The sequence below is a fragment of the Tolypothrix sp. PCC 7601 genome (assembly GCF_025677855.1).
GTDB lineage: Bacteria > Cyanobacteriota > Cyanobacteriia > Cyanobacteriales > Nostocaceae > Aulosira > Aulosira diplosiphon.
In genome coordinates this window covers 2,883,575-3,114,260 of record NZ_CP064879.1, presented here as the reverse complement: position 1 = coordinate 3,114,260, position 230,686 = coordinate 2,883,575, and the positions used below count along the sequence as shown (strand labels likewise).

The 230,686-nt window shown below is 40.2% G+C and carries 202 protein-coding genes, 2 tRNA genes and 4 pseudogenes (1 of these 208 only partly in view); 108 read left to right on the top strand and 100 right to left on the bottom strand.

From position 1 onward, the window contains the following. Positions 1 to 228: 228 nt before the first annotated feature. The gene (locus tag HG267_RS13060) at positions 229 to 1,083 is read left to right on the top strand and encodes a hypothetical protein (RefSeq protein WP_228045749.1); all 855 of its coding nucleotides are present in this window, start codon (positions 229 to 231) and stop codon (positions 1,081 to 1,083) included. A 91-nt stretch (positions 1,084 to 1,174) separates the two neighbouring features. On the opposite strand, the gene HG267_RS13055 is transcribed toward HG267_RS13060, so the two are convergent. Beyond that, positions 1,175 to 1,387 carry a hypothetical protein gene (locus HG267_RS13055; protein ID WP_228045748.1) on the bottom strand — a complete coding sequence of 71 codons (213 nt, stop codon included), beginning with the start codon at positions 1,385 to 1,387 and terminating at the stop codon, positions 1,175 to 1,177. A 445-nt stretch (positions 1,388 to 1,832) separates the two neighbouring features. On the opposite strand from HG267_RS13055, the gene HG267_RS13050 reads away from it, so the two are divergent. The 22 genes and pseudogenes from HG267_RS13050 to HG267_RS12945 all read left to right on the top strand — a co-directional run bounded on the left by HG267_RS13050 (position 1,833) and on the right by HG267_RS12945 (position 17,515). Further along, positions 1,833 to 2,063 (top strand): hypothetical protein, encoded by a 231-nt coding sequence (locus HG267_RS13050; protein ID WP_045869356.1) that lies wholly within the window; start codon positions 1,833 to 1,835, stop codon positions 2,061 to 2,063. 37 nt (positions 2,064 to 2,100) lie between these two features. Next, complete coding sequence (locus tag HG267_RS13045) at positions 2,101 to 2,466, top strand: four helix bundle protein (protein WP_045869355.1); 366 nt, start codon at positions 2,101 to 2,103, stop codon at positions 2,464 to 2,466. Between the two features lie 41 nt (positions 2,467 to 2,507). Further along, positions 2,508 to 3,362 (top strand): hypothetical protein, encoded by an 855-nt coding sequence (locus tag HG267_RS13040; RefSeq protein ID WP_045869354.1) that lies wholly within the window; start codon positions 2,508 to 2,510, stop codon positions 3,360 to 3,362. 30 nt (positions 3,363 to 3,392) lie between these two features. Continuing rightward, on the top strand, positions 3,393 to 3,611 hold the full coding sequence (locus HG267_RS13035; RefSeq protein ID WP_045869353.1) for a hypothetical protein: 219 nt from the start codon (positions 3,393 to 3,395) through the stop codon (positions 3,609 to 3,611). Between the two features lie 39 nt (positions 3,612 to 3,650). Beyond that, the gene (locus HG267_RS13030) at positions 3,651 to 3,797 is read left to right on the top strand and encodes a hypothetical protein (protein WP_155539110.1); all 147 of its coding nucleotides are present in this window, start codon (positions 3,651 to 3,653) and stop codon (positions 3,795 to 3,797) included. A 398-nt stretch (positions 3,798 to 4,195) separates the two neighbouring features. Beyond that, positions 4,196 to 5,266, top strand: a complete 1,071-nt coding sequence (locus HG267_RS13025) for a hypothetical protein (RefSeq protein ID WP_045869352.1) — start codon at positions 4,196 to 4,198, stop codon at positions 5,264 to 5,266. A 36-nt stretch (positions 5,267 to 5,302) separates the two neighbouring features. Then, the gene (locus HG267_RS13020) at positions 5,303 to 5,752 is read left to right on the top strand and encodes a DUF1257 domain-containing protein (protein ID WP_045869351.1); all 450 of its coding nucleotides are present in this window, start codon (positions 5,303 to 5,305) and stop codon (positions 5,750 to 5,752) included. 3 nt (positions 5,753 to 5,755) lie between these two features. After that, positions 5,756 to 5,977, top strand: a complete 222-nt coding sequence (locus HG267_RS13015; protein ID WP_045869350.1) for a DUF2997 domain-containing protein — start codon at positions 5,756 to 5,758, stop codon at positions 5,975 to 5,977. A gap of 72 nt (positions 5,978 to 6,049) precedes the next feature. After that, positions 6,050 to 6,379, top strand: a pseudogene (locus HG267_RS13010) (hypothetical protein); the annotation flags it as partial. Between the two features lie 588 nt (positions 6,380 to 6,967). Further along, positions 6,968 to 8,554, top strand: coding sequence for a group II intron reverse transcriptase/maturase (gene ltrA, locus HG267_RS13005; protein WP_263420049.1), 1,587 nt, complete (start codon positions 6,968 to 6,970; stop codon positions 8,552 to 8,554). Next, positions 8,544 to 8,723, top strand: coding sequence for an HNH endonuclease (locus tag HG267_RS13000; RefSeq protein WP_263419969.1), 180 nt, complete (start codon positions 8,544 to 8,546; stop codon positions 8,721 to 8,723). Before ltrA ends, HG267_RS13000 begins: the two co-directional genes overlap by 11 nt. Next, positions 8,717 to 10,123: an AAA family ATPase gene (locus HG267_RS12995; protein ID WP_263420048.1), complete on the top strand. Its 1,407-nt coding sequence runs from the start codon at positions 8,717 to 8,719 to the stop codon at positions 10,121 to 10,123. Before HG267_RS13000 ends, HG267_RS12995 begins: the two co-directional genes overlap by 7 nt. Positions 10,124 to 10,291: 168 nt before the next feature. After that, positions 10,292 to 10,675, top strand: a complete 384-nt coding sequence (locus HG267_RS12990; RefSeq protein ID WP_155539108.1) for a hypothetical protein — start codon at positions 10,292 to 10,294, stop codon at positions 10,673 to 10,675. A 133-nt stretch (positions 10,676 to 10,808) separates the two neighbouring features. After that, entirely contained in the window at positions 10,809 to 11,078 is a 270-nt protein-coding gene (locus HG267_RS12985; RefSeq protein ID WP_045869348.1) for a hypothetical protein, read from the top strand. A 1,067-nt stretch (positions 11,079 to 12,145) separates the two neighbouring features. Continuing rightward, on the top strand, positions 12,146 to 12,964 hold the full coding sequence (locus HG267_RS12980; RefSeq protein WP_155539106.1) for a hypothetical protein: 819 nt from the start codon (positions 12,146 to 12,148) through the stop codon (positions 12,962 to 12,964). 95 nt (positions 12,965 to 13,059) lie between these two features. Further along, positions 13,060 to 13,584: a hypothetical protein gene (locus HG267_RS12975; protein WP_045869344.1), complete on the top strand. Its 525-nt coding sequence runs from the start codon at positions 13,060 to 13,062 to the stop codon at positions 13,582 to 13,584. Then, a complete protein-coding gene (locus HG267_RS12970; RefSeq protein WP_045869343.1) occupies positions 13,550 to 14,062 on the top strand; it encodes a hypothetical protein in 513 nt (170 codons plus the stop codon). The genes HG267_RS12975 and HG267_RS12970 overlap by 35 nt, the downstream gene beginning before the upstream one ends. Further along, entirely contained in the window at positions 14,011 to 14,412 is a 402-nt protein-coding gene (locus HG267_RS12965) for a hypothetical protein (RefSeq protein WP_155539104.1), read from the top strand. The genes HG267_RS12970 and HG267_RS12965 overlap by 52 nt, the downstream gene beginning before the upstream one ends. Before the next feature lie 2 nt (positions 14,413 to 14,414). Next, on the top strand, positions 14,415 to 15,086 hold the full coding sequence (locus HG267_RS12960) for a hypothetical protein (protein ID WP_045869341.1): 672 nt from the start codon (positions 14,415 to 14,417) through the stop codon (positions 15,084 to 15,086). Continuing rightward, entirely contained in the window at positions 15,086 to 15,301 is a 216-nt protein-coding gene (locus tag HG267_RS12955; protein WP_045869340.1) for a hypothetical protein, read from the top strand. The genes HG267_RS12960 and HG267_RS12955 overlap by 1 nt, the downstream gene beginning before the upstream one ends. Further along, positions 15,283 to 16,854, top strand: a complete 1,572-nt coding sequence (locus HG267_RS12950) for a hypothetical protein (RefSeq protein ID WP_045869339.1) — start codon at positions 15,283 to 15,285, stop codon at positions 16,852 to 16,854. The genes HG267_RS12955 and HG267_RS12950 overlap by 19 nt, the downstream gene beginning before the upstream one ends. A gap of 25 nt (positions 16,855 to 16,879) precedes the next feature. Next, entirely contained in the window at positions 16,880 to 17,515 is a 636-nt protein-coding gene (locus tag HG267_RS12945) for a hypothetical protein (protein ID WP_045869338.1), read from the top strand. A 235-nt stretch (positions 17,516 to 17,750) separates the two neighbouring features. Here the strand turns inward: HG267_RS12945 and HG267_RS12940 are convergent, their stop codons facing one another. The 5 genes from HG267_RS12940 to HG267_RS12920 all read right to left on the bottom strand — a co-directional run bounded on the left by HG267_RS12940 (position 17,751) and on the right by HG267_RS12920 (position 23,021). Then, positions 17,751 to 19,289, bottom strand: a complete 1,539-nt coding sequence (locus HG267_RS12940) for an Eco57I restriction-modification methylase domain-containing protein (RefSeq protein WP_045869337.1) — start codon at positions 19,287 to 19,289, stop codon at positions 17,751 to 17,753. Next, entirely contained in the window at positions 19,286 to 20,248 is a 963-nt protein-coding gene (locus HG267_RS12935) for a XamI family restriction endonuclease (RefSeq protein ID WP_045869336.1), read from the bottom strand. The genes HG267_RS12940 and HG267_RS12935 overlap by 4 nt, the downstream gene beginning before the upstream one ends. 421 nt (positions 20,249 to 20,669) lie before the next feature. After that, positions 20,670 to 21,086, bottom strand: a complete 417-nt coding sequence (locus tag HG267_RS12930) for a DUF6527 family protein (protein ID WP_263420047.1) — start codon at positions 21,084 to 21,086, stop codon at positions 20,670 to 20,672. 62 nt (positions 21,087 to 21,148) lie between these two features. Then, positions 21,149 to 22,357, bottom strand: coding sequence for a ThiF family adenylyltransferase (locus HG267_RS12925; RefSeq protein WP_228045307.1), 1,209 nt, complete (start codon positions 22,355 to 22,357; stop codon positions 21,149 to 21,151). Continuing rightward, entirely contained in the window at positions 22,299 to 23,021 is a 723-nt protein-coding gene (locus HG267_RS12920; RefSeq protein WP_045869333.1) for a multiubiquitin domain-containing protein, read from the bottom strand. Before HG267_RS12920 ends, HG267_RS12925 begins: the two co-directional genes overlap by 59 nt. 163 nt (positions 23,022 to 23,184) lie before the next feature. On the opposite strand from HG267_RS12920, the gene HG267_RS12915 reads away from it, so the two are divergent. The 3 genes and pseudogenes from HG267_RS12915 to HG267_RS12905 form a co-directional block, all read left to right on the top strand. Further along, the gene (locus tag HG267_RS12915) at positions 23,185 to 23,517 is read left to right on the top strand and encodes a helix-turn-helix transcriptional regulator (RefSeq protein ID WP_052335125.1); all 333 of its coding nucleotides are present in this window, start codon (positions 23,185 to 23,187) and stop codon (positions 23,515 to 23,517) included. Positions 23,518 to 23,525: 8 nt separating this feature from the next. Further along, positions 23,526 to 24,047 carry an ImmA/IrrE family metallo-endopeptidase gene (locus HG267_RS12910; RefSeq protein ID WP_045869332.1) on the top strand — a complete coding sequence of 174 codons (522 nt, stop codon included), beginning with the start codon at positions 23,526 to 23,528 and terminating at the stop codon, positions 24,045 to 24,047. A gap of 52 nt (positions 24,048 to 24,099) precedes the next feature. Next, positions 24,100 to 24,525, top strand: a pseudogene (locus HG267_RS12905) (CHAT domain-containing protein); the annotation flags it as partial. Between the two features lie 9 nt (positions 24,526 to 24,534). Here HG267_RS12905 and HG267_RS12900 read toward each other — a convergent pair. From HG267_RS12900 to HG267_RS12860, 9 genes are all read right to left on the bottom strand, one after another. Next, positions 24,535 to 24,669 (bottom strand): hypothetical protein, encoded by a 135-nt coding sequence (locus tag HG267_RS12900; RefSeq protein ID WP_255325174.1) that lies wholly within the window; start codon positions 24,667 to 24,669, stop codon positions 24,535 to 24,537. A gap of 771 nt (positions 24,670 to 25,440) precedes the next feature. Continuing rightward, entirely contained in the window at positions 25,441 to 26,241 is an 801-nt protein-coding gene (ssuC, locus tag HG267_RS12895; RefSeq protein ID WP_045869657.1) for an aliphatic sulfonate ABC transporter permease SsuC, read from the bottom strand. Positions 26,242 to 26,369: 128 nt separating this feature from the next. After that, the gene (locus HG267_RS12890; RefSeq protein ID WP_045869330.1) at positions 26,370 to 27,188 is read right to left on the bottom strand and encodes a class I SAM-dependent methyltransferase; all 819 of its coding nucleotides are present in this window, start codon (positions 27,186 to 27,188) and stop codon (positions 26,370 to 26,372) included. Between the two features lie 124 nt (positions 27,189 to 27,312). Continuing rightward, the gene (locus HG267_RS12885; protein ID WP_045869329.1) at positions 27,313 to 28,176 is read right to left on the bottom strand and encodes a TauD/TfdA dioxygenase family protein; all 864 of its coding nucleotides are present in this window, start codon (positions 28,174 to 28,176) and stop codon (positions 27,313 to 27,315) included. A gap of 248 nt (positions 28,177 to 28,424) precedes the next feature. Next, complete coding sequence (locus tag HG267_RS12880; protein WP_045869328.1) at positions 28,425 to 29,549, bottom strand: aliphatic sulfonate ABC transporter substrate-binding protein; 1,125 nt, start codon at positions 29,547 to 29,549, stop codon at positions 28,425 to 28,427. Between the two features lie 778 nt (positions 29,550 to 30,327). Further along, on the bottom strand, positions 30,328 to 31,131 hold the full coding sequence (locus tag HG267_RS12875) for an ATP-binding cassette domain-containing protein (protein WP_045869327.1): 804 nt from the start codon (positions 31,129 to 31,131) through the stop codon (positions 30,328 to 30,330). 748 nt (positions 31,132 to 31,879) lie between these two features. Further along, entirely contained in the window at positions 31,880 to 32,701 is an 822-nt protein-coding gene (locus HG267_RS12870; protein ID WP_045869326.1) for an NADPH-dependent oxidoreductase, read from the bottom strand. A gap of 461 nt (positions 32,702 to 33,162) precedes the next feature. Continuing rightward, positions 33,163 to 34,260: a sulfonate ABC transporter substrate-binding protein gene (locus HG267_RS12865; RefSeq protein WP_045869325.1), complete on the bottom strand. Its 1,098-nt coding sequence runs from the start codon at positions 34,258 to 34,260 to the stop codon at positions 33,163 to 33,165. A 154-nt stretch (positions 34,261 to 34,414) separates the two neighbouring features. Further along, on the bottom strand, positions 34,415 to 36,235 hold the full coding sequence (locus tag HG267_RS12860; protein ID WP_045869324.1) for an iron uptake porin: 1,821 nt from the start codon (positions 36,233 to 36,235) through the stop codon (positions 34,415 to 34,417). 778 nt (positions 36,236 to 37,013) lie between these two features. Between HG267_RS12860 and HG267_RS12855 the strand changes: the two genes are divergently transcribed. The 5 genes from HG267_RS12855 (at position 37,014) to HG267_RS12835 (ending at position 42,302) form a co-directional block, all read left to right on the top strand. Further along, a complete protein-coding gene (locus HG267_RS12855) occupies positions 37,014 to 38,054 on the top strand; it encodes an NADP(H)-dependent aldo-keto reductase (protein ID WP_045869323.1) in 1,041 nt (346 codons plus the stop codon). 508 nt (positions 38,055 to 38,562) lie between these two features. Then, the gene (locus tag HG267_RS12850) at positions 38,563 to 40,197 is read left to right on the top strand and encodes an FAD-dependent oxidoreductase (protein ID WP_045869322.1); all 1,635 of its coding nucleotides are present in this window, start codon (positions 38,563 to 38,565) and stop codon (positions 40,195 to 40,197) included. A gap of 268 nt (positions 40,198 to 40,465) precedes the next feature. Then, complete coding sequence (locus HG267_RS12845) at positions 40,466 to 40,816, top strand: ferredoxin family protein (protein WP_045869321.1); 351 nt, start codon at positions 40,466 to 40,468, stop codon at positions 40,814 to 40,816. 144 nt (positions 40,817 to 40,960) lie between these two features. Continuing rightward, on the top strand, positions 40,961 to 41,962 hold the full coding sequence (locus tag HG267_RS12840; protein ID WP_045869320.1) for an ABC transporter substrate-binding protein: 1,002 nt from the start codon (positions 40,961 to 40,963) through the stop codon (positions 41,960 to 41,962). 55 nt (positions 41,963 to 42,017) lie between these two features. Next, positions 42,018 to 42,302 (top strand): hypothetical protein, encoded by a 285-nt coding sequence (locus HG267_RS12835; protein ID WP_155539102.1) that lies wholly within the window; start codon positions 42,018 to 42,020, stop codon positions 42,300 to 42,302. Between the two features lie 95 nt (positions 42,303 to 42,397). Here HG267_RS12835 and HG267_RS12830 read toward each other — a convergent pair whose 3' ends face one another. Beyond that, entirely contained in the window at positions 42,398 to 42,796 is a 399-nt protein-coding gene (locus tag HG267_RS12830; protein WP_052335124.1) for a hypothetical protein, read from the bottom strand. 89 nt (positions 42,797 to 42,885) lie between these two features. On the opposite strand from HG267_RS12830, the gene HG267_RS12825 reads away from it, so the two are divergent. Beyond that, positions 42,886 to 43,836, top strand: coding sequence for a D-2-hydroxyacid dehydrogenase (locus HG267_RS12825; protein ID WP_045869318.1), 951 nt, complete (start codon positions 42,886 to 42,888; stop codon positions 43,834 to 43,836). 170 nt (positions 43,837 to 44,006) lie between these two features. Here the strand turns inward: HG267_RS12825 and HG267_RS12820 are convergent, their stop codons facing one another. The 5 genes from HG267_RS12820 to HG267_RS12800 form a co-directional block, all read right to left on the bottom strand. Next, complete coding sequence (locus HG267_RS12820; protein ID WP_045869317.1) at positions 44,007 to 44,219, bottom strand: phycobilisome linker polypeptide; 213 nt, start codon at positions 44,217 to 44,219, stop codon at positions 44,007 to 44,009. Between the two features lie 123 nt (positions 44,220 to 44,342). After that, positions 44,343 to 45,209, bottom strand: a complete 867-nt coding sequence (locus HG267_RS12815) for a phycobilisome linker polypeptide (RefSeq protein ID WP_045869316.1) — start codon at positions 45,207 to 45,209, stop codon at positions 44,343 to 44,345. A gap of 466 nt (positions 45,210 to 45,675) precedes the next feature. Continuing rightward, positions 45,676 to 46,491, bottom strand: a complete 816-nt coding sequence (locus HG267_RS12810) for a phycobilisome linker polypeptide (protein WP_045869315.1) — start codon at positions 46,489 to 46,491, stop codon at positions 45,676 to 45,678. Between the two features lie 530 nt (positions 46,492 to 47,021). Further along, a complete protein-coding gene (gene cpcA, locus HG267_RS12805) occupies positions 47,022 to 47,513 on the bottom strand; it encodes a phycocyanin subunit alpha (protein WP_045869314.1) in 492 nt (163 codons plus the stop codon). 116 nt (positions 47,514 to 47,629) lie between these two features. Continuing rightward, positions 47,630 to 48,151 carry a phycocyanin subunit beta gene (locus tag HG267_RS12800; RefSeq protein ID WP_228045309.1) on the bottom strand — a complete coding sequence of 174 codons (522 nt, stop codon included), beginning with the start codon at positions 48,149 to 48,151 and terminating at the stop codon, positions 47,630 to 47,632. A 790-nt stretch (positions 48,152 to 48,941) separates the two neighbouring features. Between HG267_RS12800 and HG267_RS12795 the strand changes: the two genes are divergently transcribed. Further along, positions 48,942 to 49,076, top strand: a complete 135-nt coding sequence (locus HG267_RS12795) for a hypothetical protein (RefSeq protein ID WP_255525094.1) — start codon at positions 48,942 to 48,944, stop codon at positions 49,074 to 49,076. Positions 49,077 to 49,096: 20 nt separating this feature from the next. Here HG267_RS12795 and HG267_RS12790 read toward each other — a convergent pair whose 3' ends face one another. The 5 genes from HG267_RS12790 to HG267_RS12770 all read right to left on the bottom strand — a co-directional run bounded on the left by HG267_RS12790 (position 49,097) and on the right by HG267_RS12770 (position 54,344). Continuing rightward, on the bottom strand, positions 49,097 to 50,821 hold the full coding sequence (locus HG267_RS12790; protein ID WP_045869313.1) for a ShlB/FhaC/HecB family hemolysin secretion/activation protein: 1,725 nt from the start codon (positions 50,819 to 50,821) through the stop codon (positions 49,097 to 49,099). 635 nt (positions 50,822 to 51,456) lie between these two features. Further along, positions 51,457 to 51,918: a hypothetical protein gene (locus HG267_RS12785; RefSeq protein ID WP_045869312.1), complete on the bottom strand. Its 462-nt coding sequence runs from the start codon at positions 51,916 to 51,918 to the stop codon at positions 51,457 to 51,459. A 118-nt stretch (positions 51,919 to 52,036) separates the two neighbouring features. Continuing rightward, entirely contained in the window at positions 52,037 to 52,840 is an 804-nt protein-coding gene (locus HG267_RS12780) for a CAP domain-containing protein (RefSeq protein WP_081583948.1), read from the bottom strand. A 221-nt stretch (positions 52,841 to 53,061) separates the two neighbouring features. Next, positions 53,062 to 53,352: a hypothetical protein gene (locus HG267_RS12775; protein WP_155539100.1), complete on the bottom strand. Its 291-nt coding sequence runs from the start codon at positions 53,350 to 53,352 to the stop codon at positions 53,062 to 53,064. Between the two features lie 482 nt (positions 53,353 to 53,834). Beyond that, positions 53,835 to 54,344, bottom strand: a complete 510-nt coding sequence (locus tag HG267_RS12770) for an S-layer family protein (RefSeq protein ID WP_045869310.1) — start codon at positions 54,342 to 54,344, stop codon at positions 53,835 to 53,837. On the opposite strand from HG267_RS12770, the gene HG267_RS12765 reads away from it, so the two are divergent. Next, on the top strand, positions 54,325 to 55,326 hold the full coding sequence (locus tag HG267_RS12765) for a CHAT domain-containing protein (RefSeq protein ID WP_228045311.1): 1,002 nt from the start codon (positions 54,325 to 54,327) through the stop codon (positions 55,324 to 55,326). The genes HG267_RS12770 and HG267_RS12765 overlap by 20 nt on opposite strands. Here HG267_RS12765 and HG267_RS12760 read toward each other — a convergent pair. From HG267_RS12760 to HG267_RS12730, 7 genes are all read right to left on the bottom strand, one after another. Then, positions 55,317 to 55,619 carry a DUF928 domain-containing protein gene (locus HG267_RS12760; RefSeq protein ID WP_235623034.1) on the bottom strand — a complete coding sequence of 101 codons (303 nt, stop codon included), beginning with the start codon at positions 55,617 to 55,619 and terminating at the stop codon, positions 55,317 to 55,319. The genes HG267_RS12765 and HG267_RS12760 overlap by 10 nt on opposite strands. Before the next feature lie 50 nt (positions 55,620 to 55,669). Then, the gene (locus HG267_RS12755; RefSeq protein ID WP_228045313.1) at positions 55,670 to 55,843 is read right to left on the bottom strand and encodes a hypothetical protein; all 174 of its coding nucleotides are present in this window, start codon (positions 55,841 to 55,843) and stop codon (positions 55,670 to 55,672) included. A 419-nt stretch (positions 55,844 to 56,262) separates the two neighbouring features. Continuing rightward, positions 56,263 to 58,149: a CHASE2 domain-containing protein gene (locus HG267_RS12750; protein WP_045869309.1), complete on the bottom strand. Its 1,887-nt coding sequence runs from the start codon at positions 58,147 to 58,149 to the stop codon at positions 56,263 to 56,265. Positions 58,150 to 58,178: 29 nt separating this feature from the next. Further along, positions 58,179 to 58,889, bottom strand: coding sequence for a response regulator (locus tag HG267_RS12745; RefSeq protein WP_045869308.1), 711 nt, complete (start codon positions 58,887 to 58,889; stop codon positions 58,179 to 58,181). A 696-nt stretch (positions 58,890 to 59,585) separates the two neighbouring features. After that, positions 59,586 to 60,140: a protoglobin domain-containing protein gene (locus HG267_RS12740; RefSeq protein ID WP_045869307.1), complete on the bottom strand. Its 555-nt coding sequence runs from the start codon at positions 60,138 to 60,140 to the stop codon at positions 59,586 to 59,588. A gap of 299 nt (positions 60,141 to 60,439) precedes the next feature. Continuing rightward, positions 60,440 to 60,913: a roadblock/LC7 domain-containing protein gene (locus HG267_RS12735; protein WP_369792171.1), complete on the bottom strand. Its 474-nt coding sequence runs from the start codon at positions 60,911 to 60,913 to the stop codon at positions 60,440 to 60,442. Between the two features lie 80 nt (positions 60,914 to 60,993). Next, positions 60,994 to 61,518 (bottom strand): GTP-binding protein, encoded by a 525-nt coding sequence (locus HG267_RS12730; RefSeq protein WP_045869306.1) that lies wholly within the window; start codon positions 61,516 to 61,518, stop codon positions 60,994 to 60,996. Positions 61,519 to 62,194: 676 nt separating this feature from the next. Here HG267_RS12730 and HG267_RS12725 point away from each other — a divergent pair. The 4 genes from HG267_RS12725 to HG267_RS12710 all read left to right on the top strand — a co-directional run bounded on the left by HG267_RS12725 (position 62,195) and on the right by HG267_RS12710 (position 65,479). Beyond that, positions 62,195 to 62,968, top strand: coding sequence for a DUF6816 family protein (locus HG267_RS12725; protein WP_045869305.1), 774 nt, complete (start codon positions 62,195 to 62,197; stop codon positions 62,966 to 62,968). A gap of 112 nt (positions 62,969 to 63,080) precedes the next feature. Further along, positions 63,081 to 64,901, top strand: coding sequence for an ABC transporter ATP-binding protein (locus HG267_RS12720; protein WP_045869304.1), 1,821 nt, complete (start codon positions 63,081 to 63,083; stop codon positions 64,899 to 64,901). A gap of 336 nt (positions 64,902 to 65,237) precedes the next feature. Then, a tRNA-Tyr gene (locus HG267_RS12715) sits at positions 65,238 to 65,323 on the top strand. A gap of 84 nt (positions 65,324 to 65,407) precedes the next feature. Then, positions 65,408 to 65,479 (top strand) — tRNA-Thr (locus HG267_RS12710). Between the two features lie 754 nt (positions 65,480 to 66,233). Here the strand turns inward: HG267_RS12710 and HG267_RS12705 are convergent. The 3 genes from HG267_RS12705 to HG267_RS12695 form a co-directional block, all read right to left on the bottom strand. Further along, entirely contained in the window at positions 66,234 to 66,506 is a 273-nt protein-coding gene (locus HG267_RS12705) for a hypothetical protein (RefSeq protein ID WP_045869303.1), read from the bottom strand. Positions 66,507 to 66,788: 282 nt separating this feature from the next. After that, on the bottom strand, positions 66,789 to 67,832 hold the full coding sequence (locus HG267_RS12700; RefSeq protein ID WP_045869302.1) for a WD40 repeat domain-containing protein: 1,044 nt from the start codon (positions 67,830 to 67,832) through the stop codon (positions 66,789 to 66,791). Positions 67,833 to 67,990: 158 nt separating this feature from the next. Further along, entirely contained in the window at positions 67,991 to 68,962 is a 972-nt protein-coding gene (locus tag HG267_RS12695) for a CobW family GTP-binding protein (RefSeq protein WP_045869301.1), read from the bottom strand. Between the two features lie 675 nt (positions 68,963 to 69,637). On the opposite strand from HG267_RS12695, the gene HG267_RS12690 reads away from it, so the two are divergent. After that, positions 69,638 to 69,853, top strand: a complete 216-nt coding sequence (locus HG267_RS12690; RefSeq protein ID WP_045869300.1) for a hypothetical protein — start codon at positions 69,638 to 69,640, stop codon at positions 69,851 to 69,853. Between the two features lie 244 nt (positions 69,854 to 70,097). On the opposite strand, the gene HG267_RS12685 is transcribed toward HG267_RS12690, so the two are convergent. The 6 genes from HG267_RS12685 to HG267_RS12660 all read right to left on the bottom strand — a co-directional run bounded on the left by HG267_RS12685 (position 70,098) and on the right by HG267_RS12660 (position 78,809). Then, a complete protein-coding gene (locus HG267_RS12685) occupies positions 70,098 to 70,883 on the bottom strand; it encodes a peptidylprolyl isomerase (protein ID WP_045869299.1) in 786 nt (261 codons plus the stop codon). 44 nt (positions 70,884 to 70,927) lie between these two features. Then, a complete protein-coding gene (locus HG267_RS12680) occupies positions 70,928 to 72,454 on the bottom strand; it encodes an HlyD family efflux transporter periplasmic adaptor subunit (RefSeq protein ID WP_096622042.1) in 1,527 nt (508 codons plus the stop codon). Positions 72,455 to 72,540: 86 nt separating this feature from the next. After that, positions 72,541 to 75,255 carry a peptidase domain-containing ABC transporter gene (locus HG267_RS12675; protein WP_045869297.1) on the bottom strand — a complete coding sequence of 905 codons (2,715 nt, stop codon included), beginning with the start codon at positions 75,253 to 75,255 and terminating at the stop codon, positions 72,541 to 72,543. Positions 75,256 to 75,276: 21 nt separating this feature from the next. Next, positions 75,277 to 75,855 (bottom strand): helix-turn-helix domain-containing protein, encoded by a 579-nt coding sequence (locus HG267_RS12670; RefSeq protein WP_096622044.1) that lies wholly within the window; start codon positions 75,853 to 75,855, stop codon positions 75,277 to 75,279. Positions 75,856 to 77,444: 1,589 nt separating this feature from the next. Beyond that, entirely contained in the window at positions 77,445 to 78,350 is a 906-nt protein-coding gene (locus tag HG267_RS12665) for an alpha/beta fold hydrolase (RefSeq protein ID WP_045869295.1), read from the bottom strand. A 24-nt stretch (positions 78,351 to 78,374) separates the two neighbouring features. Further along, on the bottom strand, positions 78,375 to 78,809 hold the full coding sequence (locus HG267_RS12660; RefSeq protein WP_045869294.1) for a SufE family protein: 435 nt from the start codon (positions 78,807 to 78,809) through the stop codon (positions 78,375 to 78,377). A gap of 151 nt (positions 78,810 to 78,960) precedes the next feature. Between HG267_RS12660 and HG267_RS12655 the strand changes: the two genes are divergently transcribed. From HG267_RS12655 to gatB, 4 genes are all read left to right on the top strand, one after another. Then, a complete protein-coding gene (locus HG267_RS12655) occupies positions 78,961 to 79,254 on the top strand; it encodes a BrnT family toxin (RefSeq protein ID WP_045869293.1) in 294 nt (97 codons plus the stop codon). After that, positions 79,251 to 79,469, top strand: coding sequence for a DUF6364 family protein (locus HG267_RS12650; protein WP_045869292.1), 219 nt, complete (start codon positions 79,251 to 79,253; stop codon positions 79,467 to 79,469). Before HG267_RS12655 ends, HG267_RS12650 begins: the two co-directional genes overlap by 4 nt. A gap of 264 nt (positions 79,470 to 79,733) precedes the next feature. Beyond that, the gene (locus HG267_RS12645; RefSeq protein ID WP_045869291.1) at positions 79,734 to 80,321 is read left to right on the top strand and encodes a TMEM175 family protein; all 588 of its coding nucleotides are present in this window, start codon (positions 79,734 to 79,736) and stop codon (positions 80,319 to 80,321) included. 206 nt (positions 80,322 to 80,527) lie between these two features. After that, complete coding sequence (gene gatB / locus HG267_RS12640; RefSeq protein WP_045869290.1) at positions 80,528 to 82,003, top strand: Asp-tRNA(Asn)/Glu-tRNA(Gln) amidotransferase subunit GatB; 1,476 nt, start codon at positions 80,528 to 80,530, stop codon at positions 82,001 to 82,003. Positions 82,004 to 82,249: 246 nt separating this feature from the next. Here gatB and HG267_RS12635 read toward each other — a convergent pair whose 3' ends face one another. Then, positions 82,250 to 83,938, bottom strand: a complete 1,689-nt coding sequence (locus HG267_RS12635; RefSeq protein ID WP_045869289.1) for an NAD(P)H-quinone oxidoreductase subunit 4 — start codon at positions 83,936 to 83,938, stop codon at positions 82,250 to 82,252. A 206-nt stretch (positions 83,939 to 84,144) separates the two neighbouring features. Here HG267_RS12635 and HG267_RS12630 point away from each other — a divergent pair, with 206 nt between their 5' ends. Continuing rightward, positions 84,145 to 84,618, top strand: a complete 474-nt coding sequence (locus HG267_RS12630) for a thiol-disulfide oxidoreductase DCC family protein (protein WP_045869288.1) — start codon at positions 84,145 to 84,147, stop codon at positions 84,616 to 84,618. A 163-nt stretch (positions 84,619 to 84,781) separates the two neighbouring features. Here the strand turns inward: HG267_RS12630 and HG267_RS12625 are convergent, their stop codons facing one another. After that, positions 84,782 to 86,257, bottom strand: a complete 1,476-nt coding sequence (locus HG267_RS12625; RefSeq protein WP_045869287.1) for a serine/threonine protein kinase — start codon at positions 86,255 to 86,257, stop codon at positions 84,782 to 84,784. 264 nt (positions 86,258 to 86,521) lie between these two features. Between HG267_RS12625 and HG267_RS12620 the strand changes: the two genes are divergently transcribed. Next, complete coding sequence (locus HG267_RS12620; RefSeq protein WP_045869286.1) at positions 86,522 to 88,150, top strand: adenylate/guanylate cyclase domain-containing protein; 1,629 nt, start codon at positions 86,522 to 86,524, stop codon at positions 88,148 to 88,150. A gap of 567 nt (positions 88,151 to 88,717) precedes the next feature. Here the strand turns inward: HG267_RS12620 and HG267_RS12615 are convergent. Further along, positions 88,718 to 88,858, bottom strand: a complete 141-nt coding sequence (locus tag HG267_RS12615) for a hypothetical protein (protein ID WP_155539098.1) — start codon at positions 88,856 to 88,858, stop codon at positions 88,718 to 88,720. Positions 88,859 to 89,056: 198 nt separating this feature from the next. Here HG267_RS12615 and glgA point away from each other — a divergent pair, with 198 nt between their 5' ends. Beyond that, entirely contained in the window at positions 89,057 to 90,535 is a 1,479-nt protein-coding gene (gene glgA, locus HG267_RS12610) for a glycogen synthase GlgA (RefSeq protein ID WP_045869285.1), read from the top strand. Positions 90,536 to 90,986: 451 nt separating this feature from the next. After that, positions 90,987 to 91,526, top strand: a complete 540-nt coding sequence (locus tag HG267_RS12605) for a hypothetical protein (RefSeq protein ID WP_045869284.1) — start codon at positions 90,987 to 90,989, stop codon at positions 91,524 to 91,526. Positions 91,527 to 91,773: 247 nt separating this feature from the next. Here HG267_RS12605 and HG267_RS12600 read toward each other — a convergent pair whose 3' ends face one another. The 8 genes from HG267_RS12600 to HG267_RS12565 form a co-directional block, all read right to left on the bottom strand. Continuing rightward, the gene (locus HG267_RS12600) at positions 91,774 to 92,766 is read right to left on the bottom strand and encodes a threo-3-hydroxy-L-aspartate ammonia-lyase (protein WP_045869283.1); all 993 of its coding nucleotides are present in this window, start codon (positions 92,764 to 92,766) and stop codon (positions 91,774 to 91,776) included. 131 nt (positions 92,767 to 92,897) lie between these two features. Continuing rightward, entirely contained in the window at positions 92,898 to 93,665 is a 768-nt protein-coding gene (locus tag HG267_RS12595) for a hypothetical protein (protein ID WP_045869282.1), read from the bottom strand. A gap of 8 nt (positions 93,666 to 93,673) precedes the next feature. Beyond that, positions 93,674 to 94,990, bottom strand: a complete 1,317-nt coding sequence (locus tag HG267_RS12590) for a cytochrome P450 (RefSeq protein ID WP_045869281.1) — start codon at positions 94,988 to 94,990, stop codon at positions 93,674 to 93,676. 99 nt (positions 94,991 to 95,089) lie between these two features. Then, on the bottom strand, positions 95,090 to 100,363 hold the full coding sequence (locus tag HG267_RS12585; protein ID WP_155539096.1) for a choice-of-anchor I family protein: 5,274 nt from the start codon (positions 100,361 to 100,363) through the stop codon (positions 95,090 to 95,092). Positions 100,364 to 100,942: 579 nt separating this feature from the next. Beyond that, the gene (locus HG267_RS12580) at positions 100,943 to 101,230 is read right to left on the bottom strand and encodes a hypothetical protein (RefSeq protein WP_045869280.1); all 288 of its coding nucleotides are present in this window, start codon (positions 101,228 to 101,230) and stop codon (positions 100,943 to 100,945) included. Positions 101,231 to 101,321: 91 nt separating this feature from the next. Next, positions 101,322 to 102,362 carry a chlorophyll synthase ChlG gene (chlG, locus tag HG267_RS12575; protein ID WP_045869649.1) on the bottom strand — a complete coding sequence of 347 codons (1,041 nt, stop codon included), beginning with the start codon at positions 102,360 to 102,362 and terminating at the stop codon, positions 101,322 to 101,324. A 161-nt stretch (positions 102,363 to 102,523) separates the two neighbouring features. Next, positions 102,524 to 103,624, bottom strand: a complete 1,101-nt coding sequence (locus tag HG267_RS12570) for an ArsA family ATPase (protein WP_045869279.1) — start codon at positions 103,622 to 103,624, stop codon at positions 102,524 to 102,526. Positions 103,625 to 103,696: 72 nt separating this feature from the next. Beyond that, positions 103,697 to 103,891, bottom strand: coding sequence for a DUF2862 domain-containing protein (locus tag HG267_RS12565; RefSeq protein ID WP_045869278.1), 195 nt, complete (start codon positions 103,889 to 103,891; stop codon positions 103,697 to 103,699). A gap of 208 nt (positions 103,892 to 104,099) precedes the next feature. Between HG267_RS12565 and HG267_RS12560 the strand changes: the two genes are divergently transcribed. The 13 genes from HG267_RS12560 to HG267_RS12500 all read left to right on the top strand — a co-directional run bounded on the left by HG267_RS12560 (position 104,100) and on the right by HG267_RS12500 (position 118,648). Beyond that, the gene (locus tag HG267_RS12560; RefSeq protein ID WP_045869277.1) at positions 104,100 to 104,855 is read left to right on the top strand and encodes a Uma2 family endonuclease; all 756 of its coding nucleotides are present in this window, start codon (positions 104,100 to 104,102) and stop codon (positions 104,853 to 104,855) included. A 525-nt stretch (positions 104,856 to 105,380) separates the two neighbouring features. Continuing rightward, positions 105,381 to 106,226 carry an ABC transporter permease gene (locus HG267_RS12555; RefSeq protein WP_045869276.1) on the top strand — a complete coding sequence of 282 codons (846 nt, stop codon included), beginning with the start codon at positions 105,381 to 105,383 and terminating at the stop codon, positions 106,224 to 106,226. Positions 106,227 to 106,330: 104 nt separating this feature from the next. Beyond that, positions 106,331 to 107,632, top strand: a complete 1,302-nt coding sequence (locus tag HG267_RS12550; protein ID WP_045869275.1) for an ABC transporter ATP-binding protein — start codon at positions 106,331 to 106,333, stop codon at positions 107,630 to 107,632. Then, a complete protein-coding gene (locus HG267_RS12545; protein ID WP_045869274.1) occupies positions 107,625 to 109,439 on the top strand; it encodes a class I SAM-dependent methyltransferase in 1,815 nt (604 codons plus the stop codon). Before HG267_RS12550 ends, HG267_RS12545 begins: the two co-directional genes overlap by 8 nt. A gap of 98 nt (positions 109,440 to 109,537) precedes the next feature. Continuing rightward, entirely contained in the window at positions 109,538 to 110,692 is a 1,155-nt protein-coding gene (locus HG267_RS12540) for a class I SAM-dependent methyltransferase (protein WP_052335122.1), read from the top strand. 25 nt (positions 110,693 to 110,717) lie between these two features. Then, entirely contained in the window at positions 110,718 to 112,331 is a 1,614-nt protein-coding gene (locus HG267_RS12535) for a glycosyltransferase family 4 protein (RefSeq protein ID WP_045869273.1), read from the top strand. Further along, positions 112,328 to 113,251 carry a glycosyltransferase family 2 protein gene (locus tag HG267_RS12530; protein ID WP_045869272.1) on the top strand — a complete coding sequence of 308 codons (924 nt, stop codon included), beginning with the start codon at positions 112,328 to 112,330 and terminating at the stop codon, positions 113,249 to 113,251. The genes HG267_RS12535 and HG267_RS12530 overlap by 4 nt, the downstream gene beginning before the upstream one ends. Continuing rightward, positions 113,248 to 114,393: a glycosyltransferase family 4 protein gene (locus HG267_RS12525; RefSeq protein WP_045869271.1), complete on the top strand. Its 1,146-nt coding sequence runs from the start codon at positions 113,248 to 113,250 to the stop codon at positions 114,391 to 114,393. Before HG267_RS12530 ends, HG267_RS12525 begins: the two co-directional genes overlap by 4 nt. Positions 114,394 to 114,493: 100 nt before the next feature. Further along, the gene (locus HG267_RS12520; RefSeq protein ID WP_045869270.1) at positions 114,494 to 115,465 is read left to right on the top strand and encodes a GDP-mannose 4,6-dehydratase; all 972 of its coding nucleotides are present in this window, start codon (positions 114,494 to 114,496) and stop codon (positions 115,463 to 115,465) included. 8 nt (positions 115,466 to 115,473) lie between these two features. Beyond that, positions 115,474 to 116,637: a glycosyltransferase family 4 protein gene (locus tag HG267_RS12515; RefSeq protein WP_045869269.1), complete on the top strand. Its 1,164-nt coding sequence runs from the start codon at positions 115,474 to 115,476 to the stop codon at positions 116,635 to 116,637. Next, the gene (locus HG267_RS12510) at positions 116,634 to 117,728 is read left to right on the top strand and encodes a glycosyltransferase family 4 protein (protein ID WP_045869268.1); all 1,095 of its coding nucleotides are present in this window, start codon (positions 116,634 to 116,636) and stop codon (positions 117,726 to 117,728) included. The genes HG267_RS12515 and HG267_RS12510 overlap by 4 nt, the downstream gene beginning before the upstream one ends. 60 nt (positions 117,729 to 117,788) lie before the next feature. Beyond that, positions 117,789 to 118,184, top strand: coding sequence for a hypothetical protein (locus HG267_RS12505; protein ID WP_052335121.1), 396 nt, complete (start codon positions 117,789 to 117,791; stop codon positions 118,182 to 118,184). Next, the gene (locus tag HG267_RS12500; RefSeq protein WP_045869267.1) at positions 118,181 to 118,648 is read left to right on the top strand and encodes a type II toxin-antitoxin system VapC family toxin; all 468 of its coding nucleotides are present in this window, start codon (positions 118,181 to 118,183) and stop codon (positions 118,646 to 118,648) included. The genes HG267_RS12505 and HG267_RS12500 overlap by 4 nt, the downstream gene beginning before the upstream one ends. 84 nt (positions 118,649 to 118,732) lie before the next feature. On the opposite strand, the gene pyk is transcribed toward HG267_RS12500, so the two are convergent. Continuing rightward, positions 118,733 to 120,499: a pyruvate kinase gene (gene pyk / locus HG267_RS12495; RefSeq protein WP_045869266.1), complete on the bottom strand. Its 1,767-nt coding sequence runs from the start codon at positions 120,497 to 120,499 to the stop codon at positions 118,733 to 118,735. Positions 120,500 to 121,037: 538 nt separating this feature from the next. On the opposite strand from pyk, the gene crtR reads away from it, so the two are divergent. Then, complete coding sequence (gene crtR, locus HG267_RS12490; RefSeq protein ID WP_045869265.1) at positions 121,038 to 121,937, top strand: beta-carotene hydroxylase; 900 nt, start codon at positions 121,038 to 121,040, stop codon at positions 121,935 to 121,937. A gap of 129 nt (positions 121,938 to 122,066) precedes the next feature. On the opposite strand, the pseudogene HG267_RS12485 reads toward crtR, so the two are convergent. The 3 genes and pseudogenes from HG267_RS12485 to recN all read right to left on the bottom strand — a co-directional run. After that, a pseudogene (locus HG267_RS12485) lies at positions 122,067 to 122,165 on the bottom strand (type II toxin-antitoxin system HicB family antitoxin); the annotation flags it as partial. 1 nt (position 122,166) lies between these two features. Further along, complete coding sequence (locus tag HG267_RS12480; RefSeq protein WP_045869646.1) at positions 122,167 to 125,235, bottom strand: NACHT domain-containing protein; 3,069 nt, start codon at positions 125,233 to 125,235, stop codon at positions 122,167 to 122,169. A 162-nt stretch (positions 125,236 to 125,397) separates the two neighbouring features. Then, the gene (gene recN, locus HG267_RS12475; RefSeq protein WP_045869264.1) at positions 125,398 to 127,143 is read right to left on the bottom strand and encodes a DNA repair protein RecN; all 1,746 of its coding nucleotides are present in this window, start codon (positions 127,141 to 127,143) and stop codon (positions 125,398 to 125,400) included. 549 nt (positions 127,144 to 127,692) lie between these two features. Here recN and HG267_RS12470 point away from each other — a divergent pair. After that, complete coding sequence (locus HG267_RS12470) at positions 127,693 to 129,762, top strand: ABC1 kinase family protein (protein WP_081583947.1); 2,070 nt, start codon at positions 127,693 to 127,695, stop codon at positions 129,760 to 129,762. A 69-nt stretch (positions 129,763 to 129,831) separates the two neighbouring features. On the opposite strand, the gene HG267_RS12465 is transcribed toward HG267_RS12470, so the two are convergent. Together HG267_RS12465 and HG267_RS12460 are read right to left on the bottom strand one after the other, a co-directional pair. Next, on the bottom strand, positions 129,832 to 130,167 hold the full coding sequence (locus tag HG267_RS12465) for a type II toxin-antitoxin system HicB family antitoxin (RefSeq protein WP_210403080.1): 336 nt from the start codon (positions 130,165 to 130,167) through the stop codon (positions 129,832 to 129,834). Beyond that, positions 130,167 to 130,426, bottom strand: a pseudogene (locus tag HG267_RS12460) (type II toxin-antitoxin system HicA family toxin). Before HG267_RS12460 ends, HG267_RS12465 begins: the two are co-directional and overlap by 1 nt. A 167-nt stretch (positions 130,427 to 130,593) precedes the next feature. On the opposite strand from HG267_RS12460, the gene HG267_RS12455 reads away from it, so the two are divergent. Continuing rightward, entirely contained in the window at positions 130,594 to 130,818 is a 225-nt protein-coding gene (locus tag HG267_RS12455; protein WP_045869262.1) for a hypothetical protein, read from the top strand. On the opposite strand, the gene HG267_RS12450 is transcribed toward HG267_RS12455, so the two are convergent. Both HG267_RS12450 and HG267_RS12445 read right to left on the bottom strand, forming a co-directional pair. Then, positions 130,801 to 131,154, bottom strand: coding sequence for a hypothetical protein (locus HG267_RS12450; protein WP_263420046.1), 354 nt, complete (start codon positions 131,152 to 131,154; stop codon positions 130,801 to 130,803). The two genes, HG267_RS12455 and HG267_RS12450, sit on opposite strands and share 18 nt — an antisense overlap. A 66-nt stretch (positions 131,155 to 131,220) precedes the next feature. Beyond that, on the bottom strand, positions 131,221 to 131,922 hold the full coding sequence (locus tag HG267_RS12445; RefSeq protein ID WP_228045336.1) for a papain fold toxin domain-containing protein: 702 nt from the start codon (positions 131,920 to 131,922) through the stop codon (positions 131,221 to 131,223). A gap of 11 nt (positions 131,923 to 131,933) precedes the next feature. Between HG267_RS12445 and HG267_RS12440 the strand changes: the two genes are divergently transcribed. Further along, positions 131,934 to 132,071 carry a hypothetical protein gene (locus tag HG267_RS12440; protein WP_155539094.1) on the top strand — a complete coding sequence of 46 codons (138 nt, stop codon included), beginning with the start codon at positions 131,934 to 131,936 and terminating at the stop codon, positions 132,069 to 132,071. A 111-nt stretch (positions 132,072 to 132,182) separates the two neighbouring features. Here HG267_RS12440 and HG267_RS12435 read toward each other — a convergent pair whose 3' ends face one another. From HG267_RS12435 to HG267_RS12405, 7 genes are all read right to left on the bottom strand, one after another. Further along, positions 132,183 to 132,473, bottom strand: a complete 291-nt coding sequence (locus HG267_RS12435; protein ID WP_045869260.1) for a hypothetical protein — start codon at positions 132,471 to 132,473, stop codon at positions 132,183 to 132,185. Between the two features lie 14 nt (positions 132,474 to 132,487). Beyond that, positions 132,488 to 133,429 carry a hypothetical protein gene (locus HG267_RS12430; protein WP_045869259.1) on the bottom strand — a complete coding sequence of 314 codons (942 nt, stop codon included), beginning with the start codon at positions 133,427 to 133,429 and terminating at the stop codon, positions 132,488 to 132,490. A gap of 220 nt (positions 133,430 to 133,649) precedes the next feature. Continuing rightward, the gene (locus HG267_RS12425) at positions 133,650 to 133,985 is read right to left on the bottom strand and encodes a XisI protein (protein ID WP_045869258.1); all 336 of its coding nucleotides are present in this window, start codon (positions 133,983 to 133,985) and stop codon (positions 133,650 to 133,652) included. Beyond that, positions 133,973 to 134,392, bottom strand: coding sequence for a XisH family protein (locus tag HG267_RS12420; protein ID WP_045869257.1), 420 nt, complete (start codon positions 134,390 to 134,392; stop codon positions 133,973 to 133,975). Before HG267_RS12420 ends, HG267_RS12425 begins: the two co-directional genes overlap by 13 nt. A gap of 107 nt (positions 134,393 to 134,499) precedes the next feature. Further along, positions 134,500 to 138,486: a magnesium chelatase subunit H gene (locus HG267_RS12415; RefSeq protein WP_045869256.1), complete on the bottom strand. Its 3,987-nt coding sequence runs from the start codon at positions 138,484 to 138,486 to the stop codon at positions 134,500 to 134,502. 531 nt (positions 138,487 to 139,017) lie between these two features. Further along, complete coding sequence (locus HG267_RS12410; RefSeq protein ID WP_045869255.1) at positions 139,018 to 139,620, bottom strand: hypothetical protein; 603 nt, start codon at positions 139,618 to 139,620, stop codon at positions 139,018 to 139,020. Positions 139,621 to 140,315: 695 nt separating this feature from the next. Beyond that, a complete protein-coding gene (locus tag HG267_RS12405) occupies positions 140,316 to 140,816 on the bottom strand; it encodes a sterol desaturase family protein (RefSeq protein ID WP_045869254.1) in 501 nt (166 codons plus the stop codon). Between the two features lie 561 nt (positions 140,817 to 141,377). Here HG267_RS12405 and HG267_RS12400 point away from each other — a divergent pair. Continuing rightward, positions 141,378 to 142,076, top strand: coding sequence for a haloacid dehalogenase type II (locus tag HG267_RS12400; RefSeq protein ID WP_045869253.1), 699 nt, complete (start codon positions 141,378 to 141,380; stop codon positions 142,074 to 142,076). A 77-nt stretch (positions 142,077 to 142,153) separates the two neighbouring features. Here the strand turns inward: HG267_RS12400 and HG267_RS12395 are convergent. The 5 genes from HG267_RS12395 to HG267_RS12375 form a co-directional block, all read right to left on the bottom strand. Further along, positions 142,154 to 143,657, bottom strand: a protein-coding gene (locus HG267_RS12395) for an IS5 family transposase (RefSeq protein ID WP_411863270.1) whose coding sequence is annotated in 2 segments (ribosomal slippage) — positions 142,154 to 143,047 and positions 143,049 to 143,657 — 1,503 coding nt in all. Because the reading frame shifts where the segments join, the coding sequence is not laid out codon by codon here. Between the two features lie 292 nt (positions 143,658 to 143,949). Next, a complete protein-coding gene (locus HG267_RS12390) occupies positions 143,950 to 144,579 on the bottom strand; it encodes a GDSL-type esterase/lipase family protein (protein WP_045869252.1) in 630 nt (209 codons plus the stop codon). A gap of 132 nt (positions 144,580 to 144,711) precedes the next feature. Next, entirely contained in the window at positions 144,712 to 145,041 is a 330-nt protein-coding gene (locus HG267_RS12385; protein ID WP_045869251.1) for a ribulose bisphosphate carboxylase small subunit, read from the bottom strand. Positions 145,042 to 145,082: 41 nt separating this feature from the next. Beyond that, on the bottom strand, positions 145,083 to 145,490 hold the full coding sequence (rcbX, locus tag HG267_RS12380) for a RuBisCO chaperone RbcX (protein ID WP_045869250.1): 408 nt from the start codon (positions 145,488 to 145,490) through the stop codon (positions 145,083 to 145,085). A 102-nt stretch (positions 145,491 to 145,592) separates the two neighbouring features. After that, positions 145,593 to 147,023 carry a form I ribulose bisphosphate carboxylase large subunit gene (locus HG267_RS12375; protein ID WP_045869249.1) on the bottom strand — a complete coding sequence of 477 codons (1,431 nt, stop codon included), beginning with the start codon at positions 147,021 to 147,023 and terminating at the stop codon, positions 145,593 to 145,595. A gap of 1,021 nt (positions 147,024 to 148,044) precedes the next feature. On the opposite strand from HG267_RS12375, the gene HG267_RS12370 reads away from it, so the two are divergent. Beyond that, on the top strand, positions 148,045 to 149,199 hold the full coding sequence (locus tag HG267_RS12370; RefSeq protein ID WP_045869248.1) for a two-component regulator propeller domain-containing protein: 1,155 nt from the start codon (positions 148,045 to 148,047) through the stop codon (positions 149,197 to 149,199). A 180-nt stretch (positions 149,200 to 149,379) separates the two neighbouring features. After that, positions 149,380 to 150,153 (top strand): 3-methyl-2-oxobutanoate hydroxymethyltransferase, encoded by a 774-nt coding sequence (panB, locus tag HG267_RS12365; RefSeq protein ID WP_045869247.1) that lies wholly within the window; start codon positions 149,380 to 149,382, stop codon positions 150,151 to 150,153. A 1,034-nt stretch (positions 150,154 to 151,187) separates the two neighbouring features. Here the strand turns inward: panB and HG267_RS12360 are convergent. Together HG267_RS12360 and HG267_RS12355 are read right to left on the bottom strand one after the other, a co-directional pair. Continuing rightward, a complete protein-coding gene (locus HG267_RS12360; protein WP_045869246.1) occupies positions 151,188 to 151,487 on the bottom strand; it encodes a hypothetical protein in 300 nt (99 codons plus the stop codon). Next, a complete protein-coding gene (locus HG267_RS12355) occupies positions 151,468 to 151,713 on the bottom strand; it encodes a hypothetical protein (RefSeq protein ID WP_045869245.1) in 246 nt (81 codons plus the stop codon). The genes HG267_RS12360 and HG267_RS12355 overlap by 20 nt, the downstream gene beginning before the upstream one ends. Before the next feature lie 1,005 nt (positions 151,714 to 152,718). Between HG267_RS12355 and clpB the strand changes: the two genes are divergently transcribed. Together clpB and HG267_RS12345 are read left to right on the top strand one after the other, a co-directional pair. Continuing rightward, entirely contained in the window at positions 152,719 to 155,361 is a 2,643-nt protein-coding gene (clpB, locus tag HG267_RS12350) for an ATP-dependent chaperone ClpB (protein ID WP_045869243.1), read from the top strand. A gap of 900 nt (positions 155,362 to 156,261) precedes the next feature. Beyond that, complete coding sequence (locus HG267_RS12345) at positions 156,262 to 156,498, top strand: Nif11-like leader peptide family natural product precursor (protein WP_045869242.1); 237 nt, start codon at positions 156,262 to 156,264, stop codon at positions 156,496 to 156,498. A gap of 153 nt (positions 156,499 to 156,651) precedes the next feature. Here HG267_RS12345 and HG267_RS12340 read toward each other — a convergent pair whose 3' ends face one another. Together HG267_RS12340 and HG267_RS12335 are read right to left on the bottom strand one after the other, a co-directional pair. Continuing rightward, the gene (locus HG267_RS12340; protein ID WP_045869241.1) at positions 156,652 to 157,227 is read right to left on the bottom strand and encodes a DUF924 family protein; all 576 of its coding nucleotides are present in this window, start codon (positions 157,225 to 157,227) and stop codon (positions 156,652 to 156,654) included. Between the two features lie 5 nt (positions 157,228 to 157,232). After that, a complete protein-coding gene (locus tag HG267_RS12335) occupies positions 157,233 to 157,790 on the bottom strand; it encodes an SRPBCC family protein (RefSeq protein WP_045869240.1) in 558 nt (185 codons plus the stop codon). A gap of 319 nt (positions 157,791 to 158,109) precedes the next feature. Here HG267_RS12335 and HG267_RS12330 point away from each other — a divergent pair, with 319 nt between their 5' ends. From HG267_RS12330 to HG267_RS12265, 14 genes are all read left to right on the top strand, one after another. Then, positions 158,110 to 158,304: a hypothetical protein gene (locus HG267_RS12330; RefSeq protein ID WP_045869239.1), complete on the top strand. Its 195-nt coding sequence runs from the start codon at positions 158,110 to 158,112 to the stop codon at positions 158,302 to 158,304. Between the two features lie 171 nt (positions 158,305 to 158,475). Next, positions 158,476 to 158,637, top strand: a complete 162-nt coding sequence (gene rd, locus HG267_RS12325; RefSeq protein WP_045869643.1) for a rubredoxin — start codon at positions 158,476 to 158,478, stop codon at positions 158,635 to 158,637. 212 nt (positions 158,638 to 158,849) lie between these two features. Beyond that, on the top strand, positions 158,850 to 160,088 hold the full coding sequence (locus HG267_RS12320; protein ID WP_045869238.1) for an NAD(P)/FAD-dependent oxidoreductase: 1,239 nt from the start codon (positions 158,850 to 158,852) through the stop codon (positions 160,086 to 160,088). Positions 160,089 to 160,908: 820 nt separating this feature from the next. After that, complete coding sequence (locus tag HG267_RS12315; RefSeq protein WP_045869236.1) at positions 160,909 to 162,348, top strand: sugar transferase; 1,440 nt, start codon at positions 160,909 to 160,911, stop codon at positions 162,346 to 162,348. Positions 162,349 to 162,523: 175 nt separating this feature from the next. Next, positions 162,524 to 163,957: an oligosaccharide flippase family protein gene (locus HG267_RS12310; protein ID WP_045869235.1), complete on the top strand. Its 1,434-nt coding sequence runs from the start codon at positions 162,524 to 162,526 to the stop codon at positions 163,955 to 163,957. Positions 163,958 to 164,130: 173 nt separating this feature from the next. Beyond that, positions 164,131 to 165,228, top strand: a complete 1,098-nt coding sequence (locus HG267_RS12305; RefSeq protein WP_045869234.1) for a glycosyltransferase family 4 protein — start codon at positions 164,131 to 164,133, stop codon at positions 165,226 to 165,228. A 25-nt stretch (positions 165,229 to 165,253) separates the two neighbouring features. Next, positions 165,254 to 166,519, top strand: a complete 1,266-nt coding sequence (locus tag HG267_RS12300) for an O-antigen ligase family protein (protein ID WP_045869233.1) — start codon at positions 165,254 to 165,256, stop codon at positions 166,517 to 166,519. A gap of 25 nt (positions 166,520 to 166,544) precedes the next feature. Continuing rightward, positions 166,545 to 167,645: a glycosyltransferase family 4 protein gene (locus HG267_RS12295; protein ID WP_045869232.1), complete on the top strand. Its 1,101-nt coding sequence runs from the start codon at positions 166,545 to 166,547 to the stop codon at positions 167,643 to 167,645. Beyond that, a complete protein-coding gene (locus HG267_RS12290; RefSeq protein ID WP_045869231.1) occupies positions 167,635 to 168,393 on the top strand; it encodes a WecB/TagA/CpsF family glycosyltransferase in 759 nt (252 codons plus the stop codon). Before HG267_RS12295 ends, HG267_RS12290 begins: the two co-directional genes overlap by 11 nt. Before the next feature lie 29 nt (positions 168,394 to 168,422). Continuing rightward, complete coding sequence (locus HG267_RS12285) at positions 168,423 to 169,478, top strand: glycosyltransferase family 2 protein (protein WP_045869230.1); 1,056 nt, start codon at positions 168,423 to 168,425, stop codon at positions 169,476 to 169,478. A 188-nt stretch (positions 169,479 to 169,666) separates the two neighbouring features. Next, positions 169,667 to 170,827, top strand: a complete 1,161-nt coding sequence (locus tag HG267_RS12280) for an endo-1,4-beta-xylanase (RefSeq protein ID WP_045869229.1) — start codon at positions 169,667 to 169,669, stop codon at positions 170,825 to 170,827. Positions 170,828 to 171,028: 201 nt separating this feature from the next. Further along, positions 171,029 to 173,242, top strand: coding sequence for a GumC family protein (locus tag HG267_RS12275; RefSeq protein WP_045869228.1), 2,214 nt, complete (start codon positions 171,029 to 171,031; stop codon positions 173,240 to 173,242). Positions 173,243 to 173,771: 529 nt separating this feature from the next. Further along, positions 173,772 to 174,524 (top strand): IS5 family transposase, encoded by a 753-nt coding sequence (locus HG267_RS12270; protein WP_045869227.1) that lies wholly within the window; start codon positions 173,772 to 173,774, stop codon positions 174,522 to 174,524. A gap of 542 nt (positions 174,525 to 175,066) precedes the next feature. Continuing rightward, entirely contained in the window at positions 175,067 to 176,683 is a 1,617-nt protein-coding gene (locus tag HG267_RS12265) for a DUF1565 domain-containing protein (RefSeq protein ID WP_045869226.1), read from the top strand. A 230-nt stretch (positions 176,684 to 176,913) separates the two neighbouring features. On the opposite strand, the gene HG267_RS12260 is transcribed toward HG267_RS12265, so the two are convergent. From HG267_RS12260 to HG267_RS12245, 4 genes are all read right to left on the bottom strand, one after another. Beyond that, positions 176,914 to 177,471, bottom strand: a complete 558-nt coding sequence (locus tag HG267_RS12260) for a sugar O-acetyltransferase (RefSeq protein WP_045869225.1) — start codon at positions 177,469 to 177,471, stop codon at positions 176,914 to 176,916. Between the two features lie 212 nt (positions 177,472 to 177,683). Continuing rightward, positions 177,684 to 178,967: a diguanylate cyclase domain-containing protein gene (locus tag HG267_RS12255; protein ID WP_045869224.1), complete on the bottom strand. Its 1,284-nt coding sequence runs from the start codon at positions 178,965 to 178,967 to the stop codon at positions 177,684 to 177,686. Between the two features lie 932 nt (positions 178,968 to 179,899). Beyond that, positions 179,900 to 180,268 carry a dihydroneopterin aldolase gene (gene folB / locus HG267_RS12250; protein WP_045869223.1) on the bottom strand — a complete coding sequence of 123 codons (369 nt, stop codon included), beginning with the start codon at positions 180,266 to 180,268 and terminating at the stop codon, positions 179,900 to 179,902. A 36-nt stretch (positions 180,269 to 180,304) separates the two neighbouring features. Beyond that, on the bottom strand, positions 180,305 to 180,511 hold the full coding sequence (locus HG267_RS12245) for a hypothetical protein (RefSeq protein ID WP_045869222.1): 207 nt from the start codon (positions 180,509 to 180,511) through the stop codon (positions 180,305 to 180,307). Between the two features lie 96 nt (positions 180,512 to 180,607). On the opposite strand from HG267_RS12245, the gene menD reads away from it, so the two are divergent. Further along, positions 180,608 to 182,365: a 2-succinyl-5-enolpyruvyl-6-hydroxy-3-cyclohexene-1-carboxylic-acid synthase gene (gene menD / locus HG267_RS12240; RefSeq protein WP_045869221.1), complete on the top strand. Its 1,758-nt coding sequence runs from the start codon at positions 180,608 to 180,610 to the stop codon at positions 182,363 to 182,365. Positions 182,366 to 182,427: 62 nt separating this feature from the next. Here the strand turns inward: menD and HG267_RS12235 are convergent, their stop codons facing one another. Further along, complete coding sequence (locus HG267_RS12235; RefSeq protein ID WP_045869220.1) at positions 182,428 to 183,255, bottom strand: DUF2887 domain-containing protein; 828 nt, start codon at positions 183,253 to 183,255, stop codon at positions 182,428 to 182,430. 140 nt (positions 183,256 to 183,395) lie between these two features. Here HG267_RS12235 and menB point away from each other — a divergent pair, with 140 nt between their 5' ends. Continuing rightward, the gene (gene menB / locus HG267_RS12230) at positions 183,396 to 184,229 is read left to right on the top strand and encodes a 1,4-dihydroxy-2-naphthoyl-CoA synthase (protein WP_045869219.1); all 834 of its coding nucleotides are present in this window, start codon (positions 183,396 to 183,398) and stop codon (positions 184,227 to 184,229) included. A 219-nt stretch (positions 184,230 to 184,448) separates the two neighbouring features. On the opposite strand, the gene HG267_RS12225 is transcribed toward menB, so the two are convergent. The 6 genes from HG267_RS12225 to HG267_RS12200 form a co-directional block, all read right to left on the bottom strand. Beyond that, positions 184,449 to 184,763 carry a hypothetical protein gene (locus HG267_RS12225; protein ID WP_045869218.1) on the bottom strand — a complete coding sequence of 105 codons (315 nt, stop codon included), beginning with the start codon at positions 184,761 to 184,763 and terminating at the stop codon, positions 184,449 to 184,451. Between the two features lie 1,067 nt (positions 184,764 to 185,830). Continuing rightward, positions 185,831 to 186,631 carry a peroxiredoxin-like family protein gene (locus tag HG267_RS12220; RefSeq protein ID WP_045869217.1) on the bottom strand — a complete coding sequence of 267 codons (801 nt, stop codon included), beginning with the start codon at positions 186,629 to 186,631 and terminating at the stop codon, positions 185,831 to 185,833. A gap of 180 nt (positions 186,632 to 186,811) precedes the next feature. Continuing rightward, positions 186,812 to 187,087 (bottom strand): hypothetical protein, encoded by a 276-nt coding sequence (locus tag HG267_RS12215; RefSeq protein WP_045869216.1) that lies wholly within the window; start codon positions 187,085 to 187,087, stop codon positions 186,812 to 186,814. Positions 187,088 to 187,537: 450 nt separating this feature from the next. Next, a complete protein-coding gene (locus tag HG267_RS12210) occupies positions 187,538 to 189,043 on the bottom strand; it encodes an MFS transporter (protein WP_045869215.1) in 1,506 nt (501 codons plus the stop codon). A gap of 313 nt (positions 189,044 to 189,356) precedes the next feature. After that, positions 189,357 to 190,541: a LeuA family protein gene (locus HG267_RS12205; protein ID WP_045869214.1), complete on the bottom strand. Its 1,185-nt coding sequence runs from the start codon at positions 190,539 to 190,541 to the stop codon at positions 189,357 to 189,359. 442 nt (positions 190,542 to 190,983) lie between these two features. After that, entirely contained in the window at positions 190,984 to 191,832 is an 849-nt protein-coding gene (locus HG267_RS12200) for a DUF4231 domain-containing protein (RefSeq protein ID WP_081583946.1), read from the bottom strand. A 639-nt stretch (positions 191,833 to 192,471) separates the two neighbouring features. Here HG267_RS12200 and HG267_RS12195 point away from each other — a divergent pair. From HG267_RS12195 to HG267_RS12185, 3 genes are all read left to right on the top strand, one after another. After that, complete coding sequence (locus HG267_RS12195) at positions 192,472 to 192,999, top strand: universal stress protein (protein WP_045869213.1); 528 nt, start codon at positions 192,472 to 192,474, stop codon at positions 192,997 to 192,999. Positions 193,000 to 193,186: 187 nt separating this feature from the next. After that, positions 193,187 to 193,702 (top strand): DUF3122 domain-containing protein, encoded by a 516-nt coding sequence (locus HG267_RS12190; RefSeq protein ID WP_045869212.1) that lies wholly within the window; start codon positions 193,187 to 193,189, stop codon positions 193,700 to 193,702. A 146-nt stretch (positions 193,703 to 193,848) separates the two neighbouring features. Continuing rightward, positions 193,849 to 194,463, top strand: coding sequence for a CP12 domain-containing protein (locus tag HG267_RS12185; protein ID WP_045869211.1), 615 nt, complete (start codon positions 193,849 to 193,851; stop codon positions 194,461 to 194,463). Between the two features lie 163 nt (positions 194,464 to 194,626). Here HG267_RS12185 and HG267_RS12180 read toward each other — a convergent pair whose 3' ends face one another. Beyond that, on the bottom strand, positions 194,627 to 194,884 hold the full coding sequence (locus HG267_RS12180; RefSeq protein ID WP_045869210.1) for a hypothetical protein: 258 nt from the start codon (positions 194,882 to 194,884) through the stop codon (positions 194,627 to 194,629). A 204-nt stretch (positions 194,885 to 195,088) separates the two neighbouring features. Beyond that, on the bottom strand, positions 195,089 to 195,946 hold the full coding sequence (locus HG267_RS12175) for an SDR family oxidoreductase (RefSeq protein ID WP_045869209.1): 858 nt from the start codon (positions 195,944 to 195,946) through the stop codon (positions 195,089 to 195,091). A 547-nt stretch (positions 195,947 to 196,493) separates the two neighbouring features. Here HG267_RS12175 and HG267_RS12170 point away from each other — a divergent pair. The 3 genes from HG267_RS12170 to HG267_RS12160 all read left to right on the top strand — a co-directional run bounded on the left by HG267_RS12170 (position 196,494) and on the right by HG267_RS12160 (position 200,895). Continuing rightward, complete coding sequence (locus tag HG267_RS12170) at positions 196,494 to 198,098, top strand: peptide ligase PGM1-related protein (protein ID WP_045869208.1); 1,605 nt, start codon at positions 196,494 to 196,496, stop codon at positions 198,096 to 198,098. A gap of 802 nt (positions 198,099 to 198,900) precedes the next feature. Beyond that, complete coding sequence (locus HG267_RS12165) at positions 198,901 to 200,094, top strand: hypothetical protein (protein ID WP_045869207.1); 1,194 nt, start codon at positions 198,901 to 198,903, stop codon at positions 200,092 to 200,094. Positions 200,095 to 200,268: 174 nt separating this feature from the next. Beyond that, positions 200,269 to 200,895, top strand: coding sequence for a hypothetical protein (locus HG267_RS12160; protein WP_155539092.1), 627 nt, complete (start codon positions 200,269 to 200,271; stop codon positions 200,893 to 200,895). Positions 200,896 to 200,976: 81 nt separating this feature from the next. Here the strand turns inward: HG267_RS12160 and HG267_RS12155 are convergent, their stop codons facing one another. The 3 genes from HG267_RS12155 to HG267_RS12145 all read right to left on the bottom strand — a co-directional run bounded on the left by HG267_RS12155 (position 200,977) and on the right by HG267_RS12145 (position 203,824). Further along, a complete protein-coding gene (locus HG267_RS12155; protein WP_045869205.1) occupies positions 200,977 to 201,222 on the bottom strand; it encodes an HNH endonuclease in 246 nt (81 codons plus the stop codon). A gap of 519 nt (positions 201,223 to 201,741) precedes the next feature. Further along, entirely contained in the window at positions 201,742 to 202,788 is a 1,047-nt protein-coding gene (locus HG267_RS12150) for a DUF1611 domain-containing protein (RefSeq protein ID WP_045869204.1), read from the bottom strand. Next, complete coding sequence (locus tag HG267_RS12145) at positions 202,772 to 203,824, bottom strand: dipeptide epimerase (protein WP_045869203.1); 1,053 nt, start codon at positions 203,822 to 203,824, stop codon at positions 202,772 to 202,774. The genes HG267_RS12150 and HG267_RS12145 overlap by 17 nt, the downstream gene beginning before the upstream one ends. Before the next feature lie 147 nt (positions 203,825 to 203,971). Here HG267_RS12145 and HG267_RS12140 point away from each other — a divergent pair, with 147 nt between their 5' ends. From HG267_RS12140 to HG267_RS12120, 5 genes are all read left to right on the top strand, one after another. Beyond that, positions 203,972 to 204,529, top strand: a complete 558-nt coding sequence (locus tag HG267_RS12140) for an NUDIX hydrolase (RefSeq protein WP_045869202.1) — start codon at positions 203,972 to 203,974, stop codon at positions 204,527 to 204,529. A gap of 78 nt (positions 204,530 to 204,607) precedes the next feature. Next, a complete protein-coding gene (locus HG267_RS12135; RefSeq protein ID WP_045869201.1) occupies positions 204,608 to 205,093 on the top strand; it encodes a GNAT family N-acetyltransferase in 486 nt (161 codons plus the stop codon). A gap of 579 nt (positions 205,094 to 205,672) precedes the next feature. After that, entirely contained in the window at positions 205,673 to 205,885 is a 213-nt protein-coding gene (locus HG267_RS12130) for a DUF2997 domain-containing protein (protein WP_045869200.1), read from the top strand. A gap of 39 nt (positions 205,886 to 205,924) precedes the next feature. Continuing rightward, positions 205,925 to 206,311 (top strand): DUF1257 domain-containing protein, encoded by a 387-nt coding sequence (locus HG267_RS12125; protein WP_045869199.1) that lies wholly within the window; start codon positions 205,925 to 205,927, stop codon positions 206,309 to 206,311. Further along, on the top strand, positions 206,311 to 206,772 hold the full coding sequence (locus tag HG267_RS12120; protein WP_045869198.1) for a ferredoxin: 462 nt from the start codon (positions 206,311 to 206,313) through the stop codon (positions 206,770 to 206,772). The genes HG267_RS12125 and HG267_RS12120 overlap by 1 nt, the downstream gene beginning before the upstream one ends. Positions 206,773 to 206,982: 210 nt before the next feature. Here HG267_RS12120 and HG267_RS12115 read toward each other — a convergent pair whose 3' ends face one another. From HG267_RS12115 to HG267_RS12100, 4 genes are all read right to left on the bottom strand, one after another. Then, complete coding sequence (locus tag HG267_RS12115) at positions 206,983 to 208,638, bottom strand: DUF4335 domain-containing protein (RefSeq protein ID WP_045869197.1); 1,656 nt, start codon at positions 208,636 to 208,638, stop codon at positions 206,983 to 206,985. A gap of 69 nt (positions 208,639 to 208,707) precedes the next feature. Continuing rightward, a complete protein-coding gene (locus HG267_RS12110; RefSeq protein ID WP_045869196.1) occupies positions 208,708 to 209,313 on the bottom strand; it encodes a DUF3038 domain-containing protein in 606 nt (201 codons plus the stop codon). A 218-nt stretch (positions 209,314 to 209,531) separates the two neighbouring features. Beyond that, positions 209,532 to 209,789, bottom strand: coding sequence for a hypothetical protein (locus tag HG267_RS12105; protein ID WP_155539090.1), 258 nt, complete (start codon positions 209,787 to 209,789; stop codon positions 209,532 to 209,534). Positions 209,790 to 209,830: 41 nt separating this feature from the next. Further along, entirely contained in the window at positions 209,831 to 212,290 is a 2,460-nt protein-coding gene (locus HG267_RS12100; RefSeq protein WP_045869641.1) for an endonuclease MutS2, read from the bottom strand. Between the two features lie 728 nt (positions 212,291 to 213,018). Between HG267_RS12100 and HG267_RS12095 the strand changes: the two genes are divergently transcribed. The 4 genes from HG267_RS12095 to HG267_RS12080 all read left to right on the top strand — a co-directional run bounded on the left by HG267_RS12095 (position 213,019) and on the right by HG267_RS12080 (position 218,878). Then, positions 213,019 to 214,182, top strand: a complete 1,164-nt coding sequence (locus HG267_RS12095; RefSeq protein WP_045869195.1) for a GuaB3 family IMP dehydrogenase-related protein — start codon at positions 213,019 to 213,021, stop codon at positions 214,180 to 214,182. Positions 214,183 to 214,661: 479 nt separating this feature from the next. Continuing rightward, positions 214,662 to 214,985, top strand: coding sequence for a thioredoxin (gene trxA / locus HG267_RS12090; protein WP_045869194.1), 324 nt, complete (start codon positions 214,662 to 214,664; stop codon positions 214,983 to 214,985). 749 nt (positions 214,986 to 215,734) lie between these two features. Further along, on the top strand, positions 215,735 to 216,805 hold the full coding sequence (locus HG267_RS12085) for an LOG family protein (protein WP_045869193.1): 1,071 nt from the start codon (positions 215,735 to 215,737) through the stop codon (positions 216,803 to 216,805). 750 nt (positions 216,806 to 217,555) lie between these two features. Next, the gene (locus HG267_RS12080; protein ID WP_045869192.1) at positions 217,556 to 218,878 is read left to right on the top strand and encodes a D-alanyl-D-alanine carboxypeptidase; all 1,323 of its coding nucleotides are present in this window, start codon (positions 217,556 to 217,558) and stop codon (positions 218,876 to 218,878) included. Between the two features lie 64 nt (positions 218,879 to 218,942). Here HG267_RS12080 and lptC read toward each other — a convergent pair whose 3' ends face one another. From lptC to metG, 3 genes are all read right to left on the bottom strand, one after another. Further along, a complete protein-coding gene (gene lptC / locus HG267_RS12075; protein WP_045869191.1) occupies positions 218,943 to 220,205 on the bottom strand; it encodes an LPS export ABC transporter periplasmic protein LptC in 1,263 nt (420 codons plus the stop codon). Further along, a complete protein-coding gene (locus HG267_RS12070; protein ID WP_045869190.1) occupies positions 220,205 to 220,834 on the bottom strand; it encodes an NYN domain-containing protein in 630 nt (209 codons plus the stop codon). The genes lptC and HG267_RS12070 overlap by 1 nt, the downstream gene beginning before the upstream one ends. Before the next feature lie 164 nt (positions 220,835 to 220,998). After that, positions 220,999 to 222,600 (bottom strand): methionine--tRNA ligase, encoded by a 1,602-nt coding sequence (metG, locus tag HG267_RS12065; RefSeq protein ID WP_045869189.1) that lies wholly within the window; start codon positions 222,598 to 222,600, stop codon positions 220,999 to 221,001. A 376-nt stretch (positions 222,601 to 222,976) separates the two neighbouring features. Here metG and HG267_RS12060 point away from each other — a divergent pair, with 376 nt between their 5' ends. The 8 genes from HG267_RS12060 to HG267_RS12025 form a co-directional block, all read left to right on the top strand. Next, a complete protein-coding gene (locus HG267_RS12060) occupies positions 222,977 to 223,702 on the top strand; it encodes a lysophospholipid acyltransferase family protein (protein WP_045869188.1) in 726 nt (241 codons plus the stop codon). 353 nt (positions 223,703 to 224,055) lie between these two features. After that, positions 224,056 to 224,886, top strand: coding sequence for an alpha/beta fold hydrolase (locus HG267_RS12055; RefSeq protein WP_045869187.1), 831 nt, complete (start codon positions 224,056 to 224,058; stop codon positions 224,884 to 224,886). A gap of 69 nt (positions 224,887 to 224,955) precedes the next feature. Continuing rightward, positions 224,956 to 225,249, top strand: a complete 294-nt coding sequence (locus tag HG267_RS12050) for a BrnT family toxin (RefSeq protein WP_045869186.1) — start codon at positions 224,956 to 224,958, stop codon at positions 225,247 to 225,249. Continuing rightward, a complete protein-coding gene (locus tag HG267_RS12045; protein ID WP_045869185.1) occupies positions 225,236 to 225,529 on the top strand; it encodes a hypothetical protein in 294 nt (97 codons plus the stop codon). The genes HG267_RS12050 and HG267_RS12045 overlap by 14 nt, the downstream gene beginning before the upstream one ends. Positions 225,530 to 225,677: 148 nt before the next feature. Beyond that, positions 225,678 to 226,784 (top strand): EcsC family protein, encoded by a 1,107-nt coding sequence (locus HG267_RS12040; protein WP_045869184.1) that lies wholly within the window; start codon positions 225,678 to 225,680, stop codon positions 226,782 to 226,784. Between the two features lie 206 nt (positions 226,785 to 226,990). Next, the gene (locus HG267_RS12035; protein ID WP_045869640.1) at positions 226,991 to 228,472 is read left to right on the top strand and encodes a leucyl aminopeptidase; all 1,482 of its coding nucleotides are present in this window, start codon (positions 226,991 to 226,993) and stop codon (positions 228,470 to 228,472) included. Between the two features lie 174 nt (positions 228,473 to 228,646). Then, entirely contained in the window at positions 228,647 to 229,672 is a 1,026-nt protein-coding gene (gene plsX / locus HG267_RS12030) for a phosphate acyltransferase PlsX (RefSeq protein ID WP_045869183.1), read from the top strand. Between the two features lie 121 nt (positions 229,673 to 229,793). Continuing rightward, positions 229,794 to 230,686: the 5' portion of a beta-ketoacyl-ACP synthase III gene (locus HG267_RS12025; protein WP_045869639.1), read on the top strand. The gene runs 100 nt beyond the window's last position; 893 of the gene's 993 nt are visible here — the first part of the coding sequence; the start codon lies at positions 229,794 to 229,796; its stop codon lies off the right edge, out of view.

Below are 230,686 nucleotides of genomic sequence, written 5' to 3'. Positions count from 1 at the left end.
ATGTGAAGGGAGGTTTGCTTTCCAGTACTACAGAACCTTGACAACTGAACCAAACAAGACACCCTGAGGTAACGGAAGCAGTTAATAGTCAAAGCTGCTGAAGGTAGATAAGGAGTGAGGGCGGTTCTGAATAAGAATTACCAGAAGACAGGACAAGGGTTAACTTTCGACCGTTTTAAAGCCTTACACATCAACTAAAACCATTTTTTCCTGTATGGTAATGCTCAAATGTCACTGGCTTTGAGCAACAAATACAAAGCTACGCTTAATCGATGCGAAAATCTTGTGCGTTCAGCACAACACACCCAAAACAAAGGCGATCGCCCACCTGGAAAGTTTGCGATCGCCTTTTACCCTTTTATCAAAGGAATATATATTATGACCTACAAAACACCTGCACAGCAAGCAATTTTCGCTTCTTTTGCTGTTGACGAACAAGCTCTAGCTCAAGCCCAACTAGAGCAGCACATCACACAACAGGGTGAGGTTGTAGCACCCGAAGAATTCACCGTTGTCGAAATCACCTGCTACGACTATGAAATTTACGTTGGCGACAAACTGATAGCCAGCATCACCTATGATCACGATGACTTCGTGACCCAACGCTGGGTAGTGATGGTGAACTCAGTAGAAGAACATCGTGCAGATACCTGGGCGAAATGCCACAACCACATCACTTGGCATTACAGGCAAGGCACACTGCCCGTGCAAAAGCAAAAAGTCCAAGCCTTTACAACTGGTAATGAAGTGATGGCACAAATTGCCTTGGAATGTGAGAAGTTTGGCTTTGAACTACTCGATGATGGCATTTACAACAACGACAAAAAGCTAGGCTCGGCAGGATGCACTGATGGTCGCTGGTGGGTGAAAAGAGCTTCATCAGAGCATCAGCAGCAAGTACCCTGCAATTCTGCATTCGATGCCGTGTGGTCGTTGTCGATGGTCGAAGTATTGCCTAGTCTCGAAACTAAGTCTTGTGATGAATTGTTGGATAAACCATTTGATCAACTGACAACTGAGGAATGGAAGCGGCTGATAGAGTATCAGCCACTTCCAGACAGTATGGTGTTAGTCGTAGACTAAGGGAGAATATGGTGGGCCACTATGCCCACCACCTCCATATCATCACAATAAGGTCGGACGTGAGAAGTCCGATGAGATTCATTCAAAAGAGTTAATCATTAAAAAAGTTTGGGTTTAAATCAACAGGAAAAACCAAAGTTTCGCTAGCTGTCTCCTGCTTGGTTCTTTGATAAATCTCAATAGCTTTTGATAAACGACAGTATTTAATCGGTATCCATTGCCCATCGCTGAAGAAATATATTACAACTCGGTGATTTAGGTATTGTTCTAGAGGAAGCGGAATACTCCAGTTTGAAATCAACATCTATTTCTTGAGTCAAACAATTTTGGATTTTAGATTTTAGATTTTAGATTGACCTCATGGCTAAAGTCAGGGGCTTGTCACATTTTTAAATTTTGAATTTTGAATATTCAATCCAAAATCCGAAATTTAAAATCTAAAATTCGGTCATACATCTACTAGGTATTGTAGTAGCAATTATTGAATCTATCAAAACAGAATTCAGGTGTCAGGAGTCAGAATTGAATTATAATCCCTGGATTCTTCATCATTCTCATCCTATAGAGATAAGATTATTCTGACTGACTATCTCTAGTTAGGTTCCTACTTATTACAAAAGTCAGAATATTGAAACAGCGCTGAATCAATTTTAATAAGACGAAAATTCACTAAGTCGCGCTCAAAATTATTTCAATTTAGCAAAATAAACTGCAAATATCCACTTAATTATTAGGAATTTAAAAAACTGATGGATATTAAGACTATTTCTGTCACCTATCATAGAAAATTTAACTTAGGTGACTACGAATCGTTGGAATTGGGTTGCTCATTATGGGCACAAATTGATCCAGAAGAAGATGCAGATGGTGTCACACAATTTTTATATCAACAAGCTAAAGCCTCTGTAAAAGAAGCCGCAAGACCTGTAATTCAAGAATCACTTCACCAGATGAATAAAGTCAGGATGCAAAAACAATAGGAAGAATTAAGAAGTCAGAATTCAGGAGTCAGAATAAATGAGACAACCAGCAAAAACATTTCAAGACTTGATAGTTTGGAAGAAAGCACATCAATTTGTTTTAACAGTTTACAAACTTACTAGTCAATTTCCTAAATCTGAAATATATGGCTTAACCTCTCAATTTAGAAGAGCAGCTATTTCAATTCCTGCAAATATAGCTGAGGGATTTAAAAAGAAAGGAACAGCAGATAAAGTAAGATTTATGAATATAGCACAAGGTTCCTTAGAAGAGTGTCGTTATTATCTAATTCTTACTAAAGACCTTGGGTACGATGATACCTCACAATTAATGCTTCAACTTGAAGAAGTTAGTAAGTTACTGACAAGTTATGCTAATTCCATTCTGACTCCTGGCTCCTGACTTCTGAATTCTAGCCAAACTGAACTGGATGATTTCTAATTATGCCGGAAATTAAACTAGGATTAGGAAATCCACCACAACCAATCTACCTGTATGTGAAGAAATTAGAGGTTAATGGTCGGATTTATACTTGGTATAATTGTGAGATTGAACAAGATAAAAAGATTCCTGTCAGCCAAAGAGCATTAACAGGTTATGTTTTGGAGCTAAGACTAACAGATAAGGATTTCAAAGGCAAGGATAATCTAAAATTAGATATTGTTGTCCAAGCTGATGAAATTTATATCGTTCGCAGTGGGATTGAAACTAACTTTGCCAAATCATTCTTATTAGCTGCATCTGTTGTTCAAGATTTTACTCAGCCTTTGATAATTGTTGCTACTCCCGGTGATGAAAATTCAGTTTTCTGCAATCTCTATGATGCTTTGACTAAAAACCGCATTCGTCGAGAATGGAATCCTAACGCTGACTGGGCAACAATTATTCGTGATGTTCAATCTAAGTTAGCTCCAAATTCAGAGTCAGTCGATTATGTTCAATCTGAACAACCGCAATCAAATCCAAAGCAAACTGCTGTAGCATCTGCAATACATCCTCAAGATTTACGGGTAAAACAAATTCGGACGTTACTAAATTATCCACTTGATTTAATCAAGGAATGGTTACATTTTCAAGATGTTAGTAGTCCCAGCGAGCTTCATCACAGTAAGGTTGATGAACTTGTGAAAACCATGTGCATTGCTTGGGCATCAGACAACTTTGACCACCCCAATCATGCTGCTAATTCATATCAGAAACACGTTGTTAATGTTGTAGCTGATGGTGTGGATGAAGTGCAAGCAATTAAGGAATGGATGCAGCAAGTTCAACAGCAGACTTTTGCACAGATGGTATGACCCAATATCTTCTTTATCGTAGACGAAAAGATGATTGAACAGACACTCGATAAAGCACTGTGCTTAGACAGTCAAACTAGAGAATCTGTGAATGAAGAATTGGAGAAAATCTTCAATTTACTGGTAGATTTTCAAGAGCATAACCCACGAGTTTATCAACTCTTATGCGAGTACAAAAGGGATTTGAGTTTGGCAGATGCAATACAGGCACTTGCACAAACCTTGGAAGTTTTGAAATCAGACGAATAGCGTTGTTACGAGCAATTACCAAGATTTAGGTTAATCAATATGAATGTACAGCAACAAACTCAACAAGCTTGGGATGCATTAATGGGTATTGACAAGCGACATTATGTACTCACTGGCTTTTATGAAGAAGAATTCAGGAGTCAGGAGCCAGAATTCAGCCATGAATTCTGTGCGAGTGGCGGATGAATATTGGTCTAAAACCTCGTCCCTTGTGGACGAGATAGGGGTTGAAACTTTTCCTAAAACACCATCCCTTTATGGGTGGTGTATTCTGACTCCTGTATTCTGACTTCTGACTCCTTTTTATGCATTAGGAGATGCATTTTTGATTAGCGGTCAAAATCCCACTTATCAAAACCAAATAGTTCTGGTGGAACATCGTGGGAAATCTCAAATTAATCACTGGGATTTCAGATGTAATCGCTTGGAATGCCGACAGCGGCCTACTATTACAACCAATGGTGATGATGGGAACGGTAATTTGAAAAGAAAAGCTCCATCACTTCAGGTGTACAGCTAAGGATGAAATTACTAATTTTTTTGAAGCTACGCTTAAGCCCAAAAATTAATCATGGTCACTAAATATGGTACAAACAATACCTAACCCTACTGTTGATGCATTTCTTCAAAATGCTGTAGTTGAAAATTACAACTTCTCTCAACTTAATAAGACCCGTATTCGTTTCAAAATTCAACTGAAGAAAACCACTAAAAGTAACGCTCCGAAATGGACTGATGTTTTAAAATCTGAGGGTGAATCAGAATCGGATCTCATTAAAGTTAAGTCTTCAGAAGTTGGATTAAAAGGTATCAAAGTTTTCAAAGCATTGGATGAAGCAGCCAGTCAATTGCGACAAGAAATAGCTTCAGTTCAAGAATGGATGAATGCTGATAATGGTGACTGGATTTGTCCAATTGACCTCGCGCCATTGGTTTGGAGTCAACTACTAAATATTCGGGATTCAATTGCTCCGACTCTTCGTGCTCAGTTACAAGACGACTATGAGCAGGGCTTGGCAGATTACATTGAACGTATTGAAAATTTTCTCTCTCTCAATGCTTGGCAACTACCAACAGATAAGCAATCTGAAGTTCAAACTAACTTACTCAAGGCTTTTCCCCTATTGTCAGAACTAGAAGATTATCTCCAGGTAGTCATTGGTAGACCTGTAATTATCCCAGCATTATCTGAACAACTCAATGAGCAACAAGCCGATTGCCTAAAACAAATCACCCAGTTTATCCAGCAGTACGACCAAAATCTCGAACAAAGATTAAAGGAAGCGGCGATTGCTGGTGGTGAAGAACTTGCAGCCCAATTACTTGAAGAACTGGCTGATTGGGAGCCAGGGCGCAAGCCAGTCCAATTCAAACGCAAGATGGAAAAACACCTGAAAAAAGTTCGAGTACTACTAGCTAATGCAAGCCCAGAAGCAGGAAAGAGTCTGCAACAGATGATGGAACATTTGGATTCGATTGTGAATGACCCAACAATTGAATCGAAGAATTTGGGGTCAGATGGGCGCTCGCAGTTGCAACAGAAGATGGATGCAATTTACTCCAAGCTACTCTCTGAACAACGCAACTTGCAAAAGTTGACCAGTGAAGATGTTGGGCTGACAGTGGCGACTGTTAAATCATTCAAATTCCGTTAGATAAAAAACCTTTTCAACTTCTTCATGAGGTAAATTATGTCTCATTTCTCAACAGTGAAAACAAAACTCACCAACTGTGAGTGCTTAGTACAAGCTTTGCAAGATTTGAAGCTATTACCTGAAGTCTACGAAACACCTCATCCACTCAAAGGATACTACGGTAATCAGGAGAGGCAAAGTGCGGAGATTGTTATCCCTAACCACACGCTCAAAGTCCGTGCAGATATCGGCTTTCGATGGAATGCAACAGATGGCGCATATCAATTAATCCACGATGCTTACGAGACAGTTCCTAAGCTAGGACAAAACTTCTTTACTCATCAGTTAATGCAGGTTTATGGTAAGCGGATGGTTCGTGCTAAAGCAGCCCAACTACAAGAGCAGTTCGGGGAGTGCAGCATCACAGAAGAAAGCAACGGTCAGGTGCAAACCCTACGGCTGACTTTTGCCGCACATCAACAAACACAGCAATACCTCAGGAGATAAATTATGGAACGAGCCATACTCATACATTTCAATTCAGTTACAGGAGAAGTGAAGGTAGAAGCCCAGGGTTTTGAAGGGCTTGCCTGCCTTGAAGCGACTCAACCAATTGAGGAAGCGTTGGGGGTTGTGGAAGGCGATGCCTACGGCGGTAAACTACGCACCTTCAAGCCAGAAGCACAACAGCAACGGATCACCTCAAATCATCAAATACGCCTACAGCAATAAGAAAAATGGGGAATCAGCACATTCCCCTAAAACAAAATTCTCCCTTGCAAACTACCAAAAAAATTCAAAACTATGAACCTATCCAATATTTTCAGCACTCTGGACTCGCAAATTCCGATTGTGGCATTGGAAGTGCTATCCCCAGAGGAAGCCACAATCATTCAATGGCTAACAACAACTGCTCAAGAAAAGCTCACCCTACCAGTGTACTTCTGGAACTTAGGAGTTTCTACCTTAGAGCAATGCCTGATTGCTGTTGATGGGGGACTGGTATTCAAGCCAGTGCCAGATTACAAAAAACCGCCTCTTGCTGACCCATTGATATTTATCTTTGATTGCATCAACAGCTTTGATGGTGCTGGTGTGTTTATCTTAGGTGATGTTCACCCATTTATCGGCAAAGTGCGATTCGTTGGCTAGAAACCAATCCCAATAGGGCTTAAGGAGGATTAGCCGCTTAAGATTCATGAGAATCTTTTGATAACTGAATAACAATGTAGGTGCAAAACCTACCCTCCAAGTGCTGGAGTGAAAGCATATCCCCTACTGTAGAGACTAGCCATCAATCGGTAAAGCGGGGATAAAAGGTGGAAATACTGCAAGCCTAATGTGGTAATCACCAAGCAAAGTATCCATGAGTAAAGCCAAGGCTTAAAGACACGTCTGAATCATCGTGATAAAACAGTAGCGCAATCAGGCTGAATCGCTACAACCAAAAGGTAAAGGATAAAGGACTGGCAAATTTTACCTTGACCAGTATGCACTCCCAATAAACCCGGTGAATAGTGTCACTCTAAAGATACATAGCATTGTTATTCGGAACGAAGTAACCCGTTATTTACTCTCAGATGGTCGAGTATCTGAGTAGGTGCTAACCGGATGTAATAACGTGGAGAGATTGAGTAAGAAGCAAATGTTTAATTGTAATGATTGAAATATGCTGACGTACTCACAATGATTTGAAAGGATTGGTCTGATTAGGAAGTATATATGTCTAATACGAGTTTAAAGACTACGGCGGAATGGAATACGATACCCTGGCGAAAGTTAGAACGTAGCGTATACAAGCTTCAGAAAAGAATATACCAAGCTTCTCAACGTGGTGATACTAAGGCAGTCCGCAAACTCCAAAAAACCCTGATGAGGTCTTGGTCTGGAAAAGCTCTTGCAGTAAGAAAAGTCACCCAAGATAACCAAGGAAAGAAGGCAGCAGGTATTGACGGTGTAAAATCCCTTAAACCATCAGCCAGACTCACTTTGGTAATGAATATGAAGCTTAACCATAAGGTAAAAGCAACTCGTAGAGTATGGATTCCAAAACCCGGAAACGTTGAAAAACGACCACTAGGAATACCCACAATGCAAGATAGAGCAACTCAATCGCTTGTCAAACTGGCATTAGAACCAGAATGGGAGGCAAAATTTGAGCCCAATAGTTACGGTTTCAGACCCGGACGCAATGCCCATGATGCAAGAGAAGCAATATTTAATAGTATCAGATACTCAAACAAATGGGTATTAGATGCTGATATTTCAAAATGCTTCGATAAAATAAACCACGAAAAACTATTGACCAAAATTAACACATTCCCGACCATGAGGAGGCAAATAAAAGCATGGTTGAAAGCAGGAGTACTAGACAATGGTCATTTCTCAGAAACTACTGAGGGAACGCCACAAGGCGGTGTAATATCTCCACTATTAGCCAATATTGCCTTACATGGGCTAGAAAAGCTAGTAAAGGAGTTTGCAGCCAGCCAGAGAGGAGGAAAGGTGAAGAATCAGAACAGTATATCCCTAATTAGATATGCAGACGATTTTGTGATTCTTGCCCCCAATAAAACTCAAATAATAGTACTCAAAGAAATAGTAAAAACGTGGTTAGCAGAAATGGGACTGGAATTAAACCCTAACAAAACCCGTATAGTTTCGACTTTCAAAAGCTCAGAGATATTCGCCTCGCAAGAAGTAGGATTTAATTTCCTCGGTTTCAATGTGAAACAATACAAAGTGGGAAAGAATGACTCTGGAAAATTATCGAACGGTAAAAAGTTAGGGTATAAAACACTCATCAAGCCTAGTGTAAAATCAGTAAAGAAACACTACGATGACATAGCAAGAATAATCGATAATCACAAAAATGCTGCACAAGAAACACTAATAAGTAAACTTAACCCTGTAATCAGGGGATGGGTTAACTATTACTCAACATCAGTGAGTAAAGAGATATTCTCAAAGCTAAGTCATCTAATATATCAGAAGCTGAAACGCTGGGGAAAACGTCGTCACCCTGACAAGTCTAATGTATGGGTAACCAAGAAATATTGGCATACAGTAGGTGGCGATAACTGGGTATTCGCAGCAACAAAGAACGGAGAAATCACAATGAGGCTATTCAAACACTCACAAAAAGAAATTGTGAGACACGTAAAAGTAAAAGGTGATGCCTCACCGTTCGATGGGAACTTAAAATATTGGAGTTCAAGAAAGGGCGAAAATCCCTTAGTACCTAAAAGAGTAGCAATACTACTTAAAAAGCAAAAAGGGGAAATGCTCTCATTGCGGATTGTACTTTAGAGAAGATGACCTAATCGAGATTGACCATATCATTCCTAAATCGCAAGGTGGAAAGGATGTATACGACAATCTGCAAGCATTACATAGGCATTGTCACGACGTTAAAACTGCCACTGACAACTCTTATAATCAACCTAAGAGCGATACAGAAATAAATGTGATGTGGTAGTGAGAAGTACCCACGACTTGGGTCAAGTCATTGAGGAGCCGTATGAGGTGAAAGTCTCAAGTACGGTTTTGAAGACCAGCAGGATTGGTGACAGTCTTGCTGAGTTTAATAACTCTCCTCAACTATCGTGGGATATTTTGACCAGAGTGAAAAATCTTTACCACCGACTCAAACCCACTGAGAAAAGAATTATCTTTCTGGGACAAAACATCGAACTACATGAATCTTTGGTACGCCTCATTCCCTACTGTGAAGTGCCACTACCCTTGGTCGAGCAGATTGAGGAACATTTACAGTCTTACCTGCAATATTTGTTAGAGTCAGCACAAGAGCAAGAAGTACAGTTCACAGTTTCCTTGGCTGCGGAAGAAAGAGAAACTTTGGCAAGGGCTGCACTAGGCTTGACGCTTGAGGAAATTAGCGACTTCCTCCGCTTAACAGTCAAAGAGCGTTTGAGCCGCAATGGTATCGTCATAGATGCTACTGTCACGCCATTAGTTGTTAAATACAAAACTCGGCTACTTGCACAAATGGGTATTGAGTTGGGCAAGCCAGCAACTATCCCATTCGGTGGGCTTGACTTATTGCGTGAGTGGTTGCAACGGCGGCGGCGATTGTTTACACAAGAAGCGCGATCGCTGCGTCTACCTCAGCCTAAAGGTGTTCTGTTGGCAGGTCCACCAGGAACAGGTAAATCAATAGTTGCCAAAAACATTGCTACTATTCTCAATCTACCGCTACTGCAACTAGACATTGCATCAATGCTGGGTAGTTTAGTAGGTGAGTCTGAGGGCAACGTCCGCCGCGCACTTAAAACAGCACAAGCCATTGCCCCCTGCATTTTATGGATAGACGAAATTGAGAAAGCTTTGTCTGGACAGGGTGATACAAGTGGAGTTTCCCAACGCATTTTGGGCAATATCCTCACATTCATGAGTGAGTGTACTGCTGGGGTTTTTGTTGTGGCTACCTGTAACGATCCATCAGCACTGCCAAGTGAACTCAAGAGAAAGGGCAGGTTTGATGAATTATTCTTCGTTGATTTACCAACTGAGCCTGAGAGAAGCCAAATCCTCTCTATTCATCTCCAAAGATTCGGTATCACGGTTGAAGATGAGTATCTCGAAGCGATCGCCGCTAACACTGTGAAGTTCTCAGGAGCCGAACTCGAAACCCTAGCAGCCGAAGCCGCATTACTAGCTTTTGATGAAGGACGACCGCAGCAGGTTACTTTAGGGGACTTGGAAAATTGTCGAAACTCTATCACTCCATTGGCAGTACAAGATGCGGCGGCTGTTGAAAGAATGCGAGATTGGGCAAAGGCGGCAAGAGCGGCTTCTGTTGTCGTTGAACAAACCACTAAGTCATTGAAGACAGCACGATTCCGTCACTTGAACTAATCAATTTGGGCGATCGCTTTGATCTACTAGAAGCAATCGCCCAATAAGTGAAATTTTGAGATGGCAACAACAAGAAAATATTGTAGCAATGCACAATTCATGGAAATATTTTTCTGAATATTGGGGAAATGCTTTGATTGGTGCTTACTTCAGTAATGATGAGAAATTATGGAGAGAAAAACTATGCCAAAGATTAAGTATTTGAATATTTTTGTTGCAACATCAGGAGCAGTAGTAATAGTTATCGGAGGCATGATTGGTGTTAAAGGAGCAATTGCAGGGTCAGGCGCAAAAAGTTGGATTTCCGGCGTATCTCTAATGCTAGGGGGAGTAGGATTGCAAGCAATAGCCTTAGACCGTTTCTTGAAAAATCAAATCGAAGAAGAAATCAACAGAACTTTAAATCAAAGGCTTAAGGCAATACCAAAAACTTGTAGAGGTTGCCGAAATTTTCACGGCATTGAATATGGAGCAGTAAAGCTGGTTTGCGCTATTTATCCGCATGGAGTAGATGAGACTACTTGCCCAGATTACGAGAAATTCAGTATCTAAAACATTCAAAGTCAAATAGACATTTACTTTGTTGTTTCAAGGTTAATTATTACAAATTGCTCAAAATATTAGCCAGAGAGTGTGTCACTACAAAAGGCTTTCACCCACTACAGATAGGCTATAGAGGGCATCCATGACACGACGCAAGTTAAAAAAGATAGATAAATTTGCACAAGCCCTGATTAATCAAAGGGGTTGCTCAATCTCCCCAGGAGAATATGAGTATGTCTCTGTTGGTGCAACATTAATTAGAGAGCATTTAAAAACTTTTTTTGATGGCACTGGTGTACAGCCACCAGAATTGAAAACTGTAAAAAACTGGTTTTATAGTGATTGTCCTGATTGGGCGATCGCGGTGCTAACGCGAGCATTAATTTCCCGAAATCAGGAAACTCCCCAATAATCCAAACTTCTATTGCCCACACAACGACGGGTAATTTAGGATTTAAACAGTTCAACAGTTCGACCTGAAAATGGAGATAATAACCATTAAACAATGCCGCAATTTATTAAAAATTCAATCTAGAGATACCATAAACAAGTATTTGAAAACCTTGAACTTATTTGGCAACAAGTACCTTAACTGGGAGCAGTTCCGACAAGTATTAGAACTTCAAATCTACCTGGGACTGAAACATGGGAGAAATAGCATATCGTGCTTTCGTCAAATGACTCGTCAAGAACTAGACCAGACATTTCAAATATATGGAGTTCAGGTAGATGCCAGATTAGCAGCAATACAAAAAATACATAGAGACTCAGTACCTCAAAAACCAGTTTGTGTAGTAAGTCTTTTAAAAGAGTGAACTGCTGATTTAATTCTCATTACAGCTTCCTACAGATTCATTACAAGCCTTTAAAGGGTTTTTGTCCTTGATAACAAAATACATTCATCTTGCTGAATTTACCAAAAATAAGCTTGTAGAATTCCCCAAAAAACTATAGATAGGAGTAATACCGCAACACTACAAAATCTAAACCTTTACCCAGTAGGGGTTAAACAGATTGTTAGGAAGCTGATTGTACATAAATCCATTATTAAATCCCCAATTTAAGTACAAATTTTTTTCAATTTGGTACAGGTGTAGTATTCAGTAAATAAATACAAGTGTCCATATATACGGAGATATCATGATGTTTAAAAGAATAGGAAACCAGGGTGTAAGGGTGTATGGGTATAGGGGTGTATGGGAAAGAATTAACCTGAGAATTAAGATACAAATTACTCAAAAACTCTGTTGATTTCTCCCTAAACCCTCACACCCCCACACCCGCAATAGATTCTGAGTAATAACAGGAAAAACAATGTGTATAGGAGAGAGAAATATACAAAAACATCTCTTGATGGTGCAACTGAAACAATAGAAACAGAAGAAAAAAATTCATCAGGGTTGTTAGAATTTTGTGCAGCCATTATCGCAATTACTCTCTCAATATTGACAGCCACTTTAATTTTGCAAAGTGTTAATCATGCCAGTAGTACTAGAGGATTGGATAAGCCAATCAACCAATCTGAGAAATATTTGTCAGAAGATCCGATCAGCCACAATTAGCGATCGCACATGGTATGAGTGGGAGCGATTAGCAGGAGCTTGTTACGCGCAAGGCAAGAAAATCTGCACTCGTCAGTACACACAAGAGCAGACAAAGATGCTGTTATGTTTGGCATGGTTGAGAAGGCATCACCCACGCTGCAAAGTGACTTATCGGAGCTTGAGAGATTATTTCCAGGCTAATGAATACAAATTAGAGGAGGTATTTGACAAGTATTGCGAACAGGTCAACTCTGGTGAAACTTTTGTAGCCAATGAAGTTACACAACAACCTAAAAAAATAGCTTTAAGTGAGGTGAAAAATTGTTGTAACCGGATTATTAACCGGGAGATTTCCAGGAATTGCTGGGCAAGTTGGAAGCAGTATTTAGGAATTGCAAAGTATGAAAAGTTTATAGATGAAGGGAAAGGCACATTGCTAACATACATGGCTTGTTGGCGACACGATCATCCCACTCAACGATTTCCCTCAGTAAATCAATTGCTAGTAATGATGAGAAATTGGTCACGCAGAGCAATGAGTATAGAAACAGCATCAAGCGCTCTGATGTTGCATCAATGGCAAATGCAGGGATGCAAGGGGAGAGATTTACACAAATACTTGGCTGCATGTGGCTACAAAGTCTCACCTCGCACATTGTACAAGTGGGGAGATTTTAGTAAACGAAGGCATTATTCGGTTTCTGAGTTAGCAAAGTGGAAAGAAAAAGCTTCAAAAAGGTTAGGAGTGGCATGATTCGATTACTAGATGTATTCAACAATGTTTTAGCTTTCACAATTAATTTTGTGTTGTGCGGAGAATACTGTAATTATTGCTAAGGAATATAAATTATGGCACGTAGAGGCTCGGAATTAATAGTACCAACAGAAGAGACATCAGTACAGACTTCATCGAAGGCAATTACTAGAAGTAAAAAAACCGAAATTACTACTCATAATCAACAAGCTTCAGCACAGGCTATTGAGGAGTTAGAGATTGCCTATGACTTTGATTTAAGAATAGCAATCATTCAAAAGTTAGTACAAAATAAACAGGTCATTCTTCAGTTGAAGGATAAAGAACGTCAAATTGCAGAAGCACTAGAACTAGCTAGATTGGAAGCTATTGAAATAGCGCGTGAAGAGGGAAAACAACAAGCCAGAGGTAAGATAGCCCAAAAAAAGGCTCAACAAAAAGCTGCAACACAACAGCACTTTATTGATGTGGAATTACCACAACTTATTGATAGCTGTGATTATCTGCCTTATGAAACCATGAAACAAACTATTAATGAGTTTGCATCTCGTTTAGGTGTGGAATTGGAGTGGAGGGATTTATCCGATGGACAATTCGAGTGCATCCCCAGTATCGGCTGAAGTTCTTGAGTTTATCGATACGGTAAATCAGGGTAAAGGATTTGCCCAGATCACCGAAATCATCAGTGCAGAAGTACAGCGCCAAATCGAAAACCAATTGTTAGAGTTCCAAAGTGCGATTGCCCAATCAAATTTGGCAGCAATTGAGGTGATGTCGCAGGAGTTGGAGAAGATCAAGCTGGAATCAGCAACACTCAGCGGGGTGATGGAGAGATTAACAGCCGCCGTCGCCCCAGATCTACCACCAACTGCTGATGAAGTCGTTAGCTTCCAACAGGCAATTAACAACTTAGAAAGGTATGGCAACATCATTCCCTCGCAAGCTGATATTTTAGCTGCTCAATTAAGAGTTAAAAACGGTCGTGCATGGTCATTAGTTTGGCAGTCATTAGCAAAGATGTTGATTAAAAAATTGGAGAAAAGGTTTTGCAAACAGCCCACTTACACCGAGCATATTGGTGCTACGAAAACAATTTAGGAATAGCCAAAATTCATTATCCTGCTTTGGGGATATTTGCCATATTATTTGAGAATGGCATTCCTAAAATCAATGTCAATTTTCTAGATAAAAAGGAATTCTCTTATTATTGGCAACAATACAAAAAACTAGGAATAACTTTACATTTGGGGATGAGAGTCGGCATAGATACTGAATTAGTCAGGGTCAGGCAAAAGGATAATCTTGTTACTTTTCCTGATATTAATCTGGAAATTAAGTTAGAAGAAAATTGTCGTTATTTTCGCCCACTAAATGGAGAATGGACGGAGTTTCAAGACGATGTATTTGTAGAGTATCAACCTTGCGATTCATTAATTAATGTAAGTTAGTCATGCCAAAAGCAAAACCCCCAGAATCACATAAAAATGGCGCATTGAGTCTGTCTGACTTAAGTGGTGATGTTAGCAAGGCAATTGTCTTCAGTGATTCTCATTTTGGTTTGGAATCAGCTGTGTGGGATAATGCTCAACGCATTGCTGATATGTTGCCTGTTGACATTAAAGTCTTTGGTGATTTGACCGAAGAAGATGTAGCTTCGGCAGTAGAAAAAGCTAAAGGAGCAGAGTTCCAAGCGAAAAACTGGACTGAATATTCAACAGCTATTAGTCGCTACCTCAAAGCTTTGTATAAGGTCAGAGAAAAGCAAGCAGAAGTTAGTGAAAATGTGGCTGAGGCGAGAGTACAACAAGCCGAATTAGAAAAGTCTTTGGGGACATCTTTAGCTAATTTAGAATCAAAATTTAGACAGATTGTGGGTGGTTCTCGTTCCGCGATCGCTAGTGTACAGGATGATTTAGAAATCAGTTTGGGACGAATTGCCTCACAGTACTCAGAAGGAAAAGCGAAAAAACAAGAGAAACTGAATACTGAAACTACTAAGAAACAACCAACTCCTTACGAAGAACAAACAGCTTCTTTAGTTGATAGATTCCGCCAATTGAGAGAAGCCAGATATGAAGGTGCATCCTTTGGGATTACACAACGAATTAAAAAGGCGGAGTAATGTCACAAATTTGTCGGCTTTTAACGAGTATATGTGGTTTTTTGGTGGCATCAGCCCTCGCACAATTAATTAGTTTATTACCCTGGTCATTTTTAGTTATAGGAGTAGCAGCAGTCATCACCTATTCCAAGGGGAAAACTGATAACTCCATGCTTTTACAAGTTATTGCTATTGGATTAGCTTTTGGGTGGATGAAATGTTACTTTGCTGGTTAAAAATTGCCACTAGTGGTTTGACTGCTTTAGTGCTAACTTTATCGGCTAACCCGAAAAACCTCAAGTTGTTCCCACCCGCAAATATTGCGGCGATCGCTTTGGCTAGTTATGCGGGTATCGAACTGAGAAAGCTAGAGAAATATTACCAAGATAAAGAGCGATGTGAGGATATGTTGGCTGCTCTTAAAGATACTCAAGCAGAAGAACAACTGCAATTTCTCTCGTCCGCAGCCCACAGAAAGCGTGAAAATGAGGATGCAGATAAGCGTACCCAAAGACAATTAAACCTGTTGCAAAAAACAGCACCACTGTTTAGTGAAGTTCTCAATCTCACCGGACAGAATGGTGCCGTAGAACGCATGGCTTTGGGGATGATCCAGAATGGAGAACCATTGGGTAATGTTCTGTTGGCAGCTTCCGAAGCCGAAATGCAATTGGAACAAGCTAAACTGCAAGCCCAAATTCATCAACGACAGTTAGAATTACAAGTCAAGCAAGTACAACAGCTTAAAAGCGCTGAAGTAACTCCTGTTAGTGCTACCTCAACCTCAGCACCACAAATAGCAAACTCGTCAAAGATTGATGGTTTAAAAAAAGCTGCAACAGTTGTTGGGCTGACAACTCAATGTTTGGGGGTAGACATTGCCCCCAGCTACGAAAGGTTAATTTTCTCTATTAGAACTGAGGATTTTCAATTAATTCCCAAATTTAAAGCTGCATCTAAACTAGCTTTGGGTATCACTGATAAAGAAGATTTACCCTTCTATATTTATGCTCCTGAACAAATAGCAGTAGAAGTGGCTTTAAAACCAGAAGACCGCACCTACTATAACTTCCCCCTTAAGCATTGGAATCAAGGATCGCGCCTGATTATTTTGGGTCTATCTCTTGATGGCGAAGTGATAATTGATTTAGCTAGTGAAGACACACCCCAATTGTTAGTGGTCGGTACAACTGGCTCTGGGAAGTCTAACTTCTTTCGCGCTGCTGCTTACTGTCTGCTCATGCAAGGTGCACGAGTTGATGTCTGTGGTGGTAAAGTCAGCGATTACGAAGATTTTGCTGACCGTTTCCCTCAGATCACGATGAACGATATGGGAAAAACTTTTGAGTTTGTTGGTGAGTATTTTCAAGAATGCGTCAGCAGAAACTCTATGACTAAGGCTGAACTAGACCAACAACAGCCCTGGGTATTGTTCATTGATGAGTATAAAGGTACTGTTCCCCTCGATGATCCGCGACGCAAAACTTACGATCAGCAGTTGTGTGAAGTTGGTCGCCGGGGGAGAGGGCTAAAGATTCATGTTGTTATCGGTTTACAACGTGCAGCCAAGAGAGGAAAGGAAGATCCCCAAGGTTTACCCCCAGATTTACGCGATAACTTACCTTGTCGCATTGCGTTTCGTTGTGTTGATGCTACTAGTGGTCGGATGATTTTAATGCGCCGAGAGGAGGCGGTTACTTCATTGCAAGGTCGCGGTGACGGTATTGTGCAATCTGGTTTGCTAGATAAAAGATTTCAGGCTTATCGATTCGAGACTATTCCAGCTTAATTTTTACTTTTACACCTCTAATTGTATGCTGCCTTCCAAGTTTGCTGAAGCTGCTGGCTTTCCTGCCTACTGGCACGAAAGTGACTTACAAAAATATATTAGCGATCGCTTGAAAGAGCGCGGATTCCAAACTCATCTGGAAGTCCAAGCCAATGGAGGACGAGCCGATATAGTCACGAATTGGCAAGGTGGAGCAATCATCGAGTGTAAAAAATATCTCGATCGCAATACTGTTTATCAAGCTGTTGGGCAACTCAACCTTTACGGCTTGAACAATACACACAAACTGATTGTCATGGGATTTGTCACACCTGATGCGCGTGAGCAATCATCAGCGCTCAAGACTGCCTTAATGGTTGAGCAAAATCCCCGTATACAAGTTGTGTTTGTTAACCTTGAGTCAGAGTGGCTTCCTGGTGGTAAAGTGCGAATTGGGTTTGGGAATCTCAAGTTTTGGAATTTTCGGCTGACTCAACTACCTAACTTTCAAGATTGGCGTTGGTGGTTGAATGTGGCTCAAGCTCATCCTCTGATTTTGATTTTGGCAGGCTCTTTGTTTTTGGGGGTATTGCCAGAGATCTCAAAACTCACTTCTGCTACTTCCAGTCATACGAGCAATTCTGTTAAATGGATGCAGAATGCAGAATTTATTAGGCGTTAACCAATCGTGTGGGAAGTCCCTATATTTAACGAAGTGAAATAGGTTCTGCGATAGCATCATGTAGGGGGAGCATATCAACTTTGTTAGAACAAAAGAACTAACAGTACCTACAGCCTATGACCGCCAGAAAAAAATGTGTCCCACTCAGACAACCTGCTCGAAATTCGGCAGGCGATCGCACAGCCTAACTGAACAGGGAGAAGAATTAGATGATAGCGTTAGCATAAACAGTTATTTAGACAGGTATATTTAATGCTATACCGATGAACAAATTCCCCAATTCCTTTGGTTCTAATTTATGCAACCCACCTCCATAAACCCGACCCCCAGAAATTAGAGCCTCTTGAGAAATATCATTAAGACTCAACCATAAATCTTGTTTTAGTGAAGGTTGACTGGTCAGCGCATCAGCCAAAATGGTCTTGGGATATAGCATCAAGTAAACATTTGCCGCGATCGCATTAGAATTATTCAAGATAAAACGAAAAGCTTTTCCCCGACTGCTATTAGTACGTCCCATATAGGTGCAAAGATAGGGAGCAGGAGAACGATTTTCCTGGGAGTACCAAGGATTACGATGCTTGCAGAGGTAGTGGGAACTCATACCAGTTTCTATCCCCATCTGGAGATATTTCCACAATGTAGGGTAGCTGTTTTCTATTTCAGATACAGGTAAATTACAATCCAGTAAAAATAATTGCTGCTCTAAAATAGGATTACCGAGAGCATCGGCACTGATTTCATCTAATAGTAAATATCGGGGACTGGGTAGAATCGGCTTTAGGAAATAAGCAGGAATTTGGTGAGCAATCGCTTGCTCTTTAGTAAGTATAAAGAAATTATTCGCTCCCGTTGCCAGTCCGCGTTTTATAGTGAATAAATCTTTTAATTGATATCGTTGTAAATTAAAGTTTATCGCTTCAATTGTCGAGCCAATCGTCGTCCACTTCACAGTATTGTGTAATATTTCTGATGAAATATACTTTCTCTCATTAGGTGTAGTAAGACTACCACCGTAGGAAAACTCGACTGTATGATTTTTTGATGGCAAGGTTTTCTGAAACCAAACAATCGCACTTGATACTAATGCGTCATCGAACTGTACATCATTGGCACAAAACCGATGGACGCGCAATAGTGTGACTTTATTCAGTAAATAATCCTTTATTTGCTGCCCATAATTTACATCCATAAACCCACTGGGTATTAACCAGCCAGCGATGCCATCTTTTGCCATCCAAGCATCTGCAATACATAAAAAATGGCAATACAAACTAGCCAACTGGCTGAGTTTCACCCCAGCTATATTTTGACTTTGATTTTGTAATCTCAATTTATCGCTGCGAGTTAAATGATGGTGACGAACATAGGGGGGATTGCAAATTATCAAGTTTGCTTTTTTATCTTGATTTTCAGGTGGTATCGCTTTTGTAAAGTCGTTAATATTAAGTTGTAATGGTGTATTCTTCCATAATGAAATCGCCTCATTCCCGTAGTGCGAATCAATTTCATAACCTACGGCTGTTCCGATTTGTGATTGAGGAAATAGTTGCAGCAGTGCGGAATAAAAGGAGCCTGTACCAAATGCAGGATCAAGAAACCTGATGTTTTGATTTTGTGGCAATAAACTCTTCGCATATTCCACAATTGCGCTTGCTAATTCTATCGGCGTTGCAAATTGACCAAGCTTGTTGCGTTCAATTTGAGTTTTAGCAGCATCAAGTTGAGTCTGTCGCTTTACTCTCGTTTCTTCCGTTAATTGAGTAATATTCATATTCCAAATAATGCTAAATCATCAACGCGATGTTCCCATGCCCAATCAATTCCTTCTGCGGCTTCATATCCTAAATATCCGCTGTCAAAATAGCCGCAGAGAAACAAAATAAAATTGACCTCATTCCCATAGCTGCTCTTTAATTGTGCGATTTTAACTGCCTCTTCTTTCCGCCGCTTGTTGGGGTTAGTAAAATCTCCAGCAGATTTTGCTTCTATCAATAAAGGTAAATCTCCAGGCGATGATTGTAGGGGCATAATGACAGCATCTACGGGAATATTAACTTTTTTGCTACCAGATTGTAAGTTTACTGAGATATTGAGGCGAAATGCAAAATTTCCTGGCTGTATTGTATTGAATCTTAACTCGGTTCCTCTTGCTACATATTTGTAACCGCGTGCTTCCAACCACTCACGAATTACAGCCAGTTGTCTTTGCTCCTGAGCATTGCGGATAATTGGGTCAGCCACCGCACCACACAAACGGTCTGCAACAATTGTCGCTGCTCTATGGATTTGTGCTTCTGTTGGGTCAATTCCAGTATCGAGCCAAGGGAAAATATCTTTATCGATTAGTTGTGCGAACACTTGGCTAATTTTCTCCAGTTCCTCATCGATGAGCGCACTTTCCATTTTGGGTGGAATTCGTTGTTTCTCCTCCATGTTTTTGACCAAGTTGGGTAAAACATCTGCCAATCCAATAAGGCGATCGCGTGCGATGGGTGGTGCTGTCGCCATGCGGAGAATCGGCAACACTGATGGATGTTGGTGCAATATGACAGGTGCGATGTTAGTCAAATTAGCTGTCCAAACCAGCGCTGATTCGACTTGTTGTGCGGTAATAACGCGAGTGTTACGGTATGCGCTGGGGGCAAACTGCATAAACCAGTTGTTGTACAAGTCTACCGACTGGGCTATATCCTGCTTCCATAAATGGGGTTTGTCGGCGTTAACTGGCACTTAATACTTCCTCAGTTACTGGTTAATATTTGGATTTGTCTGACTAGGAGCATGTTTTTGGAGCTTCTGTGGGAGCACGAACCCACAATAATTCCAGCATCACATTGTGGAAGAAGCAACGATTGGCTGTACTCTGACCGGGAATAGTTATTAGATATACATTCCACCAAACCAAATGCTACCAGTTCCTCGGCTGTCGGGGCAATGATTTCGGTACAAATAAACGGATGGTCGAATTCAAAAACCATAGTTTAAATAAACTGTCAAATACGAGCGATCACCTCCATCAAACCTTATAGCAATAAATTAGGTTCATGGAAATAAATGTAAGGTAGTTTAAGTAACCCGCAAAATGAACTTACCCTACGAAATAGGACATCCCCGAAGAATTACAATCTGAGAGAAATTTCTCACTCACTTATTATCGTTTAAGCCAACTGGTCATTTTTTGAACAAGATCATGTCCTTTGCAGAGTATCCACTTCCTCAAGCTAGGGTTAAGTTTTCTTGTTTGTGGGGTAATATCTGGAACAGTTTTAATGGTATTGATTGGTGTAGGCTTTCCGTAATAGCTTGCTTTGGCAGCTTTATCCTTCAAGCGATTATTATTGACCTGTTCGTCATCCCAAGTTGAAGCCTCGATCGCTTGTCCACGTCGGATAAAGTAGTGGGAACGGCAGGATAAACTCCAGTTACCGATCGACGGATGTAATGAGACTGTTTCTCCATCAAATATCAATGACCAGTCAATTGGCGTAAAGGGTGTGACCACCTCTTCACCGCAACCGCAGCAACAACGGTGGACAGCTATGGCGTATTCTATAGAAATGTAAAGCACGCCCGACTCCAAACATTCTGGAATATGCTCGACGAAACGGTGTTCGAGATAAGTATGGCGCATCATGAGCCTCCAGTATTAGTTAGAGAGTTGCCATCAGTCGTATACAGGCAGTGATGCTCCCGATCCAAATCACGGTAAAAACCCCGAAGTTTTTTCCACTTGATGACAGCCATTGATGCGTTTAGGGCATTCAAGTCAGCAACCTGAATATTGGAGGTGTATATGTCATCCTCGCTACCGTCAGAAAAGTTGACTTTACCCTGGTAAATATGCTCACGATTGTCTGGAGTGCTTGTTGTCACCCGTAAGAGACCACCTAGCGAGTCATCGACTAATTCCAGTCCCATGCCAAGATCAATGAAAGATATGCCCAGAGCCTCCAGTTTTTGAAAGATCGCCCGCTTCGCCGCCCCACTATCTATGCAAATAAACACGAAGCTAAGACCTTCTAACAAGTGAAGGTTGTCAGCACCGAGCGCTACGGCATGAGGGATGATCCTTCGGTGCATCTTAGAATAGATGCCCGCCATATAATCGACCTTCTGGGGTGCTTCCCGCAAATCGTCTATCGAGGGTGCTCCAGGTGATCGAAAAGCATTATGCTGAAGGAAGAGGTCAGGATCGAAAAGGTGAATTTCCCTTACAGGAGTCTTGGCGGCCAAATCTAGCACATACGATCCAGTGCCGCCCAGCCCGATAATCCCTACTGTTTCGGTAGCAAGACGCTGGGTAAGGGCACCAATACCTACCCGATCAGACGCTGTCTCAATGTAGTTGAAGATGCTGTCCTCCCCTTCGTCAGGTACACGGAAGGTTCGTGGGCTTATACCTGGTTGCAAGACTGCCGCCGCTCCAGAGATGATAACAGCATAGGTTGACATTTTGTGGTAATAGTCTGTATAGCCACCAGCTGGCTTACTTGAGAAGGAGTGCTTTGCTATCACTCCGTGTCCGATATCCCTATCACCACTTTGATGTGCGATCTGGTGGATCGCTGTACCATCGGCATTACAGGGAAACTCACCATCAAAGAAGACTACATGGTCTCCAGCATATTGAGTAACATCTCCAGCCATGTTTAAGGTCGAAATAAGCGTTCCGGTTCGCACCTGCCGTTGGGCGTTAACGTAAGGAATCTCTCGCAGAAGAAGGAGACCGCCCTGGATTTGGATACAATAGCCCTCATCGCGCAGGCGCTTCAGGTCTGGACTATGATTTATCAGTTTGTGTGACATTAAAGATGCTTCCTTTTTTGATTTTGATGACATTGCCAGCACTCAGTACGCCATCGGGAGGCACAGAAGCAGCTTTGCGATAGGTGACAGAAAAAACAGCGTTTGGATTATGTGTACCAGGGAAGGCTAGTTCAACGATTTGTTCAAACGTTACGCTAGGTCCAAACACTAATTTTGGTCTGGCATTGACGATAATTTCGATCTTGCTTGTCGGAAGAGGTGCAGTGATAAAGCACTCGATGCCTGGGGCAGTTAGGTCAATCATCTCCTCTGGGTCAATCAGCTTGTCTGTCCCACCGCGAATTTCAAGGAATACTGCCTGCTCATTGCCGACGTTGGCAAGTTCATAGAGATCGGAACCTCTGATCGCAGGCTTGCCCCAAGTGATTTGGCGATCGTTGAGGGTCAACTTAAAATTACGGTCGGTGCGGAAGACCACAAATTTCTCAACGCCGCGTCCGCGCAGATCAAATGATTCGTCGAGGCGGATATCCTCGAAGTCACCCGAAGGCAAAATAGCGAACAAGCTGTAGTCGCCCTGTCGTTCAAGTCCACCCGCAACAAGAATTTGGCGACCTAGAGGAACAGGATCGGCTATCTCAATAGTTCGGAAGTTCAAATTATCTAACGCAAATTGGATCGAGTATGTACGGGACTCGCCCCGATCTCCACAAGAATCCGCTGAATTATTTTTCATGAAATTTTATCTCCTAAATCTTGATTACGTAGAAAGAAACAACTTTTAGATACCCTAACAGAGGAAAAATTGCATGTCAACTGCAAAAACACAAATTAATGTCAATATTAGAAACACGTCAATCACATTGACATAACACCCTTTTTTTCCGATACTGGATGTTATGAAAACTAATGAAACGCTCTTATATCAAAAACTTGGTCAGCATCTACGGCAAAAGCGAGAGGCAGCTAAATTAACCCAAGCGCATGTGGCAGAAGGGGTTGGGGTCTTGCGTACCTCAATTACCAATATTGAAGCAGGTCGTCAGAAAGCCCCCCTGCACTTAATCTACGAGCTTTGTGCTGTTTTACAGGTTGACATCAAGGATGTTTTGCCTCCCCTGAGTGAACTAGCAGAGACTCAAAACTCGACCATTGAGATCGGTGGTCGCCTAAAAAATGTTCCTCCAAGAAGTGCCGAATTGATTGATGAATTACTTAATAACGCAACTTAATTAACACAATGTCTGTCAAAGCCAAGAAACTTGCCCAATCTCTTATAGAAAGCTACAAGCTTGCAATTCCTGTTGATTTAAATTTGATTGCCGAACAGGAGGGCATTTTTATACGAAAGGAGGCTCTTGAAGACAATGTGTCGGGTATGCTGGTAATTAAGGATGAACAATCGGTGATAGTTGTTAATGTCAAGCATCACCCGAATCGGCAGAGATTTACTATTGCTCACGAATTAGGGCATTATTTTTTGCATAGAAAACTTGCAAGTATATTTTTTGATGAGTCATTATTGTTTTTTCGGGATGAGAAGTCTGCCCAAGGAACAAAATTTCAAGAGATAGAGGCAAATACTTTTGCAGCAGAACTCTTAATGCCTGAGAAAGTTCTGCGGGAAAGACTCTCCCAAGAACCGCTAGACGCACTAGATGATGTTGAGCAGTCTGCTCTTGGAGAACTTGCAGATGAACTTCAAGTTAGTTGTCAAGCACTGACTATACGACTAACACGATTAGGTTTAATCACTGGTTGAGACAAAACCAGTTTAATTGGCTCAAACTTTGGCTCTCTCGTTGAATATTCTATTAATTCATCTTGCTACTCACGGTTTACTGGATGATTTTAAAGGTTTAGGTGTCCCCAGTGCTGTGGCTCTCTCCCCTGATGATAAAGATAACGGCTTGCTAACTGCAAATGAAATTTTAGATTTAAAAACTAACGCCGAATTAGTTGTTTTAAGTGCTTGCGATACTGGGCAAGGTACAGTTACAGGTGATGGTGTCATTAGGTTATCTCGCGCTTTAATTTCTGCCGGTGCGCTGAGTGTGATTGTCACATTATGGTCAATTCCCGATAGTCCTTCCGCATTATTAATGGGGGAATTTTACCGCCAGTTTCAGAAAAATCCTGATAAAGCACAAGCACTGCGGCAAGCAATTTTGGTAACGATGAAACAGCATCCTCATCCTAGCGCATGGGCTGCATTTACTTTGATTGGCGAAGCTGAGTGAGAACTCAGGTTATTTGGTGTCGCTAGCTAACGACATTACTGCGATCGCTTTATCCTGATACTGTTTGTCAATCTTTATACCATAAGTGCTTAAAACACTGTAGCGATCGCACTGTAAAAAATCAAGCCAATAAAAACACTTCAAAAATTATTTGATTTTCAAGCATTCGTATCAGCTAACGCTTGTGGAAAATTTGCCTGAAGCGTTTAAAAGAATAATTTTGTAATGTATGTGAAGATATTTTACCAAAATGCTTATCCAAAGAATTCTTGATAAATTGCGCTTCAACTAAATCGTCAATGCTGGTTCGGTGTAAAACGGGTGTAAAGATTGTGTGCAAGCTCGAAAGCATTAGAAAATCAAGGTTGTTGTCACCTTCCCAAGGTAAACTCAAGTTGGTAGTGCGTTAGCGTTGGCGGAGCCAACGCACCAGAAGCTTTGCCGTTCGCGGTAGCGTGTCTGAAAGAGAAAGCATCGCTTAATTAGCCCATATCATAATTTGTAGATGTAGTCAAATTATGCCCTACATCCTCAGATAACTCCTTTTCTCTAAGCATTAATGCTTAATCTTTCTCTGATTTTGATTATTGGGGATATAAGTTCTAAAGTTGAGAGCAGACAAAAATATTATCTTTCGCGATCGCCTGTAAAATGCCAAAAGCTAGATAATGATTATATATCTGTTATTGAGATTAGCTATAACTGAATACTGTAAAGAGTTAGAGAGTATTCGCCTCTTTAATCGCACCGCAGAGGTCAGGGATTCGAGTTCCCTATTCTCCACTAATTTCAAATCTATAAGCTGCAAATCTTTCAAGGCTTCGCACTGCGAGTAATCAGCTACCTCATTGCCATTAAATTATAGCTGAAAATGTGGCAAATCTGGATAAACCTAGATAATTAACAGTGTTTAGCTTACCCCTTCAAATAACTGGGATTCCATTGTAACCAGTAAGTTTCTAAGGATCTGGCGATTACATCTGCTAATTTACCAAATAAGGCGTATAGCAAAATGCTTAATACCACGACATCTGTTTGCATAAATTCTCTGGCGTTCATTGCCATATAACCAATCCCAGAATCAGCAGCGATGGTTTCAGCAACAATCAGTGTCAACCACATAATACCTAAAGAAAAACGCACACCTACCAAAATAGAAGATAATGCGCCGGGGAGAATAATTCGCCAAAATAAGCCCCAGGTATTTAAACCATAAACTTTTCCCATTTCAATTAATCCAGAATCTACACTCCGGATACCATGAAATGTATTTAAATAAATTGGGAACATTACACCTAAAGATACAAGAAATAATCTAGCTTCATCCCCAATTCCAAACCATAAAATTACTAGGGGGATTAATGCGAGGTTGGGAATATTACGTAACATTTGAATAGAAGTATCTAACAATTTCTCAGCAATTGGAGAAATCCCATTTACTAAACCTAAAATAAAGCCAATACTGCCACCTACCAAAAAGCCAGAAATTGCTCTAGCAGCACTAATACCAATATTTCTAAATAGTTCACCAGTTTGGGCTAAATGAATAGCAGCGCCCAGTACACTTAAAGGCGCAGGTAAAATTCTTGTAGGAATTATGCCTAGAGATGATAATAATTGCCAGACAACAATAATGGATATGGGTACTAACCAAGGGATGAAAGATTGAATTTGGCGATTTTTGAGAAATTGATATTTTGATTTTTGCTTTTTCATTGTTTGCTTTGATGGAAAGCTATTAGGAGAAGATGAGATAGTTTTCATGATGTACTATTGCTTGATAGCAGCCTATGTGGACACAGTTAGAAAAGGAACTGATGACAAATAACAAATTACAAGCTTGATTAATTTTTCCAAGCAGCTATGACAGTAATAGGAAGTTCTTCTGTAAATCTTCCAGAAGGCTCTACTTTTAGCAGAGATTCTCTAAGGTCAGCTTCAAATTTTTTTCTATTTTCCGCATTACCAAAGAAAGAAGGTAAACAAAAAGCTGTGGAATATAGATAGCCAATGTATGAGTCAATTGTCCAAGATTTCTCATATTTAACTTCATAGTTAGCTTGGCGACTAAATGATGATTTCTCGATAATTTCTTCGTGGGGAATTGCTAAAGGTTGCCATTCTCCTTGACCACCTTGACCTGTGCGGCGTTTTTCACCTAACCAACGCTGTACAATCGAAATGGCAGTTTGTTTCCACGGATGTTCGCTATTCCAGGGGTCTTCATAAGTTTTGATAATCGCCAGACCACCATTATTAGAAAGTAAATTGTAGATATGGTCTATAACTAATTCTCGCTGCATCCAGTGAAAAGCTCTACCAATTGTCACTAGTTGGAATTTACCAACAGCAAGAGAAATATTTTCTGCTCTATCTTTTACCCAACTTATGTTTGTTGCACCCACTTCTGCTGCTTGGCGTTGCGCTTCTAAAAGCATATCCGCATCTGGATCTAAACCGATAACTTCTTTGAATTGATCGCGTAAAGGAATAGCAATTAAGCCTGCACCACAGCCTAAATCTAATAATCTTCCTTGCCCATCTAATTGAAACTTATCGGTGAGTAAATCGAATAACACAGGTGGATACTGGGGTCGATAACGAGCATAGTACCAAGCTGCACCTTCAAATAAAGTTGGGTCATAAGCAGGAATTGTTGTCATATATTTAATGTCAAAATTTAAATTTAAAAATATGCTTTTTAGGTGAGTGATTAACTGCAACAAGTTTAAAAATGATATTGATTCAATCAAAACTATTGCAGTTATCCACTCACAATCTCAATACCTAAAACGGACGGCTTCCAGCTAAACTTACACGCTTTAATATCCGTCTTTCGCTGGGGTCAAATGGTGTTCTGTGGTGCAAAGTAGCTTGATTATCCCAGTAAACAATATCGCCTACAGACCATTTATGTTGATAATAAAACTGTGGCTGATTGAGATGTTGACGTAATTGAGCAATTAATTCTGCTCCCTCTTGTGGTTCTAAACCAACAACCTCTACTTCTGTGGCGTAATCGAGGTATAGAATTTTTTTGCCACTTTCTGGATGTGTGCGTACTAGAGGATGGGGATAAACAGGGCTAATTAATGGAATACTCTGATCCAAGCGATAGTTGGAACGAGGTGCATTGCGATCGCGCAAAAATGGATTGTAAGTAATCAGCTGTAAGTCTGCTATCCGCTTCTTAGTAAACTCATCTAACGTCTCATAGGCCAAATTTAAATTCAACCATGAAGTCTCGCCACCTTGGGAAGGAACTTCTAACGCATAGAGTAGAGAACCGCTAGAGGGATAGGGAGTCCAATGGTGATCGCAATGAAAAGCTAATTCACCCGTACCTGTATAACCACCATCGACATTAGAAACAGGAATAATTACTGGTGTAGCGCCTGTTTCCGAAGCCAACACAGGGATATTCTGCGGTGGTATAAATAGAGAGCCAAAGTAGAATGCAAAATTTAAAAACTGCTCATCACTCAGCTGTTGATTTTTGAAGATGAGAATATGGCGATCGCGCAATGCTTGCTTTAGTTGCAAAATAATTTCTGGCGCAATAGCTTGACTCGTATCTAATCCTGTAACTACAGCACCTAAAGGCGCATCTAAAGGCGAAATTTTAACTTCTGTTAACGTTAGCGTCGGCATAGTATTCTTGAATTTTGAAAATAGGTAATGGGTAATAGGTAATGGGTAATTGGTAATGGGTAATCAGAATTTCTCACCTTGTCCCCCTCATCTCCCCAGTCCCCTCATCTCCCAATACTTGTCGGTTAAGGGGAAAAGGGGAAGGGGAAAAGGGGCAAGAAAAAACCTTTAACCCTTACCCTTTCGCCTTTTCCCCAAACCAAATTAAGAGTTTAAAATCCTTAACCGAGCAGTATTGCCTCATCTCCCTACTGTTTTGCTAAAACATCTTGAGGCGTAATTTTGGCATACTCTTCAGGTGTTAAAAATCCCTCTTTGACATCTACTTTTTTAGGTATTAATCCCAGCGCGTACCATTTGTCAGCCACTTCTTGTTGCTTAGTAATGATTTTCTCCGTGATTGGTACTAACGAGAAATCATATTTACTATGCATTGCTTCTAATGTTGGTACATCCAGTTGTGTCACCGGTGCAAGTAATTCGGCAATTTCTTTTTGATTTTGTTTAGACCAAATTTGAGCTTTTTGTAGTTCATCCAAAAAGGCTTTGATTACTTCTGGATTTTCTTGATAAAATTTGCGGGTTGTGGAGTAGAAATTGTTAGTGTCTCGCAAACCGTTACCGCCATCTATGAGCACACGACCGACTTTGTTTTGCACGTTTCTCGTAACAAATGGTTCCCAAATAAACCAAGCATCTATCTTACCTTGATTAAATGCCACATTAGCATCTGGAGGTGGCAGAAAAACAGACTGGACATCAGATAGTTTTAGTCCTTCTTTTTCTAAAGCTCTAACTAACAAGTAATGACCAATAGATGCTTTCTGGAAACCTACTTTTTTCCCTTTTAGATCTTTAACACTTTTAATGTTAGATTTGCTAGGAACTAAAAGTGAAATTGCTTGACCATCAGAGGAATTGGCAGCTAAATAAACTAAAGGTGTTCCTGCAGCTTGGGCAAAAACTGGTGGTGATTCTGCTGTAGAAGCAATATCTAAACCATTGGCATTTAATGCTTCTAATTGTTGTGGCCCTGCTGCAAATTCAGGCCATTCTAACTTGTATCCCAAGTCTGCTAATCTTTTTTCAAGTTTACCTTGTTTCTCAACTACAGCTAGAGCAGTTAGTTGCTTAGATCGGACAATTCTAATAACTTTCTGGCTGCTAGAGTTACTAGCAGTAGTTGTGGTATTAGATGTAGTAGCTGTATTCGATGAAGCTGAATCAGCTTGTTTTTGAGAAGTTTTATTTGACGTACTGCAACTAAATAGTGTTGTAGATAAAACTAAGCTATAACCTAAAGCAAATAACGCTGAACGACGAGTAATATGACCGCGTTTCCAAGATTCAAATTTATGTTTCAGACTTTGCATTAATCAGCTTTCCTCCGCCTTAAAAATCGTGAAAAATCTATCAATCTGCTAAATTCATAACCTACTAGCTTAAGGACTTCGGTTATATATATTTTTTTTGCTCTTGAATGGAGATGTCATGGGATGTTGTTAAGTATGGGTGCGCTGTAGTAAATCTGGGAATATCTAAAAAAATATAATTATAGTTTCTTGATAATCTTTAAATTGAGTAATTAAGGTGGAGTGACCCACCTTAAGATAGATTCATGAGAGGGTTACTGTGATGGAAAATTGTATTATTAAAATGGATGGTAAATTAAAACCTGTTGCAGATTAAATTAGTTGAATTAAACAACCATCTAGCACAGTTTAAAAAACAGCAAAAAGTAATTATCAATTACCAATTTTAACGCTGATTTTAGGTAGGGGAAGCGCTGTGTAATGCCCGCGAATAATAGAGATTTACACAACACTTCCCTGGCGGAGGCAAAATATTTAATAAGCTTGGTTCAATATTGTTGTAGTGATAATTGGAAATAGAACTGTACGTGGTCCGATCCATACCGAGAGAGTAGGTAGTGGATTTCATTGAACTATTTACTACGAAAAGCATCAGGTACATTTTCTTGAAAGCAATCAAAAATCGTCATCCCACCCACGAAGATATTCTCAGAATATGGATAGCAGCCATGTCTTGTTCGTTTACAGACTGATCATTAAAGCTGCAAATACGTGGGAAGAGGAGAAAGAGGTTTCCGATTTTTGCACAGATATGGAATTTCTAACTGATTAGCCTGTCTTACACTGTTACAGATGAGAAAGTAAATGAGTCTGCTGCTAATCCTGGTTCGCGCTCCGGCTGACCCATCACTCGTTGTAATATCTTTTCTACTGTCTGAGCTAGTGCTACATCTCCTCTGACTCGTGGACGTGGCAAATTAATCTCTAAATCCAAACCAATCTGACCATTTTCAATGAGTAAGACTCTATCTGCTAGTACAACAGCTTCTTCCACATCGTGAGTAATTAGTAATGCGGTAAATCCTTGTTCTTGCCATAATTTTTCTAGTAATTGCTGCATTTCAATACGTGTGAGTGCATCCAATGCGCCTAGAGGCTCATCTAGCAGCAATAAAGCGGGGCTACTTGCTAAGGCTCTAGCTAACGCTACCCGTTGGCGTTGTCCTCCAGATAAGACAGATGGCCATTCATGGGCTCTATCTTCTAATCCTACAGCGCGCAATACTTGCAAAGCTGTTTGCTTTGCTAACACTTTTGAGTTAGTACCTAATAAACCTAATTCCACATTTGATAGTACTCTCTGCCAAGGTAGTAACCGCGCATCCTGAAACATCATCCGAATCTCTGGGTTAATCCGATGGTGAAAATGTTGATCGTTTAAAAATACACCACCTCCAGTGGGTGCATCCAGTCCAGCAATCAGCCGTAACATTGTACTTTTACCACAACCACTGCGCCCAACTATAGCGACAAATTCCCCAGGCTCGATATCTAAATCAATATTCTGCAAAACTGTCTTGTCTCCAAAGGACTTGGTTAATCCTTGTAGTTTTAAATGCATCCCTCGTACTGGATATGTCATTCTACAAATCTCCTTTTTTTCCTCTCATATCAGTCAAATTACTAACTGTTTCTAGATGGCTAGAGAAGCCTATTAGTCAGAAAAAATACCAGCAAAATAAACTTATATGGTCTACAGTGACTCTATTTCTCATCTGATTGATGCGGTATGAAGACCAATTACCTTAGCTAATATCTGAAAAGAATGTCATTAACTACGATTACAACAAGATTTTTTTGAGTGACACTGCTTTTCCTCCTTTAAACTTCGGTAATCTCAAAACCTTCTTAGAAGACGCTTACACCAGTAATTTGCCTAATTTTTGATCATTGCTTGATAGCAAACTACGGTAATTTGGTCAGAATTTAGTAGTATGTTTATAGTAGTCTCACATAGGTGGGGCGAAAAGGCAAGTAGCTTTTAACAAAAAAACTTACAAACTGTGTTGACAGCTACATACTTGAGAGACTATCAACAAATAAATTATTCCTGCTCAGAAGAGACAGAGAAAAAAACATAAAAATTAAACCCCACTTTCTCGTTGTTGAAAGTAGGGTTAATGCTGAAAATAGATTTAATAGATAAAACTAGTACAAGTCGGCGTAAATAGCGCAAAGTTGGCGGTGTCGGTTTCCGTCCCGCCAAACTTTGTAAGAGAAACATACCATCTGTAATTGCTAAAAGGCTTGTGGTATAACTATTCTTTCTTTTGACTTTTGACTTTTGACTTTTGACTTTTGCCTTGTTGTACTAGGTATCCTACAAAAAATTATCGTAGTTCAAAACCCAAATTTTGCAAAACTTCCCGCAGGCGATCGCGTCCGGATAAAGACTGAGCAAAAGCCACGCGTTTAGCCGAATGTTCTGTCCAATCACCAGGAATATTCATCTTCTGAGACTGGTAAAAAGCTGTCATTGCCTGGTTATAAGCAGCAATATCCTCTTCCTTGTCTGCTAGTTTGTAAGTTTCGCGATGCAACACAGTTGTTTGAGGTAAGCGTGGTTTAATCGCTGTTTCCACGGCGCTATCAGCATATCCAACACACAAGCCAAAAACAGCAAACACTTGTTTGGGTAGCTCTAAAACCTGCGCCACTTCTTCTGGTTTGTTACGTAACGCCCCAATATATACTGTTCCTAATCCTAACGACTCTGCCGCTACTACAGCATTTTGCGCCGCTAAAGCTGCATCAATCGCCGCCATCAAAAAAATCTCCAGATAATCTAAACCCTCATGAGGTAATCCCCGACTTTCCGCAATCTGCGCTAGCCTTGCTAAATCCGCTAACCACACCAAAAATAATGGAGCCTGGCGAATATGGGCTTGATTATTAGCCAGTTGAGATAGTTTTTCTTTACGGCTGGGATCTTCTACCGCTACTACACTCCATGTTTGGAGATTTGAGGATGTAGCTGCTGACTGCGCCGCAGCTACTAAAGTTTCTAAGGTTCCTGGAGGTAAAGCATCGCTTAAGTAAGCCCGAATTGAACGGTGAGATAGCAGAGAAGTGATGAAGTCATTTACAGGTAGCTCTGCATTGACTTGGCTATTGCCGTAACGATGATTAAACAATTCGGTAAAATTAGGCATAAGTTACTAGTCAAACGAGAAGTGTTTACTATTGATGAGCGATCGCTATAGGAAGGAGTCCCAATGAAAAAAATTTCATCACCAACCATGAAAGTCGAGGTGGGGATTTTTACTCAGCACTTTTAAGCTAGAAGAGGAGAGCAGGTGTAGGGAAAGCTTTGCATTCACCTTTTGAGATCATATCCAGCATCTCAGGGTTTAAACAGGCATTTTTTCCTATCAACTTCAGCTGCAAATGTACGGAATTTTTTTCACAATCAAATAGGATACCTGTAGTTTTTTTCTAGAGTAATTTTCTCTCCTTCATAAGCAAGAGCCTGATCGCCAGCCTTGGCAGATCGCAAATAAAATTTCCGAAGGTTAAAAATCAAAAGATAGATCCCCGACTTTTTATAAAAGTAGGGGATCTGAGCAGCACAAAATGTCACCAATTAAATAGGATTGCTAGATATTAGCTATACCTATATTTTTGGTGAAAAGGCTGCATATTGTTCTGGTGAAAGCATTGCTTCCTTCACATCAATTTGTTTAGGAATCAATTTCAATTCATAGAATTTGTCAGCGACTTTCTGCTGTATAGCAATTAAATTGCTATCAATGGGCACAATACCAAATTTCTTGCGCTGTGTAGCTTTTTGCATTGTTTCTAAATCAATGCCTAACACAGGTGAGAGCGTGGCAGCTACTTCATCTCGATGTTTATCTGACCAATCTTCAAGGGTTTTAATTTCCTCTAACATTGACTTAATGATTTCGGGATTTTCGGTAGCAAATTTGCGACTAGCTAGGTAATATCCTCCTTGCTTGTTCACTTCTGTGCCATCAATCAAAACACGAGCATTAATTGCTTTTTGTGCTGCAGCATAAAATGGATCCCAAATTACCCAAGCATCTAAGCTTCCTTTTACTAATGCTGCTCTTGCATCAGCAGGTGGTAGATATATTGGTTGAATATCACTGTATTTCAAGCCAAATTTTTCTAACACTTGTAACAGCAGATAATGAGCGCTGGAACCTTTTTGAAAGGCGATTTTTTTGCCCTTCAGGTCAGTGACAGTTTTAATCGGAGAATCTGGCGGAACCAGAATAGCTTGACCCGCAGGGCTAGGCGCAATTCCCGCAATGTATGTTAATGATGCTCCTGCAGCTTGGGCAAAGATTGGTGGTGATTCTCCGGTATGACCAAAATCAATACTACCAACATTCATTGCTTCTAAAAGCTGTGGCCCAGCAGGAAATTCTATCCACTGTACAGAGACACCTTGAGGTTGTAACCGCTTTTCTAAAACGCCTTTACTCTTGAGAAGAATGGCGGATTTTTGATAGCCAAACTTGACTACAGATGTTTTAGGTTGATTAGAATTATTAGCAGAAGTAGTATTATTGCTGCCATTATTAGCTGTGCAAGATGAAAATAAAAGGCTGAGACATAAGCTAGCAATAAAAGCCCCAGCCACCGGAAGACGCACAAGGGAAAAGATACTATTTTGACGCGCAAATTGAGTGAATTGGAATATATTCAATCTGGCGAACAAACGCTGAAAAATCGAACTCATCATCAGAATTTACCTATCTGAGATCCTTGATTATACATTAAGCTAATCAAGTTACCGTAGTTTAGTGAGATAAAACTGCGATCGCACATTGAATAGGTAAGATTATTCGAGATGAATATTTAGTTAAAACTATTAATCCCAAATTGGGTGATTCTGCTTAGAAAGTGAAAGTAGTACGCAGAGCGCCTACCCAAATTGGATCATTGTTAGCGTTAGCTTCTGGATTAGTAATGACAAACAACGTCGGGGTCACACTAATGTTGTCATTAAATCTATAGGTATAAAAACCCTCTATATGAAAAGAGGTATCATTATCTCTGCGAGCAGCTACATCATTACTCGTAACTTTGGGTGGGATACCAAAGACAAACCCAGCCAAATTACCTTTTTTCCCTAAATCTGGAAGCGCTAGAGTTAGTGCGGTGTTAATGATAGTTGCATCATTACTAGTGCCTTCTTGATGGGCTTGTGTATAACCAAACCAGCCACTTATATGGAAAGCACGACTAGCTTTCCAGTTAACTTGCACCCCAAAGTTATCTGAGGATGTGGGTGCTAAACCAAATGGACGAGCAGCGTTAGCAGTACCTGTACCACCAGTAATGTTGTAACCAGACCCAGGCGCTACAACTACTGTACCGTTGGGGCCGGGAGAAACCGGAGTGGGGAAGTATTTACGGGCGTAGGCAAAACTAATATCTAGACTGCGACTAGGGGTAAAAGTTAACTGTGCTAGTGCTTCATAAGCATTACCAAACAATCCACCTGCATTAGTGGCGTTTCCTCCAGGATTACTACCTAAAGCATCATCTACGATATAACCTGCGTTGAATTGGAGTTGATTGCTAAATTTATGGGCGAAAGCTAAACCAGCGCCGTCAAAACCAGGTCGGTAAATTACAGGGTTGAAGAGTCCAAATCGTGATAGGGTTCCAGTTTGGGCGTTACCGACTAAGGGATTAAGTGTAGGCGCAAAAGTTACAGGTTGCAGCCCCCTCGCACCTACCCAGACGTTAGTGTTTTTCCCGAATGGAAAGCGATAGAACAATCTATCAAGATAAAGATTACTATCTGCTGCATAACCAGTACTGCGTTCTGTATTAAACCGGGTTTGGTTGGTTCCGGTTAGCGGTGTACCACCAACAGAAGTCGCACCGCCTAAAGCCACAAAGTTAGATGCCGTTAAGCTAGTTGTTAACTGGTCTTTGCCAGTAAAGCTAGTTTGTAGAGCCAGGGTTGCACGATAGCCTAAAAAAGTATTGGTATTATCTCTGTTTGTACCTACACGATTACCAAAGCTATCAGCAATAAAGAATTGTGCTAAACCTTGCAGTTTGGTAGTTGTAGAAAATTGAGTGGCTTCTAACTTGGCAGAACGCGCTTCGAGAGAGTCTACTCTTCCTCGTAAAGTGGCAAGTTCGGCAGAAAATTGTTCTTGCAGCTTTTGCAGAGTATTTAAATCTTCTTGCTTCACTAAATCAGCAGTACTAGTTGCAATCAATTCGTTGAGGCGGTCAAGCGCTGCATTTAAACCAGCTGCAAATTCATATCTTGTGAGGGCGCGGTTCCCCTTAAATGTGCCATCGGGATAGCCAGCAATTACCCCATAGCGCTCAACTAAAGACTGTAGCGCCTGGAATGCCCAATCGGTAGGCTGAACATCAGATAGTTGTGAGACAGAAGTGACTTGTCCTAAATCGCTATTTGGTGTTGAGGTTGTAGGCTGTATAACTGGAACTTGTGCAATGGGACTCAAAGGTGTTGTCTCAATGACAGATGGTTTTGATTCTGTAGTAGCTGAGGCTGTTAAATTAGCCTTAAGCACAGTTTTCTTTACATCTGGTAATTTAGTTATTGGAGTTTCTGCTTCTTTTTGAGCAGGAACTTCTTGAGCAAGAGTTTTCGCGCTAGTTGCTAATAAAAGCAGCACTACAAACGTTGGTAAGGTCAGCAATAAATTCCCAAAAATTTTTTTCATTTTGATTGAACAAACAATTCGATCTAGGACAAATCCTCTGTACTGCCAAAGACATCAAGCAAATAACTTAGTTAAATTTTTTAGAAATTTTATGCTTGAAGTTGGCAGTGTCATTATCTTTCAGACTCCAGCTTCTATCTGGAGAGTGAGTTACAAATCTCCGTCACAATTTTTCTCTTCTAAGTACAAAATTCAAAGAGAGAAAATCACTTTGTAGTTACTACCAAATTACCTGTCGCGATTAAAGTCCGGTAATTTGGTCGAATTTTAGTAGATTTAATATTACAGGATACCAGTATTTCAGAAAAACTGTAGAGAATGAGTATTTTTAGTTACATACTCTCTATATTTTTAAAATTCCCAAAATAAACTTGTTTATGTGAGTAATGTCTGGTAGTATACTTTTTTAGTATTAACTCCGGCAAATCAGTAAATTAATAGTATTTTACGATTTTTCCCAAATCTTATGTATGGGATAAGCCAAAAATGCCAAATCTAAAATCCCAAATTATTTAATGCTTTGACTTTTGGTGAAATCCAGCAGATTTTATCTCTTACAAGGTAAACCCGTAGCGGTTAAGATACCCGCACCACAAGATTGATCAGCTAATAGGCATTTAAGTTGCATGATTGGGGTAGGCAAGATAACTACCTCATAAGAGATTGATAAAATTTAATCTGCAAATTAGATGTGTTTTAGCTCATATAAATTTAATTGTTGTACCTCATCTAGCTGTAATCTGCTGTAAAAGTAATTAAGAGAATTGATGCAGAAATTATGAAATACAACCAACTCGGCGAAAGTGATTTAAAAGTTTCTGAAATTTGTTTGGGAACTATGACTTATGGGCATCAAAATACTATTGAAGAAGCCCATCAGCAACTAGACTATGCTATTGCTCACGGAGTGAACTTTCTTGATACGGCGGAAATGTACCCAGTCCCACCTCGTGGCGAAACTCAGGGAAAAACAGAAGCTTACATTGGCGAATGGTTGAGAAAACAGCAACGGGATCAACTAATTGTTGCTACTAAAATTGCTGGGCCTGGTCGTCCATTTAAATGGCTGCGGGACGGAAATATCAAAATTGATAGTAAGAATATTCAGCAAGCGGTAGATGATAGTTTGAGGCGCTTGCAAACAGATTATATCGATTTGTACCAGATTCATTGGCCCGATCGCTATGTTCCAACTTTTGGTCAAACAGAGTATAAGCCAGAGTTAGAACGAGAAACTGTGAAGATTTCTGAGCAATTAGCAGCCTTTGCAGAAGTTATCAAAGCAGGTAAAGTCCGCTATATCGGTTTGAGTAATGAAACTCCTTGGGGCGTAACTAAATTTGTTCATGCTGCGAAAAAGTTGGGATTACCTAAAGTAGTCTCAATTCAGAATGCTTATAACTTGCTAAATCGCGTTTTTGATTCCGCCTTAGCAGAAGTTTCGCATTACACAAATGTTGGTTTACTTGCCTACAGTCCGCTAGGATTTGGTTTGTTAACAGGCAAGTACATAGAAAATAGCAACCTAGAAAATACTCGCTTAAGTCTATTTCCCGGTTTTGGACAACGTTATCTCAAACAAAATGTCAATGAAGCTGTAGCAGCTTATGCGGAAATCGCCAAAAAACATAATTTAACACCTGCTCAATTAGCTTTAGCCTTCGTGCGGAGTCGCTGGTTTGTGAGTAGTACAATTATTGGTGCTACAACGCTACAACAACTACAAGAAAACATTGAAAGTGTAAATGTAGTTCTTAACCCAGAGATTTTAGCAGAGTTAGACGCAGTTCATACAAGTTATCCCAATCCAGCGCCATAATTTGTGTCAGATGCTCTGGCGCTAAAAACACAGATTTTTTGGTGTTGACTGTTGACTGTTAACTGTCAGCAGTCAACTAAACCTGATGACTGAAAGTCCTGATTACGGAATATATTTTTAATAAAAATTTATAAATTTCAGCTTATATTTAATATTCTACGCAAATAGATACGGCAAAGATGATAGAGATATTTTGCATAAAATATGCGGATTGAGGCAATATTTTTTGGTTTTTAATTTTAACAATGCTGCTTTTGATTGAGGATTTGAACTTTGATCAAAACACCCTCTTGATTTTTGTAAAAAATTATGCAAGGCTTTTATTGAAAATAAATACTGTAACTTGACCGATTAACCGTAATTTATGGTATTGTAAATGCCAGTGCTACAACAATATGCATTGATTAACTGTTCTAATGAACATCATTGTAGTTAGTAACTGGCATATTTATTGCATGATTATCTGAGTTTTTTAGTTCATAAGCTAAATATTGAGGCGAGGAATTCAATGAGTAGTCCCCATTGGCGATCGCAGAATTCATCTACTATTGATGTTGACCCTAACTTACACACAGATGTTCTAGTTATTGGTGGTGGCCCGGCTGGTACGTGGGCTGCTTGGAGTGCTGCATCTGCTGGTGCCAAGGTGGTTTTAGTCGATAAAGGTTACTGCGGTACGAGTGGTTGTGCAGCAGCATCGGGTAATGGTGTATGGTATATACCTCCTGATGCAGAAGCTAGAGAAGCTGCAAAAGCCAGTCGCGAAGCCTTGGGGGGATTTTTAGCCAATCGTACCTGGATGGATCGGGTACTGGATCAGACATATACCAACGTCAACCTATTAGCAGAGTGGGGCTATCCTTTTCCTGTTGATGAAGAGGGTAAACCCTATCGGCGCAGTCTCCAGGGGCCAGAATATATGCGCCTGATGCGGAAGCAAATTAAGCGGGTAGGTGTAACAATTTTAGATAATAGCCCTGCCTTGCAATTATTAGTAGACGCAAAAGGTGCTGTTGCTGGGGCAACTGGAATTAACCGTCAGACTGGTAAGCAATGGGTTGTACGTGCAGGTGGAGTAATCATTGCAACGGGTGGTTGTGCTTTCTTAAGTAAAGCCTTAGGTTGCAATGTCCTGACTGGGGATGGATACCTCATGGCAGCAGAAGCGGGTGCAGAGATGTCAGGGATGGAGTTTTCTAACGCATATGGCATCTCTCCCGCCTTTTCTTCGGTTACCAAAACCCTGTTTTACAATTGGGCAACTTTCACATACGAAGATGGCACCCCGATACCTGGTGCAGGTTCTCAAAGAGGGCGTTCGGTAATTGCCCAAACGCTGTTAACACAGCCTGTATATGCCATCTTGGATAAAGCAAATGAAGAGATGCAGGCAAATATGCGGAAAGCACAGCCGAATTTCTTCTTACCTTTTGATCGTGCGGGTATTGATCCCTTTAACCAACGTTTCCCCGTTACCTTGCGTTTAGAAGGAACAGTACGCGGTACAGGTGGGATTCGGATTGTTGATTCTAGTTGTGCTGCATCAGTCCCCGGACTTTACGCTGCTGGTGATGCTGCTACCAGAGAATTAATTTGTGGTGGTTTTACTGGTGGTGGTAGTCATAATGCAGCTTGGGCAATTGCTTCTGGTTACTGGGCGGGTAAATCTGCGGCTGAATACGCCCAAAGTTTAGGAGAGTGGGGAACTCAGCGCCCTGTGCAAGGTGTTGGTGAGGCTGGATTGATTAGTGGTAGCCAACATCAAATCAAGGCTGAAGAGGTGATCCAAGCTACCCAAGCTGAAGTTTTCCCTTACGATCGCAATCTTTTCCGTACAGAACAAACTTTAACTGGATCATTGCAGAGATTAGATAACCTTTGGCAAGAAATTCGTAGTAGTCAAGCTGGGAATCAGCAAAATATTATTCAGGTTCGAGAAGCTGCTGCAATGGTGGCTACAGCGCGATGGATGTATAACAGCGCTTTAGAACGGAAAGAAACTCGCGGTATGCACAAGCATTTAGACTTTCCAGAGATTGATGTTCATCAGCAACACTATTTAGTTAGTGGTGGGTTGGACAAAGTTTGGGTGAGAAATGAGCGATTGGGGAGTGAGAAGGAATTGGTAGGCGTGTCTCCTTAATTATCTTTTTTTCTCACGCAGAGGAGGCAGCGCGTTGCGGGGTTTCCCCCCGTTGTAGCGACTGCCGTCGAGCAGAGGCGCAAAGGAAGAACGCAAGATTATCCTCTGAAAGTTAGTTCAACAATGCGCCTCATTCTCAATCCGTCTTGAAAAGTTTGCTCAAGTCGGGGAACCCGCCCACCCAACGCCAGTTGCTTCAAGCCGGGGAACCCGTCCAACGCACTGGCTCAACTTTCCGCAAAATCTAAAATCTAAAATCCAAAATAGTATGATTGAGTTAGTTAGTGCGTCGCGGTGTATTCAATGTAATATTTGCGTGAATGTTTGCCCGACAAATGTTTTTGATAGAGTGCCTGATGCACCACCTACAATTGCGAGACAAAGTGATTGTCAAACCTGTTTCATGTGTGAATTGTACTGTCCGGTGGATGCTTTATATGTAGCACCACAAGTTGATCCTCTGGATTCTGTCGATGAAACATTATTGAAAGAGGCTGAACTTTTGGGAAGCTACCGAAGAAATGTAGGTTGGGGACGCGTTGGCGAAGCCCACCGAAGGTATCGCACTTCTTCTGCCCAAGAAGATTCTACACACCAAATTCTCAAGCGGATGAAATAGTACACAACAAATTTTTAGTGGGTGATGTACGGATTATCGGGCACAACAATGTTGTGCCTCTACCTATCTAATTCATCTAAAGATAGCTGTAATTTAATTTTCTTATTTTAGCTGTATTTTCTGTGTTTTTGCGGTTTGTTGTTCATGCTTAAATTACCAACTCTAGCTTTATCGAGTTTATTATTTCTTACTACTGCTTGCAGTTCTAATCAAACTGTTTCTCAAGCGGTACCTAATCCTACAACTACAACTAAGGCGGAAGTAAAGACTTCCACATTGCGCTTAGGTTTTATTACTAACGGTAAAGTAAAAACACCAACTGGCCCGACAGGTTGGGCAATGCATCAAGGTAAACTTTTACCAGAATTGCAAAAATTAGGGATTACAGAAATCAAAACGTTGAATTTTCCTAACGGGCCTAATTTGAATGAAGCCTTGGTAGCTGGGGAAGTGGATGTAGGAATTTATGGTGATACACCTGCATTAGTTGGTAAAGCCAAAGGTTTACCCACGCGCTTGATTGGTCAAGAACAAGTAGGAACAAATGCTTGGTTATTGGCGAAGAAAAATGGCCCGAGTTCTGTAGCGGAACTTAAAGGACAGAAGGTAGCGACTTCCAAAGGTTCTTATATGCATCGCTATTTAATTGGATTATTGCAAAAGGCCGGAATTAGCGATCGCGTCAAGGTTATCCATATGCTACCAAGCGAAGCCCAAGCCGCATTAGAACGGGGAGATGTGGCTGCGATCGCAGCGTCAACGGGAACTGGGCCATTGTTAAAAGCAAAAGGCTATCCTGTGATTGATGAAGCAATTCAACACCCAGACTTACGCGGAACTAGCGTTACGGTAGCTACAGAAGATTTTTTGGCTAAACATCCAGATTTACCGCAAAAGTGGAATCAAATTAAACAAGCATCTGTGAAAGATATTCAAGCCAACCCAGAGGCTTACTACAAATTTCATGCTGATGTATCAGGATATCCTCTTGATGTGGTGAAAGCTTCTTTTCCCATCACTCAATTCCCAGTAGAACCTTTACCCAATCAAGGCGTACAACTTTTAGAAGGGACAAAGAAATTTTTAGTCTCGCAAAAATTAGCCCAATCTGATTTTAAATTAGATGATTGGATAGCGAAGCAATAAAAGATTTAAAATATCAATTCAGCAAAAGGTGGTGATTGATGAAAAAAGAAATTTGATGAAAACTGCAAAGGTTATCTTAGAAGAATTTAGGGAGTTTGGCACAAAACACTATTTTAAACTAAACAATGGGCAAGAATATCAAGGATGGATAATGGACATCTTTGATGACAAATTTAGTTTTGCAGATTCCGGGCCGCTAGCCTCAGAAGCAGAGATTGAGATTACCATTGCAATGGTAGATCTAGCGACATTATCCTACTGGGATGAAACTCAAAAGCTTTGGGTTAATACCTATTGGGATAATGCTACACAAACCTGGTTACATACTCCTGCTAGATAAAGTAAAAAGATAAAAGTAAAAAGTAAAAAGATAATACCCATATATAAATTTAGGGGATGTGACAGAGACATATTATTTATCGTTACACTTTCTGCTTAAATGGCTTGTGAACATTGTATGTTTATTGCTCGATTTTCTTTTTCGCCTAATGCTTCTAAATTAGACATTTGCAAAACTTGAGCTAAACGAGGATTGAAACCTACAGTTAAGCACTCATCGAATGGGAGATGATAGGAAATTATTCCCAATTCTGGCGTAAGCTTCTCTAATTCTAAGTTCCAAGAACGATGTAAGAATAATGCATCTAAACTTTTATCGCTTACCCATTCATATAATCTTGTTTCAGCTTCCAGTGCAAACCCTAAACGTTCTACAGGATTTGATGATGGCAAATATATACCACCTCTCTCGCTAGTAGGAAATTGAGTAACATTAAAGAAATTATTTAGGAAGTCTACTATATCTATCAGATAACTTGGATGTTCTTTAAACATAATTGAAGAAACTATAATTAATAATAACTGCACTAAAAAATCAAAATTTATAAGTAGATTTGAATCAAATATAAATGGAGTAAGCGATAATGAAGCTCATTCTTCCCATAGAAGTTGCTGATGAGATTAAACCGCATCTACCTAGCGATATAACATTTGCGCGGGCTGATGTAGATGGCAATATTGATGGTGATGCTACAGATGCAGAAGTGTATTTTAGTTGGCTTTATTATATAAAACCAACGACTTTACAAAAAATTCTGGATGCAGCACCTAGATTGCGTTGGCATCAAGCAACAAATGCAGGTGTCAATAATATTCTCACACCCCAATATTTAGAGCGAGAAATTTTGCTAACTAATGGTGCAGGACTTCATGCTATTCCGATGGCGGAATTTGTAATTGCTTATATTTTATCTTACGCTAAGAATTTTCCTAAATTGCGTGAACTACAAGCACAACAAAGCTGGCAAAGAGGTTTTAGAAATGAAGAACTGCTCGATAAAACATTATTAATTATCGGTGCAGGTGGAATTGGGCAAGAAATTGCTAAACGTGCTAAAGCTTTTGGTTTAAATATTTATGGTAGTCGCCGTAATCCGCAACCATTACCAAATTTCGATAAAATAGTCGGTGCAAATGAATGGAAACTACTCTTAAGTGAAGCGCATTATGTAGTTATTGCCACACCTTTAACTAAAGAAACCAAGGGGATGATTGATGAGGAAGTATTTAGCCTCATGCGTCCTGATGCTTATTTAATTAATATTGCCCGTGGTGCAATTGTTGATGAACCTGCACTGATTAAAGCTTTACAAACTAGTCAAATTGCTGGTGCAGCTTTGGATACAGTCTTTACAGAACCGCTACCACCAGAAAGTCAGTTATGGAATCAGCCAAATCTATTTTTGACACCTCATTGTTCTGGTCATTCTCCCAAAACTAGAGAGCGTGCGATCGCACTTTTTCTCGAGAATTTTACACGCTATTACAACGGCCAACCCCTGCGTAATGTCGTTGATAAAAATGCTGGTTATTAAACTACCAGTGGCGATCGCAATCAATGGTTAACTAGTCAATCGCTTTGGCAGAACAAAATGGCTCAAAACAGCCTAATACATCACCATGCCCACCAAAGCGATTGATTATTTTTTATTTGCAATTCTTTTCCCAGAGACAAAGTATAGCGTCTCTTGGGAAACAGAGAAGACTAATTTTCGTTGATTTGCAGATTTAAAGGTTGAATATTGACAATTTTGCCACCCAAGCGGTTAATTCGCTGAAGTTCTTCATTAAAGCGGCTAAAAGGTATCGTAATGAATACACTGCCGCTAGAACGAATTGGGTAATTGTTTTGATTTGTCACCTCATTTTGATGTAATCCCGAAACTTCTACTTGAAAACTCCGACTTTGATAAACCATGTTGACATCCTAACAATCAAGAAAAATAGTTGAAAGGGCATGGGGCATGGGGCATTGATAATGGGTAATTGGTAATTGGTAATAAAAATTTCCTCTTTTCCCCCAGTCCCCAATCCCCAATCCCTAAAGCGGTGTAACGCTGGCAATTTTGCCATTGCGACGTTGAACTTGTTGGAAATAATTGGATAGTTCTTCGTAGGGGATAACTACCGCTTTGTTGATGCGGCGAACTTTGGGATAGCCAGGTTGAGAAATAGCTGCTACTTCAACGCGATACAGCCTTCCTGAACCAAAAGCTTGCGAACCTTGAAATGCTGTGCTGGGGGTTTTTCCTTTGACAGAAGCACGATAAGCAAAACCATTGTTACTACCAGCAGGCGCAATAACCGTTGATGCGCTATTTCTGGCTAATTCGTTAGCTAAACGAGCTGATGCTCCAGGGATTTGAGAGCGATCGCTTGTTGCATAACCGCGATATAGTTGAAAAATCCGGGTAAAGCCTACTGTTTTTTGCCCTAGTTGATTGTTAAATCCCCGGTAATAGGGCACAATATTGTCGCCAAAATTTGTCTGGTACTCTGCTGAATCGATGTAAGAATCAATGTCAGCTTCATAGCCTTTGGTTTGATATAAATCTAGATGATAGATAATCTCAGATTCATCATAGGGAGCGCGACCAAGCAAATGTTTGAAATTTAGCTCTGTCACACGGCTATGAAAGTTATTAGAAAAAAACTTGGATTTGTATAGATTTGATTTAGCTAACTGCCTAACAAATTCTTGAACTGTAATATTCCCGTTAGTCAAGAGTGATTCCAAACCCTTCAAACGTTCAGATTGCAACACATAATCGTTACCTAAAACCTGACGATAAATAGCCGCAATCACCTGTGCAATTTCTGCTTTGTTGGTATTGGAACGTAATTCGATAGGAGCAGCGTTACTAAATGCAGAAGTTCCAAGTCTCGATGCAGCTGTTGTAATTGGCATTTAAAAGTCTCCTGAACGAAAGGTTTTGAGTTGAAAATAGTGCTGAGTTCTGAGTTAAAAAAGAAAGATTTTCAGACTTTGGTTATGGTTTCTTATTATTAGTAAGTGAATTTAAATAACGCTTACAAAAGAAAAACATTTCCTAGTTTGAAATCTTGCTCATAACTAATAGTTAATTCACGAAAATTCTGACACAAAGAGATTTTTTGTAGGGGTTTAGCAATGCTCATTGGTGTCAACTTAAGCTAAAAGCGATATAGGGCGGGCGTTGTAGAAATACCTCGCGCCCTCATCCCCTAACCCCTTCTCCCGCAGGAGAAGGGGAACTAAATCTCTTGCTCCCCTCGCCCTGTGGGAGAGGGGCTGGGGGTGAGGGCGAAACCTTGCACAAGAACGGGTTTCACGTTAAGTTGACACGTATGAGCATTACTAAACCCTCTACGCACTCCGAACTCAGCACTCAGAACTAAGAAAGAGCTATGCTAATTACCTTGCGCCCTTGGCGATTGAGTTGTTGTAAAAGATTCGATAACTGATCGAATGGGACAACTACTTCGCTAATGCTTTGGCGAATGCGTGGTGAGTTGGGAGAAGCAGCTTGTGTGGTACGAATCCGATAGGTATTACCACCACGATTTCCTGTTGATACGCCAGTTAAGGAGCCAGCATCAGCAGGATAAATGGGGGATACTAAATTTTTTGCTAAATCCCAGGTTAATTGTCCTTTGGATTTATTTTGGGCGCGATCGCTATTTGCATAGCCTCGATACAACTGAAAGAATCGGGGAAAGCCAGCAGTTTTTTGCCCGACCGTAGTTTGATAACCCCGGTAGTACGGTACTATAGAATCACCAAAGTTTTGTTGATACTCTACAGAATCAATGTAGGAATTAATCTCAGCTTCGTAACCTTGAGAAGTATAGATATCAACGTGGTAGGCAATTTCTGACTCATCGTAAGGCGCACGACCAAGCAAATGCTTGTAATTCAGTTCAATGAAGCGCACTTGCGAGTTGGAATAGAAGAATTTCTGGCGATACAGTTCGGATTGTGCGATCGCTCTCACAAAATCCCGCACAGAAATCTGCGCCTGTTGCAAAAGTGATTCTGCACTAGATAGCCGTTCACTTTCAAACAGATGCTCATTACCTAAAACTTGGCGATATGCAGACCAAATAACTGACCGTACTTCTTCTGCAGTTTTGACAAACCGCAATTCCACTTTGTCACTATCTGCAAACGGACGAACTCCCAATCTGCTTGCTTCTGTTAACGGTGCCATAATCTTATCTGTTCCTTATTTTCTAACCCGTTAAACTCGGTAAAAATTTTTTAAGTTACAGCTAAAAAATGGTCAACTTCGTAATCAGCACTTTAGTGCTTTAAATTAAAGGACTAAAGTCCTCATTTACAAAATTTGTTAATAAATTTTTTTTCACAATTAAGAAAAAGCCTTGCGTAATAAGATGAGAATTTATCTACCCAGACCACACAAGTATTTGAGTCAGCTGTATTTGACTGCTAATACATAATGAAATCTGTGTTTATAAATTTCTCAGCTTACTACACAAATGCTTGACGCTTTTGCAATTTGCAACTTTTTACGGCTGCAAACTTGATATTCAGTTGTTGTGGAACAGGATTAATGACTGCCAAAAATCATTTGGTAATACTATTCATTTGTATTGCATAATTACCAAAGGATTTTCATACCCATGTTACACAAAACTGAAAAGCTTTTTAGAACCCATAGCTGCGAATTGATCTGATTTATCAACCGACCATTTGCTGCTGTACTTAAATTGAGCTAACTTAGCTCAGAGCATTGATGATGTAATCAATGTAGGAGTTAGCTTCAACAGCAGGGTCGCCGCTTAAACCATGATTAGCTTTGATATATTTGAGAGCTTCAATGTACCAGCTAGGAGATAATTCAAAGGTACGGTTGATTTCAGCCAAACCACCAATCAAATAATCATCGATTGGGCCTGTACCACCAACAACTAAACCGTAAGTAACAATCCGCAGGTAATAGCCGATATCACGCACGCACTTATCTTTTCCGGTTTGAGTAGAAGCGTAGTTAGGGCCAGATGTGGTGGTGGTGTAGGGGAATTTTTGGTACACAGCATTAGCTGCAGCTTCAGCAAGGCTAGAAGCTTTTTTAGATAATGCTTTTGCTGCTTCTAAGCTAGAACCTGCTTGGCGAAAACGACCAAATGCAACTTGGAGTTCGGTGCTGCTTAAGAAACGGCCTTGGGAATCAGCAGATACAACTGCTTCAGTTAATGGTGTTTTAGTCATTGGAAGAACTTCTCCTAATTGCTTTTACAAAAAATTTGTTGAATAGACTTCTTGCAAAAATTGCTGTTTCAAATCAATTTTGTTTTTATGCAAGAGGCCTAAAAGTGTTTTGATGTTTAGGCAACTGCTGCTGCTGCGCGATCGAAATAACCAGAAACTTCTGCAATCAAGCTGCTGCAATCACCACGGGTAATTCCATTGGGATCGTTAGCGATCGCGATTGAAGATTCTTTGAGCTTTTGAATACCAACCGCAACAGAAGCACCAGGAGTACCCAATGCCAAATAGGTTTCCCGCAAGCCATTCAGCGCGCGATCATCTAGAACGCTAGCATCGCCAGCAAAAATCGCATAGGTAACGTAGCGAAGGATGATTTCCAAATCCCGTACACAAGCTGCTGCACGACGGCTAGTATAAGCATTTCCACCAGGCGCAATCAGTTGAGGTTGTTCAGCGAACAATGAACGAGCTGCGTTAGCCACAATGGAAGATGCATTGCTAGAAATCCGGTTAACAACGTCAACGCGCTTGTTACCTTCTTTAACTAAGTTGATGAGAGCATCTAACTGACCATCACTTAGATATTCGCCTCTTGCATCAGCTTGGGAAACAACCTTGGAAAATGCATCTTGCACCATAGTGTGATTCTCCTAAATTTTGATTAATTGAGTAATTAATTGATGAGGGGTTAAGTGAAAAATGAAGCATTCAGCTTTTATTGTTTTATGACCGCTTCATCATGTTTCAAAAAAGTCAAATTTGTTTTGATTGAAACATAGATTTTAGCGTAAAGGCTGAAAATACTTTCATTTTTCCTAGAAAGATTTTCAGTTATTTAAATCAAGTATTTAGACCTAAAAAATTAGAGTCTTTATTTACTTGATTTTCCCTCTCAACCCTTACAAATTATTTTTATAATGCTTCGCTGGCATTTTTTATTAAGAAATGTTTCATGATTATTCTAATAGGTATAATCAATTTTTCGATAATTATATTTTTAATATTTTATATTGATTGAAAATCATTTACTTGAAAATAATTTTATAAATTAAAATCTTCAAAATCTTGCAAATAAAGAATTTGGTTAATTAATGTTGTTTTTAATTAGTAAATTAATTAAATAAAATTTTGCTATATTTTTATGGCAAAAATACTATTGTTGTCCCATTATTTTGTGAAACAATAATCTTTACCTATAAAAAAAGTGTTAGTAAACACAAAAATAAGAATGAAAAAGGAATCATAATCACATTTTTTCTTAGAAAATTTACAAATTGTAATAAAAAACAGTATTTTAGGCAAACAACGTTTGAAGATAATCAATTTACATAGAATTCCCCCTTGGGAACGGGAGAATTAACTACTATAAACACACATTAAAAACGTGGGTTTCCCTAGCATAGAAATATAGGTGCTGAGATTATGGTCATGTCACGCCCAAGTTGTCTGTTACGAGTCGTGATGCGTAAAGCCTCCGGTGGTGAGAAACCGGGAGATATAAGCGAATATGCAAAATTTATTGGCTATGCTGCTGATAAAACGCAAATACGTTTTATAAACTAAATTTTGCATACATATTTGTATTAAAATGGCTGGTAGCGTAGTGAAAAGTTAAAGCCATTATCTTGGAGCGAACTACCGCGATCGCTTGTGACAATCAATGGTAAACCATAGTCTGCACGCAATAGTAAACCACTAATAGGTTGCCACTGTAACCCTAATCCTAAGCTAGCAAGGGTTTGTGGATCGGGGTTGCGATCGCGATTGTTCCAAACGGTACCAATATCAAAAAATGGCAATAACTGTAGGGTTTCGACATTGGATGTCAGGGGAATCCGAACTTCAACCCCTCCAACTACCCCATTGTCAGCAACAAGTTGATTTTGACGATAACCACGCACTGTCTCAACTCCCCCAATGCTAATTTTTTCAAGCGTCAGTAAAGAATCAGGTGTAAGTTGAGTGTTAATTTTGGCCAGCATCAAGACGCGGGGAGACAGCCGTTGTACCCATTGAAATTGTCCCACCCACGAGAAAAAACGCCCATCAGTACCGCTATCATTGATAGTTGCATCTATGGCATCAATCCCAAAACTAAATTGCGATCGCGCCGCTAAAACAGTATTAGCATTACGTTGTAACCAGTCTTGGGAAAAGCGAATCACCGTCACTCTGGATTTCCCATCTTCGGGGCCTTCGGTAAAAGAGAAGGGAATATCATTGAGTATGAAGGTTTGACTACGCCGTAAATCGAATGCGAGAGAGAGAGCAAATTCGCTGTTCGGGGTATAGATTAACGGTTGACGGACATTAAAAGAAAGAGTTTCGGCTTCGCTGTTAATATTCAAATCACGAAATTCGCTTTCGATAATGCGGCTACCACTGTTGCTGTAGCGAACAGCAATACTTCCATCTAAGGCGTTAAAGGGAATAGAATAACTGAGATTGTAAATATCTAAACCTTCAGTAATGCCATATTCAGCACTGAATTGATCTCCAAACCCTAATAAATTATCGTGAGCAATAACAACACTACCTTGTTCTGAACCAACGCTAGCTGATTGATTATTTGCAAAGATAACTCCTGCATGGAATGCTGGTGATTCAGTAATTTTCACCTGTAAAATATTGCTTCCAGAAGTGCTACCTGCGGTTAACTCAGCATTAACTCTTGCAATCGCTGGGTCAAGTTGTAATAATTGCAACGCTGTTTCCAGACTTTTTTGATTCAAGGGTTTGCCTGCAAAGCGTCGAATCCGGGAACGCACATATGCAAGTTGCAATCTTTTTAACCCGGAAATTACAATTCCCTCCAGTTCACCTTCCACCACTTGGATTTGCACCACACCATTAGCGACATTTTGATTGTTGGGAATAAATGCGCCACTAGTGATGTAGCCGTTTTTAACATATAGTTCAGTGATTTGCGATCGCAGCTGTAATAACTGCTCAAATGTAATTTTTTGATTCTCTAAAGGTTGTTTTAACTTAAAAATTTCATCCTTTAAAACAGAAGAGCCGCTAACTTGGATTTCTTTGACAAAGAAAGTCTCGCCACTCGGAAAAATTGTGTCGGGTAGTTTGTCTTGTGGAGATGATGGAAGTATCGGGACAGTTGGTGTAGATGGTGTAGGAGAAAGAGGCTTCGGCGTTGCTTGGGGTAGAGTTTCTTCCACTTTCCCTGGAGTATCGGGGGGAATTGTTACACCTGATGGGGGTCTCGATTGTGCAAAAGTTGCTATCGAAGTGATACTAATGAAAGCAAGTAACGTTAAAAATAGCGTTTGAATCCGCAGGTAAAAACCCATTGTTTATCTATGAAACGTTGAAGTTTTTATACAAGATTAATATTCATTAAAATACCACAATATTTGCTTAATAATTACATAAATATATAATTTTCAAACCATAATTCAGCGATTTTAGTAATACTTGATAGATTTCTGAGAAAATAAAAAGCCATTTTTAGCAGTAATCCTTGCTAGAAAATGGCTTTTTGAAACTGTCAAGGCATCAATTACTCTGTAAGAACTGTACAGATACAGCAGATTTGATGTTTATGAGGTACAGCAACTAATTGAAAAAAGGGCGTTGCATATTTGCGGGATGAATTCAAAATTTTGAGCAACGCTAAAAGTCTGTTCTTTGGGCCTTTGCGTCTTTGCGTCATGTAAAAATCATCCCATCAATCAGCAACGCCTTGAAAAAAGTAATGAGTAATAAATTAATTTCCTACTCATTACTCATTACTCATTACTCATTACTCATTACTCATTACTCATTACTCATTACTCATTACTCATTACTCATTACTCATGATGTACCTCACATACTTCAAAAGTACTGTATGCCCTTGTTTGGATAGTAGAGAGGCTAATAATGATTGTTTTTCATATGTCTCAGTTATGATTAGAAGATTAAAGAGTTTGATGTTTATTTTTTCCTAGTAAGTATAGCCCACAAGAAGTTTAACACTGTCTTCTTCTGCACAATATTTCTGAAAGGCTTTCTCAAAATCTGTGAATTCTGATTCAGGTAGTACAATGCAGCCCATACTTCCCGGTACATTTGCATCTTTATGAATCAGCAAGTCAGAACGGGTTCCTCCATCAATAGTTTTGACTTCAAAGGGTGAAATAGGGTAAGCATTGCCTTCTACACCTTTAACATTTCTCAGATCTACCGGCTTCACTGCAACAGAGTAAAAAGGCAGTGGAGGATTTAATTCATGAGTAGCAGGAATTACACCACCGCGAATATTCCAATCTTTTACCCCTTGTTTATCCGCAGTGCTACTTGTAGCCACCCATCTACCCACAATTCCTTTAGAGTCATCTACGAGAAATAATCTACCTCTATTTAGTTGTGAGGTTTCATCTAATGGCATTGTAAAAAATAAAAGCATATTGTTCCTTCTGTTTATTTCTAGAGAATTTGCTGATGAAGTTGATGGGTACACTTATAGATGTCTACCCCACAACACATAGACAAATCAAATCTGCGCTTCACTCGACTGAGAACATCTAAAAAACGCCTTGATCCGTGATATTTCCGACTGGGTTGTAGTGACAGACTAAGACATCGTTACCATTGCCACTTGCTAAACCACACCCAACTTCGGTTGTATTTCTCCACATAACTTGAGTGTAATGAGCCACATCCATCCAATTGCCGGTATTAGATACATTGGGGAAAGCAGCGTTACTGAAATACTGCTTTTCATCACCCCACATATCTACTAGCTGCGTGACAGAAAAGAAGCCAGTACTCCCTTGCGCTAGGTTTTCTCCAGAACGACTATGTTGCAATGTTCCTGTGTCCGCCAAATGATTTGCCCACTGTTGAGCACTTACTGCTAAATTTTCTGACCATTGCAGTGGAGGAACCCCTACTTCAGCTCTGTACCTATTATGAGCTGCCAAAATTTCTTGAATTTGAGCGTTCTGTGTGCCTTGTCTGCTTGAATCCCATATATCGTTACTACCTGATGCCCATAAAGCATTATCCACAGTTTCAGTTTGAGAATCCGCTCGATAAACTACTAGATTACCGTCATCTTGAATCTTGAAAAATGCTCCAGGGTTGTTCCATGTATCACTAGCCCATTTTGGAGAACCTGAACTATCATAAAGAACCAAGTTTCCATCAGTTTGCATGATCAACTCACGCGGTTGAATTCCCCAAGTATTCGTTGCCCAAAGAGGTTGAGAATTGCCATTATAAAGCACAACATTGCCATCAGATTGCATAATAAACCTGTGCATCTGATTATTTGATTGCAGACTTTGTCCTGGGTATAGACTTTGTCCAGGAAAAAGAGTTGTCATATTGCCTCCAAAGTATCAAGTAGAAGGAATTGGTGATTAGGGATTGTGTAGGGAATTGTGTTTTATCTACAGCAAATTTTGAAATGCTTTTCTAGTCTTCGGTAGAGAGGTATCTCTGAGATACATTAGCAGATTAAACTATTAATAATTCCTGCAAAATTGGGCGTAATAATTGATTGAATTATGCCCAATTTTGAAAGACTGCAATAATTCAGATCTGACTATGTATTAGCAATACAATCTCCATTCTCAATATGTGCCCAGACGTGGTTAACTCGATTAGGGTCAAAACCTCCTCCGAGATCGCCTGTAGCCTTTAATTGTTGGAAAAGGTTTCTACAGTATCCGTTACCTTCTATTTGAGTCATTGATTTTATCCGCTCATTATGATGGAAAGGATGCTCGTGGGCAGCATAAGCTAGTGCAGGTATAGCAGCACTTACAGCTAAGGTTGAACTAACAAAAATTAGAGCTAGTTTGTTTTTCATAGATTGCTGAGAAGTAGTAGACATAATTTTCTATGTGGAAGGATAGAGTCTTGAGAAAAAGCGATATTTTAGCTTGTTGACTAAATCTTCTGCTCTTTCTTAATAGCAATAATATTCTTTGTTAATTGCTTAAGCAGCGACCTTTTCTGCTTGTTTAATTACAGAATTATTACCTAGTGCATACATGAAAGCGATCGCACCATTGCAGAAAAATGCATAATGAATGCACAAATAGCACAATGACAACCGTCATTATGCTATTTGCTAGCTTGGCTAAATCTGCAATATTTCCGTTCGAGACTATTTATAAAGTAAATCTTAAGTAGGGGAGCCACTGGGCAGGCAGGTTTCCCAGGCGACTGGCTCCCCTACAGACAGATAAATTCTTTGTAGGGGCACGGCATCCACAATCTTTTGGCATATCAAATATCTTATTGGTGCCGTGCCCCTACCTACCCATCTGTTGCGTTCTTTTTTCAAAATAGTATTACGTTATAAATAACCTCTTAACTACAAGCCCGACTTAACAGTAATTGTCCATCAGGTAATCGATATAATCCTTGTGGTTCAATGATGGGGTCGCCTTTTTTCCAAGGACGAGATGTCGATTCAACACCACGTACATCACCAGTTGAATAGGTAGAAATTAAAGCATCACCTGGACTATTGCGTAAAGCACCAGAACCTGTGATGGTAAAAGAGTTTTCTTGCCGCTTGCTGCCCCGTGCAATGCAGCTATTGGCAATCAGCGTATTTGTATCAATTACATTTGGTGATAATTGGCTGAAGCTGTTTTGAATCGAACTGTTATCGGGTTGATTGAGATTGATTACACCCGAAATGCCTTGTTCGGAAGTGGCAGTAATATCACTTAGATCGGTTGGTTTTGCACGGGACTCGATACCGAAGATGTCTTGGGCGTTGATTTGGATGTTTCCACCTTTTCCAGTGAAGGCATTGGCGCTAATGTCACTATTTTCGTTGGGAATTGCTACGATGAACTTGCCAGATTGCATTTTAAGTGGGTTGAACCCCAAATTAGTAGGCGAACTCCTCGAGGATCATAGTGTCACGTTTAAGAATACTGGATTTTTAAGTTCCATAATTTTAGATGGCAAAACTGGGATATTGTTACAGTTACCCAATCAAGCAACCAAATTTAAATGGATTGAAGACCCCAATCAACTAGGTACAAACAAAATAGTTAGTAGTGAAACTCTAGAGAAAAAAATTGCCGAGTTTCGCAAAGGGCTAGTTAGCAAAGCAGAGATTAACTACGATACCACAATTGCCGCACAGCTTTATGATTGGATAATTCGCCCTTTTGCTGAAGATATCAAATCACAGAAAGTCAAAACCCTAGTATTTATTCAAGATGGCTTCTTGCGTAGCGTACCAATGGCAGCACTTTATGACAGCCAACAACAGAAATATTTAATCGAAACCTACGCCGTTGCTACAACACCCAGTTTACGAGTTACTCAGCCAACAATACGCGATCGCAGTAAACAACAAGCGTTAATTTTGGGTTTAACTCAAGCAGCCACAATCGACGGTAAGACTTTTGAACGGCTTTTGGCTGTTCCCAGTGAAGTCAGCGCTGTTGCAAGTATCTTCCCCGATCGTACCCCCCTGATTGACGATAACTTTATCCCCGAAAGTTTTCAGCAGCAGTTGGAAAAAACCCCATATTCTCTTATTCACATAGCTAGTCATGCTCAATTTGGCATCATTCCAGAAGACACCTTTATTGTCACAGGGAAAAACCAAAAACTTACTATTAGTCAATTAGAAACATCTCTGCGAAACCTCAACAGCAAATCAGATAGCGTTGATCTACTAACACTCAGCGCCTGTGAAACCGCATTGGGCGACGACCGTGCCACACTAGGATTAGCTGGAGTTGCATTGCAGGTTGGGGTGAAAAGTGCGATCGCATCTTTGTGGAGTGTCACCGATGAATCGACATCCGAAATGGTCAAAACACTTTACACATAATTTACACTCTCTGGAATGGTAGTAAATGTGTTTTTAGGAAGTGATTGAGAGTTAATGACAGTAAATTCTGCATGGTTAATAATTGTGTTGTTATTGCAGGTAATGGCAATTTGCCATAAATAGCTTTTACCTACTATGAGTTCAGGGTAATTGAGGGGAAGTTTTAGCTGATTAATTCCCACTATTGTAGGTATTTCTTGAACTTTACCAATTTGTTTGACACTTTTTGCTGAATCAAATTCAAACAGTCGAAATTGCACATTTTGAGAAGTTGATATATACCAAACAAAGATTGGGCGTGTAGAAGCAGTTTTCCCAATAAATGTCTGCGGTGCAAGCTGCGTTAGAGACTATTATTTGAACATCCACGTGAACCACCTGCACGACTATTACCGCTAGCTGGTTTGCGATCGCGTGGCTTAAACTCTGCAAATGCGGGGAATGTCGTCATCAAGAAAAGCACTCCCACAACTAAGCTTGTAAGTCTGCGGCTATTTCGCCAATGATCATATCTCATAGTGCTGTTGTTGATTTTATAGTTATCTAACAGTGCAAACGCACTAGAATACGCGAAAAAAACTAAAATCAGGGCTGTTTAGTCACTACAGATAGAGTTTTCCATTTTTCGGAAAAAATTCTCATACCATCGAATATTTGGTTGAAATCTAGTGATTATTCTTTGAATGGTATACAGAATCAGTACATTTGTACGTCATTTTTGCCTGTTCCCTGTGAAGATTTCGCTGGCTGGATGAGTAATTTTTACAACACCGACAAGGATTGTTAGACAATACTTGTCGGTTAAGGGGAAAAGGGGCAAGAAAAAACCTTTAACCCTTACCCTTTCATCTTTTCTCCAAACCAAATTCCGAGTTGACAATCTTTAACCGAGTAGTATTGGATTTAAAATATTTAGTTTGCTGTAAAATATCAAATTTAAAATCTTTTCATAGGAGTCCAACTCAGTTCGCAGATAGTTCCGCGAGGAGAAAGCGATTCCCTCCGAAACTCGCCTCCTAATTGTTTGGCTAGTATTTTAGAATTTCTTGTACCTTTACTTTCTAACTTTGATTGAATTCCTGAACCATTATCTTTGACCGACAACTTGTATTTATTCGCACTATATATACCTGATGCTTGAACGCGTTTTACTCCTTGAGCATGTTTACCAACATTACATAAAGCTTCTTCTAAAAATAGACATATTCTCCGTTTATCTTCTCGAGTTAAATACTTGTCATCAATCGGTTCAAAATTGCGGATTTTAACTTTTATGGTTTTAAAATTTTCAAAGTCTTGACGTTCTAAAGTACTAGAATAAACTTCATATAATAAATCGTGGAGTGGTCTATTTAATTCAAGTATTAATCCACCACCCAACCGTAAACTCTCTTCTTTTGTTAATGCTTCGAGTTTCAGAAATTCACCAATTTCTCGAATTTCTTTATCAAGCTTTTCAAATTGTCCAACTAATTGTTCGTAGGGAATATCTTGAGCGCGTAGATGTTTTAATCCATAGGCAAGAGTTTGCAAAGGGCCATTATGAATTATGGTGAAAGTATGTTGGATTGTATTTTGACGTTCGCTAATTTGCGATCGCAAGAATCGATCATGCTGGTAAAACGCAAAAGCACTCAAACCAAGCCCATTCAACGCTAATATTAGTAAATTAGGTGCTACAGGAATCCAAATACCCCACACCCATAGCATCACATATCCACAGCTAAACAGACAAAGTACAGCTACAGCAACACTCAGTAGATTTTTCCACACAGATTGAGTCAACCTGCCAATCACCATCGGCAGAAAACCCCAAATGAATATCCATGAGTACTCTCCTATATCAACCCAACTGTGCAACATAGGACGACCATCAATTACAGTACTCAGGACTTGACTGATGACATGAGCGTGATAGTCAATGCCGTAAATTACACCTCTTAATTCTAATTTTTGCACAGCAGAGGTATAAAACAAATCACCTGCGCTCATATTGCGATTGCCAACCAACACAATGCGATCGCGCAACAATTTCCCATCAACTTTATTATTGAGAACATCTTGTAGCGACACAACAATAAAAGGTTGAGAATTATTGCGGAAGTTCATTAAAATTGACAATCCGCCATCATCAACATTGACGTATCCACCAAAATTCTTAGTAATGCGGGGTAATTCGACCCGATTAAACATGATTGTATTCGGGTCATTGATACCAGAGTCTATATTAATTCCCTTTTTTTTAAAGTACTTAATAATTAAACTTAGCGCCAGAGAATATTTGTCATCTGTTAAATTTTGAGGATTCGATGTATACAATAAATAGCGTCGATTTTTGCTATCTTCATCATTCACTAAATCAACAAATCCAATTCTTTGGGGAGGCAAACTTTGGGGTGGGGGAGTTTCTCCTGGTGATAATATTTTTTCAATCCCAATAATATTGCGAGTTTTCTGTAATACCTGTTTGAGTTGTTCACCACCAGGTTCCACAGGAACATTTTTAAAGATATCTAATCCAATTGCTAATGGTTGATAAGTTTCCAGTTTAGTAAGTAACTCGGCAATTTTTTCATCTGGAACCGGATATTGTCCAACCCATTGAATATCCTGTTCATCAATACCTACAATTACGACACGTTCATCGATTTTTTCTACCGGACGCAGACGTAACATAGTATCAAGGAGCATCCATTCTAAAGATTGCATTCCTCCAGCGATCCGGATCAATATCACTACAACCAGCACCATTATCCCAGGAGGTGCAGCCTGCGACCACAATCCCAATTCTTGGCGAATGCGATTCCAGATTCTCCTTTGCATCTTGTTTCCGGTTTAATCATCCATCATAATTAATCAATTAAACCTTCTTCACGGGCACGAACTTCGGTTTGGATTCGCATATTCTTACCGCTTTGCTTGCAGTCTTCGGGGTACACTCCCAACACATCCTGAATTTTCGTCCAGTAAGTGCGTACTGCTCGTTCTGATTTATACATTCGCTCGGCGATCGCTTTATCTGTCAAACTCTCTTCAAAAGCCAACCGCAACACCTCCAACCATTCGGGTTTGAGTTCGATACCTGTTTTGATGTCTTTGGTGTGAGTGCCACCTTGAAGTGCTAAATTAACTCGCATCAGCATTTGGGCTTCGGGTAATCCTTTATCTGCGATCGCAAACCCTGCTTGATGATTATCAATCTCGTGTTTAATCCGGATTAGCGCCTTTACATAACTAGTTTGCACCATGAAATTGCGATCGGGATGTTCCTTGAGCAATGTTTGCAACAGCTTAATTCCTGTATCAATTTCTGCTGTTTCCCCTTGCTGATTGGGAATCGACAAATCCATCATTATGATGTCAAAGTGTTGAGATTGAAGTAAAGTCAGTGTCTCTTTGGCTGTCTGAGCCTTCAGTATATTCGCTTCTGGATACTGTCTACTTAATACATCAAAAGTACCAGTCAAAATTAATTGATGGTCATCGACAACCAAAATATTCAGCTTTTTTTCCACTGGTAAATGCCCATAAAGTTGATGTTTTTCTAAGCTTACTACTGCCATTAAATTCTACCCATGTTAAATAAGGTGAAGTTTTTGGTTTAAGAATACAAATAAGTAACCACGCAAAATTAATTACAGTCATTGCGAGCGCAGCGTAAAGCCTTCGGCATAGCTTCGCTTAACGCGCAGCGTCTCGAAGAGAAGCAATCTCAACCCTTGCGATTGCTTCATTCCGCTCCGCTCCATTCGCAATGACATTTTGTAATTAATTTTGTTTAACTACTTATTGAAGTATGTGCTGATTTTAATTGAAGATAAAATTTTAATCTATGCACAAAAGTGCAAATCTAATACAGGATGCTTCTAATTGCACTTTTAGGGCCTTGGAATTGAGACTAAGAGTTGCCCCATTGTCGGTTAAGGGCAAAAGGGTAAGGGGAAGTTGTGGAGTAATACCAATTTGACAAAAGAATGCGACAGATTGTAGGAGCAAGGCAGTACCCATTGGTGTCAACTTAAAGTGAAACCCGCTCTTGTGCAAGGTTTCGCCCTCTCCCCCAGCCCCTCTCCCACGGGGAGAAGGGAGCCAGAGATTTAGTTCCCCTTCTCCTGCGGGAGAAGGGGTTAGGGGATGAGGGCGCGAGGTATTTGTACAACGCCCGCCCTATATCGCTTTTAGCTTAATTTGACACCAATGGGAACTGCCTTGCCCTCTAGAATATCATTGATGTCTCGCAAACATTATTTGATTAGGTATTACATAGCTTTAGCACCAGTACTAATCAAGCGCTTAAATAAACCTTCTGACCAGCCTGTTTCCTTCAAAACCGCAGATGAAGATACTTCTATATAAGCTTGTTCAATAAAAGCTAAGTCAATCATACACATACGACCGAGAGCATCTTTGAGATCTGCGCTTTTACCATCGTTTGTTAAACGTTTACCTACTTCGTAGATGACAGTCGCCATTGCAGGAACAACGTGTTGCGGGCCAATACCAATACGGACGTGAATGAGACCAATCTTCCACCGTCTTTCGGCGTAAGCATCCCCCCAGTTATCCATACCTGTAAACATTTCGTGAAACCATTGAATAAAGGTTTCCCGGAGGCGATGTATGCGACCACTGCCATCATGTAAAATCGCACTCATTTCCGGATCGCGTTCCAAGTAATCATAGAAATATTCAGCCATCTTTGGTGCTATTTCTAAACCCCAATCTGCCTGTGATTTGAGTAATTCTTTGTCCTCAGGGATCAAGCCAACACGCCGTTCTAAGATGGAGAAAAATGTATGTGGATCTAAGGTCATAGTTGAGCTTTCCTAACAATACGCAAAAAATTAGTGTTGGCTGGCGATTAAAAAGAAAGTAAATTACAGCACTTTTGAAGTAAGTGAGGTACATCATGAGTAATGAATAATGAGTAATGAGTAATGAGTAGGAAATTTACTTATTACTCATTACTTTTTTCAATTAGTTACTGTACTTCATAAATATCGCATCTGCTGTATTTAGTTTTACTTTGTAAATCGTAAATTTATCGCAGAAATTTGTTTTGGTTTTTGGATAACATCCGAAAACCAGAATGTTAGCTATATTTTGCTGGTAATTAACTAATTAAAGGTGCAATTTGAGCAACAGCACGTTTGATTTCTAGAAATAACAAGCCTTGTTTGACGGCAGCATTGGCTAATACCAATAAAACTGCATCAGGGCCACAGCTAACTACAATACCAAAGCCTTTTTCCCCTTCCACAACAATCCGGTCAATAGTGCCGCGCACTAATTCGCTACCAATACGTTCACCTAAAGAAAGCATTGCTGCTGACATAGCAGCAGTACGGTCTTCATCCATTTCTGCTGGTAGTACAGAAGCTAAAGCTAAACCATCAGGGCTAACTAAAGCTGCACCTTGAATGTTAGATGTTCCACTGACAAAGTTTTGGAGAACTTCTTGTAACATTGAAATATTAATCATGCTTTCTTCCTCAGTAATTATTGCTAAAGCTGGTTGATTAATTGCCAATGAATTGTTTTGTGAATCTATTGGCAAGTTGGCAGTTGTATCTGCAATCAAAAACATTTTGATAAACGTTCTTGGGAGGAGCCTGAGAATATTTCCCAAATGCATCAATGCTCATCTGCTTACTACAAAATGGATGTTTAAATTATTTGGGGGATGATGAGATTTAAAGCCTCTATAATTGAAGCTTTTTGAGTAGGATTCACCACAGTTAAAGGTGGTTGGTGATTTAAATTTTGCAATCCTAAAGCGATCGCTATTTTTTCCGGTTCCACAGTTCGGGGACAATCAGTATGAGTTAACCCTATCAGTATTGGAATCTGCACCCTTTGGTTAACGAAATCGAGAATCTGAGTCCCATAATGGAAATGTTCTGGGCGATGAGCATCCACAAGCAGGATGCAAGCTTGAACCTGACGAATCAGGATGTCCCACATAAAATCAAATCTGGGTTCTCCTGGTGTGCCATAAAGGTGAATTACTTGATTTGGTACTAGTGTGAGCAGCCCAAAATCCAACGCTACCGTAGTTTTAGTCTTCAGTAGCGCTAATTCATCTGTGCTGTTTTTATCGGTATCAACGGCCTCAATTTCACTAATAGTGCGAATCAAGCTCGTTTTCCCTGCACCTACGCTCCCTGCGATCGCAATGCGTAGGATTTCCATTTAAACCTCCGCAAGGATATTACTTTCCTAGCTACTAGGAAACGTTGGGACAGTTGAGATAATTGCAAATCTGTTTTCTATGAAGGTAAGGCAACAGGCATTACCCACAATGAATTTTAGGAATGCAAATAGACTCTGCGAGTACATCAGTAGTTTTCTTCTACTTTGAGAATTATGTCAGTAAATATTTATCCTCAGTGATGCAATTTACAAAGCAATTGCACCAGATATTTGCACCCTAAATTTTTGATATCCGTATAATAACGGATTTTACACTAGTATTATTTTCATTTTCAAACATTAAACTATTAAATTTTCTTATTTTGGCTATATATAAATGAATATACTCATCATTAATTCTTTATATTCTGCAGTATTTAGTTACTTTACAAGAATAAACAGTAATTACCAGTATTTAGCTGCTTTTATCTCTTTTTATGTAGCTTAAGCAAGTGTTGTCGCTTGATGACGCGTCTAATTGTTTCAGTATTCAGATATGTAAAAAAATCAAGAAATGTAAATTTATATTTTAGTTTCATCAAATATATGCTGTTAAGCAATGTAACTCCAATTACAAATTAGTGAGTTTTTGAATTAGCTGCCCTGGAAGCGAGCAAAATACCACACAATTATTCTGTAGAGAAATTTTGTTTGGATTTACAATTAATTACTGCTCATGAAGGCGATTTGGAGTTTGTGCTTGGTTGCTTGTTTCTGCTTTAGCTGGAGTGGAAACGCTGTTGCGGGGGAATTATCTCAAAGACTAGCAAATTTTCCCCAGTGGGAAAAATTAACTTCTGTGCAACCAGCCGTGGGGGATTTAGCTTATCCTGAGTGGATGGGAGGTTCTTGGCAAGTTACAAGTACATTGGTGAATTTAGTAGCACCTTTAGCACCAGATATTGTTACACCCGGATTTGAAGCTAATCGTCAACAACTCAATCAGCCTGTGAGTTTTCTGGTAAGATTTATTAGAGAAAATTTACCTGTTGCTCACTTAAAAATACTTCCGCAGATAGATGATAGTAAATCAACCACTTTTATAGCCGATAGAGCATTTAATAGTTTGAATTTGGCACGAGCTTATTTAGGTGATGCAGCAGTACTCTCAGTAAAAGTAGATCCAGATTCACCGAATCGTCAGATTACTTTATTACGTGGAGAACGGCAACTAGTTTCCATCGTCACAGCAAGGGCGACAGAAACTACATCTGATGGTAAATTCATCACTACAGAAGTTTTTCAACAACTGTTTAAAGGTGGTTCTCGTCCTTATTTCAATTCTGTAGAATCTACAACTTCCTATCACAAACTTTCTCCATCTAATCCAGCAATCGAAGCCGATCAAGTAACTGCTGTTTACCTATCACCTCAAGATCCAGATTACTTTACCGCAGGCTCAAAGCCAGTTGCTCTTTACCGTTATCGCCTAGAGTTTTCTCCCATTTAATAACTAAATCCTCCCTAAGAATGATTTCATGTTGTTGCTCTTGACTACATTGTAACATAAATGTAGTATAAAGATTCCAAGCTCAAGCTTACGCCCTTGGAAAGAGTGCATCATGACCAAATTTAGAGATATTCTGCATTACTTTCGTCCCTACTGGGGGCTGAGTATATTCAGTATTACAGCATCCAGCATTTACGAAATTATTGATTTGGTTGTACCTTATGCCATTGGACAAATTTTAAACATCTTATCTAGTCAACCATTAGATAAACCACTGGCAGATGCGATCGCCAATTTTTCCAACCTAATTAATTACCCAGTTAATAACAATCTATCTTTAGGTGTATTGCTGGGGATAATTTTTGTTGTAACTGTTGTGAGAGCGCCTACCCAGCCTTGGTTAACTAGTTGGTTTCATTGGGATATAGCATTAAGAGCGCGTCGAGAACAAACTCAAACAGCAATTGCTAAAATTCTCACTCTCCCACTAGAATTTTATGATGAAAATAACCCTGGACGTATTGCCGGTAGAGTAGCTAGAGGTCTTACGAATCACACTTGGACATATCCCGAAATTGCCGGTCAGTTAATTCCTAAACTGCTGCGAGTGCTGGGAATCTTTGTATTTATCATGTTAATTGATTGGCGGATTGCGACTTTATATCTAATTTCTTTTGTAATTATTCTGTGGTTCAGTTTGAAAGATTTACAAAGAATAATTGGGTATGAAAGCCGCCTAGATAAGTACATGGAAAATACCGAAAGTCGCACTTCTGAACTCATCACCAATATTAAAACGGTGAAAGCATTTGCCACGGAAGCAGAAGAACTCAAGCGACAACAGCAACGCTTAACTAGGGAACTGAAAGTAGTAGATTATCGCATCCACAAAGGTTACGTAAATCTGCTAACTTGGCAAAAAACTGTAATTCAGTTTTGCGTATTTACCATTTTGGGTTTAACTTTAGCAGCCACAGTAGGCGGAAAGATTTCTCTTGGTCATTTTGTGATGACTTTAACTCTTTCCAGCATGGCTTATGCTGAATTAGAACCGATTAGCAACCTCGCAGAAGTGTTTGCGCGGCGCTATTCTTCGATGATCCGGTTTCACGAATTTTTGCGCGAGCCAGTTGGTGCTGAAGCAAAGAGTTTGTTAGCTGAAACTAGCGAAAGAGAATTGCCTTATCAATTTACCGGCAAAATCGAATTATCCCATGTCACTTTTGGCTATAGTGCCAACCGTCTAGTTCTACAAGATATCAACTTATTAATTGAGCCATACCAAACAATAGCCTTAGTTGGTCGTTCTGGTTCTGGTAAATCGACCTTAGTCAAGCTGTTGTTACGCTATTTTGACCCGCAACAAGGCCAAATTCTGATTGATGGTCAAGATATTCGCACATTAGATGTAGGTAATTACAGACGCAGACTAGCGATCGTTCATCAAGAAGTAGATATCTTCAACGGCACTGTGTTAGATAATCTCACCTATGGTAGACCAAATGCCACTTTGGAGGAGGTTAAGGAAGCCTGTAGGATTGCCAGAGTTGATGAAGTCGTACAACACCTACCCCAAGGTTATTACACCGTAGTTGGGGAACGTGGTGTGAGATTATCTGGTGGACAAAGACAGCGCTTAGGAATTGCCAGAGCCTTGCTAGTAGAACCAGACGTGCTGGTTTTTGACGAAGCAACCTCCAGCCTAGATTACGAGTCTGAGCGTTCCATTCAGTTGGCGATGCGATCAATTCAAGGTACTCGCACCACAATTATCATTGCTCACCGCCTAAGTACAGTGCGAGAAGCCGATAAAATTGTCGTTCTCGATGCGGGAAGAATTGTAGAAGTGGGTAGCCACGAAGAACTGTTGCGCCAAGAAGGTATTTATCGCCGCTTGCATTCCTTGCAAGAAACAGGCGAACTCCTGAGTTAGTTTAAAGGCGGTGGTAGCCACCACCGCTATTTTTTCAGGGATTCCCAAAAATCAATACCCATTCCTGGCTCGATATGACTGTTTCTCCACCTACTCGTAGTAGTCTGCCAAAGTCTTTTTGACAGGCGGGGGAAAGGTGAAGGGGAAAAGGGTAAAGGCTTTAAACCCTTCCCGACACCTGTCAATATTTGTGTGTTGAACTAGTAGAGACGCGATCAATCCCATCTCTACCCAGATCCCCTGCTGTCAAGGCGAGGAAATATTTTTTATTTATTATTCCCTAACCCCTTGCCATTTATAAAAATTGGCGCTACTATTATAAATCGTGAGACAAATGGGTCGGTGTCCGAGTGGTTAATGGAGACGGACTGTAAATCCGTTGGTTTACGCCTACGCTGGTTCAAATCCAGCCCGGCCCACCACTTCACAGGTAGGAGTTATAATCTCTGAGAGATTGGTAAAGCTCACAAGATTATAGCTCTTAACTCAAAATCAAAGTTAAGTTTGCCCGTGTGGCTCAGTGGTAGAGCACACCCTTGGTAAGGGTGAGGTCACGAGTTCAATCCTCGTCACGGGCTTTTTATTCCAATCTATCTAACTTTGTCTCCTGTTGTCAATTACTGCACTATTTGTCCGTGTTGACAAATTTCTATTACTGAGAATGACTTGTTCACTGACCAAATAAAGGCTGCTCTTAACACATTAAATGTCATTATTGCTGAGTTTATTTACTAATTTCTCAAGTCAAAAGATTGGACTCGTGACCTCTTTTAACCCACCTTTTAATTTATGAAAGGGAACAGGGAATAGGGAACAGGGAATAGGCAACGGGCAACTCTTAAAACTAAGCCACCCACAAGGGGGAGCCAGTCTCGTGGGCGGGTTTCCCACGCCAGTCCGCACAACGGGGGGAACCCCCGCAAGCGGCTGGCTCGACTTGAGAGAACTGGCGTTGGGGTTTCAACCAACAAGCGCGATACAAGGATTATTTCGCCCACAATTCCACTCGGCTTAAAACCAAGATCCGGGCTACTTTTTTCTTCTGTTCCCTCTTGCCTGTTCCCGCCCCGTTGGCGTAGCCTCTCCGCAGGAGAAGGGGCTGGTAAATAAGAACTTTCAAACCGCCTCAAGCTGGGAAACTCTTTCGGATGAATCCTTCAGATGCTTTACTGCACGTGTGGCTGCACTCACCGCCCAAGCAACTGGCTTCCCTACGGAATTCCAAAAATCAAATATGAATCCTATGGCTTTAGCACAGATGCGTTAGCGATAGCGTAACGCATCCTACGTGCTTCAAAAATCAAATATGAATCCTATTTCAAACTAATGTTATTAAATACCGACAGAAGGTAGCTGGCCTTGTAATAAATCAAATTTAGATTGAGTGCAACTAGCACAGTTGCAACCAGCTTGCTCGAGAATTGAATGAGATGCTGCAGCCATTTTGGGCGCTACTAATTCAGAACTTGGTTGTGCAGATACTACTAAGGTGACTTGTGTAGTAGATGCAGATTGTAGGCTGGAAGCTTGTGCTGGATTAGCTACCCACAGAATAGAGGCTAGAAAAACAGGAAAGGCAAGCAACATCAATTTGATTAAGTTCATAAATTCGCAAATACAGACTACTTTTGATAGAGAATAGTTAAACCGAGATTACTACAATCAATGACTGGTAAATTTCTCAATTGTTGCCTAGATTTCAGCATCAAAGCTAAAGTCTTTGGTTATACAAATTAAACCTGTTTAGACAGGCTTGATAGTAATCCAATTATGAAATAAACCTTTGATAAGATAGATTCTTATCGATACATGAGATTAGCATATCTAGGCTAAGACAAACACTTAAGTATTTTATTGTTTTGTATTACTTAATTTATACCTAAATGGTTAATCAGGCAATACTTTTGACCAAATCAGCAATTCTCCTTGTTCGCCGCCTGCTGCCAGATAATTACCTTGGGGATGCCAAGCTAGGCAAGAAAATCCTGCTGATACACCTGTAAGAATTTGACTAACTTCTTGGGCGTTATCCCATAGACATAGCCAGCCATCAGCGGCGGCGGAAGCCAAAAGGAAGCTGTTTGGTGCAAATGCGATCGCACATATTACTTCTACATGATTAGTTAAAACTCGTGCTTCCCAACCAAGGGAATCATCTTCTAACTTTTCCCAAACTACAATACCTTCGACGCTGGAGGAGGCTAAAATTGGCGCGCCTAATTGAGTGGTAGCTTCTGACCATGCTAATTGGCGAATTTTACCAGGAAAGCCGCGCATTACCCAAGGGTCAGGGTTACCCCACTCCAAAACGGTGACGCTGCGATCCATGTTGCCAGAAGCTAGGAATTTGCTATCGGGTGACCATGCCATAGCTACACTCACAGTAGGCATGGATAAGATGTATGGTTCATCATCCCAGTCTTGAGTTTGCCAAATTTTGACTCCCTGATAACCGCTAATGGCTAAGTATTGCCCATCCTTGCGCCAGTCAATCCCCAAGACTGAAGAGTTATCGAAATTTAGGGTAACGACAATATCATTAGTCTCTGCATCCCAAACTTGCACATAACGCCCCAAACTAAACGCTAGTTGGTTACTAGTGTGGTTCCAAGCCAGTTTATCAACCCATGCAGGGGCATTTTCTAAGGTGGTAATTAATTCGTTATCTTGCCAAATTTTTACCTGTCCATCCTGTCCGCCAATAGCTAAGAAATTGCCATCTGGGGAAAAGGCGATGCAGTCTGCTGATTTACCATTCGCAGCTTGCAAGGTAATTAAATCAGCATCATTCCACATTATCACCTCCCCAGCCGCAGAAGTTGCCGCTAAGTTTTTACCATCAGGCGACCAAGCGATCGCAGTGACATAATCTGCAAGTAGTCCCGAAGAGTATTCTTCAAATTCCTGGGTTTTGGTGGTTGTGGGGTTCATAGGTTAGGTATTGGGGAACTCGGGGCCCCCTCTGGGGATAAGGGGTAATGGGGATTGGGGAAAGGGAAAGGGGGAAAGGGAAAGGGGGAAAGGAAAATTACCAATTACCTATTACACAATGCCCTATGCCCTATGCCCCATGCCCTATGCTTATATTTTCAAACTAAACAGGCTAAGAAATCTTGTTTGAGTTTGGCTTCGTCAAGGTTGCGACCGATGAAAACTAGTTCGTTTTTGGGGGTTTCATTGGGCTTCCAAGGGCGATCGGGTCTGCCATCAAAGATCATATGCACACCTTGGAAGACAAAGCGATTTTCTTCTCCGGCAATATTTAAAATGCCTTTCATGCGGAAAATATCGGGGCCTTGGGTACGTAGTAACTCGCTCATCCAATTGTTTAATTTTTGTCCATCGATTGCGCCTTGTTCTACCAAAGCTACAGAATAAACTGTTTCATCATGTACGTGGGCATCTTCACCTAAAAAGTTAGGATCTATTTCTAAAGCGCGATTTAAATCAAAGGCGTTGACACCCAATAAGGCATCCATTGATAATTCTGAATTGCGGGTACGGTAGATTTTTGCTAATGCATTCATACCCCGAATCCGTCTTTCTAGTTCTTCGAGAACATCGGGTGTGACTAAATCCGTTTTATTTAATAAAATTACGTCTGCAAAAGCAATCTGTTCTTGGGCTTCGTCGGCTTCCCAATGCTGCCAGATATGTTTGGCATCAACAACTGTCACGACTGCATCTAAAGCCAGTTGGCTTTGCATATCTTCATCGACAAAGAAGGTTTGAATTACTGGTGCTGGGTCAGCTAAACCTGTAGTTTCAATTACTAAATGGTCAAACTTATCGCGCCGCTTCATTAAGTTACCAATGATGCGAATTAAGTCACCTCGAACTGTACAACAAATACAGCCGTTATTCATTTCAAAAATTTCTTCATCGGCATCAATAACCAATTGATTATCAATGCCGACTTCCCCAAATTCATTGACGATAACGGCGACTTTTTTACCGTGTTCGTAGGTGAGGATGTGATTTAGTAAGGTTGTTTTACCTGCACCGAGATAGCCAGTTAAAACAGTTACAGGTACAGAATTAGATGTTTCAGCAGAGATCATAATCTCAAAGTAATTGTAGTGATAATCATTATCTGCCTATGATAGCGCTTGTTAAAGTTTAGCTACACTAGCGTCAGCAGCGTGGGCTGAAGATTATTTTAACCAAGGAGTTCCTTGGGGTTAGGTTAGGCGTTATGCTCAGGAATCTTATCTAGTCTGCCAAAGTTGTTTTGACAGGCGGGGGAAAGGGTAAGGGGAAAAGGGTAAAGGTTTAAAATCCTTCCCCTTTCCTCAATCTACACTTGTCAATATTTGTGTGTTGAACTACTACTCTTGCAATAACGCAACTGCCAGCCATCAGCAGTTGGCTGTTGTTATTTATATTATCAAATTTGCAATTGTAGCATTTTTGTGAGAATTTCCTCTTTCTAATCAAACATACTCTTAAAAGATGATTGATTTGGCAGTAAAAGGAAGTGAAAAAGACAAAACTGCTGGAATTATGTCTCCAGGAATTTTTCTCTATAAAACCATAATGCATTATCCATCAAGAAAATTTTTAAATCATTGATATTTTTTTATCTGATTAATTAAAAGACAAAAATCCTTTAGTTATGTCTTATCTCCTATTTTTAACTATTGAATACTCAGTTGATATCGTTGAAAATAGATTCAAGAGTTAAGCAAACAAAAGCTTAATTCCCAAACAACTCACTTATACCAGGTAAAACAATCATGTCTAGAATTACAATTTCTGACTTGGCTATCGACTCCAATTCTTTCATCAATGAAGTAGCTGAAACTGAAGCTGCATTTGTTAACGGTGGTAGCTTGGATACATTTAACGCTGGATTCGGTAAATTTGTAACAACCTTAGCTTTCATCTTATTAAAGGCATACAAAATAGGTTTAAAAGCTGAGATAGTGTCCCAGTTTCTCAACCTTGGTTAATAGCTAATATTGGAGATTACTTTCTAGGACTAATAATAATTTGTCCATAGAAAATTGAATTAGTAAATAACTTGTCAGTAAGGTGCGTTAATCTTAAGATTAACGCACCATTCTGTATAAAAATGCGTTCTGTGCTTCAAGCAATTGCTGAAAAAATTATGCATTATAAGCGCCATAATATTATGCCTATAACCCCGAATTCTTAAATAATTCGGGGTTCTAAGCTATATGTATAATCTAAATATTATGAAGCTATCCTGAGCAATTCCTGAACTGGTTGAGAGTAAGTATCTGATTCAAAATGAGGAATAATCTCTAATTGAGCAATTTGTTGTTTTAGCCAATCTGTGAATAAATCACCCATAATCTTTAAGCATAACTGCTCGTCTAATTTTGGTTGAATGATTTCTTCTACCCAAATTAGATGAACTTTTTGGGCGATCGCAATGGGTTTGAGTAACTCTGGAGGATTAGCAATAAACACTGCAGATGCAATATCTGGTTTAAATTCGTGGCGATGTTTAATTCCCCTATAGCCTCCAGCGCGACGGATTTCGGGACTTTGGATATGTTGACGAGTGACATCTTGGAAGGTGATTTCACCTTCGCTAACTGCATAAAATAATTCCCAAGCTAAATCTTCATCATCCAAGACAACTTCATAGGTAACAGCAGCTAAATAATTTAGTTGATTTTCATAAAAGTATGGCTCAACTTTATCGGCAAATAAATGATGCGCTAATTTAACGGATATCAAGTTTCTTTCTGCTAGTTGTTCAAAATCTTCTAGAGAAAGATAATGTTTTTGTAGCCAATTCCAAGTATCTTCGGCTTTGATGAGTCGGTTGGCTGCGCGCAAAGCATCAGCCGCCTGTTGTAGTTCTTCTACTTCTACTTTAATACCTGCTTCTCTGGCTGCGTTAGAGATAATTTTGTGAGTGGCGATCGCTTCCAATAAATTAGGTACTTGGCAGGAAATTTTTACTTGATCAATGATTTCTTTTTGAGATACATTCAAAATTTTTGACATTTGCTATTCCTCCGATATTTTTAATTAATTTAATCAGCCATTAATTACAGGTTTAAACCACCTTTTTGTAATTGTTTAAACGGATCTAAGATAAAATCTATGAGGCGACGCTGACGGACAATTACTTCGGCTGTTGCTGTTTGTCCAGGGGTTAATGGTATAGGTTTATTACCAACTTGGATATAAGATTGATTTAGGGCAATTTCCATTTCAAAAACTTCTATTTTACCTTGGGGAGTTTCCATTAATTTGGAATCTGGTGAAAGTCGAATGACTTTACCTGTTACTACTCCATAATCTTGGAATGGATAGGCATCAAACTTAACTTTGACTGGCATTCCTACTTTCAAAAAACCACTTTCTTGACTAGGTATATTAGCTTTCATCACAAATGGAATGCCCTGTGGAGAAATTCGGGCAATGGTTTCACCAGTTTGGACAAATACCCCTGGTTTTTTAATTGGCATATTAAAAATTACACCATTAAGAGGTGATTTAACCAATCTTTGTGCCATTTGGATTTTGATGGAAGTAATTTGGCTTCTGGTTTGGGCGATTTCTGATTTCAGACTAGTAATTTGGGTTTGCATATCTTTCAGTTGTTCCTGATTTTTTAACAAAGCCAATTTACCAGCATGGACTACAGTTTTATAACTATTTTGTTGTTCTTGTAGTCGCAATTTGGCTTGCTGAATATCTGCCTGAGCTTGACGCATTATTCCCTGGTAGCGGTTTTGTTCTTCTTGGAAGCGTAATTTTGCTTGTTTAACATCTGATTCACTTTGTTCAAACAGTCTTTCACTTTCATCAGCAATTTTTTCCAGTTCTACAACTTTAATTTGAGGCACTGCACCCTGGTTTCCTAGGGGTCGGTAACGTTGAATTTCTAATAAATCTCTTTGCCAACGACTTGTAGATAACTTATAAGCAGTCTGAGTGGAAATTTGGTTTTGTTCAGCTTGACTAACTAATGCTAGTTTCTCCAGTTTTTGTAGATTATAAGTACTCTGTCTCGCATCTAAATTTTGCTGTGCTTGATTGACTTGGGCAAGTTTTTCTAATTCTTGAGATTGGTTTTGTTGTTCTTGAACACCAATTGCTAATCGTAATTGGTTTTTGAGGAGTTCTACTTGTGCTAATCGATTTTGTAATCCCTCTAACTTTGCTTGTCCCTGTTGTAAATCAGTTTTGAGGACATTAGAATCTAGTTCTACAAGTAACTGGCCTGCTTTTACAGTTTCGCCTTCTTTCACCTTGACAGCAATAATATTACCAGCAGCTTGAGAGTCTAATCTGAGAGTTTCACCTAATGGTTCAATACGTCCTCTCGCACTTCCTGTCTCATCAACTTGTGAAAGCATTGCCCAAGGTAAGGCGATCGCACTAAAACCCACCAGTAAATATAATAAGGATCTTGTCCAACGTCTGGGTAAGGCATCTAGTAGTTCTTCTGTACCATAATGCCAATCATGAGCATGATCTGCTTTAGCTTGATTGTCTTCAATACTTGTTGATTTATTACTTGCTTGCTCAGTTAATATCGATGATGAATTATTAGCAGGATTAGGCATAGTAGAATAATGAGTTTCTCAGATTTACTGAAACAATAAACTGCTATTTAACTTGAATATATGCACCAAAAAGTCTAACTTAGCAATCAAACTGCTTGGGCGAGTTGTTGTTGATTGAGGTAGTAATAATGACCTTTCTTGGCGATTAATTCCTCATGAGTACCGCTTTCTATTAATAAGCCGCGATCCAACACCAAAATCACATCAGCATTGCGGATTGTAGAGAGACGGTGGGCAATAATTAAGCTGGTACGCCCGCGCAAGATTGTATTTAAATTGTTCTGAATAATGCGTTCTGATTCTGCATCTAAATGACTGGTAGCTTCGTCAAAAATTAATAAGCGCGGATTACCTAATAAAGCACGTGCAATTGCTAGACGTTGACGTTGTCCACCAGATAGCATTCCACCACCTTCACCGATTTGGGTTTCGTAACCCATTGGTAATTGTTGAATAAATTCATCTGCACCAGCTAAACGCGCTGCTGAAATAATTTCTGCTAAAGAAGCTTCTGGAACAGCGATACTAATATTTTCGCGAATTGTACCGCCAAATAAAAACGTATCTTGATCGACAACACCAATTTGAGAACGTAGCGATCGCAACGCTAAACTATTAACATCATGACCATCAATGAGAATTTTGCCGTCTGTGGGCGGATATAAACCTAAAATCAGTTTAGCTAGGGTGGTTTTTCCGGAACCACTACGTCCTACCAAGGCTACTGTTTGTTCTGGCTGAATTTCAAAATTTAGGTTTTCCAGGACATTAATATCACTATCAGGATGATAGCGGAAGCTCATATTCTCAAAGCGAAGATGACCGCGAATTGCTGATAAAACTTGACGTGGTTGATGGTGTAAATCTTCTTCTGGTTCGGCTGCAAGTACATCATTAATTCGTTCCGTGGAAATAATTACTTCTTGTAATTCATTCCAGAGAACGGTGAGACGTTGAAAGGGATTAATGACGTTACCTAACAACATATTGAAAGCAACTAATTGCCCAATTGTCAGTTGATTTTGAATTACTAGCCAAGCACCAAACCAAAGTAATCCTGTAGTGGCTAAAGTTTCAATGGTCGAACTAAAAACTTGCATTCGGTTACCAATTACTTGACCACCAAACATTTTTTTAGTCAAATTATTCAGTAATTCTTCCCAACGCCAGCGCACAGTTTGTTCAATTGCCATTGAGCGAATAGAACGAATACCAGTGAGAGATTGAATTAAATAACTATTCTCCTTAGCTAAAGCCTGAAAAACTTCTCGACTAATCCGCCGAAAGAAGGGTGTAGCAACTATTGCCAAAATTAAAAATGGCGGCACAATTGCTAGTGCTAACAATGCCATTTGCCAGCTATACCAAAACATTAATCCCACATAGATAAATACTGTCAATAAATCTAAAACAATTGACAGGGCTTCACCTGTAAGAAAACGCTGGATTTTCTGATTTTCTTGCACACGAGAAATAATATCACCGACGTAGCGCGACTCAAAAAATGCTAAAGGTAAGCGGAATGTATGTTTGATAAAACCTACCATTAACGCTACACCGATGCGGTTAGCTGTGTGATCTAGCAAGTATTGTCTGAGTCCATTGAGGGCGACACGAAATAATCCAAAAATTACTAAGCCACAACCTACAGCAGTTAAGGTGAGAGTGCTACCTTGAACAATTACTCTATCCAAAAGTAATTGAGTGAATAGAGGCGTAATTAATCCAAATAACTGGATAAATACAGAAGCAATAAAAACTTCTAGTAAGACTAACCAATGAGGTTTAACTAACTCAAATAACTGCCAAAATGGTGTATTGGCTTCTTCGCTTTCTTTGAAGAGGGCGGTAGGTTGTAATAATAAAGCATAACCAGTCCACCCAGATTGAAATTGAGTATGGGTAAGGGTACGTTGACCGATCGCCGGATCGCCCACAATTACCTGTTTTTTGGTAACCTCATAAACGACAATATAATGATTACCCTCCCAATGAGCGATCGCAGGTAGTGGTTGTTGAGCTAATTTGTCTAGGCTAGCTTTAACTGGACGGCTAGCAAAACCAATACTTTCAGCTGCTGTGGCTAAACCTCGCAGTGAAACCCCGACGCGGTTGACGTTAGCTAACTCTCGCAATCTATTGATACTAAAGCGTTTACCCCAATAGCGCCCTAGCATAACTAAACAAGCTACACCGCAATCGGTAGCACTTTGTTGTTCAAAGAAGGGATAGCGTTGAGTTAATTTTGCCCATAAATGTTTGGCTTTGACTTGAGGAGTGGGGAAATAAGCCCGTGGTTGGGGCTTCTTGGGGGTAATGTTTGCGGGAAAGGGGATAACATTGGGAATTGTAGATTGGCGATGATTTTGAGCTTCTTGAGAATTAGTCAACTCTGCTAATTGCTTTGCACGTACCAAAAGGCGATCGCAGATTTTAGGATATTTAGTCATCAAAGTCTGCAATATATCGATGCTGAGATAACAGAGTTTTAAATTTGTTGAAGCCCTCGCCGCATAAAAGCTCAAGTTTTCTTGAGGAAACAAGGTGATTTCACCAAATGATGACCCAACTGCAAGAGTAGAAATTAAGTTACCATCACTATCTAGTAATCTGACTTTACCCGTCAGCACTACATAAATTCCCGCTTGAGCATCTTTTGATTGCCAAAATAGTTTTGCTACGGCTGGTTCCACAATTTCAATTTTTGCCCAGCAAGTCTGCAATTCTCTGTCTGTAAGGTTTTCACCTAAGGTTTGATTCAGTAATTGACTTAATTGTTCTTGGGAAAAATTTGTTTTCATTCTTGCTTTGATATTCCAAATTTATCTATTAATTTGAACTAGATTGAATGATTGATATATATGAGCATCACTGTGAGATTGTAAGTCACTAATTCTTACACCAGTCACCTTAATTGCTGGAGACTCTACTTTTTTAGATGAGCGTTGTTTTTGAGTAGCTAAACCCATATCTTTGAGTAAGCGATTAATGTGACGATTGCTAATCTCAATACCAAATTCAGTAGCCAAATGTTTGCTTAACCATTGAGATGTCCAACTACTAAATGCATAACCATAATTGCGGGGGCTATGACTGAGCAATTCTTTTAATCTGGCTATATATTGTTGGTTTACTGTTTTTGGTCTACCGATTAGTTTTTGTTGCCATTGCTCCGCTAAACCTGCTTTGGCAATAGTAATCCAGTAACGTGCCATTTCCTGAGAACAACCTAAAATCTGGCAAATTTCTGTTTGGGATTTACCCATATCTGCCAGCAGCATAATCTCTAATCTCTTACGATATTCTGGTTGCAGATTCCCTTGTAAATTTTTTAATAAATTCTGATGCTGTTCGGGGGTAAAAAACTTATTTTCAATATTTTCAAACTTATTTCGTGACATACAATTGACCATTAAATCTAAATTGTTTCCCAATAAATCTACCGTTGTGCTGTCCTGAAGATGGCACAAACTATTGAGGAATGCTCAAACTTTTTATCTTATTTACCCATTGATGAATTTGTTACTTTGTGAGACAAGATTTTTAACTCGCTTCTTTGCAATAGTAAGCGCAGCGTCTCACAGAGAAAAACGCCAAGAGGAGCAGATAATCATTCAGTAAAATTTAATACAAAACTGGTATCAGAAATAATTAGCTGTCAATAATTATCTCTGTTAATTTATGCCATTGTTTAACAACAAATAGAAACGCCAGGACGTAAAAATCATAACAGAGCAGTTATGTTTAACTGTCATATTGGGTAGTTGTAGATGCTTAACCCATATGATTTTTTGGTTAACAGATTTATGTAATTAGTAGCTATCTGAAAACCAGTTAATTGTGGTAGCAACAAAGCATCACACTGTGTATTCACGCACTATATTGTTGTAGTCTCTCATCTGAGAGAATGTCAAGGCTTAATTGCATGAAAAATCTGATTTTTAACGATTATTCCTGTGAATTGAACAAATTTATGGACATCAAAGCCCTGAAAATAGGTACTTATATTTGTGCATCTATCTAAAGATAGAAATTTAATTAAAATATTGGACGTATTAATTGAGACTGAATTTTTGTACAGGCAAATATGCAATAATTTCGGAAATTTTAGCTGCAAGTTATTGTGAATTGTAACTTACAAAAGTTAGCTTGATGCAGAATTAAGGTAACAACTAAGCTGATTGATCAGGAAAGAATCAGATAAAAAATTACTTAAAAATAAGTTACATACTTAATTTACAAATTTATACCAAATCAAAAAATGTTTGCGACACATCAATATATTCTAGAGGGCACGGCGTGCCTATTGGTGTCAACTTAACGTGAAACCCGCTCTTGTGCAAGGTTTCGCCCTCACCCCCAACCCCTCTCCCGGCGGGAGAGGGGAGCAAGAGATTTAATTCCCCTTCTCCCCCAGGAGAAGGGGTTAGGGGATGAGGGCGCGAGGTATTTGTACAACGCCCGCCCTATATAGCTTTTAGCTTAAGTTGACACGTATGCGGCGTGCCGTGCCCCTACCATCTGTTGCATTCTTTTTTCAAATTAGTATTACTCAACAAAAAAACCGAATAATAATTTTGGAGGGGGTTTGGGGGAGAATCCCCCCAATTCTTCTGGCTTCTTTAATCAGTAATAACAAATCAAAAAATGTTTGCGACGCATCAATATCTTCCAGAGGGTGCGGCACACGGTGCCCCTGTCATCTGTCGCATTCTTTTTTCAAATTAGTATTACTCAACAAAAAAACCGAATAATAATTTTGGAGGGGGTTTGGGGGACGCAACCGTCACCCAATCGGGGGTTTGGGGGAGAATCCCCCCAATTCTTCTGGCTTCTTTAATCAGTAATACCAAATCAAAAAATGTTTGCGACGCATCAATATCTTCCAGAGGGCGCTGCACGCCATGCCCTTACCATCTGTCGCATTCTTTTTTCAAAATGGTTTTTTCTGACAACAGCGCTGAATAAACGGGTAAATATGATTTTGGGTTTAATTAAGTAAAAAAGGGAGTACGGCTTCGAGAACCTCTGCAGGGTATTCTTCATGTAAACCTAAAGAACCCGGAAGCACAACACTAGTTATCCCTGGTAACGCCGCCATAGCTTGCATTTCGGCTGTTGATTTCGGCGGGCCAGATTCGGAAATTATCATCATCAGTGGCGCAGAAAGTGACTGGATTAATCCCAGAAACTCAGATTGCTCATGCACTGCATCGATGTTACCAGTCACAAAGGCCGCCGAAGCAAATCGCGCTCCTGGTTTTTGAGTGGTTTGCCATTTCTTTTCCATAAAATGAGGAGTCAGTCTCGCCGCATCCACAAAGACATGGCGACGGTACATAAAATTTAAAAAAGATGGCAGAGTATTGAGTTTGTAGAGGAATTGCCCCACAATAGGCGATCGCACTAATCCTCTCACCATACCCGCAATTTGAGGATTTGCCCCCATTGTCGGTAAAGGGCCACGCCAAGTGGGAGCTACTAATACTATTTTGGCAAAAGCCGTAGGTTGTTTGACAGCTAATTGCAACACATAACTAGCCGCATGACCAGCAGCCAACACATTAATTGCTGTGTTAAATACAGCGTTAATAAAATCTGCTAAAAATTGCTGATATAACTCTGGACGGTAATCTAAACTGGGGCGAGAAGATTCGCCAAAACCAGGCCAATCTACAGCGACAACTTGAAAATGGGGAGCTAATAACCTCGCTAGTTCACCCATTTCTTCACGAGTGGATACGCTGCTGAAAGCCGGGAGTAGCAAAAGTGGCGCACCTTGTCCCAAGGTTTCGTAAACCACTCGCAAAGATTGGTTTTCCCAATTCCAGAGAAATTCTTTAACTACTCCACCAAATCCAACAGCATCATCGGTGGATAATAAATTGGTAGACATGAGTTTTTACTCGACACTCAGTATTTATTCTTCTAACTTACATTCCAGCGCTTTTTTTTGCATTGTTTTAAAAATGTTATAAAAACCGTTAGCGCGGGAAGGTGTGAGGCTGACATTTAAACCAGTGTCTTGAATAAAATCTGGTGTCAGTTGCACAATTTCTGTAGGAGATAAGCCATTTAAACCTTCAATTAATAGTGCTACTAATCCCTTAGTTAATTGAGAATCGGAATCTCCTTGATACTTAACTTTCCCTTCCTCCAAGCTGGCGGTGACATAAACCTGAGAAACGCAACCAGGTACTTTATTTTCTGCTACCTTGTCAGCTTCTGGGAACTCTGGCAACTTTTGAGCATACCAGATGAGCTGTTCATAGCGCCGTTTTGGGTCAGAAGCGCGTTGAAAGCGTTGCACAATTTTAGCAAGAGCAGGTGGTAAAGAGTTTGTAGAAGAAGACATAAAAGCAGCTGCAAATAAATCAGTCTTCTCTTGAGTGTAAATTATCTAGAGAGCGATCGCGTTTATCATGAGCATTTGCCAAAACTGAAAAGCTAGTACTTTCCATACCACTCAAGTTGCTTATGATATACATTGTAACTACACTGTAATTATGAGCCAGTTGAGATTCGAGTGGGACGAACGCAAGGCGAGATCTAATGAGCAAAAGCATGGTGTATCGTTCGAGGAGGCAGAAACTGCTTTTTATGATGAGAATGCTCGAGTAATATACGATCCTGAGCATTCTAGAGAAGAGGATCGCTACATACTTTTAGGTGTGAGTGATTCACTACGTTTGTTATTGGTCTGTCATATTTATCAGGACAGTGAGGGGGTTATCCGCATCATCTCGGCTCGAAAGGCTACGAAAAAAGAGCGTCAGCAATACTACAGTTTTTTCTTATGAAAGAAGAGTACGATTTCTCCCAATCTGTTAAAAATCCATATTTGAAGAAGCTGAAGAAGCAGGTGACAATTCGGCTGGAAGAAGATGTGGTTGATTATTTTAAAGCCTTAGCTGAAGAAACAGGCATTTCCTATCAAAGTCTCATCAATCTTTACTTACAGGATTGTGTAAAATCTCAGCGCAAGCCGTCTTTAGAGTGGGTAAGTAAGGTCTAACAAATAAATTACGCGTTTATCATGAGCATTTGCCAAAACTTGCGTGTTCATCTTTCAATAAGCAAGTATTGGCAGATTTCGCTTTTGTGTAAAATGCAGCATTAATATTTTTGGTGAAGCAATATCTCAAAAAATCGATGAAATACCAAAACCCCTTCAATGAAAAAACATATAAGCTCTCCCACAACAGTTCCGAGACACGGTAAAGTACAAATTAAAGTGTCCCACCTAACTTTAAATTAAGTACACAAGGAGCATATACAGATGGGGAAGGGGAGGTTAGAAGCATTCAGTGATGCCGTGATTGCAATTATTATTACAATCATGGTGTTAGAACTGAAGGTGCCGCATAGTGCTGATGTAGCTGCTCTGCGTCCGCTCATTCCAGTATTTTTTAGCTATTTGCTAAGTTTTATTTTTCTCGGTATTTACTGGAACAACCATCATCATTTATTGCAAGCAGTCCGTCACGTGAATGGACGTATTCTTTGGGCTAATGCACATCTGCTGTTCTGGTTGTCGGTAATTCCTTTCGCTACCGGCTGGATGGGCGAGAACCACTTTGCTCCTGTACCAGTTGCCCTTTATGGTACGGTACTTTTATTCTCTGCGATCGCTTACTATATTCTCACCTTGAGTTTGATTGGTCATCACGGTAAAGATTCAACTTTAGCGTCTGCACTCGGTCGAGACTTAAAGGGCAAGATATCACTAGTATTGTATGCTGTGGGAATTCCACTTTCCTTTGTTAACTCATGGTTAGCTTGTGGGCTATACATTATGGTTGCGGTGATGTGGTTGATTCCTGACCGTCGCATTGAAAGACATTTGACTTCGGAAAAAGCGCGATAAGATAACGCAATACCATTGTTGCGATCGCTATAACCAATGGGGCTAGAGATTAGCCCCTAATTCATATCTATAACTAAGGCTCAGAATGACATTCGTATTTTTTGAAGGTTTTAGTTGAGGAATCAACACTATTTCCGGCTTCAGGGGAACTGATAACACAGCTACAATAGTACCCTAAAGAAGGATTATGCCCGATTTTTGATTTTATGACTTCTGCTACAACCGTCAAAACTGAATACGAAGCGATTATTGGTTTAGAAACCCATTGTCAGCTGAGTACCAACACCAAGATTTTCTCTAGCAGTTCTACAGCATTCGGTGGTGACCCTAATACTAACATTGACCCAATTTGTATGGGTTTACCTGGGGTTTTACCTGTACTCAACCAAAAAGTATTAGAATATGCCGTCAAAGCGGGTTTAGCTTTGAATTGCCAAATCGCCAAATATAGCAAATTTGACCGTAAACAGTATTTTTATCCTGATTTACCCAAAAATTACCAAATATCTCAATATGACTTGCCAATCGCTGAACATGGTTGGTTAGAAATTGAATTGGTAGATGCTGATGGTAACCCCACTCGCAAACGCATTGGGATTACCCGTCTGCACATGGAAGAAGATGCAGGTAAATTAGTACATGCAGGTAGCGATCGCCTTTCTGGTTCTACCTATTCTTTGGTAGATTACAATCGTGCTGGTGTACCTTTGGTAGAAATTGTTTCAGAACCTGATTTACGTTCTGGACAAGAAGCAGCAGAATATGCTCAAGAATTACGGCGAGTTTTACGCTATCTGGGCGTAAGCGATGGCAATATGCAAGAAGGTTCTCTACGTTGCGATGTCAATATCTCTGTGCGTCCTATAGGACAAAAAGAGTTTGGCACAAAAGTAGAGATTAAAAACATGAACTCATTCAACGCCATCCAAAGGGCGATTGAATATGAAATTGAACGCCAAACTGCGGCTGTAGAAGCCGGAGAACGCATTATCCAAGAAACGCGGCTGTGGGAAGAAGGTTCGCAACGTACAGTTAGTATGCGGACTAAAGAAGGTTCTAGCGATTACCGCTATTTCCCGGAACCAGATTTAGCACCCATTGAGGTTTCTAACGAACAATTAAACAACTGGCGCGGCGAACTTCCCGAACTACCCGCACAAAAACGCCATCGTTATGAAACTGAGTTAGGGCTTTCGGCTTACGATACCAGAGTTTTGACAGAGGATCGGCCTGTAGCTGACTATTTTGAAGCCGCGATCGCAGCTGGTGCAAATGCTAAAGCCGCAGCAAACTGGATTACGCAAGATATCGCAGCTTACCTCAATAAGCAAAAACTCAGCATCAGCGAAATAGCTTTGACTCCCCAAAGCCTCGCTGATCTAATTGTTCGTATTGAAAAAGGTAAAATCAGCAACGCCCAAGCTAAACAAAAGTTACCAGATTTGCTCAATGGTATTCCTCCAGAGAAAGCTTTTGCTGGACAAGAACTCATCAGCGATCCGGCTGTCTTACAACCCATTGTTGATGAAGTAATCGCCGCCAATCCCAAAGAACTGGAAAAATACCGCAATGGTAATGTTAACCTCAAAGGCTTCTTTGTTGGGCAAGTTTTGAAAAAGACCGAAAAACGCGCTGATCCGAAGCTGACTAATGAGTTAGTTGAGAAAGCCTTAAATTCTTAGGGTAATTGGTAATGGGTAATTGGTAATTGGTAATTCAATTTTGGATTGGCTTTCAATCTAAAATCTGTCTTGAAAAGTTTGCTACGGAGGGAAACCCTCCTTGCAACTTTTCGCAAAATCTAAAATCTAAAATCCCTAGTCCCCAATCCCCAATCCCTAATCCCCAATCCCCAATCCCCAAATAAAAGCGATCGCCCTACAAAAGAGCGATCGCTACGCTTCGACAGATAATCTAGATGGGAAAGCTTACTTCATCGTTGCTAAAACAGGTGCTACCTCAGGTTCTGCAATTTTTGGTGTTAACAAGCCACTAGCATAAATCTGGGGGTTCGCTTGCGAGATGATTGTATAAGATTGGCGAACTTGAGTATTCACTGCTACAGTCTTCACATCGTACATTTGCATAGCTACCTTGGGATAGAAGCCGATTCCAACAATTAGTACGATAAAGCAGGCAGCGATAAATACTTCGCGAGCATTAGCATCTCTGTATACTGCTTCAGTAGGTAGAACGCAATCTGTACCAAAACAAACCGCTTCATCTGCTTCTTGATTCTTCAAGCCTGCATCTGATAGGTCGCAGGTCAGTGCTTTACCAGTACCGTAGAATACTTGGCGTAACATGGAAAGCAGATAAATTGGTGTGAGAATCACCCCTACTGCGGCTAAGAAAACTGTAACTGTGCAGAACGTGGAACTGTAAACATCGCTGGTGGTGATACCCAAGAACACCGACAGTTCACCAGCAAAGCCACTCATCCCCGGAAGCGCTAGAGAAGCCATCGCGCCGACAGTAATTAAAGCAAATACTTTGGGCATTGCTTGACCCATACCACCCATTTCGTTCATCGCCATTGTGTGGGTACGGTCATAAGTTACCCCTGCTAGGAAGAACAGCAGCGATGCAATCAAACCGTGGGAAATCATTTGCAACATCGCACCATTGATTCCCAAATCGGTGAAGGACGCAATTCCTAGCAGGACAAAACCCATGTGGGAAATTGAAGAGTACGCCAAGCGACGCTTCATGTTTGTCTGAGCAAAGGAGTTTAACGCCCCGTAGATAATGTTGACTACGCCCAGAACGGCAATTACAGGTGCAAAGTAGACGTGGGCATTAGGGAGAAGCTCAAGATTTAAGCGAATTAAGCCATAACCGCCCATTTTCAAAAGCACACCTGCCAAAATCATCGAGACTGGTGCAGATGCTTCACCGTGAGCATCAGGCAACCAAGTGTGCATCGGGAAAATAGCCAGCTTGACACCAAAAGCAATTAACAATCCCGCATATAACAGCAATTCTAGAGCTATGGGGTAATCTTTCATCCCCAAGGCGGTAATATCAAAAGTCATTGTACCGCCACCGTAGAGCGCCATTGCCAGCGCTGCCACAAGAATAAATATAGAAGCAGCTGCAGTATATAGTAAGAATTTTGTGGCTGCGTAACGACGCTTCTGTCCACCCCAAATGCAGACGAGTAGATACACAGGAATCAACTCGACTTCCCACATGATGAAAAACAGTAGCAAGTCTTTAGCAACAAATACCCCTATCTGTGCTGCATACAGCACCAGCATCAGAAAGTAAAATAACTTGGGTCTGCGATCGACTCGCCAAGCGGAAAACATTGACAGTGTTGTCACAAAGCCAGCTAACAGCACCAACGGGAATGATAACCCATCGACCGATACAGCCCAGCTCAGACCTAACTGCGGCATCCAGGCATAACTTTCCACGAGTTGAAAACTAGCACTACTGGTATCGTAATGCTTCCAAAAGGCGTAGCACATCAAAACAAAATCTGCGATACCTACACCTAGGGCATACCACCGCACGCGCTTGCCATCTTTATCAGGCAGCACAGGGATGAGCAGGGAAGCAACCAGTGGTAGTAGGACAATCGCGGTAAGCCAAGGAAATTGATCCGCTATCATGTCAATGAGAAAAAATACTTATCTGTGAATAAAGATATTCTACTAGGCTTTGTTAACAAATATGAATAAATATTTACTTCTTTAGGCATAGATAAATCTACATTCTATTGATAGTTGTCAAAATCATCAAAAAATAATCAATGCATGAAATCTAGAAAAGTTTTTTAAAATATGTTAAGTATGCAAATCTTAATAAAGAATTATCTATGTCCTCAGCCAATACCCAAAGCTACAGTTATGATGCAGTGACTTCACCCTCCTGGCAAATCGAACTGCTGTATGACAGTGAATGTCCTTTATGTATGCGCGAAGTGAATTTTCTGCAAAAACGGGATGCTGGACGAGGATTAGTAAACTTTGTAGATATCGCCGACGATAACTACAATCCCGAAGTGCATGGCGGAGTTGACTATGAAACCGCAATGGGTCGTATCCATGCAGTATTACCAGATGGCACAGTGGTAAAAAATATAGAAGTATTTCGCCGCATTTACGAAATTTTAGGTATGGGCTGGGTTTATAGCCTCACTAAGTTACCCATAATTGGTGCGATCGCAGATTTTCTCTATGGAATTTGGGCAAACTGGCGACTAGCTGTCACAGGAAGACCCAATTTAAAAACAATCATCGCCCAACGTCAACAAAAAATTGCTTGTAATACAGAAGGGCGTTGTCGGTAATTTGTCATTTGTCATTTGTCATTTGTCATTTGTCATTTGTCATTTGGTGTTTGTTATTTCCCCTTGTCCCCTTGTCCCCTTGTCCCCTCATCTCCCTCATCCCCAGGAGTTCTTTAATTTTGAATTTTGAATTTTGAATTTTGAATTGATTTGTCCCCAATCCCTACTTCCGACAACTATCCCTCGTGCGGCTTTTCCAAATCCAGCCAGGTTCGGGAGAACTAATTTCTATCCAGCCGCCTTCTGTTCTCCCGGTAGTTGTGACTTGAGTACCTGCTTTGACTACTTTTCCTGTTTTGCGCTGTCCCGAACCAGATAAAGAACGTAAGTTTGAGGAACTCACAACTACCAAGCAACCTTGTTTCTGTTCAGCAGGTTGATTCGTGGAAGTATTGGCATTTGCAACTGGCTTCACTTGATTTTCAGCAGGTTTGGCAGCGATTTTTTGGGAGTTATTAGCAGATACAATCCCCATAGCAACTAATGCGATCGCAGCGCCAGAACCAAGCAGCCAGCGCAATTTTGTAGATGATTGAGCTGCAGAACCCCAGCCTGTCGCCAAAATGCTAGGCGATCGCGTGGGATTATTTAAAGTAGTAGTTGAAAGTTGATTCTGTGCGTCTGGAGCACGTAAAGTAGAAGCATTGGTAAATGCTTGTGGTGTAGCGCTATTTGTGCCGTTAGTTGGGGGAGTATAGCTAGGTTTAGCCAGTTCTTGCAGATAGTGCATGACTTTGGTTGCAGTCACATAGCCATCTTTTAAATAGTGACCCATTACTTGACCTACGACAGCTGCTACAGCTGCGGGTGTATTGGCATTGGTAATCGTCGCAACTGCTTGCAGTGCTTCGGTTGCTGTTTGGTAACGGAATTTAAAGTAATGCCGCACCATCTTATTTAACACAGATGCCAATTGCTCACTAACTTGGGCATGATGCTGCCATAATATTTCACCACTAGTCGCATCTTCGCCAAACTGCTTGGGATTTAAGCCTGTCAGCGCTTGAATACAAGTCATCCCTAATGCATAAATATCACTACAAGGGCGTGGTCTACCTTGCCCTTGTTCACTCGGCATATAGCCAGGCGTACCCACTGGAACTGTATCATTTTCTAGCTGTTCTGGAGTCATCAGTGAGTAGCTTTTAATTTGCTTCACTGCGCCAAAATCAACCAAGACTATTTTATTATCGGCAGTACGGCGGATTAAGTTATCGGGTTTGATATCTCGGTGAATGACCCCTTGATTATGGATAAATTCTAAAATCGGTAAAACATCTTGTAGCAGTTGAATTACCTGCCCTTCATTCCACCTACCAGCTGCCATTTCCGATGACAATGGATTGCCAGCAATCAATTCCTGTACTAAATAGAATTCTTCGTCTTCCTCAAAGTAAGCTAAAAGCCGAGGAATTTGGTCATGATGACCGAGATTTTCTAAACTTTCAGCTTCCCTATTAAACAAATGTCTCGCTGTCAGCAAGAATTCGCGATCGCTACTAATAGGTTTGAGATGCTTGACAATACAAGTGGGGTTTCCAGGACGGCGAGTGTCTAAGGCTACATAAGTATGACCAAATCCGCCTTTGCCTAATAATTCGACCACTTGGTAACGCTGGTCTAGTAATCTGCCGATCATGGTATAGCTGGACTGCGGTTAACTGTTAACTAGAATACACTTTTTCCTAAATGAAGAAGGTTATTACGATTTTCTCCCTAACACTGATGTATATCTGAATATAATTGTTTCGGGATATTCACTATATTCAGGACATAAAGTTGTACATGATAGTTGTCGGAATGCTAATAACAGTGTCATAAATATAAAGCCCAGAGCTAACCCTTGGGTATACCCTGGACAAAAAATGCTAGAACCCCAGATACCAGGATCAATATCTCACACATGACTGAACTCAAACTGCGTCTACAAGATGGAGATACTGAAACCGTTGTTTCAGTGGATCAAGATGTATTTACTATCGGCAGGTTACCAGAATGTAACTTATACTTACCTTCTGGTGGGGTTTCCCGGACTCATGCTCAAATTGTGAAGACGGGTGATGATGTGTGGACTATTGAGGATTTGGGTAGTAAAAATGGCACACAGGTAAATGAACGTCTGCTGACTCGTCCGCAACAGTTGCATCATGGAGACGTTGTTTGGTTGGGTAATGTGAGTTTAGTAGTATTGTTGATCACTCCTCATACAAAGTCAGTAATTGAGCAGAGTACAACTAAGAATGATGCCGATCAAAAAACCATATTGCGTAACGTCAAACAACTACAACAGCAATGGATAGAAGCTGATAGCAAAGATGGTGATATCAATAATAATAAGGATAAAACCATTGCTAGGTTGAAAGATTTGGTAGATATTGCCAAAAATCTTTGTGCAGCCACTTCCATAGAAGAGATTTTCTTTCAGGTGCAACAAGTCGTCTTTCGTTACCTAGATAGTATTGATCGCTTGGCATTATTAATAGATGTCACTGGCGGCGGTAATTTGGAGTTAATCAATGCAGCGACGCGCAACATTACCCAGCAGCAAAGTCTGACTCCTGATGGTAGTTGGATCAGCCGTAGTATTTGTCAAAAAGTGTTTGACGAAAAAGTTGTTATTCAATCTGCGGATACCCATAAAGATGAACGTTTTGCTGGAGAACACAGCATTTTGGTAAAAGGTATTCGCAGTGTAATGGCAGTGCCTTTATGGGATGAAAATAAAGTAGTGGGGGTTCTCTACGCTGATGCTCATCTTTCTTCTTACCATTGGGCGAATGAAGGTGAAGAAGAACTCAGCTTTTTTTCGGCTTTAGCCAACCTAGTAGCTTCTAGCGTTCAGCGCTGGTTACTGCTAGATAGACTTAAGCAAGAAGAGGTAATTCGTCACAGATTAGAACGCTATCATTCTCCGGCTGTAGTTCAGCAGTTAATTTCTGTAGGTAAGTTACCAGATGGACGTTTACCCCCCGAAGAGAGTGAAATTAGCATTTTATTCGCAGATTTGGTAGGTTTTACCGCTATTTCAGAAAGAGTCACACCAACTGCGATCGCGCAATTACTCAATAGCTTATTTGAAGAAATGCTACAAGAGGTATTTACCTATGGTGGCACTTTAGATAAATATATTGGTGATTGTATTATGGCGTTCTTTGGCGCTCCAGAGCCACAAGCAGATCACGCCGAGCGCGCCACTGCTGCGGCTAAAGGAATGCTAACTCGCTTAGAACTTCTTAACCTCAATGGTTTTTGGCAAGAACCGCTACAATTACGCATCGCGGTGAATAGCGGTAAAGCCGTTGTCGGAGATGTTGGTAGCTCTCAACGGGTTGAGTATACAGCTTTAGGCGCTACTATTAACCTCGCCGCCCGTATGGAACCAATTTGTCCCACTGGTGAATGCGTAATTAGTGAAGAAACTTACAATATGCTTTCCCAACCAGTAGATTTTCATGAAATGGGTAGTTACACCTTCAAAGGTATTAATCGTCTAGTGAAGGTTTATCAAACAAAAATGCAAGGTAATTCATAGTTCGTAATTCGTAATTCGTAATTCGTAGTTAAGAATTTTTTGATAATTTTATAATAGTATTACCCACTATAGAACTCATATTTGATTTTTTACGTTCACGTAGGATGCGTTAGTGATAGCGTAACGCATCAGTGCCAAATCATTAGCTGCAAATAATAAATATTCTGGATTAAGCATCTTTTTCGCCCTGAGCATAAGCTAAACCACATCTAGTTTGCATAATCTGAAATTGTATATTTATTGTGGGGGAGCCACTGTGTTGCGCGGGTTCCCCGCGTTGTAGCAAGTGGCGTTGGGCATCTTGCCCGCCCAATATATGCAAGCCAAATATGGAACAGCTTACAAACTAAATATTGAAAATTATCTGATACTAATTTGAAAAAATAATGCGACAGATTGTAGGGGCATGGCACTGCCATACCCTCTAGAATATATTAGGACTTACGCAAAAGTAACGGAATTACGTCATTACGAGCGCAGCGACGTAATCGCCTGATATTCTGGGATTGCTTCCCTACACTTCGTTCCGGTCGCAATGACAAATTTTGCTTGCGTAAGTCCTGTATATTAATGTTTCGCAAACATGATTTGATTTGGTATGAGTTCATTGGATTGTTGAACTACAGGTAATTGTGTCTCTATTTCCTGGTAAGCGTTCTCTTCTACATTTTTACCAGTTACACCAAAATGTAAGCAATTCCTGACCATTACTTAGCATATCCATAGGCATATATTGCATCTTGCAAATTGCATAATTTTGCGTCAATGCTAATAGATTTAATTATTGTTAGATGGGTGTTTAACTTTTTTTACTTATCATTCAACTAATCAGGTGTCAATGAGTACATTTTTCATGTACTGATCAGAATATAGTAAAAATGAAGTTTTGTGAAGCGAGGACTAGGGATGTACATTGTACAGATTGCCTCGGAATGTGCTCCTGTAATTAAAGCAGGAGGATTAGGGGATGTTGTCTACGGACTGAGTCGGGAATTAGAGATTCGCGGACATTGCGTCGAGCTAATTTTGCCCAAATATGACTGTATGCGCTATGACCATATTTGGGGTATGCACGATGCATATCGCAATTTATCTGTACCCTGGTATGGTGGGGCAATTAACTGCTCAGTACACTGCGGTTGGGTACACGGACGGGTGTGTTTCTTTATTGAACCCCACTCCCAAGATAATTTCTTCAACCGTGGCTGCTATTACGGTTGCGATGATGATAATATGCGCTTTGCATTTTTCAGCAAAGCCGCTTTAGAGTTTTTACTACAAAGTAATAAGCGTCCTGATATCATCCATTGTCATGATTGGCAAACAGGCTTAGTACCAGTCATGCTCAGTGAAATGTACAAGTACTATGGCCTAGAGTATCAGCGCGCTTGTTACACCATTCACAACTTTAAACATCAGGGAATGGGTGGTATAGAAACTCTCCAAGCTACAGGTTTAAATCGCCCAGAATATTACTTCCAGTACGATAAACTGCGTGACAACTTCAATCCCTTTGCCATTAATTTTATGAAGGCGGGTATTGTTTATTCCAATGCTGTCACCACAGTTTCACCTAACCACGCCTGGGAAGCCAGTACAAGCGATGTAGGTTGTGGCTTGGGCCATACTTTGCATTTACATAAAGATAAATTCCGTGGAGTGCTGAACGGTATCGATTACGATTTTTGGAATCCAGAAATCGACCGCTACATTCCGTCTCAATATAGCAAAGAAGATTTTGACAAAAAATTTGATAACAAAAAAGCTTTGCGAGAGCGGCTTTTACTCCGCCAAGAAGATAAACCAATTGTTGCTTACATCGGTCGTTTAGATAATCAAAAAGGCGTGCATCTTGTACATCACGCTATCTATTATGCTCTCAATAAAGGAGCGCAATTTGTATTACTCGGTTCAGCAACCGAACCAGCAATCAATGCTAAATTCCAGCATGAGAAACAATTTTTAAATAACAACCCAGATGTACATTTAGAACTGGGCTTTAACGAAGAATTATCCCACTTAATTTATGCTGGGGCAGATATGATTGTTGTCCCTAGTAATTACGAACCCTGTGGGTTAACTCAAATGATTGGCTTAAAGTATGGCACTGTACCGATTGTGCGTGGTGTAGGTGGATTAGTCAATACAGTATTTGACCGTAACTACGACGAAAATCTCCCACCAGAAAAACGCAATGGTTTTGTGTTCTATCAAAGCGATAATCAGGCGCTGGAATCAGCAATGAATCGTGCTATTGATTTGTGGAATTACTCGCCTGAAGAGTTTCGTCAATTAGCTATTCAGGGTATGGAGTATGACTACTCGTGGAATATTCCCGGAGGAGAATATATAGAAATTTACGACTGGATCAGACACAAGTGGTAAGCACTGAATTTTAGATTTTGGATTTTGGATTTTGGATGAAAAATTCAAAATCCGAAATTTACAGCAGATTGCAAGTTGGTGAGGTACAGATAATTGTAAGGGCAAGCTACTGCCCACCTGTGTCAACTTAAGCTAAAAGCGATATAGGGCGGGCGTTGTACAAATACCTTGCGCCCTCATCCCCTAACCCCTTCTCCCCCTGGAGAAGGGGAACTAAATCTCTGGCTCCCTTCTCCCTGTGGGAGAGGGCTAAACCTTATAACCAAGAGGGTTTCACGTTAAGTTGACACCAATAGGCAAGGCACTGCCTTGCCCTTACAATCTATCGCATTCAGTTTTCAAATTGGTATTAGTGGTTTCAGCTAGTAATAGAATGATTTTGCCGATAGATTGACATAATCTAGATGCAAACAGCAATTATTAGTCAAAAATATGAAAATCTGGAGACTTCATGCCCAAGCTCAACGTTAAGCAGAAAAACTGGCTACTTTCCGCCCATGTTGCATTTGGTAGCATTTGGTTGGGTACGGCTTTATGCATTGTGGCGATCGCATTGAAAAATACTCATACTACTAACGGTGATGAACTATATGCAGTCAATGCTAGTTTGAAGTTAATAGATGATTTCGTGATTATTCCTTCAGCTAACTTATCTTTGCTAACCGGAGGACTGCTTTGTTGGTTAACGATTTGGGGATTTTTTAAACATTACTGGGTAATTGTTAAATGGATTGCGACAGTTGTGTTGATTACTTCGGGAACTGTGTGGTTAGGGCCTTGGTTAAATGCAGCCACAAGTATTTCCGATATAGAGCGATCGCAAGCATTGAGCAATCCCCTATATACATTTGACATCAAAGGCGTTCTCATCGGCGGTACAATTCAAACTTTATCTGTACTTGCTATTATTGGCATTTCCGTCCTGAAGCCTTGGGGTAGAAGAATAGTCAAAGTCAAATCGCCAGAAGAATCTACCTCATCAACCAGCTAGTACAACAAGGCAAAAGTCAAAAGTCAAAAGTCAAAAGTCAAAAGTCAAAAGTCAAAAGTCAAAAGTCAAAAGAATTGTATTCCGGGCTTTTGCACCATTTAAAATGGTCTGTTTATTTACGCCGTGCTGTAGTAGGGACTTGCAAATAAAAAATAATTAATTGCTTTAGTGAGCAGGGGAAGCAGAGGAGGAAGAATACAATTATGGTCTTCGCTATGAAAAATGAATAATCTCATCTCTTTCCCCATTACCCATTACCCATTCCCCCTTCCCCCTTCCCCATTAACCGACCAATTTGCCCTAAATCCACATTTCCACCGCTAATAATTACACCTATTTTCGCGCCTGGTGCTTTCACCACACCTGTTAATAAAGCTGCGGTGCCTAGTACTCCTGTGGGTTCAACAACAATTTTCAAGCGTTCCCAAATGAATAACATCGTAGTGATAATTGCTGATTCTGAAACTGTCACCATATCATCAACGTAATTCAGCACTAAGGGAAAGGTAATTTTCCCCAAGTAAGGAGTACGAGCGCCATCGGCAATTGTATTAGGATTAGTGACAGTTTGCAGAGTTTTGCTGTGAAAGGAACGGGTAGCATCATCGGCTAGTTCTGGTTCTACACCAATCACCCGACAGTTTGGTAAAAGTGCTTTAGCTGCGATCGCACAACCGGAAATTAAGCCGCCACCACCACAAGGAACTAGTAATAAATCCAGTTCGCCTACCTCTTGTATCAGTTCTAAAGCTGCTGTTCCCTGTCCCACTATGATGTGTGGATGATCGTAAGGGGGAATCAGGGTAAGATTGCGATCGCTGGCTAAATTTTGGGCTAATTCTTCCCGGTTTGTCGTGTGGCGATTATAGAGAATTATCTCAGCACCATAACCCCTGGTAGCCGTTTGCTTGACTGCAGGCGCATCATCAGGCATGACAATAGTTGCAGGGATATTGAGTAATTTTCCCGCAAGTGCGATCGCCTGGCCATGATTTCCCGATGAAAATGTCAGAACACCTTGATGTTTTTGCGTTGCAGATAGCTGTGCTAATGCATTGTACGCACCCCGAAATTTAAACGCACCTGTGCGTTGAAAATTTTCGCATTTAAAAAACACCTGGCTGTGAGTACGTTCGTTCACTGTTGTTGAAGTTAGCACAGGTGTTAAATGAGCAATACCCAAAAGACGTTCTTGGGCTGCTTGTACGTCATTTATAGTGACAGAGTTATGCTTTTGCATTTAATTAAATAAGTTGGTGAAATAAACCCAACTTTTTACGAAAAGTAAATAGACTTCAAACTCTTACCAATAACTAATGACAAATGACAAATGACAAACTTCACAAACTATCTTTAACTGCACCGTTATATTTAAATGCTCGTGTACTTTTGATGACCATTTAATTTCCACTCTTCTATTGTGACACTACTGTCATCAGCAATTAAGCTGGCAGCTTCTCGTAAAAGTTCCTGCTGTTCCTTTTGAATTGCTTCCAATCGAGTAGAAATTTCTGCTAATCTTTGCTGCTTAGTTTGATAGATAATTTCTGCATTTATGGGTAGTATCGCTGATGTTTTATCAGTCCGTTGAGTGCCTTTAATTTTTTGCACTGCAAAACTACCAAATCTAGCAAAGGAGATAAAAATAACTTTAGCTAAAGCCTGAAGTAATTTAAGTGGTACTTGCAGAATTGACCAACTAGCTGTCTCAATCAGGCGCATAATGGCTCTAATAATACTCCACAACAGAGCCAGGATAAACACCAGCATGATGCAGCTGATAATAGGATGATTAGCAGCCCAACTGAGGATTTGCACTAGCCGAAAAATTCCTGGGTGTTGCGCTAGCCAATCATTCATCGAAGATGCGATCGCTGTTTGTACTGCTGTTGATGTTGTACTCTTAACTTGTCCAGCAGTTTGTAAACTTTGTTCTAGAGAACCTTTAGCTTGTTCCCAAGTTGTTGTAACTGTATTAATGGCTCTATCACTGGCTATATTGGCAGTTTCTTTAAAAGATTGTCCTGCTTGCTGTGCTGAGTTAGTTAAGGAATTAACGCTGTCATCAACAAAATATTTCGCTTGTTGAAGGCTTTGCCAAATTCCTTCAGAAAAGTTCATATCTATTTGAGGTGTCATGGCACATTTCACCGGGGTTGAAATCTAACCCGCAAACCATCTTTGGGGTGATTCGTGGGCAACCTTACTGTAGCTAAACTTTGATTAGGCAATATCTCCCAATCATAGCTGCGTAGCAAGTGGGCAGCAATAATTTTCATTTCCATTTTGGCAAAGGCAATGCCAATACAAATGCGCGGCCCGCCACCAAAAGCAATTAAACTGAAGGGATATTGTTTGTTTTCTTGACGTTGCGGGCTAAACCTATCTGGATCAAATATTTCTGCCTGAGGATAAATTTTTTCTAAGCTATGGGTGACAGCAATTGAATACAATAATTGCCAACCGGCGGGAACATGAAAGCCATTAAATTCAAAGTCTTTAATTACACCCCGAAACCCACCACCAGCCGGAGGATGTAACCTTTCAACTTCTAATAAAACTTGCTCTAAATAAGGCATTTGACCCAACTGTTCTAAACTTAAAGCACCTTTATTAGCCAGTTGTAATTGTTCTTCTCGCGCGCGTTCTTTGACCTCTGGATGAAGTGCTAATTCTGCACATAACCAAGTCAACATTGATGTTGTAGTTTCATGTCCAGCAAACAGTAATAGCACAGCTTGGGCAATCAGTTCTCTTTCACCCATGCTATTCCCTTCCTCATCTTTGGACTGGATTAATAAACTAATAGCGTCTTTAGTAGGGTTTTGCTGGCGTTGTCTAATAACTTGGGTCAAATGTTCTAAAATTTGATTGCGTGCTGCTAAAGCTCTGCCAAATGTTGTAAATGGTAGCGGTAATGGGTTAATAGAAAATAGCCCATTGGTGAGGTTAGTAAATAATTGGCTGAGTCTCACAGATTCAGCACTAGGACTTGTACCTAACAATAACTGACTAGCAATATCAAATGTTAGCTTTTTAAATTCACTAAACCAGGTAAACTCTTGTTTATCCTGCCATTTTTTGAGATAGCCACTGGTGATTTCTTCCATTGTGGCGACATAATTTGCTAATGCTGGGCCATGTAAAGCCGGCATCATCAAGCGGCGATTTTTGCGGTGTTCCTCACCATCTTGCAGAAAAAGTGATTCGCCTAATAATATTTTGAAATTCCGAGGCCATCCTTCACGCCAGGAAAAATATTCCATGTGGCTGGAAAGCACAAACTCAATTGCTTGTGGCCCCACCATCACCACAGTTGGTCTACCTGCAAGATGAGTTTTAAATATGGAACCATATTGCTGATAGCGCTTATTACCAAATTTGTACGGATCAGCAACAAATTCCAGGGTTTCACCTAGTAATGGTAAACCAAAGCTTCCTGGTGGTAGTTGAGAACTTTTCATCTTTTAACTGTTTTCTGATAATTATAAAGATTAACAAAAAACAGTTATTTGGTAATTCGTAGGATGCGTTAGGCGCAGCCGTAACGCATCCCAGTAAATCTATGCAATCACAGTCATATCATTGCTTGTGAGTGCCGCTCTATTGAATAATTGACCTATCTGAATTTGTGCGCTGCTACCAGTACCATCAGCATCAAAGAAAAGGTTACCCCGAAGGCGATCATAAATAAAGCGATCGCTTTCTGTAGTCGCCCTAGTACCAGTGCGGAACAAACCAGCATCCAGGGTACCGAGTGCTTGGGAGAGACTAAATTCGGATTTAGAAATGACGATTTTATCAACACCGGGGTTAAAGTCGATGATAGTATCAAATTCACCTGTACCAGTGAAGTAAAAGCGATCGCTACCGCTACCACCAGTTAAAAAGTCCCTTCCTTCACCGCCAGCTAGCCAATCATCGCCATCGCCACCGAGTAAGATATCATTTCCCGCATCACCATACAGCCTGTCGTTACCATCTCCGCCTTCGAGTGCATCATTTCCGCTACCACCACTCAGGGTATCGTCACCTTTTCCACCTAGCAAGCCATCATTACCCTCATCACCATACAGGTTGTCGTTACCATCTCCACCTTCCAGTGCATCATTCCCGCTACCACCATACAGGAAATCATTGTTTTTGTTCCCTGTGATGATATCATTACCACCTAAACCCCGGATAATATCAACTTTCTCAGTACCGATGAGGATATTATTACCGGATGTGCCATTGATGGTGTTAGGAACTGGTATGTTAAATCTCGCTACACTGGGGTCATGGTCGCTATCCTGGTCAGCAAACTCAGAATTGATATGTACGACATCATAGCCATCGAGTTGATTGAGCAGATTCTTACTGACAAGGATGTGGTCAAGTACTTGGGCATTACCTTCAAAATTGTAGGTATAACGCTCATTTTCCGGCAAGGTTTCAATCAGGGAAGTGAGTCCAGCACTTTCTAGAGTGCTGACAGGTTTGGAAAACTCAAAATCATTCAAGTCCCCTGCTACTACGACATTAGCGTTGGGGTTGATGGCTAAAATACTCTCAACAAAATTTTTCACCACCGTAGCTTGCTGCTGACGCTGAGTTTCGCTGGTGAGTGTAGGCGGTTGATTTGGCCCGTATAAAGGTTGGTCACCACCTTTAGAGTTAAAGTGATTACCAACGATATAAACAGTTTGCCCGTTGAAAGTAAATTCACCGACTAAAGGCTTACGGCTGGTATTAAAAGCAGAGTTCGTGGGGTCAAGGCGACCGGGACTAGCAGAAAGGGTGGGTACACCATTAACATCGCTAACTGTAGTGTTAGAAGCAGAAGTACCACCAGCGCGATCGACAAACTGCACGCGATCGCGATTAAATAAGAAACCTTGGCGAATATTCCCACCAGGTTCACCGCCATCTTGGTTATTTACTGGGTCAATTTGACGATATTCGTAGCTCGGGCCGCCCGCAGCTTTAATGGCATTAATTAATGTTTGGTAAGTTGTACTCGCATCAACTACCCCGTTATTCGTCGCCCCGTTATTATCCTGAATCTCTTCCAGAGTAATAATATCTGGTGATTTCAGGTTATTGACAATTCTGTTGGCAAGATTTTGAAACTTCGCTGCACCATCACTAGGATCAAGGTTTTCGACGTTGAAGGTAGCAACTGTTAATTGGCTAGCGCTAGCAGTAAGATTTGTAACTTCCTTTTGGAGAGTATCAGAGGTAACACTTACAGAAGTTGGCAGAACTTCGTAATTGCTGAAGTTATAATCCACCACGCCTGTAATTGTGGCAAAAGTTGCACCGACATTCACCTGGGGAGAACTACCAGAAGTAAATAAAGTATCATCAATTTGGATACGCTCTGGATTAAAATCATTAGCACTAACTGCAATACCACCTCTAGCAGTGCGTCCGGTAGCATTTGCGCCATTATCTGCCAATACCCAAATTTCCCCAAAGTCATTAGTCGGGCTAACTGCAACAGGATTATTTACCTGTACCAGCATCCCTTCTAAGCTTTCGTAGAAATCAATCCCATCTTGGGCGGGGTCAAAGGTGGTCGTTCCGGTTTCAATATTACCGGTAGTATCATTATCAATTACTGAGGTGGGAATTGTTCTACCACCATTACCGAGAATTGTGGCAGTAGGTAAAGCATTACCACTGGAAAGTTTGATAATAGAGGGACTGGTAATTTGGGTAGTCGTCAAGTTATTAGCATTACCACCAGGGCGGAATTCTGTCACTGTACCGCTAACCTGCACTGCATCGCCAACTTGGACAGTGGGCGCTGATGAGGTGAACACAAAAATTCCTTCAGAAGTGCGATCGCTACTATCTGGGTTGGGGTCTTGAAGGTAGAAACCGCGCGCCGCCACAGCTGTTACAATCCCCGGTACATTGGTAACAGTTTTTCCATTGAAGGGGGAGGTGTGACTAACTCCTTGAATGTCGCTAATTCTCACAGGTGGAGTAACTTCAAATACAGCAACTGTTCTGCTAACTTCGTTTGTTGTCACCAACAAAGGCTTACCTGTGGGACTGTCGGCGGCGGAAATAAATGTTAGCCCCTCTACTGCAACATCTTCTGGTGTATTAATATACTGAACAAAAGTTGGCTTGTTAGGATTTGTCACCTCATAGATAATGACATCGCCAGTGCGTTCTAAACCAATAAACGCATAGGTGCGGTTGTTGATAACTCCAATCGCCACACCTTCTGGTTCAGGCCCTTTATTATCGCTGCGGGTGTCAAAGCCAGCAGCCAAGCCCTCTGAGTTAAACAGAGTAGGGACTTTACTAGCGGTAATTTGTTCGAGTTGATCGCCACTATCAAAAACTTGTTTACCGCTAGCATCCCAAATTGAGAAGGAACGCGCCCCAAAAGCTTCAATACGATCAAAGTCTCCATCGCCGTCAGTATCGCCAGAAGCACTTGTTACATTTAACCTTCCCAAGTTAGCGTTATTTTTTAAGGTTGCGGCATTAGGAAAAACAGTTGGGTCTAAAACATATTCACCACCAACCCGAACTTCCTCACTAAATCCTGTGTAGTCGCGGGCATCGCCTTCGTTGGCTGTAATGTAGTAGGTTTGTCCATTAGCTGTGAAACTAGCGATCGCATCAGGTTGATATAAGCCAACTACAGGCCAATTCTGGATATTGATGCCGCCATCGCGATCGCTGGCATCAATACCATTACCAGGTAGATTGTGATTTTTCACACCTAATGGCAAAATGTCGGTAATGGTGGCGCTGGCAATATCGAGAATTGCGATCGCATTGTTTTCCTGCAATGTCACGTAAGCTTTCGTACCATCTCCCGAAAAGGCAATATATTCGGGTTCTACATCTTGAGCTACAGTGGAACCAGGGCCAAAAATCCGCACACCCGCAGCTTTCAAGGCATCAATTTGACTATTAAACGCCGTGAAGCCAGCAGTTTGCACTGTAGCATTGGCAACTCCATTCGCCAGGTTAATAATACTTACAGAACCTTCGGGGTCGAAGGAATTAGCTTGTCCGTAACTGTTTGGTTCACCTTCATTGGCGGTTAAGACCTTTGTCCCATCGGGTGTAAAGGTGAGCATATCAGGTAAGTTGCCCACTTCCACAGAGTTCAAAAAAGAACCATTAGCCGCATTAAAGAAGCCCACCTGTCCGAGAAGTTGCGCGCCAGTTGCGGTGTTGCGAATTGCGTAAGCAACTGCTACTGTTCCATTCTTGACGGCTACACTATTGGGAATAATTTCCGTACCAGTAGGCGCAGTAAATCCAGGAGTCAGGCTACCGGCTGCTGTCAATGCTCCGGTGTTGCTGACATTGTAGATTTCGACGGTAGTACCTGCAACGACAAACAGGCGATCGCTTCCTGGATCAAAGGCAGAAATTTCGGCTCCATTCGCACTGGTGAAGCCGCCAACTTTTTGCAAAGTGCTGGTGTTGTTGTTGGTAATCGTAATATTTTGGGAAGTGGTGTTACCTAAAGCAATACCTGCAGAAGGTGTTGCGATTGTCAAGGTAGCAGTTTCAGTTGCTTCTGCGATCGCATCATCTGCCACGATAAAGGTAACGGAACCACTGGTTTGTCCGTTAGCAATAGAGATGGTATTGTTGCTGAGGTAATAATCTCCAGTGGTGATACCTGTCCCTGAAACTGCTAAATTCACTGTTTGATTACCAACAACTGCACTAGAAGCAGTAGCAGTCACAGTGATGGCTGTTGTATTAGCTTCCGAACCAGCAGCAGTGCTAACAGATAAATTCACAATCGGCACAGATGGAGTATCATTATCTGCGATCGCAATATTCTGCGAAGCTGTACCAAGAGTAATTCCAGCAGAAGGATTGCTGAGAGTTAAAGTTGCTGTTTCATTGCCTTCAACTAAAGCATCATCGACAACTGTAAAGGTGACAGAACCAGTTGTTTGTCCATTGAGAATTGTGATTTTATTACCGCTAAGAGTGTAATCGCCTGAAGTAATGCCAGTTCCCGAAACACCTAAGTCAACTGTTTGGTCGCCAGCAACAGCACTAGAGGCTGTAGCAGTGACTGTAATTACTGTTGTCCCGGCTTCTGTGCCTGTATTGCTGCTGACAGATAAGTTAACTACAGGAGTGCCATTTGCGATCGCAAAATCTGTCGAATTTAGTGTTCCAGTTGCGGCATTAACACTGAACCAATTATTCTGATCGAGGATCTGAGCTTTGTAATCAGCAATAGATAACCCACTCCGAGAACCATTGTACTGAGCATTTGCAACAATACCGGAATTGGTAATATTGAGAGCAGTTGAACCCAATGTCAGCGCACCTGCACCTGATCCGGCATCAGGTACATAAGAGGTGTTTGTACTATCTAAATTACTTGTTCCACTGGTAATAAAACCATTAGTTGAGGCAATATTAATGCCGAACAACAGGGAACCACCATTGGCTGCATTCCAGGTTGTTGCAGTTGCATTAGATGTGAATGGTGAACTAGTAGATACCGTTCCATCACTGCGCTGATAAATAAAAATCTGGTCGCCACTACCAGAAATCCCATTTAATGCATTAGCAATGGAACCGTTATCTGAAGTAGAAGGCGGGGTATTGGGGAAAGAAAGAACTACTACTGTACCCGCAGGTATGAATGTGGAGGCTGTCCAAACTGCAAAATTCTCACTACCACGCCAACTACCTGGGGTATTTGGTTGTTGATATGACGCATCAGTGAAACCAAGCATGGTTCCGACATCTAAATCTTTGAAAGTCACAAATGCCAAACCATCAGGAGCGCCGGAACGAAAACCAACAATCGCAACATCACCGGGATTCAAAATTGTAGGTGCCATATTTTAGAACTCAAAATCAATGTGTGAAAATAACTTCTGTCTGTCAAAATTTCGCTAAAGTAGCAATTTAGGATGCAAAAAATAGCGGCCTATGTTGAAACAGGTCGTCACTTGTTGAGTATTTTTTTGTTCATTGCATAAATTCAGCGCTCTGTATTTTCACAGATGTCAATAATTACTTAGGGTTTACTGGGTAAAGGTTAAGAACAGGCTATAAGTAGATCCATTTACTTAAAGATTTATAAATAGCTGATTTTATTAAATATATGTAGTTGCTAGTTTCAGGTTAAGAAAAGCTTATGTAAATATGAATTTACCAAATATTTATGTATATGTATTTTTGATGAACTACGTATACTGAAAGTAAGAAAAATATTTTTGGTGTTGCATATTTGCAGAATTAATTCAGAGCAAGTCGAGAAACCACCCACGCAAGTGTTCTCCTTTGCGTCTCTGCATGAGGTAAATCATCCCGCATTATGCAACGCCATTTTTTAAAACCAATTACTTTATTGAATAATTGACCGTCAACAGTCAACAGTGAACGGTCAACACTATTAAACTTAATAGTACAGACTGTTAGTAATACATCGAATTTGTCTTAGCCTGAAAATCGTGGCAGTGTATTGCTTCTTCTGTATTAGCAATGGAAGGATGTACAGTACACTTGAGACGGTAATTGTCGGTAAAAAACTGACAACCTGTGCAAGGTATTTGATGCATTTGCTTGGCTTTATTGACACTATCTCTAGCTGCTGACCACAAACTCCAACCACCTAGAATCATCACAGCCCAAGCAACAACAAAGCAAATAGGGACTAACAAAGCCTGAATCCCATGTATTAAAGCAGCAATTAGGTATAACACGGCAAGTTCTGATAGTAATTAAAAATTAGGAGTTAGAAGTAATGTTACCTCCTAACCCCTATTTTTTATCTTCTTACTCTAGAAGTATAAATCAAATACCTGCATGACCGAGCGCTAAACCAGCCACAAGCATTCCTAAGACTAAGAATGGTTGGGCACTGGCTTGATACTTCACATCGTTCTTTAACGGGTCACGCAAAAAATACATATCTTGGAAAGTAATTTGCGGCAAAATCAACAGTACAAGAATTGCTGCGTACAAATTCTCATGGATGCTGACCAGATATGCAGCAATAAATCCTTGAAATACATCAATCATCACTACACATATCCAGGCTGCAGTAGTGACACCGAACATTACAGGTAGTGATTGTAATCCTAATTGGCGATCGCCTTCTACGCTCTTGAAGTCATTAACAATGGCAATCCCCAATCCAGCTAAACTGTAAACCAGGGTGAGAACCATAATTTTCCAGTTCAGTTCGCCAAACAAAGCATGACCAGCCCACCAAGGTAAAGCAATATAGCTGGCTCCTAAAGCATAATTCCCTAACCAGCCGTTTTGCTTCAACTTCAATGGTGGTGCTGAATAGATATAGGCAATAAAAGTACCAAAGACAGCCAATACTGTGATGTTGGGGAAGTCATGACCAGCCCACAAATCCAGCACAAAGGCTAAACCAATACCACCAAGTAATAATACAACTATCTGCGTAATTACCTGGGGTACGGAAATAGCACCAGACGGAATCGGACGGTAAGGCTCGTTAATCGCATCAATTTCGCGATCATAGAAATCATTGATGGTTTGGGTGTAACCCGTTAGCAAGGGGCCGGAAAGCAACATACAAGCAGCCGCCTTCAACACATTTTCCAGCGTCCAAGTATAGTTACCCGAAGAAGCCGCACCACAGACTACACCCCAAATCAGGGGAATCCAGGTAATCGGCTTCATCAGTTGCAACCGGATTTTCCAAATCGAAGTTTCCCCTGGTGCTGCGCCTTTCATCCCCAGCAGTTGCCGAGTTTTAGAACTGCGATCGCCAACTGTGGTGATATCTTCAGTAGTATTAACGGACTCTATTGCTTCCGCCGAATTGGAATTTGGAGTAATGGGAGATGATTCAGACATAAGATTAATTGGGCATAGGGCATAGGGCATGGGGCATGGGGCATTGGGCAATTCAATTTTGGATTTGCAATTTTGGATTAGGTTGAAATCTAAAATCCAAAATCTAAAATCTAAAATTTCTAGTCCCCAGTCCCCAGTCCCCAATCCCCAATATCTCTAACTTAAAACGAAATGATCAAATAACTGTTCTGAAACTTCGCCCCAGTAATGGGTTTTCCACTTAAAGAAGGTGGAAGGTCAATATTGCGCCGTTGGTCGCCTGCTTCCACAGTCACTTCCGGCCCATACTGAGTAAGCTTGACTTGTTTTTTATCAAATCCAGGCAAAAATAAGCGTACCTGACGGTTATGAGTATCTATTTCTATGGGTTTGGGAGCTTTTAGCGCTTCCTGAGCAAAATCTGGTAGGGCATCCATAAGCGATCGCCATTCACCAGTTGGGGCATCAGGCACTACACTAATGGTTAGAGGGCTAAATTCCTCTGTGAGATTGGGGTTGGTGTCGGAAGACACAACAATTACACCACCAACCGTCACACCGATTTGTTGAGCGCTACCCCATAAATAACGTGTGCTGGCTACCTCAATTGGATCTGATGTAGTTACCAAAAAGGCAGCAACACGCTGGGGATTGGCAAGAGCCGCTTTACCCTTTTCTAAAAAATTATTAACTTGATTAGTTGGTTGAGCAAAGTTATCTGCTGTCCAATTAAAATTGAACAGAGTGCTAATCAGTGGTTGAATTAAAGGTGATTCGGCAATTGTTTTCCCCAAATCTGAGTTAACAAATAATTGCCGAAAGCGTCTGATATACCAACTCAAAGACTCTGGTAATCCCAACATCCGCAAGCTAGAAGCATCACCTGTGCCATCATAGACAATCACGTCATATTTGCCACTGGCATCATATTCACGGATTGCATTTAAGGCCAAAGCGTTATCCATCCCCGGCAATACCACCAATTCTTGACCAAAAACATCTTTAATAATTGGGGTGCGGAGATATTGCGCCTCCAGTTTTTTGACTTCTTCCCATTGGCGTTCTAATAATACAGATGCTTGAAACTGTACTACTTGCAAATTGGGAGCAATTTCTTGAGGGTCGGGTGTTAGTGTAGTTTCTAGCAGTATGGGTAATGTCGGCTCTGCCAATCCTGCGAGAAGTACGCGCTTGCCTTCGCTAGCCAATAATTTAGCGGCGGCGATCGCAATTTTGGTACGAGCAATGCCGCCTTTGCCCAAAAATGTCAATATCAGAGTCATTAGTTGATTTCCACCTTACCGCCGATGTTTTCAACTCCAACTTAGCACTCGGCAAATATTCTATGCTTCCGCCTACTGTACGACTTTTAGCTCATCTTCAAAAAACCAAGTGGAGAAATTATCTTCAAATTGCACCACTATACCTACACTGCTAGCATCTGTCATTTTGTAGCCGAGGATAGTACCAACTTGTCCTAATTTTTTGACAACAGCGGGAGATACGCGATCGCGCAAACGAAAGACCTTAACCTTCTGTCCGATTTCCATGCCTAGATATAATGCAATAAACCAAGTCTCAGTTTAACTGAATCCGTGACTCCTCTGTAATACATTTATGATGATGAGGTAGATAAACAATCAGGGAGCAAAGAATCAATAACAAACACCAATTGATAAACTGTCTGCGATAGCTAAGAGTTAACCCTAATAATTTGATTTAAGTAAAAAATCGCTTTCTTTGCGTCAACGAGCAGCCATGTACGATCCAAATCCGCCGCGCCCGCCCCAAGAAACAATGCCGACGATGTATGATTTACCCAGCGAATTAATAGGGGAATCAGGCTTGCCGGACGAATTTCACTGTATTCAGGCTGATTTATTAACTGAAACTTGTCAACCTCCCAACTATTCACCCACAGAAATTTTACTGGCTAGCGATTTAAACCTGTACTACAATCCTCGCCATCCTTTATGGTACAAAAGGCCTGATTGGTACGTAGTTTTAGGGGTAGCTGGTGCTAGCCAACAGCAAGACTTACGCTTAAGTTACGTTGTTTGGCAAGAAGGAATTAATCCATTTTTGGTAGTTGAATTACTTTCACCCGGTACAGAGCAAGAAGACTTAGGAAGAACTCTCAGGGAAGTCAATCAACCGCCAACTAAATGGGAAGTTTATGAACGTGTTTTGCGGGTTCCTTACTATGTCGTATATGATCGCTACGAAAATCATCTGAGGATCTTTCAACTTATAGGCAGTCGTTATGCAGCAGTATCTCTTAGTGATAATCGCTTTTGGCTAGAAGAGTTAGAACTGGGATTAGGATTGTGGCAAGGTACTTATCAGCAGATCACTGGTTTATGGTTGCGTTGGTATCATGCACAAGGCTGGGTGCCTACCCTGAGAGAAAAAGCAGAGCAAGAAAGGCAACGTGCAGAACAGGAACGACAGCGTGCAGAAAGATTGGCGGAGTACGTGCGATCGCTAGGCGTAGATCCTGATAATTTGAGTTAATTAATCTGCGGTTGATTTTTTCTAATTATCAGCTTGCCTGGCAGTTGATTGAGATTAAACCAAATTAGTTACAGACAGTATTTTTTATTAATACCAAATGGTAATATAGGACTCATATTTGATTTTTGAAAAAAACTAAGTACACTTTTATTTCTTCTTCCCTGTTCCCCGTTCCCTGTTCCCTCTCTACGCAAATAATTTCTCCGAATCAAAGCGGATTCCTATACCTATTTTAAAAAAGAATGAGAAAGATTGTAGGGGCGCGGAACTGCCTTGCCCTCTAGAATATTATTGATGTGTCGCAAACATTATTTGATTTGGTATAAAAATGCTGCTATAGATAATTTTGTAAAAATTTTCACCAGCAATTTTTATACAACATTGGTATTTTGCCAAGACTGCTGAAATTGGTATAATGATGTACTTATTTAGTCATGCAAAGGGAACCTTCATCACTAATTAACTTCATTAATAGCACTAGGATGCCATCGGTAACGAGCGAGGGAGCAGAAATTGCTAAGAACAATGCGAGGAGTTGCACGTAAAGCGGGAAGGTTGAGGCGTATTCTACCAGTAGAGCAAAGTTTATGGGTAAAGTTTGATTTACTCAGAACTTTGGTCAGAAGAGATTTAGAAGGACGATACAAAGGTTCTATTTTAGGGAATTTATGGCCTTTGCTGAATCAGCTCTCGCAATTACTAATTTACACCTATGTATTCTCCATTGTTCTCAAAGTCAAATTAACCCTGAAAACTTTACCAGAAAATAATTTTACTTTTGGCTTGTGGTTATTTGCTGGTTTACTACCTTGGATTGCGTTTACCAGCGGATTAATTCAATCTGCTAATTCCGTAGTTACACAGTCAAATTTAGTCAAAAAAGTAGTTTTTCCCTTAGCTTTATTACCCTTAGTGCCAATTTTATCAACATTTATTGAAAGTTCTTTTGGCTTAATGGCATTGATTTTTTTTGTCGCCATCAGTGCCCATACTTTACATACTACTTTGGCGCTGTTACCCTTGGTCTGGTTAACACAATTATTGCTCACAGCCGGATTAGGTTATTTGACAGCAGGACTCACAGTGTTTCTGCGCGATATTCCTCAGACTTTAGGGGTAATCTTAAATATCTGGTTTTATGCAACACCGCTTGTCTATCCCGCATCTACTATTCCTGAACAATGGCGCAGTTGGATATTTTGGTTAAATCCCATAGCTGCGATCGCAGAAGTATATCGTGATTTAATTTTAGTCGGGGAGGTAAAACACTGGGGTGAATGGGGAGTGGCTTTTATGGTTTCCTTGGTGGTATTTGGTTGTGGGTTTTCCATGTATAGAAGGTTGCGTCCTGCCTTTGCTGATGTGTTATAAATCTGGGGAATTAACCCAAATTGAGCTTCATAACAAATCATGCGATCGCTGGGTTGATATCTTGTCTAATTTTTCAGATGTGCTAGTAGTAAGTGTGCGATGCTATGGGTGATGAGATTGCAATTTCGCTCAAAAATGTCTCAAAATGCTATAAGCGTTATGCTCGTCCTATAGATCGGCTCAAAGAAATTTTAATACCGAAAAGCATTCATTCTCAAGAGTTCTGGGCGTTACAAGATATTAACCTAGAACTTTATCAAGGTGAAACTTTAGGAATTATCGGACAAAATGGCTCTGGTAAAAGTACGTTATTACAGATTATTGCTAGAACGCTCACACCAACTATAGGAGAAGTAATAGTAAATGGGCGAGTTTCTGCTTTGTTGGAATTAGGTAGCGGCTTTAATCCAGAATTTACAGGACGACAAAATGTATTTTTTAATGGTCAAATTCTGGGTTTAAATAAAGAAGAAATAGAACATAAATTTATTGAAATAGAAAAATTTGCTGATATTGGTAGTTTTATCGACCAGCCAGTGAAAACCTATTCCAGTGGGATGTTTGTCAGGCTCGCATTTGCTGTAGCCGTGAATGTTAATCCCGAAATTCTCATAGTAGATGAAGCGCTGGCCGTGGGAGATATTTATTTCCAACAAAAATGTTATGAGCGCATTAGAAACTTGAGAGATATCGGTACAACTCTGTTATTTGTTTCCCATGATTCGACTGCTGTACATAAACTCTGTAGTAGAGCCTTGTTATTAGAAACAGGTAAATTAATCTTAGATGCCAAACCCAAGCAAGTAATTGATTTATATGAAGCTAAACTTCTGCAAAAAAATGATGTGCAACCAGATGCAGTCAAAATAGATATTATCTCAGAAGATGGCGGACATAAGTTAGTTAATGAATCTTCCTTAACAAGTGCTGTTGATGAAGTAGTAATTAATGCTCCAGATGTTAGTATAAAGTTTATCAGATTCTTAGATGAGCAAGGAGAAGAAATATTAGTAGCTATTAGCGACCAATTATTGCAATTATCTATAGGAATTTTATTTCTTAAATCCTATGCAGATCCACATATCGGATTTAAAATCCGAGAGAAGACAGGTGAGGTAATCTTTGAAACCAATACCTGGTGTATGGGGAAAAGCATCGGTCGAGTAGATAGTAGTACTTTAGTAGAAATTTGCTTCCGTTTTTATGTACCTTTAATGGAGGGAGAATACACAATTACATTTGGTATTGCTGATGGTGTCATAGGAGAAAGTACTTTTGAACGTACTTTGCTTTATGCTCATAATGTTTCCGTATTAAAAGTTTTAAAAAATACAAATTCTATACGTTGGTCAGGTATTGTAAATCTTTCACCCACAGTTTCTATTGATAAGCAGACTTATGTTTGATGAGATAATTCAGCAGGCAAGACAGACAGAATATGACTTTCGACAAACCGCCAATCCAGATGATCCACTGGGACATCTGTTTAACGAATGGTTTGAATACTACAAATTAAAGTGGGCGATCGCTCATGTTCTCAAACCCTCTACAATCCTAGAAATCGGAGTACGTTATGGCTACTCCGCCGCTGCGTTTCTTCATGGAACTCCATCTGCCAAGTATGTTGGTATCGATTTAGATACAGATTCCTATGGAGGTGTTAAGGGTGCAATTAACTGGGCAAAAACTATTACTCAGCAATTTCATACAGAATATATTATTGCTGATACACAGGCTATGAACCGCTTGCCTGGAGATTTATACGATCTGATTCATGTTGATGGACAACAAGATGGCAATGGTTCCTTTCATGATTTAGAACTTGCAATTAAGCAGTCACGTTATGTTCTGGTAGATGGATATCTCTGGACAAGACAAAATTTTATGGCAGTTAGTGATTTTTTATTCACTAACTCTGATTTACTAGATTGGTACGGTGTCATACCAGGTTATGCTGGAGATTTATTAATCAAAGTTTCTCCTAATTATTTAAATCAATTTCATCAAAATATTAATCTTCAAGTTACATCTAGTACAGATATTCGTAATACTTATACCAAGGAATATTATACAGAAGATTGCGGTGGGTTTGATGCATACAAAATATATCAAGGTAAAAAATTAGAAGACCCTAGATTAAAAGCAGTTGCCACTATCGCTAGTTTAAAAAAATCAGGCAAAGTCTTAGATATTGCTTGTGGTAGAGGCGAATTAACCTATCATTTTGCCAAGCAAGGGTTTTATGTAACAGCGATTGACTATGCTCAAAGTGCTATTGAATTAGCACAAAAGTGTTTTATAGGTGAAGAGGATTTAAAAAATAATGTAGATTTTTTATGTGAAAATATATGTGATTTATCCTTTCCCAAATCCTATGATTTAGCAGTAGCATCTGATGTGATTGAACACCTATCATTTGCAGAAGTAGAGTTACTATACAGCAAAATTTCTCAAGCCATCAATCCAGATGGTTTGTTTATCATACATACATTTCCTAACCTTTGGTACTACCAGTATGAGTACAAAAGAAAAAGAAGGATTGCCGCATCTGTAGGTGCATATTTACCAGTGCAGCCACGTACTAGGTATGAAATGTTAATGCACATTAATGAACAGTCACCCCGGGTATTGAAAAAGCAACTAGCTAGGCACTTTGCACATGTACTAGTTTGGTTTGGTGAGCCAACTAACCCCGGAGGTAGCCTGGTAAATAAATATTCAATACAAGAACTTCGTTCTGCAACTAGTTTATTTGCTATTGCTGCTCATAAACCCATAAATCAGAGTGAGTTAAAGCAAAGGCTACAAATGCATCCTTTACCGCATCAGGTTGCCGAAAAATTAAAATTAATTGTAAAAGATTGTCCTCAAAATGTAGTTATCGGCAGTGACTTTGAAGTATCTGTAGACTTAATTAATCATAGTCAATTTATCTTCAATAGCTTTCTCCCTCACCCAGTTCACCTTAGTTATCATTGGATGAATGAGCAAGGCACCAATAATATTATATTTGATGGAGAGAGAACAGCAATCTTTCCACCACTAGACCCAACATCACAAAACTCATACAAAGTAAAAATTAAAATCCCTCAGGAAAAGGGTAATTATCTGCTCAGACTTACTCTTGTGCAAGAAAATGTGCGCTGGTTCGATCAAGAACCGATAAATTTAAAACAAGATATTCCAATAACAATAAATTTAAAAGCTCATTAAAGAAATTTTTAGTAATAATGTTTAATAAAGTTTTAGCTAGAACTGTATGATAATCACATAGGCTGTAATTTAAATAAATAGTTGTTAAGATAAACCAAATGTCATCAGTTAATAATTTAAAAGACTTATTAAATAATGCAGAACTGAAAGCGCAACCGCGTACAAAGTGGCCTGGTAATTTAAATTTCTTTCCTTTTAATTTAAGCTTAAGATTTCAAAATTTTATTTTAAAATGTATCAACTTTCTCTTTAAAGACCAAAGAGAAGTAAACTTGAATTTAATTATGGCTTTGCGAGAATCTGTAGCTCTCAATCAACAACTAACAGAAGAAATAGCTACTTTAAGGAACCAGATAGATGAATACATAGATAAAAATAATAACCGTATACAAAATATAGATAAACAATTAGCATCTGTAGATACTCACATTAAAAAACTGCAAGATGAATTGATTATTAATGACAGTTACCTCAAAAATGACTTAATCCAACAGAAGCGTTTAATTGAAATGTTTTTAGAAGAATCAAAAAAACGCTTACCAGAACCTTTCACTCAAGAACAACTACAGACATTTGTGAATGAAGAACCAAATTTATTAGATGCGTTCTATGTAGCTTTTGAAGACCAATTTCGTGGTCAGCGAGAGGAGATTCTTAATCGCTTAAAAGTTTATTTACCCTTGATTGTAGAAACGAAGATTGGTAACCCAGACTTTCCGATTTTAGATGTAGGTTGTGGACGCGGTGAATGGTTAGAGTTATTGCAAGAGTCCGGATATACAGCTAGAGGACTTGATATTAATAAGGTAATGGTAGAACAATCTCGTTCTAGAGGATTTGATGTCATAGAAGCAGATGTCATGCTTTATTTGCAATCTCTCCCAGATCATACTTTAGGTGCTGTCACTGGTTTTCATATCATCGAGCATTTAACTTTTCCCATATTAATGAAATTTTTTAGTGAAGTAGCCAGAACACTTAAACCTGGGGGACTAGCTATTTTTGAAACCCCTAATCCTCAAAATGTTCTAGTTGGTAGTTGTAACTTTTATTTTGACCCGACTCATCATCATCCATTACCTAGTCCATTGATTAAATTTATGCTGGAGATTCAGGGTTTATCTCAAGTCAGAGTTATAGACCTGCATCCTTATCCAGACACTTATAAAGTCAGTGGTGGTGAGCTAGCTGAAAAATTCAATAATTATTTTTATGGGCCACAAGATTATGCAGTAGTAGGATACAAACTATAAATTTAGAAAATGTTCAAGTGATAATATGAGTGAAATACAATCATCTTTAAGGATTGCCATAGACCTCACTCCTTTAAGAGTTGGAGGAGCAAATGGAGGAGCAAAAGTTTTAATTTTAACCCTAATTAAACAATTTCAAAAATTAGCTCCTCATCATCATTTTGTACTTTTGACAGCACCTTGGAATCACTCAGAAATCAAGGAATACGAAACTCACAATACAGAATGTCTGTTAATTCCTAATTTAACTGAAACTCCAAAACAACCTAAAGCAAGATTATTATCAAAACTGATTCAGAAAATACGGAATAAAATTAGCATCAAGCTAATTGACTCCCTTAATCAGAGTACATTACTTACAAAACATAATATTAATTTACTTTTTTGCCCTTTCTCTGCACCAACTTATGCTGAAAAGGGTATACCAGTAGTAGCCATTGCTTATGATTTACAACATCTAGACTACAAATTTTTCTTTACCCCTCAAGAACAACAACACCGCACAAAATTTATCGCCGAACTCCTCAGAAAATCGCAGAAAATAATCTGTATTTCAGATTTTACACGTCAATCTTTTATTAAATACTTTCAAACTCCTTCAGAAAAATTTGCTGTTATCCCGATTTCTATTCATGAGCGGTTAACTAAACTCAATGAAAACATTGTCAAAGAAAATCTGATAAATCTAGGTTTGGCAGAAAGAAAATATATTTTCTACCCAGCCAACTATTGGCCGCATAAAAACCATCGTATGCTATTAACAGCCTATGGAATATATAAAAAACATTTACCAGATGGATTAGATTTAGTATTTACAGGAGCCTTAGAAGATGAACAAAACCAATTAAAAGAAATACTCAAAGTCATGGGGCTGAGTAAAAATGTCAAATTTTTGGGTTATTTGAATGAAGAAGCATTGACATCTGTTTGGCAAGGTTGTGAATGCTTAGTTTTTCCTTCATTATATGAAGGATTTGGTATTCCTGTTTTAGAAGCTATGGCATTTGGTAAACCAGTATTATCTAGTAATGCTGCCAGTTTACCAGAAGTAGGAGGAGATGCAGTTATCTATTTCGATCCTCGCAAACCCGATGAAATAGCATCATGCTTGCTCAGTATTAGTAGCAATTCACTATTAATTGAAGAGCTAGTTAATCAAGGATATCAAAGGTTAAAGCTATTTGATGGGCAAAAAATGGCTGATGAGTATCTCAATATATTTGAGACAGTAGCCCTAAATCATCCAACATCAATTCAAACATCGATTTCTGGTATTTATGATGATGGTTGGTCTGCACCTGAGTTTTCTATTTCTATAGAACCGGGTTCTCCAGGGCGAACTCTAGAGATTTTGTTGGAGACTCCCGCATTTTTTCCAGCTGCAAAAGCAAGGATAACGTTACAAACAAAAGGTAAAAAGTCATGCTATACCTGCATTCGAGCTGCATCACAGAAGATTGTTTGGCCAGTTTCATCTACAGGGGAAGAAATTACTGTGCAGATTTTGCCTAGTTTTCAGCCTAGTCAACTTAACCTTAACTCAGATCAGCGCCAACTTGGGGTAATGGTACGTGATTGCCGTCTCAAGTTAGCTGATGGCGAATCTATTTCAATTCTTGCTTTAGAGAGTGTGGTGTGAACTTAAAATTTAGCGTTATTACACCTTCTTTTTGTCAAGGTCGTTTTATAGAGAGAACTATACAAAGTGTACTCTCTCAAAAATCTTCAGATATAGAAATTGAGTACATCATCTGTGATGCTGGTAGTACAGATGAGACTATAGAAATTTTGCAGCATTATCATGAGGATCTACGCTGGATATCAGAACCCGATAATGGACAAGCTGATGCAGTCAATAAAGGTATTGCGCTCACAACAGGTGAGATAATTGCCTGGATTAATTCTGATGATATCTATTATCCTGGAACGTTTGAGGTTATTCAAGAAATTTTCGCATCAAATCCCGATATACAAATCATATATGGTGATGCTGACCATATTGATGAACAAGATGTATTTATGGAAGCCTATCCAACAGAACCTTGGAATTACCAACGTCTAATTGATACTTGCTTTCTCTGTCAACCAGCTGTATTCTTTCGCCGCCATCTAGTTGATAAATATGGAAACTTAGATGCTTCTCTCAAGTACTGTATGGACTATGAATTGTGGCTTCGCTATGGTCAACATATCCCATTTTATTACCTACCTCGTAAGCTGGCTGGTTCGCGCCTCTATAAAGACAATAAGACACTTGGTCAGCGAATAGCAGTTCATTATGAAATAAATAATATGATGCATTCCAAATTTAGGAGTGTACCAGATAAATGGATTTTCGCTTATGCCCATGTGAAGGTAGAAGAAACTTTAAAGTTAGATAGAAGCGACCCTATTCAAAATTTTAAATTTGTTCAGGCAGTAATTTATAACAGCTTATGGTCATTTTATCAATGGAAAAAGTTTATTTCACTTAAAGTGTCAGCCAAGATGGTTTGGTGGGTAATTGCTGCAAATATATTTTTGTTTAAAAATTTATCTTTATTATTTAAAAGGTTATGAAAATCGGTTTTGATATTAGCCAAACTGGAAAAAATAAGGCAGGATGTGGCTATGCTGCTGCCAGTCTTATCCAAAACTTAATAGAAGAATATGATAATCATGAATATCTGCTTTATTCAGCATTTGGCAATACTTTTTGGGATCCAGAACATGGAAAAAGTACGTGCCGCTTTTCTCAAAGAAATTGTACTCACTTACTAGATAATTTATCTCATCAAGATTCTCTAAATTTTTGGAATACTACCAAAGCAATAGATGAAGGAAAATTAGGAAATCCCGATATTGTTCATGCGAACAACTTTTCATCTCCCCAGTTAAATTTTGCACGTCTGGTTTATACTATACATGACGTGAGCTTTATCGATCATCCAGAGTATACTTCTGAAGAAAATCGATGGATTTGCTTTAACGGTGTCTTTGATGCTTCCATAAGAGCCGATCTAATTATTGCTATTTCTGAATATTCTAGAAAACGATTTTTAGAAGTATTTCCACACTTTCCTATGGAGCGCACTCGTGTCGTCTACTTAGGAAGTCGTTTTACAAATGTAGAGGATGAAAAACCAGTAGCTACTCTCAAACCTAATAATTTTTGGCTGTCCGTAGGAACTTTAGAACCTAGAAAAAATTTACGTCGAACTTTACGTGCTTTTAAGCAATATGTTGATGTTAATCCTGACTCTAAACCTTTAGTTTTAGCAGGAGGACAAGGATGGTTAGAAGAAGACCTAGAACAGTTTATTAATAATCTAGAATTGAGTAAACATATTATTAAACTAGGCTATGTAGATGACTCTACACTAAAATGGCTATATAAAAACTGCTGGGCTTTTATTTATCCATCTATTTATGAAGGTTTTGGGTTACCTGTTTTAGAGGCTATGAGCCTTGGTACTGCTGTACTTACTTCTCATACTACAAGCTTGCCAGAAGTTGGTGGAGATGCAGTTTTATATGTAGACCCTACCAATGAAGCTGATATTTTGGCAGGTTTTATAAAATTGGATGATGACAAATTACGTGAGATTCTTAAGGCGAATAGTCCAACACAAGCAAGTAAATTCTCTTGGAGGAAAGCTGCGAAAGAAGTTATGCAAGCATATACAGAAGTTTTAAATATGCCAAAAAAAATCTTTCAATGATTTTGATCTAAGAACTCTAGCAGTGTATTCTAGTAGTCTGGGATAAAAGGTAGTGAGTACCTTTTAAAGATTATTTGTTTAATACTAAGCTCTGATAAATGTGACTGCAAAAGCTCTGATTACTGGTTTAACTGGACAAGATGGCTCTTATTTAGCTGAACTACTTTTAGCTAAAGGCTACGAGGTTTTTGGCTTAGTGCGTCGTTCCAGCACTAGTAACTTGGAACGTATTTCTCACCTGTTTAGCCAAATCAAAATTGTATCAGGTGACCTTCTCGATCAGTCTTCACTCATGGATGTGATTGCTGAATCTCAACCAGATGAAATTTATAACCTTGCTTCCCAAAGCTACGTTCCTCTGTCTTGGACACAACCCGCACTCACCGCTGAATACACTGCTCTTGGTGTCTCTCGACTGCTAGAATCTATCCGTCGATGTAAACCTGATGCTAAATTCTACCAAGCATCAAGTAGTGAGGTTTTCGGTCAACCAGACGAGTCACCGCAAACTGAACGTACCGCCTTTCGTCCCCGCAACCCTTACGGTGTTGCTAAAGCTTATGCTCACTGGATGACTGTCAACTATAGGCATAAATATAATCTTTACGCTTGCTGCGGTATCACCTATACTCACGAATCGCCTCGACGCGGTACAGAATTTGTGTTTCGCAAAATTACGCATACAGTAGCGCAAATCAAACTCGGTTTAGCAAATGAACTCAAATTAGGCAATTTAGATGCGCGTCGTGATTGGTGTTATGCCAAGGATGCTGTTTATGCCATGTGGCTAATGTTACAGCAAGAGCAACCAGACGACTACATTATTGCTAGTGGTGAAACCCAGTCTGTAAGAGAACTTGTAGAATGTGCATTTAACTATGTTGGTCTTAATTGGGAAGATTATGTCTCAGTAGACCCAACATTTTATCGGCCTGATGAGCCTGTACAGTTAATTGGTTGTATTGATAAAATCAAGACCGCTATAGATTGGCAACCGCAACACTCCTTTAAGCAATTAGTTGAGTTAATGGTTGATTCGGATATGAAAAAATTGAGTCAAAACGGAGCCTGAAAATTTTCATGTTAAAAATTGTAGTTGATGCCACCCCTGTCGAACCAAAACCGAGTGGGGTGGGTTTTTATGTTGCTAATTTAATCAATTCACTTGATGCGCTACAAGCAGCAGAAAATTTTCAGTTAGAGATAATTTATCAACCAGGTTTAAAAAAATGGTTAAGGCGAGATTTTAATTTTCCTGATTCCTTAAAAAATTATGCTCACTTACATCTTTTGCCTCTACCTGTAAGGCTTTCTGATTTATTATTAAAGTTAAATTTTAAACCGAGTTTAGCTTATTTTGAGAAATACTTTGGTGCTGCAGATATCGTACATGGGACAAATTACACTGTTTATCCCTGTAACCAAAGTTTAAAGGTAATGAATATATATGATTTAACTTTTATTAAATATCCTAATTATATTGACTCTGTTGTTAAAGCATATACGGAACGTGTAAAGCGATGCTTAGGGTGGACAGACCTAATTTTAACAATTTCCGAAAGTTCTAAAAAAGATATTATTGAATATTTGCAAGTAGAACCGCAAAAAGTCTCTGTCACACCTTTAGCTAGCCGCTATTATCCTGATTATTTATCTGATGAGGCTGCTCAGACGCTAGAACCAGAAGTTAAATATGATTTTTCGCAACCATATTTACTGTTTGTCAGTACTATAGAACCCCGAAAAAATATTAATGCTATTATCTCAGCCTTTAACTTCTTAAAAGAAAAACATAAAATTGAGCATCAATTAGTATTGATTGGTAAAAAAGGATGGCGTTATGAACCAATCTTCGCAGCGATTGAAAGCTCTCCGTGGAGAGAACAGATTCATCATCTTGACTATTTATCTAATGAATTAGTAGCCTTATTTTATTCAAAAGCTGATGTGTTTGTTTATCCTTCTCATTACGAAGGGTTTGGATTACCTGCATTAGAAGCGATGACTTTAGGCGCACCAGTTGTCTGTGCTAACAGTTCTTCGCTACCAGAAGTTACAGGAAAAGCGGCTCTCCTGATTGACCCTGATGAACCGATGCAATTAGCTGAAGCCATTCTCAAAGTAATTAGTGATTCTCAGTTACGCCAAGAGTTAATTCAATTAGGTAAAGAAAGAGCAAAGTTATTTTCTTGGGAAAAAACTGCAAAAGAAACATTAAAGGCATACCGAGGCATTATGTCATGAATAGCGTAGATAATGCCTTATCGGAAAAATTAATTATTAATCTCTCAATTATTTTTTCTCAATCAACAGGTATCAGCAATTATGCACAAAATATTTTTCCTTACTTAAAAACTCTCAAACCTACTTTATTAACAGCCAAACAATATCCCGAATTTAATTGCTATATAGTTCCAGATAATCTGACTCCTGCTCAAGGTACAAAAGGTCATTTTCGCCGCTTAATTTGGACGCAATTTCAAATACCGCAAATTTATCAACAGCTAAAATCGCAACTTTTATTTTCTCCTGTACCGGAAGCACCGCTATATACAAATTGTCGTTTTGTTGTCATGTTTCACGACTTGATACCCTTGCGATTTCCTAGAAGCTTTTCACCTCTAATACCGTATCATCGCTACTACACACCCCAAGTACTTAACCAAGCACAACATATTATTTGTAATTCCCAAGCCACAGCTAAAGACATCATCGACTTTTACCAAATTCCTAGCAGCAAAATCACACCCATTCTCCTTGCTTACGATCGCACTCACTTCCGTCCTCTAAATTTACCCACCAGCAACTACTTTCTCTACATTGGTCGCCAAGATACATACAAAAATGTGCATCGCTTAATTAGTGCTTTTGCTGCATTACCTAATAGTAAAGACTACGAACTGTGGTTAGTAGGGCCTAGCGATCGCCGTTATACTCCAACTCTACAAGCACAGGTTGCAGAATTGGGTATAACCAATCAAGTGAAATTTCTGGATTATGTAGCCTATAGCGAATTACCAACAATTATTAATGGTGCGATCGCACTGGTTTTCCCTAGTCTCTGGGAAGGTTTTGGCTTACCTGTTCTAGAAGCAATGGCTTGCGGTACTCCCGTAATTACTTCTAATATTTCCTCTCTTCCTGAAGTCGCTGGCGATGCGGCAATTCTGATTAATCCCTACAATACAGAAGAAATTACCGCAGCCATGCAAGCTGTAGCCAATGATTCCAGTTTGCGATCGCATCTTTCCACCCAAGGTATCACTAGAGCAAATCAATTTAGCTGGGAAAAAACCGGAAAAGCCACTGCTGAAGTTTTATCGCGCTATTTTTAGTCGCAAATGAGGAATTTAGAACTTGGTAAAATTAATATGTAAATGATCAAAATCTGCTAAATGACTACATCAATCGAACTACCTAGTGGCAAAATCCTGAATATTACTCGTTTTATTGCGCTGCTTCCAGTTAGCAATAATGACGATAGTAGTTATCAATTGATTTTAGAAGGATATCCCCATCCTATTAATTTAGAATCATTGGATGTTCAGGTTGTAAAAAAACTATTGCAACTAGATAAAGACAATCCAGTTATCAATCATCAATTAGGATGGGATAAAGAAGAACAAATTCGGAAAAATCAACGCGTTATGGAATGGTTAGCTCAACAAATGGAATATTACAATAATATATCTGATTCAGAAGCTATGGAGAGACAGGAATTTTTTGAAAGGTTTAAACAAAGAGTCGATGCTGAAAGACCAGAGGGACAGAAGCTATATTCAGAATTATGATAGTTTTTATTGACTCCAGTGTATTAGGAATTCTTGCTAACCCCAATAAAGTTGGCGAAGTGCGCGACTGTTGGGAATGGATTTATAAATTACTCCCAAAAGGTGTATATGTTTGTTCTTCTCAAATCTGTGATTTTGAGGTGAGAAGAAGTATGATACTTGAATCTCAGCTAAAACCTTCTTTGAATCACATTGTCAATTTAGATCAGTTGCAAGAATTTATCCCTTTGTTACCCATCACTCCAGAATTACTAAAAAAAGCATCTGTGCTTTGGGCTACTGCTCGTAGTCAAGGTATTCCCACAGCAGATAATAAAAGTCTTGATATTGATATGATTATTTGTAGTCACTGGCAAATGTTGAGAGAAGAATTTCCTGGTCGTTATGTTGCGATCGCCACTACTAATGTCAAGCATTTAAGCCGCTTTACCGAAGCTAAAATCTGGCGAGATATTAACCTGTAAAATTAAAAGATGAAGTATGAAAAAAACTTCACACTTCATCCTAGCCTACGGCAAGACGCTACGCGTCTACACACTTCATCCTTCCTAAGGTGTTCCTACTGCGCCAGAGTAAATTAAACCCCGTTGCAGATCTAAGGTTAAAATTGCCCCATCTCTAATTACTTGTGTTGCTTCCTTCACACCCACAATTACTGGAACACCTAAACGCAAGCCAATGACAGCAGCATGGCTGGTGAGGCTTTCTTCTTCTGTAATAATTCCTGAGGCTTTGCGAATTGCTTCTACAAAATCGGCAGTGGTACGAGGAGCAACTAAAATATCTCCAGGATTAAAGTTACTTACATCCATACCTTTGTGCGCGACTCTGGCGCGTCCACTCACAGAACCTTGTCCGAGTCCAATTCCCTGGCCGAGAACTGCTGTGACGACTTCAACCTTGATTAAATCTGTCGAGCCGGAAACACCTTGGAGTGTACCTGCTGTCATGACAACCAAATCACCCTCAGTTAGTAGTTTATTTTCTTGAGCAACATTTATAGCAGCTTGAAAAGTTTGTCCGGTAGAAGGTAGTTCTAGGACTAACAGCGGTTTTACTCCCCATACCATTTGTAACTGTCGTGCTACGTTGACATGAGGTGTAATTGCCAAAATCGGTGTGCGTGGACGGAATTTGGAAACATTGCGCGCTGTTGCCCCTGTTTGGGTTAAGGTCATAATTGCCGCTGCACCTAACTGTTCAGCAATTTGTCCTACAGCTTGGCTAATGGCGTTAGGGATGGAACGTCTAGCATCTCTTAACAGGCGATTGGCGTTTTGTGCTTCTTCTTGTTCAATGCGTTCGGCAATTCTGGCCATAGTTGCTACAGCTTCTACCGGGTAACTACCTACGGCAGTTTCGTTAGAAAGCATGACTGCATCTGTGCCATCTAAAATTGCGTTTGCCACATCTGATACTTCGGCACGAGTGGGGCGGGGATTACTCACCATGCTGTCTAACATTTGCGTGGCGGTAATAATGGGAATCCCCAAGCGGTTAGCAGTAGCAATCAACTGCTTTTGCAGCACAGGAACATCTTCAGCTGGTAGTTCTACCCCTAAATCACCTCTCGCTACCATTACGCCATCACACAAAGCTAAAACTGCTTCCATTTGCTCAATAGCTTCGTGCTTTTCAATTTTGGCAACTACTGGTACATTCTTACCTGTGCTGGAAATTAGCTCTTTAATTTCGATGATATCTTGAGGATTGCGGACAAAAGACAGTGCTACCCAGTCTACACCTTGATCTAGACCAAACATCAGATCCTCGCGGTCTTTGTCGGTCATGGCTTTGATGGAAAGGTAAACTCCGGGAAAGTTAACACCTTTATTGTTAGAAAGTTTACCAGCTACGGTAACACGACAATGTAAATCACCTTTATCGCGGTTAATCTCCTCAACTACCATTTCGACTCGCCCATCATCGAGGAGGATTTTTGCACCAACTGGGACTTCTTCGGCCAAGTAATCGTAGGTAACACAGCTAATTTCTTGTGTACCAATTACCGGACGATTAGTTAAGGTGAAGCGATCGCCTTTTGCTAAAACTATAGACCCATTTTCAAACCGCCCCAAGCGAATTTTTGGCCCTTGCAAGTCTTGGAGAATTGCTACTGGCTGATTTAGTTCAAAAGCAGTTTGCCGAATTAAACGGATACTACGTTGATGATCGGCATGAGTCCCGTGGGAAAAGTTTAGCCGTAGTGTTGTTGCTCCCGCTTCAATAATTGCCTTGAGCATTTCTGGACTGCTAGTAGCAGGCCCAATTGTAGCGACAATTTTTGTGCGGCGTAGAGAATCTCTTAATTGCATAGGGGCTGATTCGAGGATCTATCTAGGAAACCATCGTAAATTAAAGGGCATTTCTATTTCCGTCACTGCTATATCAATCAGATGTAAGCAGTTAGAAAGGGGGAATAAAGGCCAGTTGGTGGCGCGAAATTTAAATTAATCTAGGAGATAGGGACTAAGGGCTAAGGATTTTCATGGGTTGGGGAATTTTCCCGTGAGTAATTGCCTTGAATAATATATGTATTTCCGCCAAGCTGCATTAGTAGTGAGCTATGAAAGACTCCTTCTAACATGGCAGTTTTAGTGAGTGGATAGACTAGTTATCGTACACTAATCTTGGTTCCATCCTCCCCAAGAAGGATATTCTTCTACCTCATTCTGAGCGATTGCTACAACCCAATTAATGCTGAAGATGCAAGTCCCGTCTGGCATCATATCGTATTTATCTATACAATCTGCTAAATGGCGGATAAAACTTGCTATACAAAAGTTTATAAAAGTTTATTATTCACTAATCTTTGTCGTATATTCGTAATGTTTGATAAATAAGGAGATTAGAATGCTCACGTCGGAGGCACAGAAGCCACTGACAGTCCCACCCAAGGAATTTTTAGCGCCTGCTGGTGATTTTAGTGCCACAATGCTGCTGTTTTTTAGTGCAGTGGCAATGCTAGTGTTATCTAACTTTGGTTACTGGCTGTGGGAATGGCCGCACTGGCTATGCTTTAGTGTGAATACTCTAGCACTGCATTGTTCTGGGACAGTGATTCACGATGCTTGTCATCAATCTGCCCATCGCAACCGAGTTATCAATGCAATGTTAGGTCATGGTAGTGCGCTGATGCTAGCTTTCGCATTTCCGGTATTTACGCGAGTGCATTTACAGCATCATGCCCATGTTAATCATCCTAAAGATGACCCAGATCATTATGTCTCGACTGGCGGGCCTCTGTGGTTGATTGCAGTACGATTTTTGTACCATGAGGTATTTTTCTTTCAACGGCAACTGTGGCGTAAATATGAGCTACTGGAGTGGTTTATTAGCCGCTTGATTGTAGGGACAATTGTTTATATCTCAGTGCAATATCACTTTTTGGGTTATATTCTCAATTTTTGGTTTATACCAGCATTTATCGTGGGCATAGCATTAGGATTATTCTTTGATTATCTGCCCCATCGCCCATTTGTAGAGCGCGATCGCTGGAAAAATGCTCGCGTTTATCCTAACCCAATTCTGAACATTTTGATTATGGGACAGAATTACCACCTAGTTCATCATTTGTGGCCTTCAATTCCCTGGTATAACTACCAGCCAGCATATTATTTGATGAAACCACTATTAGATGCAAAAGGTTGTTATCAAACTTCCGGATTATTACAAAAGAAAGATTTTTTTGAATTTGTTTACGACATCTTTTTAGGAATTAGGTTTAACCACCACAAACAGCCTGAAAATTAACATGATATAACCATTTACAACCGACAGGCGATCGCGCTATATATTCTGAGTTATGGATGCGATCGCTCTCACTGGAAAAAGTTAAAAATTGACCTGCCGCATCAAGAACCCTCCGCGATGATGAAAAATCTATGCTACTTGCAAAGACTGTCCGAGAGTTTTTGGTTCAGGGAGAGATTCACCAAGTTCTAAAGCTGTTTCAATTAATAACTCTAGTACTTCTTGGGCTTCACACATCCTTAGAATTATCAGCTGTGGCGAGGTATTTAAGCAGGGGGAGTGTATCGTGAACTTCTTTGAAATTTCTGGCTAAGGCTTCCACTGCACTACTTCGCACATACCCATCATCATCAGCAGTAGCCAAGTCTTTGAGGAAGGTAAGGGTGTCGGGGTCTTCTTTGAAATTTCTGGCTAATACTGAAACTGCGATATGTCGCACAACTATATTACTATCAGCAGATGCCCAGTCTTTGAGGAAGGTAAGGGTTTCGGGGTCTTCTTTGAAATTGTTGGCTAATAATGACACAGCTAAACGTCGTACATGTCCATGATCATCAGCAGTAGCGCAGTGTTTAAGAATGACCAGGGTATCAGAATCTTCCTTGAAGTTTCTCGCTAACGCTAACACTGCTGCATATCGCATAACCGCACTATTATCAGTAGCGAGGTGTTTCATGAAGGGGAGGATGTCGGGGTGTTCTTTGAAATTGCTGGCTAATGCTTGTACCACTCTAATTCGCACATTTTCATCATCATCAACAGTGGCTTGGTGTTTTAGAAAGGGGAGGGTGTCAGGGTTTTCTTTGAAGTTGCTGGCTAATGCGTCCACTGCTGCACTTCGCACATCTGAATTATCATCAGCAGTGGCTTGGTGTTTGAGAAAGGGGAGAATGTCAGGGTTTTCTTTGAAGTTGCTGGCTAATGCGTCCAATGCTGCACTTCGCACATCCGAATTATCATCAGTGATGCAAAGGTGTTTGAGGAAGGAGAGGGTGTAGGGATCATCTTTCCAGATTGTTGCAACTGTAATGATTGCTTGGGCGCGAATTTCCCGAACTAGCTGGATATCTTCATTATCTCCCTTACTGTCATAGTAGTAAGGCAGATCATATTTGATTAAGTCCTTGAATTGCTCAAGTAATTCATCAGCCGTTGACTTAATCACCTGACGGTTTCTAACTTCTACTAAACAATAAGCCGCTAAAAATAAGTTAACAAGTGTTCCTTCCTCCACATTTATATCTATTAAATAGTTGATAATTTCTAATGTAAAGTGGTCATCAATCATTCCGGCAATTAGCCGCAATACCTCATGCCAAGTTTCATCTTGCCAGTGTTTTCCAAAAACTTCAGTCTTTAGATAATCAATTGTAATACTGCGTTCTTTTTCAAACTTCCAAACAAACTTCCAAGCACAGAAATATTCCAAAAATGTTCTATGCACAAAAGCATAGTAATCTGCACCCAAGAAACATAACATAAAGTTGCGAGTCCGCAGTTGATTAATCATCACCCGCGCAGCTTCTCTGGCTTGACTGACTTCTATAGTTTTGAGATAGTCAGTCAAAATCTTAACTAAATCATCTTCTTTAATTAAATTACCAGCTAAACCTTTGTCGCCAGTTTGCATATAATAAGCAACCTGACGCAGCATCGCTTGCTTATCTTTATAATCAATAGTTTTAGGATCTATTCTTTTATCTTCCACCAAAGCGCGTTCTACATCCCATTGATGTAACAGTACCCGCGATGCTTGGTTATAAAGTTCCGCTCTATCTCTGGGCAATTCCTGATTACGATTGAGAATCGCCATCATCGTCAACAATAGAGGATTCCCCGCTAATTCTGTAATAGCTTTGGAAGTTTCAATTCCTCTTTGCAATCGTTCCCGTTTTCTAACTTTATCTGCTACATCACTAAAAGTTAACTCATGCCAACGGTAAATAAAATCTTGAATTTGTGATGAGTCTAAATCTTGCAACATGAAATGATGAAATTGAGCATCGCGCAATCGTTGCGGTTTATAGCCAATCACGCGAGAAGTCACAATCACCTGCACGTTAGGATATTCATTGGTGAAGCGATGAATAGCTGTAATTACATCCTCACGCTTACCAGGGTCAAATACTTCATCTAAACCATCAAACATCACCAAAGCATTACCAGCCTTTAGCTGTGCTTGCAATTGATGCTGATTGAGGTGAGAAATTGCACCAGGACTTTGATGAAAGAACTCTAAAAAATTCTTACAATGTCCGTCATCAGCATTTCGCATATAAGCGCGTAGTTCAATTAGCAAGGGAATTGGTGGTAACATAAATCCCGGCTTGTTGAGTGGATCGAGAGTTTTTTCTACCCAATCCAAAGCTAAATACTGCAATAATGTAGACTTGCCTGCACCAGGATCACCTAAGATGACTATATATTTATAAGTTTGCAGCTGTTTAACAATATCTAATACTGAACTTATCGGTTGTTCAAAATAAACTCGTTTGTATTTTTCTAATTCTTCTAAAGCAATTTCTTCTGCTTCTACTTGTTCACTGTCTCGCAGTCGCCGCAAATGTTCTTTCGGTAGTTCGTGAATTTGGGGTAAGACTTGGTGAATTTCTCGCACATTTTGCGGGGTAAATATTGACCATAATCTCAGTTCGTTATAGGCGTATCCGCTAGTATCTAAACTATCTAGTTTTAAGTTGACATAGCGCTCACGAATTGCTTCTTGATATTGCCGCAAGTCAAATTCTGGTTTAATCCCTGCTATTTCTTGAGTATTTTCCTTTATTGCTTCTAGGTTTTGTGAATCTAGCAACTCGCGTAAATCTTTTGATTCAGCTAAAATCTGTTGGCATTTTCTCAGATAATTATCAGTCACTAATTGCCAGTTAAATCTAGCTGGTAAAGCTGGTAAATTCAAACTCTTCCAAGTTGATTCTAGAGTTTGATAATCTAGCTCATCACAATCCGGCTCAAAAGCTTTACCGAGTATTTCTTTAACCGACTTGTGGTAAATAAATTTTTTGAGTGGTTTATCAAATTTCTTGATGTCTTCTTCAGGAAGCTTGCGAAACTTTAACTCATCTTCTAGCAGTTGCAAAAATTCCTTGAGTGCTTTAGCAATAGCTTTCTGAATTGGTTCTTTCTTAAAGAAATCAGGAACGCTGTTAAAACGGTCTTTGAAAAAATCTTTGGCGTAGTCCTTAGCTAAATCTTGAGCAAATTCTGAGGTCAGAATATTTTTGACCAGAAATCCCACAGTATTACTTGCTACCCAGCCAACTAACCATTCCACTATCATACTTGCGCCTGCTAAAGCTACTGATTACGAGTATATACACCAGCCTCAGCTATTTTTCCCAATATTTAAGATTAAAAAAATCACATAGAGAAAGCGATCGCAATTACATCGCCATTACTATGATCCGCCACCAATACATCTAATTATCAATTCTGGATTTCTTTAAGATTTCTCGCGCCGATGATTGGCAGCTTGCAATAATAGAGATTCGGCAAAAGCGATCGCATCCGTGGCTGATTTACCGCCAGCTAATTGCGCTAGTTCATCTCGGCGGGTAGTTAAATTATCCAAGGCGGTGACGCGGACGACGGTACGCTGCTCGCTGCTGCCATTGTTCTCTTTTTTACCTTTGCTTTGATTAATAATTTGCTTATCTACCCGGAAATGCCTATCTGCCATTGCTGCTACTAAGGGTTGGTGAGTCACACACAATACCTGTGAGCGTTGGCTGAGTTGGTGTAATTTCTCTGCGATCGCTTGGGCGACTCTTCCGGAAACACCTACATCGATTTCATCAAATACCATTGTCCCGGCTGCATCAGCTTGAGATACACAAGCTTTCAGCGCGAGTAAAAAGCGGCTCATTTCCCCACCGGAGGCAATTTCTGTTAAAGGTTGTATTGGTTCGCCGGGGTTGGGACTAAACATAAATGTAATTTTGTCTGCACCTGTAGCGGTGGGCGCAGTGGGCACAATCTCTACTTTAAACTGCACCTTTTCCATTGCTAGGGGTTTGAGTTCCGCGATTAATCTCGACTCTAATTTATTAGCGGCTGTACGACGCAATTGCGTTAACTGGTTACAAGCTTGAGTTAGCTTTGCTAAAGTTGCTTGTTCTTGCTGTTCTAAGCTTTCAATTGATTGTTCGCTGTCGTTGAGTTCAGCTAATTCACCTTGGATTTTTTGGTAGTAGGCGATCGCTTCTTGCAGAGTCGGGCCATATTTGCGGCAAATCTGCTTTAATTCCCGAATGCGTTCTTCTACTTCCTCTAAACGCTGGGGATCTGCTTCTAAATCTTCGCCATAGGCATTAATTTGCCTTGCTACTTCCATTAATGTAGCTTGGGCATCTCGGACTAAATCTAACAATGGTTGTAGCTGGCTATCATATTCCACCATGTCGTTTAAGGTGGCTTCGCTATCTCCTAATAAATCTGCGGCGGCTGGAGTTTCGTTATCGTTTTGATACAAAGCCTGATAGACCTTGTAACTCATTTGTTGTAAATCTACAACATGATTGAGGCGTTCGCGTTCTTGTTGTAGCTGTTCAAGTTCGCTCGGATCGTTGAGGTTGACTGCGCCTAATTCCTGCACTTGATAGGTAAGTAAATCTAGTTGCTGCAACCGTTCCCGTTCTGATGTCCGGCGTTTTTCTAAGGCTAAATGTGCTGTTTGGTACAAATTAAATAAATTGGCGATCGCTTGACGCTGCTGCATTAAAGAGTCGCCACCATGTAAATCTAACCAATCGCGGACTTGGGCGGATTGTCCCACTTGTACAGTTTGACCTTGGGCAGTAATTTCCACAAGGCGATCGCGTAGCCCCACCATCATCTGCCGATTCACCAACACACCATTTACCCGCGATCTACTGCGGACATTACTCGCAGTGGCGGCGATTTCTCGGCTAATGACTACAGAATTTTCATCTATGGAATCTATTTCTTGTTCGCTTAACCAAGCGGCTAAGGAAGCGTTAGATTTAAAAGTAGCTTCTACCATCGCCCGACTAGTGCCAGTGCGAATTACTCGACTAGATACCTTACCGCCTAAAGCTGCATCAATGGCATCTAAGATAATCGATTTTCCTGCGCCAGTTTCACCTGTTAATACATTTAAGCCAGCGCCAAATTCTAGTTCGAGTTGGTCAATTAGGGCAAAGTTTTCAATTCGCAGGCAAAGCAACATCAAGCCAAATTCTCCATCTAGGCAGATGCCGAATACTTCCAACTTTTAGGAATCTAGGCATGAGCCACTACTATAGAAGTAGCAGACCCATATAAGTGTAGCAAACCTAGTACAGTTACGCGGAATTCGTAATTTGTAATACCCTTCGGGAAGCGCAAAGCGCTACGTAATTCGTAATTACCTTTTTATAAGGGTTATAGCTTTTCAATGGGAAGTTTATTTTTGCCTTAGTGTACTAGTAGTCTACCCGATTGATTTTGAAAGGTTGCGGTTGTTCAGATCCCCGACTTTTTGAAAAAGTCGGGGATCTATGACCTCTCATAATTCAATAGCTGAAATTCTCTTTTGAGGATGAGGTTAAACAACAATTTTTCTTTCAATATATAGAGATGTCAGCAAATCTCGTGGTTTGCTATTATTACAATCCAATTTCTAGGGATTGAGGCAACTGGAACAAGAAAACCACTTGTTCTAACTAAATTGGGGTGCTGGAAACAAAACATATTGTTACAATACTTAACAGAATCAATTCGACCGGTGCCATTCTTCATGATTGCGAAAACACTTCCCCCCACTTCCCGACCGATCGAGGAGGACAATCGCGGTAGCAACAACCGCCGCGATGAGGTATATGTTGCTGAAGTTGTGTCCGAAAATGACACACAAGGCTTGGTTGTTAAATCGCCGAGACTGATAGCAGCTCAACAGCAAAGAGCATTGAGGGCACCAATTGACACTGAGATGACACGTTACGATCCAGTGGAGATTGCAGCGCATTATCAACAAAGACCTCTAGAAGTTTTTGGGCGGATTCTTGCTGTCTTATGGCCGACACTCTCCTTTGCTTTGGGGTTGTGGTGGGATAGCAAACGGGGAATTGTCGTAAAAAATGACCGCCGCCGTGCCGCGCAACTAAGAGAATTATTAACTAAACTAGGGCCTGCCTATATCAAAATTGGCCAGGCTTTGTCTACAAGACCAGATTTGGTTCCCCCCGCATTTTTAGAAGAACTTACCAAACTACAAGACCAATTACCACCTTTTCCTAACGAGATTGCTTATCAGTTTATTGAAGAAGAACTCGGCGCACCGCCAGCAGAAATATATAGTGAACTCTCACCACAACCAATTGCTGCGGCTTCTTTGGGACAAGTTTATAAAGGGAAGCTGAAAACTGGTGAGGAAGTCGCAGTTAAAGTGCAGCGTCCTGACTTAAAAGAAAGAATTACCGTTGACTTATATATATTACGTGGCCTAGCTGGTTGGGCGAAGAAACAGTTTAAACGAGTGCGAAGCGATTTAGTCGGAATTCTGGATGAATTAGGCGATCGCATTTTTGAAGAAATGGACTACATACACGAAGGAGAAAATGCCGAGCGTTTTTTCCAGTTATATGGTCACATGAAAGACATATACGTACCGAAAATTTACTGGGAATATACCAATCGTCGCGTTTTGACGATGGAGTGGATTAACGGCATTAAATTAACCCAAACGCCAGAAATTAAAGCTAAAGGTATAGATGCACGTTATTTAATTGAAGTCGGTGTCCAGTGTTCATTGCGTCAACTGCTAGAACATGGATTTTTCCATGCTGACCCCCACCCAGGTAATTTATTAGCCACACTGGATGGTAAATTAGCTTATCTCGACTTTGGGATGATGAGCGAGATTCAGCCACCCCAGCGTTATGGTTTAATTGAGGCGATCGTCCACGTTGTGAACCGTGACTTTGACGGTTTAGCTAAAGACTACGTCAAGCTAGATTTCTTATCACCCGAAACAGATTTAACGCCAATTATTCCCGCCTTCGCCAAAGTTTTTGCAGAAGCTCAAGGTGCAAGCGTTGCAGAGTTAAATATTAAAAGCATCACCGATGAACTATCGGCTTTGATGTATGAATATCCCTTCCGCGTACCTCCCTACTACGCTTTAATTATTCGCTCTTTGGTAACACTAGAAGGGATTGCAATATATATAGATCCCAACTTTAAAGTTTTGAGTGAAGCTTATCCTTACGTAGCGAAACGTTTATTAACAGATCCAGCACCAGCGCTCAGAGCATCTCTGCAAGATTTACTGTTTAAAGAAGGTAGATTTCGTTGGAATCGCTTAGAAAACTTATTAAAAAATGCACGAGGTAATGAAGACTACGATTTAAATTTAGTAGTCACTCAAGGGCTAGATTTTCTCACCTCTGAACGTGGCGGTTTTATTCGCGACAAATTGGTAGATGAATTTGTTAATGGGATAAATGCTTTAAGTCAAAATGTCCTGCATAACTTCACCTATTTACTCCGCGAACAAGTAGGAATCACAGCAATTAACGAAACTCCAGCCGCCACATCTGAGCAACAACAAACCTTAGAGCATATCAAACGAATTTTAGGTATTCTCCGCGATACCCGTGGCTTTGATCCATTGCAGCTGGCTCCGCAACTGGCACAATTATTAGTAAATCCCGGAGTACAGCGTTTAGGTCAACAAATTACTAATCGTTTGCTGCAAAAGGCTTTAACTAAGTTAATTCGCGATTTATTAGCAACAGAAGAAGTTAATCAGACTCCAGATAGTAATTTAGCCAAATCTGAGAGATTATCTTTACCTGCACGAGTATAAAATTCTTTGTTTTTTAAAACCCTTGCTTTCAATCTTTTTGATAGAAGCGAGGGTTTTCTTTTTTAGAAATTAGGTATTAATTACTTTATCCGCAGCAATAGTTAAGATTTCATCCATCCAAGCATTTATACTTTTACCAGCTTTTTTCGCAGCAATAAATATTTTTCTATGGTGTTCTGGAGTTGTACGGAATGGAAGTTTACCTGAGAAAGGTTTATCAGGTTCCTCTCCTAGTTCTTCACAAAAAGCCAGATAATCATCAACAGAGTTTTGAAATTCTTGACGCGCTTCATCTACAGTTTTTGCTTTAAAGGTAATCACGTCATTAATATCTAGAACTTGACCAAAAAGTATTCCTGCTTCTACATCTACTTCTAAGCTAGCGGTGTATCCTTTATAAGTCATCATGGTTCAATTCCTGCTTTAATTAAAAATTCCCTAACAGATTTGACTGCTCCTTTATCTGTTTCATTTTGAGGATGCGGTTCGTGAAAACAGCTTTCACATCATTTAATTTGACACGAACCCGCGAACCTCTACCTTGAGTAATATCAGCACCTAGTGCTATGAACAAACTTTCAATATCTTTCCAAAGAATATTAGATGGTACAGGATTAGTAAAAATTAACTCTAAAATTTGACGTTGTTTGTTATTAAGATCCATTTCATAAATACAATTACAGCCATCTTAAGGTTAAGTTGGATATATTAATTATTCAATGATATCATAATATGATATCATTGAAATATAAAAGCGATCGCTTGTTCTAAAATAGTAGTGCGATCGCTCTATATTAGATGTAGCAGCAAAAAATTAAAGTTATAAATTATATGTCTAGTTATCAAGAAGTATTAAATCAAGCTCAAAGTCTCACACCTGAAGAACAAATACGCCTAATTGAAGACTTATCAAGATTAATTCGTCAACAAATGATCGTGAAATCTCAGCCAAAGCGTAGCATTATAGAATTGCGTGGATTGGGTAAAGAAATTTGGAATGGTATTGATGCTCAAGAATACGTCAATGAGGAACGTGATTCATGGAATAGGTATTAATGAATGCTTACTTTCTATAACTTGTTCTTGATTAACTTCTTCTCTCGTAGCACTTTCACCATTACGGAATTGCTCAAATAATTCAAAAAAATTATTTAATGCATCTCTTTCATCCGCAGAATAGAAAAGAATAATACTATCCCATCCATGCGAAGAGGTAATCTTAAATCTTGTTTGTATCCAATCTTGAAATTGATTAAATTTAATCTCTTGTTGAGTTGGCGGTAAGCCTAAATCTTCTCTAGAACTCATGTACCCATCTAAAAAAGCTCTCAACCGAGTAATTGAGTATTTACCTAAAAATATTCCCGGATTTCGTTTAATTTTATCTAACATCTCATAGAGATATTCATTAAGAGTTATAGTAATTGTCTGGTTATTGTTTAGCATAATCTTGAATAATTAAAAATTTTCTTCTGTAATTTGGAACTGCTGACCGGAATATAATTTATTATAAAATTGTAAATTACCTAGCCATTGTTCTCTCGTGAGTCCATCAGGATGGTGATTATCAAAAATTATCTCCACTTCATTTATTATAATGGCAATACATTGATGACGACCGTTAAGAGAAATTGCATCTCCTGATAAACTATCATCATAAATATAACTATTACGCCCTATTGCTGAACCTGTATAAAGTTTTATCCGCTTTCCAGAAATTCCTTGTGATATTAAGTAATCTTGCATAGCTTGAGCGCATTCAACACATTCAAGATTTTTATATTTTCTAATTATTTCTTTAATTTGATGGATTTTCTCAATACTTATAGTCAAAATTTTTACTATAAACTCAACTGCGATTAATGATTTTATCACTAAGGCAATCGCTTGTTGCGGAAGTGCGATCGCCTTACAGAAAACCTCAAAAAAAGCGATCGCCTGTTGTGGAATAGTAGTGCGATCGCCTTGCAGAAAACCGTAACGGAAAAGCGATCGCCTGTTGTGGAAGAGTAGTGCGATCGCTTTGCAGAAAAACTCAAAAATCAAGCGATCGCCTGTTGTAAAAGAGTAGTGCGATCGCCTTACAGAAAACCTCAAAAAAAGCGATCGCCTGTTTTGGAAGAGTAATGCGATCGCCTTGCAGATAACCTCAAAAATCAAGCGATCGCCTGTTGTGGAAGAGTAATGTGATCGCTTTGCAGAATATCTTAAAAATCAAGCGATCGCCTGCTGTGGAAGTGCGATCGCCTTGCAGAATACCTCAAAAATCAAGCGATCGCCTGTTGTGGAAGTGCGATCGCTTTATTTAAGTATAAATTCTTAATAAATCTGCTTCTGTTCGAGTTGCCAGCATTTTGTATATCACATTGAACAATAATATCAAGATGCATCATATTCACTTTCAATAAATTGTAGCTTACCTACCGATTATTCTGTGGTAGCTGTTTTTCTAAATTTGTGACTTTTGTTTCTAAATTTGTGACTTTTGTTTCTAAATTTGTGACTTTTGTTTCTAAATCTCTAATTTTTAATGCCTGAAAGACTGTCATCATAAACATGATAGAAATTGCAGCCAACGTAACTAGAATATAGGAGTTTTTGAGTGCGGAGTAACTATTTGCACGTCCGTAAGACTTAGTAACTGTATAATCAACCTTTTCATAATCAACCTTTTCATCCATATCGCCATAGTTTTGGGGTTCATTAGACATATCAATCTCCTTTTTTACCTGCTTAATAGATATGAAATTACAGGTCTGATATCATCTGCGCTGTTCCCATTTACACAAAAAACTTTTGTATTTATATTTCTATTTTGTTGGAAACAAGCTTCAGATATATTATTAATTATTGTTTCAAATCTAAATATAGCATATTCTTGAGCGTTACAAAAATTTGGTAATGCGATATGTCCATTATCAATTAACTTCTCAATCAGATCTATTTTATTAATTAAAAACACAACTTTTTGCAAATTATTACTATATAGCTCATTAAAAAGTATTTGTAATAGTCCATCACCTATATAACTCTCGTGTTCCCTAACTCTTGAGTCTATTTTACTTATTCCATCTCCGTCACTTAGCCACTGAAGTAAAGCCTCATCTTCAAGAAATTTTCCATGTTCGTCAGTTCTTCTAGGCACAAGATCCACAATAAATATAATCGCATTAACTAATCGGCTACCTTTAGAACCAGCAAAATATTGCGGGATGTCTGTTATTACTTGATTAGGCTTTTGTCCTTTATAGTCAGCTATTTCTACATCAACATTATTATTATTTTTTTTATCTATTGTTTCGACGTTTGTTTCGACGTTGATTCCGTAGTGAAAAATATCAAAATATTCAGTTGATTTAATCTGACTATTGCTAGTTTTATAAACTTTAAATATAAATGCAGTCTTTCTAAAAGTAGTTTTGCCAGATCCAGGACGACCAAATATTAAAATTCGATAGATTGATTTGTTGATGAATAAATTATTGACCCTGGAGTTTATTTCATCTCTGATAGGTGTCAATAAACATACTCCTATAGGAGTAAGTATAAACAACGCCAAAGCCATAGCAGCTTCCGCATTGTCTGGGAATGTAACAATTATCCAACATCCAACAGAAATTACAATAACTGCGAATATAATAATAACACCTATGCTCTTAATGCTCATAATGCTTTTTAATCTTATAAAAACTGAATTAATTTGCAATTACCTTAAGCAATTTAAATCTTTTTGCCTATAAGCCAATTAACTGCCTCAAGTAGTAAGGTAAGCAGTATGAATTCACAAACATGATATCCAGAAATTACGTATAATTCTTTGTTAAATAACAATTTTTAATACAAGGATCTCTTATCTTTGTCTCCTTTGGAGATTTTCAAAACATCTCCTAACTCACTGCATAGTCTGTAAACTGTCTCATAAAAGGAGACTGGAACCCTAATACAATATCTTCATTGGGAACACCCGCAGCTACTAAATTAGCAGCAATATCATCCTCTGTACCATTCCACTGAAGCCAAATCTTGCCATTTTTAATATCAATATGGATGATACAACTATGTACCCAGTTTTGACCTTCCCAGCCTACATGAACTATTTGATAATGGTCGCGTTCTGTATCAAAAATTGTCTCAACTTCTATATTTCCGTAAGCTGGTTTTTGCTCGCTATAATTATGTAGTATTTCTTGTACAAGCTGGCGATACAGAGTTAATTTATCCATTGGAAAATCACCTCTTGCTCTACATCATAAATCAGCATTTTCACTTGATTTTCTGCTATCATATCTTTGGGAAAATCGAGTTGAAAAAATGTATTGTAAGTTGTTAAAGGTACGGCTAAATATAAAATACGCTCCGGCTGTAACCTTCTCAATGCACCTCGATAATTAATAAACTGTCCTAATGCAGTATGAAATTCTGAAATAGCAGATGACTGTTGTAAAAAACTTTTAACTTCGACTGCTATTTTTTGTCCTTGGCGTTCTGCTGCTATCAGCTTTTCTGCGGCTAAATCAATAGAAAGATTTACTCCTCCCACGCTAATTGTGAGTGGATCTTTAGTAATTTGCCAACCGTCTTTCTGTAAAGCTGTTTTGACAACTTGATGAAAAACATCTTTAGCAGGCATACATATCTATAATTATATTTCTAATTTTTAGACTGTTGCATTCTTTGTCATCTGTAAACACAGTTAAGAAAATAGAGACGTTCTTTAGAACGCCTCTATTTTGATGACTATTCTATGCCTTCAATCCGGTCTTCAACTTCTTGGTACAACTCGCGCAGACGATTTAAATTTTCCTCGCTAGTCTCCCAATAACCGCGTCCATTCACTTCTAACAAAGTTGATACAACTTTGCGGAAAGAATGGGGATTAAGGTTCATCAACCGTTTTTGCATTTCTTCATCTTTGATGAAGGTTTCATTGGTATCTTCGTAAATCCAGTTATCCACAGCGCCGGCTGTCGCACTCCAACCCATTGTGTTTACCAACCGCTTGGAGAGTTCGCGCACACCTTCGTAACCGTGAGATAGCATTCCCTCGTACCATTTGGGATTTAATAATTTAGTACGAGCATCTAAGCGCACGGTTTCTGATAATGTCCGCACTTGAGCATTAGCTGTGGTGGTATCTGCAATATAAGATGCTGGTGTTTTACCATCACCCCGCAAACTTGCTACCAGCTTGGTGGGATCTGAGTCGAAGTAGTGGGAAACGTCCGTTAAGCTAATCTCGGAAGAATCGAGATTTTGGAATGTTGCATCAGCAGTTTTCAAAGTACTTTCAAAAATCTGCCGGGATTCGTCCATAATTCCGGGGTTATCGGAATTGAAGGCGAAGGATTTCCGCTTCAGGTACATTTCTTGTAATTCGGCTTCGCTATCCCAAGTGCTGTTTTCTACTGCCAAGTTGATGTTGGAGGAGTAGGAACCAGATGCATTGGAGAAGACGCGGGTAGCTGCTTGACGCAGGTTAATGCCCATTTCCTCAGCTTGTTGCAAAGCGTGTTTGCGGACAAAGTTCATTTCTAAGGGTTCGTCTATCTCCGCCGCCATCTTCACCGCTTGGTCTAGCAGGTTCATTTGGTTGATGAACAAGTCGCGGAATACGCCAGAACAGTTGATGACAACGTCAATTCTCGGTCTGCCCAACTCTTCTAAGGGTATCAATTCTAACTTGTTAACTCTTCCCAAGGCATCAGGAACGGGTCTGACACCAAGCATCCACATGATTTGGGCTAGTGATTCCCCGTAGGTTTTGATGTTATCTGTTCCCCAAAGCACACAGGCGATAGTTTCCGGCCATTTACCGTCGTTTTCGGCTTTGTTTCTTGCCAACAACCGATCGACAACGATTTTCGCTGATTGTACCGCCGCAGTTGTGGGGATGGATTGGGGGTCAAGGGCGTGAATGTTCTTACCTGTGGGTAATACATCCGGGTTGCGGATGGGATCGCCACCTGGGCCGGGTAGGATGTATTCGCCTTCTAAGCCTTTGAGTAGTCCACCGAGTTCGTTATCTGCACAAACTTGTTGTAAACAGAATTCCAAATACTCAAATAATGGTTTGAGTGCGGAGACATCAACTTTGTTATAGCCTGCTTGATGCAATGCTTCTACCCAAGGTTCTTTTTTGCCCATGTTGAAGAAATTCAACCGGGAAACTAGGGAAACTCGACCTTCTGCGTCAGTTTGCGCTTTTACTAGGGCGCTAACTGCACCACGGGTAGCTAAGGTGATGTCTTGCAATAGCTGGACATCTTCTAAAATCCCTTTGTCGTTATTGTGGTAAATATCGTCAATGTTACGCCCAATGCTATTGGCGATAATTCGGGGTAAGCTGAGAATTTCTTCTTCTTGACGATCTAAGGAAGCAATGTTGACAAGAGTTGCGATCGCTTCTTCGGCTGTGGGTGGTTTACCAATGATATGCAATCCACAAGGTAACAACCGCGATTCAATTTCCATTAGCTTGCGGTACACGCTGCCAACAATATTATCCCGTTCATCTTCGGTCATATCCTTGGCATCGGTTTCCGGTAAGTCGATATCCTTATCCAGGTTCACCATCCGGCATTTATCCATGATGGAGTTAACAATGGGGATACCTCTTCCTGTATCTTTCAGGGTTTGGTAAGAAGCAATTAATTCGCTGAGTTCTTTTAAACCCTTGTATAAACCAGCATTTTCTGCGGGTGGTGTCAGGTAGGAAATTGTCTCGGCATAGCTGCGGCGCTTGGCGATTGTGGCTTCGCTGGGGTTATTGGCTGCGTAGTAATACAGGTTAGGAATTGTGCCAATTAGTTGGTCTGGATAACAATCGCCAGACATCCCCATTTGCTTACCAGGCATAAATTCCAGAGAACCGTGAGTACCGAAGTGCAGTACAGCATCAGCTTGCCAAACTTGCTCTAGGTAGGTGTAGTAAGCAGCAAAACCGTGGTGCGGGCTAGCAGAACGGGAGAATAACAACCGCATCGGGTCGCCTTCGTAACCAAAGGTAGGCTGAACACCGATAAAGACGTTACCGAAATGCTTACCATAAATCAGCAGATTTTGCCCATCGCTGTTGAGATGTCCGGGAGGTGCGCCCCAGTTTTCTTCTAGGCGTTGAGAGTAAGGTGTCAATGCTTCATATTCTGGCACTGACATTTTATAGGCGATGTTCAGCTCTGGGCTAGCGTACTGTGCTTGAGCATCGTGGATGACTTCTTGCATCAGCGCTTCGGCGGATTCCGGTAATTCCGGTAAATCGTAGCCGTTATTTTTCAGCGCTTTCATCACCTCATAAATGGAACCGAACACATCTAGATATGCAGCAGTACCCACATTCCCTTTATCAGGGGGGAAACTGAAAACGGTAATGGCAACTTTTTTATCTAGTTTGGGTTTGCGGCGGAGATTTGCCCATTTTAAGGCACGTTTGGCGACTACTTCCACACGGTCTTGGAGTGCGATCGCTTTGCCAGTAGCACCATCTCTACCTGATAAAATAATCGGCTCAATTGCTCCATCCAATTCCGGTATGGCAATTTGCAAGGCTACTTGAATTGGATGTAACCCTAATTCGCTATCCATCCACTCTTCCGTGGTTTGGAATACTAAAGGTAAGGCTACCATGTAGGGGCGATTTAAGCGCTTGAGTGCGTCAATAGCTTTGGGATGGTCTTGTCTAGCAGGGCCGCCTACCAAAGCAAACCCAGTCAAAGAAATTACCGCATCTACTAAAGGTGTATTGGTAGTTGGTTCGTAAAAGTAAGCATCCACAGGCTTGGAGAAATCCAGACCACCTGCAAATACTGGTAGTACTTTGGCTCCCAGGGATTCTATCTCCTGGACGATCGCTACATAATGGGCATCATCCCCTGTAACTAGGTGGGTGCGTTGTAATACCAAACCTACACAGGGTGCTAAAGGATCTTTGAGATTCTTGGAGATATCCTTACGGGCTGTGTACCAATTGAGGTATTCTCTCACATCCTCAAACATACTCGGAGCCAGGGGATGCCAAATTCCCATATCTGGGTAAACTACTGGCGCTTCATATGTTGTCGAAGGCAGATTGGCTTTATCTACACCTTTTAATACATATTTATCAGTCAGCATTAGCAAGAAGTTTTCCAGGTTTTCTGGCGAACCTCCCAGCCAATACTGAAAACTGAGCATGAAATTGCGAGCATCTTGTGCTTTGTCCATTGGCAGAAACTTCAGCACTTGTGGCAAGGTTCGCAGCAATTTCAACATCCCGTCTTGGAAGCCTGCACCGGATTTTTCTTTGCGCTTCCGCATGAATTGCGCGATCGCACTCTTGGATTGACCCAATTGTGCCAGAGAAAAGCTGCCCATTTTGTTGAGGCGCATAACTTCTGGCATCGAGGGGAAGACAACAGCAACATCTAAGCGATCGCGATGTGGTTCTACGGCTGTTACTACTTTCTGTGCTAAGTCTTCAATAAAGATCAGTGAGGCAATAAATATATTGGCACTCTCAATCTCCCGTTTGAACTCCTCGTAGTTCTCTGGATCTCGGAGTTCCTCAATCAAGTACCCGCTGATTTCTATCGCTAGGTTGGGATTATTGGCGTTAATTGTGCGGACAGCTTGCGACAATGCACTCTGGTACTGGGACTCAAGCACGACATAGACCACCTTGATTAAATTACGTCCGCGTAAATTATCAGGCGCAATATGTCTGATGGTGGACTTGACGTGGGTGAACATGCTTCCTCGGCTCCTTTGATGCGCGTTCTCTACTAGAAGTTCATCACGGCTGATGCTGCCGTTTGTAACTTCAATTTATTTTTACGAATATGAATTTTTTTTATCAGAAAACGCCTACCAAATGGTAGTTTTGTCGTCTAACTGACACAAAACGATAAACATAATGACATATTTCTTTGCAGATATTGCTTTTACATGTGAGTGTTTGCTACACTGATTGTTAAAAAATGTAAAGCAATACCTGAGCGGCACTAATTATTGAGTCGTGGAAGTGCTTGCTATTTAACTATAGAGCCATCTTATTAATATCATTTTAAATCACTATCTTTCAGACAAAAATTTATTTTTTCCGCAAGCGATCGCAAAGAATTTAGAGAATTGTAGTCTCTAGTACAGAATTTATGCTTGACTAACATTAAATCGCGCAGAATTAGCAGCAATTTCTTTTATAAATCACTTATATTTGTGCTAATAAAAATTTCCTGTGTTAGCTTTCAGCTTGTGCTACCGTGAAAGCGATCGCCAAAATATTTACCCTTCCTGCACCATCCAAACCAACATCCCCAATAATATTTCCACAGGGGGAACAGTATAATCATGGAAATCAATAGTCAGTGTTTGTTCTTCTAACTTTAAAAATCGCCAAGCTGTGCCGCTGCTAACACTGCCATAAATTGCTTTAGTTGGTATATTATTAGCATCATTGAATTTTTGTGCCGCAATCATTTCTGCTGCACATTGCCCTAAACCAGGTTTTAAATCACCTTTTTTCGCTGCAATAATTACGATTACAGGTGCTTCAATAAATATTTGTTCGGGTGAGCGGCTAATCAAAAAATCACATACTCCACTTAAACCCAACTCAGGTGCTACAGTAAAATCTTCACCCGAAAAAAAGCTGATTTTACGTTCTAGAATTTTCCTAACTTCTACAAGGATAGGACTAATAATTAACTCAGAGCGAGCTTTTTCTGAACCAGTCGCTGTTGCTAAGGGTAGCCCTTCGCTTAATGCTTCTTTGAGGTAAGGACTAGGTTCTATCGGCTGGGTTTCGGGTAAAAAGCGTACACCTTCAACTGTAGTTAAATTAAAGTCGCGTTTGACTTTTGATAGTGAGAAGTCGCTATAAGACATTATCAAGAAGTATTAGTTTAAAATTATTGATCCTATCGTAGCTATAGCTAAATACAGTTCAGTTAAGAAAATTAATTGATAACAAAACCAAAAAACTATTACAACAAGGCAAAAGTAAAAAGTGAGCCAGTGCGGTGGACGGGTTCCCAAGGCACTCCGTTGGGCGGCTTTGCCGACTTGAAGGAAGTGCCGTCGGCATAAAGCAACTGGCGAACTCCGCAGGAGTAAAAAGTAAAAAGAAAGAATACTTATACTGCCAGATTTTTCCCCATTTCAAATGGGTGGTTTATTTACGCTGTGCTGTACTAGTTATTCAACAAAAAACCGAACAATAATTTTGGAGGGGGTTTGGGGGACGCAACCGTCACCCAATCGGGGGTTTGGGGGAGAATCCCCCAATTGAGCTTGCTTCTTTAATAAGTGACAAATCAATGGCTAATAAGCTTAACCCAAGCGTATCGTGCTATTGCTGTTTTGTGATCAATAGTAGCTAAAAGCGGATTTAATCTCACAATCTCAAAAATCTTCAAACAAACGGATATATGAAAAAAGCCTGCAAATACAGGCTAAAAATTCTGATTTTTCGTAGTTTGCAGAGATTCCCTAATTCAAATTCATACGCGAAACTCCCTCTCTTACCATTTTCCCTTTCCCTATTCTTCTTCAGAGTAATTTTTACCTAAACCCTACCTTAGCTAGATGCGTGAGTAACGAAACCTAATCCTCAACAGACGTAGACAACGCAACCACAGCAGCGAAGGTTGCTCAAAGAAAGTGAAAATATCACCGAAACCTTGGTTTGTTTTTTGATGGTGTAGCCAATGTCTCTCAGGAGTGGTGATAAATAGAATTTGGCACAAAATAATTATAGGTTTTGGAGTTTCCCAAGCCAAAACACTTATGTGTCTCCACCAAACATGAAACTGTCCCAAAAGTAGCCCAGAAATTACACCAATTGGAGAGAAAGACCACAAAATTACTGCCATGATTAAATATGGCAAAGCCCCCAGCACACCATCTAATAAAACTTCAGGATTTAAAGTCAAAATTGCATAGTGGCGGAAATCTTTCTTCCAACAATGATGCGTTTTTAGGTGGAGGCTACCAAAAACATGCTCGGGTATGTGATAAACGAAAGTTGAAAGGAAATCACCAAAAAATAATAATAGCCAAGCAACAGCGATAGCCTCAAGCATTTGCACTCCTCACATCTAGTTAAGAAAACTCCAAAGAACAAACTGCACATCTCATACTTGAGATGTAGATGCTACTCACGCAAGCTACAGAAACATGATAGTTACTTAAAAATAGGTAACTACTAGTTTTGATTGTTTGCACAGTGTTACTAATTAACTTCGCAACACAGCGTTATCTGATTTTTTGATAGTTTTGTCTGTCTCAACTGCATTTTGCTTTTCTCAAAAGACATGCACGAGAAGCTGCAGTTTTATGCATTTAATGCTCTATAGGCATTGCACACTAACTGCTTAAAACCTGTCACCTGGATTTTTGGTCTGAGTATATGATGCTTATACATCTAAAGCTCTATCGGATTTACGTATTTTAGCATGTTGACCCCATAATCTTCTTATGAAGGCTTCCACCATTAGCAAAGGTTGAGTTAAAATCGGTAAAAATTTAGGTTAAGGCGTTGTCTTACCGCTTTTTTGTGAAGCTATTCGGTGGTAACGCAGATGATTACGGAATTTGATTAGTAACAAACTTGTAAATCCTCTAATTAATCCGGAGCAGATTACGTGATTAATTTTAACCAGTACAAGGTTTTAACTTTCGACTGCTATGGCACTTTAATAGATTGGGAAAGTGGTATCTTAGCCGCATTTAAGCCACTTTTGACTAACCACAAACAGAATTTAGATGATGAAACAATTTTGCAGCTTTTTGCACAATTTGAGTCAGAAATTCAAAAAGGAGAATATCTCACATATAAAGAAGTTCTGAGAAAAGTAGTTGAAAGATTGGGTGAGCAACTTGGTTTTAAACCCAGTGATGAAGAATTATACTCTCTTAGCAATTCAATTAAGAATTGGCTACCTTTCCCAGATACTGTAGAGGCATTAAAATCTCTAAAAAACCAGTTTAATCTGGCAATTATTTCTAATGTAGATGACAATCTATTTGCTGATTCTGCAAAACATTTAACAGTTGATTTTGATTGGATAATTACAGCAGAGCAGGTAAAAAGCTACAAACCTGCTCTCAATAACTTTAGAGCCGCAATCGACAGAATTGGTCTACCTAAGGAACAAATATTGCACGTTGCTTGTAGCGTTTATCATGACATTATTCCAGCCCAATCTTTAGGAATCTCAACAGTTTGGGTTAACCGCAGAGCCGGGAAAGAAGGTGCTGGTGCTAACTTACCAGTAGTTGCTCAAGCTGATTTAGAAGTTCCAAATTTACAAACCCTAGCTAATTTAAGTATGAGTAAATAGAGAGCGATCGCAGTCAATAATTAACTAGGGCTTGCTGAAAAAGTCATTCCAAGGCAAGAGAAAAATTGACTCAGTAGTCAGGGAAGAGCAAATATAAGTTTTTGTTGTCTGCAATCAAACGGAACATCACTTTTGCTAATAAAAGAAGTGAAAAAAGATGTAATGTTGAAAAATTGGCATAAAAATTCCCAAAAAAGCCGTGAAACAAGGGTAGAAAGATTCATGACTAAAAAAGTAATAGCAATAGCAGTGACAGAGGTATGAGGAAGTTTAGCCATGACTCTACCCAAGCTAAATCTTCGTTTACCTTGTCCGAATTTACCCTCAATAGAGTTACGAATTAGCTCATCTTCTCGTGCTTGTTTCTTTTTTTCAGGACTGACATTTTTAGGTGGTCTCCCTAAAGGTGGCCCACTAATTCTAATTCCTCTTTCTTGACACCAAGAGCGGTTGTCTCTAGTGCGATAAATTTTATCAACATGAACTGATTGAGGATAATACCCGGTGTAGTTTTTGTAGGCTTCTACTTGTGATTTTAAGTCGCCTGATTCGTTAAAATTATCCCAACTAATATGGTCTAAAAATACATAGCCATCATAGCAACTAGCTGAAAGCTTTGCCCCAAACTCTACTTTTTTTCCAGCTTTACCACGGACTATCGGACGAATGTGTGGTTGATTTAAACTGACAATACGGTCTTCTATACTAATTTTTTTATTTTCATATAACCAAAGTTGTTGACGATAAATTTCTGCTACTACCAGTAATTTCTTATATTGCCTATTACTCAGGTTGAAGAGTGACGCACCTAACTCCATTAGCTGCTGAATGTGAACTAAATTTCTTTTGATATATTGTAGTTGCCGTTTAATGGCTTTCCTTCTTTCTTTAATGGTCGGTTTTCTTTTTTTGGCTACCAATAAGTAATTCTTTCTAGCTATATTTCTATAGGTTCTCGGTTTTTTTGATACTCTTTAACAAGAGGGAGTTATATAAAATATCTATAATTGTTTCTGTATGCTTTCTGGCTTGATTTAATAATCCTAAGTCTGTGGGATAACTGATATCCGCTGGCGCACAACTCGCATCTAATATTAATTTTCCCCGATTGGTCGGCTCATTTTTTAAATCCTCGGTTTCTGACTTTTTTGATTTTACTTCTACCTCCTCTTTACTTTCTAACACTTGCTTGACTATTTCTCGATTCAGTTTGTTAACTAATTTTATATCTATTCTTTCTCTAAAGTGAACTAACATTGACGCATCAAATGGGGCATTATTGCTATAGCAAGACATTCCTATAAAGTATTGCAGATAGGGATTCTCCCTAATTTGCTCTACTGTCTCCCTATCACTTATGCCTAGTTTTTCTTTAATTATTAATGCCCCTAATGCCATCCTAAATGTTTTGGCTGGCGCGCCCATTTCTGCTGAAAATATTGCTGCGTACTCTGCTTCAAATTCTGACCAAGGTATCATCTCCGCCATGATTACCCAACGGTTATCTGAGGCTAGTTTTCCCCCAAAGGGTAGTTCAAAGTCTTCTGCTGCTGTTTCTTGCTTTTGCGCTTTTCGATACATATCAACGCAACTTGCTACAAGGGTTTTTACTTACTTTATCCTTTTTCCTTGCACTTTATTCTCTTTTGTCCCCCCAAATCTCTTGATTTATCTAGGTTTTTTGTTTATTCTGCAAGCCCTAACTAAAAAATATTAATTTAAGGTAAGGTGTTTTATGCCGTAGGCTAACGCACCTGAATTTTTGATTCTGCGTTGGTGCGTTGCGCTGCGCGACAACACAACGCCAGTTTGCTCAAGTCGGGAAACCCGCCCACGCAACTGGCTCCCCTACATCATATAACTTTCAATTCTTTTATAATGTGAACCAGCTTAACCAAGCATCCCAATTTTGCACAATAGCTGCAAACTCTGCATAACCTGCGGCTCTGGGATGCGCGCCATCATTAGCTTTGGCTTCAGCTAACCAAATAGATGAATTAACTAAAGTAGAAAACACATCCAGATAAGGAATATCAAGTTCACGACAAACTAAAGCAAACTGCTGAGATTGATGAGCAATTTGTTGGTTTCTCTGTTCTTGATTTTCATCTCCACAAGGTGGTGGCCCTACCATTAAAACCGGGTAAAGCTGCTTGGCTTCAGTTAAAATAGCGCGAGTATTTTCGAGAGATTCTGTTAAGTCAATTCCTTGCTGCTTACCAGCCCATCCCGAATCATTGACCCCAAAAGAAAATACAACTCGACCGTCATATTCCGAAGCCAGGCGATAAGAAACTTCTTGTCGCCAACGTTGCTTAAGAAATCGGGTAGTTTCCGTTCTCACGCCTAAATTATAGTAAGTAATCTCATATCCTCTTTGATGAGCACCAGCACATACTCTACCTGTCCATCCTAGAAAATCAGGATCGCCTGTGCCATTAATAAAAGATTCACCGACGAAACAGATGCGGATTTCTCTTGGTTCGGATTGAAATTTTGACATTACCGTAGCGATGCAAAATCTGCAAATTATTTTAAATAAAAAGCATAAAAAAAGAGGCAGATTATTCTACCTCTCTGGGGGAAATCAATAAACTAAGTAATGATTTCCCGAGATTAATTCAGCTTGCAAGCTTTAGTATCTGCTAGGTTTATGAACGATAAAGCTGAGGATTTGGCACTGCTTGATGTTGTCAAAGCCTACTACACGGATGTAGTTGTTGGAATATTGAGAACGGCAAGCTTGAACTTCGTTCAGTACTTCTTGAGTAGATTTAGCGCCGAACAAAGGTAGCTTCCACAATGTCCAATATAATTCGGTTGGCTCAGAGGTTTCGTTAAATTCAACTGCTGGAATGTAACCTTGTGCCAAGATGTACTGGATCTGCTTGGCAATTTGAGCGTCAGATAGGGGAGGTAGATAGGAAAGGGTTTCGTAACGGCGCTCTTTTGGTAAAGTTTGCATAGCTGTTGATAATGGGTTGCGATTTTTACTAAGTTGATTGTCTAACTGGATAAGTTATCCAAGTTCGGATCGGAGCTTGTTTGCTGTTCTGGTTGTAGACTGGGGTCTGATGTATCCATTTGAGTGATGCGTTCTAGATGCTGGCGACGCTGTTCCATATTGCCTTGCTGAATGCCAGTCCGAACCATTTCTGGTAAAAAATCTGTGATTTCTTCAGCAAGATGTTCTCTCACAGTCATAATCCGCAATGCCAGATCTGGCTTTTCCTTTAACAATTGGGCAATATATGATTCTCCATCCTGAACTTTGCCAGCAGAGAAGTTATGTAGCCAAATTGCCAATGGAGGATTAGTTTCGCCTAGCTGTGCCAGTACCGTCCTTAGTGCCTGATAAGTCAAGTAGCTTTGGATAGTCTTGGCTGTGTCTTTCGCAATTTGTTTTAGATTCATGCTTGACCCCAGCCTTAATAAAGTATGAAGTATGAAAGATAAAGGATGAAATAATTGAAGTAATTTAACTCCAGCCTCTATCCATACCACTTTCAGCCTTTATCAGACGGTATCCATTGCCTCGAATTCAAACTTGATTTCTTTCCACAGTTCACAAGCAACGGCCAATTCTGGAGACCACTTAGCGGCTTCGCGGATAATGTCGTTACCTTCACGAGCCAAGTTGCGACCTTCGTTACGAGCTTGAACGCAAGCTTCTAAAGCTACACGGTTAGCTGTAGCACCAGGAGCATTACCCCAGGGGTGACCAAGTGTACCACCACCGAATTGTAGTACGGAGTCATCACCAAAGATTTCTACTAGTGCAGGCATGTGCCAGATGTGAATACCACCAGAAGCAACTGCCATTACGCCAGGTAGAGAAGCCCAGTCTTGGGTAAAGTAGATACCACGAGACTTGTCTTGCTCAACATAGTTTTCACGCAACAGGTCAACGAAGCCCATTGTGATACCACGCTCACCTTCTAACTTACCAACTACGGTTCCGGTATGGATGTGGTCACCACCAGATAAACGTAGGGCTTTAGCCAATACACGGAAGTGAATACCGTGGTTCTTTTGACGGTCGATTACAGCGTGCATAGCACGGTGAATGTGCAACAGAATACCGTTATCGCGGCACCAACGAGCCAATGTAGTGTTGGCGGTGAAACCTGCGGTGAGGTAGTCGTGCATGATGATCGGCTGTTTGAGTTCTTTAGCAAACTCAGCCCGTTGCAACATTTGCTCGCAGGTGGGGGCGGTAACGTTCAGGTAGTGACCTTTGATTTCACCTGTTTCTGCTTGAGCTTTAGCTATAGCTTCAGAAACAAACAAGAAGCGATCGCGCCATCTTTGGAATGGTGCAGAGTTGATATTTTCGTCGTCTTTGGTGAAGTCCAAACCACCGCGTAAGCACTCGTATACAGCGCGTCCGTAGTTCTTAGCAGACAGACCTAGTTTGGGTTTGATTGTACAACCCAGCAAAGGACGACCGTATTTGTTTAATTTGTCACGCTCAACTTGGATACCGTGTGGAGGGCCTTGGAAAGTCTTGATGTAAGCTACAGGGAAGCGGATGTCTTCCAAACGCAGTGCCCGTAGAGCTTTAAAACCAAACACGTTACCTACAATTGAGGTCAAAACGTTGGTAACAGAGCCTTCTTCAAACAGGTCTAGAGGATAAGCAATGTAGGCAATAAATTGGTTATCTTCACCGGGAACTGGTTCGATGTCGTAGCAACGACCTTTGTAGCGATCTAGGTCGGTGAGCAAATCTGTCCACACAGTTGTCCAAGTACCAGTAGAAGACTCAGCCGCTACTGCTGCCGCTGCTTCTTCAAAGGGAACACCAGGCTGGGGTGTCACACGGAATGCCGCTAAAAGATCTGTATCTTTCGGTGTGTAATCGGGTGTGTAATAAGTTAGTCTGTAATCTTGAACCCCTGCTTTATACCCAGATTTTGACTGAGTCTTCGTTTGAGCGTAAGACATAAATTCCCTTCCAAGAAGTCACACTTTATTACTTAACAAACTACGCTTAGTGCAATTTCCCCTCACCCCGCGCTCTCCCCGAGTCAGCGGGGGGAAGCTCCAGAAAATTTTTTTTGTTAGGGGTTTTCTATGGCAAAGGGTAGTGGTTTCGGTTTAGGAACATTTGGTAACTTATCCAAGACATGATTACCAACTTCCTTTTAAGATTCACACAACTGTGTGCTTCTACTCTTCCTCTTTCCCAGGCATATAAGTTCTTTTTATCTCTTTGTCTCACTCTTCTAATAAGTTGCCTGGCCAAATTTACCCTGCTGTTCTGCAAGGACGGCTTATACCCATTTTTCCTAAAGGAGGATCTAGGTATCTGGGTTTTTTGCACATAAATCTGGTGCTTTCCTTATAAATTAAGGAAATTCTCAGACTTATTTGGCTTTGGTGGGTTTAGAGGAATGGTGAGCGCAAGACAAAAATTGCACACCACGTAATTTGTAGCTTGTCTCACAATATATCAAGAAATCAATAAGTTATACTTTGAAACTTTTTAACTTATATATTTAAATTTGTTATTACATAAAGTTTTAAACATTTTGTTAAGAATAGTTTACAAATGATACCTTGAGGCTGTAACGGGATTGGGAATAGGTAATGGGTAATGGGTAATGGGTAATGGGTAATGGGGAATGGGGAATGGGGAATGGGGAATGGGGAACTGAGAAGACAAACACCAAATACCCAACACCAAATACCCAATTCCTGAGAAAAATTGCTACAGGCGTTTGAAAAACACTTGTTAGGGGAACACTGAGATTAATCCCCAGCCAATTTCAGCGACAGATATCTTTAGCAGTGGGAAAAAGGAATAAGCTAATGCGCGTCTAAATTGCATAACTACTAATCAGGGCTGTTAACTGTCAACGGTCAACCGTCAACAGTCTTCACGATAGATTGTGCAACTTAACAGCAGAATAGCTTATCAATCTTTTAAAACCCTTTCCCTGACTTCTGTAAGCAGCCTAATGGCTTGGGTACTGTCACTAAAGGGAATGTCACCGTGGTGTTTTTTTATAAGCGTACTAATGTATTGATTAGTTCTATCCTGGCGGGATTAATTGTGCTGCCAAGTATTGGAATGGTCGCCTTGACAAATCCAGTCAGAGCGCAAAAAACTACGAATCCTGCTCCAACACAAAAAAAACCGGAAACTAATTCATCTAAACCAACTCCCGCTTACCCTGCTTCTGCGCCACCTCCGCGAGTAGACCCATTACCAGATCAACGAGAATTACAAGAAAATTCCATAGAAACTGATTACCGTGTAACTAACTTGTTAGGAGATGTTACAGGTAATCTGTGGGTAGCTTCTTGGCGGGGCTTGTCGCATATTGACCCCAAAACAGGTAAAATCTTGTCTCGCGTTAGTTTACCGAATGTGGCTATTAGTGCTTTAGCCCAAGATAAAGTAGGGCGTATATGGGTAGGAAATTATGAGGGGCTAATTCGCGTTGAACCCCGCACCAGCGAAATCACCGCGCAAAATTTATTTTTGCCTTCCAAACGGGTGTTATCACTATTAATTGACAAGCGGGGTTATTTATGGGCGGGTACTGATAACGGTTTAGCTTTAATTAGTCCTGACCAAGGCTTAATTATGACCACGTTAAAAAATTTGCCTGGTGTTAGCGCCAATGCCCTAACTTTAGATGCTGATGGTCATTTGTGGGTTGGTACTTTAGATGGACTGATCAGAGTAAATAGTGCAAATGCTTTGATTATGAAGCGGATTGCTGATTTACCTGGATCAACCGTGCAAGCTTTAGCTATTAGTCCAGAAGGGCTAATTTGGGCAGGAATGCCAAATAATTTGCTAGTAATTAACCCGAAAACGGGTGCTGTGTTGCGTTCTGTGACTCGCTTACGTGGGCGTAATGTTACGGCAGTGCGTTTTGCCCAGGATGGTAGTGTTTGGATCGGTACCAACAATGGTTTGTTACGATTAAATCCAAATACAGGAGCTGTATTAGACCAAGTTGCAGGGCTGCCTTCTAGCCGGGTACTTGCCCTTGCACCTGATATTGCCAATAAGTTGTGGATTGGCACTAGTGAAGGTCTGGCTTGGTTAATGCCCCAAGTGGGTACAGCAAAGCCCCATTTGGCTTTTAGTCGTGCTGTGAAGTAGGGATTGGGGACTGGGTACTGGGGACTAGGGACTAGAAAAGAAGAATTGGTGATTTTACTGTTTCCTTGCAACTCTAATCTCTAATCCCTAGGCTCTAACCAATAAATGTTAACTTTTAACTTTAGCCTCTCATCTCTAAACTCTAGTCCCTAACCTCTAATATCTAATCCTCTGTTGAAAATGGTAGTTACCACCCAAAAATTAATTCAATGGAAACAACAAGGACGCTCAATTGTAGCGTTGACAGCTTGGGATTATGCGATCGCACAACTGCTTGATGCAGCTGGGGTAGACTTAATCCTGGTTGGGGATTCTATGTCTGTAATTCTTGGGTATGAAACAACACTGCCAATTACTCTAGACGAAATGCTATACCACGCTAAAGCAGTGCGCCGTGGTGTAAAGCGGGCTTTGATAGTGGTAGATTTACCATTTTTGACTTATCAAGAAAGCATCCAACAAGCTATGCATTCGGCTGGGTCGGTACTGAAGGAAACGGGCGCACAAGCTGTCAAGTTGGAAGGTGGCTACCCGGCAATGGTAGAAACGATCGCACGTTTGGTACAAGCTGGTATCCCAGTTATGGGTCATGTGGGTTTGACACCGCAATCAGTCCATCAACTTGGGTTGCGACAACAGGGTAAAACCCAAGAAAGCGCAGAGAGAATTTTAAATGAAGCGATCGCTCTCGAACAAGCAGGTGTTTTTGCGATCGTGTTAGAGCATATCCCCGCCGATTTAGCATTGCAGATTACGCAAAAGCTCAGTATTCCCACGATTGGTATTGGTGCAGGGATTCACTGTGATGGTCAAGTATTAGTTACTTCTGACATTCTGGGGCTTGCAGAAAAAAATCCCCCATTTGCTAAAGTTTATACTAATTTGCGAAATACCATCACTCAAGCCGTACAAGACTATGCGCTAGAAGTGCGAGAGCGCAAATTCCCTTCTTAAAATAGGGACTGATAATCAGCTTCGGGAAAGGTACGTTACACTTCGTTAACGCATCCTAATGGACTGACACGCCTAAAATAGTGCATAAAAAAACTCTTGTGGGATGGGTGTCTCACCCGTCCAGGGAGGACAAGATGTCCACCCCACAAGAAAAATTATTGCAACATTTTAGCCTTGCCACGCTACTACATGGCTGAGATTTTTTCATAAATTAGGCTAGTACAAAGTTTCGTAGTTGCTTCAGTGATTAGCGAATGATAGTATTAGCTGAAGTTGCTTAGGCAAAAAAATAGTAATTGCAGATAGATGTACAGCAACAGGCACCGTGAAAAACTCATCAACTGCACGCATTCAACGGTAGATTGCCATCACAACATCAGCAATTACTAGGTATAGCTTGAGAGGAAATAAAGATAATAAATAAGTGGTTGGAAATCAACGAAACTAGATTACAAAATGTCAATAGACTTGCAATTCTTACCAATGACTAATGACAAATAACAGCCTTAACTAGTTATCTTAAAATTCCACCGACTTACTTAATTGGTTTGAGCAATTTCAAACAAACTTAGATTGATTAAGAAAATAAGCAATAAGGTAGATACAGTCGTCTTTGCCAGACAGATGAGAATCCGTATATTACTACATAGTTGCGTAAATAAAGTTCAGATTCCTAACAGTGCAAAAGCCTATAATTCAGTGCTTATGAGTTACTCTGTAGCGGCACTAGACTTTGATGATTAGTCTTAAAATTTAGGGAAAATTGCATGGATGTTGGATTTGGACGTTATTAATTTTCAGTAAGCAGAGTAGCCAACTCCTCCAAATCCATCAATGGAGAAAAGAAACCTAAACTAGAGTATTTTTAGAGCAAGCCCATGAAGTTGCTGAATTCTTAGTGCAATGGTACAAGTGATTCTTTAAGAAAATAGGTTGAGTACGTCTAAAAATCGAAGAATCATCTTTTCTCGAGTGAAGACAGATTCATTTCTATTGAAGTATCAATTCTACTCTTAATGGGAAGATTGCAACTTCTAATTTTGTAAATCTGCGTATCTTTGCTCGAGACGAAAATCAGGTGCAGGCTCTAACTTGAGCCATTGTTTACGTTTAGTTTTATTCTTGAGAATATTTACATAATTATCAGCGTAACGGAAAGCTGATGCACGGTCATAAGCAGCAATAGCTACGGCTTGGGAAAATACCTTTGTAGGGATTTCGTAGCCTGCAAATTTTTGCAATAAAACTAACAAATCTTCTTCAGTTACAGGTAAGGAAACTTCTTCTACCTGTTCGGGTTCGTTAAATATTTCTTCATTTAGCGCTTTGGACATTGAGTACCTCCCCAAAAGCATAAGATGCAAAACCTGTGATGAAATTTAGCTGTTGCTCACGAGTCTGTAGATTTACCGGGAGTTCATTACTAGAACATCCAATCTCCCGTAAAATTTCCAAGCAATAAGCACTCAGTTCAGGATATGAAGCTCGTTCCCAATTTCGAGCCACCTCTTTCGCTTTCTCCAGGTTGACTCGAATCACCGTCATTACAGGGCTTGTCATAAATCTACCCTCCTTTTCTGGATATCGTCATTTTGCTCGGAACGACAAATCCATGTAACCGTGTTATTGCGGAATTTCTCTAGGAGGGCTAGGGGAATATCCGGGTATTTACGGTTTATTTTTAGTGGCTATCAGTTGGGGTGACTCTATGTTTTTACACACACTTCATACATAGATATTATTGTCATACTTTATAGCAGAGAAAGGATTGTAGGCGACAATAATTTATATTCTCTTAATATTATTGTGTGTTTACTTACATTTACTTAAGTGTGATTACGTAAAAAACGAGGAATAGAAGTAAGGGATATTTAATGAAAAAACCTACTTTTTTTCCGTTAAAAAATATTGCATAAGCAGTGAGTAAGCAATATTTAACGGCAACTCCCCTTCGTTGGGGGTCATTCTCGAATCCGAAAAAAATTATGGTACACAGAGGGGGACATTGTCGATACTACTTAAGTGAGAATGCGGGACAAGACAGTGATCGCCTACAACAATGTCAGTATTCCCAATTTTCGCCATAAATCACTATATTTCTGGCGGGGGATCGCTTTCTTCAAAGCAGCCGAATCAGGTAATTCTTCCCCATGCCTAAAAATCCTATAACTTCGGGGGTGGAGTTATTCATTGTTATTTGGGCTAATACCAATACTTTTTGGTTAAGGGCAAAAGGGGAAGGGGAAAAGGGACAAGAAAAAACCTTTAACCTTTCCCCTTTCTCCTGCACAGACGCTACGCGTAGCTTGCTTCCCCGCAGGGGTACACCTTTTCCCAAACCAAATTAAGAGTTGACAATCCTTAACCGAGCATTATTGGGGCTAATACTACTACTTAAGAAAGATGTGAAGACCGATCCAGCTAGTTGTCACGCTTTTCTTACAATGACTTTATTAGAACTAATCTAAATTCCCTTTACCATCAACACTTAGCAAGGGCGGATGAACCGTTGTTTGCGGGTGCTAATTATCCCCTCTGTGTCTGGAGTGGTTTCTCCAAAAGCCTATGCAACCTACTAATCCCAACCAATTTACAGAAAAAGCCTGGGAAGCGATCGCCCACACCCCAGATATCGCTAAACAATATCAGCAACAACAGATAGAAAGCGAACACCTAATGAAAGCGCTGCTAGAACAAGAAGGGCTAGCTAGCGGTATATTTACCAAAGCAGGTGTGAATCTGCAAAAAGTCCGCGAGTCTCTTCCAGAGAGGCTTCGCCAACGCGCCGAACAATTTATTCAACGTCAGCCCAAGGTATCCGGTAGCAGTACTTCTGTTTACTTAGGACGTAGTTTGGATACACTTTTAGACCGGGCGGATGGTTATCGTAAAGAATTTAAGGACGATTTTATTTCTATTGAGCATCTGTTGCTCGCTTATGCCAAAGATGACCGCTTTGGTAAAGGTTTATTCCAAGAATTTGGTTTAGACGAAGGCAAACTAAAAAATATTATTAAACAAATTCGGGGGAGCCAAACAGTGACCGACCAAAATCCAGAAGGTAAATACCAATCACTGGAAAAATACGGACGTGATCTTACAGAAGCGGCTCGTAAAGGTCAACTTGATCCGGTGATTGGGCGCGATGATGAAATTCGCCGCACCATCCAAATTCTCTCTCGCCGGACTAAGAATAACCCCGTATTGATTGGTGAACCTGGTGTAGGTAAAACTGCGATCGCGGAAGGATTAGCACAGCGAATTGTCGCCGGTGATGTCCCCCAGTCTCTCAAAGACCGGAAGCTGATTGCTTTAGATATGGGTGCTTTGATTGCAGGGGCGAAATTCCGGGGTGAATTTGAGGAACGTTTAAAAGCGGTATTAAAAGAAGTTACCGAATCTGGCGGCAATATAGTTTTATTTATTGATGAAATTCATACTGTCGTTGGTGCTGGTGCAACCCAAGGCGCAATGGATGCGGGTAACTTACTCAAACCGATGCTGGCTAGGGGTGAATTGCGCTGTATCGGGGCGACAACTTTAGACGAATACCGCAAGTACATCGAAAAAGATGCAGCTTTAGAAAGACGCTTCCAGCAAGTTTATGTTGATCAACCCAGCGTGGAAGATACCATCTCTATCTTACGGGGGTTGAAAGAACGCTATGAAGTTCACCACGGGGTAAGAATTTCCGATAGTTCTTTAGTGGCTGCGGCGACTTTATCTAGTCGCTATATTAGCGATCGCTTCTTACCAGATAAAGCTATCGACCTAGTAGACGAAGCCGCCGCCAGATTAAAAATGGAGATTACCTCCAAACCAGAAGAACTTGACGAAATTGATCGCAAGATTCTGCAACTGGAAATGGAAAAGCTATCTTTGCAAAAAGAAAGCGATGCAGCTTCTCGTGAACGTTTGGAAAGGCTAGACAAAGAACTGGCAGATTTCAAAGAAGAACAAAGAACCCTGAATGCTCAATGGCAATCTGAAAAAGATATTATCAATAAGATTCAGGCTGTCAAAGAAGAAATTGACCGCGTTAATTTAGAAATTCAGCAATCAGAAAGGGATTATGACCTCAATCGAGCTGCGGAATTAAAGTATGGTAAGTTAACCGACTTACATCGCCGACTAGAAGCCACTGAAAGCGAACTCGCACAAGCCCAAGGAACTGGTAAATCCCTCCTACGTGAGGAAGTTACGGAAGCGGATATTGCGGAAGTGATTTCTAAGTGGACAGGAATTCCCATTAGTAAGTTGGTGGAATCCGAAAAAGAAAAACTACTGCACTTAGAAGATGAACTCCACAACCGAGTCATTGGCCAAGAAGAAGCAGTCACAGCCGTAGCCGATGCAATTCAGCGATCGCGTGCTGGTTTAGCAGATCCTAACCGTCCCATTGCTAGCTTTATTTTCCTAGGGCCCACAGGTGTAGGTAAAACCGAGTTAGCCAAAGCCTTAGCAGCATATATGTTCGACACCGAAGAAGCTTTGGTGCGGATAGATATGTCAGAGTACATGGAGAAGCACGCAGTCTCGCGCTTAATTGGTGCGCCTCCGGGATACGTTGGTTATGAAGAAGGCGGACAACTGACAGAAGCAATTCGCCGTCGTCCTTATGCAGTAATTCTCTTCGATGAAATCGAGAAAGCCCACCCCGATGTATTTAACATCTTCCTGCAAATTCTGGATGATGGTCGAGTCACCGATGCCCAAGGTCATACGGTAGACTTCAAAAATGCGATCATTATTATGACTAGCAACATCGGTTCCCAGTACATTCTTGATGTCGCTGGCGATGATGCGCGTTACGACGAAATGCGTCATCGGGTAATGGAAGCCATGCGTAATAGTTTCCGTCCCGAGTTCCTTAACCGTATTGACGAATTAATTATCTTCCACAGCTTGCAGAAGCGGGAATTACGCCAAATCGTCTTGCTACAAGCTGATAGGTTGCGCCAAAGACTTAGCGATCGCAAGATGTCCTTGAGGCTCTCTGATGCTGCTCTTGACTTTTTAGCAGAAGTAGGGTATGACCCTGTATTTGGAGCACGTCCACTGAAGCGAGCGATTCAGCGCGAGTTAGAAACACAAATTGCCAAATCTATCTTGCGCGGCGAATTTAACGATGGCGACTCTATCTTTGTCGATGTCCAAAATGAACGCCTTTCCTTCAGCCGCTTACCTGTGGAAGTGTTTAGTAGTTAGATGGGCATGGGGCATTGGGGATAGGGCATGGGAAAGACAGATTTTCATACTTAGTTGTACCAAACCCTGGTATGGATGACTAGTTTGATAGCCTTATTACAAAAAAGCCAAGATTTACTATAAATCTTGGCGTTTTTGCTTGGAATTACACACACAATATAGTTTGCTTAACGAAAAAAGGGAAAAGGATTGAATTCACCCTTACCCTTTTCCCATTACCCTTTTCCCAAATCATGAGGGAAATGCAAAATACTTATCCGAACCGCATTGAACACACACAAGTATATTTACTCAAGTGATGAGCGATCGCTATTTAGTTAAACACCTGCAAAAAATTTTATTTTTTCTAAAAAAAAATTCCCCCTAAGTAGCAAAAACCGCATTATAATAATTTTTTACAATCACCTTTAATAGTTAATACTCAATTGCGATCGCTAGTATGCTTTGAAATTGTAGAAATATGCCTTTTGATTGTAGACGGCTTGCGTGCAACTTATACAATCCAAACAAAAACCTCAATGACTATGACTAGCATTTAAGGGACTTCCAAATAAAAAAATATCCCAGTATTTATTGTGGGGTGGACATCTTGTCCGCCCAGATTATGTGGCGGGCAAGATGCCCGCCCCACAAGATGGAATAATTTATTTCTTGGAAATCCCTAATGCAATTTTTTTTGATAGGTAAACCAGCTCGTAGTCAGCACTTTACGTCTAGCTGCGAACTCATCAATATGGATTACCTAGAGCATTAATTAACCAGATACTAAGTACAAGAACTTCAAGTTTTTGTAAAAACTTGAAGCAGAATCTTGAAGGCTAAATTATTAACCCGGAATCCGGGTTTATTGTCATGTAGTTTTGAGTAAATAAGAAAACTAATATTATCAGGAAAAATTTTATGGCACTAGAACAGGTTAAAGCATTTTATGACCTATTAATGTCAGAACCAGCAATTTACGATCAATACCAAAACAAGTGCTGTAGCCGAGGATTTTTTGGCAGTTGTCATTGGGATAAAAGTAAAATTGTGAGATTTGCAGCGACTCACGGTTACAACTTCAATGAAAACGAGCTAGACCAAGTATGGTTTGAAACAGAGTCTAATTATGCTGATGATTCTTTGAATTTAGCCTAGTCGGGAACTTTTTTCTTAAATTTAAATCTGCTACCTGCTTGCACAGGCGAACTGGTTTTGTTTGTTTATAGCGTAGAAGAATATTGTGTGGAAAATAAGAATTGGTAGAAGACGCTTTCTTCTATCTAGAAAGCGTCTTGCAATGAAATTACCTTAAAAGGACGAACCAGCCTGCTTTAAAAACTCTATTTCCTCTGGAGTTGAAGGTCGTCCTAAAATACTATTGCGATGGGGAAACCGCCCAAAGCGCTCAATTATTTCCATGTGGCGAAAGGCATACTTAATAGCACCAGCACTCTCAGGATCGTGACTAATTTGCTGAAATAGCTTCACACAACGGCGCTGATCCTCTAAATTCTCACTATGCTCAAAGGGTAAATAGATAAACCAGCGTTGTACAGGCAAAAATTCGCGATCGTACTGTCTCGCCACCGCTTGCTGTGCTGCTGAAAGCGCTTCCCAATCAGTAGCAAAAGCTTCGGGAGTACCGCGAAACATATTCCGGGGAAATTGATCTAGCAGCAAAATCAAAGCTAAACAAGTTTCTGGTAAATCTACCCAATCATCTAAATATCCCGCAGCTGCTTTTTGGTAATCTTTCAGAAAACGGTTGGTCATTTCCCGATCAAAATCTGGTGTTTTGCTAAACCAAAAAGTCTGAGGTTTGCCATAACCAGGTTCATCAGGATGACCAAACCAGAATTCCAAAATAGCTTTTGCCTGTGACATTGCTGTTATTGACCTTTACAAAGCACTTGCCGCATTTTACGCATATTAGCAGGTAATTCAAAGTTCATTGCTTGTTGGATAATAATTGAAGGAATCAAGAGATTGGGAGTGGCTTGCACATTATAAGCAAGCAATGTGCCATTTCCGCAATCTTGTAACTCTAAATTAGCTTTAAAGTCTTCAAACGTTCCTTTTTCCATCCGAAACTGAATTTGCTGTCCCAAAACTTCCACAACATTCAGATAAATTTCTACCTGTGCTGTGAAAAATAAGAAAGCTTTTTGTGCAGCTTGGTACAGACGCTTAACTTCTCCTTTAGACACAACCTCACTTTTAGTAATGTCAGGAAAATAATGTACCCAACGGGGGTAGTCAGTTAATTGTTGCCAAACCTGCGATCGCACTAGTGGAACATACATCCAAGCAGTGACAGCACCACCCCACGCGGTGTGCGATTCCGTTTTTACCAAGATTTCACCCTGTATGAGCAATTTTTGCTCGTTTTGACTCCAAGGCATATCTGAACCTTTAATAGTTGAGTCTGAAATTTGAGACGCAGACATATTTCCTACCTTGACTCCTCAACTTATCCACATATATTTGAACTGCAAACCTACAAACTGGATCGAGTTCAACCCCTTAAATTCTAGTTGCAGTTCAACAGATCTATTTTCCGGAAATAGTGATTTCTCAGTAAATTTTTAGTGAATATACTGAGAGAATATGTATTTTAGATGAAGCAAATTTAAATAAAATATTGAAACGCTTTTACGCGAGTCACACTATTAAGTAAAAAAGGAAATTTATAAAGGATAGAATGGCACAAAGATTATCAAATATGCAAGTTACTTTCAAAAAATATTGATATTCAAGGAAAAATAGATGAGTCAATCTTCTTTAAATCGTAGATTAACCCAAGTTTTCGGTATCCTCTTAGGCATGGGAATAGCCGTATGGTTGCTGAGAGGGTTTGGGGTTCTGACTTTTCTCCCTGGTGGCATTATTTGGCTGTTATTTCTAGCAGCGATCGCAGTTGCAATTCTCAGTTACGTGCAAAAAACTTGGTGGCGGTTTTAGGGGATTGGGGAATGAGGGAGAAAAGGGGGAAAGGGGAGAAATTCCCATTACCAATTACCAATTACCTATTACCCAAAGACAAATGATAAACCCCCTCCCCAGTTAGTGATGGATGGTAGGAAGCCTATGGTAAAGTGCAGCAAAATCGGCAATTTACCAGGAGAAAGTACAATGTCTAAGTACATTTGTAGTGTCTGTGGCTATGAATACGACCCCGAAGTAGGCGATCCAGATAGTGGGGTAGAACCAGGCACAACTTTTGAAGAAATATCCGATGATTGGGTATGTCCGGTTTGCGGCGCTGCGAAAGAAGAATTTGAACCAGCAGAATAAGTGTGAAAATCACAGCTAGTACAAGTCGGCGTAAATAGCGCAAAGTTGGCGGTGTCGGTTTCCGTCCCGCCAAACTTTGTAAGAGAAACAGCCCATCTGTAATTGCTAAAAGGCTTGTGCTATAACTATGTCTTTCTTTTGACTTTTGACTTTTGACTTTTGCCTTGTTGTACTAGGCTAGAAAGTAGTTGTGATTGAGACCGATTGTAAACTTGTTACCGTTGAAAGTTGTAGTTATTGGGGGCGGGGCTGCGGGATTTTTTGGTGCGATCGCTTGCGCTAATGCTAATCCTCATGCCCAAGTTATTTTATTAGAAGCCAGCCGTCAGCCACTAGCAAAAGTCCGCATTTCTGGTGGTGGACGCTGTAATGTCACTCATGCTTGCTTTGAACCCGAGAGGCTGGTGCAAAATTACCCCAGAGGCGAAAAAGCCTTGCGGGGTGCTTTTTCGCGCTTTCTACCCCAAGATACAATAGCTTGGTTTGCTAAACGCGGAGTCACGCTGAAAACTGAATCTGATGGGCGGATGTTTCCTATCACCGATAGTTCAGAAACTATTGTTGAATGTTTGATGAATGCAGCCACCAACGCTGGGGTAGAACTGCGTGTTGGGACACCTGTGGTTGCAGTCAAACGAGAAACTGAGACAACAGGGTTTGAGATAATTTTGAAGTCGGGAGAGAAGCTAAAGTGCGATCGCTTACTCCTTGCCACAGGTAGCAGCCTGGTAGGGTATAAAATTGCCCAGGAGTTAGGTCATCAAATTGTATCGCCTGTCCCTTCCTTATTTACCTTCAATATTCCCGATCAACAATTAAGAGCATTAGCCGGAATCAGTGTTAACCCCGTACAGTTGCGTTTGCCTATGAGTGGTAAAGCTGCTTTACAACAAACTGGATCTGTACTGATTACTCATTGGGGTTTAAGTGGCCCCGCAGTTTTGAAGCTTTCAGCTTGGGGTGCGAGAGTCTTATATGAAAGCCGCTATCAATCGAAATTACTCATTAATTGGCTACCTGATTTGTCACCAGAACAAGTAAAGGAAAAAATCTTAGCTGTCAAAACTGAATGGGGAAAGCGACCGATTGCTCTACATCGTGGCGTTGACTTACCGCACCGTCTCTGGCAATATATTCTTACGCGTGTAGGTATAACTACAGAATACCGATGGGCAGAACTGTCTAACAAAACTTTAAACAAGATGTTGGCAGAGCTGACTCAAGGAGAATACTTAATTGCAGGTAAAGGAGCCTTTAAAGAAGAGTTTGTTACCTGTGGAGGTGTTAATCTTAAAGAAGTCAACTTTAAAACAATGGAAAGTAAGTTGATTCCAGGTTTTTACTTTGCAGGGGAAGTGTTAGATATAGATGGCGTGACAGGTGGGTTTAACTTCCAAAGTGCTTGGACTACTGCACATCTAGCTGGTATATCCATAGGAATGAATAATTAAGTTTTACTTAACTTAACAATTAGTTTTAGTAATTGTTCGGTAATTCTAGCATAAATACGTAATTAAAAATCTTCTTTATATTATCAACATAAAATAAATTTGGTGAGACATAAAAATTAAATACTCGGTAAAGATGCAGTGAATTTTGTAGGTATGCGAGCTAGAAATGTTAACTTCTAACTAGCGAACGCTCTTTCATGCGAAACCAAAAGTCGAGTTAGATGAAACAGATAGCTCTAAACACCAGGGACAATCTACCTACTGAAGTTCATCCCCCTCTCGAGATAGATTCATCAATTGTTAATTTGGTGAGACAATATCTAAGTAGTATTACCAGTTGGGGAGGCAAGTTCAGTAAGCTCTTTAATGAGATATTCGGAGGCTATGATGTGGGAATTACATTCTGCCAACCGGATATATGTTACCTCTTGCCAGCAACATAGTTTAGCTAATGCCTGACAATTGCTATAGCTAGAGCGAAAAGGCAATGTGGCAACCAAAACCTTAATTACTATAGTTAAGTAATGGATAAGCAAGCCACAAAAACCAAGAGGAAACCATAAATACTTACGTCTTGCTACTACGTAAAGTTTGAATTAAGAACTAATAAATAACCAGTTTAGCAGTCTCTTCGGCTGTAAATTTTCTACAAATTGAAGAGCAAGAACTCCTTGTGCATATATAAATTATTTGCACCTTGCTGCTGAACATAATTGCAGTGCTTACTTAACCTCGCACTCAAGTTTTTAATCAACCTAACTCAAGTTGCAATTCAGCAAACAAATATCCTTGCTGACTGAGAATAATCAAACTAAAGTTTATGACAATAAAAACTGTAACTAATGCCCCCTTCAGAGAGGCACCACTAGACTTACGCGCATCTGTACCTATTAGGCTAAGAAAGGGCTTATGGTGGCTACGATTCCTCACTCTAGGTTTACTAGACTCCACAGTTCTATTCCTAGCTTGGATATTGGCTAAATATCATACTGATGCTGTAGATTTCACTTGGCAAATACCAAGCACTTTTTCACCAATACTCATGACTATTGCTATTCAAATAGTAGCATTAGCCATTCAAGGTAATTATCAACCTGGAAAAAAGCGTTACGACTATTTAAATATTCTCAAAACATTAACTTTTGCCCACGGATTAATACTAGCTTTTGTATTTTTATACCAACCTGATGTTGAAATTTCTCGTACAACATTAATCTGGTCTTGGTTGCTCAGTACATCTTTAGTTAGTCTGGGCAGATTTGCCACAAATCTGACACTTGAACATCTTCGTCATCGCAAAATATTAGGACAGTCTTATGTTTTTATTATTTGCGATCCCGAAGATACCGAAAAGTTTATCAGCCTGATCAAAAAAGAAAAGCGTTACATCATCTGCGGAACTGCTAGTCCCAGATGTTTAGATCGTTACTATCGCCAAGAGACTTTAGAAAAACTCAATGATTTAGGCGTAACTGAAGTATTTATTGCTTGGAATGCCATCAAAAATAGAATGTTTATCCGTTGGCTATTTCAGTCATCTGGCATCCTGGTACATCTTTTGTCAGCGGAAATCAAAAACATTTATAGAAATGTAGAATTTAATGAGATTGGTGGCGTAACTTGTCTTAGCTTAGATTGCCCCATCATCACAGCCAAGGACTTTTGGATCAAAAGAAGTTTGGATTTTTGTTTAGCAGCAATCTTAATATTTTTGTTATCCCCAATTTTTCTGGCAATTTCTATAGCCATCAAGTTAGATTCTCCCGGCACAGTATTTTATCGACAAACCCGCATTGGTTTACGTGGCAGACCTTTCAAAGTATGGAAATTCCGAACAATGAGATCGGATGCAGAGAAACTGCAAAGAGAGTTAGAGGCATTAAACGAGACTAAAGATGGAATCATTTTTAAGATTAAAAATGACCCTCGCATTACCCGTGTAGGCTCATTCCTGCGTCGTTATAGCCTAGATGAAATCCCTCAACTTTTTAACATTCTTTGCGGAGAAATGAGTTTGGTTGGCCCTAGACCTTTACCTACCAGAGATGTAGATAAATTTTCTGAACATCATTTTATCCGTCATGATGTTTTACCTGGGATTACAGGTCTTTGGCAAGTTTCAGGCAGATCCAATATCTTAGATTTTGAACAAGTAATCCAGATGGATCTTAGCTACATTGAACATTGGTCACTTTGGCTAGATTTTGAAATTTTGTTCAAAACAGTCAAAGTAGTTTTGACTAAAGAAGGCGCTTATTAAACTCTATTAATTAGCAATACTGAGTACTCACACTATCCAGAAATATTAACTTGTGGAAGATAGCAAAATATCTAAAGCAAGTCACAAAACTGCGGTAGCTTCTGTATAAATCTAGTCTAAATATTCCATACCGAGTTTTACTCAAAAAAACAAAATCACACCAAAAATATAGATAATGGGAAAGACAAAAGTTCTCATCAATTCTCTGTCACTTTTAATAAATCGTCTGGCACAAGGAGTTACAACTTTTGTCTTAACTGCGGCTATAGCTCGTAATTTGGGAGCTTACGCTTTAGGTCAATACCTATTAGCAATTAGCTATTACTATATCTTTGTTAACCTTGCTTCTCAAGGTTTAAAGACTTTGTTTACGCGAGAACTTTCCCGTTCGCCAGAAGAAACTCCTGTTTATCTCGTGAGTGGGACTTTGTTGCAGCTAATTCTCAGCTTTATTGGCTACTTAGGACTTGTAGTTTGGGTATTTTTGTTACCCTATAGCGCTGACACATCAATTGTTTGTTACGTTATGGGTTTAGCTATTTTGCCCTTTGCGCTTTCTAACATTACAGAAGCGATTTTCCAAGCCCAAGAAAAAATGCATTTAATTACGATCTCAACAGTACCAATTTACATCCTGCGTTTATTGGTAATGCTTTGGGTTATGCAAATGCGTTATGGAGTAGTACATATTGCGGGTATATTAGTAATTTCTGAATTATTAATTACTATAATTCAGTGGATTTTACTCACTAGAATGATTCAACCTCAATGGCAAATTAAGCGAGACTTTATTTTCAATACTATCAAAGCTGCTCGGACATTTTTTGCTCTTGAAGGTGTAGGAATTATTGCTGGTAAGTTAGACGTACTCATACTCTCCCTGTTAGGGAATGAGTTTTTAATAGGTCTTTATGGCGCTGTTACACAATTGATGCAGCCATTTTATATTGTTGCCAATAGTGCAAATATGGCAGCCTTTCCCCGTATGTCTAAGGCAGTATATTTGGGTAAAGAAGAACAAAGAGAATCTACAGAAAATATTATTGAGCTTCTACTTTGTATGGGGTTACCTTTTGCATTAGGATTGTGGTTCTTTGGCAAAGATTTATTATTATTTGTTTATAAAGATCAAAGCTTTTTACAAGCAGATACAATTCTACATCTGATTTCATTAGGAATTATTGCAGGTACATTTTCTAAAGCACTCAGTTATTTGTTAATAGCTAACGGTCTAGAGAAGTTTAATCTTTTAGAAGTTGCTTTAACATCTACAGTTGGAGGATTAGCAGGGATAGTATTTATTTCACAGTATAAGTTATTAGGTGCCGCATTGATGGGGTTGGTGATGTCTTTAGTAAACTTTAGTTTATATATGTATGTTACATATCGCCGTCTCTTTTCATTGCGTCTATGGAATGTCCTGCGTCGTCCACTACTAATTACATTTTTAATGTTAATTGTATTTGTGCTATTAGAAAAGCTCAATTTAGATTTCTTAGTAATTTTAATTGCATCAATCTGTGCTTACGGCTTATTAATGGGTGCAATGACTGTGCAACAATTAGGAGGTATTCATAAAATCAGGCAGAAAATATTTAAAGAAGGCTAATTAACAGTATTTTTAACGATATCTCATGTCGTTAAAGATTAAATTTATTTGTTTACTGTCAAATAGCCAAAAATCAAAATGTTAGAGATGAGGTTACTCAATTACTAATACATAATAATTAAAATCTCAAGCATTTCATCCATTTTTTTAATTAAAATTTAATTGTAAATCAAATGGCTATTAAAGTCGCTTTACTCAATTTTTGCTTTGATGATTACACTATTGAATTAGCCAATAGCTTAGTCAATTATGTTGATTTAACTTTAATCCAGCAACAAAAGAGTGCCCCTGCTTGCAAAGGTGTACTCGATGAACGTATTCCAGTACTAAGATTTGAAAAACCACCCATGCGTCATCCTCGCAATATCCGTTCCATAGCCGAGATGATGCATATTATTCGAGAAGTTCAGCCTGATGTTCTCCATGTTCAAGAATCTAATGATATTTGGTATTTATTAAATCTTTTATTCGCTAAAATGCCGCCCCTAGTGACAACAATTCACGATGTGTTTGGTCACCCAGGGGATGGAGAACAAGTATTTGCTTCTCAATATACTCGACCTATAGCGTTTTATCGTTCCCAACAATTAATTGTCCATACACAACAGCATCAAGAAACTTTAAATCAACAATTTCGCATACCAAAAGACAAAATTAATATTCTGCCACATGGTGAGCTTGGCAGTTTATATCATCGCCGTACACAGAAATATAGCTCCCCGAAAGAACCAGCTACCTTGCTATTTTTTGGCAGAATTTGGCCGTACAAAGGCTTAAAATATTTGCTACAAGCAATGCCGTTAGTTGCTGAACGTATTCCTGATGTCAAGCTAATTATTGCTGGTAGAGGCGAAAATATTCATCAATATTTTCCGCATGGATATGATGAACAGCGCTACGAAATTATTAATAATTTTATTTCTAATGAAGATGTAGTGAAGTTATTTCAACGTAGCACAGCTACTATTCTGCCATATATTGAGGCATCTCAAAGTGGCGTAGCAGCTTTATCATATGGTATGGGAACGCCAATAATTGCTTCGGAAGTGGGAGGTTTAAAAGAGATAGTTCGCGATCAAGAAGATGGTTTATTGGTTCCACCGGGTGATGTGGAAGCCTTAGCAAAGGCAATTATTCATTTATTAAGTGATGATCAATTGCAGCAAAAAATGCAAATTGCAGCCCTATCTCGCTCTCAGCAAGACTTGAATTGGTCAAATATTGCTGCTCAGACAGTAGATGTTTACCACAAAACTATCAAATATGCGTAAATGAAGCACTTTTCAGTATCAGGATATGAAAAAACTTTTGGGATTTTTTGAGCGAGCATTCACAGTTTTGTCCCTGTTACATTATTCAGGTGGGCCACTAGTATTGATATTGATGGGTGGTCAAAGTGAGGGAGAAGCTCTAGTCCAGGATTTTGACTCTATCCCAGTTCGGATACTGTTCATCATTATTTATGCAATTACGCTATTGCTGCTGATTGCTCGCTGGAAAAAAGTAATTTATCTACTCCGCAAAGATAAATTTATCTGGAGTTTAGTGGCAATTGCAGTATGTTCTATTTTTTGGTCTTATGACCCAACTACTACACAGACTAGAGCTATTGGATTAGTAGGAACAAGTTTATTTGGAATTTACTTAGCTACACGTTATACCCTCAAAGAACAGCTCGAGTTATTGGCATGGACATTTGGTTTAGCAGTTATTTTAAGTTTGATGTTTTCTGTAGGATTACCCAAATATGGTGTAATGGGTGGGGTACATGCTGGAGCTTGGCGGGGTATTTACCCTCATAAAAATTCTTGTGGCATTATCATGATGCTAAGTGCGCTGGTATTTTTGCTACTTGCTATTGACAAGAAAGAAAGGTCTCTGCCTTTGTGGTTGGGATTTGGATTGTCAATAATCATGTTGTTAATGACAAGATCAACATCATCTCTTTTAAATTTTGGGAATATGATGTTCGCATTCTTCTTCTTTCGAGGATTACGCTTGCGATTAGATATGATGATTCCCGCCTTATGCTTTTTTGGTTCTATATTTGCCAGTTTATTTATCATCCTGCAGTCAAATAGCGATAGTATCCTGGCTTCTTTCGGTAAAGGTTCTAACCTCAGTGGTCGTACAGATCTATGGTTGGCTGTATTGGATATGATTTGGAAAAAGCCTTTGCTAGGCTATGGTTACGGTGCTTTTTGGCTAGGGGAAAATAGTGAAGCTGTTAATGTTTGGTACGCAGTTGGTTGGAAAGCACCTTATGCTCACAATGGATGGTTAGATATTTGGCTGACAGTAGGAATTTTAGGATTATTATTATGTGCATTAGGTTTTACATTCAGTTTAATACGGTCATTTATTTGGGTTTATCAAACCAAAACTGTTGATGCTTTTTGGCCTGGTATTTACATTACATATATCTTTTTAGCTAATATGACAGAAACAACATTTATGGTGCAAAATGATATATCTTGGGTGCTATATGTGGCAGTAGGACTCACAGTATTACTACCACCAAAAACTCATAATCAACAGTTAAATAAACAGAAATTTATTTGAAATAAATTATTTAATAATTTAAATCATGAATAAAATTAAAATATTGATGATTGGCGCAAGTCTTCAACAGAATGGAGGCATTGCAACTGCTGAGAAATTAATAATTAATTATATTAATTATCTTATAGATATTGAGCATATAACTAGCCACGATGAAGGTTCAATTGTCCACAGATTAATAGTATTTACTAAAGCTTTAATCAAGTTAATCTGGTGTCTGACAATTCAAAAAATTGCCCTTGTACATATTCATCTTTCAGATGGAGGGAGTGTTTTACGTAAAGCAATTTTGCTAATTGTAACAGCAATATTTGGCAAGCCTGTATTAATGCACGCTCATGGGGCAGAATTTCATGTAACTTACAGTAAATTACCGCTATGGGCACAAAAAACTGTCAGTTGGGTATTTCGCCAAAGCCAAGGATTTATCGTGCTTTCCAATACTTGGAAAGACTATTATGTGAGCAACTTAGGATTAAATCCAAAACAAGTGATTGTGATGCCTAATCCCACAGAAATACCTGCTGAAATTCCCAATCGGGCTAACTCTACTCAGCTAAATTTAGTTTTTTGTGGACGGGTAGGTCAACGTAAAGGTGCATTTGATTTAATTGAGGCGTTTGCTAAATTGCCTGATAGCCAAAAAGCTCATACCAAGTTGATTTTGGCAGGAGATGGTGAGATTAGCAAAGCACAAGAATTAGCCGATAATCTCAACCTAACAGAGAAGGTAACTTTTTTAGGTTGGATTGATGCAAAACAAATGAATGAGCTATTATCCCAAGCCAATATATTTGTTTTGCCTTCCTATAACGAAGGTCTACCTATGGCTATTTTAGAAGCTATGGGCTGGGGGTTACCCATAATTGCAACACCTGTTGGGGGTATACCTGAATTAATAGTTAACCAGCAAAATGGTCTTTTAGTTACCCCGGGAAATATACAAGAGCTATCGCAAGCGATACAATTATTAATTGCAGATGAAAGTTTACGCCTGGCTCTAGGGAAAGTTGCTAGAAAAAATGTTGAGCCGTTTGATATTAAAAATTATTGTCATAATTTAGCCGAAACCTATTATTCAATATCTAACTTTCATCCAACTGAGGAGATACTGCATGAGAATTAATATTTGTGGTGTGGAGATAGATAAATATAGTTTTGAGGAAGTTACTAGCCAAATTGTCAATCATGCGATTTCTAGGAGTCAGCCCGAATATGTGGTTACTCCTAATGCTATGCATATTTTAACTTTACAAAAAGATGCTTATTTTAGAGAAATTTACCGCCAAGCTTTTTTAGTAGTACCAGATGGTGTATCTCTTTTATGGGCCGCTAAATTTTTGCAAACCCCCTTAAACGGCAGAGTGAACGGCACAGATTTGTTTGAAAAGCTCTGTGCTGTAGCAGCAGAAAAAGGGTTAAAGATATTTTTATTAGGTGGTCGTCCGGGAGCAGCAGATCAAGCTAAACAAAAGCTCAAAGCTAGACATCCAAATCTGTCAATTGTGGGTACTTATTGTCCCCCTTATGGATTTGAAAACCAGCCAGAAGAATTAGCCGCAATTAATTCTAAAATTAAAGCTGCCTCTCCCGATATTCTATTTGTAGGATTGGGAGCACCCAAACAAGAGAAATGGATAGCTCAGAATTATCAAGAGTTAGAAGTACCAATTTCTGTTGGTATTGGCGTAAGCTTTGAGCTAGTGGCTGATATGGTCACAAGAGCGCCAGTCTGGATGCAAAAGTCAGGTCTAGAATGGTTGTTTCGGCTGATAGTTGAACCTAGCCGTTTGTGGAAGCGATATATCCTGGGCAATCCTACATTTATTTGGCTGGTATTGAAGCAGCGTTTTCAGACATTAATGTTGAACTAATCATCAATAAATAATCAGAGGGTAGAAGAGTGAAAATTAGTATTGGTATACTTGCTTATAACGAAGCTAATTGTATTAGCAACACACTGCAATCTTTATTTGCACAGAGTATATTTCAAACAGCTGATAGTAATACAGCAATTGAAATTGTGGTAGTACCCAATGGTTGCACTGATGAGACAGATGCGATCGCACGTACCACATTAGAAAAGTTAGTTCAGTCTACCGTTAATCCTGCTGTTTCTGGAAAAGTCTGCGAAGTTAAAGAAGCAGGTAAGCCTAATGCTTGGAATAATTACGTCCATCAGTTTTCTGACCCCAGTGCCGATTACATATTCCTGATGGATGCGGATATTCAATTTCTGGCTCCTACTACTCTGCATTCAATGGTAGAAGCTCTGGAAGTCAATCCTCATGCTTGTGTATCTGTAGATACATTAGTCAAGGATGTAGCCCTGAAGGAGAAGAAAAGTTTAATAGATCAGCTATCGCTGGCTGTTTCTAAAGTATCAGGAGCTAAATCAGTCTGGATTTGCGGGCAGCTTTATTGTGCTAGGGCTGACGTATTACGTAGAATTTGGATGCCCAAAGGTATTGAAGTAGAAGACGGCTTTTTGTGGAAGATGGTTGTGACCAACTTGTTAACTTCCCCAGAAGTACCAGAACGGGTGGTACGTGCTGATTCTGCATCCCATGTATTTGAAGCTTATACTGACATTCGTCGCTTACTCCGCCATGAACGATGGTTGATTTTAGCTAACACCATCAACACATTGATTTATGAAGACTTACAAGCCATCTGCAACCAGCACCAAGATGCAGGTGCAATTATCAAAGCTCGCAATGAACAAGATCCATTATGGGTCAGCAAGTTAATCCAAGCCAACGTTTCCCAAAAAAGCGGTTGGGTAATTCCCTCATGGTTGCTGTTACGTCGATTTAATAGCTTGCTGCAATTATCCTTACATAAGGCAGTGCTGTTTTTGCCTGTAGCAGTCACCGCATTTTGTGTAGACCTACTGGTTTGTTTGCAAGCCAATGATAAATTAAACAATTGGCAAGAATACATTTCTAATAAGGCGTGAATCTATCCAGTAGCAGTGATCAACTGTGTAGCCTAGAACGTTAAGGGTCAAGGATCATAGAGTCATAAGTCAAAAGGTGCATCTTCATTTTTCCCAGTCATACATCCCCGATCCCCACTACCCCCCAAGTTCCCCAGTCCCTATTTTCAAATCGATAAACTTAGCTCACAACATGAGGATGATGCGAAATGGTAAGAAATAGGATGCTGAATAGAAGAGGATTCTTGTACTTAGGCTTAGGAACAGCGGCAAGTATAGGTGCTTTGACAATTAGCAAAGCAATGCCCCCAAAGAAAACTATACCTGTATCGCCTTTACGCAGAGACTTTCAGGTAGTAGGACAAACTCCTTTAAAAATCCGTGCTGCTAGTAAGGGGTTAATTTATGGGGCAGATTGCGGCACTTTAAATTTAGAAGCAGAGCCAGAGCTAGCAAAACTGCTGGTCAGAGAATGCTCAATGTTAGTTGCTGGCTTTCTTAAGTGGGATTTACTACGTCCAACTCCCGATAGTTTTGATTTTAAGCGGGGCGATTGGTTCGCCAAATTTGCACGCAATAATAAGATGTTGTTGCGCGGACACACTTTAGTATGGTACATGTCTTTGCCTGCTTGGTTTAAAGAGACAGTTAACAAGCAAAATGCCAAGCAGTTTTTGACACAACACATTCAAAAAGTGATGGGTCATTATGCCGGACAAATGCATTCTTGGGATGTGGTCAATGAAGCGATCGCAGTCGAGGATGGATACTCTAGAGGTTTGCGAAAGATGCCTTGGTTAGAGTTTTTGGGGCCAGATTATATTGAAATGGCTTTTCGGATTGCAGCCCAAGCAGACCCCAAAGCTCAATTAGTATATAACGACTATGGGCTGGAATATGACACTCCTGAAAATGAAGCGAAAAGGAATGCCGTTTTAAAGTTACTCGAGCATTTAAAATCTAGAGAAGTCCCAATTCATGCCTTTGGCATTCAATCTCATCTGTTAGCTCATGAAACTCGCTTTAATCCTCAAAAATTACAAAAATTCTTGAAAGAAGTGGCTGACTTGGGTCTTAAAATCATGGTGACAGAGCTGGATGTCATAGACCAAGAATTACCTGCGGATGTGGCTGTTCGCGATCGCATAGTTGCTGCAGCTTATGAAGATTATCTAGGTGCAGTCTTAGAAGTACCAGCAGTTAACACTGTGATCAATTGGGGATTGAGCGATCGCCATACTTGGCTGGCAGAATTTCAAGCTCGTAAAGATGGCGCAGCAGTCAGACCCTTAGCCTGGGATGCTGACTTCAAACCGAAATTGGCATGGAATGCGATCGCCAGAGCTTTTGACAAAGCGCCTAAACGCTAAGTTTTAGTATTTTTACTGAAACCAATAACAGCTCTTATCAATAACTTCATGGTTTTTTAATCTAATTAGTATATACTACTGATACTAATTAGATAGTAGTCTTAATTTAAATAGTAATATTTAACGCCCATATCCAGTAAGTAGTTGTTTACTTCATTGCCTTGAACCTGCACTTTTGAAAACTTTTTGTTGGGATGAGCTATGGAATCAAGAGAATCTATTGATTTCGACTTGAGTCGTTATTTATCGATGGTGAAACGGCAATGGATACCGGCAGCCAGTATCTTTGCATCGACAGTGGCTCTTAGTGTTGTCGCAACAACATTGCTCAAGCCATCCTATGAAGCAGAAGGCAAACTATTATTTAAAACACCCACTTTTAATGTCGTGGGATCTGAACTCTTACCTAGCGAAAGTCAAGCTAGAGGGGACTTAAGACCTTTAGTATCAACTCAGAACCCGATTACTACTCAAATAGAAGTAATCACTTCACCTTTGTTGTTGCAAAAAACCATAGATGAACTACAACTAAAAAACAAAGAAGGTAAACCTTTAACACCAGAAGTACTCAAAAAAGCCCTAAATATTAAAATAATTGGTGGCACAGATGTGTTGCTAGTTAGCTATCAAAGTCCTAACCCTCAAGAAGCGGCCGCAGTAGTTAACAACGTGATGAATCTCTACTTAGAGAATGATATTCTCACCAATCGCGCCGAAGCGGAAGCAACACGCAAATTTATGGCTAAACAACTTCCTAACAATAGAAGTGCTGTTCAGGATGCGGAAGCGGCGCTCCGCATATTTAAACAAAAATATAACATCGTAGATTTGGCAGAGGAGACGCGATCTGCAGTTGCAATTATTGGCAATTTAGACAGTAACATTAACGGTGTTAAAGCTGACTTCGATCAAGCAACTGCTCAAACTAATGAACTGCGTCAAAAAGTAAATTTAAATTCTCAAGAGGCTCTTTCGGCAAGTGCTGTCAGTCAGTCACCTGCGGTACAAGGAATTCTCACTCAACTGCAAGACATAGACAGACAATTAGCCAGCGAACGCAGCCGATTCTTAGATGATAATCCAGTAATTATTAACTTAGAACAAAGGAAAACTAACTTACAAGCTCTCCTCAAACAAGAAATTGGCCAAACTGGTGCTGGGCCAGTCAATTATCCACCAAAAACCCTACAAATAGGGGAAACCAAACAAAACCTCATTAGAGATTTTCTGCAATCAGAAGTTCAACGTCGAGGTTTAGAACAAAAACTGACTTCGTTGTACAATTCTCGCTCTGTTTACGAACAAAGGGTAAGAATCATACCCCAACTAGAACAACAACAAAGGGATCTAGAAAGGAGATTGGAAGTTGCCCAATCAACCTACCAAACTCTCTTAAAAAAGGTTCAAGAATTACAATTAGCAGAAAACAATAATACACCAAATGCTCGAATCATTGCTAAAGGTTCTGTCCCCATCAAACCAACATTAGGACTGAAACCTTTCATTTTGGTGCTAGGTGTTTTATTAGGTGCATTTTTAGCCACCACTGCTGTCATCTTCTTAGAAACCAGAGATAGATCTCTGAAAACACTGAAGGAAATCAGAGAAATATTTGGTTATACCTTATTAGGCATAGTACCCTCATCTACGAAAAAGATTCGCTCTCGTTATCGCGAAACAGAGATAGCTACTCAAGAAATTGCAGTTATCGATTCACCTAGTTCCTTAACTAGCGAAATTTACCGGATGATTCAGGCTAATCTGAGATTCCTGAGTTCAGATAAGGTACTCAAAACCATTGTGGTGAGTAGCGCAGTTCCCAAAGAAGGTAAATCTACAGTTTCCGCCAACTTAGCAGCTGCGATCGCGCAATTAGGACGCAAAGTCTTATTAATTGATGCTGATATGCGAGTTCCGACACAGCATCATCTCTGGCAAATTACTAATACAGCGGGTTTGAGTGAAGTACTGGTAGGTGAAGCTGAATTCAAAACGGCTGCATCTAACGTCATTGAAAATCTAGATGTCTTAACAGCTGGGGTTAGACCTCCTAATCCATTAGCTTTGTTGGATTCTAAACGGATGGCGACATTAATTCAAGAATTCTCTAATCAATATGACTTTGTCATTATTGATGCTCCACCTCTATTGTTGGCTGCTGATGCTGTGACTTTAAGCCACATGACTGATGGCATTTTACTAGTGGCTCGTCCCGGGGTAATTGATTCTAACAGCGCTAATAATGCCAAAGAATTGTTACAGCGCTCCGGTCAAAATGTCTTAGGTTTATTAGTGAATGGCATCAATGAGAAAAATGAGTCTAGCAATGATTTCTATCATGCTAAAGAATATTTTAGTGCTGACACAGTAACAACGGAATCTGGAGCTGGAGTCAGAACTTGGAGCCAGAGATAATTCAATAACTAAAAAACCTAGTTAGTTATCAAGAAATCTCAGGGGTTTGCACCTCTGGGATTTTTTATTTTGGGAAGGTTTTGGATAGCACCTAAGAGGTTGTTTGAAAAGTCGGGTAGTTTGTAAAAAAACTCTCTCAGTGTAAGCTGCGAATAGTGAAAGACACAGCACCGAGAGAGTGACATGAGTAAAGCATACCCCAGCAACTTGACCCATGTTCAATATGAACTTATTAGCTCATCGTTCGCGTAATCGATTCTGAAAATAAAGAATTCATCAAAATGGTTAAAAGGCTTACAACAAAAGGATTAATCGCATCAAACTTTTATCCATATACCCTTTAGAGGCGTGGTTAGTTCACAGTGCGATGACGGTGCGATCGCACCGATACATTCAGATTCCTACTGAAATCTTTGAGGGAAATCGGGTAAGTGTAAGCTTTCTATTCTGATTACCAAAACCAAAGCTATATATAGTAGGAATTTCATGGTTTTTTGGGAATTAATTATTTCCGATTTGGATTACGCGAATGGTGAGTATTAGTGATTTAATTCCAGAACCAAAAAGAGGTGGTCGTCCTCGCGAAGTTGAGATGTGGGAAGTCCTCAATGCCATCTTTTATATCCTGGTAGAAGGAGTGAGATGGCGAGCCTTACCAGGCGACTTTCCTCCTTGGCAGACAGTCTATACATATTTTCGCAACTGGCGTAAAGACGGGACGTGGTTGAACATCCACGACCATTTGCGGGAGTGGACGAGAATCGATATTGAGCGCCGCCCGAGTCCATCAGAGGCAATCATCGATAGTCAAAGTGTGAAAACTGCTGCAATGGTACATAAAGCCGTGGGCTACGATGCAGGCAAGAAAATTAAAGGGCGCAAGAGATTCATAACAGTCGATACCTTGGGTTTAGTCTTGCGGGTCTTGGTTGCAGCTGCCAATGTAGGTGAGCGTGAAGGAGGTAAAAAAGTTCTCAAAAGAGTCAAAAAATCTAAAAACCAAGTATCTCGATTGACAACCATTTGGGTCGATGGCGGCTTTGATGGGGAACCGTTTATGCAGTGGGTAATGAATTTTTGTCGTTGGATTGTGCAGGTTGTTCTGCGACCAGAACAAACCAAGGGCTTTACTGTACTTAAAAAACGGTGGGTCGTTGAACGTACTTTTGGATGGTTGATGGGATGCCGGCGACTAGTCAGAGACTATGAGCTATTACCCGAAACATCGGAGACGTTTATCTACCTTGCCATGATCCGAATTATGGTTCGGCGATTAGCATAAAATTTAACTCCTCAAAACTTTTCAAACATCCTCTAAGACTGATCGGTTAAGGGCAAAAGGGTAAGGGTGAAAGGTTTCCCCTTACCCCAAACCAAATTAAGAGTTTAAAATCTTTAACCGAGCAGTATTGGGATAGTACCTTAAGAATTAACGATTTGTCTGGGGTTATCTACAAAACTTCTGATGAAGAGAAGGAATATCATTGCTGAAACCCTACTTTGGTTAAAAAATATTACTGATTTTTCATTGATGTTTTGGCGAAAAGATAAGAAAACATAATTTTTGTAAGCGCGATCGCCTCCACCTATATTCACTAAAAATTCTGGCAATACTTTCTACCAAAGGTTTTTAACTACGAAAAACAAGCATTTACAACTACCCTGTGTGCTGTATCCAGTTAAAATCAAGCAATTATTTTTCTAGATTTTTGCGGAATGTATCATCATAGGCTGGAAGTCAATGTTGCGATTTAATCTTTAGGAATTGCTACCTAGTTCAATAGTTAGCGCTAGTATATCTATGTCTTTTTTCGCAGTATAAATATGGTGCAAAATTTTTACGTAAATCCAGGGACAGGCAATGATAACAACTCTGGTACTCAACAAGCCCCCTTTAAAACTATTACCAAAGCTCTCAAAGTTGCTACTCCAGGCACCAAAATTCAACTGGCAGAAGGTACTTACAATGCAACTACTGGTGAAGTTTTCCCGCTAACTGTGGCATCTGAGGTAACGGTAGTAGGTAATGAAGCCAATAAAGGTAGCGGTATTTTAATTGAAGGTAGTGGTAACTATCTCAGCCGTACTTTTGCAGGACAAAATGTCACATTTGTGATGCTGAATGGGGCACAACTGCGGGGTGTAACTGTAACAAATCCAGCTAGTCGTGGTTCTGCTGTCTGGGTAGAATCTGGTAGACCAACAGTTGCAAATAGCACGTTTACTCAATCTAAGCGTGAGGGAGTGTTTGCGACTGGCGATGCTGATCCAGAGATACTCAGCAATGTGTTTTCTGAAAATGCTGCTAATGGTGTTTCTATAGCGAAAAATGCTAAAGGGCAAATTCAAGGTAACACCTTCTTCAAAACAGGTTTTGGCATTGCCATTAGCGATGCAGCTGCACCCACACTCATAGATAACAAAATATCTGAAAATCGCTCTGGAATTGTTATTTCTGGGACAGCACGCCCTATACTACGTAATAATTTCAGCGAAAAAAACACTGATGATGGTCTAACAGTGATTGCCAGCGCCTTACCAGATTTAGGCAACGCTATTAGTCCTGGGGGTAACGTCCTACGCAACAACGGTAAATTTGATTTGCAAAATGCAGGTAGCAATAAATTGATATCTGTAGGAAATCAAATCGACCCAACTAAAGTCAGCGGTAGCATAGAGTTCGCAGCGAGTCCGGTGACACCAACACCAACGCCAACGCCAACACCCACACCAACGCCGACACCCACACCAACGCCGACACCAACCCCAACGCCGACACCAACCCCAACGCCGACACCAACCCCAACGCCGACACCAACCCCAACACCAACCCCAATACCAGTCCCAACACCAACACCTGCACCTACTGACTTAACCGATATTGGCAATCATTGGGCTGCTGCTTTTATTCGGGAATTAGTAAAACAGCAAATAGTTAGCGGTTTTCCCGATCGCACATTTAAACCTGATGCGACAATGACTAGGGCGCAATATGCTGCCTTATTAGTCAAGGCTTTCAACCCATCTCCCAACCGGGCTGCTAGCAAATTTAAGGATGTACCAGCAGACTTTTGGGCAGCTAAAGTAATTCAACAAGCATACCAAGGTCTGTTTTTAGCTGGTTTTCCTGATGGGACTTTCCACCCCAATCAAAATATCCAGCGCGTGCAAGTTATCGTCTCGTTGGTGAATGGGCTGGGGTTATCTGCGGATGATACAACATCTTTCCAATTTGATGACCAAGCTAAGATTCCTGACTATGCCAAGGATGAAATAGCAAAAGCATTAGACAAGAAAATTATCGTCAATTACCCCAACCCCAAACAACTCAACCCTACCCGCGATGCTACACGCGCTGAGGTAGTGGCGCTAGTTTACCAAGCTTTAGTCGATGCCGGTCGTGTAGCGGCGATTAACTCGCCTTATATCGTTAGTGCTTGATGTCTTGAAACTACCCTCACTTGAGTGACGGGGATTCTACATTCACAGACTCGCCGATCAATTTTTTTTAAGGGCACGGCATCCACAATATTTTGGCATATCAAATATATGACTGGTGCTGTGCCCTACCCATCTGTTGCGTTCTTTTTTCCAAATTGTCTAATTTTAGATTTTAGATGTGAAATTTTAAATCTTCTAAAATTTTCAATCATCTAAAATCCAAAATAGATTTATAGTTCCCGGATAATGCGGCAAGGATTACCCGCAGCAACTACATTTGCTGGTATATCTTTGACTACTACACTTCCTGCACCAATAGTAGTATTTTCACCAATTGTTACACCAGGACAAATAATTGCACCACCGCCAATCCAGACATTATTACCAATAGTAACTGGGGCAGCTAGTTCTCTACCAGAAAGCCGAATATCCGGTGATGTGGGATGGTAAGCAGCGTATATTTGCACATAAGGGGCGCACAACACATTGTCACCGATATGAACTGTATTGCAATCTAAAATTACACAACCATAGTTCATATAAAATCCATCGCCAGCATAAATATTACTGCCATAGTCACAATGAAATGGCGGCACAATAGATACTTTTTTCCCTATCTTCCCGAATAATTCTTGCAAAATTTGTCGTCTTTGCTCTTGTTGTTCTTCTGTTGTAGCGTTGTACATTCGTAAGAGACGACTGGCTCGCTTGTTATCACTTGCTAATTCTGCATCTTCTGCAAGATATAATTCGCCGGAGAGCATTTTCTGCTTTTCTGTCTTTTCCATAACAGAATTTTTAGATCTCCTCAAATAGGATTGATAGCATAGGGAAAATTCAGAATTATTTTAGATTTTCCTCTTGACTTGGCAATCATAAGCTTAATTGCTTATAAGTACTGTAGTCATACCAATGCTGTCCTATTCATAACTAAATAGAGAGTTACCCGACAACTAGCTAATGGATGATTGTGGCACAGGCTACTATCTATAACAGTCGATCAAAATATTCCATAACGCGCCTTTCCCTGACGTTTTGCACGGTACATAGCAATATCAGCATCACGGAGTAGATTTTGTGGTTCGTCATAACCATGACCGCTCAAAGCAATACCAATGCTAGCTGTGGGACATATTTGATATCCATTAATGTTGAGTGGGATGCTTAAAGATTCTTGAATACGTTTGGCTACATTGGTAGCGTCCGTAACATCTTTGATATCCTCTATCAGTACAGCGAACTCATCACCACCAAACCTGGCTACGGTGTCACCACTACGCAAACATGACTCTAAGCGGCGCGCGATCGCTACTAAAAAATCATCTCCTATGGAGTGACCAAAGCGATCGTTAATTCCTTTGAAGCCGTCTAAATCTAAAAATAAAACGGCAAAATTGTAGTCGTTCCGCCGTTTGCTACGTTCGATTGTTTGTCTGAGGCGATCTATAAACAAAACTCGATTGGGTAGCGCAGTCAGTGCATCATGACAAGCATTCCGCAACAGTTGGGCTTCTATTTGCTTGCGTTTAGTAATATCCTGAAGCACTAAAACCGCACCACTAATGTTTCCATCCAAATCACGGATGGGTGCTACACAATCACCAATCGGTACTTTTTTCCCATCCTTGGCCAGCAGGGTGCAGTTGTCTGGGAGATTTAAAACTTCACCTGCTTGGATTGCCTGTGTAGCTAAATTATCTATTATTACTTCATCCATATCTTTATCAATTAGGCTGACAACTTCTACTAAATCCTTGCCATAGGCTTCTTCTTGCTTCCAACCTGTGAGTGCTTCCGCTACGGGATTCATCATTTGGATACGGCCATTAGCGTATGTCACAACTACTGCACAGCCCATGCTATTAATAATTGCTGTCAGCCTTTGTCTTTCCTCCTCAAATTTCCTGCTGATTTGGTGCTTGTAAATAGCCATTTCCACAGCAAAATGTAAGTCTTTTTCAGCACATTGTTTCGGAATATGACCGAAAGGCTCACTTAGTTGCTGTTGATGTAATTTAATTTCTTCCGAATAGTCCGTTAAATATAAAACGGGTATGTGGAAGTGGTTTTGGATAATATCCACAATTTTGATACCATTGATTTCCCTTGCTAAACAGATATCAATTAATACTAAATGTGGATTTGTCTCTGCTACTTTCTGGAGGACATCATCATCTGAAGCAGTAATTTCTGGAACGGAATATCCTAACTTCTGCAAACTATTTCTTATGTCTAAAGCTAGGAATTTTTCATCTTCAACAACTAGGATTTTGTGGTCGAACATGTTAGGCTAATCTGTTGGCTAAGGTTCCGATTTTATTTTCAGTCTCTACTCACTCTGAAAATTAATAATCCTATGATAATCAATCTCTAATCTACCTGTGTAGTTGCTTGACTAAAATAATCACTAAGTTTTCAATCATTGTCTTTTGCTTTTACTGATACAGTTAATATCCAGTTCATAACTCAAGATACAATTGAGAAATGTAAATTACCATACAATTACAAAAAACCAAAGACATATTTTAGAAATTGAGAAATTCTTAATAATTAAAAATTACTAAAAATGCAATATATACGTACGGTTACAATTTACTTACAGGTTAATAAAATTACTTTTGAATAAAACAATATAAGTAATTGCGAGATATATCAAGTCAATGCAAGCATTCTGGCGCTCTCTTGCTAAATAGACTTGTTTTTTTGATACAGTTTTTAATTATTAGTTAACTATAGGAAATAAGGCTTTTAAATTACTGAATATATAACTTTATTAATGTATAATAGTACACATTAAATTTATATAGACGTAAAAGATAAAGCCTGAATTGCTCATTTTAAATAGTTAATAGATAAATTGCTGGATGTATAAAATAAATAGATAAAAAAATATTACTTAAAACATCCGGAAAATCTGATGCCAGGCATGATAAAAGATGAGAAATAAAACTAGTTAATGGCGAAAGCCTTTAATTGCAGAATTTTTATGTTAACTGCTGGCACAAAAGTAGCTAGCAAAAAGCCCTACCAATGAAAAAATTGTCAGCACCATGTATGGCGAAGGGACACATTAGGATAAATCATTAAAAATTCCCTAAAACCATAAAAAAAATCTATAGCAGTCCTAATTGACTGAGTAAGAAAAAGAAGCAACTCAACTAAGATATTGAGAAACAGATTTTGCTCACGTTTGACTTTGGACTGCCATAGTAAGTTTTAGGTAATAGCTTGAGTTTTTGTCAGTTCAATGCTAATTTTTCCGCCAAAGTCTGGGATAGGTGCAGCAGGTTTACTGAGTGTTACTTGAACTTGAGTAACACGATCGCAATCTTGGAGGATAGAGTCTGCAATTGTACCAGCTAACTTCTCTACTAAAGCAAACTTGGATGACTTCACGAGATGTTGTACCAAGCTGATCACACTGCGATAATCTAGAGTATCTGCGATCGCATCAGTTTGAGCAGGCTTGCTCAGATCCAACCATAACTTAACATCTACTTCAAACCATTGTCCTAATACCTGTTCTTCAGGTAAATACCCCGTGTAACCATAGGCTCGAATTCCCGTTAAATGAATGCAGTCCATAATCTCAGCGCGAAATTTGCATTTTGGATTTTAACGTTAGTTTGGGGCATGGGGCATGGGGCATTGGGCATTGGGTAATTGGTAATGGGTAATTGGGTATTTGTTATTTCCCCTCATCTCCCTCATCCCCCTAATCTCCCTAATCTCCCTCATCCCCCTAATCTCCCTCATCCCATCTCCCTCATCCCCCTCATCCCCCTCATCCCCCTCATCCCCCTCATCCCCCTCATCTCTCTTCTCCATCACTCAGCACTCAATAGACTCATAACCCTGAAAAATATGCAAAAATGCTATGGCGCTGGTTACCAACGCTGCTAACTTATAGCTCTGTTTGCTTGAATGCCGATCGCCTGTAAAAATGTTAATCAACTTTGGGCTGATATCTTAACGGAGACGCTAAAGCGCCTGGGGTTGACTTGTGCTGTGATTTGTCCAGGTTCACGTTCTACACCGCTAGCAGTCGCCTTTGCCCAGCAGAAGCCTGATATTGAAGCAATTTCAATTTTAGATGAACGGTCTGCGGCTTTTTTTGCTTTGGGACAAGCTAAAGCCAGTGGTAAGCCTGTAGTACTCGTATGTACATCTGGTACTGCTGGGGCTAACTTTTATCCGGCGATTATTGAAGCTAGAGAAAGCCGCGTACCTTTGCTGATATTAACTGCCGATAGACCGCCAGAACTACGAGATTGCCATTCTGGTCAAACGATAGATCAGGTGAAATTATATGGCACTTATCCTAACTGGCAAACAGAGTTAGCTTTACCTTCCCCAGACATCGGAATGTTAGCTTATCTGCGACAAACAATCATCCACGCTTGGGAAAAATCCCAAACTCCTAGCCAGGGGCCAGTACATCTAAATATTCCTTTGCGCGACCCCCTAGCACCCATTCCCGATGGAACTGATTTCAGCTACTTAGAATCCCAATTTCACCCAGAAGAATTTTTTGCAGCCGTCACCAACCCCATCCCATTCCCCATTACCCATTACCCATTACCCATCCCCTCAGAATGGCAACAATGCGATCGCGGCATTATTATTGCTGGTATTGCTCAACCAAAACAACCACAGCAGTATTGTAGAGCGATCGCTCTACTTTCCCAAACTCTTAAATGGCCAGTCTTAGCCGAGGGACTTTCCCCACTCAGAAATTACGCCGACCTCAATCCCTATTTAATTTCTACCTACGACCAGATTTTGCGAAATCCCCAACTAGCAAAACAGCTAGCACCACAAATGGTAATTCAAGTAGGAGAAATGCCTACAAGTAAAGAACTGCGTAATTGGATAACTAGTACACAACCGCAACGTTGGGTAATTGACCCCAGTGACCAAAACCTTGACCCCCTGCATGGGAGGACGATTCATTTGCGGATGAATATTGAAGATTGGGCGACAAGGGAAGAAGACAAGGGGGAAAAATCTTTCGCTTCTCTTCCTGATTACTTGCAACTGTGGTGTCAAGCAGAAACGCAAGTCAGGGAGGCTGTTGATCAAACTTTGGCGAAAATGGAAGATTTGTTTGAGGGTAAAGCCGCTTGGTTGCTTTCGCAAATTTTACCGCCTAGAACACCGTTATTTATCGCCAACAGTATGCCTGTGCGCGATGTAGAGTTTTTTTGGAAACCAAATAATTTAGCAGTGCGATCGCATTTTAACCGAGGTGCAAATGGTATCGATGGTACATTATCTACTGCTTTAGGAATGGCCCATCGTCATGACAGCAGTGTAATGCTAACTGGGGATTTAGCACTGTTGCATGACACCAACGGTTTTTTAATCCGTAATAAATTTGTCGGACATTTGACGATTCTGTTAATTAACAACAATGGTGGTGGAATTTTTGAAATGCTACCCATTGCGAAATTCGACCCACCATTTGAAGAGTTTTTTGGCACTCCCCAGGATATTGATTTTGCCCAACTGTGCGCTACCTATGGTGTAGAGCATCAATTAATTACTTCTTGTCCGCAGCTGCAGCAAAAATTAAACCCACTTCCAAATCAGGGAATTAGGGTTTTAGAATTACAGACAAATCGTCAAAAAGATGCTTTATGGCGACAGCAGAATTTGCCTAAATTGGGAATGAATATCTAGTGAAATGCTATGAGTGCGATCGCGCTTCTTTTGGCGACTTTGCGTGAGATTTACCCTCTTGCTTAATCTTGTAACCACCCTTCCAAATCCGCAAGAGTAGAAAAATCCAACAAAGCATCAGCTAAAGCTTCCAACTGTTCCAGCGATAATGCGTGAACTTGAGACAGCAGAACATCTGGAATATTACCCAATCGGCGGTTTAATAATTTGATGATTAGCGATCGCGCTTCTATTTCACGTCCTTGTTCTTTCGCGTCCCGAATAGCCCGTGGTTCTTCTTCCAAATTCAATCTCAACATTGCTTCAATATCCTCCCGGCTCAAGGTAGAAAACTTGTAGAGTAGAATCGTCGTTATTAAATCTATTATTGCTTGCTCTGACTGTTGCTGTGCTTGCTCTAGCAAATATCGCCCTGCTTCCACTGTTTCTGCTTCAGAGGTAATATTTGTTAGCAACATTAACCCAATTGCCAAAGGTTTTTGTCGTAAATCCCCCAACTCATCCAGATAGACTCGCCGGACTTGATTACTCTCCAACAAAGCACGGTGAATTGTAGAATTCGTGGGTTCAAGACTGCGAGACGGAAAAATTATCACTCCAAACCAGCCATCGTAACGGATGGAGTGGCGGTAGAGAAACAAAAATAATTCGCTAAAGAAGCGGTGATATAGGTCTTCATCTTTTTGAAACTGCACCTCCGCAAAAAAGACTACTTTGGAAGCAGAATTGTCAGGGGGTAAAAATACTCCATCAATCCGGAAAGCTGTTTCTTTCACCTCAACCGATTCAAATTGATAGTTAGCTGCATCTTGTGGTGGTGAGTCTACCAATTCAAACAATAATCCTGGAAATTGCTTGAATAATTTGTAAAAGATGGAGTCTCGGCGCATTTTTCTACAGCGATTTAATTACCAGCCCTGATTGTAAAGGTTGGAGAGACTAATTTTAGCGTAGGCGTAGCCTATCGCAGGTATCGCTTGTCCCTTGGTCTGCGATAAAATTCTCAAGCACAATAGCCGACTTCATAGCAATGCAAGTTAACTGGCAAACTGCCAAAACCTACGAAGATATTCTGTATCAAAAAACGAATGGTATTGCCAAAATCACCATCAATCGTCCCCATAAACGTAATGCTTTCCGCCCCAAAACAGTCTTTGAACTGTATGATGCTTTCTGTGATGCCCGCGAAGATACAACTATTGGCGTAGTTTTATTTACAGGAGCAGGCCCACATACTGATGGTAAGTATGCTTTTTGCGCGGGTGGTGATCAAAGCGTCCGGGGACACGCGGGTTATGTAGATGATACTGGTGTCCCGCGCCTAAATGTGCTGGATTTACAACGCCTGATTCGTTCCATGCCAAAAGTGGTAATTGCCTTAGTAGCGGGATATGCGATCGGTGGTGGCCATGTCTTACATTTAATTTGTGACCTAACGATTGCGGCTGATAATGCCATTTTTGGGCAAACAGGCCCCAAGGTCGGCAGCTTTGATGGTGGGTTTGGTGCTAGCTACCTCGCCCGCATCGTTGGGCAAAAAAAAGCCCGAGAAATTTGGTTTCTCTGTCGTCAATATAATGCCCAACAAGCCCTAGAAATGGGTTTAGTAAATACCGTTGTCCCAGTAGAACAATTAGAAGCGGAAGGGATTCAATGGGCACAAGAAGTCTTAGAAAAAAGCCCTATCGCTATCCGCTGTCTCAAGTCAGCATTTAATGCTGATTGTGATGGACAAGCAGGTTTACAAGAACTCGCTGGCAATGCCACTCTACTGTATTACATGACAGAAGAGGGTTCTGAGGGTAAACAAGCATTTTTAGAGAAGCGTCCCCCAAATTTTCGCGATTTCCCTTGGTTACCATAAAAATGTAAAAATCGCACCTTTAACCAAGGTGCGATTTTTTTATAAGTTAATCGATTGTTACAAGACTAAAAATTTTAAAGGTAAATCTTAAGTTTCACACAGAATACAAACTTATACCAAATTGGTTTAACTATTCAGTCTTACCAATCCTACATATAAAATCCAAAATTGGTATTAGTCGGGGAATATATAGATGACTGAAAGATAGCTAAAAGATAGCTAAATTAGCACTGTCTCGGTTCTTGCTTGTTCAGCATTACAGATAGCAGTTACCTCAACCGGAATAATATTGGTAGGTTCCAACTCTGAAGGTAAATTTCCACCTGGAACTACAACTGGGGTAGCATCTGGTAGACTCCAAGCATCTTCTAAAGTTTCCCAAGAAGGCGCAAACGGTGGTAGTGCCAAAGAACAAGCTTTCCAGCTTCCTTGAACTGGTGCGCCTAACTGCTGACACATTCCACCACGGCGACCTTCGGGATTGTAATGGCGACAATATCTACAAGCAGATGTCAAAAATTTATTAGGTTTCATGTGAGTGCTTCTTTTATTTAATATTGCGGTCTAAATTTATTTGTTTATATTTTCCTTCTATATAGAAAACCTGATTAATGCCATAAGTGATTATGGTGTATAGGTTTTAGCGATCCCAAGTAAAAAATTAATTTCAGGATATTTTTATAATTTTGTTATATATTTACATGATCGTTAGAGTGTAGACATGATAAATTTTGACAAAAAACCATTGGGGATCAACGCTAAAATTAAAAGGATAAATTTTAGCTATTCTTTCATTTCATCCTTAAGGTATAGTATTTAAGATAGATCTGTCTTGCTATTTCTCATCCTTTTGGCATAGTTCGACTCCAAAATTTCTAGTCAGGCAACAACTAGAACTATTGGGGTAAATAGCTGCAAAATCAGTCAGAGTCTATTCGGTTTAATAAGATAGTCAGCCAGTAGTTTTGATAGTTATGGTTTTTTATGGCTGAGTTCGTTTAAAGTCAAATCAAAAGAGCATCAAGTTAAATTTACTATGGCAAGTTTTAGAGACCCAAGCATATCAGGAAAACTCTCAATAGTTAATTTAGCAATGACTTTAGATGTGAGTTCTAAATTAAAAATAAAATTTCCTACGAGTAAGTCATAGTAGTTGGAATTTGGTGTATTTCAAAATTTTGAGCAATTGCTCTGCATTAGTTTCCTTTTGCTGCAACTACTCTAAGAGGGATTTTTAAAGAAAAAACTGGATTTCAAAGCGCTTCTATATATTTGAATCAATTTTATTAATCCCAATTTCTGAGCAAATCACACAGAAATATGTAAAGAAAAATTAAGCGATCGCAATCCAAATAGAAATTAGAAAAATTAAAACCTATATATAGTAGGGGACTAGATAGGCTCACATCTATATAGTTATTAAAAAATGGGTGAGTAATTACTATAGTTTGCAGCCCATAATAAGCTTCTTTACTCTAGTGTTCAAGTCTTTTTTTAAGAATCTTCAGCCAATACTTGTTGGTTAAAGGAAAAAAGGGGAATGGAAAAAGGAAAATAAAAACCTTTAACCCTTACCCTTTAACCTTTCCCCCATCTGTGTATTAGTTCTGTGTTGAAGTCAAGCTATCTGTTGCGATCGCAGATAAAAATGATAGGGGCTGACTCATATTTACAGCAAATCCCAGAATTCCCGGATCTCGATGTTCGTAAAGTAACTGGCCTTTGCTATCAAACAGAAAAGTTCCCCCACGCTGAGTTAAGTAGGTAGAATTAGGTACGTAAGTCTGCCAATTGCTGAGAACTTCCACCATATTCCGTAGGCGGAGAGTAGCTAATTCAAAGGGACGTTGAAACCCACTACCACCAGCTAATTTGAAAAATGAGCCTTTAAAAGCAGGTAGAGGAGTACCTTGAATAATTTCATCATCTTCAATCAGTTGCGGGGCTTGGCGATCGCCTTTGTATCCGCGAAAAACTTCTCTTAGGGTTCCTGGACTGCCAAACCCTGCACACATTAATATGAGATTTAGCCAAGCTTTCCCAGTAACCGAAAATCCAGGTAAACCAAGATTCAGCCCAGAATAAAGTTTTAGTTGCTTGTGTAGTTCTGCGTTTGGTTCAACAAATAAATTTTGGGGTGGAAATCCCGTATATTCACAGAATTTTGTTCCAGAAGCGCGATCGCCAATTCCCACTGCACGAATGGCGAGTTTTTCAGGAGGCAATTTTTTAGCTTCGCGCTGTAACCACCACGCATATTCAAGACTGTCAAAATCCCCAAGTTGTGGACAGACTAAAATAAGGATATGTGAGGCGCGATCGCAATTTTCTAGCAGGGGTCTGGTTATGCCATCACTAACACGCTGAAGTTCGGTCTGATGAAAAATATTGTAGGGATTCATTCAAAGAAATCAACTGCTATTTAGTCATCCAAATTTTAGTCTAATTAATGATAATTTTCGTCTATAGAACTCATATTTGATTGTTGAAGCTCACGTAGGATGCGTTAGCGATAGCGTAACGCATCCGCACCTAATGACAGCGATTAGCAGCTATCTTTAATTGCACCGCTACACTTACAATCAATAGTAAATTTGCCAAGCAATAATACCAATTAATACTACAAGACCTAATGCTCTACGAAAATAATTCACGCCTTGAAATAATTCTAGCCAAGCCCAAGTAAACGATGCGCCATTAGCCACTACATTTAATACTGTATTAATTGGGTCGCTTGTCAATAGAAAAGATAGTAAACTCGCCACTATCCAGACAATCAATGGTAAGTTGGGCTTCTGAGCTATCACAATATTGCCATTGCTATCACGGAAGGTTTTATCAACTAATGTATTTTCCATAAATTTCTACTTTGTACTGTAAACACTATCTTTTACTAGCATTTAAACATTAGGATAAATTCTTTTCCATGCATCTAAATGCTGAGATAATAACCTTAAAATATATGCATATATGAGTATATTAAAAGGCATACATATACTACATTATTCACGCCTCTTTGATATGATGTACAAACAGGTAATACCAATTTAAATAATGTTGGCAACAGATAAATTATATGTAGGGGCACGGCACCATTAAGATAATGGAATATACCCAAATATTGTATATGCCGTGCCCATGCTACTAAATCCAGAAAGCACTTAATCGCTAATATTTAAGTTTAATAAAATACGTAAAAATTATCAAAAAAATAGAGTGAGCATTGCCCACCCTAAAACGCTAATAAAAAAGGTATTATTTTGGTTGATTTTAAATTTTCAATTTTGAATCTTGCAAAAAGTTTGACATTAAAATTTGCCCAAACGAATTTTTAATTCCCCAAAGGAGTTGACCTTTTTTTGTTCCAGCCACCACAAACCAACTGCCATCACGGTTGAAGCCATCAACAAAGCTGCAATGACACGAAAGGTAGCCTGTGTGCCAAAAACTAAAGCCTCCACAGGTGCATGGGTGACATCGATATTGGGTGTGAGTTGGTTACTAGCGATCGCCACTAAGGAGAATAAAGCACCAACAAGCGGTACACCTGCTGTCTGTCCTAATATCCGCGATAATGACAACAATCCGGAGGTAATCCCTAATTGTCCTTTAGGTGCGGCTCCCATAATGGCGCTATTGTTGGGCGATTGAAACATTCCTACTCCCAACCCATAGGGAATAATGCCCAAAATATAATTCGGTACAGTTAATTCTGTATCAAAGTTGCTAATTAGCAAACAACCACCAGCCATTAACACTAGGCCGATTAAGCTAATAATTCTGGGGCCAAAGCGGTCAGAAAGTATGCCAGCAATCGGTGCTGTTAGCACTATGAGAATCGGTGGAATTGCTAGTAATAAACTTGTTTTTTCTGTGGAATAATGCTGCACTAATTCTAGAAAAAACGGCAAGATAAATATTGCCCCTGCCATCACAAAATTGCCGATAAAACGTAGTGCTAAACCCAAGCTAATTTCTAGAGAGCGAAAAATTCGCAAATCTAACATCGGCTCTAATATATGGGCTTCCACAATTAAAAAGCAAGCTAAACTGATGACCGATAAAACCAAAAAAGTGATAGCTGTATGAGAGTTAAAACCTTCTCTTTGTAATAAAGTAATCCCGAATGTAAAGCAGGTTAATGTTAGGGTGAGAATTAGCGTGCCAATGGCATCGAAGCGCTGTTTTACAACACCAACTTTAGAAGGAGGCACTAAACGCGCTACCAGCAAAATGCCAACAATTCCAATGGGAACATTGACCAAAAAGATTAAGGGCCAACCCCCTAAACCAATCAGCAACCCCCCAGCTGTGGGGCCTAACATAATTCCTAACCCAAAAATTCCTGCCCTGATACCTAACCCTAATCCACGTTCTTCGGGGGGAAACACTTCTACAATCATTGCTGTTCCCAGTCCCGATATAAAAGCAGCGCCTAACCCCTGAAGTGCGCGAAAGGCAATTAAAACACCTACATTAGGCGCTAGTCCACAAAATAGCGAGCTGAGGGTAAACACTACTAGCCCAATAATATATAGTCGCTTCTTGCTCCACATATCGCCTAATTTTGCGGCACTCATCACAAAAATAGCGATCGCCAATAAATAACTTAAAACCACCCATTGAATGGTGGCAAAGCTAGTGTGGAGTGATTCCAGCATACTTGGCAGGGCCAGGTTAACTATATATACATCTAAGGCAAAGATAAATACGCCAATGCCAATGCCTAGCGTTGCCCACCATTTTTTAGATGCTTTTGTGTCTTGCCCTAGCTCATGTAATTCTTCTTCCTGGCTTTTTGACCTTACTAGCATGTTCTCTAGCTCACAAAATTATCCAAACTATATTCAAGGTTGAATTTCATATTTTACTACTTCATCATTTACAGCATTTGCCAGTGAGATTTTGCTAGCAATTATGCTCAGTTTTGTTAGTCTGTCAATAGATATATATAGGACTCATATTTGATTTTTGAAAAAACCTAAGTACACTTTTATTTCTTCTTCCCTGTTCCCCGTTCCCTGTTCCCTGTTCCCTCCCTACGCAAATAATTTCAGGAATCAAAGCGGATTCCTATATGAGCTAAAGCTGTTAACACTCAACTAAGTGAATCTGTGGCTATAACAGCTATTTGCCAATCCAATTAGTAATTAGCTCGCTCAAGGCACAACGATCTACAATTGCTGGTAGTTCTTTTTCTACATCAATAGGCGTACCTCTTTTAGCAATTTCTTTAATTTCTTGCAAAATCTTTGCTACCAAATCAGGATTTTCCGCTAATTCGGGTCTACCAATTTGCTGAATTGCTTGTTTAATGGCACTACGTCCCGACTGCGTACCTAATGCTACGCTACTTTTTAATCCTAAAATTTCGGGATTGAGGCTTTGATAAAGTTCCTCGTCTTTAGATACAGCTTTTACATGCAACCCTGCATAGTGAGTAAAGGCATTTTTTCCTAATATAGGTTGATGGGGAGGAATAGCAATATGTGAATGTTCACTAACTAACTCATATAAATCCTTTAAATATTTGAGATCCCACTTGGTATTTTCCTCACCTATATCTATTAAATTTATAAGTAATTGCGCTAAATCAACGATGCCAGTTCGCTCACCTAAACCCATCACTGTGACATCAATGATATCTGCATTAGCGCTATATGCATCTAAGGCATTTGCTAATGCTAAACCTCTATCGTTATGACAATGTACTTCTATTTGCGGATATAATTCACGTTTAGCTAGTTCAGATTTGAGAGTTTTTACATAATAAGAAATACTGCGATTTGGCAGAAATGGCGTTGTGTAGCCTGCCGTATCTGCTATGCTGATGATATTAGCTCCAGCCTGGACTGCGGCACTAGCAGCCTCAATTACATTCTCTATTTTTGAGCGAACAGTATCTTCTGGTGTATAGCGAATTAATAAATTATCTTGCTGCTTTCTGGCATAGCTAATAACTTCCACAATTTTATCTAGCGCTGCTGCTAAATTTAAATTGTAGTCAAGTTGTAGCCTTTTTTCCGAAACACTAAAAACAATACCTAAAAAGTCAATGCCACAATCTAGGCATTTGTTAACATTCTCAATGCTGCAAAGCGAATGAGCGCCTATTTTTGCTTTAATTCCAGCATGAGAAATTTTTGTTATAGCATTAGCAATTTCCCGATCAACTGCTGGATTTCCAGCTTCAATAATATCAACCCCGACTAAGTCTAAAAACTGTGCGATCGCCAGCTTGATCTCAGGAGAGAAGTAAACTCCAGGAGTTTGTTCTCCCTCTCTTAAGGTAGAGTCCAGAATCTTGATCATATCACCTATATATTTAGGGATTAAATTTTACTAATGGAGCTTTATTAGCTACTCAGTAATAGTCTATACTTATAACTGGTATATTTATGTCATTAATTCTGATAATTTCATCATCAAAACTTCAGTAGTTCAAAATTCAGCAATCAACTCTTGACTACACAATTATTGAATCTTCAGAACTAGTGAAATAAAACCCTAGTAGATAAATACAGACGGGAATAAAGATTAATTTATAGAATTTCTGAACTTTGTCAACTGGCTCGAGATTTTCTCTATTGCACTAGGATAAATCTGGTGTGTACTCACTAATTAAACTGATGTTACCAGAATTAGTGCCAGCTTCGTTAAATATAATCAGATTTTGACAAAATAAATTATCAGTCATCAGCTTTTATCGTTCACTGATAACTGATAAATTTTGACTTTTTGCTAGTCAAGATTACTATTTCGATGCAGTTGCTTCTGTCTTCTCTGACTGCTGAGGTTCATTTGATTGTTGCAACTGTTGAAGATGAATATTATTGACCTGCACAATAAAGTATTCTATGGCTTGGCTGGCTTGCAATTGTTGTTGACTAAAATCAGAAGCATCATAACAGCGATAAGGCTGAGTTATGCCCAAAATGAATTTTTCTTGTTCAGCTTCTAATAATTCAACTGCTGTATTAGCAGCAATCCAATTCTTTTGGAAAGGAAAAGAAGTCACAATACTAGCAACGATAGAAGCAATAGCGGGACAGATTACAGGAAGCCATTTTAGCCAAGCTTGTCCAGTTTCTAACTTATCTACAAGTACTAAAATTGGCGTAACACCAGATAAAATAACAGTCGCAATTTGCAAAATATAGTAAAGGTTTCTCGCCAGAGTCCGAGTTCTTTTATAATCTTCAATTAATGTTTGGCAATACTGTAAAGCCTTGGCTCTAGCGGGAGTTACAGAGTTGCGATCGCCTGAGTTATTATTGGCTGATAAATAATTATAGAGTTCAGCTTTTCTGAGGATATCAGATTGGTTAGTATTATTACTATATTCTTGAACAGCCTGTCTATTAATTAGAAATAGAAAAATTGCAATAATTAAACCAACTGACCCAGCAATGACCAGATTTTGATTATTTTGACCAAAAAAAATAATCATACCTGAGCCAGCAACTACGGCAAGTAGTAAATATTCTATCAGCTTCAAAGTTAACAACCTTTCCCGACCTGATGTAGAGAAAAAGCTTTCTAACTTATAGGAAATATCCCTCTGAGTTTTCTGCTCAAAATTAGTTATGTCAGAACTAGTCATAGTTTTGTACTCCATTAGTGATGAGGTAAATTTGCTGTAGTCAAAAAAAGAGTAGGTTTGTGGCTGCGTTGTTCTCTGCGAAACAGCTTTTACACCGCTAGCTGTAGTCGGTGAACAAAATAAACAGAACTCTAAATCTCATAAAAACTGAGCAATAGCGTCTCTGATTGCGATCGCCTGTTCTCGGATAGAGTATCTAATTTAACTGCTCATTCAAGATATTTCATGCAATTTTAGGTATTTAAAGACTGTACAGGTCTCAGTATTGTTGATATTTTTTACTTTTTACAATTGTAAAAATACTTATTTGCAATATCTTAATGATGTTGGAACTCGAGAGTACTCCCGATTGTTGGAGTTCGAGCCGAAGATAGGAAAAATCTCTGATATTAATCGCATACTATCGCCTGATGCAGTTATAGCTGTGCCCTCACAAGTTCCTCAACTTTGAGATCTATAAGCATAGGTGTAAGCAAGTAAATCAGATTTTAGTGAAGGACTTGAAAATTTCTACCAATCTAGTACAGCAGCACGGGAATCAAAACACTAGCTCCTTGTAAATTTCCAGCAGCGAGCAGTACTAGCATCTAGAAACCAGAAACCTCACAGGCGATTTATCAACTCTCAGCGGAGGTACATATGTTCAACAAAATTCTAGTTGCATTGGATCGCTCGCCAATGGGAAAACAGGTTTTTGATCAAGCCTTAGCTTTAGCAAAGGTAACAGGAGCTAGTTTAATGCTAGTGCATGTGCTATCTGCGGAAGAAGAAGGTAGCCCTTACGCACCTATACTATCCAATTTTGACTATTATCCAGGAATAGGCAGCCAAAGCTTTGAATATTATCAAAAGCAATGGGATATTTTTAAACATCAAGGTATTCAAATCCTACAGTCCTTCTGCGCCCAAGCAAACACAGCAGGCGTAAATGCAGAATATACCCAGCACCTTGGAAGCCCGGGTCGGATCATCTGTCAATTAGCAACTAGTTGGGGAGCTGATCTAATTGTTATGGGTCGTCGCGGTCACGCAGGACTCAAAGAACTATTTCTAGGTAGCGTCAGTAATTACGTCCTGCATCATGCTCCATGCTCTGTCCATGTTATGCATCTAACGGATGTTTCACAAGCTGAAACAGTGGTTCCAGAAAAGGCGAGTGTGACGTGATGGGGGATTGGGGACTGGGGGACTGGCGATTGGGGATTGGGGACTGGGGACTGGGAAAAAGCAAAGGGAGCAGGGGGAAAATAAAAAATGCCAATTACCCAATGACAAATGACAAATGACAAATGACAAATGACAAACTCCAAATAAATAACCCTTGAGCCTCAAGCAAAATAAGGAGATACACCTAATGTTGCGTCGCTTCCTACAATCATTTTGGTGGATGCTTTTGCTGGGGATATTAACGATGTTGATATTCCTAGGTTTAGAAATCAAATCCTATCAAACTGCGATCGCAGCTGTTACTCAATTTGAACAAGTACCAGGAGAGATAATTTATCGCTCACATCTTAAATTAGACGATCAATCGGGTAATGTTTGGCAGGTTATTTTGTGGAAGCAAATTTATCCAGGTCATCCACCTAGCGTCAATCTCCGACTGGTAGGGTTTCCGGGTTCTGCTGAATTGGTTCATCCGCAACCACTGCGAATTACTAAAGCGACAGGTGAGGTCTTGACTGCTCCCGATGTTTTTTTAGAGGAAGCACCAGTACCTAGCATTGGTCAGTATGATTTCCAAAATATATTGCCAAAATTGCCCATAGAACCGCTACAGCTTGGTATTCCTTTGCCTGGCCAGCACTTCATTAATATTTCTGTTCCGCCATCAGTCGTGCAGGAATGGCAATCAGTAGTTAGTAACTAATTATAAAATAGCAAATATCAAGCTATTAGCTGTTAGACCAGAGAGCGATGCCAGTATTTCCAAAGAACTTTAAAGTTACCACTTGAGTGCTGGAAATTTGCGACCTTGTCTGCAGAGTTATTTAAAGATTCTCTGGGAGATAAATTATGTTGAAAGCAGCAGATATTATGACTAAAGATGTTGCCACTATTCGCGGTTCGGCAACAGTAGCTGAAGCTGTTAAATTAATGAGAGCAAGAGACTGGCGAGCATTAATTGTAGATCGTCGCCACGAACAAGATGCTTACGGTATTGTTAGCGAAAGCGATATTACTTATAAAGTGATTGCTTATGGAAAAAATCCCCATGCAATACGCGTTTATGAGATTATGTCTAAACCTTGTATTACTATCAATCCAGACCTGGCTGTAGAATACGTTGCACGCTTATTTGCTGAGTATCATCTACATAGAGCGCCAGTTATCCAAGGTGAACTGCTGGGTATTATCTCACTCACAGATATTCTGGCTCATAGTGACTTTCTAGAACAATCTGGAACAGCGCTACTGGAACAAGAACTGCAAGCAGAAATTAAGAGAGCTAGGATCATTTGTGCTGACACAGGTATTCGTTCGCGAGAATGTGCTGCTGCTTGGGATGCTGTCGAAGAAATGCAAGCAGAAATTTCTCACCAACGTGCTCATAAGCCTCCTAAGACAGCTTTTGAGGAATATTGCGAAGAATATCCAGAGGCTTCAGAAGCCAAAATTTATGACATGTAATAATTTGTCATTTGTCATTTGTCATTTGTCATTTGTCATTTGTCATTTGTCATTTGTCATTTGTCATTTGTTATTTGTCATTTGTCATGTGGTAATGGGTAATTGGTAATTGCATTTTCTCCTCTGCTTCCTCATCTCCCTCATCTCCTTTATCGCCTCTACTTTAAAGTTCAGAAGCTGTATCTGGAGCAACTACTTCGCCAGTACCTATTTGTAATATCAAATCTTGGTCGGTAATCAATTCCGTAAGTTCTTTAACTTGCAAATTCATTTCTTCGCAAGCTTGCCTTAATTCTTGGGCAAATCTGTTGAGATCGTTGCCATAACCACATTGGTAAGCAGCAGTTTCAATACCCTGTTTAGCATTTGCTCTAGCACAATCTACTAATTCTGTACCGAGCAATGGTGTTGTGGATGCCATATGTCTATTTGCTAATAATTACTTGTTGTTTAAAAATAGATTACTAAGCAATTTAAATTTCTTCATCCATCTAATGGAGGACGAAGTATTCACCCCAAGGGTTACTAAATTTTATTTAATATGATTCAGAACCCCAACTTATTAACAACTCGGGGTTCTGAGCATATAAAACTATATTGAACCTGCTAATTTTGCTCCCAGAAATTAACCGTTGATTACATCTCCACCGTTAGGATGTATGACTTGACCAGAGATATAAGAACTGTCGTCAGAGGCTAAAAATACATAGCTAGGAGCAACTTCTTCAGGCTGTCCAGCGCGTTTCATAGGTACTTGTTTACCAAAATTTTCTACTTTTTCTTCGGGGAAAGTTGAGGGAATTAAAGGTGTCCAAATTGGGCCTGGTGCTACGGCATTTACCCGAATATTTTTTTCTACCAAGCTTTTTGATAAGGAACGAGTAAAGGCTACAATTGCACCTTTAGTAGCAGAGTAGTCCAGGAGTTGGGGGTTACCTTTATAAGCTGTTACTGATGTGGTATTAATAATGGCACTGCCTTCTTGTAAGTGTTTTAATGCTGCTTTTGTCAAGAAGAACATCGAGAAAATATTGGTGCGAAAAGTGCGTTCTAACTGCTCTTTAGTAATATCCTCGATACTTTCTTGGGGATGTTGTTCAGCCGCATTATTAACAAGAATATCGAGCTTACCAAATTCATCTATTGTTTGTTGTACGGTGTGTTGGCAGAAATTTTCATCGCCAATATCGCCTGCGATCGCAACTGCACGCCGACCTTGTTGTTCTACTAAATGCTTGGTTTCTTTAGCATCATCGTGTTCGTTCAGGTAAACGATCGCCACATCTGCACCTTCTTTGGCAAATGCGATCGCCACAGCACGGCCAATCCCACTGTCACCACCCGTAATTAGTGCTACTTTATCTTTTAACTTGCCACTACCCTGATATTTAGCATCATCTGCTTGGGGTTTTGGCTGCATTTCCGATTCGTTACCAGGTGGCTGTTGTTGCTGGGGTGGTTGTAAAGTTTTCTCTTCTGGCATAAAGCTTTTCCTACAAATTAACCAAGTCAGGATAAATGATGAATCATCAACTGATGCAATTACGAATTACGAATTACTAACTACCTAATTGCCAAAAGTAAACCTTGGATCGAAAATTCAACCCAAGGGTTACTTTGTGTATTACTTAGCATTTATAAGTTGAAGCTGTTATAACCCGGATATTAGCTCAACTTCACTGATGTTTGGTAAATCCACGTAACTAAAATAATTTCTCCCCACACCTAACACAATCTAATAACTTGAACACGGCAAACAAGTATACAACTCTCTTGTGATGAAGGATTTATCCTGTTCATCTGCTTCAAAATTAACTTTTATGTTCTAAGACTTTATCAATCTAAAGATGTAAAAAAATTTTTGTTAGCTCAATCTTAAGGGGTAAATCCCAGAGAAATAGGAAATTCAGCATGATCCATTAAGTTACTGTACACAGCAATTGTTTAGCAGTCCTAGCTTGCGATCTGAGCGCTCATCAAGATGTACCATAGTATTAATACAGTCTTGGGATCAAGACAGGGCAAGGGTTATGGTAACAGCTAATATTTCTGATTTAGACCAGGTTGATCGGTTTCGCCGTCTGCAATCCACTTTACGCGATCGCTGGAAAACTATCGAGCTATTCGATAACAGTGAGGCGGATATTTTAATCATTCCTTCTTTGAGTATTGACCAGCGAGAACTACAAAAGGTTGAAGGCTGCGAACATTATGAAGAAAGACTATTATTTTCTTTAATTCGGTTACGAAATCCGCGCACAAGGTTAATTTATGTAACATCAATGCCGTTGCATCCTAGCATTATTGATTACTATCTGCAACTGCTACCCGGAATACCTTTTTCCCATGCCCGCAATCGTTTACTATTACTTTCTACTTACGATTCTTCTCTCAAACCTCTTAGTCAAAAGATTTTAGAACGTCCTCGCTTACTAGAGAGAATTAAGCAATCTTTGCGCCATGAAAAATCATTCATGGTTTGTTACAATTCCACATTTTTGGAAGCGGAATTATCTTTAAAATTAGATGTCCCTTTGTACGCTGCTGCACCAGATTTGCAGATTTGGGGTTCCAAAAGTGGTAGTCGGCAAATATTTGCTGAATGTGGTGTTCCCCATCCAGATGGTAGCCAAAGAGTTTGGAACCAGAAAGATTTAGCAGTCGCCGCTTGTGAGTTATGGGAACGCCAGCCAACATTGCAACGTATGGTAGTCAAACTCAATGAAGGTATATCTGGAGAAGGAAATGCGTTGCTAGATTTAAGACCGATTATGAATGTAGCACCGGGAGAAGCTGATACTGCTCAAAGAATTGCTGCAATTAGCCATTGCTTTGCAACTATGCGCTTTCAAGCCAGCCAAGAGACTTGGGCTAATTTTTCCGGACGCATCACAGAATTAGGGGCGATTGTTGAGGCTTTTGTTGAAGGAGAAATTAAGCGATCGCCTAGCGTCCAAGGACGGATTACACCCACAGGTGAAGTCGAAATTCTCTCCACCCATGACCAAATCCTAGGCGGGCCAGATGGGCAAATTTATCTTGGTTGTCGATTCCCCGCCGATGAACGCTACCGTTTGGAATTGCAGCAACTAGGTTTGCAAGTTGGGAGAAAACTTGCCCAAAAAGGTGCTTTAGAAAGGTTTGGCGTAGATTTTATCGCTGTTGATCAGGGTAATGGACAATGGGATATTCAGGCGATCGAAATTAATCTGCGTAAAGGCGGTACTACCCATCCCTTTATGACGCTGAAATTATTAACCAATGGTCGCTATAACCTGTCTACTGGGTTATTTTATAGCCAACAAGGTCGTCCCAAATATTACATTGCTACCGACAACCTGCAAAAAGACCGTTATCAAGGATTATTACCTAATGATTTGATGGATATCATCGCTCATTACAGATTACACTTTGATAGCTGCACGGAAACAGGTACAGTATTTCATCTTATGGGTTGTCTGTCGCAGTTTGGCAAGTTGGGATTAACCAGCATCGGTGATTCTCTACAGCAAGCTGAAGATATATACAACAAGGTTGTGAAAGTCATCGATCAAGAAAGTCGCAGTGACAATCAGGATTCACTATCATTCTCAGATTATGCCTTTCCCTTAATTTGGGATGGACATAGCCAGTAAACTTTTTGTAGTAATGTCTAAGCTTTACTAGACAGGGCTTCAGCCTAGATTTTTAAGGCTAAAGTCCTGTTTTCTGCTGCATCAGCTACACCAATGGCGTAGCTTGCTTTTTCATAGGGGTACATGATGAAGTTCAAATTATCTGCTTACGTATGTTCTGTGTATTAAGTAATGGCGATGGTTTACACACTTGTGACAAGCGATCGCAATTAAAATCTTGCCAGGCTTTACCTTCAGTTTCTAGAGTAAATTTCCAGCCAAAAACTGGTGATTTTTTGAATACAAGATACTATTAACCAGCTATTTATCACTATTTCAGCAATTTTGAATAGCATTGGCATTCAATAATTTTGCGATTATAACTGAATAGTGACTTGCCACCAGCCTATGAGCTGCACTCACACATAAGAACGGCTCATCTACCCAATACTACAGGTTGCTTCAACTCTTCACTCGTTCAAAAGTTCATTAAACCCAAAACTTGTAACAAAATATTTAAGTAACTAATACTTAAATACATTTTCATTTGCATTATTTAAAACTAGTGATAATACGGTGAATCTTGAATAACAAAAAACATTTCAAAACGTTAATTTTGTCAGATTGAAATATTAGCCTCCTTCCAATCTCAGTCTGAAAAGTTTGCTGGTGTTGGTTTTCAGCTAATTTTGTCTATTCCATATAGCAAAATTAGTCTATCTTGCCTTGTCTTTATAAATACTTTGCTATAGGATGAATCAACCTTAGTAGAGTGTTATGTTTATTGCTTTAGTGTGAGGATTTTACTGTGTTAAGAGGAAAAGTGTTAAGTATATTATTACTCAAGAGATTGCCGTCTATTTCCTTAGGCTTAGGAAAAACGTTAGTAACTGGTATTTTGCTGACTACAGCGATTTCAACGCATCCTGCTGCTGCTGAGGATAAGTTATTAGCTGATAATACCAGCAGTGAATTTAGTCCTGCTGAAACAACATCAGAGGATTCCTCGGCTTTTGAGAGTGTCATACAGCAGGATATAGACTGGAGACAAGTCACCATAGAAGATAGCAGCCCCACTGTTGAATTCAGTTCTTCGCAAAGCTTGCAAGCATCTTCTGCTAGTTCTAATATTATTGCCAAGTCTAATGCAGACTTAAGAGCAAAAGATTTACGATCACAAAAAACAGAAACCGCATTCAACCACAAAAAACCCACGCAAATTGCTCAAACAGATTCTTCTGGAGTTGTAGGCGATACTTTAGGAGAAGCCAATAGGTTACGCCAAGAATTATTAGTTGAACCCTTAGTTGAAATACCCAGAGCTCGCTTAGGCGGCGCACCTGCTTCTAGTGCTGGTACTCCCACAGCTTATGGTGCTAGCTGGGGTCAAGCTTTCATAGGTGGGGGAATATATATTCCTTTAGATCAAGGTAAAACAGATGGTTCACTAGCTCTAGGCTTTGGTTTAGGAGATGCAGTGAAATCTGTAGGGCTGGAAGTTGACCTCAATATTATCAGCGTAGGTGGTCAAAATACCAATTTTGGTGACTTTGGTGAAAGTGGCGGTATCGGTTTCAAGCTACACAAATACTTTGCTGATGGAACAGCAGTCGCTGTTGGTTGGTCTAACCCCATTAGCTGGGGGGATGCTAACCAAGCTAAAGACACAATCTATGGAGTGGTTACTAAAGCATTTTACTTACAGCCAAATAATTTAAATAACCAAATGCCATTGACTGTTTCTCTTGGTCTTGGAAGTGGTGATTTTCGCTCTCTAGGTGCATATAAGAACTTAAGGGATAATCCGCCAAATGTTTTCGGTAGTGTTGGCTTACGAGTTATACCACAAGCATCCTTAGTAGGTAGCTGGACTGGGAATGCTTTAAACATGGGTGCATCTTTTGCTCCTTTTCCAAATAGCCCTCTAGTTATTAATACTATTTTCACAGACCTAACTGGCAGCTTCAGCAATGGTCTTGGTTTTAGTTTGACTGCAGGGTATAGTTTACAGTTCTAAATTACGCCTGATGTGAATTAAAAACTTAAAAACTCCTCTTTCTCAATCAAGGTTTCCAGACTTATTAAAAATTGTGGTTTTGGAATTATGGAAGAGGTTACAAGATTTACGGCACTCAATTCACATTAGACGTAGATTCTAAATCTTATCGCTGAATAAATCTGAGATAAAAGCATGAAAAAGCAAAAATTCCCCCTCAGCCTTGGTCTTGTGTTAATGTTATCGAGTTTTTTACTGGCTACTGCTAATAAAGCAAATGCTGGTATATTTGTGAATCAAGGAACTACCGTAGAATCATCAGGCTATTCTGGGGGTAGTTTTATTCCTTCAAATACTGGAACTGGAACTGGAACTGGCACTATAACCCCCCAAGTAGTACCTGGGAGTAATGTAGATTTTGGCCCCAATGGAGAACTGACAGCCACAGCAGAAGCTCAAGACAGACTTAATCAAGTTGCAACACAAATAACTTGTAGTTCAGTTGATACTTTCTGCACCACTCTTATTGTGGTTCTAAAGCAAGGAGAGGGTTTCGATGTTGCTAAATCTCAATTACAGACAGATTTAGTTAATCTAGGAGGAAATCCCGAATCAGTACAAGCATTGATCAATTCTTTATCAGGTTTGTTGGCTAACGGCAATGTGAATATTAACAAGCTGAATGATACTATCAATGCCTGGAATGATGTAATTAAAAAACTTAGCCCTGAATCTCTTAAGCAATTGCTCAAAAATGAAGACATTGTCAAATTTGCTAAAGATTTAAAGAACTTAAGACAGGCTTTAAAGAAAGCTAGTTAAAACCTCAACATATACTGATTAAATCTGTCGATAATTATGAGTTTTTACCATCCCTTTCTGCAAGAGGGATGGTTTTTTATTTTATAAGTCGAAATTACGCCTGAAGCGCAAGTCAATGTTATTTGATTTTTTCTGGTTGCAAATATTGCAGAGAGTTTGGAGATTACTAATATCATTTTGTCCACCACGGGATAGAGGTATAATATGGTCGATAGAGAGATTAGTTTCTAAAGCCGTTTTACCACAACTTTGGCATTGATATTTATCGCGTTGAAATATGTACTTTCTTACTTCTACAGGTATATTAATACGTGGGGTTTTATTCATGAAAATAGCGCTAAAAGCTAGAGAATACAAAAGAGAATTTTACTATAAAAAGCTAACTTACAACTAAATACAATTCAGTTAAGAAAATTAATTGATAAGTAGATCAACATTGAAAAACATAAAATAGAGTCTTGGCGATTACTTCTCTGCGAGACGCTACGCGAACGCTTCACTGTCTTCTGCTCGTCATGACATTTCACATTTAATTAGGTTGAGCTACTTAACAAAACCAAAAAACTAGTTACTCAACAAAAAAATAGAACAATAATTTTGGAGGGGGTTTGGGGGACGCAACCTTCACCCAATCGGGTGTTTGGGGGATTCTCCCCCAATTTTGCTGGCTTTTTTAATAAGTGACAAATCAATCGCTAATCAGCTTAACCCAAGCTTATTGACTTAAAACTAGGAAGAACAATCGCAAGAATCATTGGAAGATCTACATACAATAAATTATGAATTCATCAACTCACTGTTAACAGCAAGTTGATAAATTTCTGGAATTATTTGCCACAGTAAAACTTAGCTTTTCATCACAGCATTCAACAGGAAATTAGCATCGAACCGTACTACATCAGTGCAGGGTAGCCCAGTTTCTTTTGTAGTTTGGGCGATCGCTTCTTTGGCTGCGGCTTCATCTAAATGGGCTGTGTTCAGTGCTATACCCACAACAGGCACAGGGGCAAAAGCACCAGCCGCACTAGCTACAGTTTCATACAACCGAATCACCTCTGGTAAAGGTGGAATAGGTACATGGGGATGATTGCGGACATGGGTTTGTCCTACTTTATGTACAAGAATTAATTGCGTTGGTTGGGAACCACGAATCAAAGGTAAGGTGGCTGTTGAGCCGGGATGCAATAAGGAACCTTGTCCTTCCACATGGACAATGTCGTAATTTTTGCCATAGCGCATCAGCATTTGTTCCACTGCACCAGCCGCAAAGTCTACCCGCACGGCATCCAGAGGTATGCCATCGCCTTCTAACATTACGCCGGTTTGACCTGTTGCCAAAAACTTAGAACGCCATCCCCGGCGTTTTGCTGCCCAATGCAGTTCTAAGCTTGTTGACATCTTACCGATCGCCATGTCAGTTCCTACTGTTAACACCCGCCGACAGGGAAGGGTGCGCGCCAACCCACCAGCAACACCTAAATTCGGCGGTTCTTTGCGGACATCCCAAATTATCTGTCCTGGTTTTAGCAGTGCATTTAACTCTGGCATTGTTGCCAATGGGGTATGTAAACCATTAACTAGAGACATTCCCGCTTGTAAGGCATCTTTGATTTCATGCCAATAATCATCCGGTACAGTACCGCCTTTGGGTGCAATGCCAATTACCAAAACTTGCGGCTGATATTCTAAAGATGCGGCTACTGACTCCACAATCGGGACATCACGTTTGATACCTGTGATTGCTGATAGAGATTTTCCTGCACAGTCGCGATCAATGACAGCTACTATAGGGGCTTCACTATAGCGTAAAATCGACAACCCAGTTTTCCCCTGGGTGCCAGCAGTTCCCTCATGTAGCAAAATAGCAATTCGTTGATTAAGTGGCAGACGCACTGTGTTGTACCCCCAAACCTGGTAAATCGTTGGGCAAAACTCTTCCTTCTTTGATCAATGCACCTGTAAAAGGATCGTTGATGAGGTTGAGATGACTGTCTAAATCTAAATAATCAGCCAGAGGAGCCAGCTGTGCTGCGGCTGTATTAGCTAACGAACTATCAGAATAGCAACCAAACATCACTTGTAAACCATAGGCTTTTGCAGTGTGTACCATTCGCATTGCCTCTGTTAAGCCTCCCGATTTCATGAGTTTGATATTAATGCCATCTACATAGTTTGCTAGTTGGGGAATATCGGTGCTGGTAAAGCAACTTTCATCGACAAATATCGGCAGAGGCGATCGCGCTTTTAATTCTGCTAAACTTTGTTCCTGTCCCCGTGGTAGTGGCTGTTCTACATACTTTATACCTAAATCAGCTAACCAACTAGTCATGGCGATCGCATCTGGTAAACTCCAACCGCCATTAGCATCAACAAAAAATTCCAAATTCGGTGCTTCCTCACGGACTGCTAAGAACATTTTCCGATCTGCATCTATGCCATCCGGACTACCTAGCTTCACCTTGAAAACACGAACATCTGTAAATTCTAACCAGTCCCGTGCCCTAGCTTTGGCTGCTGCTGGTGAGTTGATGCCAATGGTGACTGAGGTAGGTACTATCAGATGGCGATCAAGTCCCCAAAGTTGCCACAGTGGTAAACCTACAAGCTTACCTAGCCAATCGTGCATTGCCATATCTACTGCGGCTCTCACTGCAGAAGGAGCCTGTACTGCGATCAAAGCTTGCTCAACTTGCTGCCTTTGCAATGGGCTAAAAGGTTGCAAAATTGGTGCTATTTCTTGTAAAGCCTCTTTGATTTTCTCTGTTGATTGCGAATGATTGCCTACACCAAATGGTGACGCTTCTCCCCAGCCTTCAATCCCATCTTGGTAAATACTCACCCATACATTCGTTGTCTGTGCCGTTGTCCCCCGACTAATTGTCAAGGGAAAACGTTTATTTACAGTAAATATTTTGACCTGAAGTTGCATATATATACTTTATCTATGGCTAGGCCAAATATCACAAATATCACAGTGTAGGTCTAAAGTTTAGTTGATTTGATACATCTGTTATACTTTTTTACATAGTCAAAATTGCCAGATTTAGACATATTGCTGTCAAATGCTAGCGTAGATATGAAAAATCTCAAAAAATGGACAACTTTAACATCAAAGATGGTATTGGATCATCCTTGGTGTAAGGTTAGACGAGATGAAATAGAATTACCTAACGGCAAAATTATTGATGATTATTTTGTTAATCTCAAATCAGAAGTAGCTTTAATTTTACCGATAACTAGCAATCAAGAAATTGTGTTTGTCCGGCAATATCGCCACGCAGTTGGCGAATTTTTTATAGAACTCCCTGCAGGGAGTTTCGATCCACAGCAAGAAAGTGCAGAAGTTGCAGCAGTAAGAGAATTAGCAGAAGAAACTGGTTATATGACGCAAGTAGTGCGAAAAATTGCCACACTATACGATAAGCCAAGTAAAGATACGAATCAAATTCATTTATTTCTAGCCGAAAATGTAGCGCAAGTTCAAGAACAACAGTTAGATATTACAGAAGAAATCGAAGTGATATTAATTCCTGTCGCATCGGTTTTAGAAAAAATTGCTCAAGGTGAAATAGCTGTGGCGGGAACTGTGGCGGCGCTGTTTTTAGGCTTAAATTTCCTCAAATCTGGTAACTAATAAATTTGGGTAAGAAAATTTTGGAGAGAGTGCGATCGCACTTGAGTTAGACTTTAATAAAAAATAGTCTGGAAGCTGATGAAAGTCAGAAATGTAACCCCCGATGATGTACCAATGATTTTCTCGTTCATCAAAAAGAAGGCAGAATTTGACTGCAACATTGGCGCTTTTAATGGCGTGTTGCGAGTAACGGAAGCTAAAATTCGTCAAACAATTTTTAATCAAGTTCCTTTTGCTTATGTTTTATTTGCAGAGACTTTAGAACGTGAGATTGGATTCGCTTTATATGGATTTAGATACTCGTCATTTGCCGGACAACCGAGTATTTGGTTAGATGATTTATACGTCGATGAAGATATGAGAAGCCAAGGAGTCGGCGCTGCTTTGATGAGTCATATGGCTCAAATTGCACAGCAAAATAATTGTACCCATCTGGCTTGGAACGCTGATGCTCGCAACACTCGCGGTTTGAGTTTTTATCATCGATTAGGTGCGGAAATTACAGAACAAAAAGGTAACCGTTGTTTCTTGATTTGGACTCCGTGGGCGAAGATAGAGGGATAAACTAGCTCACAAATTATCTATTCAAGCCAATAGTCAAGGTTTTGAATCTAAAATCCCAAATCCAAAATTGGCATTAAACATTGAGTAGTAGTCTGCCAAAGTCTTGTTGACAGGCGGGGGAAAGGTTAAGGGGAAAAGGGTAAAGGCTTTAAACCCTTCCCCTTTGACCTTTTCCCTTTACCCAATCGACACCTGTCAATATTTGTGTGTTGAACTAGTAGTTTAATCAGCCAAACTCAATGATAATGATAAAGATTTTCAATAAAATTTATAGTTTTGTTGCTGGCTTTACTGGCTATACTACCGCTAATGCCGTCTTTCAGCCCTTTAACCCTGATTTTGCTAGCTCAATTGTCCGCTTGACTAATCTATTAGGTTAAGAGAAACTAACTAATGACAAACGTAGCGACTTATAAAATTAATAATTTTTGTAAAAATTCTGAGATATATATTTTGAGAGATGGAACATTAGTTAACAAATGGCAAGTTTGTATCTAAGTGGAATGTTCCAACGGCTATATATTTAGCCGACTGCTGAGGCAGTAAAATTCAAGCGTATTATCGTGGTTGGCCAAGAGCATGGAGACATTAGAGTTCATAATTTATCCAGATGGTCGGGTACAAGAGAAAGTCACTGGCATTGTGGGTGCTTCTTGCGCTGAAGTCACAGCAGCAATAGAAGCGCAACTTGGTCAAGTACTTGTTAATGAGCCAACTTCAGAATTTTTTGCCAATAATCAGGTACAACAATCTGGTGTGGTAAATACGCAAACCGCTTTCAGTGATTGGTAATTGTTCAAAATAGTCTATTTTAGTTAATTCAGAACCACCATGTCACACTTTAGCCAAATTAAGACTCAAATCCGTAACCTAGACTCTTTGAAAGATGCTCTCAATGAATTGGGTATAAATTGGAAGCCTGGCCCGCGTGAAGTAAGAGGCTATCGCGGTCAAACTCATCCTGCAGAAATTTCCATTGAGCAGGAGAATGGTTATGATATCGGTTTTAGATGGAATGGCCAAGAATATGAATTGGTGGCTGACTTACAGTACTGGCAACAAAACCTATCTGTAGATGGATTTTTACGCCAAGTAACTCAGCGCTATGCTTATCAAACGGTAATGAAAGAAACATCTCGTGTTGGCTTTCAAGTGACCGAACAAAAGCAACAAGAAGATGGTTCAATTCGTCTGGTAGTACAACGCTGGAGTGCGTAATGGCTGATTTTCTGCCTTCGCCGGAAGAACAAGAAGATAGTCGTTCCGGGTTTGAACCAGAATTAGGCGGTTTTTTACGGGATGCTCCCGAACGCTCTGGTTTAGAGCCGGAATTGGGTGGAGTGATGCGCCAAAAAGGTGTATATGTGGATGAGCTCACATGTATTGGCTGTAAGCATTGCGCTCATGTTGCCCGTAACACGTTTTATATTGAACCAGATTATGGGCGATCGCGAGTAGTTCGTCAGGATGGGGACGCAGAGGAAGTCATTCAAGAAGCAATAGATACTTGTCCGGTTGATTGCATTCACTGGGTTGATTACACCGAACTGAAAAAGTTAGAAGAAGAACGCAAATATCAGGTAATTCCTGTAGTTGGTTATCCGGTGGATCATGCTGTTGCTACTACAGAAACGAGGCGGAAAAAACAAAAATTAAGAACCAAAAAATCTCGTTATTAAAATAATGAAAAACAATAGGCTGGTAAAACCAGCCTATTTTATTGGGCATTTATTATTTTTTGTTTGTCAAGAGTCAAGAGTCAAGAGTCAAGAGTCAAGAGTCAAGGGTCGAGAGTCAAAGGTCAAAGGTGAAATCCAATTACCAATTACCAATTACCAATTACCCATTTTCTTGCTAAAGTATCTTCCACTAAGTGAAAACCTTGATAATTATTCGGTTTCTGGAAAGATTTGCACTTTACCATCTGGGCTAAGTACAGCTCTCAGTCTGACATTTCTGCCATATCTATTAGCAGAAACAAAAGGTGTACCGATATTTGGCATACCAGCGCTATCTACATAATCTCTGGCTGCTTTATTTAAGGGAAAAATTCGTTCAACAGTACCATCAACACCTACCATCACACTGTATTCTAGTGTTTGCTTTAATCCAGAAGGTGGTTGCCAGCGTTTTTGCAGATATTGTCTAGCTTCTGCTATCTGCGGTGTATCAAATAATGTGCTGTCATTAGCTGGTGGCGTTGTTGTCGTTGCAGTTTTTCTTGTTCCCCGCAATCTATCAACTAACGCACTTTCACTACTGGCTCTAGAAGTTGTGGTAGCTGTTGTAGAAGCTGGATTATATTCTCCTTCTAATTTGGCTGTACTTGTCGGTTCATTGGGGATGACAGGAAGAGCTGGCGCAGTGATGGGAAGATTGGGGGTGACGCTACGGCTAGTTCTATCTGTTGATAGGCTAGGCGGTAATTCTCGCTTTTTCGGCAGGCCTAAATCGCTGGGGCTAATCGATCCAGGCTTGGTCTGTGTCAAGTTTGGTTGCAAAGCAATTTTCTGATCGCCGATGGTAGGAGGTACGCCAAACTGTGAATTAGTAGAAAAAGTTGGGCTTGTCTTTTGATTTATACCCAGCCCAGTTGCTGTAGATGGTAAACTCGAACCAGCTGATGTGGGAGCGGCAGGAAAATTAGAATTTGGTAATGTTTGTGTTTTGCTAGCCAGTCCAGAATTAGGAGCTAATAGAGGATCTGCTGGCAAACTAGAAGTAGGGATTGGTGTAGTTGAGCCAATATTTGGTAATGGGGGAAAACTGTCTGGGGCTGCAAGTCCCGCTTCTGGGTTGACTTGAGGTGAGGGTTGCAGAGCAATTGGCCCTGAATTGGCAGTGGGTTTTTTCGCAGTTTGTTGCTGATTTGGCTTAATGTTATTCACATATTGCCAGGTTACTGGTAACAGTCCCACACCTAAGACTAATACAGCTGCTACAGGTGCCCATACCGGAAATCTCGCTACAGAACTGCCCGTATTTTCCAGAGTAGGTAACGCCATAATATCAGCCGAGTATTCATCTAGAGCAGTTGCTAAATCGAATAGTTGCAACAAACCTAGTTCGATAGCAGGCCCAGATGCTTGGCTAGCGAGGGAACCGAGAAATAGCTTGTGAGTCAAAGAACTGCTCGGTTCTAAATATATTGTTGTAGTAGGGAAAGAAGAGGGAAAAGACCTTAATGTTTGAGTACTAAGTGGTTGTGCAGTCTGTTGAAAGTCTTGTATTTGCGCGTCACTAGCGACTTTACTAGAATCTTGCGGGCTGGGAAAACTCAGCGAAAAAGTTTCGGGAGATTGTTGGAGAAATTGTTGAATGTAGATTGAAACTGCATCACACAAAGCTTCGAGCTGATCGCGATCGCCCCGAATTGGGAGTCTGCTTTCTTCTGGTAGTCGCGGATCGTCAAACCGCAACTCAAAGCTGAGTTGCTTGAGGACAGTTTTTCCCGTCCACCGGGATAAAGGTGAGCTTTGCGCCAACACTTCGAGGGTACAGGTGGGGGGTGTGTAGCGACGAATGACAGAATTAGATAGAGGCATGGCAGAAACTGCGAAGGAGATGATTGGTGTTCGATTTGGGATTTAGGAGGAGCGATCTAAAATCAAAATCTAAAACTTTGTGGAACGGTCTATCAGTGCTAACCAAAGACGGCGGTGTCCACCAGGGGCGCTGTAAAACAATAAATCTACCAGCAGTTTGAGCGCTAAATGAGTTAGTAAATCTGTAGAAATTTGCTCATCCTCTTCCATGCGCTCTTGGTAAGTATTGCAGAAAGCATCTATATAATCTCCCAGTAAAGCGGTTTGGTGAGGTTCCTGGTGATTTGCGGCCATTTGTTCTAATAGACCAACAGCACGACGAATCAATTCCTGGTGCTGTTTAGCAAGGTAGCAGGTGATGAGAACAAGCGATCGCGCCTCTTCTACATCTAATTTTTTTCGCCCTCCTTGTCCTTTGCGTAGGGGATTTGACTGGCGCAAGCGCCACAAAGCTACGCGATCTGGCACTCTTGACTCCAAATTCAAACTAATTGCTGCCGAGAGCATCGCCTCGGAACCAAGACCCGTTAAAGTTTCTAGCGCCAACAGCACTAAATCTAACTGAGTTTTGATATTGTCCCATTCAACATAAGTTGGGGTTGGAAGCTGGATTAGATCCTCCCACTGGGAATTTGGGGTAGCTGAATTGGTGGCCGAGTGCATAACTTTTAGCATAGGTGATCGGGCTTATAGGGACGGTTGCTGTTACCCATTTTGAAACAGACTCTTAAGCATTCAACTGAGTTTCCTCTAGTCATTTAGCCTGAAACTTCAGATAGCTTTGATCACAGTGGGAATCAGCATGTATCTCTGTCTTACTCTAAATGAAAATTTATTTTCTACAAAGCAGAAATATTATTACTTCAAGAATACTTATGTAGCTTTCTGAATTTTCACGCCCTAAGTAAATGCATCAGGCAGAAATTGGAAAGAGAATGGGGATTGGGCATGGGGCATTGGGCATTGGTAATGAGTAATGAGTAATGAGTAATGAGTAATGAGTAATGAGTAATGAGTAATGAGTAATGGGTAATGGGTAATGAGTAATGAGTAATGGGTAATGAGTAATGAGTAATGGGATTTTCTCCCCTTGTCCCCCCATCCCCTTGTCCCCAGTCCCCAATCCCCAATCCCCAGTCCCCAATCCCCATTACCCCTTATCCCCAGAGGGGGCCCCGAGTTCCCCAATCCCTCACCCCACGTAAGCCACGGTGACACCGCTACCACCATCTACTTGTTCTGCAGCTTCGTATTTGCTGACTCTGGGGTGTTGCTGCAAATAGTTATGTACACCTTGGCGAAGTTTACCTGTACCATGTCCGTGAATGATCCATACTGGCCCTGTAGCTTCAGCAAGTGCATTATCTAAAAGCAATTCCGCATCAGCTACACGCTTACCTCGGATATCAATTGTATTTTTGGAAGTCCTAATTGCTAGGGCTGGTGGCGCAGCTGGGGTAACTGGTGCTGGTGCTGGTTTTGGTTTGACGATGGGTTCAGCTTTTTGACCATCTAAGGATTCTATGTCTTCCAGCTTGACTGTCATTTTCATGATGCCAAAACGCACAGTTAACTCACCATCTTCATCGGGAGCAACTAACACCTCTGCTGTTTGCCCAAACTGAGAAATCCGGACGCGATCGCCTACTTTGGGCATAAATCCCACTTTGGGTTTGGCTGGTGCGGCTGGCTGAAATTTCTGCCCAATTTGATTTAAAGCATTGGTAGCTTGTTGAGCATCTTGTGCTGTGGGTGTCCCTTGTTGCAAGCGCCTTATTACTTGGGCGATTTCGCCTTTAGCTTGGGCGATCGCTTGTTGTACGGCTGCTTCTTGGGAGACTTTTAAAGCTTTTTCCCTCTCTTGTAAGTTTGCCGCTTTTGTGGAAACTTCTTTATATAAACGTTCAGCTTGCTGCAACAAATTTTGGGCTTCTGCGGCTTTGGTTTCTTGGCGGCGGCGTTGGGCTTCTAACCCCGCAATTACTTGGTTAACTTCGTCTGTTGCACCTCCCAGATGGGTTTTGGCTTTTTCGACAACTTCTAGTTTTAACCCTAGGCGCTGGGCAATTGCCAAAGCATTGGAACGTCCGGGAATTCCCCACAACAACCGATAAGTTGGTGATAGGGTACTTTCATCAAATTCTACAGAAGCGTTTTCAAAGCGCTCATCTTCATATTTCAGCGCTTTCAATTCTCCAAAGTGAGTTGTCGCCACTGTCAGCCCCGAATGATCTGCAAGATATTGCAGGAGTGCGATCGCTAAAGCACTACCTTCGGCTGGATCGGTTCCCGCGCCTACTTCATCGAGTAACACTAGGGATTGGGCATTGGGCATGGGGCATTGGGCATCGGGCATTGATGATTCTTCGTTGTCCCCCAGTCCCCAGTCGCCAGTCCCCGATCCCTGTTCACTTCCCACTGCATTTAAAATCCGGCTAATGCGGCGGATATGACCAGAAAAAGTGGATAAGCTTTGCTGTAGCGATTGTTCATCGCCAATATCGGCTAATACCTGGCTAAACCACGGTATTTCTACTGGCTCGCGGGCTGGTACAAATAAGCCGACTTTGGCCATTAATGCTGCCAAGCCCAGGGTTTTTAAGGTGACAGTTTTACCGCCTGTATTAGGGCCAGTAATAGTTACTACCCTAATATGGGGGTTAATCAATAAATCTACGGGAATTACTGCTGGGCTTTGCTCGTGTTGATGCTGCCACACCAACAGGGGATGACGCAGTTGGCGCAGGGTGATGCTTTCTGTGTCCGCCCAGTCAATGAATCTGGGAGGATTTGCCCCTAGCCAAAAACTGTAACGCGATCGCGCAGTTGCTAAATCCAAGGTGGTAACAATTGCTAGCAATCTCTCCAAATCTGGTTTAACTGCTGCTACTTGCTCTGTTAAAGCGCGTCTAATCGCTTCTTCTTCTGTTTGCTCTCGTCTGATCGTCTGACGTAATTGATTCCCCCAAGGCACAATGCTATGAGGTTCCACATATAAAGTGGCACCACTAGTAGAGGTGTCATGAACAATACCGGGGATAGCGTCTTTATGTGTCACTTTGACAGGAATTACAAAGCGATCGCCTCTTTGGGTAATCAGTTGTTCTTGAACTGCTCCAGACTTCGCTTGTAATATATTTTGCAGTTTTTGCGTGATTTGACTCCGCAATTTCCGCAATTCCGTGCGAATGTCTCCCAGCTTTTGGCTGGCGCGATCGGTTACTTGCCCTCGTTCATCGATACAACGGTGAATTTCTTGTTCAAGTTCAGGATAAGTCCGTAAATCGGCAACCAGCTCTGTCAATATGGGTAAATCTTCCTGGTTATCAATGATTCGGCGTAAGTTCCTGCTGCCAGAGAGAGTAGTTGCGATCGCTAACAATTCATCTCCGCCCAAAATCCCTTGGAGTTCTGCCCGTTCCAGGGAATCACCAATATCTTGAATCCCCTCAAAGGATAAACTGGGGGATATACGACTCTCCAGTTGGTAAACTTCTTTCGTTTGTGCCAACAACTGCGTACTTTCCGCCTGAGAATCGGGAATTTTCAGATGACGTGCTGCGATCGCCCCTAACTTAGTTGCCGCAAATGTCGCAAGATGCTGGCAGAGGCGATTCCATTCTAGTAGTTCTAAGGTTTCAGACTGGATCAAGGCTTCAATATCTAATCTGAAATTATCGTAACAATTCTCGCCCCTAAAGAGCCAATACTGTTTTCCGATCCTCATGAAGTCAGCAGGCGGATACGCAAAAGTATGAGTATCAGAGAAACCATTGCCAGGAGAAAGAGAGTGGATGAGGCTATTAAATGTTGTTATTGGGCTTATTTGAGTGATTTTTAGCTTTAATAATCCTCTTTATTTTCTCTTATCACTTCTGAGACTTTCAGTTAGCGAATTACTCTGTCGCTACTAAGCTGTTAATAACTTAGTAGCAGTTAATCGAAATCATGTATTAGTAAAAACAAAATGCGGAACGGCAACAATTTTTTCTGACCACACCATCAGTAATTACGACCTATATACTAGAATTATTACCAGCCTTGATAAAAATCAGGGACTAAAAAAATACAAATTTCAGATGCGTAATAACTATCACATGAATTGTCATTTTCTGAGAAACTATAACAACACTAACTTGGCACAAACAAGCGAATAGGAAACAGGGAACAGAGAAAATAATTTGGCTTGTTAGTTGCACTCATCACGGGTAGCAGGTTAGCTGTGAGTTTGCTCCTAAGTATGACAACACAGAAACTGATAACCAGGTTTTTCCTCACCTTGTAATTGTTTGGATCTTGACATTTACTTGGAAAAAAATCGCACCAACTTTGCCCACAATTTGATACCCTAGCTTAAACAGATTTGAGAAAAGTTAAAGCGTGGACATTCAACTTGGGCGGGGAAAAACAGCTCGGAGAGCTTACGGAATTGATGAAATTGCTTTAGTTCCTGGCAGAGGAACACTAGATCCGAGCTTGGCAGATACTAAGTGGCGTATTGGTAATATTGAGCGAGAAATCCCCATTATTGCCAGTGCTATGGATGGCGTAGTCGATGTGCGTATGGCTGTACGTTTGTCGCAGTTGGGAGCATTAGGTGTCCTCAACTTAGAAGGTATCCAAACTCGCTATGCTGATCCAGATCCGATTTTAGATAAGATTGCTGCTGTAGGGAAAGATGAATTTGTTTCCCTAATGCAACAGCTGTATGCTGAACCAATAAAGCCGGAATTAATTGAAAAGCGTATTCAGGAAATTAAGCAACAAGGTGGTATTGCAGCAGTTAGTGCTACACCTGCCGGAGCCAGTAAATTTGGTGAGATAGTAGCCAAAGCTGGGGCAGATTTATTTTTTGTACAAGCTACTGTTGTTTCTACGGCACACCTCTCACCAGAGTCAATCGTACCTTTAGATTTAGCAGAATTTTGCCGTTCTATGCCCATCCCTGTGATCTTGGGGAATTGCGTCACCTACGAAGTGACTTTAGATCTATTGAAAGCAGGGGCGGCTGGTGTATTGGTAGGTATTGGCCCTGGTGCTGCTTGTACTTCACGCGGTGTATTAGGTGTAGGTGTACCACAAGCAACTGCGATCGCAGATTGTGCCGCCGCACGCGATGATTACTATCGGGAAACAGGTAACTACATACCGATCATTGCTGATGGTGGTTTAATCACTGGCGGTGACATTTGTAAGTGTATTGCTTGTGGCGCTGATGGCGTAATGATTGGTTCTCCCTTTGCCAGAGCCGCCGAAGCACCTGGACGAGGTTACCATTGGGGAATGGCAACTCCCAGCCCTGTACTGCCTCGTGGTACCCGCATTCGTGTTGCTACCACTGGTACCCTAGAGCAAATTCTCATCGGCCCCGCAGCACTTGATGATGGCACCCATAATCTTTTAGGAGCTTTAAAAACAAGTATGGGTACATTGGGAGCTAAAAACATCAAAGAAATGCAACAAGTTGAAGTTGTGATTGCTCCTTCCTTGCTAACTGAAGGTAAAGTTTACCAAAAAGCTCAACAATTAGGTATGGGTAAATAGAGGTTGAGGGATTAGGGACTGGGGAAAAGGAAGCAGCAGCGGCACACAGGAAAAGTGAAATAAATTTGATCATCAAATTTGCTGTTTCCTCTTCCTGCTGACAAATGCCAAAGATTAAATAAAAAATATGCCCCATGCCCCATGCCCTATGCCCTATGCCCCATGCCCTATATCCAATACTAATACCTAATCCCTAGTAGATATTTCAGGCAAATCCATCAGGAAATTTTTCCAGAGTCTTAAACAACCACTGGAAAAATTACATATGTCGCCTACAATAGAGATAGCGGAGACGCATGTTTCCGTTCACTCCTCACACCACACTCCGCCCGGACTACTGTTCGGGCGGTTCCTTATGTAAATAGAAATAAATTCTCAAGCTTCTTTGCAAATGTACATCCGTTCGCTTCCAAGCAACCGTTTTTGCTATGGTAGAATTTTCACGAAACGCAGAAATATAATTGGCAAGGTTTTTAGGCATGTCAGCAGCCGCACAAGTTACCGATTCTACCTTTAAGCAAGAAGTCATCGACAGTGAAGTACCTGTTTTAGTTGATTTTTGGGCACCCTGGTGTGGCCCCTGTCGGATGGTAGCCCCTGTTGTAGAAGAAATCGCCGCTCAGTACGAAGGTCAACTCAAGGTTGTAAAAGTCAACACTGATGAGAATCCTAATGTTGCTAGTCAGTACGGCATCCGCAGCATCCCCACATTAATGATTTTTAAAGGTGGGCAAAAAGTTGATATGGTCGTCGGTGCCGTGCCTAAAACTACATTAGCTAGCACATTGGAAAAGTATCTTTGAAACTTCATTGGTAATCAGAGCTTTCTGATTTTTCCATTTGCTCTTGCTTTTAGGTCAATTTTTGTAAAGTTTGAGAGGCGCGATGTTTCGCGTCTCAATAAAACTTTTTACATAGCTCAATCTGTATAAATTTACCGCAGCTAAATTTACTCTTTTATTGCTGTTGATACATTCCTACCACAGCGCGGCGGAAATCAACATTCCACATTCCTTGGGAAGCCCCGAGAAGGGGTCTAAAAATCACTGGGCACTTCATCAAGGGCAAACCCCTGACTGCGGACTCCGTAATCAATGCAGGGCGACCCTTTCTAATAGCAGCTGATCTATGCAGCGCTGTCTCACTGCTATGCGTCTACAAAAGCACCAAAAAGCCGATTGTCAAGGCTTTTAGAGTTGTTAATTCCATGTATACGTAAATCTGTCCGTAGAGTAGCGGTAAGAGCGCCTTGGTTGATAATTAGCCAAAGGTGCTTTTTGTTGCTATCCATAATAGGCGAGAAGGGAGATAAGAACGCAAGAGAGCAGAGGAGCAGAGGAGAAAGAAATCATGAACTTTTTGACTCAGGGCTTTTTCCAGTAAGCTAATCACGGTAAAAATTTGATTACCCAGCCTCTATTCTCTAAGCCCTGTTGCCTAGTCGGTCTATAAACAAAAATTTTTAGCGATCGGCGTAACGGCTACGTGAAGCAGCTGATAAATAGCACACCAAAATTAGATAAAATATAAAGCCATTGTGGCAGCAGTTATCATGACTTCATCTGCGTCGTTTGATACATTAGAGTCTCTACAGGCGGATATCGCTGAATTAATTGATCGGTTACCGACGTTAAAAAATCAGCAACTTATCAAACAGGCACTTGCTACTATAGTACGCCTGGCTGATAGTAACATTGAGCGCCTCGATTGGAAAATATTGTCTGCGGCTTTAGCAGACATGGAACGGGGTTTTCAACTTTTTTATGACTACCGACACGTTCGCAAAGTTACGATTTTTGGTTCGGCTCGTTTAGCGCCAGAAACCCCAGAATATAAAATGGCATTGCAGTTTGCTTCTGTTGTTTCTCAACTGGGATTTATGGTGATGACTGGCGGTGGTGGTGGAATCATGCAAGCTGGTCATGAAGGTGCTGGGCGCGAAAATTCTTTTGGTTTAAATATTCAGTTACCTTTTGAGCAGCAGGCGAACCCGTTTATTGAAGGTGATCCTAAGCTGATTAATTTTAAATATTTTTTCACCCGTAAACTATTTCTGTTAAAAGAAAGCGATGCTGTTGCTTTGTTTCCTGGTGGTTTTGGTACCCAAGATGAAGCTTTTGAGTGCATGACATTGAGCCAAACAGGTAAATTTGGCCCAGTACCTTTAGTTTTAATTGATCGCCCTGGTGGTGATTACTGGCGGTCTTGGAGTGATTATATAGACCAGCAACTAGTGCAAAAAGGTCTTGTTAGCCCTGAAGACCCTAGTCTTTATACAGTGACAGACAACCTAGATGTAGCTTGTAATGCGATTACCCGTTTTTACCAGGTTTATCACTCTAGTCGTTATGTGGGCGATCAGTTGGTGATTCGGCTGACAACAGATTTATCTAACACTGAGGTCGAAAAACTCAATGCTAGTTTCAGCGATATTCTAGTTAAAGGAAAGATTGAAAAAAGTCAAGCATTATCTCAAGAAGGACAAGATGAGACAGTTAATCTACCCCGTCTGGTTTTTTACTTCAATCAACGGGATTTAGGGCGCTTGTATCAAATGATTGCTGTTATCAATCAGATGGGTGTTCATACTGTAGAGGATACAGGACATCCAGAAAGGAAATAGTACTGAGATATGCAATTCAAAATTACACATTTATTTTGAAAATTTCTCAGATAGAGTTACTAAAGCTAGCAACTTCTAGAGTAGGGGTACAGCATCAATCAGATGTTTGTAGAGAACAAAATTTTGTTGGTGCTGTACCTTTAAGGTATATTTTATTGCTAATCATCATTGATAGATTTAATACTAATTCAAATAATGTTGGCAACATCCCAATAACTAATACCAATTCAAAATTAAGAATCTAGACAGAATCAGGCTTTGGCTCTGTTGATCTGTCACATTCTTTTTTCAAATTGGGATAAGTTGGGTTTTGTTCCTGAAACGCCACTGCACTGAAAACTGATAAACTCTGGAAATATTAATACTTGCAGCAGTCAGCTATTGTGCTTTTAAATAGCAAGGCTGAAAAATTTGCTTGTCATTAAGTTCCAGCTACGTAATTTTAGGTTACAGGCTCAAGTTTAACCTGATTGTGCTATGAATATTGAGAATTTATTCAGGTATTTACATTGCAATTTATTGGTATATACTGTGAGTCGCAGCCTTCAGCATATTGATAGTCAGTAACTTCTACAATGTGCTATTTAATGCTGCTTAAAAAGTTACATCTTATATATGTGATATATGTGATCTACCCTACTCCCTCATAGGGAAAACACCAGTTATTATGACTCCATGCTGATGAGCTTCACAAAAACTTGTATATTAGCACAGTAAATAACTTCATACATCCTGATAGAGGAACAAAGAATGCTGGAATTATTGAGTTCAGGTTTAGTATCGTTGTGGCTGGAAATGGCAGGATTACAAATTAAGCCTTTAGATGCTTTAGATGCATTGGCTTGGCAAAGTAGCCCTGGCTTAGTGCTAGCGCCTGATCCCAATCCAGCTAGCGCTAATACAGTTCAAGAGTATTTAAAAGGTTTAATTACATCAAAACTCATTGCACAAAATCTGACAGCAAGCCAGGGAATTTGGATGCAGTCAGGGCCTATGTTGATGGCTAATCATGAAGGAACAACACCTTTACCGGCTGCATCTTTAACTAAAATTGCTACCTCATTAGTTGCTTTTAAAACTTGGGGCCCAGATCATCAATTTGAGACTGTAATTAGTGCTACAGGGCCCGTTACGAATGGTGTATTGCAAGGTGATTTAGTAGTGAATGGCGGTGGCGATCCCATGATGGTTTGGGAAGAAGCGATCGCCATTGGTAATGCTCTCAATAAGATGGGTATTAAGCAGGTCAAGGGAAATTTGGTGATTACTGGCTCTTTTGCCATGAATTTTCAACGTCACCCCCTATTAGCAGGGCAATTATTTAAGCAAGCGCTAAATTCTGCTACTTGGACTCGTCCGGCGATTTACACATACTCAATTATGCCCAAGGGCACACCAAAACCCCAAGTAGCGATCGCAGGAACTGTAAAAGTTGAACCGCAAGCAAACCCACAACAAGCGGTGCTAATTCGTCATCTCTCTTTGCCTATGAGACAAATTATCAAAGAGATGAACGTTTATAGTAACAACGATATAGCAGAAATGCTTGCAGAGTCGGTAGGAGGTCATACTGTAGTTCAAGCTACTGCGGCAAAGCTAGCTAGAGTGCCAGAGGGAGAAATTCAGTTAATTAATGGTTCAGGATTAGGCCCAGAAAATCGCATCTCTCCCCGTGCTGTTTGTGCGATGTTAATGGCAATACAACAAGAATCAGTGGCTCGTAATCTCACTTTAGCGGATTTGTTTCCCATGTCTGGGTTCGATCACCGAGGCACGTTGCACGCTAGACATATGCCGGCGGGTACAGTGATGAAAACTGGAACTTTGCGAGATGTGAGTGCTTTAGCTGGTGTGATGCCAACACGCGATCGCGGTTTGGTTTGGTTTGCCATTATTAACCGTGGTAATAACGTCTCTGGTTTCCGTACTGGACAAGACCAACTCTTACAACGTTTGGTACAAAAATTGCAAGTAGCACCTCAAATCCCCGCAGCCCTAACTCCTCATTCCACCATCAACACCTTACCGGAACTCGGTGCCAATAGCCGCAATCAAATACTGTTCAAAAGTTAGTTATTTGTCCTTTATCATTTGTCTTTTGTCCTTTGTGTAATGACCAATGACCAATGACCAATAATTATTGCCCCTTCACTTTTTCTTGAGGAATAATTTCTGTAACTACCCTACCGCCACTATTGCCGCCTTTAACAACGATGTTTTCGGTTTGCAGATTACCTACCGCTGTTTCCCCGGCAAAATTTAATGGTGGATCAACTTGTCGATACACTACATTACCCTGCGCTTCTACTAATTTCTTGTCTAGATACCAAGTTAATGTTTGCGACTTTAAAGACTGGCGACGCTGACCAATAGCGTTGACATTGCCTGTTAAATAAACGGTTTTTTGTGGTATCTTCATTTCCCCTTGGTTTGCGGTTACTGTGACATTTTCCGCTTTATGAAAGACACGCACAGGTGAAGTAGTGGTGACAGTTTCGGTATTCATGTTCCAGTTCATAGAGTTACTAGCTATTTGCATTGGTGGGTCTAGTAATTCTAGCTGGGCATTTTTTGTCACCGTGGCAATTTTGGTTTTCAAATTAATTTCCGTAGCATTTCCTCGTCCACGGTCAGTAATTTGATTATTTTTGTAGCGGTCAATTTGTACGGGGCGATCGCCAATTAATTTTTCTTCTTTAATTTGCCAGATTAAATGCTCAGTTCGCATTTTTAATTGCGGATCTGTGGAGTTGGCGACTACCCCACCAGAAAATTCCATACGCTGTTCGCGGGTTTTAACTTTGGCTTCCTGGGCTACTGCTTGTAGTTTTTGATGAGTCCCGTTAATTTGGTTACGAACAATTAATAAATCTTCTTTGGGTCGCCATTCTAATTCATTACCTCGCAATACTATGCCATTACGAGGGTCTGTAGCCACTATTTTTCCTTTGAGAAATAGTTGCTTGCCATCTTGCTCAATATCTGCCCGTTCTGCTTTAATTTGGTATACTATTTTGCCATCTTGATACAGTTCACCATAGGGACTTTCTGCTTGACCAATTTGTTTTTCTTTGGTGTATTTTGCTTGTTTAGCATTGACTTTCCAAATTGGTCGCCCTACTTCATCAAACTGTTCAAAAGCTACATTAAAAAATGTCAAATTACTATCTGTATTTTGTCCAGATGTATCTGAGTTATTTGCTGGATTTTTAGTATTTCTCCCACTACAAGCAAATAACCCAACTATTAAAAATAATGTTAACGATAGACGATGCCAATTAACTTTGGTGTTTGTAGCATTTAGAGATGGGAATAAAAAGAATTGGGGGGAATATCTCTTATTTCCCCCCTCTTTGGCTAAACCACTGCTCCCTTGATGCTTATCTGCTTCCTGCTTCATTAATCTTGAATTTCTAAATGTCCGTCAGTCTCTCTTGGATCTTCCAAAAAGCCCATACTTGATAAAGGTCGATAGGGGTAGCTTTGGCGAGGCGTTTTTTGGATATCTTCTTTGATGGCTTCTAAATCAATATAGCGATCGCTAACATTAATTAAGCTGTCGCTAGTCATGGAACGCAAACTGACAACTTCTACCCTGACACCCCGATAACTAACTGAGTTGACGGCATAGGCTAAATCGCCGTCGCCACTGACTAAGACTGCTGTATCATAAGAATCAACTAAAGCCATCATGTCTACTGCAATTTCGACATCCAGATTGGCTTTTTTTGAGCCATCAGGTAGCTGTACTAAATCTTTAGCAATCACTCTATAGCCATTGCGACGCATCCATAAAAGAAACCCTTGTTGTTTCTCATTGGTGCGATCTACTCCTGTGTAGAAAAAAGCACGCAATAGTCTCGAACCGCCAGTTAATCGACACAGTAACTTAGTGTAATCAATTTCAATTCCTAGTTGTAGTGCTGCATAAAATAGATTTGAGCCATCAATAAATATGGCTACACGACCTCTATTCTCTAAAACTTGTTCCGGTGTAAATATTGAGTCATTTTCTAAATTATTCAACATTGATGTCATACCTCAGTTTTTATGCTTGTTATTTTTGATACTAAAAAAATAGTTTTCACAGGCAAGTTAGAACGGTTTATGATAATGTTCCGGGGCTAAATATTCAGTGCCCCGATATTTTTTTGACAAAATTAGAGATTGAACAAAATCAAAAATTCAAAGTACTAATTGTTTTTTGGCAGTTCTATCCGCTTAAATATTGGTTGGGGTGTACCCAACTGTTGTTTATCGGATAGTATGCCCCAGGTTGCATGAAGGCGAAAAGGGGCAGCATTGGCAACTTCTAGCTGATCGTTAAAGTTAATTCCAAAGCCCAATTGCTGATAAATATCGCTACTGAGATTCGGAATCACTGGGGATAGCAGATAAGCTGCTAGTCTAACTGATTCTAGAACTGCATACAGCACTTGTGCCAACTCTGGCTGCTGTCCTTGCTTATATAATGTCCAAGGGGCTTGTTCATCAATAAACTTATTACAAGCTTGCGCCAGCAAGAGAATTTCTGTGCAAGCTTGATTGAAAGCTAACATTTCGTAAGCATTTTTCACCTTTTCCCCTAAAGTTAGCCCAATCGCTTTTAAAGGATTGTCAGCCGGAATCGTCTCATGGGCAATTGATGGCACATTACCACCGCAGTACTTTTTCACCATGTTCAAGGTGCGATTGAGCAAATTGCCTAAATCATTTGCCAAATCTGCATTTAAAACATTGATGAATCTAACTTCATTAAAATCGCCATCTTTGCCAAATTCAATTTCCTTAAGGAAGTAATAACGAACAGCGTCACTACCATAGCGCTCGACTAGTTCTATGGGATCGAGGGTATTACCCAGACTTTTACCCATCTTCTGACCATCTTTGGTTAAGAAGCCATGCCCAAATACTTGCTGTGGTAATGGTACGCCAGCTGACATTAACATTGCTGGCCAGTACACTGCATGGAAGCGGAGAATATCCTTACCAATTAGGTGCAAATTCATTGGCCACCATTTGCTTAGGGCGTTGGCTAAAGTTGGCTCTGCATCGGGGTCTAATAATGCTGTGACATAACCCAGCAATGCATCAAACCAAACATAAAGAGTATGTTTAGGATCTACAGGTACAGGAAAACCCCAATCGAGATTCACTCGCGAAATCGAAAAGTCTTGCAACCCTTGGTTGACAAAGTTGAGGACTTCATTACGACGACTTGCAGGCTGAATAAAATCTGGTTGAGACTCGTACAGTTCTTGGAGTTGGGTTTGATATTTAGATAAGCGGAAGAAGTAGTTTTGTTCGTCGCGCCATTCAACTTCTTTGTTAGTATGAATTGGGCAACGATTTCCTTCTAGGAGTTCTCTTTCTTCTTTAAATTCTTCACAAGATACACAGTACCATCCTTTTTGTTGCCCCTGGTAGATATCGCCTGCTTGCCATACTCGATCAAAAAATTCCTTGACAATTGCTTCATGGCGAGTATCAGTAGTGCGAATAAAGCGATCGTATTTAATGTTTAGTAACTGCCACAGAGAAAAGAAGCTTTGAGATATTTCATCACAAAATTCTTGCGGTTCTTTGCCTAAATTTGCTGCGGAACGCTGAATTTTTTGCCCATGTTCATCTGTGCCTGTAATCAGCAGTACTTGATTCCCCAACAGTCTCTGAAACCTGGCAATCACATCTGCTGCCATTGTCGTATAAGCACTACCTACATGAGGGACATCGTTTACATAATATAGGGGAGTGGTGAGTGCGAATGTCTTTTCTGTTTTATTTATTAGATTCATGCAAAATAAAAAGCAACTTATTAAAACGTTTTATCTCTTACTTATGTCAGCAAAACCACGTAATTATATAACATTACTCCTGTTTTTTCAAATGACACCTTAATATTAGCAAATCTGGAGAGACCACAGTTTATTTTATGCCTGACATAAAGCCAGCTGATTTCTCCTAATTGATTTTAACTAGCTACTAACAATAGTTAGTAATGCTTTTTATCGCACTTATTGTGGCTAAAAACACAAAAAACTAGACTCAGAAAATATCGTTGTTTTTGATAATTAGACATTTCTACCTTAAGACGGTCGTGATAGGAGTGAAGAAATGTAAATCTTAAGTCAAGATCAGCTGCGATATTTTCAGAAAAATATATTGATTTTTATGAGTCTAAATAGCCCTCTAGACATTTCTCGTTGGTCATTAGCGGCATTATCAACGCAAATGTTTCGCTATTATGAGAATCGGATTCCTCATGACGCTAGTGTGTTAGTTGTCAGCAATCACCGCAGTTTTATGGATGCTTTAGTATTAATGGCAGCGCTATCGCGTCCTATCCGCTTTGCTTGCCATCACTACATGGGACAAGTACCAATTATGCGGGAATTGGTAACCAGCCAATTGGGTTGCTTTCCTTTGGAGGATATCAAACATCGACAACAGAGCTTTTTTGCTCAATCTCAGGTACTATTGCAATCCCAGCAAATGGTAGGGGTGTTTCCTGAAGGCACTGCACCAATGGTAAAATCTACCCAACCAAATCAATTAGGCGAATTTCAGCGTGGATTTGCCCATTTGGCATTACGAGCATCTGTGAGAGACTTGGCAATTCTGCCCATTGCGATCGCCTCTCTAGAAGAAGTAAATACCTCTGGTGTACCTTTAAGGTTGTTGAGTTTGTTTGACCCTTCAGAAGCCTTATTTAATCAACCGGGTTGGCATCCTTTGGTCATTTATCGTCGGGTTGCTGTGTTAATTGGTAATCCTTATTGGATTAAGCCCCAACATCAAAAACAATATCAAAGAAAACAAGCCAAAACTGTTGTTAATGAACTGACAGAACACTGTCATTGTGAAATTGCCAATCTGTTAAGACAAGGTTGTTATTAAAATATCTCGCAGTGTGGATGGATCAACTAACCATCCACTAAATAATAACGATTGCCTCTATAGATTTCAGAGCAATTTATCCGCTAGAGTCAAATCTGTTTATTGATACCACTCTCTTAAATCATCTGTCAAGGAGTTCTAAATTTGTGAATTTCTTAATCTTAGGTCGGCGGAATAAATCTATTAATTGCAAAGTTGAAGTTTATCTGGAATTTTGTGCATAAAGCTACGATTTTTAGATAATTTTGAATGTGATAGAACAAATTAAACCAAGCAATGGCTCAAACTTAAAACATATTGAGCTTTTACAAGGTAAATTTTAGAAAACCAACAAAATTAATTAAAATTTGACAATGCTGGAAGTTGAGTTAAAGCCGTGTTTCCTGACTCCTAAGCGCATACAGCCTCAGTATCCCCTGTTTGTATATTTGCCAGGAATGGATGGCACAGGTCAACTATTGCGATCGCAAACTGCTGGGTTAGAAGTTGGTTTTGATGTCCGCTGCTTGGCGATCCCCAGACAAGACCTTACCACCTGGGATATTCTTACCAAGAATGTATTGGATTTAATCCATGCTGAATTAGAAAAAAGCGCCCAGAGGCCAGTATATCTATGTGGAGAGTCATTTGGCGGCTGTTTAGCGATGAAAGTAGCTATTCAAGCGCCACATCTGTTTAAGCGGATTATCCTGATTAACCCAGCTTCTAGCTTTCATTTACGTCCTTGGTTAACTTGGACATCGCAACTAACTAACTTAGTGCATCCTTGTCTTTATGAAGTCGGCGCACTAGCATTATTACCATTTTTAGCATCCCTACAACGGATGACCAGAAGCGATCGCCAAGAACTACTCAAAAGTATGCGTTCTGTACCACCAGAGACAGTAATGTGGCGATTATCTTTGTTGCGAGAGTTTGATGTTAAAGAAGAACAGTTACGTTATCTCACCCAACCAGCATTACTTATCGGCGGTGGACAGGATCGGCTTTTACCTTCTGTAGAAGAAGTAAAAAGATTAAATACTATCTTAATTAACAGTAAAAAGGTAATTTTACCTCATAGTGGGCACGCCTGTTTATTAGAAAGCGATACTAATCTCTATGAAATTATGAAAGTAAATAATTTCATAGAAAATAGTGCTGAGGTAATTGAATCATTTCAACTTAAAAATGCTGTCAGGTAATGTGTAAATAAAGTTGCATTTCTCCAGCCAGGAGATGCAACTAATGTCATTAATCAAGAGTCATATTTAATGGATCTTCTTTATCGAGTTCAAGGAATTGAATTTGAATGGGATAATAACAAAGAAAAAATCAACATTGAAAAACATGGAGTTACATTTGAAGAAGCTACAGAAGTTTTCTTTGACCCGTTCTATCAAACAGGTGATGCTTCTGCTAATGATGAGCAACGTGATTTTATCATTGGTTATTCTTTCACTAGTCGTCTGTTATTAGTGGTTTATGTAGAAAGAGGTAAGCGTACCCGTATAATTTCTGCCCGTCCTACTACTCGTACTGAAAGAAAATTATATGAACAAGCCTGAAGAATTTCAATTACACTTAAGACCTCGCCCAGTAGAGACAGTATCTATTCAAATACCAAAGGATACTTTAGACTCACTTAAAAAAGTAGCAGTCAATCGAGATATGGCTGTTGAAGCGTTACTGAAATTTTATATTGGGCAGGGTTTGCGGCAAGACTTAGCCAAATTATTTTCCGATCGCGTACTAGAATCAACTGCTGAAGTTTTAGCCAGGCACATACAGTCAGAAGAAGAAATATCCAATATTATTCAAGAAATCCGTGCTGCAGCCAATAGCTAGCTGAAAATATCAATAACCTTTATCAAATACTATAAGTCAGGATAAATTAGATTTTACCTATCGGTTTATCCTCTAAGAAAGATGTAAAACTATATGCACCTTTGTTACAACCTAGAATAGCAAGGCTGTACATTGAAGGTGTCATGCAATGGCAGATAAAATTTCTCAAGAAATAGCAAATAAAAAAATCAATAATTTACCAGATAATACAACAAAAGATAAAAAATCATTTTTGACATCTGTTGGCGAAACATTCAACTGGCTAGCGGGAACAGCAGTTGGAATAGGAGAAACAGTTGCTAAACAAACACATAAATTAATTGAACAATCAACTCAAACAAGCGGCAAAGTAGTAGATAGCCTCAGCCAAAATTGGTTAATTCGCAGATTATCTGGGGTATTAAATCTTAATTGGTTGATTGGTGCTAGTGAAAATGTTGATTTAGCAAAAGCACAAGCAGCAGTTAATCAACTCAAACAACAATATCCCCAAGAGTCCCCTAGCCAAATTTCCCACAGAATTATGGTGGAAAAAGCTACAAAAGCCGGGGGAATTGGTTTAGCAACAAGTATTTTGCCAGGAGTAGCGGCGGCTTTATTAGCAATTGATTTAGCAGCGACAACGCAATTGCAATCAGAAATGCTTTATGAAATAGCATCCGCCTACGGGTTAAATTTAAAAGACCCAGCGCGCAAGGGTGAGGTTTTGGCAATTTTTGGTTTAGCTTTAGGCGGTAGTCGGCTTTTAAAAGCTGCGGGTTTAGGCTTGCTGCGAAATGTACCTTTTGCTGGTGCTGCGATCGCAGCTAGTTCTAATGCGACGATGATTTATTCTTTAGGCTATGCTGCTTGTCGATTTTACGAAGCCAAGCTGGACGAATCCACCTCGCTGACGGACAAAGAGACATTAGCAACATTAAAGCAGCAAAGTGAAAAATACTTAGAAACTGCGATCGCTCAAGAAGCTGTCATGGATCAAATTTTAGTACATATGATCCTCGCCAGCCATCCAGAAAAGACTTGGTCAGAAATTCTCCCAGAGTTAAAAGCTATAAATCTTAGCGAACATTCCTTAAATGCGATCGCCCAAAATATTCAATCACCTCAGCCTTTAGATAGCTTGCTAAATCAACTCAATCGTGATTTTGCGATCCCCTTGCTGGCTCAATGTCAAAAAATTGCCCAACTTAACGGTGAAACTACAGAAGTAGAGCAAAAGATTATTGACGCGATCGCTAATAAGTTTAATCTTTAGGGGAATGGGGAATGGGGAATGGGGAATGGGTAATGGGGAATGGGGAATGGGGAATGGGTAATGGGTAATGGGTAATGGGTAATGGGTAAGTGGGAGAGAATCATCATACCAATGCCCCATGCCCCATGCCCTATGCCCTTTTCCTAATGCATGAACAGAGAATTTTAAGCAATACTGGTACAAGAACTTTTACACAAAATACAAAAATGGTAATTCGACCTAGTGATACGCCGCTTTTAGAGTGGACAGGTGATACTTTAGCAATTGGATTATTTGAAGATAACCTAGAGCTAACAGGCGAATTAGCAACTTTAGATGGTAAATTTGCCGGAATTTTAAAAGAATTAATTACTGAAGAAGAATTTAAGGGTAAAGCCAACAGCACTGTTTTCACTCGGATAGCAGCTAGTACCCCAGTCAAGAAAGTAATTATCGTCGGTTTGGGAAAACCAGACGCGCTAACGACCGATTCCTTGCGGCGCGCGGCTGCGGCTGTGGGAAGGGTAGCTAAAAAGCAAAAAGTAAAAACTTTAGGTTTTAGTTTCCCATTATGGAACAACGATCCGGCGGCAACCGCCCAAGCGATCGCGGAAGGTGTACAATTAGCGCTTTACCAAGATACCCGCTTTAAGTCCGACCCAGAAGAAAAAAAATCACAAGTAGAAACCATAGATTTACTAGGTTTTGGTGGACAAGAAGCCGCTATTAACCTAGCAAATCAGATAGTTTCTGGGGTAATTTTAGCCAGAGAATTAGTAGCAGCCCCAGCAAACGCTGTTACACCTATTACAATGGCGGAAACTGCCGAAGCGATCGCTAAAGATCATGGTTTGCAAATCCAAATCTTAGAACGGGAAGAATGCGAAAAATTGGGTATGGGTGCTTTTTTAGGAGTCGCCCAAGCATCTGATTTGCCTCCTAAATTTATTCACCTCACCTACAAACCAGAAGGCACACCCACACGCAAACTAGCAATTATTGGTAAAGGCTTAACCTTCGACTCCGGCGGACTGAATATTAAAGGCGCTGGTAGCGGTATTGAAACTATGAAAATTGATATGGGTGGTGCTGCTGCAACTTTAGGCGCAGCCAAAGCCATTGCCCAAATTAAACCCAGTGCCGAGGTTCACTTTATTTCCGCCGTTACCGAAAACATGATTAGCGGTCATGCAATGCACCCCGGTGACATCCTCACCGCCTCTAATGGCAAAACCATTGAAGTTAATAACACCGATGCTGAAGGACGTTTGACTTTAGCCGATGCCTTAGTTTATGCCGATAAATTAGGACTAGATGCGATCGTCGATTTAGCCACCCTTACTGGCGCTAACGTGATTGCTTTGGGTGAAGATATTGCAGGTTTGTATACTCCTGATGATGGGGTAGCTGCCCAAATAGAAAAAGCAGCAAAAAGCACAGGTGAAAAAATTTGGCGGATGCCAATGGAAGAAAAATATTTTGAAGGGCTAAAATCTGGCATTGCCGACATGAAGAATACTGGCCCTCGTCCTGGTGGTTCCATTACCGCCGCCCTATTCCTCAAGCAATTTGTCAAAGATACCCCCTGGGCACACCTAGATATTGCTGGCCCAGTCTGGTCAGATAAAGAAAACGGCTACAACGGCCCCGGTGCTACAGGCTACGGTGTCAGAACCCTGGTTGACTGGGTATTAAGTTCAGTTGAATAGGGCATGGGGCATGGGGCATTGGGCATGGGGCATTGGGTAATTGGTAATTGGGATTTCCCCTAGTCCCCAGTCCCTAGTCCCTAGTCCCCAGTAAATTCATCCGGCTAGCTAAAATTCCGATTTTTGGGTTAAGCCATCTGGTAAAATTTGTAAGGTTTCTAAAAGCTTTGAGCAATGGGATCGACTGGCGTAAGGATCGCAATTGATGCAATGGGAGGGGATCATGCACCCGCTGAAATCGTGGCTGGCGCTGTGCGCGCAGGCGAGGAGTTGGGTGTAACAGTATTGTTGGTGGGTGATCCCCAACAAATTGAAGCTGCCCTGCCGCCAAAAACCAACCTGGCGCAGGTAGAGATCGTTCCTGCTGAGGAAGCGATCGCAATGGATGAGGAGCCGCTAAACGCAGTTAGACGCAAGCGTAAGGCTTCGATCAATGTGGCGATGGATTTGGTGAAGCAGCAACAAGCTGATGCTGTGTTTTCCGCAGGACACTCTGGGGCAGCTATGGCCTCCGCTTTGCTCCGCCTAGGACGCTTGCCGGGAATTGACCGCCCAGCAATTGGGACAGTTTTTCCTACAATCAAAGCTGGCAAGCCAGTACTCATACTTGATGTTGGTGCCAATGTAGACTGTCGCCCGAAATTTTTAGAACAGTTTGCTGTGATGGGGTCGGCCTACAGTCAATATGTACTGGGTACACCGGAACCAAAAGTAGGTCTGTTGAATATCGGCGAAGAAGACACTAAAGGTAATGAAGTGGCTTTGCGCGCCCACCAACTCCTCAAAGAAAATACTCAAATTTCTTTTATTGGTAATGCTGAAGGCCGTGATGTACTTTCTGGTGACTTTGATGTCATTGTCTGTGATGGCTTTGTTGGCAATGTTTTACTAAAATTTGCCGAAGCCGTAGGCGGAGTGATTTTACAAATCTTGCGGGAAGAATTACCCCAAGGCTTGCATGGTCAAATCGGTACAGCACTTTTAAAACCAAACCTGAAGCGAATTAAGCAACGGATGGATCACGCAGAACATGGCGGTGCTTTGCTTTTAGGTGTGGATGGAGTTTGTTTGATTGGTCATGGTAGCTCCCAAGCGCCTTCAGTTTTTAATGCAATCCGTATGGCCAAAGAAGCTGTAGATAACCAGGTGCTACAACGCCTACGTACCCAATATCAAGCCCTAGAGCGTGAAAGTGGTTAGCAATCAGCCAGAAGGTAGCAAGATGTAGCACAAGAGGAGTAATTAGTCAAAATTAAATGACTAATTACTCATGATTACTAATGACTAAACGCTGATAGGTGATAGTGTGGGAGACTTAGGAGTGCATAACATAGGCATAGCAATTACTGGCAGTGGCTCGGCAGTACCAGAAACTTCCGTAGATAATGAAGCGCTGACTGCATTGGTGGAGACCTCAGACGAGTGGATCGCCACAAGAACAGGAATTCGTCAAAGGCGATTGGCAAATCCCACAGAGTCATTGAGTGTACTTGCGGCTCGTGCTAGTAGTCAAGCGATCGCATCTGCTGGCATTACCGCCGCAGATTTGGATTTAATTATTTTGGCAACCTCTACCCCTGATGATCTGTTTGGCAGTGCTTGTCAAATTCAGGCGGAAATTGGAGCGACCAAAGCCGTAGCATTTGACTTAACTGCTGCCTGTTCTGGCTTTATATTTGGCATGGTCACCGCAGCCCAATACATTAGAAGCGGTGTATATCAAAACGTACTGTTGATCGGGGCAGACATCCTCTCTCGTTGGGTAGATTGGCAAGACCGCAGCACCTGTGTATTGTTTGGTGATGGAGCTGGAGCAGTAGTCATGCAGGCCAATGAGAGCGATCGCTTACTAGGATTTACCCTCAAAAGTGACGGTAGCCAAAACCACTTCCTGAACCTTGCCTATCAAGCCTCTTCTCAAGAGCTGATTCCTAACGTCAATATCTCCCAAGGTAAATATCACCCAATTACCATGAACGGCAAAGAAGTTTACCGCTTTGCTGTCCAAAAAGTGCCAGAAGTTATAGATAAAACTTTATTTCAGGCGAATCTCAATGTGGATCAAGTAGATTGGCTACTCCTACATCAAGCTAACCAGCGCATTCTAGACGCTGTAGCCCAACGCCTCAATATTCCCCAAGAAAAAGTTATTAGTAATCTTGCCAACTATGGCAATACCTCTGCCGCCTCTATTCCCATTGCTTTAGATGAAGC

Coding starts and splice junctions, on each gene's coding strand:
- plsX (WP_045869183.1), top strand. CDS start 228,647: ATGGGATCGACTGGCGTAAGGATCGCAATTGATGCAATGGGAGGGGAT.
- HG267_RS12050 (WP_045869186.1), top strand. CDS start 224,956: ATGGATCTTCTTTATCGAGTTCAAGGAATTGAATTTGAATGGGATAAT.
- HG267_RS12635 (WP_045869289.1), bottom strand. CDS start 83,938: ATGATAGCGGATCAATTTCCTTGGCTTACCGCGATTGTCCTACTACCA.
- HG267_RS12970 (WP_045869343.1), top strand. CDS start 13,550: ATGGACAATTCGAGTGCATCCCCAGTATCGGCTGAAGTTCTTGAGTTT.
- HG267_RS12545 (WP_045869274.1), top strand. CDS start 107,625: ATGTTTGATGAGATAATTCAGCAGGCAAGACAGACAGAATATGACTTT.
- pyk (WP_045869266.1), bottom strand. CDS start 120,499: ATGCAATTAAGAGATTCTCTACGCCGCACAAAAATTGTCGCTACAATT.
- HG267_RS12955 (WP_045869340.1), top strand. CDS start 15,086: ATGTCACAAATTTGTCGGCTTTTAACGAGTATATGTGGTTTTTTGGTG.
- HG267_RS13020 (WP_045869351.1), top strand. CDS start 5,303: ATGTCTCATTTCTCAACAGTGAAAACAAAACTCACCAACTGTGAGTGC.
- HG267_RS12960 (WP_045869341.1), top strand. CDS start 14,415: ATGCCAAAAGCAAAACCCCCAGAATCACATAAAAATGGCGCATTGAGT.
- HG267_RS12205 (WP_045869214.1), bottom strand. CDS start 190,541: ATGATCAAGATTCTGGACTCTACCTTAAGAGAGGGAGAACAAACTCCT.
- HG267_RS12990 (WP_155539108.1), top strand. CDS start 10,292: ATGGAGAGAAAAACTATGCCAAAGATTAAGTATTTGAATATTTTTGTT.
- HG267_RS12815 (WP_045869316.1), bottom strand. CDS start 45,209: ATGCCAATTACAACAGCTGCATCGAGACTTGGAACTTCTGCATTTAGT.
- HG267_RS12540 (WP_052335122.1), top strand. CDS start 109,538: ATGTCATCAGTTAATAATTTAAAAGACTTATTAAATAATGCAGAACTG.
- HG267_RS12700 (WP_045869302.1), bottom strand. CDS start 67,832: ATGAACCCCACAACCACCAAAACCCAGGAATTTGAAGAATACTCTTCG.
- menB (WP_045869219.1), top strand. CDS start 183,396: ATGCAAGTTAACTGGCAAACTGCCAAAACCTACGAAGATATTCTGTAT.
- HG267_RS12660 (WP_045869294.1), bottom strand. CDS start 78,809: ATGTCTTCTTCTACAAACTCTTTACCACCTGCTCTTGCTAAAATTGTG.
- HG267_RS12600 (WP_045869283.1), bottom strand. CDS start 92,766: ATGCAAAAGCATAACTCTGTCACTATAAATGACGTACAAGCAGCCCAA.
- HG267_RS12290 (WP_045869231.1), top strand. CDS start 167,635: ATGAGAATTAATATTTGTGGTGTGGAGATAGATAAATATAGTTTTGAG.
- HG267_RS12390 (WP_045869252.1), bottom strand. CDS start 144,579: ATGTCAAAATTTCAATCCGAACCAAGAGAAATCCGCATCTGTTTCGTC.
- HG267_RS12555 (WP_045869276.1), top strand. CDS start 105,381: ATGCGAGGAGTTGCACGTAAAGCGGGAAGGTTGAGGCGTATTCTACCA.
- HG267_RS12260 (WP_045869225.1), bottom strand. CDS start 177,471: ATGGAAAAGACAGAAAAGCAGAAAATGCTCTCCGGCGAATTATATCTT.
- HG267_RS12360 (WP_045869246.1), bottom strand. CDS start 151,487: ATGTCCAAAGCGCTAAATGAAGAAATATTTAACGAACCCGAACAGGTA.
- HG267_RS13035 (WP_045869353.1), top strand. CDS start 3,393: ATGATTGAACAGACACTCGATAAAGCACTGTGCTTAGACAGTCAAACT.
- chlG (WP_045869649.1), bottom strand. CDS start 102,362: ATGTCTGAATCATCTCCCATTACTCCAAATTCCAATTCGGCGGAAGCA.
- HG267_RS12525 (WP_045869271.1), top strand. CDS start 113,248: ATGAAAATCGGTTTTGATATTAGCCAAACTGGAAAAAATAAGGCAGGA.
- HG267_RS12645 (WP_045869291.1), top strand. CDS start 79,734: ATGGGGAAGGGGAGGTTAGAAGCATTCAGTGATGCCGTGATTGCAATT.
- HG267_RS12265 (WP_045869226.1), top strand. CDS start 175,067: ATGGTGCAAAATTTTTACGTAAATCCAGGGACAGGCAATGATAACAAC.
- HG267_RS12870 (WP_045869326.1), bottom strand. CDS start 32,701: ATGCCTAATTTTACCGAATTGTTTAATCATCGTTACGGCAATAGCCAA.
- HG267_RS12450 (WP_263420046.1), bottom strand. CDS start 131,154: ATGTTAGATAAAATTAAACGAAATCCGGGAATATTTTTAGGTAAATAC.
- menD (WP_045869221.1), top strand. CDS start 180,608: ATGCCGATCGCCTGTAAAAATGTTAATCAACTTTGGGCTGATATCTTA.
- HG267_RS12385 (WP_045869251.1), bottom strand. CDS start 145,041: ATGCAAACTTTACCAAAAGAGCGCCGTTACGAAACCCTTTCCTATCTA.
- HG267_RS13060 (WP_228045749.1), top strand. CDS start 229: ATGTCACTGGCTTTGAGCAACAAATACAAAGCTACGCTTAATCGATGC.
- HG267_RS12280 (WP_045869229.1), top strand. CDS start 169,667: ATGGTAAGAAATAGGATGCTGAATAGAAGAGGATTCTTGTACTTAGGC.
- clpB (WP_045869243.1), top strand. CDS start 152,719: ATGCAACCTACTAATCCCAACCAATTTACAGAAAAAGCCTGGGAAGCG.
- HG267_RS12300 (WP_045869233.1), top strand. CDS start 165,254: ATGAAAAAACTTTTGGGATTTTTTGAGCGAGCATTCACAGTTTTGTCC.
- HG267_RS12735 (WP_369792171.1), bottom strand. CDS start 60,913: ATGTTTTTGATTGCAGATACAACTGCCAACTTGCCAATAGATTCACAA.
- HG267_RS12680 (WP_096622042.1), bottom strand. CDS start 72,454: ATGCCTAATCCTGCTAATAATTCATCATCGATATTAACTGAGCAAGCA.
- HG267_RS12455 (WP_045869262.1), top strand. CDS start 130,594: ATGTCTAGTTATCAAGAAGTATTAAATCAAGCTCAAAGTCTCACACCT.
- HG267_RS12155 (WP_045869205.1), bottom strand. CDS start 201,222: ATGAATAAAACCCCACGTATTAATATACCTGTAGAAGTAAGAAAGTAC.
- HG267_RS12855 (WP_045869323.1), top strand. CDS start 37,014: ATGAAATACAACCAACTCGGCGAAAGTGATTTAAAAGTTTCTGAAATT.
- HG267_RS12950 (WP_045869339.1), top strand. CDS start 15,283: ATGTTACTTTGCTGGTTAAAAATTGCCACTAGTGGTTTGACTGCTTTA.
- HG267_RS12585 (WP_155539096.1), bottom strand. CDS start 100,363: ATGGCACCTACAATTTTGAATCCCGGTGATGTTGCGATTGTTGGTTTT.
- HG267_RS12595 (WP_045869282.1), bottom strand. CDS start 93,665: ATGACACCTCAAATAGATATGAACTTTTCTGAAGGAATTTGGCAAAGC.
- HG267_RS12060 (WP_045869188.1), top strand. CDS start 222,977: ATGAGTCTAAATAGCCCTCTAGACATTTCTCGTTGGTCATTAGCGGCA.
- recN (WP_045869264.1), bottom strand. CDS start 127,143: ATGTTGCTTTGCCTGCGAATTGAAAACTTTGCCCTAATTGACCAACTC.
- cpcA (WP_045869314.1), bottom strand. CDS start 47,513: ATGACTAAAACACCATTAACTGAAGCAGTTGTATCTGCTGATTCCCAA.
- HG267_RS12590 (WP_045869281.1), bottom strand. CDS start 94,990: ATGAAAAGTTCTCAACTACCACCAGGAAGCTTTGGTTTACCATTACTA.
- HG267_RS12795 (WP_255525094.1), top strand. CDS start 48,942: ATGTCACGCCCAAGTTGTCTGTTACGAGTCGTGATGCGTAAAGCCTCC.
- HG267_RS12425 (WP_045869258.1), bottom strand. CDS start 133,985: ATGGATAAATTAACTCTGTATCGCCAGCTTGTACAAGAAATACTACAT.
- HG267_RS12625 (WP_045869287.1), bottom strand. CDS start 86,257: ATGATCGGCAGATTACTAGACCAGCGTTACCAAGTGGTCGAATTATTA.
- HG267_RS12410 (WP_045869255.1), bottom strand. CDS start 139,620: ATGTCTTATAGCGACTTCTCACTATCAAAAGTCAAACGCGACTTTAAT.
- HG267_RS12305 (WP_045869234.1), top strand. CDS start 164,131: ATGGCTATTAAAGTCGCTTTACTCAATTTTTGCTTTGATGATTACACT.
- folB (WP_045869223.1), bottom strand. CDS start 180,268: ATGGACTGCATTCATTTAACGGGAATTCGAGCCTATGGTTACACGGGG.
- HG267_RS12420 (WP_045869257.1), bottom strand. CDS start 134,392: ATGCCTGCTAAAGATGTTTTTCATCAAGTTGTCAAAACAGCTTTACAG.
- HG267_RS12470 (WP_081583947.1), top strand. CDS start 127,693: ATGATTGCGAAAACACTTCCCCCCACTTCCCGACCGATCGAGGAGGAC.
- HG267_RS12080 (WP_045869192.1), top strand. CDS start 217,556: ATGCTGGAATTATTGAGTTCAGGTTTAGTATCGTTGTGGCTGGAAATG.
- metG (WP_045869189.1), bottom strand. CDS start 222,600: ATGAATCTAATAAATAAAACAGAAAAGACATTCGCACTCACCACTCCC.
- HG267_RS12875 (WP_045869327.1), bottom strand. CDS start 31,131: ATGACATATCCAGTACGAGGGATGCATTTAAAACTACAAGGATTAACC.
- HG267_RS12465 (WP_210403080.1), bottom strand. CDS start 130,167: ATGACTTATAAAGGATACACCGCTAGCTTAGAAGTAGATGTAGAAGCA.
- HG267_RS12340 (WP_045869241.1), bottom strand. CDS start 157,227: ATGTCACAGGCAAAAGCTATTTTGGAATTCTGGTTTGGTCATCCTGAT.
- HG267_RS12140 (WP_045869202.1), top strand. CDS start 203,972: ATGAAAAATCTCAAAAAATGGACAACTTTAACATCAAAGATGGTATTG.
- HG267_RS12720 (WP_045869304.1), top strand. CDS start 63,081: ATGACCAAATTTAGAGATATTCTGCATTACTTTCGTCCCTACTGGGGG.
- HG267_RS12810 (WP_045869315.1), bottom strand. CDS start 46,491: ATGGCACCGTTAACAGAAGCAAGCAGATTGGGAGTTCGTCCGTTTGCA.
- HG267_RS12115 (WP_045869197.1), bottom strand. CDS start 208,638: ATGCCTCTATCTAATTCTGTCATTCGTCGCTACACACCCCCCACCTGT.
- HG267_RS12220 (WP_045869217.1), bottom strand. CDS start 186,631: ATGAATCCCTACAATATTTTTCATCAGACCGAACTTCAGCGTGTTAGT.
- HG267_RS12665 (WP_045869295.1), bottom strand. CDS start 78,350: ATGTCTACCAATTTATTATCCACCGATGATGCTGTTGGATTTGGTGGA.
- HG267_RS12125 (WP_045869199.1), top strand. CDS start 205,925: ATGTCACACTTTAGCCAAATTAAGACTCAAATCCGTAACCTAGACTCT.
- HG267_RS12135 (WP_045869201.1), top strand. CDS start 204,608: ATGAAAGTCAGAAATGTAACCCCCGATGATGTACCAATGATTTTCTCG.
- HG267_RS12940 (WP_045869337.1), bottom strand. CDS start 19,289: ATGAATATTACTCAATTAACGGAAGAAACGAGAGTAAAGCGACAGACT.
- HG267_RS12650 (WP_045869292.1), top strand. CDS start 79,251: ATGAAAGAAGAGTACGATTTCTCCCAATCTGTTAAAAATCCATATTTG.
- HG267_RS12295 (WP_045869232.1), top strand. CDS start 166,545: ATGAATAAAATTAAAATATTGATGATTGGCGCAAGTCTTCAACAGAAT.
- HG267_RS12415 (WP_045869256.1), bottom strand. CDS start 138,486: ATGTTCACCCACGTCAAGTCCACCATCAGACATATTGCGCCTGATAAT.
- HG267_RS12550 (WP_045869275.1), top strand. CDS start 106,331: ATGGGTGATGAGATTGCAATTTCGCTCAAAAATGTCTCAAAATGCTAT.
- HG267_RS13025 (WP_045869352.1), top strand. CDS start 4,196: ATGGTACAAACAATACCTAACCCTACTGTTGATGCATTTCTTCAAAAT.
- HG267_RS12685 (WP_045869299.1), bottom strand. CDS start 70,883: ATGTCAAAAATTTTGAATGTATCTCAAAAAGAAATCATTGATCAAGTA.
- HG267_RS12865 (WP_045869325.1), bottom strand. CDS start 34,260: ATGATGAGTTCGATTTTTCAGCGTTTGTTCGCCAGATTGAATATATTC.
- HG267_RS12755 (WP_228045313.1), bottom strand. CDS start 55,843: ATGAGATATGATCATTGGCGAAATAGCCGCAGACTTACAAGCTTAGTT.
- panB (WP_045869247.1), top strand. CDS start 149,380: ATGGTAGTTACCACCCAAAAATTAATTCAATGGAAACAACAAGGACGC.
- HG267_RS12800 (WP_228045309.1), bottom strand. CDS start 48,151: ATGGTGCAAGATGCATTTTCCAAGGTTGTTTCCCAAGCTGATGCAAGA.
- HG267_RS12040 (WP_045869184.1), top strand. CDS start 225,678: ATGGCAGATAAAATTTCTCAAGAAATAGCAAATAAAAAAATCAATAAT.
- HG267_RS12830 (WP_052335124.1), bottom strand. CDS start 42,796: ATGTTTAAAGAACATCCAAGTTATCTGATAGATATAGTAGACTTCCTA.
- HG267_RS12200 (WP_081583946.1), bottom strand. CDS start 191,832: ATGACTAGTTCTGACATAACTAATTTTGAGCAGAAAACTCAGAGGGAT.
- HG267_RS12510 (WP_045869268.1), top strand. CDS start 116,634: ATGAATAGCGTAGATAATGCCTTATCGGAAAAATTAATTATTAATCTC.
- HG267_RS12775 (WP_155539100.1), bottom strand. CDS start 53,352: ATGTCTACTACTTCTCAGCAATCTATGAAAAACAAACTAGCTCTAATT.
- HG267_RS12675 (WP_045869297.1), bottom strand. CDS start 75,255: ATGAAAACAAATTTTTCCCAAGAACAATTAAGTCAATTACTGAATCAA.
- HG267_RS12110 (WP_045869196.1), bottom strand. CDS start 209,313: ATGCTAAAAGTTATGCACTCGGCCACCAATTCAGCTACCCCAAATTCC.
- HG267_RS12885 (WP_045869329.1), bottom strand. CDS start 28,176: ATGCCGACGCTAACGTTAACAGAAGTTAAAATTTCGCCTTTAGATGCG.
- HG267_RS12560 (WP_045869277.1), top strand. CDS start 104,100: ATGTACGATCCAAATCCGCCGCGCCCGCCCCAAGAAACAATGCCGACG.
- HG267_RS12745 (WP_045869308.1), bottom strand. CDS start 58,889: ATGGCAGTAGTAAGCTTAGAAAAACATCAACTTTATGGGCATTTACCA.
- HG267_RS12070 (WP_045869190.1), bottom strand. CDS start 220,834: ATGTTGAATAATTTAGAAAATGACTCAATATTTACACCGGAACAAGTT.
- HG267_RS12820 (WP_045869317.1), bottom strand. CDS start 44,219: ATGGTTTATCAAAGTCGGAGTTTTCAAGTAGAAGTTTCGGGATTACAT.
- HG267_RS12175 (WP_045869209.1), bottom strand. CDS start 195,946: ATGCCAGAAGAGAAAACTTTACAACCACCCCAGCAACAACAGCCACCT.
- HG267_RS12980 (WP_155539106.1), top strand. CDS start 12,146: ATGCCAGTAGTACTAGAGGATTGGATAAGCCAATCAACCAATCTGAGA.
- HG267_RS12630 (WP_045869288.1), top strand. CDS start 84,145: ATGTCCTCAGCCAATACCCAAAGCTACAGTTATGATGCAGTGACTTCA.
- HG267_RS12130 (WP_045869200.1), top strand. CDS start 205,673: ATGGAGACATTAGAGTTCATAATTTATCCAGATGGTCGGGTACAAGAG.
- HG267_RS12945 (WP_045869338.1), top strand. CDS start 16,880: ATGCTGCCTTCCAAGTTTGCTGAAGCTGCTGGCTTTCCTGCCTACTGG.
- HG267_RS12845 (WP_045869321.1), top strand. CDS start 40,466: ATGATTGAGTTAGTTAGTGCGTCGCGGTGTATTCAATGTAATATTTGC.
- HG267_RS12670 (WP_096622044.1), bottom strand. CDS start 75,855: ATGTCACGAAATAAGTTTGAAAATATTGAAAATAAGTTTTTTACCCCC.
- HG267_RS13030 (WP_155539110.1), top strand. CDS start 3,651: ATGAATGTACAGCAACAAACTCAACAAGCTTGGGATGCATTAATGGGT.
- gatB (WP_045869290.1), top strand. CDS start 80,528: ATGACTTCTGCTACAACCGTCAAAACTGAATACGAAGCGATTATTGGT.
- HG267_RS12170 (WP_045869208.1), top strand. CDS start 196,494: ATGGTAACAGCTAATATTTCTGATTTAGACCAGGTTGATCGGTTTCGC.
- HG267_RS12045 (WP_045869185.1), top strand. CDS start 225,236: ATGAACAAGCCTGAAGAATTTCAATTACACTTAAGACCTCGCCCAGTA.
- HG267_RS12185 (WP_045869211.1), top strand. CDS start 193,849: ATGTTGAAAGCAGCAGATATTATGACTAAAGATGTTGCCACTATTCGC.
- HG267_RS12330 (WP_045869239.1), top strand. CDS start 158,110: ATGAGTCAATCTTCTTTAAATCGTAGATTAACCCAAGTTTTCGGTATC.
- HG267_RS12825 (WP_045869318.1), top strand. CDS start 42,886: ATGAAGCTCATTCTTCCCATAGAAGTTGCTGATGAGATTAAACCGCAT.
- HG267_RS12695 (WP_045869301.1), bottom strand. CDS start 68,962: ATGATCTCTGCTGAAACATCTAATTCTGTACCTGTAACTGTTTTAACT.
- HG267_RS12790 (WP_045869313.1), bottom strand. CDS start 50,821: ATGGGTTTTTACCTGCGGATTCAAACGCTATTTTTAACGTTACTTGCT.
- HG267_RS12210 (WP_045869215.1), bottom strand. CDS start 189,043: ATGCTAGTAAGGTCAAAAAGCCAGGAAGAAGAATTACATGAGCTAGGG.
- HG267_RS12270 (WP_045869227.1), top strand. CDS start 173,772: ATGGTGAGTATTAGTGATTTAATTCCAGAACCAAAAAGAGGTGGTCGT.
- HG267_RS12890 (WP_045869330.1), bottom strand. CDS start 27,188: ATGACAACAATTCCTGCTTATGACCCAACTTTATTTGAAGGTGCAGCT.
- HG267_RS12770 (WP_045869310.1), bottom strand. CDS start 54,344: ATGCAATCTGGCAAGTTCATCGTAGCAATTCCCAACGAAAATAGTGAC.
- HG267_RS12750 (WP_045869309.1), bottom strand. CDS start 58,149: ATGCAAAGGAGAATCTGGAATCGCATTCGCCAAGAATTGGGATTGTGG.
- HG267_RS12620 (WP_045869286.1), top strand. CDS start 86,522: ATGACTGAACTCAAACTGCGTCTACAAGATGGAGATACTGAAACCGTT.
- HG267_RS12975 (WP_045869344.1), top strand. CDS start 13,060: ATGGCACGTAGAGGCTCGGAATTAATAGTACCAACAGAAGAGACATCA.
- HG267_RS12120 (WP_045869198.1), top strand. CDS start 206,311: ATGGCTGATTTTCTGCCTTCGCCGGAAGAACAAGAAGATAGTCGTTCC.
- HG267_RS12145 (WP_045869203.1), bottom strand. CDS start 203,824: ATGCAACTTCAGGTCAAAATATTTACTGTAAATAAACGTTTTCCCTTG.
- HG267_RS12840 (WP_045869320.1), top strand. CDS start 40,961: ATGCTTAAATTACCAACTCTAGCTTTATCGAGTTTATTATTTCTTACT.
- HG267_RS13045 (WP_045869355.1), top strand. CDS start 2,101: ATGAGACAACCAGCAAAAACATTTCAAGACTTGATAGTTTGGAAGAAA.
- HG267_RS12275 (WP_045869228.1), top strand. CDS start 171,029: ATGGAATCAAGAGAATCTATTGATTTCGACTTGAGTCGTTATTTATCG.
- HG267_RS12235 (WP_045869220.1), bottom strand. CDS start 183,255: ATGCGCCGAGACTCCATCTTTTACAAATTATTCAAGCAATTTCCAGGA.
- HG267_RS13055 (WP_228045748.1), bottom strand. CDS start 1,387: ATGTTGATTTCAAACTGGAGTATTCCGCTTCCTCTAGAACAATACCTA.
- rcbX (WP_045869250.1), bottom strand. CDS start 145,490: ATGAATCTAAAACAAATTGCGAAAGACACAGCCAAGACTATCCAAAGC.
- HG267_RS12035 (WP_045869640.1), top strand. CDS start 226,991: ATGGTAATTCGACCTAGTGATACGCCGCTTTTAGAGTGGACAGGTGAT.
- ssuC (WP_045869657.1), bottom strand. CDS start 26,241: ATGAAAAAGCAAAAATCAAAATATCAATTTCTCAAAAATCGCCAAATT.
- rd (WP_045869643.1), top strand. CDS start 158,476: ATGTCTAAGTACATTTGTAGTGTCTGTGGCTATGAATACGACCCCGAA.
- lptC (WP_045869191.1), bottom strand. CDS start 220,205: ATGAAGCAGGAAGCAGATAAGCATCAAGGGAGCAGTGGTTTAGCCAAA.
- HG267_RS12255 (WP_045869224.1), bottom strand. CDS start 178,967: ATGTTCGACCACAAAATCCTAGTTGTTGAAGATGAAAAATTCCTAGCT.
- HG267_RS12215 (WP_045869216.1), bottom strand. CDS start 187,087: ATGGAAAATACATTAGTTGATAAAACCTTCCGTGATAGCAATGGCAAT.
- HG267_RS12435 (WP_045869260.1), bottom strand. CDS start 132,473: ATGTCTAATGAACCCCAAAACTATGGCGATATGGATGAAAAGGTTGAT.
- HG267_RS12355 (WP_045869245.1), bottom strand. CDS start 151,713: ATGACAAGCCCTGTAATGACGGTGATTCGAGTCAACCTGGAGAAAGCG.
- HG267_RS12085 (WP_045869193.1), top strand. CDS start 215,735: ATGACTTCATCTGCGTCGTTTGATACATTAGAGTCTCTACAGGCGGAT.
- HG267_RS12245 (WP_045869222.1), bottom strand. CDS start 180,511: ATGGAGAAGAGAGATGAGGGGGATGAGGGGGATGAGGGGGATGAGGGG.
- HG267_RS12535 (WP_045869273.1), top strand. CDS start 110,718: ATGAGTGAAATACAATCATCTTTAAGGATTGCCATAGACCTCACTCCT.
- HG267_RS12605 (WP_045869284.1), top strand. CDS start 90,987: ATGCCCAAGCTCAACGTTAAGCAGAAAAACTGGCTACTTTCCGCCCAT.
- crtR (WP_045869265.1), top strand. CDS start 121,038: ATGCTCACGTCGGAGGCACAGAAGCCACTGACAGTCCCACCCAAGGAA.
- glgA (WP_045869285.1), top strand. CDS start 89,057: ATGTACATTGTACAGATTGCCTCGGAATGTGCTCCTGTAATTAAAGCA.
- HG267_RS12500 (WP_045869267.1), top strand. CDS start 118,181: ATGATAGTTTTTATTGACTCCAGTGTATTAGGAATTCTTGCTAACCCC.
- HG267_RS12910 (WP_045869332.1), top strand. CDS start 23,526: ATGTCTGTCAAAGCCAAGAAACTTGCCCAATCTCTTATAGAAAGCTAC.
- HG267_RS12505 (WP_052335121.1), top strand. CDS start 117,789: ATGACTACATCAATCGAACTACCTAGTGGCAAAATCCTGAATATTACT.
- HG267_RS12920 (WP_045869333.1), bottom strand. CDS start 23,021: ATGAAAAATAATTCAGCGGATTCTTGTGGAGATCGGGGCGAGTCCCGT.
- HG267_RS12690 (WP_045869300.1), top strand. CDS start 69,638: ATGTCTAGAATTACAATTTCTGACTTGGCTATCGACTCCAATTCTTTC.
- trxA (WP_045869194.1), top strand. CDS start 214,662: ATGTCAGCAGCCGCACAAGTTACCGATTCTACCTTTAAGCAAGAAGTC.
- HG267_RS12850 (WP_045869322.1), top strand. CDS start 38,563: ATGAGTAGTCCCCATTGGCGATCGCAGAATTCATCTACTATTGATGTT.
- HG267_RS12615 (WP_155539098.1), bottom strand. CDS start 88,858: ATGGTCAGGAATTGCTTACATTTTGGTGTAACTGGTAAAAATGTAGAA.
- HG267_RS12345 (WP_045869242.1), top strand. CDS start 156,262: ATGGCACTAGAACAGGTTAAAGCATTTTATGACCTATTAATGTCAGAA.
- HG267_RS13040 (WP_045869354.1), top strand. CDS start 2,508: ATGCCGGAAATTAAACTAGGATTAGGAAATCCACCACAACCAATCTAC.
- HG267_RS12430 (WP_045869259.1), bottom strand. CDS start 133,429: ATGAGCATTAAGAGCATAGGTGTTATTATTATATTCGCAGTTATTGTA.
- HG267_RS12055 (WP_045869187.1), top strand. CDS start 224,056: ATGCTGGAAGTTGAGTTAAAGCCGTGTTTCCTGACTCCTAAGCGCATA.
- HG267_RS12780 (WP_081583948.1), bottom strand. CDS start 52,840: ATGACAACTCTTTTTCCTGGACAAAGTCTATACCCAGGACAAAGTCTG.
- HG267_RS13050 (WP_045869356.1), top strand. CDS start 1,833: ATGGATATTAAGACTATTTCTGTCACCTATCATAGAAAATTTAACTTA.
- HG267_RS12565 (WP_045869278.1), bottom strand. CDS start 103,891: ATGGAAATCGGACAGAAGGTTAAGGTCTTTCGTTTGCGCGATCGCGTA.
- HG267_RS12880 (WP_045869328.1), bottom strand. CDS start 29,549: ATGCAAAGTCTGAAACATAAATTTGAATCTTGGAAACGCGGTCATATT.
- HG267_RS12375 (WP_045869249.1), bottom strand. CDS start 147,023: ATGTCTTACGCTCAAACGAAGACTCAGTCAAAATCTGGGTATAAAGCA.
- HG267_RS12835 (WP_155539102.1), top strand. CDS start 42,018: ATGAAAACTGCAAAGGTTATCTTAGAAGAATTTAGGGAGTTTGGCACA.
- HG267_RS12915 (WP_052335125.1), top strand. CDS start 23,185: ATGAAAACTAATGAAACGCTCTTATATCAAAAACTTGGTCAGCATCTA.
- HG267_RS12480 (WP_045869646.1), bottom strand. CDS start 125,235: ATGATAGTGGAATGGTTAGTTGGCTGGGTAGCAAGTAATACTGTGGGA.
- HG267_RS12515 (WP_045869269.1), top strand. CDS start 115,474: ATGTTAAAAATTGTAGTTGATGCCACCCCTGTCGAACCAAAACCGAGT.
- HG267_RS12335 (WP_045869240.1), bottom strand. CDS start 157,790: ATGTCTGCGTCTCAAATTTCAGACTCAACTATTAAAGGTTCAGATATG.
- HG267_RS12225 (WP_045869218.1), bottom strand. CDS start 184,763: ATGAAACCTAATAAATTTTTGACATCTGCTTGTAGATATTGTCGCCAT.
- HG267_RS12860 (WP_045869324.1), bottom strand. CDS start 36,235: ATGAAAAAAATTTTTGGGAATTTATTGCTGACCTTACCAACGTTTGTA.
- HG267_RS12740 (WP_045869307.1), bottom strand. CDS start 60,140: ATGACCTTAGATCCACATACATTTTTCTCCATCTTAGAACGGCGTGTT.
- HG267_RS12310 (WP_045869235.1), top strand. CDS start 162,524: ATGGGAAAGACAAAAGTTCTCATCAATTCTCTGTCACTTTTAATAAAT.
- ltrA (WP_263420049.1), top strand. CDS start 6,968: ATGTCTAATACGAGTTTAAAGACTACGGCGGAATGGAATACGATACCC.
- HG267_RS12190 (WP_045869212.1), top strand. CDS start 193,187: ATGTTGCGTCGCTTCCTACAATCATTTTGGTGGATGCTTTTGCTGGGG.
- HG267_RS12705 (WP_045869303.1), bottom strand. CDS start 66,506: ATGAACTTAATCAAATTGATGTTGCTTGCCTTTCCTGTTTTTCTAGCC.
- HG267_RS13015 (WP_045869350.1), top strand. CDS start 5,756: ATGGAACGAGCCATACTCATACATTTCAATTCAGTTACAGGAGAAGTG.
- HG267_RS12570 (WP_045869279.1), bottom strand. CDS start 103,624: ATGACTCTGATATTGACATTTTTGGGCAAAGGCGGCATTGCTCGTACC.
- HG267_RS12765 (WP_228045311.1), top strand. CDS start 54,325: ATGAACTTGCCAGATTGCATTTTAAGTGGGTTGAACCCCAAATTAGTA.
- HG267_RS12925 (WP_228045307.1), bottom strand. CDS start 22,357: ATGTCATCAAAATCAAAAAAGGAAGCATCTTTAATGTCACACAAACTG.
- HG267_RS12985 (WP_045869348.1), top strand. CDS start 10,809: ATGACACGACGCAAGTTAAAAAAGATAGATAAATTTGCACAAGCCCTG.
- HG267_RS12180 (WP_045869210.1), bottom strand. CDS start 194,884: ATGGCATCCACAACACCATTGCTCGGTACAGAATTAGTAGATTGTGCT.
- HG267_RS12730 (WP_045869306.1), bottom strand. CDS start 61,518: ATGGAAATCCTACGCATTGCGATCGCAGGGAGCGTAGGTGCAGGGAAA.
- HG267_RS12655 (WP_045869293.1), top strand. CDS start 78,961: ATGAGCCAGTTGAGATTCGAGTGGGACGAACGCAAGGCGAGATCTAAT.
- HG267_RS12160 (WP_155539092.1), top strand. CDS start 200,269: ATGAAAAAGCAAAAATTCCCCCTCAGCCTTGGTCTTGTGTTAATGTTA.
- HG267_RS12105 (WP_155539090.1), bottom strand. CDS start 209,789: ATGGGGATTGGGGACTGGGGATTGGGGATTGGGGACTGGGGACAAGGG.
- HG267_RS12315 (WP_045869236.1), top strand. CDS start 160,909: ATGACAATAAAAACTGTAACTAATGCCCCCTTCAGAGAGGCACCACTA.
- HG267_RS12725 (WP_045869305.1), top strand. CDS start 62,195: ATGAAGGCGATTTGGAGTTTGTGCTTGGTTGCTTGTTTCTGCTTTAGC.
- HG267_RS12405 (WP_045869254.1), bottom strand. CDS start 140,816: ATGCTTGAGGCTATCGCTGTTGCTTGGCTATTATTATTTTTTGGTGAT.
- HG267_RS12195 (WP_045869213.1), top strand. CDS start 192,472: ATGTTCAACAAAATTCTAGTTGCATTGGATCGCTCGCCAATGGGAAAA.
- HG267_RS12785 (WP_045869312.1), bottom strand. CDS start 51,918: ATGCTTTTATTTTTTACAATGCCATTAGATGAAACCTCACAACTAAAT.